Below are 230,686 nucleotides of genomic sequence, written 5' to 3'. Positions count from 1 at the left end.
GAACCCTTCTTCTCTTGATGATCTTACTTTGTCAGAAGGAGATGTGGCAAAGGTAAGAAGCTTTTTTGACAAAAACAGTAAGGAAAAAGAAAATTCTGAGAGCCAAGAGCTTTTGACAGTCAGGGATTTGTCTTTTACCTACGAAAAGACAAATAAAAAGACATTACATGATATCTCAGCCTCAATCAAAAAAGGCGAAATGCTGGCGATAGTTGGAACAAATGGCGCCGGTAAATCGACATTTTCCAAGGTTGTCTGCGGAATGGAAAAAGAGGACTCCGGAGAAATTGTTTTTGATGGCTTAGATTTTAGAACTCTTTCTATCAAGGAAAGGGCTGAACACGCGGGTTATGTGATGCAGAACCCTAATCAGATGATCTCTAAGGTTATGATCTTTGATGAGGTTGCAATGGGCCTTAGATTGCGAGGAGTTCCTGAGGATGAGGTCAGGAGTAGAGTTGAAAAGGCTCTTGAAATCTGTGGCCTTTACAAAATGCGTAACTGGCCGATATCTGCACTTAGTTATGGTCAGAAAAAGAGAGTAACAATATGTTCAATCCTGGTCCTTGAGCCGGAGCTTATGATACTTGATGAGCCGACAGCCGGGCAGGATTACAGGAATTATACAAGGATCATGGAGTTCTTGAAGAGCTTAAATGATCGCGGGATCACTATCGTGATGATCACTCACGACATGCATTTGATGCTGGAGTATGCAGACAGGAGCATAGTGTTTAACGATGGCAGGATTATCGCTGATAAGAGCTGCGCTGAGGTCCTGACAGACAGAAATATTGTAGACAAGGCCAGCCTTAAGGAAACAAGCTTGTACCACCTTGCCCAAATGTGTGATATAGAAGATGGTACAGGATTTGTCCAGAGTTTTATTGATTACGAGAGGGAACACGTCAGAAAATGAATAATCTCTTTAATTATATAGAAAAACAATCACCAATACATGGCCTTACAGGAGCTACCAAGCTTGTGTGCCTTCTTTTGTGGAGCCTTGCAGCCATGACAACCTATGACACAAGGCTTTTACTGGTTCTTGCAGTTTTGGGAATAGCTCTTTTCCCTATTGGCAAAATCGGAGTAAGGGATGTGTCATTTATGTTGTGGTTTACTCTGGTTTTCCTGGTTCTCAATACTGTGCTGGTGTATGCGTTCTCCCCTCAGCATGGAACAGAGGTCTATGGAACAACCACTTATCTGTTCGGGCTTTCAGGACACTTTGCGCCTACCGCAGAGCAGCTCTTTTTCCAGCTGAACTATATACTTAAATACTTTGCGACAATCCCATTTGTACTGCTCTTTGTATGTACTACCAATCCGAGCGAATTTGCCGCTTCACTTAATAAGATAGGAGTCAGCTATTCTGTATCTTACTCAGTAGCACTGGCTCTTAGATATATTCCTGATATTCAGAAGCAGTACCACGAGATCAGTCAGGCATCACAGGCCAGAGGAGTCGAACTTACTAAAAAAGCATCTCTTGTAAACAGACTTAAATCTGCATCTGCCATACTGGTACCGCTTATTCTCAGCAGTATGGACAGGATTGAGATAATATCTAATGCTATGGAGCTTAGATGCTTTGGCAAGAATAAAAAGAGAACCTGGTATATGGCGCAGAAGTTTAAAGCTTTGGACTATGTGAGTATGATCGTGTGTGCTCTTTTGTTTGTTGCTTCGTTAACACTTACTCATTTGAACGGAAGCAGGTTTTATAATCCCTTTAAATGATTGAAAAGGCTATGAATTACTGTCTGAAAAGCGAGAAACATATCTTGTAATGGTGTACAATAGATATGCTGACAGTGAAAATGTCAGACAACTATTAATTGCAGGGGTATGCAAAAAAGTTTACAGGAGGGTAATTCAAATGGCAGATCGTATCGTACTAAACACCGTGTCTTACCATGGATCCGGAGCAATCAAAGAAATCGTTGGTATTGCACAGAACAAGGGATTTAAGCATGTTTTCGTAGCTTCTGATCCTGACCTTATCAAGTTTGGGGTAACTGCTAAGGTTACAGATCTTTTGGATGAAGCGGGAATTCCTTACACAGTTTATTCTAACATCAAGCCAAATCCTACAATTGAGAATGTTCAGAGTGGTGTTAAGGCATTCAAGGAATGTGGCGCTGATTCTATCATTACAATCGGTGGCGGCTCATCAATGGACACAGCCAAGGCTATCGGTATTATCATCACAAACCCAGAGTTTGAGGATGTCAGATCTCTCGAAGGTGTTGCACCTACCAAGAATCATGCTGTTCCTACAATCGCAGTTCCTACAACTGCCGGTACAGCTGCTGAGGTTACGATCAACTACGTTATTACTGACGTTGAGAAAAAGCGTAAATTTGTTTGCGTAGATACTAATGATATTCCTGAAGTTGCTATCGTAGATCCTGATATGATGAGCTCAATGCCTAAGGGACTTACAGCTTCTACAGGTATGGACGCCCTTACACATGCTATCGAAGGATATACAACAAGAGGAGCATGGGAACTTACAGATATGTTCCACTTAGAGGCAATCAAGCTTATCGGAGCTAATCTCCGTGATGCTGTTGAGAACAAGCCTGAGGGCAGAAAAGGCATGGCTATGGCTCAGTACATTGCCGGCATGGGCTTCTCAAACGTAGGTCTTGGAATTGACCACGCTATGGCTCACACACTTTCTGCTTACTATGACACACCTCATGGCGTAGCATGTGCTATGTTCCTTCCAATCTCCATGGAATTCAATCGTGATTTTACAGGAGAGAAGTACAGAGAGATTGCAAGAGTTCTTGGAGTTAAGGGCGTTGATGAGATGTCTCAGGAAGAGTACCGCGATGCAGCAATAAATGCTGTTAAGCAGCTTTCCAAGGATGTAGGAATTCCTGAGAAGAACGAGAAGATCAAAGAGGAAGACCTTGATCAGCTTGCAACAGATGCTCTTGCAGATGCATGCTATCCCGGAAATCCAAGAGAAGCAACCAAAGAACAGGTTATCGAAATGTTCAGAATGCTTATGTGAAAGACATTTCCTTTATCATCAATAAAGACTACTAACACTACTATCCGCGGATAATCTCCGCGCCACGATCCGCCCGCAGGTTCTTTCGCTCACGCAAGAGGCATTTTTTTGCCACTCCTGCCGGGATTTCATGGCCTTAAAAATTCAGCCGTCTATTCTATGGCTCAAAGTACTCACATCCTCGGCCCGGTTTTAAGCAGATGTTGTTGCATGCGAGTCTGAGATGGCAAATGCGATTTTCTAATGTTTCCATAGCATTTTTTCACGATGCATGCGAAGCTCTGTTTGAAGCAGGACGGAAATTATGTTTATATTCTGAAAATGACATAGCTCGCTTTGCGAGCGTATTAAAAAGAGAAGAAATTGTTCTTCCAAGCTAGCTTGAAGAAGACAATTTCTTCTCTTTTTTAGATGCTACGCATCATATGTCATTTTCAATTAGCAGCTCTGTAGTCCGTCCTGCTAGTTTAGCTGAGCATGCATCAATAAAAGAAAAAATGCGGAAACATCTAAGAAAATCTGCATTTGTCAGTGACGAGCAGGCAATAACACTGCGCGGGTAAAAGGGCCGTCGGATGCTCAGACAGTTGAGCCATAGGCAAGAATATCCGGCTGAATTTGTGAGGCTCATGAAATAACCCGGCACTCACAAAGGCGCAAAAATGCCTCTTTGCGAATCGCTAACGTCCCTGCGGGCGGATTGCGGGGGGGTGACTGCGCTGTGAGTAGTAACCGTAATAGATATATTGACATATAATTGACGCATTGCTATATTTAGGGTGCACTGTATTCGAAATAGTTCGAAACGGTAGCTTTTTTATTCAAAAGGAGAATTGAATATGGACAACATGACAATGCTGGGCCGCAAGACTAAAGAGGAGTCAGCCGGACTTAGCAGCAAAACACGTTACATGGTGGAGACTGCCCTCATGATCGCAATCGTACTGATCATGGGCAATACAGTACTTGGTACTATCCCTACACCATTTCTTAAGGTTTCTATTGTAACCGTTCCGGTTGCTCTTGCAGCAATGCTGATCGGACCAACAGCCGGAGTTATCTGCGGCATCGTATTTGGCTTTAACAGCTTTGTAGGTGCACTTACCGGTGCAAGCGGAATGCTTTCAACACTTTTCACTATTAGTCCCACAGGAGTATTTTTTACAGCAGTAGTAGCAAGATTTCTTGATGCTGCTTTAGTTAGCTTTTTATTCAGAGTCCTTCACAGAGGTAAGCTCAAACAGGCTTCTTATTATATCTGCGGTGCTCTTATGCCACTTTTTAACACGGTATTTTTCATGAGCAGCCTTTGCCTGTTCTTCTATAACACTGACTATGTTCAGGGCCTTGTAAGTAAGTACAATGCAACAAATCCATTTGCATTTGTGATCGCAATGGTCGGCGTTCAGGCCACAGTCGAGGCTGTTATCGGATGCCTTCTTGCCGGAACACTTGGAGTAGTTCTTTCTAAAGTCCTTAAAAGAGGCTGATAAGTATAATTAAGATGGGTAAGATAATAGCAGTAGATATTGGAAATTCGAATATCGTTGTAGGCATTTGGAATGGTCCGTCACTTGAATTTACCGGAAGACTTCAGACCAGAAGAGATTATACAGAAAAAGAGCTAAGAGAAGACTTAGCTGAACTTATAAATGAAGATGTCTGTGATAAAGGAAAAGCTTACGAGGGGGCGATTCTATCTTCTGTAGTTCCCGAAATTACTGATGTGACCATGAATGTTCTTGAGAATATAATAGGAAAGAGGCCTCTTTTAATGGGGCCTTTTCTTTGTACCGGGATAGATCTGTCGGAATATGCAGAAGGCGCTATAGGAATGGACAGGATAGTAGATGTGTCCGCTGCTGTGGCTTTGTACGGCGCACCTGTTATGGTTTGTGACCTTGGAACCTGCACAACAATTACTGTCGCCGTGAAAAGTAGCAGTAATGATAAGCTAAAAGAAAACGGTAAGATCATAGGCGGTATGATATGTGCCGGAATACAGCTATCCCTTGATGCCCAGGCTGAGCGTGCATCCCAGCTTCCTGAGTTACAGGCAGGAGAAGCCATATCTCTTTTGGGAAAAGATACAGCTTCTAATATGATGTCAGGAGCGGTTGCCGGGAGCGGTCTCATGATATCAGAACTTGCAGACAGACTTATGGATGGATACCATGATTTTTCTATGGGAAAAGAACTATGCCAAAGCTGTCAGGCTTCCGGGCCATCAGAAGATATGTCCGAGCTCAAGGTTGTAATAACAGGTGGCAATGCCAGATTCGTGATTCCCTGGATCAAGTGTAAAGCAAACGCCTATTATGAACAGAACCTTCTATTAAGAGGACTCTGCGAGATATATAAGATGAATACTGATCGAAGTTAAGATAGAAATAGCTGGTGATAAATATCAGAGTAAAAGGAGTAACACAAAATGCTGGAAGGTAAGAATATATTACTTGGGGTAACAGGAGGAATTGCTGCTTATAAATCAGCAGACCTTGCATCCAAACTAATTAAGCAACATGCCAATGTGGATGTTATCATGACTGAGAATGCAACTAAGTTCATAACACCACTTACCTTTGAAGCCCTTACCCACAACAGGTGTGTCACAGATACTTTTGACAGAAACCACCCCTGGGAAGTGGAACATATAGCCCTTGCTGATAAGGCGGATGCTCTGGTGATAGCGCCTGCTACAGCTAACTGCATTGCCAAACTGGCCTTTGGAATCGCAGATGATATGCTGACAACTACAGCACTTGCCTGTACCTGCCCCAAGATCATAGCGCCTGCAATGAATACCAAGATGTATGAAAACCCTGTGACCCAGCGTAATCTGAATATGCTAAGGGAACTTGGTTATACTATTGTTACTCCGGGAGATGGCTATCTTGCCTGCGGAGCAGTAGGAAAGGGCAGAATGGAAGAGCCTGCAAATATAGTAGAAGCTATAATCCATGAAATTGCCTGTCCCAAAGATATGAAGGGGCTAAAAGTTATGGTAACTGCAGGTCCTACAAGAGAAGCAATTGACCCTGTCAGGTACATCACTAATCATTCGACCGGCAAGATGGGAGTAGCTCTGGCTCGTGCTGCAGCCCTAAGAGGAGCTATGGTTACGCTGGTAGCAGGCCCTATAGATATTGAGGTTCCACAGTATATTAATACAGTCAGGGTTAACTCAGCCAAGGAAATGTTTGAGGCTGTTAAAGACTCCTCTGATGAGCAGGACATTATCATCAAAGCTGCCGCAGTTGCTGACTACACACCTGAAACTGTTGCCGATGATAAGATCAAAAAATCAGATAATGACAGTGATTTGTCTATTAAACTTAAGAGAACTACGGATATCCTTGCTTTTCTGGGTGAGCATAAAAAAGATGGTCAGGTACTGTGTGGATTTTCTATGGAAACAAGAGATATGCTGGAAAACTCCAGAAAGAAGCTTTCTAAAAAGAACCTTGATATGGTCTGTGCAAACAATGTAAAAGTAGAAGGTGCGGGCTTTGGTGTAGACACAAATGTTATAACCCTTATTACCAAAGAGGGCGAGAGGCAGCTTGAACTTATGAGCAAATTCCAGGCAGCCCAGCAGATACTGACAGGTCTTCTTGATATTAAGAATAATAAGTAGGAGATAATACCGGTGTGAGCTTAAGACTATTTATATGAAGAGGAAATAATTCAAAATTTAAGAGAATGGATATAATTTTTTTAATCCTGACCTCCGATATAACAAATGGTTGAAAGAAAAAGTATTTTATCGGAGGATCTGTAAATGGATTTTGGATTCCTTGCATCGGCAAATAGTATCACAAATAAATATCTCAATCAGTTATCATCAGAAAAAGCTCTTTCTCAAGTCCAGTCACTTGATGATGAAACCAAAAAGAAATTCGGAAAAGAGTTTGAGGAAGCCTATGATTCCATGATGGCTACAAGAGCTCTCAATGAGAATATGCGCAGCAGTTATGAATTTACTCACCAGGATTCACTTAAGGATCATGCAACAAGGCTTGGCTATTCAATTGATAACCGCGTTATAGATATGCTCCACATTCAGCTGTCAGATGAAATGAATCAGAAAGTAAGTTCAGCAATGAACAGTGCTATTAATGAGATAGGAAGTTCTGTCTGAAATCCTTATATGAGACTACAGAAATAAATGAATGATCATAAATCCAAGAATGTCGCTCGCGACATTCTTTTTTTGTGAAATATCTAACTGACCATATAAAAGAATGTCGATTTGGTATTTTTGATATTATCAGTTTGGTGCTATATTATGCTAAGTTTATTAAATGAAATCTAAATCTATTATAGACAACAGGAGGAGATCATGAAAAACGACAGCATCAGAAAACTTACTTACGCAGGACTTATGGCAGCTCTTTGCTATGTTGGATATGCAGTTTTTCCGGCTATTAACGCATCAGGAACCAAAATTCATTTGGGAAATGCATTTGTAGTTCTTGCGGCACTTCTTTTAGGAGGTGGCTACGGCGGTCTTGCAGGCGCAATTGGACTTTCAATAGCTGATATAACCCTGGGCTATACAGCATCTGCACCCAGAACATTTATTACCAAGCTTGTGATTGGCCTTATAGTAGGACTTGTTGCTCATAAGGTTGCCAGAATCTCAGAAGATCACAAAAAGACATATATATTAAAGTGGTCTGCGATAGCAGCAGTAGCAGGACTTGCATTTAACTGTGTTTTTGAACCGGCCCTCAAATATTTCTGGTTTACAATCCTTACACCAAATGCAGAAAAGGCAGCTTCAGCTATAAGCGCACTTCTTGCAGTAACAACCTATACAACAGTTATTAACGCAGTTATAAACTCAGTCCTTGCAGTAGTAATCTACAATGCACTTCGTCCAGCCCTCAATAAGGCTAACCTCTTCCCAGAGCTTTCAAAGAAGAGTGCCTAACCTGTTACTATTCGCATAGCAGCCCGCCCCGAGCCGTACTCATGGACGCAAGCGATTCGCAAAGAGGTATTTCTGAGCCTTTGTGAGTGCCGGGGTATTTCATGAGCCTCACAAATTCAGCCGGATATTCTTGCTCATGGCTCAACATGTCTGAGCATCCGACGGCCCTTTATTCGCGCAGTGTTATTGCCTGCTCGTCACTGACAAATGCAGATTTTCTCAGATGTTTCCGCATTTTTTCTTTTATTGATGCATGCTCAGCTAAACTTGCAGGACGGAACATGAATTAACTTAATGAAAATGCCTTAGCTCGCAAAGCGAGCGTGATCAAAAAGAGAGAACTCAACTTCTTCAAGTTAACTTGAAAGATTGAGTTCTCTCTTTTTGTAAGCGCTACGCGCTATAAGGCATTTTCATCTTGAATACACATAACCGTCCTGCTTCAGACAGAGCTTCGCATGCATTGTGAAAAAATGCTATGGAAACATTAGAAAATCGCATTTGCCATCTCAGACTCGCATGCAACAACATCTGCTTGAAACCGGGCCGAGGATGTGAGTTTTGAGCCATAGAATAGGAGGCTGAATTTGTAAGGCCTTGAAATCCCGGCAGGAGTGGTGAAGAAATACCTCTTGCGTGAGCGGAAGAACATGAGGGCGGCTCGGGGCGGGGGTATGAGTGTGAAGAGAAACTATGATGAAGGGCAGAAAAAATGCGCAGCCTCAATAGAGTGCTGCGCATTTTATGTGTGCATCAGTAATAATTATCCAATGGCTTTTTTAACCGCTTCAAGAACACGATCTGCCTGGAATGGCTTAACGATAAAGTCTTTAGCTCCAGCCTGAATAGATTCAATTACCATTGCCTGCTGACCCATAGCAGAGCACATAATGCATACTGCATTAGGATCTGCAGCCTTGATTCCCTTCAAGGCTCCGATACCATCAAGTTCTGGCATTGTGATATCAAGAGTAACAAGGTCGGGCTTCAACTCATTATACTTCTCGATTGCGACTTTACCGTTCTCAGCTTCGCCAGCAATCTCATATCCATTCTTGGAGAGGATATCCTTAAGCATCATGCGCATGAAAGCGGCGTCATCAGTAATGAGTACTCTTTTTCCCATATTGAACCTCCAATAAGTAGTTTTAGTTGCTAAGAAAATAAATGCAATTTCCTTTTTCTTATTTTTAAATATTTGTTGTTCAGTACATAATCTATTGTAACACGGATATATTAAAATGAGCGTTAAATCGTTATGCTAAAAATTAAAATTTGATAAAGTCTTAGGGAAATTGTTTTAAAATTCCTTCTCAGTTACTTGAACACAGGAAGTGTGTAATCATAGTCACTATCGGCATGATTGACTATTTGCCACTGGGTAATTGTGTATTTATTTGTTGAATTGACTGAATTATTTTCAATATTTGACATTAACGCTATATCAAGAGATTGATTGTCGGTAATTGGTATACTTTTCTTTATTATACCATTCTCTGCAGAGTCTTCATAGCCGGAATTAATAGCGGCAATATAAGCATTTGCGCTGTGGCAGGCATTGTAATACGCGCTTTGCCTCTCTGCCAGATTCTGACTCAGGTTATAGTCAGCTTTGGAATTTACAAGCGTAAGTGTGGCAAAAGAGACAAGACTAAGAACAGTGAATATCAGTAGTATTGAGGCACTGCCAACATTTATTCCTCTTTGTCTTTTGATTTCCATATAGTTACCTTTCAATATTCAATAATTTATACTATAGTGCTTTAGTCTTAATTCCCAATATAGATATCAACTGTATTGCTGAAAATAATATCGTCCGCATTTTCGGGAATTGTAAGATATTCTTTACTTCGGCTTTGAATGTTTATAACTGCGATGTTTCCTACTATAGCCTCGCCTTCGTAAGCCACATCATATTCTTTTACATCTGAATACACAGCCTTGGCTGAATCCTTTTTTATGTTGATCATTGCCTCGTAGGAGGCATCTCCAAGAGAGTTGTCGACAACATTCCAGTCCTTATCAAAAAACACTATTATTGTTCCGTCACCCTCTTTTTCTCCATCTGATAAGAAGGAATCCGGGTACAGGTTCTTGATCATCAGGAGATTTCCGTTGCAGCCATAGAAACTCTCAGACAGACTCTGAGACCATAAGAGCGCATTATTCAGATCACTGTCATGTTGCGAAAGCGTATGGGCAGAAACAAATAATCTCAGACAGATAGCACTTGAGAGGGAAAAGAAAAAAATGGCTATGATTATTTCCATCAGAAATAAACTTGTTTTAGAGTGAGTGCCTGTGTTCATGTGATCATTCTTCCTTATTTACTGTGAACTGCGATAAAAACAGTTTCTTTTGAACCATCTTCTTCGGTTACGGTTGCTTTTAAGAGGTTATCATTTGTCTTTTCTATGTCAAAAGAATTGAGCTTTAATATTTTCTGGCCGGTCTGAGGGTAGAAGTTGTCTAAATCTGCCCTGGCAAAGAGTTCTCTCAGATATCCGTCGTAGCTGTAAATGTAGGTATTATATACATTGCCGTTTACAGTCTGCTCAAATACGAGAACATTCTGATCAAAAAGTCTTTGAACATAAACGTTCCCGTCAACATCGGACTGGCGTACTTTTTCAGTTATATATGCGATTGATACTCTCTGGGCATAGTTTTCGCTGGTCGTTGCCACATTCTTTTTATAAATATTTGCACCGATGGAAATTACTGTCAGCGCAGATATGAGGAATAGCAGCATCAGACATATTACAAAAACAGTATCGATCACATGTCGTTTGTTAGAAGAAGGATTCATACTAATTATTCCTTATCAGAATTACGGTCACGTCGGGGTATAGATTTGATGCTATTGGCATATAATCTACATAAAAAGTAGTCTTGTCATAAGTAAGACCATAGTGATCTTCAAGATACTCAAGGTTTGGAGGGTATCTTCCCTCTATTGCATAGCACTGGACTATGTCTCTTGAAAGCGCATTTTCCAAAGATTCCTGCTGCTTGCTGATGGAGTTCTTTCCTGTAGCATCAACAGCAAAGAAAAACAGCACAGCAATACTGACAAAGATAAGGATAGAAATAAGCCTGTATACTCTGTCTGGAATCTGCGGCATCTGATTGTCTTTTCGCTCAAATCTGTTACTCATTCCGGTTATCCTGTTCTGCTTAATTTAGCCGATAGTTGTCATTATTCCCATGAGAGGCAGGATTACTGACAACAGGATCATTCCTACTATGATGGATAGGATTATTACAAGTGTTGGTTCCAAAATTGCAATGAGAGAGTATATCTTACGCTCAGTTTCTTTTTCAAAACGATCAGCAATCTGCTGCATTGCACTGTCCATTGAGCCTGATTTAAAGCCTACTGAAACCATTTGAGAATAGAAGGATGAAAAGATGTTTGCCTTTTCAAGTGCTTCAGGAAAACTGTCACCTTCCATCAGCATGTCTCTGCAGCTTTCAACCTTGCTTTTCATTTCTGCACTCTCAACAAGCTTGTGAACAAGTGAAAGACCCTCGTAGGTGTCCATTCCACTTGATAAAGTCAGGACCATTCCGCTTGCGAAGCGGGCACTTTCAAGATCCTGCATGAGTTTTTTGGTGATATTTAATTTGCCAAGGCATGCCTTGAACAGGTCTTTTCCTTTTCTGGTGCTGGAGAAAAAGATAAATAGAAAGGCGATAATTACTAATAAAATCACCAGAATGATTGAATACCTGTTCAGAATATTACCAAGATTGAGAAGAGACTGGGAAAAACCACTCATATTTGTTCCAAGCTGGGCAAATACCTGCTCAAATATCGGAAGTACCTTGGTTATCAGAACTATTACAACTACGAGCATCATAAAGACCATGATGAGAGGGTAGCTGACTGCACTTTTAATGCTGGAGCTGATGTTTTCTTCGCGCTCATAGTATTCGGAAAGGGAATTCATTACGGTATCAAGGCTTCCAGATTCTTCACCGATAGTAACCATGTGTATCATGTATTCGGGAAAAGCACCACTCATTTCAAGTGCTATATGGAATTTTTCTCCGCTGTGCAGTACCTGACTGATGGAGGATAAGAGCTTTTGAGCAGAAGCATCATGAGTATCCTGCAACAGGATTTCTATTCCTTCTGCCGGAGAAATGCCTGCCTTTATGAGAAGTGCCATCTGTCTGCAAAAGCTTGATATTTCATAGTTTGATAGATTTATTGATGAGCTCTTTTTTGCCATAGTGTCCTGAAATCATCTGACATTTGACCATGTCAGATAGCTCCTTTCCATGTTTTTAATATATATACTTAACTGAATAGTTTTCACCGTCTCCGATAAAGTCTCGCAGGGATTTTTCTTCAGTGTTTGAAGCAAAAGTAGGATCCATTAAAGACCAGTCTTTTCCATCAAACTGAATCATGCCGTTGACCCATCCGATGTCTTTGATATAGGTACTGATCCATGCGTGATAAGCAGTTCCTGCGTAGCCTATTTCCATTCGGGTAGGAATTCGCTGGCTCCTTAGCATGCTGCACATAAGAGCTGAGTAGTCAAGGCATATTCCTGTCTTGGTTGTAAGGACCTCATCTACATTTGGCAAATACCCGCTTTGAACGGTTTCTGCTTCTTCATAGTCGTATTTGATATTCTCGATCATGTAGTTATAAACTTCGGACACAACGTCCAGATCATTGTCGCAAACATAGGCAAGATCAGTGGCTTTTTTAACTGCAAGCGAGTCGGCTGAGAATTGACAATACTGATTCGGATACAGAAAAGCGCCGAATTCGTTGGTTATAGTAACGTCGAGTAGCTGGGAAAAGACTGTGGTGTACTGGGTCCCTTCGAGCTGCTCAAAGACATTTACAAGATATTCGCCATCGCCCCATTGAAGAGGGAAAACTTCGTTTGTCGGAGTTCCAACAGTTAAGTTGTAAGTGTAGGTAATACTGTTGGGGCCTGTGATCTGAAGCTTTACCTTACCGGAAGAGCCGGTGTATTTAATGATCAGATAACCTTCGGAAGTGTTAGAGGCATCAAGACTTGCATATTCATTTTCGTATACGGTAACGCCTGAGGCTTCAGGCACAAGACAGACAGGTGTATTGTCGCGGCTTCCTTTTTCTCTTGGGGCTGCTTGGGCCACTTCTTCCACTTCCTGTTTCTGAGTGGGAGCAGAGGGCGTTTTTCCGGCAGCTGAAAAAGATTCAGCCTGACTTTTTGAACCACAGGAACTAATAGAAAGGACAGCTGTGGTAAGGGTAGCCAGAATAGATATTTTTTTGCCTATATTCATAAAACTGTATTTTTTAGACATGTGCATATCCTGTTTTCAAACACTAAATTGCGACTGTTACAAGTCATGACAGTATCTGAGGTATTTCGCGAAGTCTTTTGTAACCAAGGGAAATCATTTCGGATATTTTTTCTTTATGTTCGTCAAGGTTTAGAACTTTGGAGTAAGCTATTTCCAGCGGATCACCAACATTCATTTCGTTGTAGCCGCGAATTCTTTTTGTGAGATTCATGAGAAACATTTCCAGCTTGGTGCTGTCACATTTTTCCATAAGTACTATGAATTCGTTTCCGCCGTTTCGTCCAACATAGCCATATTCCTGACTTACATCCTCGAGTATTGAACTAAACTCAGAAATGAGGAAATTGCCATTGCTGTGGCTTTTATCTTTATTAATAGCTATAAGATTATTGATCTTGAGTAAAAGAAAGCCTGTTTCCGGAAGGAGCTCAGGGCTGTTGAAATTTTCAAACAGAAGGTCACAGCTGTATCTGTTGGGAATTCCAGTAAGCTTATCGATATAGGCAAGCTTGTTCAGGTGCCTTCCGATAGAAACAGTTCTTTTTATAATATAGAAATCAAGAATGATTGAGAGGGCAAAAAGAAAAATGCAAAAACCCATGATGTAGAAAATGACGGAAACAGGTCTGTTATTGGCATCTGTAACCTTATTTTTTTCTATAAAGAATGTAAATGTCATTATTATTGTCAGTGCGATAAGAATGACAAGACTGATTATTTTATATATGATAATAGACCCATATATTCTGGCCTTTTTGCTTCTATCATGGTAACCGGTATTCATTACGAAACCTCCGCGGTAGTGTTGGAATTAATGAATATATATATGACTATTATACTATATTTAGTTAATTAATGCCAAAATCCGAAGCGGGCATGAAAGCTCCACTCGGAATCAACATCTTTAGAATGGATGAGCAGTAGGAACTCTTTTATCAAAGGTATAGTAGGAGTCAAAACCACATGAAACCGCGATTTTTCTGGCTCTTTCAAAGCAGCCTGCGACTTCATCCGGAGTATGGGCATCTGATCCGAAAGTTATGATGCGTCCGCCAAGTTCACGGAACCTTGACAGGATATCGGCATTGGGATTAGGATCTGATCCACCTCTTGTCAGAGACTTGGTGTTTAGATCAAGTCCCTTATCATGCTCTGCCAGGTAGGAGAGAATAGCATCTATTTCCTCTTTATATTTACGGTATGAATATCCTGCACCATGAGTTGGCGTGTAGCGGACGATATAGTCAAGATGTCCCAGAACGTCAAAATCAGAGAAGGACTTTATGTTCTCAAGAGTTGAAACAAAATAGCGGCGGATAACAGATTCTTCATCTCTGCCTTCCCAAAACTCCGGATAATAAGGATCGGCATGATCAAGAAGGTGGATAGAACCTATAACAAAATCAAAATCATTATCGCTAATAACCCGGGAGTTCTGAGCGATGATCTGGCTCTGAAGGCCCAGCTCGATACCATATTTGATACTTATAGTATCCTGATATTTTTGCCTGTATGAAAAGAGCTCTTTCCTATAAGAAGGAATATCTAATGTGAAAGTCCCTTCAGGAACACTTTTTGTTATTGGAAAATCAAGATCCATATGTTCGGTAAAACATATTTCTGAAAGCCCGCATTTTATGGCACTTTCTATCATATCCTTCATGGGAGCGTCGGAATCACCTGAATTATGTGTATGCATATGATAATCTGATGGTAAGTTTTTGTTCATAAAATTCACCTCGCAAAATTAATAATATCATGTTTTTTATATATTCTTACTTGATTTATCAAGTAAAGTCTATTAGAATTAAAATTGCTGATAAAAAATTGTCAAATTAGATAATATGTAACAGCAAATCAATATAAATTCATTTTAGGAGGAACTTAAAATGGCAGTTAAAGTAGCAATCAATGGTTTTGGCCGTATCGGTCGTCTTGCATTCAGACAGATGTTCGAGCACGAGGGAACAGAGATCGTAGCAATCAACGATCTTACAGCTCCTAAGATGCTTGCTCACCTTCTTAAGTATGATTCATCACAGGGCAAGTACAAATACGCTGACAAGGTATCTTACGGCGAGGATTCCATTACAGTAAATGGTAAGGAGATCAAGATTTACAAGGAAGCTGATGCTAATAACCTTCCTTGGGGACAGCTTGGAGTAGACGTTGTTCTTGAGTGTACAGGTTTCTACACATCTAAGGACAAGGCTCAGGCTCATATCAATGCTGGTGCTAAGAAGGTTGTTATTTCTGCTCCTGCAGGAAATGATCTTCCTACAATCGTATATAACGTTAACCACGAGACACTTACAGCAGATGACAACATCATTTCAGCTGCATCTTGCACAACAAACTGTCTTGCACCTATGGCTAAGGCACTTAACGATTTCGCACCTATCCAGTCTGGTATCATGGCAACAATCCATGCTTACACAGGTGATCAGATGATCCTTGACGGACCTCAGAGAAAGGGTGACCTTAGAAGAGCACGTGCAGGCGCTGTAAACATCGTTCCTAACTCAACAGGTGCTGCAAAGGCTATCGGTCTTGTTATTCCTGAACTTAACGGCAAGCTCATCGGCGCTGCTCAGAGAGTACCTGTTCCAACAGGTTCAACAACTCTTCTTTTCGCAGTTGTTAAGTCTGACAAGGAACTTACAAAGGAAGCAATCAACGAGGCTATGAAGAAGGCTTCAGATCCTGAGACATTCGGTTACAACGAGGATGAGATCGTTTCATCTGATATCGTTGGAATGACATATGGTTCACTCTTTGATGCTACACAGACAATGGTAACAGCTATCGGTGATGGCCTCTATGAAGTTCAGGTTGTTTCATGGTATGACAACGAGAACTCATACACATCTCAGATGGTTAGAACTATCAAGTACTTCGAGAAGTTCGTTAAGTAATTAAAACTTAAAGAGATCTTTTGATGAGGTCCGGTCCATGTGGACCGGACCTCATTTTTATATCACAGTAAAAAATTCCAGGAGGAAAATAATATGGCACTTAATAAGAAGTCCGTAGATGACATCAATGTAAAGGGCAGACGCGTACTTGTTCGTTGCGATTTCAACGTACCTCTTAAGAACGGCGAGATCACTGACGAGACAAGAATCGTTGCAGCTCTTCCTACAATCAAGAAACTTGTTAAGGATGGCGGCAAGGTTATCCTTTGCTCACACCTTGGTAAGGTTAAGAATGGTCCTAACGAGGGAGAATCACTTGGCCCTGTTGCTAAGAGACTTTCTGAGAAGCTTGGCAAGGACGTTAAGTTCATCGATGATTACAATGTAACAGGCGCTGCTGCAACAGGTGCAGTAGAGGCTATGAAGGAAGGCGATGTAATCCTTCTTCAGAATACTCGTTTCAGAGGCAAAGAGGAGACTAAGCCTGAAGAGGCTGGTGAGGCTTTTGCAAAAGAGCTCGCTGATCTTGCTGATGATTATGTATGCGACGCTTTCGGTTCAGCTCACAGAGCACATGCTTCTGTAGCAGTTGTAACTAAGTACATCAAGGAAAAAGGCGGCAACAACGTAGTTGGATACCTTATGCAGAAGGAGATCGACTTCCTTGGAAATGCTGTTGAGAATCCTGTAAGACCTTTCGTAGCTATTCTTGGTGGCGCTAAGGTTGCTGATAAGCTCAACGTTATCAACTCACTTCTTGACAAGTGCGATACACTTATCATCGGTGGTGGTATGGCTTACACATTCCTTAAGGCTAAGGGATACGAAGTTGGTAAGTCACTTCTTGATGAGACTAAGATTGATTATTGTAAGGAAATGATGGAGAAGGCTGAGAAGGCTGGTAAGCAGCTTCTTCTTCCTATCGATACAGTTTGCATCGATTCTTTCCCAGATCCTATCGACAACCCTAACATCACAACAACTATCGTTGATGCTGATAAGCTTCCTGCTGATAAAGAGGGTGCAGATATCGGACCTAAGACAATCGCTCTTTATTCAGAGGCAGTTAAGTCTGCTAAGACAGTAGTTTGGAACGGACCTATGGGTGTATTCGAGAACCCTGTTCTTGCAAATGGTACTAAGGAAGTAGCTAAGGCTCTTTCTTTAACTGATGCTACAACAATCATCGGTGGTGGTGATAGTGCAGCAGCTGTTAACCAGCTCGGATATGCTGATAAGATGAGCCACATCTCAACAGGTGGTGGTGCTTCTCTTGAGTTCCTTGAGGGCAAGAAGCTTCCTGGTGTTTACGCAGCAGACGACAAATAAAGAACGAGACGGCGTAAAAGAATTCTTGCGTGATATGTGTGAGAATTGAATGCTTGTTGTATTAAATGAGTATCGAGGACAGGATATGGTCTTCTAGATGGCATTCTAAAACACGAGTACTTAGTCTGCGTATTGTGCAGACTTATGTACTCTTGTGTTTTTGACGGAGCGAAAGCGTCCATCGTAAAGACCATACCTGACGAGATGCGGATTATAAGGAGGCCAACAATGGCAAGAAGACGTATTATCGCCGGTAACTGGAAGATGAACAAGACTCCCAGCGAGGCTGTAGCTCTTTGCGCAGAGCTCAAAGATTTAGTTAAGAATGATGCTGTAGACGTAGTTTACTGCGTACCAGCAATTGATATTGTTCCTGTAGTAGAGGCTGTAAAGGGCACAAATGTACATGTAGGTGCTGAGAACTTCTACATTGAGGACAAGGGAGCATTCACAGGAGAAATTTCAGCTCCTATGCTCAAGGATGCTGGTGTTGAGTACATCATCATCGGACATTCCGAGAGAAGAGATATCTTCGGCGAGAACGATATTCTCATCAACCAGAAGGTTAAGAAGGCTTTTGCTTCAGGCCTTAAGCCAATCCTTTGCTGTGGCGAGTCACTTGCACTTCGTAAGGCCGGCACATACAAGGAGTGGATTGAGAGACAGATCACATGGGATCTCGATGGCGTAACAGCAGATCAGGTTAAGGAGCTTGTTATTGCTTACGAGCCTATCTGGGCTATCGGAACAGGTGAGACAGCTACAGCTGATCAGGCTGAGGAAGTATGCGCACTTATCCGTGAGCTTATCTGCAAGCTTTATGATCAGGCAACAGCTGAAGCAGTTCGTATTCAGTATGGCGGATCAATGAACGCAGGAAACGCAGCAGAGCTTCTTTCCAAGGCTAACATTGACGGTGGTCTTATCGGCGGCGCAAGCCTTAAGCCAGATTTCGGCCAGATCGTTAACGCGTAAGTATCGGCTTAGGCGAAATTGCGTGACAAAATGCTTGTTTTCGTCTGCGTCGTAATTTACTAAAAACTCAAAATCGAAGGCTAGCTTCCTTTAAGCGTTGTTCATAACAGTCAGCTAGTCTTCGATTTTTCATTTTGTAAATTATCTCCTCGTCCGTGGGATATACACTAAGCTCGAAAAAACCTCGCTAAGTGCATACCCGTGGCTCGTACTAGGCTCGATAATACCTCGCCAAGTACTCTGCTCAAGAACTGCACTACTATGAATGTAGTTTTGGGTTGATTGAAAAGATTGAAAGAGAGAAGTTATGAAAAAAAATAATATCATTTTGATTGGAATGCCTGCATCCGGAAAGAGTACTGTTGGCGTTATACTTGCCAAGATACTTGGATACAATTTTGTAGATGCGGATATTGTAATTCAGGAAAAAGAACATAGAAAATTATCTCGGATCATTGAAGAAGACGGTATAGACGGCTTCGTCGAGATTGAGAATAAGATAAATTCAGAAATTGAAGTAGAAAAAACAGTTATTTCCACCGGTGGAAGCGCAGTTTATGGCAAGGAAGCCATGGATCACTACAAGAATATAGGTAAAGTGGTATATCTCAAGGTCAGCATGGATGTCCTTACCAAGAGACTTAAAAATGCTAAGCAGAGAGGTGTCGTTATGAGGGAGGGACAGTCTCTTGTTTCTCTATATAACGAGAGGGTGCCTCTATATGAGAAGTATGCTGACATCGTGATTGATGAAGGCGATAAGACTATGGAAGAAGTTGTTGCAGATCTTTTGGCTGCACTGTCATGTTGATTGCTTGTTGTATATGAATGTTGTGCAACATTCTTGTGAAGGAACTATCTGTATAAAATTATGCACTATAATAAGATCATTAGGAGGTGCCTATGGGAACACAGACACTAATAGAATTTTTGGAAGGGCCTGCTGATTTAGCTGTTGCAATCAGACTTATCCTTGCCACACTGTTTGGCAGCCTTATCGGTTGGGAGAGAGTTGTCAAAAGACATAGCGCAGGAATCAAGACTTTTGCGCTGGTAAGTCTTGGCTCTGCAGTAGCTACTTCTCTGAATATATATCTTGCAAATCTGCCGGGGCTTAACGCGGATGTCAGCCGTATTCCTGCAGGTGTAGTTAGTGGTATAGGTTTCCTTGGCGCCGGTACTATCCTTGTAACAGGGCGCCAGCAGATCAAGGGACTTACAACGGCTGCGTCTCTTTGGGTAGCATCCTGCATGGGAATGGCCATAGGCGGAGGATACCTCGTTGTAGGTATTATCTGCTTTGTACTTGTTATGATTGCCAACGTAGTTCTTGTCAATCTCAGTAAAGTAGTAGAGGATTACAGCAAATACGTCAGCCTCTACGTAGAAGTCAACAAAGGTGGCGGAGTCAAGAAACTTACAAAGTGGATTGGTGACAAGGGCTACAAGGTCAGCAGCCTGACCAAGAGCAAGGAAAAGACAATCCAGTCCTCCGACACAGCCATCATAATCGACATAGACTTCGACAAAAAGCATTCCCACAGAATGCTCATCAACGAGCTCAATGAGCTCGACTTTATAAGCTACGTCGAGGAAATCTAAATATCCCTCGCCGCAAGGCGCACATGTCAGCTCGTTCAAAAAGGTTTTTTCGCCACTCAAATCCGGGATTTCAGGTATTCTTGAATCAGAAGATTCAAGAATGCTGTAAATAGGCCATTTAAAGTCGACTTCGTCGAAGGGCTTATTTGCAAATCGTATCATATTCTCACGAAATCCGCAGCTAGTGCGGATTTCTGACTATGGATTAGGATATCTTCCCAATATAAGCGGCATAAGAATTCTACGTTTCAAAACTCGCACCCGCAAAGCGCTTCCGATGCAGTAGCTTTCCCATGCGAGTCTGAGATGGCAAATGCGATTTTCTAATGTTTCCATAGCATTTTTCACGATGCATGCGAAGCTTTGTCTGAAGCAGGACGGTTAGATTATACTGACAAAAGAAAATGACATATGATGCGTAGCATCTATAAAAAGAGAAGGTATCAACTTCTTCAAGCTAGCTTGGAAGACAACGTAGGCCGTTTAGCAATATGCTAAACGGCATTTTCTATATAATTTGCATATATATACAAATTATAAAGCTACAAATAAACTATTTTGATACTTGTCAATTAAATCACGAATATGAAAAAGTGATAATATTGTGCTACACTAGGACTTGCAATTTATAAATTGTTTATAATATTTGTTGAAATTTTATAAAATGTATGTAATATTTTCCTTATAGGCTTTCAATAGTAGTTAATGTATTTATGCATAATTATGGGAGACGCAAATATGGGGAATGAAGTATTGTCAAAAAACGGACACAAGGAAAGCTCGGATTCAAATGTAAGGATAGATAGGCTACTAAATTGTTTCGATAGCGATACACAGACTGAGTTATTGGATTTTTGTAGAAAAATTTCAGAAACTCAGGCGGATGTCTATTTTTTGATGGCAAGAAAAGCATCATGTTTTTTTTACTGTTTGGAAGAATTAGGTCTTATTTCTTTTAATGGGTATGTTACTAGTGAGCGTATACTGGATATGGATACATCATGGTTATGTGATAAAGAAGTAATTATAATTGATGATGCCATCGTATCTGGGACATCAATCAATAGAACTATTAATAGATTGGTTGAAGCGAAAGTAAAATCTATTAATGTCTATGTCTTGTCAGTAAATAAAAAATGGTTTCAACCAGATATGCTTACTGATAACACAGGAAAAAGTTATTTGTATCCAAATTGTAATGTTGCTACTAATGAGGATTGTATTAGTTTGTGTTATAGAGTGGTAAAGTCAATACTGCTTCAACCTAGACCATATGATATTGACTTTCCGCTTTTTAATAGATTTGATGTAAAGAGTACTAACTTTTCAAGGTTTATAAATCTAGTTGGTTGGAACTCTTATGATGTTTCGACGCCTGAACAACGTAATAATGAGATTTATTCAGTTACATTTATCCCAACTAAAAATGCAATAAAAGAATTTGAATTAATAGAGAATTGTAGTATAAGTAACTGCGCACTTATTAAAATTAGAACATATATTACACATAAAGAAAAGAATAAAGATTTCTATTCAATAAGTGTATTACCTATGGTTGTTTTCGATAAAGTGAATATTGAAACAATCGAGGAAGTGTTTTCAAATATCACAAAGGATAATGAAATACATGCTGAAGATTTTTTTGATATTACATCTAAATTGCGCTTAGTTCAATACTATTATTCATATAAATTAGCACTATTTTGGAATACTTTTTTGCCAGAAGATATAGGAGTTGATTTAAGTGTAATACAAATAGAACAAAAGAATTTAAGATTTATATTTCCACCTGAAATAGATAGTGAGGTTAAAGATTTATGTAGGAATTCAATGAATAGAATACTTCCACAAATTCACTTTGGCAGATCAGAGTCTCTCTCAGGCGAGTATAAAAGCGTAATTGATGGAGTAGATTATATTTCTACAGAAGCTAGATTAATTGAGCCATTTTTGGATTTATACTATAACAAAGAAATACCATGTAGACAGTTAGTCTTAGATAAAGGAAAAGATGCTTTTAAAGATGAACGGTACCAGGAGATTTTGCAAAGGCTGAATAAGGGAATATCAGTTGGGGATCTTCTGTCAACAATATATTATGTTAGGGATTACTATGATTGTGTGACGAAGGTCTCATTATTTATTGATAGGTCTGTTGATATGGGGATAATTGTTCCTATAACGCAAACAAAGGATGGATTTGTATTTAGAGCCTTTCGACATGGTGAGGATGTGCTATTTGGTGAGAAAGAAGAGACTTTATACTCTTATTTCTTATATGAGTTTCAGGAAGAAAGTAACAAAGATAGTGAAAAACGAACTATTACGCATATTGCTGCGGAAAAGCTGATTGTATTATTTACTGAGCTTGGAATAAAGAAAGAAATACTTTCTACATATTTATCGAATTTTTCTATAAATCCAAATGATGATAATAGTAGAATTTTGAGAGTGAAAACATATTTAAAAGGACCTGTTGCTATAGTTGCAACTAAAGTGGAACATGCTCCAACAAAATATATTCCGTATATTACATCTGAGGATAAATCAACTTGGCTTACTCAAGTTTTTAGCAAAAAGGGACTTATTTCAGATGGTGATAGAAGTGGATACAGAGTAAACGAACCAGATACATCAGCAATAGGATTGAAAGAATTGACTGATGTACAGCTGCCAGCTATTTTGCTAGGTAGAGTTTGTAATAAAAATGAAGATACTGGTGTTGTATATGGGGATCAAGAGCTAACTAAGATAGCAACCTGTTTAACAAGAGAAAATTGTATTAAAGCTGTAGCGGCAGAATTGAATATTTGTAAACATAATTTTTCATTTACATCGGAACCGGGGAGTAAAAATGCCAATGAAAAAGCATATGAAGCATTAAATAGTGCTTTAATGAAGCTGAAGGCATTTGAAACAGGAGAGGCAGCAAAGCTTATAAAAGATGTAAATTTTGCATCAAAAAGTGATAACATCACCTGGAAGAATATGTTCAGTGAAGTGTTTGAAGAAAAAAACACTATAGCTGATGAAACATTAAAAGAAGATTTGTCCTCGCTTTATTATAGGTCTAAATATGTGGCCGTTTATTTGTTGTGCTTATTCGTTCTACGTAAAAAAGTACATTTTTTAAATCTAAAGAAAAAAACAAATAACAAAGCCTATGGAGAGTTTTTCAAGCTACAAAAAATAGAAGATGAATGTATAGAATTTTGTGATGACAAGAACAGGTATTTTGATGAATTTAGTGAAATCAAGAAGCTATATGAAAATACAAAAAAACAAATAGAAAAATGTTATTCAATTGAAGGAACGAAGGTTATTGTAGAAAATTATATTGGTTCTCATTTAATTGAAGAAATCTATAGTACAATAAGCTTTTTGTTAAGAATAACAAAAGATTTGCTAGATGATATATGCTGTGTTCTGGGGCAGAGTGGTAAAATACATAAATTAGTTAGATATAATCATGTATTATATTTGACATACAAGGTTTCCAATCTTCAACAAGAAAGAGCAGTATGGAATAATATAAATATATGCACGTCATATGCAAATGGTAAGCGTAATGATGCTCATTTAGTTGAATTGCCGGAAAAATATAACCCAGACATAATCCTTGATGAATCAGAGAGAGCTGTTTGGTTTATTGCGATAGGTAATGCTGGTGCTGAGGCGTTAGCAATACTTACATTGAATCTTTCTTTCTGCCTTAAAGATGTAGTGCCGTTGAAGTTTACATATCTAGGAGATATTGAGAATTCTTATGCAATAAAAGAAGGGAATAATTCAAACGGTGAGTTTATATGTAATTCATTTTATGATTATGCTATGACGTTGCCATCAGCAATCTTTTTTACAGATTGGAAGAAGAACCAAATCAGCATTGTATTAGAAAAATCTCTGGAAAAGAATAATAGATATATTCAATACTTGGAGGACCCTAGAACACAGAGAAAAGAACAATTTAAATACAAAAGGTGCGAAAGTACAGAGAAAATAATTGATGAGAAACCTACGCAAATTATTAACTATGAGTCTAGGTTCATGTATAGAAGGAACTTAGAAGCACCGCAACATTCGACAGAGCGGGAGAATAATGGTATGGAAGATAAGATTATTGGAATAATTACAATTATTGAAGAAGAAACACGGGCAGTAGAAAAAGTTCTTCAGCTTAGTGAAAAGCCATTTGTACAAGGAAAGAGACTTGAATTTGCTGGAAAAGTTGGAAATTATGATGTAATATTGACGCAATGTTTACAGCAGGGTGAACAGTCAATAATAAGTACATTTTCGTATCTTATGAAGCAATATAATCCGGATATGATATGTTTAGTGGGAATTGCAGGTGGAATAAACGATGACGTTAATTATACGTCTGTTGTTTTGGCAGAAGGCGTAGTGGGATATGATTTGAGCAAAGATACGGACGAAGGTATTGTTCGTAGAGGTAAGGAGTTTACTGTAAATGTTGAGACTAGTCCACTTTATCAGGCTGTTTCAAGGTCTATATCAAAGAAAGAGATTGAGCCAGCTGAAAATAGTATTGGAAAAACAATAAATGTTGTAATTGGTGACATAGCTAGTGGAAGTGCAGTGATAAAGTCAACAAAATCTAAGATCAGAAGTTGGATAAATAATTATAATGACAAGATTCTTGCTTGTGAAATGGAGGCTGGGGGATTTACATCTGCATTTTATGAAAGTAAATTAAATGATGAGCAGCCGAAAAAGGGAATTTGTATTATTAGAGGTATTTCAGATATGGCTGACGAAAATAAAAGTAAAGAAGAAGTAAAAAAGTATAGACAACCTGCGGCAGAAAATGCAGCTATTGTGTTACGCGAATTAATAAGTATCATAGGAAATGAATAACAAGCATTTATTTATTCAAAAGTGGTACCAGTTATAAGAATGATTCTGTGAACACGGAATCACGTATTGAAATGCCCTATATCCAAGGAATTGAGAAGATGAATGGAGAGGCAATCCGAAAGGGTTGCCTCTTTAGTATATGGCAAATAATGATAACTTCTCTTTTTACGCCCGACAAGCGGGCTATGTCATTTTCAATTATAAACTACAATCCTTCCTGCAAGTTTAGTTGAGCATGCATCAATAAAAGAAAAAATGCGGAAATATCTGGGAAAATCTGCATTTGTCAGTGACGAGCAGGGGGAAATGCTGTGAGGAAAAAGCTTTTCGGGTGCTCTAGCGGAGGAGTTCGAGGAGCTCCTCTTTGGAGAGAGTCGGGTTGCGGAGCGAGTCTGTATTTAGGAGCTGGTCAGCCAGCTCTTTCTTTTTGTTCTGGAGGAGGATGATGCGTTCCTCAATCGTGTTTTGCATTATCAGGCGGTAGACGGTTACGACGTTCTTTTGACCGATTCTGTGGGCTCTGTCTGTGGCCTGGTTTTCGACTGCAATGTTCCACCAGTGATCGTAGTGGATTACTATGTCTGCAGCGGTAAGGTTCAGACCTGTGCCACCGGCTTTTAAGGATATGCAGAATACAGGAGTGTCATCCTCCTGAAATGCATCAACCATGCGGATTCTATCTTCCTTTTGGGTGGATCCTGTAAGAAGGTAGTGCTTGATTCCTTCTTTTTTCAAAATTGCGGTTAGTCTCTCGAGCATTGAAGTAAACTGCGAGAAGAGCAGGACCTTGTGTCCACTTTCTGCGGCACTTCTGATCATTTCAAGGCACAGATCTGCCTTGGCACTTCCGCCGGTGTAATTATCATAAATAAGTCCCGGATCACAGCAGAGCTGGCGAAGCCTTGTGAGCTCTGACAGGATCATGATACGATCGCGTCTGAAGTCCTCTTCGTTCTTGGAATCTACCATGAGCTTGATGCGCTGCAAATGAGCCTTGTACAGTTCTTCCTGCTCCTTGGCCATTGGAGCATAAATGTTTTCTTCAAGCTTGTCCGGAAGATCCTTTAATACATCTTTTTTGAGCCTTCTTAATATGAAAGGTGAGATCATTCTCTTTAGGCGCCTCATGGCTTCTTCGTCACCATCGAGAATTGCCGGAGACTCAATTGCTTCCTTGAAGTGTCTGTAATTAAACAAATATCCGGGCATACAATAATCAAAGATACTCCAGAGCTCGCTTAATCTGTTCTCTATAGGAGTACCGGTAAGTGCTACCTTAAAGGAAGCATGAATGCTCTTAACAGCCTTGGCTACCTGAGTGGTAGGATTCTTGATAAACTGAGCCTCATCTATGATCTGGCAGTCAAATTCCAGATATTTGTACAGATCAATGTCACGTCTTAGAAGATCATAAGACGTGATTATGACATCAGTTTTTTCTTCTTCAATTTCAGAAGTAACTCTTACTCTGTCTGCTTTTATTCCTACGGCAAGTTCGCATTTAAGATGTGGTGTAAATCTCTTTATTTCATGCTGCCAGTTGTATACAAGTGATGCAGGGCAAACAACTAAACTACACCGGTTTGGCTTTTTGTTTCGGTCAGTCTCCTCTTTGATACTAAGAAGGAGAGAGAGTACCTGCAGAGTCTTGCCAAGACCCATATCATCAGCAAGTATTCCGCCAAAGCCATTGTGCCGTAGAGTTCTGAGCCATATAAAGCCATCCTTCTGATAATCGCGCATGACCTTGTCCAGAGACTTGGGAACAGTAAACAGCTTGTCACCGGTCGTAGCATAAGACTTGACAAGATCTTTAAAATCCTTGGATTTATCAATAGTTGTACCGCTTATAATGGCGTTGTCATCTGTAAGCTCGTTTAGGAAAAGAGCCCTGTACTTCGGAATAGAAATATGGCCTGCCAGAATATCCTTTGGACTAAGGCCCAGCCCTTCGTTAAGGCTGTATAACAGATCCATCTCCCTGGTCTGAAGGTCAATAATATCCCCGGATGAGAGTCTATAGTACTTTTTCTTTAGTCTGTATCTTCCAAGAATGTTATTTAGCTCTGCAGCAGTTATTTCCTGAGGAACTATTGATAATTCCAAAAGATCAGAGACAACAGAAATGCCCATGTTGACTGTCGGAGCAGAACTTATATTAACGGATTTGATCGCATCTGAGAGATAGACATCGCAAAGCCTTGCAAGCTTAGGAATATCATCTGCTATAAATGCAAACAGCTTATCTTCGTTGTCTGAAGAACCACTAAGGATCAGGAGCCCCTTCTTGTCATCGAGCTCATCGAAATGTTGACTTACAAGCTTTATAATGGAACTCTCCTGATAATAATTTCTTTTTATAATAACTTCTGATTCGTTTTCTTGGCCGTTATTACCTGACGAACCATCACTGTTTTCAAACAAACGCACGGTAGTTTCAGAGGGTTTGCCTTCATGGTAAATTGCCTGTATATCACAAGTTATTGTAACGAGATCAGGCATATCAATGTATATTTTAAACTTAGGAATGTCAGGTGAATACTTGGATGGATAAAATCCGTCGTTGCTGACATTGAAGTATTCTTCAAGGATTGGGTAAAGACCTGATGAGAAAAGAGGCAGATCTTTATTGGAAATAAACAGTTCGTTTTCTGTCCTTCGTGCAGACAGAAACTTGAGGAATGGGAAGATGTCTTCACATTCTTTTCTGGGAATAACATGAATTTTACGTCTGCGCTCAAAATAGATGTTTGAATAGCCTTCAAACATGGTAAAAGAGCTGGCCTCAAAATTTATGCCATTTGCTGTCTTTTCTATATGGAGATCTATTGGAGGAAAAGAATAGACGATATCTACAGGCCTTTCCTCAGTGTAGCGGGATCTGAAATCTGTATTTATAAAGTAAATTGAACTGACAGCCGAAAAGAACTCATCGATCTCGTGACCGGTAAGCTCAAGCTCTTTGTTATGGCCCTTGCCATATGAATATGCAGAAGATGAGTACGCAGAAAAGGCATCGCCAAGTTGCTTTCCTCTAAAGAAGTCTTTCAAAAAAGAAATGATTTTCTGTGATTCTTCTGAAAAAGCAGACAGATCATGGGTAAATTCAAGATGCTTACCGTAGCTTACAATCTCCCTTTCGTCTATGGCAGAAAGAAGAGCAGCCACGTCTTTGAGGACATAACTGTGTCCTGTGGTACCAGAGTATATGTTAAAATTTATAGATAATTTATCATGATTTAGAGTAACGTGCGGTTCGAGATTGACAACGGATGTCTTTTTGTATAGAGCAGGGCTGCTGCTTTCAGGAGAGTATTCTTTGAGAATCTTCTTGGTCTCAAAAGAAGTATAGTGAAAATCTTTTTGAACATCAGAAATGAACCGCCTACCGGAGGCGGTTACAAATTCTTTTCTGGAATTGTCCATGGAATTATTTGCCATTTAGAACCTCAAGAACTTCAGTGTAATAGCGTTTGCGAGTGGCTTCGTCCGCATTGAATATTTCATGCCTTGACTCATTATAGGCGTGAATTCTGGTTTGGGGAAGCATCTCTTTAAACATATCATAGCCTGCAGGGTTAATCAAATGATCCTGGCCTGCTGTAAAGATATCTATCGGTATTTTTATATTATTGATATGTTTGAAAATGTCCTTCGTGACTTTGACGCTTGCAAGTGCCCAGCCAAGAGTGGCTCCTGTGGTCTGATAATGTTCATCTTTCTTGCGAAGAGCGAGCTGATATTCAAAACGGGACCTTGATTTGGCACTGCTGTTTTCTAAAGTCGTGTTCTGGTCAAAACGCTTCTGGTTTGGAGCAATACTCTTTTCCTTCCTGAAGATCTTTCCATATAGTTTTAGAAAGAAAATGACAAATGGCGATAGATTTTTTTCTGCTTTCATCTTGAGCATCGGTGAATTCAGGATTGCTGATTTGAAGTATTGGGGATGCTTTTCCAAAAAGAGCACAGATATTGCGCCTCCCATTGAATGACATATCAGCTTCATATCAAGGCCGTCACTTTCAGGAACTACCACTGTTTCAACAAAACTAAGAAGATCCTCAGCGTAGGTATTGTAGTCATCGATATAGATGAGCTGCGGGTCTGAAACTTTACCCTCTGAGTATCCATGGCCTCTTAGTTCCATGAAAAATACCTTGTAGCCTGCCTGATATAAATACCAGGCATATTCGTGATATTTTCCCCAGAATTCGCCCATTCCGTGGACTATCGTAATACTTCCCCTGGGCTCTTTGGGAGTAGCAATGTAGTAGTTAAGTCTGGTTCCGTCAAAGCTTGTGAGCGTTCCTCTTGTGACGTGCTCTTTGCGCCATTTTTTGTTTTCGTTTTCCATTGCGGAGAGGAAATCATCTTCTCCGAGAAACTTGATTGAATTGTCCATGTTTTCTCCCTGTGTTAGTTGCGTGAATAGAGTTTGACAGCCTTTTCGGGGTAATTAGTGATAACAGCATTTACGCCGTAATCTCTGCACTTTATAAGATCTGCTTCGGAATTGACGGTCCATACGTTGACGTCTATGTCAAACATGTTGCAGTCGTCCATATAATCTGGATACTGAAGATTGTAGAGAGCAGGATGAAGGGCATTAACTTCATTTTCTGCAGCATATCCGGGCATACCCAGAGTTCCGTCAGCATATAAGAATCCCGTCAGCGCAGCAGGCTCAAGTTCTTTGATCTTCATGATGGAGTAGTGGTTAAAAGATGAAAAGATAACTCTGTCAAGCCATCCTTTGCGCTTTGTCAGTTCCAAGATTTGTTCTTCTATTCCGGGATAGAAATATACCCCTGTCTTAAGCTCTATATTGATCGTGAGACCGGTGGGCTCAAGAAGGTCGAATACTTCTTCCATTGTGGGAATCTTGGTTCCTTCGTAAGCAATATTTCCATTGCAGAAATCGAATTCTTTGAGTTCCTTGAGGGTATAATCCCTGATAAAACCTGCTCCGTTACTGGTTCTGTCAATTCTTTCGTCGTGACAGACAACAATTACTCCGTCTTTGGTCAGCTGAACATCAAGTTCTACTCCGTCAGCTCCCATTTCAGCTGCAAGCTTAAATGCAGGCAATGTGTTCTCCGGTGCGTATCCGCTGGCTCCTCTGTGAGCCCATACAAGTGGTGAATTCATCTCTATACCTCTTAAAAAATGATGTAGGTGTCAAAAGTAAATTTTGACACCATATGATAATCCAATATATTTCATTTTATCATTTTATTGTACTTAAATCTTTACGAAATAAAGTTATTTGTCAGACATTAACAAAAATTAACGTTGTTGCGCATGGTTGCGCATGCAAAATCGTGATTATTACATATAGTGTTGCGCATATTTGCGCAGTTATAATAAGCCTCGTAGTAATTGTATTTATGTATTGATGGAGGGCTATATGAACAAAAAAAGATGGGGGAAGGCTTTATCTGTGGCTTTGGCGGCTACTATGGCTTTTGGCCAGGGAATCGGTGTGGTGGCTAGTGCTGCCGAAAATACTGAAGAAGCCAAAGATGCAGTAATTGATATTGAGGATACTGCTAAAACCAAAGATGCAGTAATTGATACTGAGGATACTGCAGATGGCGAAGAAGTGACAATTGCAAATTACGACATGTCTGCAGATATATGGGGTGATGATGCGGGCTGGACTGTAACTGTTGATGACTGGGACAGCACCGGTGCCAGCATTTCAAGCTTTGTTTATTCATCTGACCAGTGGATGGATAAACCATCAGATGGTTCTGACAATGGCGTTAATTACTGGTTTGGAAACGGCGCCGGAGTTCTTACTTTTTCACAGGAAATAGATATACCTGCAGGAACTTATACTTTCTCTTCCGAAGCTATGGGAGAAAAAGGCTCTTTTTACATTGTTTTAGAAGATGAAAAGAGTGAAGCAGTTTCTCTATCAGGTTACAATAACTGGCTGACAGGAAGTCTTTCTTTCACCACAGAGGAAGACATTGATGATGCCAGGCTCAGCGTTGTATTTGATGTGGAAAAAGAGGGCTGGGGCTATCTTAACAATGTGAAAGTTGCAGTAAGTACTGATGACAATGGAGAGGGAAATACAGACACTCCGGAAAATCCTGACCCGGAAGAGCCATCAGGCGAAGAAACTCAGCCTGTTGATGCTGAAATTTATGTAGAAAAAGTTGCCGGAGCAAATGGCGATTTTATCACAGGCGTAGATGTCAGCTCCTATATTGCTGAGAAAAACAGCGGCGTTAAGTTCTATGACTATGATGGCAATGAACTTGATGACCAGGGATTTTTTAATTTCCTTGCTGAGGGCGGAGTTAACTATGTGAGAGTCCGCGTTTGGAATGATCCCAAGGATGAAAATGGTAACTGGTACGGCGGAGGAAATTGTGATATTGAGACTGCCAAGCAGATTGGTATCCTTGCAACCAATGCCGGAATGAAGGTCCTTGTTGATTTCCACTATTCAGATTTCTGGGCAGACCCGGGAAAACAGACTGCTCCTAAGGAATGGGCAGGTAAAGATGTTGATGACAAAATGCTTCATGTAAGTAAATGGACTGAGATTCAGCTTTCTAAGCTTCTTGATGCAGGCGTTAACGTAGGCATGGTCCAGATTGGCAACGAGACCAATAATGGTATAGCAGGAGAAAAGAGCTGGGATGGCATGGCAACTATATTCTCAGCAGGATGCAATGCTGTAAGGAGCGTGTCACAGAGGTATGAAAAAGATATTCTCATAGCAGTTCACTTTACTAATCCTGAGAAAAGCGGCAGATATGCGGATTATGCAAGTAAGTTAGATGCTTACGGCGTTGACTATGACGTATTTGCTTCTTCCTACTACCCATACTGGCATGGAACACTTGATAATCTCAAATCAGTTCTTTCCAATATTGCAGAGACCTATGGTAAAAAAGTCATGGTTGCCGAGACTTCATACCTTACAACCTTTAAAGATGGCGATGGCCACGGCAACACAGAGTATGAAGGCAAGGCAGGAGATGCCCTTAATTATGAGGTTTCTGTTCAGGGACAGGCCAATGCTGTTCGTGATGTTGTAAACACTGTTGCAGGAATTGATGGCGGTATCGGAGTTTTCTATTGGGAACCTGCCTGGATTCCAGTTCAGGTCTATAATGCTGAAGATGAGAACGCAGCAGAAATACTTGCCCAGAATAAGCAAATTTGGGATGAGTATGGCAGTGGCTGGGCCAGCTCTTTTGCCGGAAATTATGACAAGGATGCAAAAGACTGGTATGGCGGCTCTGCTGTTGACAATGAAGCATGGTTTGACTTTACGGGACATCCGCTTGCAACAGCAAAAATCTATAGCTACATCAGAACAGGCACTACAGCTCCTGTAACTGTAACAAGTGTTACAGTACCTGATACGATCATTGAGGTTGATGATGCATCAAACGTTCCAATGGTGGCAACTGTTACCTATTCGGATGGTCATACAATTGAAGTTCCTGTTACCTGGAATGTGGAAGATGAGCTAAAGATTAAAGGACCTGGAACTTACGAGATAAGGGGAACAGTTGTTGTAGACGGTGAAGAAATGGAAGTAGTTCTAAAACTCACTGTTAACCCTCACAATTATGTTAATAACCCGGGCTTTGAAAATGAGCTTACCACTTATGACTGGATTGTGAGAAGCGCTAATCCCTGCGTATCACGAAAGAATGATCTGAGTAATGTTCATTCTGGTGATTATTGTCTTCATTTCTGGGATAATAAGGAAATTGAATTTGATGTAACACAGACGGTTGTACTGAATAAGGGAACCTACACGTTTGGTACTTTTCTTCAGGGAGGAGATGCCGGAACTACATCAAAGTTTCAGCTTTACTTCTTTAATAGCGGAGAAGCACTTTATGCCGACACAGGAGTAACTTCCTGGCAGAACTGGGATAATCCGGAAATTAAAAATATTGTAGTTAAGGCTGATAATATGAAAGTAACATTCGGCGCAATAGTTAAGGCACCTGCAGGAGCATGGGGATCCTTTGATGATTTCTATCTGTACAGACAGGAAGATTATGCAGGAGGCGGAGAAACTCCTGAAGATCCGGATGAACCTGAACAGCCAGAGGAACCCGTGGAGCCCAAGAAAGGCGAATGGAAGACCAAGTACGGTTCCAAGTACTATTACTATGAAGACGGTACTATGGCTACAGGCCTTACAGAAATCGAAGGCAAGCTGTATTACTTCAAGGATAATGGCCACATGCTGTATCAGAACAAGGTAACTGTTGACGGAAAAACATATTACTTTGGAAAAGATGGAGCAAGTGTATCAAATGTTCTTGTAACCCAGTATCATAAAACCTATCATTTCGGTGATGATGGCCTTATGAACACAGGCTTTGTTAATCTGGACGGAGATACTTATTTCTTTAATGAGACAACAGGCGTTATGGCGGTTGATAAGTATGTCGAAAGAGATGGCAACAAGTACTATTTTGACAAGGAAGGCAAGATGTATAAGGGATTCCTTGATAAATGGAAACATACCGAGTACTATGACCAGGAGGGACATGCTAGCCGGGGATTTGTCATGATCGATGGAGATGGCTATTTCTTTGGAACAAATGACAATATGTACCGCAATAAGTGGTTTACTGTAGATGGCCAAAAACACTATGCAAAGAGTGATGGTAAAATGGCTGTCTCAGAAACACTTACTATTTATTTCCATAAATACACCTTTGATGAAAACGGAATATTGATAAATTAATTTTTCTACAAAAGATAAGGCTCTGGACTGGAATTTGACTGGTTCAGAGCCTTTTTGTCGTGTTGACATCAGAGTTCTTCTTTTGTAAAATAATAACGCATGCTTTTTAAATATCTGTATATCTATCAACTTCGGGGAGGAAATATGTCTAGAAAAGCTACCATTACTCAAAAAGAAATTGTTAATGCGGCGTTTAAGATAACCAAGAAAGAGGGCTTCGAGCAGATCACATCCAGAAAACTTGCAGCTGCAGCAGGATGTTCAACACAGCCTATTTTCCGTATTTATGAGAATATGGACGGTCTCAAGAAGGATGTTTACGACAAGGCAGCAGCTTATTATGAGGATTATTACAATGATTTTAATAAGACTCACGAGGTACCTTTTGTAGATCTGGGACTTGCCTATATAGGTTTTGCTCAGAAATACCCGCATCTTTTCAGACTTCTTTTTATCTCCGGTCAGGGAACAGGAGGCCGTAGCATGTATGATCTTGTTAACGGTTCTACAGAGAACGTTGTTAAAGAGATCAATAAGGCCACAGCAAGCGGAGCGGGAAATGCTCAGCAGCTCTTTATGCAGATGTGGATATTTATTCATGGTGCCGGATGCATGGCAGTCACAGGAGATTATGATCTTGATGAAGCTTCATCTGTCGCAATGCTTGAATCTGCCTATAAGGCTTTTTGCCTTGGCTGATGAGGGAGTAATATGCGGTTTGAAGAAGGTGTAGATGTAATCACCAGAATTAACGAATGCTACTCCAAGATGAGTAAGGGCAAGAAATCAATTGCCACATATATTTGTGATCATTATGAACAGGCAGTTTTTATGACTGCTGCAGAACTTGGTAAAATAGTTGGGATGAGCGAATCCACTGTGGTTCGCTTTGCCATGAGTCTTGGCTATGATGGCTATCCCGCTTTTCAGAAAGCACTCGCTGCCTGGGTCAGCGATAAATTTGGATCTGTAGAGAAGGTCGGACGACGATTTGGTAAGAGCAGTGAAGGAGAGATATTATCGGCAATCCTTCATTCAGATATTTCCAATATCGAGCATACTATCAATAATATTGATGTTGCTGCCTTTAGGACAGCTGTTGATATTATTCTCAAAGCCAGAACGGTGTATATTGTAGGCCTTAGGTCCTGTGAGCCTTTAGCAGATTTTTTACATTTTTATCTGAATATTATCAGAGGCAATAATGTTTTGATCAAGACTACCAGCATCAGTGAGATGTTTGAGCAGATGATCAGGATTGGGGACAGGGACTGTATCATAGGTATCAGTTTCCCTAGATATTCCATGCGTACACTCAAATGTATGGAGTTTGCCAACGACAGGAATGCCAAGGTTATAACGATAACTGATTCGGTACATTCTCCAATGAATCTTTATTCCTCGTGTAATCTTCTTGCCAAAAGCGAGATGGCATCTATAGTTGATTCGCTTACAGCACCGCTTAGTGTGATAAATGCTTTGGTTGTGGCACTTTGCATGAGAAAGCCTCAGGAAGTTCAGGCAGATCTCAAAATGCTGGAAGAAACCTGGAATAACTATCAGGTGTATATGAATGACGAGATTGATTTTGCGTCAGATGCGCCGATGATCGGTTATCCGCTTACCAGAAATAAGGAAAATTATAAATGAAGAAAATTTGCAGTTATCGGCTGCGGAGCGGCCGGAATGATGGCGGCGCTTGCTGCTGCGCAGAGCAGCGGGAGCGTCACTATTTTTGAAAAGAATGAAAAGCCCGGTAAAAAGATTTACATAACCGGAAAGGGCAGATGTAATGTGACAAATGCCTGCGCAGTGGAGGATTATTTCGGATTTGTCAAAAGAAACCCGAGATTTTTGTACAGTGCGATTTATGATTATGATAACAGGGCAGTCATGGACTTTTTTGAAAGTAATGGCTGTAAACTTAAGGTTGAGCGTGGAGACAGAGTTTTTCCTGTTTCTGATCACTCATCAGATATAATAAATACTTTGTACAAAGCAGTAGTCAGGGCAGGAGTAAATGTCCAGTTTGGGACTACGGTTCTGTCAGTTGAGGCCATGAATGGAGCAGTAAGTGCTGTTACTTATTGTAGTGGTGATGACCCAATAACAAGAGAAGAGTTTGACAGTGTGATCATCTGCACGGGAGGAGTCTCATATCCCTCCACAGGCTCGACAGGAGATGGCTATAAATTTGCAGAGGAACTTGGACATTCTGTAGTTACTCCGCTTCCTTCACTTGTTCCCTTTGAAATCGCAGAGGACTGGTGCAGGGATCTGCAGGGACTCTCACTTAGAAATGTCGGACTCAAGATGTTCCTGAAACCAAAGGGAAAGTCATCTGCAGCAGCGGATGGAACTAAGGGCGGCAAAAAGAAAGAAAAGCCTGTATATGACGGCTTTGGCGAGATGCTTTTTACCCACTTTGGTGTGAGCGGTCCACTGGTTCTCACAGCCAGTTGTCACTATGATCCTTCCAGGGAAGCAAGACTTCTACTTGATCTTAAGCCGGCACTTACAGAGGAACAGCTTGACAAGAGGGTTTTAAGGGACTTTGAGGAAGGGCTCAATAAAGCTTTTAAGAATATTTTGGGCGGACTATTCCCAAGTAAACTGATTCCTGTTATGATCAGACTTTCCGGAATCGACCCTGATAAAAAAGTTAATGAGATCACCAAAGAAGAGAGAAGCGCTTTTGTTACTCTGATCAAGAATCTGCCTATGACTGTAACTGGAACCAGAAGCTTTAATGAAGCGATCATTACAAGGGGCGGAGTAAATGTTAAAGAGATCAATCCCTCAACGATGGAATCCAAACTGGTCAAGGGACTGTATTTTGCCGGAGAAGTTATAGATGTAGATACAGAGACAGGAGGCTTTAACCTTCAGGTTGCCTGGTCTACAGGACATTTGGCAGGGCTTAGTGCTGCTGAGTAAAAAGAAAAAGATATTCAAGGAGTAAATATAATGGGTAATATTGCAATAGACGGACCTGCCGGAGCAGGAAAGAGTACAATTGCCAAGCTTGTGGCTAAGGAACTTGGTTTTGTATATGTTGATACAGGAGCAATGTACAGAGCGATGGCTCTTTTCATGATAAATAACAATGTGGCTCCTGATGATTCAGACAAGATCAGCGCAACATGTCAGGATGCTGATATCACTATCAAATATGAGAATGGTGAGCAGGTAGTTTTTCTTAATGATGAAAACGTCAACGGCAAGATCAGAAATGAGGAAGTTGGCAAGATGGCTTCTTCCAGCAGTGCAAACGGAGATGTCAGGAAAAAACTTGTTGAGCTGCAGCAGAAGCTTGCTAAATCAACTGATGTAGTAATGGATGGAAGAGATATAGGTACTGTAGTTCTTCCGGATGCCACATTAAAGGTTTATCTAACAGCAAGTTCAAGAGTAAGAGCAGAGCGCAGATTCAAGGAACTTACAGCTAAGGGCGTTGAGTGTAATATAGACGTCATCGAGAAGGATATTATCGATAGAGATTACAGGGACATGCACAGAGAGAATTCACCTCTTATGCAGGCAGAGGACGCAGTACTTGTAGACTCTTCAGATATGACTATTGATGAAGTTGCCCGCAGGATTGTAGATCTTTATAAAGAAAAAATTTGATAAATAAAATCAATTTGTTACAGTTTAATTTGGTATAATAATTATGATGTAGAATTGCGAGAGCTTATAAGGAGCGCAGTAATTCGTATATCATAATGTTGGAGCAAACACAGAAATGGAAGTTATAGTAGCACAGCACGCAGGCTTTTGCTTTGGCGTGACCAAGGCGGTTGATACTGTTTATGAGCAGATTGACAGAACTGACGCAGGCAACATCTATACCTACGGGCCTATTATCCACAATGAAACAGTAGTTTCAGATCTGGAGAAAAAAGGTGTCAGAGTGATCGAAAGTGAAGCTGATATCGAAGGCCTCAAGGGTCAAAAGGGAACAATTGTTATCAGATCTCATGGTGTTACCAGAAAAGCTCAGGCTGCTCTTGAAGAGACCGGACTTAATATAGTTGATGCAACCTGTCCTTTTGTTAAGAGAATCCACAAGGTAGTCGCAGAGGAGAGTCAGAAGGGCAAGAGCATAATAGTTGTAGGCAGCGCCAATCATCCCGAGGTCGAAGGTATCGTAAGCTATGTTCAGGGAAAGGTTTACGTGATCGACGGCCCTGAAAGCGCTGAGAAATTCGACGAAAACAGGGAACTGGATTACACACTTGTGGCCCAGACTACATTCAACAAGAAGAAATTTCAAGAAACCGTTGAAATCTTCAAAAATAACGGTTACAATATTAATATTGTGAATACTATATGCAATGCAACTGATGAACGTCAGACAGAAGCTGAAGAGATAGCCTCTAAAGCTGATGCCATGATAGTAATTGGTGGTGCGCACAGTTCTAATTCCAGAAAACTATATGAAATCTGCAAGGAGAAGTGTGCTGACACATATTTTATTCAAACCCTAGAGGACTTGCATTTAAATTTGACAGAAAATGTTAAGCTCGTAGGGATTACTGCCGGGGCATCGACCCCTAAGAACATTATCGAGGAGGTTCAGAATTATGTCAGAACAAACTTTTGAACAGATGCTTAACGAATCGTTCAAAACAATTCACACAGGGGAGGTTGTTGAGGGAACTGTTATTGACGTTAAGCCTGATGAGATAATCCTCAACATCGGATACAAGTCCGATGGTGTTCTTACCAAGAACGAATACAGCAACGACAACAGTATTGATCTTACAACCGCCGTTAAAGTTGGCGATACAATGGATGTTAAGGTTCTTAAGACCAACGACGCTGACGGACAGGTTATTCTTTCATACAAGAGACTTGCCATTGACAGAGGCAACAAGAGAATTGAAGAGGCCTTCAACAACAAGGAAGTACTTACAGCTAAGGTTGTACAGGTACTTGAGGGTGGCCTTACAGTTGTAGTTGATGAAGTTAGGATCTTCATCCCTGCAAGCCTTGTTTCTGATAGCTATGAGAAGGATCTTTCCAAGTATCAGGATCAGGAGATTCAGTTCGTTGTAACTGAGTACAATCCTAAGAGACGCAGATATATCGGTAACCGCAAGATGCTTGTTTCAGCTGAGAAGGCTGAAGCTGCCAAGAAGCTCTTTGATACGATCAAGGCTGGCGACGTAGTAGACGGCGTAGTTAAGAATGTTACAGATTTCGGTGCATTCATTGATCTTGGTGGTGCTGACGGACTCCTTCACATCTCAGAGATGAGCTGGGGAAGAGTTGAGAGCCCTAAGAAGGTCTTCAAGATTGGAGATACAGTTAAGGTTCTTGTTAAGTCAATTGATGGCAGCAAGATTGCTCTTTCCAGAAAGTTCGATGATGAGAACCCTTGGAAGGATGCTACAGAGAAGTATGCTGTAGGCAACGTTGTTAAGGGTAAGGTTGCCAGAATGACAGACTTCGGTGCTTTCGTAGAGCTTGAGCCTGGTATTGATGCACTTCTTCATGTTTCACAGATTGCCAAGGAGCATGTTGAGAAGCCTGCTGATGTACTCAAGGTTGGTCAGGAAGTAGAAGCTAAGATCGTTGATTTCAACGAGGATGAGAAGAAGATTTCTCTTTCAATCAAGGCTATGTTTGCTCCTGAGAAGGAAGAAGCTCCTGCAGAGGACGGCGATGTAGTATCTGTTGATATCGACAAGGTTATCGCTGAGCAGAACGAAGAGAACTAATTAAAGTATTATTAAGATTTATTGAGCTGATGACGCAAGTCATCAGCTCTTTTCTGTTCCCTTAAATTAGTATTAAATAACAAGCATATTGAAAATTCTTTTTTTTCAGTATTTTAATTATGGCTTAATTGAACCCTGATACCTATTTTTATACAATCACAATGAAGTTATGCGGATTTATCTTGAACAGGGTGGTAAGCGAATATATGTCAGTTAAGAATAGTAAAAAGAAAGAATTCAGCATTTATTCAGGCATAAATTCTTTTGATAAGGGTTCCTATGAACGTGAGGCCCAGCTCCTCTTGGAATTGGGAGTTGATGTTCGTAAATTCAAAAATGAATACAATCCTCTGCAACTTGCTGAAATACGTAAAGGAATAGCGGATAAGGTTGATGTCAACAAATATCTTAATCCTAAATTATCCTGGCTTGAAATGGAAGAGATGCGCCTTGAAATGCGTCAGGGATTTGACATGTCTTCATATAGGGAACAGGGTTTTGATACACAACAGGTATTTCAGATCAGAAAGGGATTAGTTAACAAAATTGATGTATCTGTTTACGCACGCAAAGACTATCTGGCAGAGCAAATGCGAGAAATCAGAAAGGGCCTTGCGATATCACCCGATTTTCCTATTATTTTCTACATGGATCCAGCATTTGACTATATGCAGATGCGAGAGATCAGAAAAGGTCTTGAAGCCCAGCTTGATGTATCTGATTATGCATACGTAGATGTGCCTTACATGAAAATGAGGGTCATCAGAGAAAGCGCTGAGGATGGGCTTTTCTTTGATAAGGAAAAAATACATAAATACCATTATGGAATTCTGGATCAGCTCCACAAAGCTTTTAAAGATAACATAAACATAAATAAATATATACAAAGCGGTTATGATGCGGAACAACTTGAAGAAATCTGCATTGGAATCAAGGAAGTACTCGATCTTGATAAATATATATCTCCTGATATGCGCTCAGATGCAATTAAGGAAGTTCGCCTTGGGCTGGAAAAGGGACTTCCGGTAGAGGAATATGCTGATTCCTGTTTTAACTGGCAACAGATGCATGAAATGCGTCTTGGGCTTGAAAATCAGATAAATATATCTCTGTATAGCAATCCTTTGTACTGGGCAGATCAGATGAGGGAAATACGTCTTGGTCTTGAGGATGGTCTGGATGTAAGCCAGTACTCATCATTTATGTATACTGCCAAAGATATGAGACGAATCAGAGGGCAGATGCTTTCCGGTGAGTTCTATGAAAAGAGCCTTGTTAATGAATTTACGGAAAACGCAGAGGATGATGGTAGTAAGAAAGCTAATCTTCTTGGACAGATGCTGGCTAACAAGAAATCTTTTTTGTCTGTAGAATGTGGCCAGATGCTCGGTTACATGACACTTCCGCCAAAAGCCAGGAAAAGTGTGTATACACCTGAGATAATCATGAAATTCCTTGAAAAGTGCAATATTAAGAGCACTATTGATCAGAAAACAATCGAGAATCTGTTAAGTCATCCTGGTGAGAAAGTCCTTATTGCTACAGGAATTGATGCTGTGGATGGAACTAATGGATATTATGAATACTGTTTTGACAGAGATAATTCTTTTGGCTTTATAGAAAACGAAGATGGCAGTATAGACTGTTCGAGACTTGATGCAGTCAACAGAGTAAACGTCGGAAGCGTAGTTGCCGTGTATCACAAGGCAACCGCAGGATCTGATGGAAGTGATATTTTTGGAAATGTTATTCCTGCTAAAAGAGGTCACGAGATCCCAGTCCTAAGAGGAGAGGGATTTATGGTGATGAACGACAGAGTGACCTATGTTGCCAAGTACAAGGGGATATTGTCATATTCTGAAAGTGAGATCAACATAACAAAGCTTACAGTTATGTCTGAAGTTAAACTTACAGACAAGATTGTCAGAGTGGACGGAAGCCTTCTTGTTACTGGTGATGTGGATTCCGGCTCAGAGATTCATGCAACCGGAGATGTCATAATCAGTGGCCATGTAACCAGCTCTTTTATCACAAGCGGAGGAAATGTGGTCATTAAGGGCGGGGCAACGTGCCCTGTCAGAGGCGGAATAGAGGCAGCTGGCAATGTTTCTGCCAAATATCTGGAAAGAGTATCAGTCAAGGCACAGAATGTCTATGCCAATGCAATTGTCAATTGTGATATTGCAGCCAAGGAAAAGGTTAAGATCGTCGGGAAAGACGGCGTTTTATATGGCGGTACACTGCAGACCAGCTTTGGACTTGAGGCTGCTAACGTCGGAAGCAAAGGTGGGGTCAAGACAACTATAAATCTTGGGCTGTCTACAGAATTTCAGGTTGATTACAGAAACCTGCAAAAAGAGCTTCTTCGTAAGGAAGAGGAACTTAATACCCTCAGGGCAGAAAAAGAAAGACTTCAGGAAATTGGCGCTGTCAGCAGCAGAGAACAGATGCAGTGGAAAATAAAGATAAGTGCTGCTACAAGTGTCAAAGAGCACCAGATTGAAGATATAAAGAAAAAACTAAGGCTAATGGATGTTACCATAGAAAACAGTAATAATGCTACAGCAGTCATAACCGAGCAGCTGTTTAACGGAGTAACTTTCATTATGTCTGGGGTTGCACACAAGATCGAAAACTATATTAAGCTTGAAGAACCTTTCACGATAAGTGTTGACACAATGGAAGAAATGATTGTGTGATAATTAAGACTAAACGAAATATTATTTATAATTATTTAATTTTACATATAATTTCCTCTCAATTACAATAGAAGTGTGGTATATGCGCCGTTTTTTAGGCGTTATTCACAGCTCATTACATGATAGGAGGGAAGAACTTACATGGAATATGATTACGAGTGGTTTAAAAAAGGTGTCTATGATCTGACCAAGATAGACCTGAATGCATACAAAGAGAAACAGATGAAGAGAAGAATTGATACCCTTATCGGAAAATATGAGGTTAAGGGTTATGACGGATTCCTTGCTCTTATAAAAAAGGACAGAGAGGCTCTGGACTCTTTTGTAACATATCTGACTATCAATGTATCTGAGTTTTTCAGAAATATGGATCAGTGGAATCTTATGGATAAAGAGATGGTTCCTGAGCTGATGGGTAAATTCGGCAAGAACCTCAAAATCTGGAGTGCAGCCTGCTCTACCGGTGATGAGCCTTATACCATTGTAATGATGCTCAGTAAGCATATGCCTCTTAATCAGATCAATGTATACGCTACAGACCTTGATGCAGTAGTTCTTGCCAAGGCTAAGGCGGCTATTTACGATAAAAAAGAGATAGCAAATACTCCTGATGAGTTTAAAAAGAAATACTTCACAGAGACAGAAGATGGCAGAATGAAGGTTTCAAGCGAGATTACATCCCGTGTAACCTTCAAACAGGCAGATCTTTTGAGAGATCCATATCCCAAGGATTGCCACCTTATCGTATGCAGAAACGTTCTGATCTACTTTACAGAGGAAGCCAAGGACGAGATCTTCAGAAAGTATTATGCAAACCTTGTTCCGGGAGGAATCCTTTTTATCGGAAGTACAGAGCAGATTGTAAACTACAAGGATATCGGCTTTGTCCGCAAGAACTCCTTCTACTACGAAAAACCAAAGGGCTAAACGTTAATCATTTCTTCCCGTTTCCTCCGGCCAAGGAGGAAACGGGAATTTTTTTGTCGCCTCCTGGATGGAACTTAAGAATTCTACGGCTCAAAGCTGCCGGTTATCCTTCGAGGATGTGTGCGATCACGTGGGATGCGTAGAGGCTCATGGCGAAGCGACTCTTTTTCATGTTGTCGTTCAGGTCAAAGAAGAAGCGTTTGTCCTTGTAGTCCTCTTTGAAGAAGGGGGCAAAGACAAGATCCCATTCAAGGAGATACTGACCTGACTTTTTTGTGTAGCAGTTTTCCGGAGTTGCTTTTTCTCTGAAAGCCTTGTCGACAAATTCTGCGATTGACTTGTGGATAGCCATATCTTCTTTTGGAAGATAATAATAATCTTTGTAGTTTGAGTAGTAGTATTTTAATTCGGTATCATAGAGCGGAACTCTGAGAGTTGCCTCTTTTCCGATGATCTTAAAATAGCAGTTATCGAGATTTCCACTAAGAGAAGATGGAAGCTCAAAAGGAAGCGAAAGCTTCATGAACACTTCCTGCTTCTGAGTCCCGTCAATATCCTTGTAGTAGTTTGCCTGAACCTTCCTGGCTCTGACCGGGAGTTCATAGTCGTAGGCGTTGTCGTCTATGGGCTCATCTGTTCTGATGGATACCTTGGGCATATTCTGAAACAGGTTAAAGAATTCGAGGTATCTCATCATGGGGAGAAGCCCGAACATCCCCTTAACATCTTCAAAATTATGTAAAAGAAGGAGCTTTAGAGCTTCGGGAGACTTGCTTTCAACAAATTCCCTGTATACGGGAATAAGCTTGCCGCCATCGTATTTATCTTCCCTGTCAATTCCAAGGTACAGCTCGATTGTTTTTTGCTTACAATCAGGAAGTCCCAGGATGAGTTTGTAAGGAGATATTTTTTTATACAGGTCAAAAGAGTCTATTCCTTCAAAAGGATCGCCCAGTTCGTAGTGAGCAAACCTACCCTGAAGATATGGGATATCGAAACGATTTCCGTTAAAATGAACCAGTAATTTAAAGTCCCTTAGCAAGGTCTTAAAGTTTGTCAGCATCTCTTTTTCATGCTCGGGAGTTTCAGCCATCAGCTGAACAATATGCCAGGTATGTCCCTGATAATAGGAGACACCTATAAGATATGCTTCGGAAGTTTTAGGAGATAATCCTGTTGTTTCTATGTCGATAAAAAGAATCTTATCAAGAGCGTGGCCAAGCAGCCGGTCCAAAGAATTTGCTATATCATTTTCTGGCAGAGAGAATTCTTCGCTTGTTCTTATCATGTTCGTGTCCACCTTCGGAAAAATAATAACAAATCCATTATATCATTGACGATAAAAATAATCTTTATAAATAAACTGATAATTGTTATCTTTTTTATGGATATTAATATACAAATATATGATAGATATATGGCATTTTCTGACAAAAATAGATATACTTATTATGTTGGGGAAAATCTTTCCGAGAATTCTTTTTCGGGATTTCTCAAAAAAAATCGAAAGAAGGGTAGGAAATGGCTAGAGGTACGTTTACGGGCGGAATCCATCCATATGAAGGCAAGGAATTGTCTAAGGACAAGCCCATCAAATCTGTGCTGCCTAAAGGGGACCTTGTGTATCCTCTGTCTCAGCACATCGGAGCGCCAGCCAAGCCAATAGTGGCAGTTGGTGATCACGTTCTTACCGGTCAAAAGATCGCGGAAGCAGGTGGATTTGTTTCTGCAAATATCTTTGCTACAGTATCCGGAACAGTTAAAGCAATTGAAAAACGTCGTCTTACTACAGGAGCAATGTGTGACAGCATCATTGTTGAAAATGATGGTCAATATGAAGAGGTTGAGTTTAAACCTGCCAAGCCTTACGAAGAAATGACTCCGGAAGACAAGATCGCTGCTGTGCGAGAGGCTGGAGTAGTAGGTATGGGTGGTGCCGGATTCCCAACCGCTGTTAAGTTTGCGCCTAAAGAGCCTGACAAGATTGATTATGTCATCGCCAACTGTTCAGAATGTGAGCCCTATCTTACTTCTGACTATAGACGAATGATTGAAGAACCTGAGCTTTTGCTTGAGGGTCTTAAAATTGCTGTGAGCATTTTCCCAAATGCGCGCGGAATTCTTGCAATCGAGGACAATAAGCCTGATTGCATTGCCAAGTTCAGAGAGCTTACACGTAACGAGGATAAGATTAGTGTCAAGGCTGTCAAGACCAAGTATCCTGAGGGGGCTGAGAGAATGCTGATCTATGCCTGCACAGGCAGAGAAATTAATTCATCAATGCTTCCTGCTGATGCCGGATGTATCGTTGACAACGTTGATACTCTTTGCGCTGTTTGCAGAGCTGTTAAAGAAGGCCGTCCTCTCATGGAGAGAATTGTCACTATTACCGGTGATTGCATAGCTGATCCGAGAAACTACAAGGTAAGGATCGGTACTAACTATAAAGAACTCATAGAGGAAGCAGGGGGCTTTGTTACTGAGCCTGCCAAGGTCATTTCCGGCGGTCCTATGATGGGCTTTGCCATCTTTGATCTTGATGTTCCTACTACAAAGACTGCTTCTGCTATTACAGCATTTTCCAAGGACGCTGTTTCCGAGATGGAGCCTAGCGCCTGCATTAACTGCGCAAGATGTATAGAGGTTTGCCCTGAACGTCTTGTGCCCAAGAATCTTGCAGATGCTGTAGAACACAATGATGAGAAGACTTTCCTTGATATGTATGGAATGGAATGTTGTGAGTGCGGATGCTGTAGCTATATCTGTCCTGCCAGACGTCAGCTGACTCAGTTGATCAAGGGCATGAGAAAGATTCAGCTCGGCAAGCGGAAAAAGTGAGGGGAGGATTAAGATAAGATGAGCGATCTTAGAAGAGTGTCATCCAATCCACATGTCAGATCCAGGACCACAACATCTAATATCATGATGTGGGTAGTAATCGCTTTACTTCCTGCTGCTGGTTTTGGTATCTACAACTTTGGATTAGATGCACTGATTATTCTTTTATTATCAGTGGCTTCCTGCGTGCTTTCTGAATTTATTTATGAGAAAGCGCTTGGTAAGCCTGTAACTGTCGGAGATTTCTCCGCAGTTGTGACAGGTCTTTTACTGGGAATGAACCTGCCATCCACAGTGCCGTGGTGGATTCCTGTACTAGGCGGCATCTTTGCAATCATAATGGTTAAGCAGCTCTTTGGCGGACTGGGACAGAACTTTATGAACCCTGCCCTTGGCGGAAGATGCTTCCTTATGATCTCGTTTCCGGCTATTATGACAAACTTTGTGACAGATACTTATACAGGAGCAACACCTCTTGCCAATCTCAAAAATGGTGTTGAGGTCAATGTCATGGATATGCTCATTGGTAGAACAGCTGGTACTATCGGTGAGACATCAATGCTCTGTATTGCAATAGGAGCGATCATTCTGTTCGCACTTGGAATTATTGATTATGTGATACCGTTCACATACATTATTTCTTTTGCATTATTCGTAGCTTTCTTTGGCGGATACGGATTTAACTGGTCATATATTTCAGCTCAGCTTGCAGGCGGCGGACTTATGCTTGGTGCTTTCTTTATGGCAACAGACTACGTTACATGTCCTATCACTCCTAAAGGAAGAGTAATTTACGGCCTGTTTCTTGGTATCCTGACAGGAATTTTCAGAATCTTCGGAGCAAATGCAGAGGGAGTTTCATATGCAATTGTGATCACGAACCTTCTGGTTCCTCTTATCGAGAAGTTTACTATTCCAAGAGCCTTTGGAATTAAGAAATCTGCTAAGAAGGAGGCGAAAAAAGCATGAACGATACAAAGAGCATGATTAAAAACGCCCTAATTCTTTTTGCAATAACGCTTGTGGCAGGTGTTCTTCTGGGCCTGGTTTATCAGGTTACCAAGGATCCAATAGCTTATCAGGACAAGCTTGCGCAGGACAAGGCTAACCAGTCTGTATTTGCAACCGCTAAGACCTTCGAGGACGTAGAGCTTGATGCGTCAGCCGCTGAGATGGTTAGTTCTGAGCGAGGTGGAGTAACAATTGAGAGTGTAAAAAAAGCTGTTGATGAAAGCGGAGCTGCAGCTGGCTACGTTATTCAGGTGAAGTCCAAGGGATATGGTGATTTCATTGAATATACTGTTGGTATTACTAATGAAGGTAATATAAATGGTATTTCAATTATTTCAATTGCTGAGACTCCGGGACTTGGAATGAATGCTGACAAGGTAATCACTCCGCAGTTTGCTGACAAGGCAGCGACAACCTTTGCAGTTGTAAAAAACGGACAGCTATCTGATGAGGCTACTCAGATTGAAGCTATTTCCGGCGCGACCATTACCTCCAGAGCAGTTACAGAAGGCGTTAATGGCGCAGTTTCATATTTTGAAAAAGCATTGAAAGGAGGAAACTGATATGAGCACACAGGCAAAAAAAGGCGCTTTGGGCTTCAAACAGGATACTCCTGCAGAACGTTTTTTTAACGGACTTGTTGTAGAAAACCCAACCCTTGTACTTATGATCGGTATGTGCCCGACTCTTGCGGTTACATCATCTGCCATAAACGGACTTGGAATGGGACTTGCAACCACATTTGTTCTGGCACTCAGTAATGCGGTTATTTCAGCTCTTCGTAAGACGATTCCTTCGACTGTCAGAATTCCGTCATTCATCGTTGTAATCGCATCTTTCGTTACACTCGTTGAACTTCTTATGAAGGCGTATGTGCCAACACTTAATAAAGCGCTTGGCGTTTACATTCCTCTTATTGTTGTTAACTGTATCATCTTTGGAAGAGCTGAAGCCTATGCAAGTAAGCACGGCATTATCCCTTCATTCTTTGACGGAATAGGAATGGGAATTGGTTTTACCTGCGCTATTACAGTTATCGGTCTTATCCGTGAATTTATAGGTGCAGGAACAGCATTTGATGTGCAGATCCTTGGTGAAGGAACTGTTGTACCCGGACCTGTAGGTGACTTCCTTTCAGGGTATCAGCCAATCAGCATATTTATTCAGCAGGCCGGTGCGTTCTTTGTTCTTGCTTTTCTTATTGCAATCATGAACAAGATTAAGTCCAATATGGAAAAGAAAGGTAAAGATACTTCCAAGTTTGGAGAAGGATGCTGTTCATCTGCAGAAGAAGCTGCAGCAGATAAAATAATGGCAGAAAAAGCGGGAAAGGAGGCTGAATGATCATGGAAACAATTTTAAGTTTAGTAGGGCTTATGATATCAGCTTCACTTGTTAACAACGTTGTACTGAGCCAGTTCCTGGGCTTATGTCCTTTCCTTGGTGTTTCCAAGAAGACTGATACAGCCCTTGGTATGGGCGGCGCCTGTATATTTGTTATTACGCTGGCTTCACTTGTATGTAGCATAATTTATAAGTTTATTTTAAACCCACTGGATCTTTCATATCTTAAGACTATTGTTTTCATCCTTGTAATAGCTATGCTGGTTCAGTTTGTTGAGATGATCCTCAAGAAATACATCGTATCCCTTTATCAGGCGCTTGGTGTATATCTTCCTCTTATCACAACAAACTGCGCAGTTCTTGGTGTTGCGCTCAACAACGTTACAGATGGATATACTATTCTTCAGAGCGTGGTTTGCGGCTTCGCTACAGCTGTTGGATTTACAATTGCTATAGTTATTCTGGCAGGACTCAGAGAGAAGATGCAGTATAACGATATCCCTGCTCCATTTAAGGGAATGCCGCTCGTACTTCTTACCTCAGGGCTCATGGCTATAGCATTTACAGGATTTTCGGCACTCAAATAAGTTATAGGTATAGGGATAAAAAGTGTTATCCATATATCGTGTAACAAATTACAAGGAGATAGGATAATGATTAGTGGAATACTTATAGCAACCTGTGTCGTTGCTGGTGTCGGAATTGTAATTGTAATTGGAATAATCCTTGGCATAGCAGACATGAAGTTGCATGTTGATGTAGATGAAAAAGAAGCAGCGATCCTGGAAGCTCTTCCCGGAAATAACTGCGGTGGCTGCGGATATCCCGGATGTTCAGGTTGTGCAGCGGCAATAGCAAAGGGTGAAGCGGCAGTTAACCAGTGCCCTGTAGGTGGAGCTCCTGTTGCTGCAACTATTTCAGAAATAATGGGCGTAGAAGCCTCTGATTCCAAGAGAATGGTTGCCTTTGTTCACTGTGGCGGCGACTGTGAAAATGCGCAGCAGCAATACGAGTACAATGGTGTAGCTGACTGTAGACTTCAGATGCAGGCTCCCGGAGCCGGTTCTAAGACCTGTTCATATGGATGCCTTGGCGGCGGAAGCTGCGTTTCTGTTTGTCAGTTTGATGCAATACATGTGGTTAATGGAATTGCTGTTGTTGATAAGGATGAGTGTAAGGCATGCGGAAAGTGTATAGACATCTGTCCTCGTCACCTTATAGACCTTATTCCTTACGACGCACAGGAGTCAGTTGCCTGTAAATCTCAGGATATGGGTAAACTTGTTAACGGATATTGTAAGGTTGGCTGCATTGCCTGCCATATCTGTGAAAAGAATTGCCCTGCCGGTGCGATAACAGTTGAGAATAATGTGGCATCAATAGATCAGGAAAAGTGCACACATTGTGGAACCTGCGTATCAAAGTGTCCTAAGAAAGCAATACAGGCAGTATGACAATGAACTCATGTGGTTAATGGAATTGCTGTTGTTGATAAGGATGAATAGTAACGTTCATTACAGTTTTTTACTGGATGATACAATTATAGGATGCTAGTTTACTGGCTTTTGTGGTATTATGAGAGATAGCGTATGCTAACTGGCACGCGCTATCTCTTTTTTCATTACTTGCTCGCAGACGAGGAAAAATTGTTGAATAAAAAAATATTTGGAAAAAATGATCTTATACTTATAATATTCTTGCTGATAATGACCTCTGTTGTGGGAGTGATCATTTTTTTTACCAAGCATGAAGGTAAACAGGTGGTTGTAAGCGTTGACGGAGTTGTGACTGACATCTATTCAATTGAGGATGATGGAACGTATGAAATCCAAGGATACGATGGTGGCCGCAACATTTTGGTGATAGCGGATGGTGTAGCCTACATGTCAGAGGCTTCGTGTCCCGACCATCTTTGCATGGGAATGGGGCGGATCAGCAATGTTGGTCAGTCGATAATATGTCTTCCCAACAGAGTCATAATAGAGATAAGGGATGAGAAAACCATAGAGCCTGAGTATGACACAGTATCATGACAAGCTTATAAATGCAGGAGGAGAGAGAGTTGAGCACTAAGAAAGTATCGATATATGGAGTTTTGATAGCCCTTGCACTTATCTTAAGCTATGTAGAATCTCAGATACCTGCATTTGTTGCAGTTCCCGGTATGAAGCTTGGACTTACGAATATTGTAGTCCTTGTGACCCTTTACATTTTGGATGACAAGAGTGCTATGGCAATCAATATTCTCAGGATAGTTGTAGTATCAATCCTTTTTGGAACAGCAATGAGCTTTGCATTTTCCATTACCGGAGGAATGCTTAGTACTATCGTGATGATACTCCTCAAAAGGACAAAAAGATTTAAGATTATTGGAATTAGTGCTGCCGGAGGAATAACTCACAATATTGGCCAGATTCTGGCTGCGATGGTACTGATGAATACAAAGGCAATTGCCTGGTATCTTCCGGTACTGTGGATTTCCGGTATTTTTAGCGGTGTAGTGATTGGCATTATAGGTGGACTGGTTTGTTCACGGCTTGATAAGATTAAATAATGCGTTCACAAACAATTCACAATTAATAGTATTGAAAACGATATTTTTTTCTGTATAATTTATTTTCGCTGACATTCAGTCGGCAATGATCACGAGGTTCACTCGATGATTTTTTCCACCAATATTTTAGAATATGCGCTGCAAAGGCTACTTTTAAGATTCTTTGACGTTTCTTTTTGGTGCCTTTTTTGTGCGCCAAAAGAGAAAGGAAGAGGAAATGAAATTATTCAGGAAAAAGGAAAATGGAACTAATTCCGTGAAGGAATTACTAAAAAAGCTCAAGAGGCATGATACTAAAGTAGTGGCAATTGCTGTTATTATTGCACTTGTTTTAAGTGGAGGGCTGATCTATATCAGTACGCCAATAGTTGCAACAAAAACATCTGAGGAGTTTGTTGAAAGTGAGAGGCAGGCCAATCAGGATACAGTGGATAAGCTTGGTGAAATCGGGAATTATCTAAATGAACTTGATAAGGTAGTTACAAGTAATCAGGAGAGCCTTAACTCTATTAGTGAGAAGACAGATACAAGTGAGGGCAAGACGGAAATCACAGAGAAAGTGACAAACCTTGATAATAAGCTCAAGGAAGTTCATACAAGCATTTCGGGGACTTCCAGCAGAATAGAAAATCTGAAAACAATAATTGAGAAGGGTGATGAAGACAATAAGGAGCAGATAAATAAGGAGTTTAAAGAAATAACTTCTGAAATCACACTCGTTAAAGAACAGTATGATAGTGCAAATCAGCAGATTAAAGAAATAATGGACAAGCTGAAAAAAGAGATTGATTCAGGAAATAAAGAACTTGGAGAAAAGGTTGCCCAGAATCAAAAAGATCTTTTGAATGAACTGACATCCATGGATAAAAATATGGAAAGTAAAAGTTCACAGTCACTTACTCAGTTCCAAAAGGATATTGAGACACTAAGTGAGAGTGTTGACAAAAAGTTTGAAGCTTATCAGAAAGCCATGGATACAAATATCGAAGAGGTGAATAACAAAATTCAAAGAAACAGAAACGATGTGAGTTGCGAGATACAGAAAAACAAGGAAGATATTAACAATGAGCTTCAGAGAAACAGAGAAGATGTGAGAGGTGAGCTACAAAAAAACAAGGACGATATAAACAGTGAACTTCAAAGAAACAGAGATGACATTAACAATGGAATTCAAGGTGTGAATAAGGACATAGAAGAAGTAAATAATAATGTCTCAAATAATTTCAACATTATGAATAAGTCTGTTGGAAATGGATTTGGCGATTTGAAGACCTGCATTGAAAATTCCAAAACAGAGCTTAATAATAAACTTGATTCGGTTTTTCAGCGTGTGAGTGATGGCAAAAAGCAGTTGGCATCCACATTGCTCACATTTGGGATTTCCGTAAAAAAGGATGCCAAATTTAATGATATTGATGAAGGTATTAGAGCTCTTGGAAATATGAAACTGGATGCAGAAAGAAAAATTGAAGATTCTGAGCATTCTGTATCTCCATCCAAGATAATGGCGGGACAGTCAGTTGTCATAAATGATAATGAAATAATTGGAACTGCAACCAGCGATGCTACTGCGGGTGCTGAACATATTTTATCAGGAAAAACTGCTTATGTGAATGGTGCTATAGTGGTTGGATCGATGCCTGATCATGGAGCAGTGCAGGTTACTCTGGCTGACAGCAACAAGAGTCAGACTCTGGCGGCTGGTTATTATGACAGTATTACAATATCTTCTGAACTTACCGGTATGTATAAATCAATCAGATATACACATCATGTCCATAGTAGTGAAACAACTGATATGACTGTGGTAGATGAGTCTTTTTCATCAGGTGAAGCTTATGGCGTGGAGACCAGTCCAACTGCCGGAGGATGTTATCAGACTCCGATTTATGGTCTGTGTGGCGGAAGCGGAGTAGCCACAGATGTTGATTATGGTGGTTATTATTTTGACGTGGATGGTGATGGTAAGCTGGATTAGAACATTTTTTATGTTGGCTCCTGTACTTCTTGTGGAGGCCGTATTTTTGCAAACGGAATTGGTCAGACAGGAAGATGTGACAACCAAAGACTGCTTGGATACAGTGCATCTTGCGGACATGTGTCGGGGCAGATCGTAGCGGCTGAAGTTACATATTAATCGTATAATTTGACATTCTGTTTGTCTGTGCTTACAATGATGTTTGTTGTAGTGTATATAGCACAGATTTGTGCAGATTGGAGTATATATGACCAAGATAGATATTATTTCTGGCTTTTTGGGAGCTGGTAAGACAACTCTTATCAAGAAGCTTTTAAAAGAAGCATTAAATGGAACCAAGGTAGTTCTTATTGAGAATGAATTTGGTGAGATTGGTATTGACGGAGGATTCCTTAAGGAAGCCGGTATCGAGATTACAGAGATGAATTCAGGATGTATCTGCTGTTCACTTGTAGGTGATTTTGAAACATCACTTAAGCAGGTTATGGAACAGTATGCACCGGAGCGTATTCTTATTGAGCCATCAGGTGTAGGTAAGCTTTCAGACGTTATGAGAGCAATTCAGAACATTGCAGAAGGCTCATCAGAAATGGAACTTAACAGCGCTGTTACAGTAGTTGATGTTTCCAAGGCTAAGGTTTATATCAAGAACTTTGGTGAGTTCTTTATTAATCAGATTGAGAATGCAGGTACTGTTATCCTTACCAGAACAGACAAGGCTGATCAGAAGAAGATAGAGGAAGCTGTAGAGCTTATCCGTCAGCATAATGACAAGGCTACTATTATCACAACTCCTCTTGATCAGATCACAGGAAAAGAAATCCTTGATACTTTTGAAGGTAATAATGACCTTGAGGCTGAGCTTCTTAAGCAGGTAATGGAAGAGGAAGAGCATCACCATCATCACCATCATCATGGAAGCCACAAGACTGTTGCAGAGGATGGATCTGTTGTTTACAGTGCTCACCATGACGATGACGACGATGATGACGAATGTTGCTGTCACCATCACCATGACGATGATGAAGATGAGCATGAGTGCTGCCACCACCATCATCACGATGATGAAGATGAGGATGAGCATGAGCATCATCACCACCATCATCACGACGATGAAGATGAGGATGAGCACGAGCATCATCACCACCATCATCACGACGATGAAGATGAGGATGAGCATGAACATCATCACCACCATCATCACGACGATGAAGATGAAGACGAGCATGAGCATCATCACCATCATGACCATGATCATGCAGCTCATGATGTATTCACCAGTTGGGGCATGGAAACACCACTTAAGTATTCCAAGGATGAGATTGAGAAGATGCTTGGACAGCTTGAGGATGAAGAGAAATACGGAATTGTCCTTCGTACAAAGGGTGTCGTTCCTACAGCAGATGGCAAGTGGATTGAGTTTGATTACGTTCCTGGAGAGGCTGATGTCAGAGATGGCGCTGCTGATGTAACAGGTAAGTTCTGTGTCATCGGTTCTCAGCTCAAGGAAGAGAATCTTGAGAAACTGTTCCGCAGACTGTAATTGTTTATGAATACCGGTGCGCCTGTTGGCGCAGCGGTATTTGGTGTTATATATGATTAGGAGAGCTAAATTGAAACCGGTATATATTATTAATGGATTTTTGGACAGCGGTAAGACAGACTTTTTCCGCTATACAATTGCACAGCCTTACTTCAGGACAAAAGGAAAGACCCTTTTGATCGTTTGCGAAGATGGCGAGAATGATTATGAGGAAAAACTCCTCAAGTCTACTAACACAGTTGTAGAGAGAATAGAAGAAGAGGAAGATTTTAACCCTGATGCACTTGTAGCACTTGATGCCAAGCATAATCCGGAGCGTATTCTTGTTGAGTACAATGGTATGTGGAACTTCAAGAATATGAGACTTCCTGTAATGTGGAATCTTGAACAGCAGATTACCGTTATTGATGCTTCAAGTTTTGAACTTTATTTCAACAATATGAAGTCTCTTCTTGCTGAGCAGATTCGCAATTCAGATCTTATTCTTTTCAACAGATGTGATGGAATAGAAGATCTTGCATCTTATAAGAGAAATGTCAAGGCAATCAACCAGAAGGCAGATATTATTTTTGAGGACAAGAATGGCGAGGTTGACGTTACTCTTGATGAAGATCTCCCATTTGATCTAAATGCAAATCCTATAGATCTCAACAACTATGGCTATGGAATGTTTTATCTTGATGCTCTTGATCATGTTGAGAGATATGAGGGCAAAACTGTTAGATTTAAAGGTATGGTACTTAAGCCTGAGGAGTTCCCTGATAACAGATTTGTTCCGGGTAGAATGGCTATGACATGCTGCGCACAGGATATGCAGTTCCTTGGCTTTGCTTGTGAATATGACGATGTTAAATCACTCGAAGAGAAAGATTGGGTACTTGTTACAGCCAAGGTTGTTAAGGAATATGTACCTGAGTATCAGGGTGAGGGCCCTGTACTCAAGGCTATTTCTGTTGAGAAGACAAGCGCACCTGATAATCAGGTAATAGATTTCTCTAATCCGGAGCAGTAAACAATTAACAGGGGGGACTAATGTTTAACTATAATCCACCACAGTGGCTTTTTCTTTTTTACTTCTACAGTTTTTGTGGATGGTGTTGGGAATCAGTTTACGTATCAGTATTAGAAAAAAGAGTAGTTAATAGGGGCTTTATGAGAGGCCCCTTTTTGCCTTTGTATGGATGCGGCGGGATCATGATGCTTGTTGTATCCAAGCCTTTTTATGACAACTTTCTGCTTGTTTACATAGCCGGATGCATAGGTGCTACCGTGCTTGAATATCTTACCGGAGTCATCATGGAAACTCTTTTTAAGGTGAGATATTGGACTTACGATCACAAGAAGTTTAACTACAAAGGATACATATGCCTTGAGTCTTCGCTGTTTTGGGGCGTCTGTACAGTAGTTTTTTCTCATTTCTTACAGCTTCCAATTGAGAAAGTTCTATTGATGCTCCCAATGGGATTTGTATCAGTGACCACAACAGTACTTACAATGCTAGTCAGCTGCGATTTTATGATCGCTTTTAAGACAGCCCTTGAACTTAGGGATTTTCTTATGTATATGGACAAGGCCAAGGAAGAACTTCGCAGAATGCAAAAGCGTCTTGATGTACTTATTGCTTTTAAAGGAGAGGATGTCAAGGAAGGCATTGGCAGTAAGATCGGCGGCATAGGAAACAGTATCAGCAGCAGAGTGGAAGGATTAAGCGCAGGAATCAGCAGTGGAATTGATGTACTTGGAGCATCTCTTGAGAAATCTTTTGCTGCGTTAAGAGAAAAAATAATGCTCAACCCTGCGGATTATGTTATTTCTGCCCGTGAAGAGGCTGCTGAACTATATGCTAAATACAGGATCATAATGGATAGATTGACGCCTAGCCCTGTCAGGAACTTCTTTGAGTGGTACAAAGAGAGGACTATTATGGGTAATCCAACGATGTCCTCAGCTAAGTTTAGCTTTAGCATGGAGGAGATCAAAAACAAAGTTTGCGAGAGATACAAACGGACTGGTGATTTAGAAGCCAAAGATAATGATGTAGAAAATGCAGGTTGATAGTAAGAAAAAGGCAATAAAAAACTCGTGTCGGTGAGAAGACACGAGTTTTATTTTTGTACTTATAAGTATTTATTATGTAAAAGTTAAGCCATCTTGTTAACAGCCTGAGCAAGACGAGAAACTTTTCTAGAAGCTGTGTTCTTCTTGAAAACGCCCTTTGACTCAGCCTTATCAATAGCTGAAGTAGCAGCAAGGAGTGCCTTAGCAGCCTCTTCCTTATTACCTGCTTCGATAGCAGTACGAACCTTCTTGATCTCTGTCTTAACAGCAGACTTGATCATCTGGTTTCTAGCAGCCTTCTTCTCGTTAACTAAAATTCTCTTCTTGGCGGATTTAATATTAGCCATAATTACCTCCGATTATAATTACAAATTGTTTATTATCATGTTCGTGTGCGCATTAAGCCGGACACGGACAGTTAATGCCACATACGGATTATATATTAGTCTAATTTCAAGTGTATGTCAAGGGATTAATGTTTATGGAAAACATATTCAAATTTAATATTCTTTAATTGGCATTTAATTGGATTACGCACAAAAAATTATTACAATTATGCAAATAACTGTTGACAAGCAACAAGGAGATGGGATATGCTTTCACATCACATCACATCACATCACATCACATCACATCACATCACATCAGTACCTGTTTAAGCTTTTTTGCTGTGCAGTTTTATATGAACCCTAAAAATGCGCCTAATTGGCTTGGAGTGTCTTCCTTGCCTGATTGGGCGTTTTTTGTTGCTAAAAGCTGTAGTGAAAGGAGAGAAATATGAATAGAAAGACAAGAAAAGCGCTGGGAACGCTTGTGCTTGCCTCAGTATTTGTTGTTCAGATGGTTGGATTTAAGGTTACAGCATTTGCTGACGAAGCAACTGAATATTCTCAAACTGGTAATTTATACAGGCTTGATACTACTGATGATGGTAAAGAAGATTATCTTTTTACCGGAAGAAATGGATTCTTTTTGTCAGAAGATGAGCATCATAATGACGATGATCCTTATCCAGCAGGCGCTGGCGCAGGAACACAGGTGACTGATAACAGCGCTGACGGGAATACTTACGAAGCAGGACATGCCTTTGACTGCCAATGGGGTGCAAGCTCTTCGCAGGCACATACTAGAGCTGAAAATCTAATTGATCCTTATATCACAGGAAGAAGTACACCTCTTGCTTCAGATGAATATATTAAGCTTGAATACTTTGAAAGTGGCAGTACTAATTATAAAGTTACTTTGTATAAGAAGACTGGTGAATCAGGCTCCGGTGAATCAGGCTCCGGTGAATCAGGCTCCGGTGAATCAGGTGCCGGTGAATCTGGTTCTGGCGAATCAGGTTCAGAGCAAACCCCTGCACCAGCACCAGCTCCTACACCTGAACCAGAACCTACACCATCCCCAGCGCCATCTCCTGCACCAGCGCCTGAGCAGCAGACAGTTGTAGAGGAGCCAGTTGCCCCTGCAAATATTACACTTATAAATACTAGTGCTGGGAATATTCTTCCTACACAGGAGCTTGGAAACGCAGAAGCCCCAACAGTGACAGTAGTTCTTGATATGCACCAAATGACACCTATTCAGTATACTACTGCTGTTGTTAATGCTATTACATCTGCTCAGCTGGGTGGCGCAGTAGTAATTGAGGCTAATGATGAAGTTTGCTTTACAAGAAGTATGATGGAGGCATTGACTCAAAGATCTGATGTAAGCGTAAATGTTATATATGTTAGCAAGGGCGTGAAGTATCGCGTTATCATTCCGGCAGGAACCGATGTAATGCTGCTATTAGATTCAAATGGATTCTGCGGATATGAATATCTTGCTTACATGTTTGGAGCAACACCAATAGGTTAATTATCACGTCGCAATAATTGAATAGAGACTAGCAAAAGAAGGGGCGTTCTATGTGAAAATGTCACGGATTCCATTAGAATGAGCGCCCTTTCTTTTGGTGGATTTTTAGGTGCTTACATGGTATGATGTTGTGGGCAATTTTCATTTTTGCATGAATAAATTATAGGAATTGAGGAATATAAATTTGGCAGATCAGAATAAAATCAGAAATTTTTGTATCGTTGCACATATAGATCATGGTAAGTCCACACTGGCAGACAGAATGATAGAGAAAACAGGTGTGCTTACTCTTAGAGAGATGCAGAACCAGGTTCTTGATAATATGGATATAGAGCGTGAGAGAGGGATCACAATCAAGTCACAGGCTGTCAGAATGATCTACAAGGCCAGGGACGGACAGGAATATACCTTTAACATGATCGATACACCAGGTCATGTTGACTTTGGATATGAGGTTTCAAGATCTCTTGCAGCCTGTGACGGAGCTATCCTCGTAGTAGATGCTACTCAGGGTGTTGAGGCGCAGACTCTTGCCAACGTATATATGGCTCTTGACCACGACCTTGATGTATTTCCTGTTATCAACAAGATTGACCTTCCAAGTGCTCAGCCACAGGAGGTTAAGGATGAAATCGAGGATGTTATCGGAATCGAAGCTCAGGATGCACCTCTTATTTCTGCCAAAAATGGCATCGGTATCGAGGACGTACTTGAGGCTGTTGTTCACAAGATTCCAGCTCCTGTAGGAGATCCAAATGGCACTCTTAAGGCGCTTATTTTCGATAGTATTTACGATTCCTACAGAGGAGTTATTGTATTTGTTCGTGTAAGAGACGGTGTTATCAGAAAGGGCATGAAGGTTAAATTCATGGCAACTGATGCTGAGGCTGATGTTGTAGAGGTTGGATACTTTGGCCCTGGAAGATTTATTGCAAGTGATGAGCTTTCTGCAGGTGATGTAGGATATTTCACCGCTTCCATCAAGAATATTCAGGATACACGAGTTGGTGATACTGTAACAGACCTTGCTAACCCATGCTTAGAGGCACTTCCTGGTTACAAGAAGGTAATGCCTATGGTTTACTGCGGCCTTTACCCAGCAGATTCTGCTCACTATTCAGACCTTCGTGATGCCCTTGAGAAGCTCCAGCTCAACGATGCATCTTTATTCTATGAGCCAGAGACTTCACAGGCTCTTGGCTTTGGATTTAGAGCTGGTTTCCTTGGACTTCTTCACCTTGAAGTTATCCAGGAGAGACTTGAAAGAGAATACGACCTTAACCTTGTTACTACAGCACCTTCCGTTGTTTACAAGGTTCACAAGACAGATGGAACATGCTTTGACCTTACTAACCCAACTAACCTTCCTGATCCATCTGAGATTGAATATATGGAAGAGCCTATTGTTAACGGCGAGATTATGGTTACAACTGACTATGTTGGTGCAATCATGCAGCTGTGCCAGGAGAGAAGAGGCAAATACCTTAGTACTGACTACATCGAGCAGTCCAGAGCTATTCTCAAGTATGAGCTTCCACTTAATGAGATCATTTATGATTTCTTTGACGCTCTCAAATCAAGATCAAGAGGCTATGCTTCATTTGATTACGAACTCAAGGGATATGAGAAATCTGACCTTGTTAAGCTTGATATCCTGATCAACAGGGAAGAGGTTGATGCCCTTTCATTCATAGTTCACAAGGATGGTGCTTACGAGAGAGGACGTAAGATGTGTGAGAAGCTCAAGGATGAGATTCCAAGGCATATGTTCGAGATCCCTATTCAGGCAGCTGTCGGAGGCAAGGTAATCGCCAGAGAAACAGTCAAGGCTTATAGAAAAGACGTGCTTGCCAAGTGCTATGGCGGTGACATCTCCCGTAAGAAGAAGCTTCTTGAGAAACAGAAAGAGGGTAAAAAGAAGATGCGCCAGATCGGTAATGTTGAAGTTCCACAGTCAGCATTCCTTAGCGTACTCAAGCTTGATAATACAGATTGATCTTTAGTATTTATGATTATGGGAAAAGAATTATCATTATATATCCATGTTCCTTTTTGCGTCAGGAAATGTCTTTACTGCGACTTTTTGTCATTTAATTGTAAGGCCGGAGAAATAAAAAGCTATTTCAATGCACTTGATGCCGAGATAGCTATGGCTTGCAATAGTTACAGAGATTTCACGATAAAGAGTATTTTCTTTGGAGGAGGAACTCCAAGCTTTGTGGATTCGGCGCATATATGTAATACACTTGAGCACATCAGAGAGAACTTTCAAGTAGATGTTAATGCCGAGATCAGTATTGAAGTTAATCCGGCATCAGCTATTTTGGATAAGCTTACGGATTACAGAAGAGCCGGGATAAACAGGATCAGTATTGGAGCACAGTCTTTAAATGACGGAGAGCTTAAGAAAATTGGAAGAGCTCACAATTCCGCTATGTTCTATGAAACTTTTGCAAATGCCAGAAAGGCTGGATTTGACAATATCAATATTGATATTATGAGTGCGCTTCCTGACCAAACTATGGATTCGTATATGGAAACACTTGAGAAGGTGGTCAGTCTGGGACCTGAGCATATTTCGGCTTATAGCCTGATAGTCGAGGAGGGAACTCCTTTTTATGATATGGATCTGAACCTGCCTGATGAAGATACTGACAGGCAGATGTATCATGAGACCAGGAGATTTCTTGCTCAGAACGGATACCACAGATATGAGATCTCCAATTATGCTAAGGGCAGTGATGGCGACAAAACATGCGAATGCTACCACAATAAAGTCTACTGGAGACGAGGAAATTATCTGGGACTTGGACTGGGGGCATCCAGTATGACAGATGATTCCAGATGGAAGAATATTTCGGATTTTAACTTGTATCAGAGTATTCTTCTTGATAATACTTCCTTCTTGGATAAATTTCATCAGCTCAGAACAGAATTTGAGAAATTATCTCGTTCTGATTGTATGGAAGAGTTTATGTTTCTGGGGCTTCGCCTCGTTGAAGGGGTTAGTATTTCTGAATTTAAAAGTCTGTTTGGAAGAGACATTTACGATGTTTATGGTAAAATAATTGAGAAGTACATTTCAGAAGAATTATTGGAACAAAACGGTGATCATATCCGTCTGACAGAAACGGGTATGGATGTCAGTAACACAGTAATGGCTGATTTTTTATTCTAATAAATACCAGGCGCAAACCGGGACTTAGGCTTGCGCCTTATTTAAACTAATTTTATATCGGAGGGATTATATGGCAGAGACACTCAAGAAGAGAAGTGAAGTTGAAGAAAAGCTTAAATGGGACACTTCTCTTATTTTCAAGACCAAGGAAGACATGCTGGCAGAGCTTGACAGAATGAAAAGGTTAAGTGCTGATATAGAAAAAGAGTACAAGGGACAGCTATCAGACAAAGATAAGATAAATGCCTGCCTCGATAAGTACAACGAGTTTTTGATCGGAGTAGACAGGGTTTCCAATTATACAAGTCTTAATCTTTCTGTGGATTATACTGATGCAGAGATGAATAAGCTGGACGGATTTGTTACCGGCGAGTATATGAAGGAGCTTGCAAGGCTTTCTTTTATCGACAGTGAACTTGCAGAGCTTCCTGAGAACGTGCTCAAAGAGGCAATCGAGAGCGCTACTATAGGCAAGAATTACCTCAAGGATGTGCTGAGATTTAAGCCACACATGTTAAATGCAGAATCTGAAAAAGTGATGGCATCACTTGGGGAGGTGTTTAGCGCTCCATATCAGATGTATGAGCAGACCAAACTTGCAGATATTAAATTCCCTGACTTTGAGGTTAATGGCAGGAAATATCCGCTTGGTTATTCTCTTTTTGAGGATGATTATGAGTACGAAGAGGATACAGAGGTCAGAAGAGCGGCATTTAAAGCCTTTTCAGATAAGCTTGGTGAATATAAGTATACTACAGCAGGCCAGTATGGGGCTAAGGTTCGCTCTGAGAAGCTTGTATCTGAGCTTCGGCACTTTGACAGTGTATTTGATCATCTTCTGTTTAATCAGAAGGTCACAAGAGAAATGTATGACCGCCAGATTGATCTTATAATGGACAAGTTGGCGCCACATATGCGCAAGTTTGCAAGACTTATAAAGAAGGCTCATAACCTTGATAAAATGACCTATGCAGATCTTAAGCTCCCGCTTGATCCTGAGTATAACCCTAAGGTAACTATAGAAAAGTCCAAAGAATACATTTTGGATGGTCTTTCCATCATGGGACCTGAATATCAGGAAATGCTGAAAAGAGCGTATGATGAGAGATGGATTGATTTTGCCCAGAATATAGGAAAGTCTACAGGCGGATTCTGCGCTAGTCCCTACAGGAGAGGGTCATTTATTCTTTTATCCTGGAATGAGCGTATGAGTGACGTGTTTACTCTTGCCCATGAACTTGGACATGCAGGCCATTTCTATTCCTGTCAGCAGAATCAGAGTTATTTTGACAATGAGTGCTCTCAGTATGTTGTAGAGGCTCCTTCTACTATCAACGAGCTTATTATGGCAGAGTATCTCAAGGAACAGAATAAAGATGATAAGCGTTTCCGCAGATGGGTACTTGCTTCACAGATTTCAAATACATACTATCACAATTTTGTTACTCACCTTTTAGAGGCGGCTTACCAGAGAGAGGTTTATAAGCGTGTTGACAAGGGAGAGGCAGTTCCATGCGAGACACTTTGTGAAATATTCAGAGGCGTTTTGGAGAAATTCTGGGGCGATGAAGTGGAGCTTACTGATGGCTGCGAGCTTACATGGATGCGTCAGCCTCATTACTATATGGGACTTTATTCCTATAGCTACAGTGCAAGCCTTACAGTTGCAACTCAGGTGATGAAGAGAATCCGTAGGGAAGGTGCTCCTGCAGTAGAAGATTGGAAAAAGACTCTTGCGGCAGGCGGAAGTGTGGATCCTGTAGAATTTGCCAAAATGGCAGGTGTTGACGTGACAACTGACGCAGCTCTTCTCGATACGATTGACTACATTGGAAGTATAATTGACGAAATTGAAACTCTGATGTGAAAAGAGGAATATATATGAACTACAACTTTTTTGCCCTTATATCCAGAATGAAATATATCGATAGATGGGCACTTATGAGAAATACAAGGCAGGAGAATCTGTGCGAGCATTCAATGGAGGTTGCTATGATCGCGCATGCTCTTTGCACAATAGGTAATTTGAGATATGGCAAGCATCTTGATGCCAACAAGGCAGCACTTATAGGCTTATATCATGATGCTTCTGAGATAATCACAGGAGATATGCCTACACCGGTCAAGTACTTTAACTCTGACCTCAAGCATGCCTACAAAGAGGTTGAGGCTCTTGCTGACAGTAAGCTTTTAGATAAACTACCTGATGATATGAGACCTACCTATGAGGAAATTTTTGTTCCTTCAGATACAGAGGAGGATAAATATATCAGAAAGCTTGTCAAGGCAGCAGATAAGCTTTCTGCGCTTATTAAGTGTATCAGCGAAGTGAATGTAGGAAATGCAGAGTTTAGAACTGCCAAGGAGAGCACCGGTAAGTCCATCAGAAGCCTTTATCAGGAGCTTCCTGAGGTGTTGGACTTTGTTAATGAATTTCTTTCATCTTATGGAAATACTTTAGATGAACTTACATGATAGGATTTGATTTTTTTCTCTTTTGACGTCATAATTAATTCTATATATTGATAATCACTTTTCATGAGGGGAAGCTAGTATGTCAATTATTGAAGATATCTTAAGAGAAGCAAAAGAAAATGGAGCATCTGATGTACATGTAACTGTTGGTCTTCCGCCGAAGATGAGATTAAATGGCAAGCTTATTGCTATGGAGAACTTTGGCAAGATGCTTCCTCCTGATACCCTGGCAATTGCGCAGGAAATCATGTCTGAGAAGCAGCTTGAAAAGCTTGAAGAAATCGGCCAGCACGATATGTCTTTTTCTATCCGCGGAGTCGGCAGATACAGACTTAATGTGTTCAAGCAAAGAGGCTCTATAGCTATGGCCTTCAGAGTTGTTGCATCTGAAATTCCTTCTGCTGACAGCCTTGGGATTCCTGAAGGTGTTAGTGAACTTTACAAAAAGAAAAGAGGACTGGTTCTTGTAACCGGTCCTACCGGAAGCGGTAAGTCTACTACGCTTGCTTCGATCATTGATCTTATCAATAATAACAGAGAAGCGCATGTTATTACCCTTGAGGATCCTATTGAGTTTACTTATCAGCATAGGATGTCAATTGTAAACCAAAGAGAAATCGGCACTGACTCAAATACCTATGCCAATGCGCTAAGGGCCGCTCTTAGAGAAGATCCTGATGTTATCCTTGTGGGAGAGATGAGAGACCTTGAAACTATCAGTACTGCCATAACTGCGGCAGAAACAGGTCACCTTGTTTTATCAACAGTACATACAATAGGTGCCAGCAACACAGTAGACAGACTTATAGATGTATTTCCATCTCACCAGCAGCAACAGATCAGAATCCAGCTTGCAAGTGTTTTGGAAGCTATTATTTCACAACAGCTGATCCCTACAAATGATGGAGTCTCCAGAATTGCAGCCTTTGAAGTACTTCATGTTAACAGCGCTGTTCGTAACCTTATTAGAGAAGGTAAGTCACATCAGCTCATAACTGTAATGCAGACTAACCGTAAACTGGGAATGATATCTATGGATGATGCTATCCTGGAATTATACAGGGCTCAGAAGATATCAAGAGAAATGGCTATTCAGTTTGCTCAGGATCCTGATACAATGCAAATGAAGATGCTGAGATGACCATCTTAAGAAAATCTTAAAGAAATCTTAAGAAAATCGCAAAGATTTTTTGAAACGACCTGCTATATAATTGGCAGGTCGATTTTTTTGTCTATGCGCGATTTTTCCGGCGATTACCTGTTTTACCGGAAAAAGAGAAAAATATGCAAGAGAGGATTTAGATGTTTAGTTCGGTGGTTTCAGGGGCAGTACATGGGATATCATCCTACCTGATGCAGGTGGAAGTTGATGTTTCCAGCGGACTGCCGGGATTTAATATGGTTGGCTTTATGAGTGGTGAAGTCAGAGAAGCCGGAGAAAGAGTCAGGGTGGCACTTAAAAATATGGGGTATGTTATCCCAGCTTCCAAGATCACAATCAATCTTTCCCCGGCGGATATCAAAAAGGAAAATGTCATCGTAGACCTGCCTGTAGCAATCGGAATTTTAACGGCTATGGGAGAGATCAGGGAAGAGAGCTTAACAGGCGTGATGATTCTTGGAGAACTGGGACTTGACGGCGAAGTTAAGAGGATAAACGGCACGCTCCCTATAGTGATCAAGGCCAGAGAAGCAGGCTTTTCTACAGTTATCCTGCCAAAGGAGAATGCAAGAGAAGGCGCAGTTATTGATGGGATCAGGATTATTGGGGTGGAGTCACTTCAGGAGGCTGTTGCATATCTTGATGCACCGCCTGATCAAAGAGATGACCTTATAAGTCCTACCAGGGTTGACATTGAAGAGCTTTTTAGAAAGAGTGAGTATGAAGAAACAAGCCTTGATTTTGCAGATATAAATGGTCAGGCAGCAGTCAAAAGAGCTGTAGAAATAGCGGCAGCAGGCTTTCATCACATTTTGATCGTCGGGCCGCCGGGTGCAGGGAAAAGCATGGTGGCAAAGAGAATGCCAACGATTCTTCCTCCTTTGTCTCTAAAGGAGAGTCTTGAAGTTTCTACGATATATTCAGTAGCGGGAATGATGGGAGAAAATGATGCTCTTATCACAAAACGTCCGTTTATGAGTCCACATCACTTAATTACAGAAAATGCGCTGGTTGGAGGAGGCAGTATTCCGAGACCTGGCGTGATATCTCTTTCTCACAGAGGAGTTCTGTTTCTTGATGAGATGCCTGAGTTTCCAAGATCCAAGCTTGATCTCTTAAGACAACCGATTGAGGACAGAAAAGTAAATATTGTCCGCAGCAGGGGAAAATTCACTTATCCTGCGGATTTCCAATTAGTAGGCGCTCTTAACCCTTGTCCTTGCGGCTATTACCCTGACAGAAACAGATGTAAGTGCACGCCCAATGATATAAGGCGATATCTTGGACATATTTCAGGCCCTATCCTTGACAGGACTGATATTTGTGTGGAGGCGCCAAGAGTCGATATTTCTGATCTTACCGAGAAAACAAAAAGAGTAAATGAGTCTAGTGCAAGCATCAGAAAAAGAGTACTTGCCGCAAGAAAACTTCAGGAAGAAAGATTTAAAGGAACGGAAATACGCTTTAATTCTGAGATGACTCCCACTGATATTAAAAAGTTTTGCAGACTTGGATTACAGGAGGAAAGCTTTCTTGAAAATGCTTTTTGCTCAATGGAGCTAAGTGCGAGGGCTTACCACAAGATACTGCGAGTGGCGAGGACTATTGCCGATATTGACCAGTCGCGGGATATTAAGAAAATACACCTGATGGAGGCTGTCGGATATAGGATGACTGACGGCAAGTACTGGCATCAGAATGAGGAATGATCATCAATACGAAGACTAGAAAGGATAGATGAGCACGTATAGTAGTGAAAAACATGACTGATAATAATAAAAACAAAGAAAATGAATATGCCCATTGGCTCTTTAATGTGCAGGGGCTTGGAAATAAGAGTATAGATAAGCTCTTGTGCAATGGAATGAGCTGCAGTGATATATACAAGGCTGATGTCAAAGAGTTCAAGGGGCTTCTGACAGATAAGCAGATTAAAAATCTTGAGCAGTCTAAAAGAATATGGGACTTTGATAAAGAGGCAGCAAAGCTTGCCAAAAAGGATATCTCTTTTATATCAAGAATAGACTCTAGATTCCCGGATAAGCTTAAGAATATTCCGGATCCGCCTTTTGCATTATATGTAAAAGGGGAACTTCCTGACCCGGCTAAGCCCAGTGTGGCTATAATCGGAGCGCGAATGTGTTCGGAATACGGCAGATACATGGCGAGAGTATTTGGGCGAGGGCTGGCTCTTGCGGGCGTGCAGGTGATAAGTGGTATGGCAAGGGGCGTTGATGGCATCAGCCAGAAAGCAGCTCTTGCTGCCGGAGGAAAATCCTACGGGATTGTAGGAAGCGGCGTTGATATCTGCTATCCGGAGGATAACCTGGAAATTTATAACAATCTATGTGAAATGGGAGGCGTAATTTCCGAGTTTCCGCCCGGAACTTATCCCAAAGCAAATTTCTTTCCTATGAGGAACAGAATTATAAGCGGTCTTGCGGATGTCGTTCTGGTCATTGAGGCAAGAGAAAAGTCAGGCACGCAGATTACGGTGGATACAGCACTTGAGCAGGGCAGAGAAGTACTTGCTGTTCCGGGAAGAGTCACAGACAGGCTAAGCGATGGTTGCAATCTGCTCATAAGTCAGGGAGCAGGCGTGGCTATTGGAGTAGATGATGTGCTGGAAAGGCTCTGGGAGGGCGCAAGAAGTAGCAGGTGTCGTGAAAAAACAGATGACATAAGACGAAATCATAACGAAGACCAATATAACCTCGGATCCAGGGAGGAGAGTGAAGGCCCTGAAACTATAGAAGATGAGATATTGGAACTAGTAGATATCATTCCGGTTTCGTCTTCTCAGATCCTGGAGGGCTTGAATCTAAGAGGAATAGACATTTCCGTGCCTCAGTTAATGGGTTACCTGATGGAACTAAATTATAAGGGGGCACTGATACAGGATGGAGCATATTACCGCAAAAGGCAGTAAACACGGGGTTATTAACAATGTATAGTGCCTTGAGCTACCGCTTGCGCAAAACGTTACCGGAAACGTAACCGAAAACGTTACCGCTCAAAAAGTCAATGTGCACATTGTACAAAATCGTATACGGTTTATCATATAAAGTGCTTTATTGACAAAAAAATGCACAAAGCATAAACTTTTTAATAGAGCAACCGATTGCGCTCTGCGCAACGGAAAAAAGGCCATTAAAATCGGTTTATGGCCAGTGTAAACATTTTACTAATTGGAGGAAACAAAATGAAAAAGAAATTGGTATCTGTTTTATTAACAGCTGCTATGGGTGCATCCCTTCTTGTTGGATGTGGTTCTGATGCAGCACAGACTGCTACTGATACAGCAGAAGCTGTTCAGGAGACAACAACAGAGACAGCTGAGGCTGTACAGGAAACTACAGAGGCAGTTCAGGAAGCTGCAGCTGACGTTGATCCAGCAGCTTACGATGGCAAGGAAGTTAAGGTTTGGGTTGCTGAGAACGTTGTAGATTTCACTAATGAGCAGATCGAGAACTTCAAGACAGCATATCCTCAGTATGCAGGTGTTAACTTCACAGTTGAGCCTGTAGGAGAAGGCGATGCAGCCGGCAACATCATCACAGATGTAACAGCTGGCGCTGATGTATACGGATTTGCACAGGATCAGCTTACAAGACTTGTTACAGCAGGAGCTCTTGAGGAAGTTAATCCTGATTACCTTTCAGCAGTTGAGTCTGCAAACTCAGCAGGTGTTGTAGAAGCTGGTAAGGTTGGCGGAACTCTTTACGCTTATCCTATGACAGCTGATAACGGATATTTCCTTTACTATGATAAGAGCGTTGTAACAGATCCTTCTACACTTGAAGGCATTCTTGAGCAGTGCGAAGCAGCTGGTAAGAACTTCTACATGGATATGACAGGTTGGTATCAGGTAGCATTCTTCTTCGGAACAGGCTGCCAGCTCACATACGATACAGATGCAGATGGTAACTTTACAGCATGCAATGTTGACTATGCATCAGATAAGGGCCTTGTAGCTCTTAAGGAGATGATCGAGGTTGCTTCTTCATCTGCTTACCAGGCTGGTTCTTCAGCTGGTGATGCTGTTAACTACGCAGCAATCATTGATGGAACATGGGATGCAGGTACAGTTAAAGAAGTTCTTGGTGACAACTACGCATGCGCTAAGCTTCCTACATTCACAGGTTCAGACGGCAAGACATATCAGCTCAGCGGATTCAACGGATGCAAACTCCTTGGTGTTAAGCCTCAGGAAGATGAAGACAAGCTTCAGATCTGTGATGACCTTGCATACTACCTTACAAGCGAGGAAGTTCAGCTTGCAAGATTTGAAGCAGTTCAGTGGGGCCCATCTAACTTAAATGCACAGGCATCAAGCGAGGTTAAGGCTAACGAAGCTCTTTCAGCTCTTGCAGAGCAGTTCGCATATACAATTCCACAGGGCAACTACCCTGGAGACTACTGGTCACGTGCTGAGTCACTTGCAGGCGATGTTAAGGATGCCTTCCAGAAAGCTTCTGATGAGGACCTTACAGCTGCACTTGAAGCATACCAGGCTGACCTTGAGTCATATGCTAAATAATTGATAATCACAGGCAATTCTGCCGATTATTACGAAACTTTTGCTTAATGTTCTTCCGGTGGAAAGACTCTTTCTGCCGGAAGAATTATTGTTAGGAGAACTTGGAGGAAGCAGGTATGGCTAATACAAAAGGTGGCCAAAAAAAGAAAAATGCAATTGCTGATTTCTTTAGTATGTTGGGAAAAGACCTAAAGGAAATCGGTATTACTTTTAAAGAGGGAGATTTTAAGACAAAGATTTCATTTCTGATCTTTGGCTTTGGGTCTTTGCTTCGCGGCTTATGGCTGAGGGGACTGACTCTTTTAGCTGCTGAGTGTGGACTTTTATATTTTATATTCTCATTTGGATGGTCATATTTTTCCAAGATAGGAAGTCTTGGAACTATTGCTACTACCAAGCAGGGAAGAAAAACAGTATACGGAGATAACAGCTTTTTGATACTGTTGTTTGGTCTTCTTACTTTGTTTGCGGTTGTTGCATTTATAGCTATTTGGAGAATAAATGTCAGAGTTAATCGCAACGAAGAACTTATTATCAAAAGTGGCAGAAAGCTTCCGTCAAACACAGATGACTTCAAGTCACTCTTTGATTCCAATTTTGACAAGACACTTCTTGCACTTCCTGTTACGGGAGTCTTTGTATTTACAGTGTTGCCTATCGTGTTCATGATATGTGTTGCGTTCACCAATTACGACGCTAACCATCAGCCACCTTCAAATCTTTTTACATGGGTTGGCCTTGAGAACTTTAAAAATCTGTTCTCATTTGGTACAGCAGGCTTTGGTGGAACATTTGTGACAGTTCTTGTATGGACACTTGTATGGGCCTTTTTTGCTACATTTATCGATTACTTCCTTGGTATTGCAGTTGCTATGCTGATCAATAAAAAGGGAATCAAATTTAAGAAATTGTGGAGAACAATCCTTGTAATGACTATTGCTGTTCCACAGTTTGTATCACTTTTGTATGTTTCCAAGCTGTTTGCTAATGATGGACTTATTAACGGATATCTTCTTAAGTGGGGAATTATCGATCAGGCGATTCAGTTCTGGGTTAATCCAACACTTGCCAAGATCACGATCATTGTTGTTAATATCTGGATCGGTATTCCATACATGATGCTGATAGCAACCGGACTTCTTATGAATATTCCTGAAGATCTCTATGAGAGTGCACGTATTGACGGTGCAACTCCATGGCAGATGTTCGTTAACATTACAATGCCTTATATGCTGTTTGTAACAGGACCATTCCTGCTTACTCAGTATACTGGTAACCTGAATAACTTTAACGTTATTTTCCTTTTGACACAGGGACAGCCCAAGACAGGAAACCTTGTTGGAGGAGCCGGACGTACGGATCTTCTTATAACATGGCTTTATAAGATGACTATTAACGATACCAATTACCGTATGGCTGCCGTAATAGGTATCATGGTATTCGTTGTAACTGCTGGAATCAGCCTTGTTGTTTATAACTTATTACCATCTGTCAAGGACGAGGAGGGCTTCCAATAATGGCTAATACTAATATGAGTTCTATGAAAAGAAAAAGAGCTGTAGGCAATTTCTTCGGCTATGTTTTACTTATTGTCATAAGCCTTATATGGCTGTTCCCATATTTTGGACTTCTTATGGCAAGCTTTAGATCTTTTGATGCTTCTATAGAGTATGGCGGAGTTGTAGACTACATAATTCCTCACACATTTTCGCTTGATAACTACAGGTTTTTGTTTAATGGCCAGACCAATTATGTTAGATGGTATGCCAATACACTTGTTATCTCTATATTTGTATCACTGTTTAACACATGTATTGTTCTTTGCGTAAGTTATGCACTTTCACGAATGAGATTTGCCGGAAGAACATTCCTTATGAGATTCTGGCTGGTTCTGGGAATGTTCCCTGGATTCCTTACAATGATCTGTCTGTATTTCCTTCTCAAACAGATGGGACTTACTCAGGCAGGCGCTATTCCGGGACTCATTCTTGTATCTGTAGCAAGCTCAGGTATGGGCTACTACGTATGTAAGGGTTACTTTGACACGATTCCCAAGGCACTTGATGAGGCAGCCAGAATTGACGGTGCTTCCCGCGCAAGAGTCTTTTTCCAGATGATAATCCCTATGGCTAAGCCAATTATCATTTACACAGCTCTTGTAGCATTTATGGGACCATGGTGTGATTACGTTTTTGCTTCATATATTGCTTTTGGACATGATGCAAGTTACAATGTAGCAGTTGCCATGCAGAGATGGATGGTTGTAGGGGACTATCAGGGTTACTTCACAAGATTCTGCGCAGGTGGAATTGTTGTTGCGGTTCCTGTTACAATTTTGTTCATGTTCCTTCAGAAATACTACGTAGAGGGTGTTACTGGTGGAGCGGTAAAGGGCTGAGCAGAGCACTTGCTGAGGTACTGTCGAAGCTAGTGCGAGCCATGGGTGAACACTTACCGAGGTACTTTCGAGGTTAGTGTGAATCCCAGAGAATCCCAGAGAAGAGTATGTTCCTTGTGAATTATGGTGAGAATATATGACTGACGATAAAATTACAATTGATGACGTGGCCAAGGCTCTTGGTATTTCCAAGACTACTGTTTCCAGGGCTATTTCCGGAAAGGGAAGAGTCGGCAACAGTACCAGAGCCAAGGTTATGGAATTTATTGAAAAGCACAATTACAGGCCTAATGTCATGGCCAGGGCGCTTGCTCAGCAGAGGACTTTTAATATCGGCGTCGTCTGGCCCTGTGATTATAACGCTGTAGATCTTCCTTTTTTCCAGAGATGTATGATAGGAATGAGTGAGATCACATCGAGTTTTGGTTATGATATAGTGGTGTCGCTTATTGCAGGTGATGATCTGTCCAGTTTGAAGAGAATAATTGAGAATCATAAGGTTGATGGCGTTGTGCTGACCAGAACAATGGTCAATGATACACCGGCAATGTATCTCAAAGAGTCGGGGGTTCCCTTTGTTGCCATCGGTAAGACTGATGATCCTGATATTATTACTGTGGACAATGACAATCTTGGAGCGTGCAAGGAACTTACATCTATACTGCTTGCAAAAGGACTCAGGAAGCTTGCACTGATAGGTGGTTCTACCAACCATATTATTACCAGGACCAGATACGAGGGTTTTGTTGATGCTTTTGAGAGTATGGGACTTGAAGTTGATCAGAATCTTGTCTATCTGGATATTGAGAATAATATCAAAATAGGCGGTATTATCAAAACGCTTCTTAAGAAAAATATAGACGGTGTTATCTGTATGGATGACAGTATCGCAGGAGAGGTTATTTCAAGATGCCGTGATGAACATATAAGAATTCCCGATGATCTGCGGGTTGCGTCTTTTTATAATAGCTCGCTTCTTGAGAGTACTGTTCCTTCAGTTACATCCCTTAATTTTAACGACAGAAATCTTGGAGCTGAGGCGGCCAGAACTCTGCTGGCGATAATAGCAGGAGAGAATGCTCAGAGCAAGATGCTCAAGAATTACGAAGTAATTTTAAAAGAAAGTACTAAGTGATAAGCCATGGGCGATGATTTTACTGATCACCGCCCATGTATTGTATAGGAGAGAATGAGGAGAAAAGTTATGAAGATAACTTCTGAGTCGAAGGTTGGTTTTGACAATGTAAGCCTTCTTGTTGATGGGAAAAGATGGTTCCCTATGATGGGAGAGATGCATTTTAGCAGATACCCCAAGAAAAACTGGGAGCAGGAGCTTTGTAAAATGAAGGCTGGTGGCATAGATATAGTTTCTCTTTATGTTATCTGGATACATCATGAAGAGATACAGGGTGAATTCGATTTTACAGGCGACAGATGTCTTAGGGATTTCCTTGAGACTGTCAAAAAAGTTGGAATGTACAGCATTTTAAGGATTGGCCCATGGGCACACGGAGAGGCCAGAAATGGCGGCTTCCCTGACTGGCTTTTGGAGGATGCAAGGGAAAAAGGCTATGAAGTCAGAAGCAATGCTCCGCAGTACCTTGAGCATGTGAGAAACTTTTATTCCAAAACCTATGAGCAGGCTAAGGGATATTTTATCAAAGATGATGGTCCTGTTATAGGAATACAGATAGAAAATGAGTTTGGACACTGTGGAGGTCTCACCGGCGATGAAGGTGAGAAACATATGCAGATTCTTAAGAAAATGGCGCAGGAGATTGGCTTTATTACTCCTATATACACAGCTACAGGCTGGGGAGGCGCTGTTACAGGAGGAATGCTCCCGGTCATGGGCGGCTACTGCGAGGCTCCGTGGGATCAGAGACTTACAGAGATAGAACCAAGCGGAAACTATATTTTTACAAGAGAGAGAAATGACCATAACATCGGATCAGATCACGGACTTGGCGCTGGAATTACTTTTGATATGGATAAGTTTCCTTTCCTTACAGCTGAGCTTGGTGGTGGCGTTCAGGTTACCCATCACAGAAGACCTATAGCTACAGGGCTTGATACAGCTGCGATGACCATGACCAAGATTGGATGCGGTGCTAATCTTTTGGGATATTATATGTATCACGGAGGAACAAATCCTAAGGGGAAACTCACAACTCTTCAGGAGAGCAGAGCTACAGGCTATCCTAATGACCTTCCTGAGTATTCATATGATTTTAATGCTCCTCTTCGTGAATTTGGCCAGATGGAAGGTACTTATAGAGAGGTAAGGCTTATAGCGAGCTTTATTCATGACTTTGGAAATGATCTGTGTGATATGGGCTATGTCGCACAGCCTGGAAATCCTCTTAAGCCTGATAATTTAACTGATCTTCGAAGCTCAGTCAGATATAAGAAAAAAACTGATGTAAATGGCAGAGAGTATAACACAGGATATCTCTTTGTAAACAATTATCAGAGAAGATATGAGATGGCTCTTCACAAAGACGTAGAGCTTACAGCTTATGCTGAAGATGGCACTACTAAGCTTGCAACCTTTGCAAAGCGTGATGTGGCAGATGGAGACTTTTTCTTTTACCCATTCAACATGGAAATAGGAGCCAATGCTCTTGTGACTATTGATGCTACTCCTATGTGCATTATCCACGATGCCTGTGGCAAGGGACGCGATGCGTACGTTTTCTACACTGATACTGAAAGGGAAGTATCCATGGATGTGCAGGGCGACCTTGATGGCAACAGGATCATTGTTTTGAGCAGAGAAGAAGCTGTACATGCGTCTAAAGTTGTAATAGATGGAAGAGAACATCTGATCATTTCTGCAGCAGAGGCTGTGACTGATGCCTGTGGTGATGTGAATCTGTTCTTTGAAACTGAGCAGGATTCCGGGCTCGTGTTCAGGGTATATCCTGAGATTGCCGGAGAACTCAATAAATTTGCCTGCAGGAAAGGTGCTTGCGATGAAGGCGAATATACAACTTCAGATGCTTTTGCAATGTATGAGAGCAATGAAGTATATAAAAATACTGCAAAAGTCTCATTTGAATTAACCGGAAACGAAAACGATGTGCTTCGTTATAAGTTTTCTGTTACAAATATGTCACCTGATGCAAATGAAGTTTATGCACATCTTGATTTTACCGGTGATATAGGCAAGCTCATTATAGACGGCGAAATTGCTACAGATACCTTCTACACAGGACAGCTGTGGGAGATTGGCCTAAAGAGATACGCAGATAGCGCTTTGGATGCGGAAATACTGATAACTCCTTTAACAGAAAAAGATAAGGAGCGCATGTATTTACAGGAGTGGCCAAAGATGATAGACGGAAAAGCCTGCATATTAAAAGAAATACGATTAAGCACACAATATAGTATCAAAATTGCATAAATTTATGTATAATAGTGTTATCGGAAGTTCGCGCTTTCGATAACACTTTTTTCAATTAACTAGCAGTGCATGATAAGTGAGGGCAGAACATGGCTGACGGTGATATGACAATGACATATTCTGCTATAGTCAGAGATAAAGACAATCGAAAAATAGTCCGTGTGAAGTTTGAAAGGAATGGAGACAGCGGCCCTGAAGTTGCCGAGGGACTTCTTCCTGATTGTAGGATTGTCAGTCAGAACGGCTTTTCAACTGAGGAGATAAAGGGATTGGAGGAGTATTTAAGGGGGAATCTTGATGACTTTATGAGCAAAGCCAAGGTGATCAGTAATCCGCTTAAATGGCTTTGATTTTCTCTTTGGAGGCTGGCGCATGCAGTATAATTACTACTTTGATATCTGCGCTATATGTATAATTGCGACTATTGCTATAACTACTATGTCTAGAAAGGCTGTGCCTGCTTATAGACAGAAAGCTTATGGCCTTCTTGTATTTGCGATTTTTACCGCAACTGCGGCAGAGAGAATAGAAACTTATCTTCAGATGAATCCCATGGATACATCCTGGTATTTGTTTGCGGAAAAGAGCTTTGGATCAATTTATTATCTTGCGCACCTTTTTTCTGCGACATCTTATATGCTCTATGTAATGTCTGTTCTGGACATCTATGTGAATTTCAGGGAACTTAAAAATTTCATGTTTGTTGCTTTTGGGTATTTGGTCGGAGTGACAGCAGTAGTTATAAACTGGTTTGTTCCGATACTGTTTTATTACAGTAGTGACGGATTGTACCATAGGGCTCCGGGAATATGGCTATACTATGCTCTTGCGATGTATTATCTGGCAGCTGGAGTGAGCCTTATGCTCAGATACAATAGTCTTATGAGACTTAAGACAAGGATGTTTATTGCATCCTATGTTGTCTTTATTATCATTGGTATCGTTCTACAGTTCTTTTATCCGACACTTCTCATAGAAAACTTCTGCAATACTGTAAGCGTAACGCTTGTGTTTATCACACTTCAGAACCCGAGCGAGATGGTGGATGAAAGCCTTAATATGCTCAACAGAAAGGCTTTTTTGGAAGGTCTGGATCTTAAAGTTAAGAGAAAAGAGCCCCATAGTACTATTTTTGTAACTATAGATAATATCGGTGAACTGGGCGCGGAAATTGGTTATAAACAGGCTCAGAATGTGATCAAGCTTATTGCTCAATATCTCAGGAATGCCGGGCGCAAGGAATATGGACTTCAAAGCTATGCGTACAGATATGCAGAGTATATGTTTGCCGTTTCAATCCATAGCAAAAACGATGAGCTGATAAAAGAGTTCCTTGAAGGAATAGCCAAGAGGTTGAATGATCCCTGGAATAGTGCAGGAATGGCGATCAGGATTGAGGGACACTGCTTTCTTATTAAGTATCCTGACAACTATGAAACTACAGCCGGACTTATTAGCAGGATTGATGTAGTTACTGAGGATATTGCAAATAGCAAGGATACGATAGTAGTTCTGGATGATGCAGAGTTTTGGAAGGCCAAAAAGGCAAGAGATTTTGATGCAATGGCAAGAGCCAGCCTTGATAAGAAAAATGCTACTATTAAGTATCAGCCTGTCTTGTCCAAAATTTACAGGATCAATTACAGCGCAGATGTGTTATTTTTCCCAAAGGATGATAATGGAAATGAAATTGATCTAAGATATTCTATCCCTGATGCCAAGAGTAGTCAGGCTCTTATAGATGTGGATGAGTATGTGTACAGAAGTGCGTGCCGTGCTCTGTCATTTTGGAATGGTGGAGATAAAAAAGGCAAATATAGAGCAATTGTAGGCATGTCTCAGGGAGAAATATCCAAAAATGATTTCATCAGAAAGATAAAGAAAATTCTGAGGGAAGAGCAGGCAGAGGCATCCTGGATAAGTCTTAAGCTTACGGAGACGACGCTTACGACCATGAATAAAGTAGCGGAACATAACCTGCGGCTCATGGGTGAGATGAATAGCTACATAATTGTTGATAAATTTGGAAGCGGTTATGGAGATCTTGACAGAATACTGTCACTTCCTGTTTTTCAGGTAAACTTTGATATATCAGTTCTGCGAATGGCCAGATTTTCTGACAAGATGAAACTTGTGGCAGAGGGAATGATAAATCTTTTCCATGATGTAAGTATCATGGTGGGCGCTGCGGATATAGAGAATGAAGATGATAAGCAGATAGCTGAAGAAATCGGCTGCGATTTCCTTATGGGCGATTATATGGGACAGCCAATGCAGGACAGCTCTTATGTTAAATTTATTGATGCTTATTTTGAGGAAGGTTGATTTTTGAATGGAACTTATTACTAACCCTCAATCCTATAATATATGCTTTTCGATTGCATCTCTTTTGCTTATTATGGTGACTTATCTGATACATGCTTCTGAGGATAAGGTCTACAATAAGCAGGGGCATATTTTTGGTGCACTTATTCTTGATGCATTTATGCTAAATCTTATGGGATTTGTCCATAATATTTATCTGTATAGCGATGTTGCCAAAACTATTATTGGATATGAGGGAAACACATATGTTGTCATAGCTGAAAAGATGTTTGCGCACCTTCTTCCTTATTTGTCTATTACTTATGTAATGAGCCTTTTCCAGCTTAATCTTGACAGGCTTTGGAAAAAAGCGGTTATGATCTTCCCGGTGTTCTATGCTATAGCAGTGTTTGTCATAGGCTTTTTTACAAACTTCTATTTCTATTTCACAGAGGAAGGAAATCTGAAATACATATACCCTCAGGGGGCGACTGTGTACCTGGGTGCGGATCTGTATTTTGCCTTTGCAACTTATCTTCTCATCAAATATTCCAGGTCGCTTAGTACAGAAAAAGCCTATGCGCTGTGGGTTTATTATTTTCTGATGATGCTTGCTGTTCCGGTCAGGATCTTTACTAAATCAAGCTCTATCTTTGAATTTAGTGTTTCACTGGCGCTTCTTTTGTGTGTATATACTTTCCAAAACCCAAGTGAGTTTGTAGACAGATTCTCGGGAGCTGCCACCCGGAATGCGCTACATTTTTCTATTTTGACAAATCTTTTGCAGAAAAAAGAATTCACTCTTTATGGAATACATATCGACAGGCTTTCGGCAGCAGTTGGAGAAAAATCTCCGGAGCTGTCTGCTGAGCTGCTCTCACAGATGACAGATTATTTGAAGGGCTTAAGCCCTGATGGAATAGTATATTATCCTTATATGGATGACTTTATTATCCTGTTTCCGGGAGTGACTGCTGATGAGAGCATCATAGAGAAGACCTCCGATCAGGTCAGAAGGCGCTTTAAGGATATCTGGAAAGTGGGAGATGAGGAGCTTAAGTTTTTTGAAACGCCTTATGTTCTCTCTTTCCCTGAAGAAATAGACTCTCTGGAGAGATATCAGGAAGTAAAGGTGGTTCTGGATAAGGTACTGGTTAAGCAGGCAAGAGACATTGTGCATTTCTCTGACATTAATCTTAAAGTCATTGAACATGATAAAAAAGTCGACAGCATAGTCAAGCATGCTCTTGAAGACGGACTTTTGGAAGTATATTATCAACCGATATATTCTCCGGTAACAGGCAAGTTTTCATCCTGTGAAGCACTTTTGAGGCTCAAGGATCCGCAGCTTGGATTTATCTCTCCTGCAATCTTTATGCCTATAGCAGAGAGAAACGGTACAATTCTTGAAATAGACAGATTTGTTCTGAATAATGTGTGTGATATGATCGCAAATGCAGATGTCAGAAAATACGGCCTTGAATATACAGAAGTAAACTTATCCGTAGTTGACTGTATTCAGACTAATCTTGCGGATAACGTAATGGGAACACTTGATAAATATGGAGTGGATACCAGCGAGATCAATTTTGAAATCACAGAGACTTATGAACAGGGTATTACTGCTGTAATGGATGAGAATATCACAGGACTCAGGGATAAAGGTATTACTTTTTCCATGGACGATTTTGGAACGGGTTATTCCAACATAGTAAGAATTGCGACTATGCCTGTAGAGATCTTTAAACTTGATAAGAGCATCATTCAGTCTGCTTTTGACTCTGAGAAATCTTATATGGTCATGTTAAATCTTATCAGGATCATCAAATCTCTTGGAAAAGAGATTGTGGCAGAGGGCGTTGAAACAGGTGAGCAGGCGCGTCAGCTTATTAAGCTTGGGTGCGATCATATTCAAGGATTCTTCTATGCCCGCCCTATGCCCAAAGATCAGTTTGTGCAGTTCCTCAAAGAGCATAACGGATAGTGCATTGTGCATATGCTTTGAACACTCTAGTGGGGCATTGCAATAAAGTGAGCTTAAGTGTATGATTAGATTTGAATTTTTATATGGTAAGGATGGTAATTTATGGCATTAATTAAGAAACCTGTTACAGGAATGAGAGATATTCTTCCCTCAGAAATGCAGCTGAGGGATTATTGCATTGGTGTTATCAAGAAGACCTATGCAGAATTTGGATTTACTTCAATAGAGACACCAGTTGTTGAGTCTTTGGCCAATCTCAACAGCAAACAGGGTGGTGAGAATGAGAAGCTTATCTTTAAGGTAATGAAGAGAGGAGAGAAACTCAATCTTGAGACTGCCAAAGAGGAAAATGATCTCACAGATTCAGGTCTTCGTTATGATCTGACAGTGCCTCTTGTTCGTTTCTATGCTAATCACGCTAACGAGCTCCCATCACCTTTTAAGGCTCTTCAGATGGGCAATGTTTTCAGAGCTGACAGACCTCAGAAGGGCAGATACCGTCAGTTCATGCAGTGCGATATCGATATTCTTGGCGAGCCTTCCAATCTTGCGGAAATAGAGCTTATCCTTGCTACAACTACCACACTTGGAAGACTTGGATTTAAGGATTTCAAAATCAGGATCAATGATAGAAGAATGCTCAAGGCTATGGCTGCTTACAGCGGATTTGCCGAGGAAGAGTATGACAATGTATTCATCACTCTTGATAAGATGGACAAGATAGGTATAGACGGAGTGGCAGAGGAACTTGTTAAGCAGGGCTATCCTCAGGAGAACGTTGATAAATATCTTGAACTTTTCAGAGAGGCTGAAGGCAAGAAGAACCTTGAAGCTATCAAGGTTATCGCTGATAAAATTGGTGATTTCCTTGATGAAGACACCAAGAATAACCTTAACGAGATCATCAGCAGTGTAGACGCTTCCAAGACAGCTCAGTTCGAGATGGAGTTTGATCCTACACTTGTTAGAGGAATGAGCTATTACACAGGAACTATTTTTGAGATTGCAATGACACAGTATGGCGGAAGCTGCGGTGGTGGCGGACGTTACGACAAGATGGTTGGCAAATTCCTTGGCCAGGATACACCTGCATGTGGATTTTCTATTGGCTTTGAGCGTATTATCATGATCATGATGGATGAAGGCTTCAAGATTCCTGGCGAGAATGATAAGGTGGCTTTCCTTATAGAAAAAGGCATCAAGGGAGAGAGACTTACAGAGATCATCGCTGAAGCTCAGAAAGAACGAGCTGCAGGCAAGAAGGTTCTCACTGTTCGTATGGCCAAGAACAAGAAATTCCAGAAACAGCAGCTAAGTGAAGAGGGTTATGAAGATATCAGGGATTTCTATGAAAAACCTCTAAATTGATAAGCAATTGAGAATAATTGCGTAGATGGGGAAGTCTGGTTGTGACACAATAAGAGAAAAACCAGATTGGGGGATTACAAAGATGATCAGAAAAGGCTTTAAAATGAAGCTGTATCCGGGAATGGAAAAAGAGTACGAGAAGAGACACAATGAGCTGTGGCCTGAAATGCAGCAGATGATCCATGAGCATGGAGGACACAACTATAGTATTTATCTTGACCCAGAGACTCTTGTTCTCTATGGATACATAGAAATAGAAGATGAGGAGTTGTGGGCAAAGAGTGCAGATACCGAGATCAACCGCAAATGGTGGGATTTCATGGCTGATATCATGGAAACCAATCCTGACAACAGCCCTGTTGCAGTCGATTTGCACCCTGTGTTCCATTTAGACTGATTTACAATGAAATGTAATACTATTATTTTTGACCTTGACGGAACACTTCTGAATACACTTGAGGATTTGATGGACAGCGTTAATTATGCGCTTTCACAGTATGGAATGCCGAAGAGGGAACTAGAAGAGATCAGACACTTTGTAGGAAATGGTGTTGAGAGACTAATGGAGCTTTCAGTACCTGATGGCAAGAATAACCCTGTTTTTCAGGAAGCCTTTGCCTGTTTCAAGGAACACTATCTGATCCACTGTAACGACAAGACGGGGCCATATCCTCATATTATGGAGCTTTTGGAAGCTCTTCATGATAAAGGGTATAACATGGCAATTGTATCCAATAAATACATGAACGCTGTTAAAGAGCTCAATGAGCTGTATTTTAGCAGGTTCATCAAGGTTGCTATCGGCGAATCTGCCGGTATTCGCAAAAAGCCTGCTCCGGACACAGTGGAAGAGGCAATCAGACAACTTGGCGTCAGCAAGGACAGCTGTGTATACGTAGGTGATTCTGAAGTTGATCATATGACAGCTGTTAACAGTGGCCTTAGATGTATATCATGTCTGTGGGGCTTTAGAACGAAGGAAGAGCTTATTAAGGCAGGAGCCGGAAACAATATTTTTGTGACGGATCCAATGCAAATACTTGAGGTTATACAGGAGGAAGAACTTTGAACGTTCACTTGGTCAGGCTGATAGTGCTAATTGTGTTAGTGCTTCTTTCAGCTTTTTTCTCTTCTGCAGAGACAGCTTTTATGACTGTAAACAGAGTCAAGATCAAGGCACTTGCAGATGAAGGAAATAAAAGAGCTGCATCTGTTATCAGAATTTGTGAAGACACACAGAAGATGCTATCAGCGATCCTGATTGGTAATAATATAGTTAATCTGAGCGCATCGGCACTTATGACAATCTTTGTTACAGACCTCTGGGGAAGTCTGGCGGTAGGAATTGGTACCGGTGTTCTCACACTTGTTGTACTGGTATTTGGAGAGATCCTTCCTAAGACCATAGCAACAGCATATTCGGAGAATATATCTCTTTGGTATGCGGGGGTTATTCTTTTTATCATGGCTATTACCAAGCCGCTTAGCTTTATCATCAACGGAGTAGCATCTGCAATCTTAAAGCTTTTAAGAGTTGATGTGCAGAACAGGGTGGCTATGACAGAGAATGAGCTTAAGACCTACGTTGATGTAAGCCATGAGGACGGCGTAATTGAGACCGGAGAAAAAGAGATCATTTACAATGTATTTGATTTCAGTGATGCGGTTGCCAAGGACATCATGATACCAAGGATCGATATGTCATGTGTCAGCTCAGATGACGACTATAACGAAGTCATGAGGGTGTTCAAGGACGAAATGTACACCAGAATACCTGTTTATGAAGGGAATGAACAGGATAATATCATTGGTCTTATAAATATCAAGGACCTTATTCTCGTTCAGGATAAAGATAATTTCAAGATTAAGGACTACATCAGAAAAGCTTATTATACCTATGAATTCAAGAAGACGGCAGATCTTTTGGTTGAGATGAGAGAAAGGTCTCAGAATGTGGCCTTTGTCCTGTCTGAATACGGCACAACAGTTGGCATGATCACTTTGGAAGATCTTCTGGAAGAAATTGTTGGTGAGATCAGAGATGAATATGACTCTGATGAAGCTCAGTTTATCAAGGATCTTGGAGACAACAAGTATCTGGTGGAAGGTAACATGAAGCTTGATGATATCAATGATGCGCTTGGAACCAACCTTGATTCCGAGGACTATGATTCTATCGGCGGACTTATGATAGAAAACCTCGACAGACTTCCGGGATATGGAGAAACTGTCAACCTTGATAATGGAATAACTCTTACTGCAAGGGCTATCAAGCGCAATAGGATTACCAAGGTTTTGATGCATGTTGAGCCTGTTCATGAGCAGGAAACAGAGGAAGATAATAAAGAATAAAAGCTCTTTATAAATTTATGAAAATATGTTATACTGAATCGATGTAAAAACTCGAAAGATGGTATGTACCAGATTTTCAAGTAGGAGGCAATTATGAAACACGTTAAATCATTAGTTACAAGAAATCTTAAGGAATCAATGAAGAAGGGCGGATGCGGCGAGTGCCAGACATCTTGCCAGTCTGCTTGCAAGACTTCCTGCACAGTAGGAAATCAGAGCTGCGAACAGCTTAGCAAGTAATTACCGGTTACAGATATTCCGGGAAGTATATATTTTATCCCGGAAACATGATTTAGTCATGTCGGGCAGCGACTTTGTCGCTGCCTCACTTTTTGTGATTATACAAGTCAGATGCCTGTATTTTTGAATCTGACTTTATATTAGTTAGGAGTTTATATGATTCACGCTTACAAGAACAACGGTTATAATATTGTTCTGGACGTTAATAGCGGATCAGTACATGTTGTTGATGATGTTGTTTTTGACCTTGTAGAGGTCATAGAACAAAGACTGCAGGACAAATATGGCACTGCAGCAGCTGCTGAGGACAATAACGGCGTAGATGAAGCCGATGTTAAGTGGCTTTTAGAGGATGTTCTCGCAACTACAGATGTGAGAGACAGATACTCAGAGGATGAGATCAGGGAAGCTATCGAGGAGCTTCTTGAACTCAGAGCTTCAGAAGTTCTCTATGTTGATGATGTTTATGAGAATTATGTAGAGGATTTCCAGAACAGAGATACAGTTATCAAGGCACTTTGCCTTAATATAGCTCATGATTGTAATCTCAGATGCAAATATTGTTTTGCTGATGAGGGTGAATATCATGGCAGAAGAGCTCTTATGACTGAGGAAGTTGGTAAGGCTGCACTTGATTTCCTTATCAAGAATTCCGGTAACAGACGTAATCTTGAGGTTGACTTCTTTGGCGGTGAACCACTTATGAACTGGGAAGTTGTCAAGAAAATCGTTGAGTACGGCAGATCAATAGAAAAAGAGCACAACAAGAATTTCAGATTTACAATTACTACAAACGGAACTCTCCTTAATGACGAGATACTTGAGTATGTTAACAAGGAGATGGGAAATATAGTTCTTTCTATCGACGGACGTAAGGAAGTTAATGATTTCATGCGTCCCAGAAAGGGCGGCCAGGGATGCTATGATGACATAGTTCCCAAATTCCAGAAGGTTGCTGAGAGCCGTCACCAGCTCAGATATTTTGTAAGAGGAACATTTACACATAACAACCTCGACTTCTCAGAAGATGTCAAGCATCTTGCGGACCTCGGATTTAAACAGATTTCAGTAGAACCTGTTGTAGCCAAGCCTGAAGACTGGTATGCTCTTAAGGACGAGGATATTCCTAAGCTCTGTGAGGAATATGACAAGCTTGCCAAATTCTATATTGAGAGACATAATGAGGGAAGAGGCTTTAATTTCTTCCACTTCAACATTGATCTTGAGGGAGGCCCTTGCGTAGCCAAGAGACTTTCAGGATGTGGTTCAGGATGTGAGTATCTGGGTGTTACACCTTGGGGTGATCTCTATCCTTGCCACCAGTTTGTGGGTAATGAAGACTTCATTATGGGGAACGTCTTCGATGGAATAACCAGAAATGACATTCGTGAAATGTTCAAGAAGAGCAATGTTTATTCCAGACCTGAATGTGAGAAGTGTTTTGCCAGATATTATTGTAGCGGCGGATGTGCTGCCAACGCTTATAATTTCAATGGCGACATCAATACGACATATAAGCACGGATGTGAGCTTCAGAGGAAGCGCATAGAATGTGCCATTATGATAAAAGCGGCTTTAGCCGAAGAAGAAGGTTAACGGGAGGATTTTTAGTATGAAACGCTTAAAATCAGTCATCGGACTAATCCTTATGCTGGCTCTCCTTGGGGGACTTGGATATTCAGCAGTTGTAGGACTTGGTTCGGACAAGTCAGGATCTCTGTCCAGTATTCCTTTAGGACTTGATCTTGCAGGTGGTGTCAGCATCACTTATGAAGTAGTTGGGGATGAGAATCCTGACAAAGAGGACATGTCTGATACAATTTACAAGCTCCAGCAGCGTGTAGATCAGTACAGCACAGAGTCACTTGTTTATCAGGAAGGTTCTAACAGAATTAACATTGAGATTCCTGGTGTATCAGATGCCAATGCTATTTTGGAAGAGCTTGGCCAGCCAGGTAACTTGTACTTTATTGCTCAGACAGATTCAGAGGGCAATCCAAACTATGAGTACAAGCTTGATTCAACATATGGCCTTTTCTACACTTATGAACTCAGTAAGACTATAGAGGAACTTGAGGCAGATGGTTCAATTGTTTTGTCAGGTTCAGATGTAGAGACAGCACAGGCTGTATACCAGCAGGATTCATACGGCGGAAATGAGCCTGTAGTATCTCTTGACTTTACAGATGCCGGAGCAGCTGCGTTTGCAGAGGCTACAACCAAGGCTTATGCTAATGGTGAGAGCATCGGTATCTACTATGATGGTCAGTTCATTAGCGTTCCTAAGGTTCAGGCTGCTATTACAGATGGTAAGGCTGTTATCACAGGAATGACAGATTACGAGAATGCTGCAAATCTTGCATCAATGATCAGAATCGGTGGACTTAAGCTTCAGCTTAACGAACTTCGTTCTAACGTAGTAGGTGCTCAGCTTGGTTCAGATGCTATCAGAACTTCACTTTATGCAGCAGCTGTTGGTTTTGCACTTATTGCAGTATTTATGATCGTATTCTTCAGAGTACTTGGTCTTTCTGCAACACTTGCACTTGCATTCTATTCATCACTTATGGTGTTCATGCTCTCAGCATTTGAGCAGACACTTACACTGCCTGGTATTGCAGGTATTATTCTTTCAATCGGTATGGCGGTTGACGCTAACGTTCTTGTATTCTCCAGGATCAAGGAAGAAATTGCCGGTGGTAAGGATGTTAATGAAGCCAGAAAGGCCGGATATAACAAGGCTCTTTCATCTATCATCGATGGTAACGTTACAACATTTATCGTTGCTTTCTGGCTCTTCATTTTGGGAACAGGTTCAATTAAGGGATTTGCTATAACTCTTATGTTTGGTATTGTCCTTTCAATGTTCACTGCTCTTGTTATTACCAGAACAATCACTTCACTCTTATATGGAATCGGCCTCCAGAACCCTGTTCTCTATGGTAAGGCTAAGGCTCCTGTTAAGTTTGATTTCGTTGGCAAGAGAAAGGTATTCTACGGAGTATCATGTGCAATTGTTATTGCAGGCTTCATCGCAATGGGTGTTAACGCAGGTCAGGGCAAGGGAGCATTCAATTACAGCCTTGATTTCGTAGGTGGTACATCTACAACAGTTACTTTCTCAGAAGCCAAGGAACTTGCTGATCTTGAGAAGACAGTAGCTGAGGATATCAAGAAGGCTGCTGGAATCAATCAGATCCAGATTCAGACAGTTACAGGCACAAATCAGGTTATCTTCAAGACATCAACTCTTGATGTTAAGCAGAGAGAGGCAGTAGAAGATGTACTTGTTAATAACTACGAAGTATCAGCTGACAACATTGCAGCAGAGACAATCAGTTCAGTTATCAGTAGCGAGATGAGAGTTGATGCTATTATTGCTCTTTTAGTATCACTTGTATGTATGCTCATTTATATCTGGATCAGATTCAAGGATATCAAGTTCGGTGCTGCTGCTATTATCGCACTTGCTCATGATGCACTTATCGTAATTGTATCTTATGCATTTACAAGATATGCAGTAGGTAACACATTCATAGCTGTTGTACTTACAATCATCGGTTACTCTATCAACGATACAATCGTTACCTTCGACCGTATCAGAGAGAACCTTGCTAATGCAACTAGCAAGAAGGAATACGCAGATCTTGTTAACGGAAGTGTAGCTCAGACAGTTACACGAAGCTTGTTCACATCAGCTACAACATTCTTCACAGTATGTGCTCTTTATGCATTTGGTGTTGCTGATATAAAGGCTTTCGCACTTCCTCTTATGGTTGGTGTAATCTGTGGTACTTATTCTTCAATCTTTATTGCGTCACCTATGTGGTATGACCTTAAGACTAAGTTCAAGACACTGTTTACAAAGCAGGCAGCATAACATAGAATATTTACAGAGCCGACTTCCACTCGGGAGTCGGCTCGTTTTGTTTAATACTAAATGAATTACATTTAGTATTAAACAAAGCTGTTAAGTATGTTTGAAATACATATTTTTCATAGTACTACGCATTTTTTAATATATTAAGTTGAGGTAATTTATGGCAAAATGGATGGTGGCTAATAAGAAAGCCGATTTTGACAGACTCGCCGGTAAGTTTGGCATTAGGAATATTACTGCAAGGCTCATAGCTAACAGACTGATAAATAGCAGAGAAACAGAAGCAGAAGACTGCTCAGACGAGGCAGTTAGCAGATACCTTGATGGAGATTTATCACTTCTTCATGATCCTAGACTTATGGCTGACATGGATCTTGGTGCTCGTATAATGTATGAGAGGATTCAGGCAGGAGACAAGATCAGGGTAATTGGAGACTATGATGTTGATGGTATCTGTTCAACATATATTCTTGCCAGAGGCCTCGAACTTTTAGGAGCTCAGGTAGACTATGTCCTTCCTGACAGAGTCAAGGATGGATATGGCCTTAGTATCAAGCTTGTTGACGAGGCTTTACAAGCAGGAATAGACACCATTATTACTTGTGATAATGGTATAGCAGCAAGTGAGCAGATTGCACATGCCAAGGATAAGGGCATGACAGTTATTGTTACTGATCATCATGAAGTACCATTTGAGATAAGCGAGCCTAATTCTGATATTACAGGCGATCAGGAAGACTCAAGAGTGGAGATTCTTCCTCCAGCTGATGCAGTAATTGATCCAAAGAGAGCTGATGGAGATTATCCATTCAAGGAAATCTGCGGAGCAGTTGTAGCGTACAAATTTATGCAGGTTTTATCTGAATTTTTCGAGGACAGCAGTGACAAACTTGGTAATTATTTTACCGAGATGCTTATTTATGCAGGTCTAGCTACTGTTTGCGATGTAATGGAACTTAAGGACGAGAACAGAGTGATCGTCAAGGAATCACTTAGGCTTATAGGTCATACAGAAAATGTCGGACTTAGAGCTCTCATTCATCAGAATAGCTTAGATGAAGGGAAAATTTTATGCTATCACTATGGCTTTGTTCTTGGGCCATGCCTTAATGCTACCGGAAGACTAGATCTTGCAGAGCGTGCACTTAAACTCTTTTTTGAAGAGGATGAGAATGAGGCAGCCATGATGGCAGCAAACCTCAAGCAGCTCAATGATAGCCGCAAGGATATGACCAAACTGGGCGTTGACAGGGCGATAGAAATAGTGGAAGAGCAGAAGGCTGATTATGCTGGAGAACTTCCCAAGGTTCTTGTTATCTATCTTCCCGATGTACATGAATCAATTGCCGGTATAATTGCCGGTAAGGTCAAAGAGAAATACTACAGACCTACAATAGTACTGACCAAGGCTGCCGATGGAGGAGCAAAGGGCTCAGGAAGATCAATAGATAAGTACGATATGTATGAGAATCTCTCAGCCTGCAAGGAGCTGTTTACTAAATTTGGCGGACATAAGATGGCTGCCGGTTTATCCCTGCCTGAAGAGAATATAGATATTCTAAAGGATAGGTTAAATCAGAACTGTGACCTTGCTGCCGGAGATTTTGAGCCAACTCTTCATATTGATATGGTAATGCCGCTTAAATATGCAGATATTGACCTTGTCCGCGAATTTGAGCGCCTTGAACCTTTTGGAAATGGTAATACCAAACCGATTTTTGCGCAGAGAGACGTAGTATTTTTATCCGGACGCATTCTTGGTAAGAACAGGAACTGCGGTAAATACCGTGTTACAGATGAAAGCGGCAGAATTTATGAAATGATGTATTTTGGAGATATGGATAAATGGCACGATTATCTGTCTGAGAAATTTGGACATGACGCAGTCGATGATCTGTATAGCGGAAATACTGATGGTTCAATGAAAGTAAATGTAGCCTATTATCCCGATATTAACAGCTATCAGGGAAGAGAAAGCCTTCAATTTGTTATGAATGACTTTTTATAAAAAAAGAACCCCATAAACCACAAAAACACACGCGTCAGCGTGTGTCTGCGGTTTCTTATGAGGGGGAGATAGTGAGTAGGTTGTACTCACTTCTTGAATATTATATTATCAAAAAAATGTGAATAAAATGTGAAAAAATTATAAAAATTAGAATTAATCTAAATTAGTTAATTATTAACTTAAATTAATCATAAATTAAGTTTAAAAAGTGCTTAAACGGAGGTGGAAAAATGATTCTATCTAAATTATTAGAGGAGTTAAAATGCACAGTTACAGCTGGAAATTCCGCAGAAATACTGGATGCGGACAAGGTTGAAATCAAGGATGTTGTCAACGATAACAGAAAAATATCCGAGGGATCTCTTTTTATATGTATTAAAGGCGCAAACTTTGATGGTCATTCATGTGCTATGGAAGCTGCCAATAAGAAAGCTGCTGCAATCGTAGTAGAGCATGATGTTGAACTTCCTGGTGATTGCAAAATTGCAGTTATCAGAGTGGAAAATACAAGGTATGCGATGGCGTTCATATCCGCTGCCTATTTTGATCATCCGGCCAGAAAACTCAAGACTATCGGTATCACAGGGACAAAGGGCAAGACTACAACAACATACCTTATCAGAAATATGCTGGAGAATGCCGGCCATAAGGTTGGACTTATTGGAACTATCGAGGTTATTATCGGTGAAGAGCACATTCATGCTGAGAATACCACACCTGAGTCTTTTGCCCTCCAGGAGTACATGGCCAGAATGGTAGAAGCAGGTTGTGACAGCGTAGTTATGGAGGTTTCATCTCAGGGACTGATGCTTCATAGAACTCAGGGATTTATCTTTGATATTGGAATATTTACTAATATCGAGCCTGATCATATCGGCCCTAACGAACACAAGGATTTCGAAGATTATATGCACTGCAAGGGACTTTTGTTCAAACAGTGCAGAATTGGAATCTGCAATGGCGATGACATTCACACTGATGATATTCTTGAGGGACATACATGTAAGGCATATACCTATGGCTTTGGCGAAGGACTTGATCTTAGAGCAATCAACCTTGCTTATATTCGCAAACCGGGTGAGCTTGGCGTATTCTTTGATACAGAAGGACTTATCAATATGCATGCAGAGATCAGAACACCAGGTAAGTTCAGTGTTTACAATGCTCTCTGCGCTATAGCTGTTGCTCAGGAACTTGGATGTACACCTGAGGAGATAGCTCCTGCACTTAAGGATGCCAAGGTTAAGGGCAGAATCGAGATGGTCAAGGTTTCTGATGAGTTTACTCTGATGATAGACTATGCTCATAATGCAATGGCACTTAAGAGCCTTCTTACTACTCTCCGCGATTATCATCCTAACAGACTTATCAGTGTCTTTGGATGCGGCGGTAACAGGAGTAAGCTCAGACGTTTTGAGATGGGTGAAGTCAGCGGTAAGTATTCTGATTTCACGATCATAACATCTGATAACCCAAGATATGAAGAGCCTGAAGATATCATGAATGATATTGAGACAGGCATGAAGAAGACTGATGGCAAATATATCAAGATTACAGATAGAAAAGAAGCCATCAGATATGCGATAGACCATGGCGAGCAGGGTGATATAATTGTTCTTGCAGGTAAAGGTCATGAAGACTATCAGGAAATCAAGGGTGTTAAATACCCTATGGACGAGAGAGTGATCATTCAGGAGATTTTACAGGAGCGCAAGTAATAATCTATGACTGCCCTTGAATACGCAAACATAATAATAGATATATCTCATGAGAAGGTTGATCGGTTATTTCAGTATCGTATCCCGGACAGATTAAAAGACAAAGTGGAAGTCGGTTGTCCGGTTGAAGTACCTTTTGGTAAGGGCAATACCATGAGAAAAGGGTATGTACTTGAACTGACCGATGAACCCAATTGGGATCCTGACAAGATTAAAGAGATAGCTGCGGTTCCGGAAGACAAGCTTGGAGCCGAAGATATCTCTATTAGGCTTGCAGCCTGGATGAAAAGATATTATGGCTCAACCATGATAGCTGCTCTTAAGACAGTCCTTCCTGCGACCAAAAAACAGAATATACAGAAGCATAAATTTGTATCTCTTCGCATGGATCTGAGGCAGGCAAGGGAGTACTACTACGAATGTGCATCCAAAAAGAATCAGAAGGCAAGAGAGAGGATACTTGCTGAGCTACTTTTAGCCCCGGATGACAGGATACCATATGAGCTGATAACTCAAAAACTCCATGTCACGGCTGCAACTCTTAAGAGCCTTGCTGAAAAGGGCGTTATCAGGATTGATGAGGAAGAATACTATAGAAAGCCGATTGCCGGTGATTCAGACAGATATGGAGCCAAAGAACTGAGCCCTGAACAGCAGGGGATAGTAGATAGCTTTATTTCTGACTATGATGCGGGCAAAAGAGATACATATCTTATACACGGTATTACCGGAAGCGGCAAGACCGAAGTTTATATAGCGCTTATTGATGAAATCATAAAAAGAGGTAAGCAGGCAATAGTGCTTATTCCGGAAATTGCTCTTACCTATCAGACTCTGATGCGATTCTACAGACATTTCGGAGACAGAGTTTCAGTAATGAATTCTTCTCTTTCACCAGGAGAGAAGTATGATCAGATGGAGAGAGCAAGAACCGGGGATATAGATATAATCATCGGACCAAGGTCAGCTCTTTTTACACCTTTTCCAAACACAGGAATCATTATAATTGATGAAGAGCATGAATCTTCTTATAAGAGTGAGTCCATGCCCAAATACCATGCTCGTGAAACTGCCATTGAGCTTGCTAAGTTAGTTCCGGGTGGAGCAAGTGTTGTTCTGGGATCTGCCACACCTTCACTTGAATCCTACTATAGAGCAACTACAGGGCAGTATCATTTATTTGAATTAAAGAGAAGACTGACAGGAGGAACGTTACCTCAGGTTGAAATAGCAGATCTTAGAGAGGAACTCAGAACAGGCAACAGATCGATCTTTTCAAGACGCCTTCAGGAACTTATGGAAGACAGGCTTAATAAGGGTGAGCAGGCTATGCTGTTCATTAACAGAAGAGGCCTTGCAGGCTTTGTGTCCTGCAGATCCTGTGGCTATGTCTTTAAATGTCCACACTGTGATGTGTCTCTTTCAGAGCACAGGGGAGGAAGGCTTGTATGCCATTACTGTGGCTATGAGCAGCCTCTTACTAAAATATGTCCTAAGTGCTCTTCCAAGTATGTTTCATCCTTCAGGGCAGGAACTCAGCAGATAGAGGATGAAGTTAAGAAGATGTGGCCCAATGCCAGAACGCTTCGAATGGACGCTGATACAACGAGGACTAAAGGAAGCTATGACAGGATTCTTTCAGCCTTTGCATCCAAAGAAGCAGATGTCCTTGTAGGAACACAGATGATAGTAAAAGGACATGATTTCCCTGATGTCACACTGGTAGGAATACTGGCGGCGGATATGTCACTTCATGCAAGTGATTACAGGGCAAGTGAGAGAACTTTCCAGCTCCTGACACAGGCTGCAGGTAGAGCCGGAAGAGGAGAGAAGCCGGGAAATGTTGTCATTCAGACCTATGAGCCTGAGCATTATAGTGTTCAGACAGCGTCCAGACAGGACTATGAGGCTTTTTATGAAGAAGAGATAGCCTACAGGGATCTTCTGCGTTATCCGCCTATATCACATATGATGTCGGTGCAGATACTTAGCTATGATGAAGATCTGGGAATGCAGTTTGCTACAAGGCTCCGTGCAATAATGGAGCAAAACAAAAGAGATGGTGCTATCTTTATTGGACCTGCATCAGCTGCCATAGGCAAGATAAACGATGTCTACAGAATGGCAGTCTACGTTAAAATGGATGACTACGATGGGCTTATCGCCTACAAAGACATGCTGGAAAAATACATCCACCAGTTAGAAGACATGGGAAAACTCAAAAAGATCTCAGTCCAGTTTGATTTCGACCCTGTAAACGGCTTCTGATATTCATGGCTCTTTTACCCAATCTTTATCCTGTGGTATACTTTATATTGATGTGATAGGATTGTGGGAAGCAAGTAATATTTTGAACAATCCCGTTATCATAAGGTTTGCATTCTAGTAAGGAGAAAAAGATGGCACTTAGAACTATCAGAGAAATCGGTGATGATGTTCTTGTCAAGAACTGTAAGGAAGTCAAGGAAATCACACCTAGAATAAAAGAGCTTGTGGAAGATATGCTTGAGACTATGTATGAAGCTAATGGCGTTGGACTTGCTGCTCCACAGGTAGGTATTTTGAAGAGAATTTTCGTAATTGATGTTACAGGAGAAGATCCTATGGTATTCATCAATCCGGAGATCCTTGAGACAAGCGGTGAGCAGACAGGATATGAAGGATGTCTTTCTGTTCCGGGTAAGTCGGGTATTGTTACGAGAGCTAACTATGTTAAGGCAAAGGCTACTGATCTTGATGGAAATGAATTTATCATCGAGGGAGAAGAGCTTCTTGCAAGAGCTATTCAGCATGAAAATGATCACCTCAATGGAAAAATGTATGTCGATAAGGTTGAGGGCGAACTTGTTGATAATGAAGAGCTGATAGCACAGCAGGAAGAGGAAGAATAATATATGAAGATAGTCTTTATGGGAACTCCCGATTTTGCAAGGGCTGCTCTGGAGAAGATAATCGAGGCAGGCCATGAGGTTGTACTTGTTGTAACACAGCCGGATAAACCCAAGGGCAGAAGCGGAGAGCTTCAGGTATCAGATGTCAAAGAGTGTGCGCTTTTGCATGGACTTCCTGTATTTCAGCCGGTCAGGATCAAGCTACCTGAAAATGTAGCTGAGCTCCGTAAATATGATGCTGATATCTATGTTGTCGCAGCCTTTGGCCAGATTCTTTCACAGGAGATTCTGGATATTCCAAGGCTTGGATGCGTTAATATTCATGCATCACTTCTTCCAGAGTACAGAGGAGCAGCACCTATTCAGCAGGCTATTCTAGATGGCCGCAAAGAGACAGGTGTTACGATCATGCAGATGGCAGCCGGAATGGATACAGGCGATATTCTTACACAGAGAACTATTCCTATTGCGGAGGATGAGACCGGGGGAGGTCTTTTTGATAAACTCTCTGCACTTGGAGCAGAGCTTATAGTTGAGACATTGCCCAAGCTTGAAAGAGGCGAGATAACACCAGTTCCTCAGGATGAGGATAGGGCTACCAAGTGCGGTAAGCTCAGCAAGGATATGGGCAGGATCCAATGGAGCGATGATGCAGATAAGCTCAGAAACCTTGTCAGAGGCCTTAATCCATGGCCAAGTGCTTATACTTCTCTTAACAAAAAGAGCTTCAAGATTTGGAGAGCCAAGGCGCTTATGGAGCTTGAATTCAGGCAGATGGCCAAGGAACTTGGTGATGACAAGGATGGCGTTAGAGCTAAGGCGCTGGATGATAAAGCTTATGGTACTGTTATGGCAGTACTCAGGGATTCTTTTGTTGTACTTACAGGAGATGGATACCTTCAGATATTTGAAGTCCAGCTTGAAGGCAAGAAGAGAATGCCGGTTAAAGATTTTCTTATGGGATACAAGCTCGAGGTTGGGGCTAAATTAGGGGACTAAACAATAACATTATGATAAATATAAGAGAAATAATTTTAAATATACTTATAGAATATGACAGGGATGGCAATAGAAAGCCATCCCTTTTAAAGGACACTCTGGAAAAATACGACTATCTTGATACAAGAGATAAATCTTTTATCAAAAGAGTTACAGAAGGATGCCTTGAGAGAAATATCCAGATAGATTACATTATTGATTCATATGCCAAAACGCCTGTCAGACAGATGCAGCCATTTATAAGAGCTCTGATGAGAATGAGCACCTATCAGATAATGTTCATGGACTCAGTACCTGATAGCGCTGCATGTAATGAGGCTGTTAAACTTGCTGCCAAGCATAAGTTTGCCGGCCTTAAGGGATTTGTGAATGGCGTTCTGCGCAATGTTTCACGCGGCAAGGACCAGATCAAATATCCGGATAAAAAAGAAAACGGTGGAACAGACTATTTATCTGTGATGTATTCGATGCCTGAGTGGCTGTGCGAAATGTGGATAGGCGAATATGGTTTTGATAAGACTGAAAAGATGCTTGAATTCTTTTTATCACCAAGGCCTACTACTATCAGAGTGACCAGAAATCTGCCACAGAGCATATCAGTGCAGGAACTTGAACAGAACCTGGGGGAAGCGGGAGCAACCGTCAGAGCAAATTCTCTTTTACCTTATGCCCTTGAACTTGAGAAGACTGATAATATCAAGTATCTTCCGGGATTTAAGGAAGGTCAGTTTGCAGTTCAGGATGTGAGCTCTATGCTCGTAGTAGAAGTGGCTGATCCTCAGAACAAGCAGGTTGTCATTGATGTATGCGCTGCTCCCGGAGGCAAGAGCATGCATGCTGCTGAGAGGGTTTATCCGGATGGAACAGTTTACTCAAGAGACCTTTCAGATAAAAAGATTCAGCTTATTGAGGACAATGCACTAAGGCTTGGACTTAATAATGTTAATATCAAGGTTAATGATGCCAAGATACATGACGAGGAACTTAAGAGCCAGGCGGATATTCTTTTACTGGATGTTCCATGCTCGGGACTTGGCATACTAGGGCGCAAGAACGATATCAAGCACAACATTAAGCCCAAGGGACTTGAAGAGCTGACGAAACTTCAGTGGGAGATTGTTAAGTCCTGCTGGGATTATGTCAAGATTGGCGGAACACTTATATACTCAACATGTACTGTCAACAAGGCAGAGAATGAGGAAATGGTCAGGAAGATATGCAATGAACTTCCTTTTAAACTGGAAGATTTTACAGACAAGCTTCCTGAGCCTCTTAGGGAAAGCGCTTCAAAAGGATATATACAGCTGATTCCCGGAGAATATGGAACAGATGGCTTCTTCATAGCCAAGCTCAAGAGGATTTGATTATTTATGAGTTATATACAAGGAATAAATGGGAAAATTGATATCAAGTCACTTACACTTGATGAACTCACCATTTTGATCAAGGAGGCAGGCGAGCCCGCGTTCAGAGCCAAACAGCTCTATGAGTGGATGCACGTCAAGCTTGCAAGAGATTATGATGAGATGACCAATATTCCCAAATCATTAAAAGAAAAATGCAGGGAAATGTTCGATTTCGTTTCACTTAAAAGCGAACTGGTACAGGAGTCCAAACTGGATGATACCAAGAAATTCCTGTTTGCCCTCTCGGATGGAAATATGATCGAGAGTGTGTTTATGAAATACAAGTTTGGTGTCAGCGTCTGTATCTCGTCTCAGGTTGGATGCCGCATGGGATGTAAGTTCTGCGCATCAACGATTGATGGCGTTGTTAGAAATCTTCTGCCTTCTGAGATGCTCGATCAGATATATGCTATCTCCAGAATTACAGGCGAGAAGGTTGGAAGAGTTGTAGTAATGGGAAGTGGTGAGCCGCTGGATAACTATGACAACCTTCTGAGATTCATAGATCTTTTGACCAATGAAGACGGCCTTAACATGAGCCAGAGAAATCTTACGGTTTCAACCTGTGGAATAGTGCCTAATATATTGAGACTTGCAGATAAGAACCTGGCTATCAATCTCGCACTTTCACTTCATGCGTCCAACAATGATAAGCGTAAAGAACTCATGCCTATTGCCAACAAGTATGAGATCCATGAGGTTCTTGATGCCTGCAGGACATATTTTGACAAGACAGGAAGGCAGCTTACTTTTGAGTATTCACTTGTTGCCGGTGTCAATGATACTGACGAGGATGCAAGAGAATTAACGGACTTATTATCAGGATTTAATTGTGTAGTTAACCTTATTCCGGTCAATCCTATTAAGGAGAGAGACTTTAAGCCTACAGACCGCGCTGGAGCTCTAGGCTTCAAAAATAAACTTGAAAAAAGCCGAATAAATGTTACTATTAGAAGAGAAATGGGCAGAGATATTGATGGAGCCTGTGGACAGCTTCGCAGGCGACATTTGGAGGAGAATTAGTATTTCTGCTTATTTGTGTTGATTGAAAAAAGACAGGGTTGGAGGGAGCTTTTTTGTTAAAGACTTTTTCCGTTACGGACATTGGAAAAAAGAGAAAACTGAATCAGGATTATGTGTTTTCTTCAGACAGGAAGATTGGTAATCTATCCAATGTGTTTATTGTAGCTGATGGCATGGGCGGTCATAACGCAGGGGACTATGCTTCCAGATTTACGGTAGACACTATGGTTGAAGAGATAGAGAAGTCTTTTGAGCAGAGCCCGATCAAGATTTTGGAGAAGGCTATCAAGACAGCCAATACCAAACTCAGGATCAAGGCTTCTGAAGATCCCAAGCTTTTTGGTATGGGTACAACTGTTGTTGCATGTACTGTTCTAGGAAGATATTTACAGGTCGCTAATGTTGGGGATTCAAGACTTTATGTCATTGGTGGCGACAAGATTACCCAGATTACAAGAGATCATTCTCTTGTTGAGGAAATGGTCAGAATGGGCGGTATCGACAGAGAGACAGCCAGACATTCCCTTGACAAGAATATTATTACAAGGGCCATCGGTGCGGATGAAACCGTGGACGTTGACTTTTTTAATGTGGAATTGAACAGAGGGGATATAGTTCTCATGTGCTCTGACGGACTTACAAATATGTTAGAGGACGAAGAAATTCGCATGATAGTAAGTGGGCAAAGAGATATTATCGAGAAAGCCCAGAAGCTTGTAGTTGCGGCTAATAACAATGGGGGTAAGGATAATATAGCTGTTATCCTTATAGAGCCGTTTGCTGATGAAGCGGCACATGACGGAGGACTAAATGATTAAGTTAGGAATGGTGATCGGAGACCGCTATGAAGTGCTTGAGAAGATTGGCACCGGCGGCATGTCCGATGTTTATAAAGCAAAAGATCATAAGCTTAACCGCCTTGTAGCTGTTAAGGTACTCAAACAGGAATTCTCCGAAAATGAGAATTTTGTTTCCAAGTTCCGTGTAGAGGCACAGTCTACAGCAGGGCTTATGCATCCAAATATCGTTAATGTTTATGATGTAGGTGACGAAGATGGTGTCAATTACATTGTAATGGAGCTTGTTGACGGTATTACTCTTAAAAAGTACATTGAAAAGAAATCAAGGCTATCAGTCAAAGAGGCTGTAAGTATCGCTATTCAGGTAGCTATGGGTCTTGAGGCTGCACATAACAACAACATTATCCACAGAGATATCAAGCCTCAGAACATAATGATTTCCAAGGAAGGTAAGGTTAAGGTTACTGATTTTGGTATAGCCAAGGCAGCGACCAGTAATACTATCACTTCCAATGTTATGGGATCAGTTCATTACACATCACCTGAGCAGGCGAGAGGCGGCTATAGTGATGCCAAGAGTGATATTTATTCACTGGGTATTACTCTCTTTGAGATGTTGACAGGTCGTGTTCCTTTTAACGGTGACACAACTGTGGCTATAGCTATCAAGCATATTCAGGAGGAATTACCTACTCCTGCAGATTATAATGATGAGATTCCAATCAGTGTAGAGAAAATTGTTCTCAAGTGCTGCCAGAAGAGTCCTGACAGAAGATATCAGAACGCAGCAGAGCTTATTGCAGACCTTAAGCGTTCACTTATAACACCTGACAAGGATTTTGTATCTCTTTCAAATCCTGATGAGGAGGGTGCCACAAGAGTTGCTTCTGAAGAGGAGGTTTCTTCTGTTAAAAATGGTACAGGCAGATTCTCAGACACTGAGAAGATGAGACTTAAGGATGAAGAACTTCGCGATTATGAGGAAGATGACAGTCATTACAATGATCGCGACAGAGATAGAGACAGAGACCGCGACAGAGACAGGGATCGCAGAAGAACTAGACGAGACTACGACGAAGATGACGATTTCTATGGATATGACAGGGATCGCGACAGATATCGTAAGCAGAATCCACAGGGAGCAGGCAGAATAGAGAAGCTTACTATCGCTATGGCTATAGTGCTTGCAGTTCTCATTGGATTTATGGGGCTGTTGCTCGTCGGAAGAAAGCTCGGTCTTGTAGGCAATTCTGAGGCCGGAGCAGAAGGATCAAGTGTTGCAGCAAGTTCTGAGGCAAGCTCAGGAGCAGCCCAGGAGGAAACAGCTGATGGAATCATAATTCCTGATGTTTCCGGCAAATCATATGCTGAGGCTGTAGCAACCCTCAATGAAAAAGGTTTTAAGGTTGAAAAAGGTGAGGATGCAGGCAGCAGCCTTGCCAAGGACCTTGTATCATATACTAATCCGGCAGCAGGTAACAGAGCAAAGAGCGGAGCAACGATAAGTGTATTTGTCAGCACAGGAGCTAATGCTTCTGCAGGAAATGCTACCGCAGCTGTTTCTACAGCCAAGGCAGATGGACAGGTTACAGTTCCTAATGTTATCGGCAAGACTTCTGAAGAGGCTGTTATCATGCTGGTAGAAGCCGGACTTACAGCAGGTTCTGTTGTTGAGACCAGCAATGAAGACCCTAATCTTACAGGTCTTATCTGCGCACAGAGTATTGCTTATGGAACATCAGTATCTGAGGGCACAGTGATCAACATGGAGCTTTCTACAGGCCCTGCAACTGTTACATACAGCTATGTTTCAGATATTTCCGCACCTACTGAGGGCGAGAACTATCAGGCTGGAATTTCAGTTCATGTGACACTTGTTACTTCAGATGGAACAACACTTCTTAATACAACTACTTCAGATTTTCCTATTCAGATGAATTCCAAGGGAATTACATCTCCTACAGGAACTCTGACATTTGTTTATACAGCAACATCACCTACAACTACCAATGAAGCAGGAGAGACTGTTGGTGGAGAGACCAAAGAGATAACAGTAACAAGAGCAGTTACTTTTACACAGGAGAATTAAGCCTTTGAAGGGACGAATTCTTAAGGGAATTGCCGGGTTTTACTACGTAGAGACTTATGAAGAAAAGGTATACGAATGTAAGGCAAAGGGCATATTCCGCAAAACCAATTTGAAACCGCTGGTGGGCGATGATGTGGAAATTGATATCATCGACGAGGAAAAGAAACTGGGAAACATTACAGAAATCTTTCCCAGAAAAAATCAGCTACTTAGACCGCCTGTTGCCAATGTGGATCAGGCGGTTATTTTGTTTGCGATAGTTAAGCCTAATCCAAGTTATAACCTCTTGGACAGATTCCTTATTATGATGCGTCAGCAAAATCTTCCTGTTATCATCTGCTTTAACAAACAGGATATTGCTACAGCCAGTGAGCAGCAGGAACTGCACGATGCCTACGAGAAGTGTGGCTACAAGGTTCTCTTTATAAGCGTAATAGAAGAAAAGGGACTGGATGAGCTCAAGGAACTGCTTAAGGGCAAGACTACTACTCTGGCAGGACCAAGTGGAGTGGGTAAGTCATCTCTTTTAAACAAGCTTGTTCCTAATGCACAGATGCAGACAGGAGATCTCAGCCGCAAAATAGAAAGAGGCAAGAATACCACAAGGCATTCAGAACTATTCTTTGTTGAGGAATTGTCTGATAATGTTGATAGAAATGTAGATATCAATGTAGATGGAAGTGCAGATGGAGAGGGAACTACATGTGATACATATGTGATCGACACTCCGGGATTTACATCTCTTGAGATGAGGGATGTCACTCCGGATAACCTTATGCAGTTCTATCCTGAATTTGCTGAATATGAGCCAGAATGCAGGTTCGGCGGATGCTCTCATATTGCTGAACCAGATTGCGGAGTAAAAAGAGCTATAGCAGAAGGCAAGATAGCAAAAGTCAGATATGACAACTATAAGGTTCTCTATGAAGAACTCAAGAATATGCGACCTGATTACAGCAAAAAGGCGCGACGCTGAGAGGGAAAAGATAACTATTTATGAAGATATGGGTTACCAGACATGGACAGACTGATCTTAATGCCCAGAAGCTCATGCAGGGAAGATCAGACGTTCCGCTTAATGAAACAGGAAGAGCACAGGCCAAGGCGGCAAGAGAGCTAATAGGAGACGTTAAATTTGATGCTGTCTATGCCAGTCCTCTTGACAGGGCAATTGAAACTGCTTCTATAATAGGCGGCGTTGATCGCTCCAAGATAATCATAGATGAGAGGATCATAGAGACGGATTTTGGTAAGTATGAGCAGAAGCCATACGCTACAATGGGGCTTCCCATGAACCTCTACTGGATGCTCCCTGAAGTGTTTCCGGCACCGCCTACAGTAGAGACTACTGATCAGATGATTGAGAGGGTTCGCAGCTTTTTTACGGAACTTGAAGCGCAGGATCATGAGAACGTGCTTGTAGCCTGCCACGGCGGGATCATAAGAGTTATAAGGGGCTACCTTGAAGATGTAAGGAGAGGCTATGTATGGCGTCCACGCCCCAAGAACTGCGAGATAAGAGTATATGAATCAGTAAATGGTAAGCACACTTTTCTTGACCAAAAAGTGATATAATTATATACGAAATCATTTTCGCACAGCCTATTTTGGGAGGTTTGCTTATGAAGAGCGTGCTGATAGTAGATGATTCCAGAGTTTCACGCAAGATGATCAGAAATCTTATATCTCATTCTGGATTTGAGGTTGTAGGTGAAGCCATAGATGGAAGAGAAGGACTGGAATTATATGTTAAGCTTAGTCCTGATGTAGTAGTTATGGATATTACTATCCCGGAGATGAACGGGCTTGATTCTCTTATGAAAATTAAAGAGCATGATCCGGATGCAAGAGTTATTCTTATTGCAGAGGAAGGGCAGGATCAGGAAAAGGAAGAAGCCAGGAAGGCTGGTGCAGTAGCTTTAGTTACCAAGCCCTATACGGATGAAGATATTTTATATGCAATCAGAATGTGTTGATCAGAGCTGATCGGATGGTATCCGGTCAGCTTTAAAAATATATACGACTACAAAGAACTGATCATAACCGAAAGGAAAACAATATGTCGATTAATGATAAGTTATCTGGAGATGTTCAGGCTAAGCTGGATAAACTCAGAGCATATATTAAAAGTCTGGGATCACTTGCAGTAGGGTTTTCCGGAGGTGTGGACTCATCTCTATTAATGGTGGTAGCGCACGATGTACTTGGAGATAAGGCTATTGCTGTGACATGCACTGCTGTTTTTGTTCCGGACAGGGAACTTAGAGAAGCCCATGATTTCTGCGCCGAGCGCGGTATCAGGCAGCTTACCTGTAAAGTGGATCCTCTCAGTAAGGAAAATGTAAGGCATAATCCCCCGGATAGGTGTTATCACTGTAAGAATATGATTTTCTCTGAGATTAAGAGAATAGCTGCAGAAAATGGAATAGAGTACGTTGCAGAAGGTTCCAATATGGATGATCTTGGAGACTATCGCCCGGGACTAAGGGCTGTGGAGGAGCTTGAGATTACAAGCCCTTTAAGGCAAGCTGAGCTTACTAAGGATGATATTAGACAAATATCAAGAGCTCTTGGTCTTCCTACCTGGAGTAAGCCCTCCTATGCTTGTCTTGCCTCCAGATTTGTCTATGGAGAAGACATTACTGTTGAGAAATTGCAGATGGTTGATAAGGCCGAGGAGTTTCTGATTGAGAGAGGTTTTGTCAATGAAAGGGTGCGCATTCATGGTAATCTTGCAAGGATTGAAGTTCCTGCGGAAGAAATAGACAAGCTTGCGGCTACTGATATGAGAAAAGAGCTTACATCCAGATTTAAGGAAATTGGCTTTACTTATGTGACACTTGACCTTCAGGGATACCAGATGGGCAGCATGAACGCTGTGCTTGATAAGTCTATTACAGGATCAGGAAAGGAAAAATAAGATGAAGATATCAGCTAAGACTCAGAATATCATTTATGGCGTGATAATTGGTATTTCTGTCCTTGCAATGATCATTTTGTGCGCCGGTTATTTCAAGGATAAAAAGACAGATGATACTGTAAAGGAAATACCTCAGACAGCGGTTCTTAAGCCTAAGGAGGACAAGGTAAAAGTAACCATAGATACCAAGATCATTGAGGAAGGCCTTGATGATATGGGCTTTTTGGTCACTCAGGAATATTATTTTACCCAGGTTGAGACCTATACCAAGGAAAAGAAGGTACTGAAATTCTTTGATGCTACATCAGAACTTGCATATAGCTATGAAGGCTCAGTAACTGCAGGAGTTGACTTTGAGAGGATCAAGATCCGCAAGGATGATGAAAATAAAGTGATAAGGGTAGAGGTTCCCAAGGCAGAAATACAGACAGTTATCATCGACAAAGATTCTTTTAAGACATATTCAGAAAAAGAGTCAATGTGGAACAAGCTTGATATGAGTGACTTTAATTCCTCCTTATCTGAATTTGAGAAGGCTGCCAAAGATAAAGCTCTGGAAAATGGTATTCTTGACAGGGCTCAGGAAAGGGCAGAGGAACTGGTATATAACTTTGTCAGTAAATATCAGGGAGTTTCGCAGTACAAGGTTATTTGCGAATAAGGAGGATGAAAATGAATCTTAAGAAAATAACGCTGGCTGTACTTCTTATTCTGCTGGCTGTAATATCTTTTACAAGACTTGCACCATGGGCCGGAAATCCGGATAATCACACTCATTCAATTGAGCAGACTGAGGACAAAATATCTACTGTAATGACTCTTTCGGGAGGAGCGGCTGCAACTTCGGCTACACTTTCTCTTTTGCCCGGAGATATGTGTACACCACTTGCTGAACAGCTGGCAGAGCTTGCTAAGTACTTTCTGGTAGTACTAAGCTCTTTGTACCTTGAGAAATTTATGATATGCATAACGGGGTATGTGGCTTTTTCGTTCCTGATCCCACTTGCATGTATCATTTTGGCAGCATCAATATTGTTTGGCAAAGACAGCTGGATGAGAACATCCGGAAAGATTGCAATATTTGCCATTATCATATTTCTGATAGTTCCGGCGAGTGTAATGTTATCTGATATGGTGTATCAGACTCAGGCAGAGAGAGTTAATAATGCTGTTGAGGAATATAATGATCTTGAGATAGAGGATGAGACAGAGGGTGGTTTTATCGGAGAACTTACAACACTCACCAATACTACTATCGAGAAGATCACCAAATTTATCGGAGATCTTATGGAAGCACTTGCAGTAATGCTCGTTACAGCCTGCATAATTCCGGTACTGGTATTTGTATTTCTCATCTGGCTTGGAAAGACAATCTTTAACTCAAATGTGACCATACTTGATACCGGCTCGGTAGATAAGCTCATTGATAAACTAAGAAAATAAAATGATATCCTAAATAAATTAAGCATCAAATGCCGATTTCTCCAAGTAGCGTAGAAACAAGGCATTTGATGCTTATTGATTTTTAGAAAAATAATGATGGCTTATTTTACTCTGCGATTTCTGCAAGCATTTTAGTAGCAGCAGTAAGTCTTACGCATACTGTGAAGATATCCATGGCAGTTCTGAGATCAGGAAGTGAAGGATATGTAGGAGCAATACGGATATTGCTGTCATGAGGATCCTTCTTGTATGGATATGTAGCTCCGGCGTTAGTCATTGTAACGCCTGCCTTCTTGGCTCTGTCTACGATTGCCTTGGCACAACCTTCAGGAGCGTCAAAGCTGATGAAGTAGCCGCCGTTTGGCTTGGTCCAGTCGCCGATTCCGCAAGGAGTAAGGTCTCTGTCGAGGATTTCAAGAACGGCTTCAAACTTGGGTCTTATTATTTCTGCATGCTTTCTCATGTGAGCTTTCATGCCATTTATATCACCAAAGAATCTTACGTGACGAAGCTGGTTAACCTTGTCATGACCTATGGTCTGGTTGGTGAGCTGAGCCTTTATGTCATCGAGGTTATTAAGAGATGTAGCAAGAGCTGCGATACCACTTCCCGGGAAGGTGATCTTGGAAGTAGAAGCAAATTTGTATACAAGATCCGGGTTGCCGGCTTTCTTACACTCTTCAAGGATTTCAATAAGATAATCCTGATTGTTGTCATAGAGATGGTGAATACCGTAAGCGTTGTCCCAGAAAATACGGAAATCCTTGGCTGCGGGCTTTAGTCTTGCAAAACGTCTTACTGTATCATCGGAGTAGGAGTATCCCTGAGGATTGGAGTATTTGGGAACACACCAGATACCCTTTATAGATTCATCAGAAGATACCAGTTCTTCAACCTTGTCCATATCAGGGCCTTCAGGAGTCATATCAACATTGATCATCTCAATGCCAAAGTACTCAGTAATGGCAAAGTGTCTGTCATATCCTGGAACAGGGCAGAGGAATTTAACCTTATCGAGCTTGCACCATGGAGTGTTACCCATGATACCGTGAGTATAAGCTCTTGAAACTGTATCGTACATTACGTTGAGCGAGGAGTTTCCATAGATGATAATATTCTCAGGCTTGTTCTCCATCATAGCACCAATTAAAACCTTGGCTTCATCAATACCTGTAAGAACCCCATAGTTACGACAGTCTGTTCCGTCTTCACAGGATAAATCTGCTTCTGAATTGAGGGCGTCCATAAGCCCCATTGACAGATCAAGCTGTTCTCTGCATGGCTTACCTCTTGCCATGTTGAGGTTCAAATCCATCTCCTGAAATTTCTTGTACTGAGCCTTGAGCTGAACAATCTCATCCTCAAGTTCCTGCTTGCTCATTTCTGCATATTTCTTCATAGTCCGTCTCCTCGTAAAACTAATTATTTTATGATTTCTAGCCTATAAAAATTTTGTCCCAAAAACACTATGACAATATTACAACGTAGCCCCCGGAAAATGCAACATAATTTATTACGTTAAAGGAGTGAAATTACAATTATAAGATTTCTATTAAATCTGAAAAACAAATAGTGCTTATCAACTAAAGTATAGTAAGATATAATTGTGTGAAATAAAAATCGAAATAGCGAATACAATAAAAGATATATACGAAAAAACTGACAATCATCTATATAATAGAGGTGCCAAAAATGTGGGATTTCACTTATGTTTTCCCGAGTTTGCTGATCCTTAGCGTAATAATGGGTTACTATTTTGTTCTACCTCGTATATCTATCAGAATGAATCACACTTTTATTCATCTGATCGGAGTTGAATGCGTAGTAATGGTTTTTGATATAGTATCATCCTGGGCAGATATGAACTACCAGGATTTTTCTGCGTGGACTTTGTATGTTGTAAATGATATATATTTCATCGGCTTTTTTGCCAGAGCCTTTTTCTTTTTTGCATTTACGGTTTCTGTTCTGCATATTCCCTATCTCAATGACAGAAGAATATATTTTGTCTCAATGCTTCCATTTTTTGTAGTGACAATACTAGTGCTTACAACGCCAATTACAAAGCTATTCTACTATATAGATGAGACCGGATATCACAGCGCACCTTTATACTTTGGATTATATGTGGAATTCTGGATATATCTGGGCCTTAGCCTTTTGGCGGTTTTGGCAAACATAGATAAGCTAAAGGGTAAAAAGGAAGTTTGGTCGGTTCTATGGATCAATTCGATACTTCTGATAGGGACTATTTTCAGGCTCTTATTCCCAAAGTACCTTCTCATGGATACCTTCTGCCTGCTTAGTTTACTTATCGCTTATCTGTCCTTTATGAATCCGGAATTTTATCTTGAAGGAAAAACCTGGATATTTAATTCCAAAGCTCTCAGGGAATATCTGGAGGAAATAAACGGTTATAAGAAATATAAGATATTTGTTTTTGTCATTCACCATTACAAGGATGTGAGAGAACTATACGGAATGCGTCAGATGGACCAGGGCATATGCCTGATCGGTGACTACATTAAAAAGACATTTACCAATTATAAGCCTTTCTATACCAGAAATGGAAGATTCTGTTTGATAACCGATTATCTTGCTGATACGGGGCGTATACGGGATATATTACAGGAAAGATTTAGCTCTCCGTGGATTGCTGATAATACTGAACTCTATCTTGATATTGGCTGTGCGATATTAAATACGCATAATAAGAAAATTGAATATGATACCATGACTAGCCTTCTTCAGAATACCTTTAACGAAGCAGAGAAGGTTAACAAAGAAGGACTAATTGTTATTGACGATACCTTTGCAGAAAAAGCAAAGAGAGACATGGATATTAAAAAGTCCATAGAGTATGCTATAGACCACGATGCCTGCGAAGTATTTCTTCAACCGATCATTGATTCTTCTACCGGAAAACTTTGTGGAGCAGAGACCCTTGCCAGAATAAAGGATTCTGAAGGAAACTACATTTCACCTGGTCTTTTTATTCCTGTAGCAGAGCATAATGGCCGAATTAATGAAATTGGCGAGCAGATGTTCATTAAATTATGCAGGTTCATTAGAGATAATAAGGTAAAAGAGCTTGGACTTAAATGGATCAATTTCAATCTGTCCCCGGTTCAGTTTATGAAGGCAGATCTTGCCCAAAGTCTTATGAAATATGTAAGAGAGTATAATATTGAACCTAAGTTTATACATCTGGAGATAACTGAGGAAGCTATGGTTGATGACCAGCTTTTAGTCAATCAGACTAATCAGCTCAAAGACCTGGGTTTTCACTTTGTACTTGATGATTATGGGAAAGGCTATTCTAACCTCACAAGACTTAAGAGGTGCCCGTTTATCAATATCAAGCTCGATGTGAGTATCGTTTGGGACTATTGCAGTAAACCTGATGTTTTGCTTCCGAATATGGTTAAAACATTTGCAAACATGGGCTTTGGAATAACGGCAGAGGGAATAGAAACCGAGGAAATGGCTCAGAGCATGACAGACATTGGATGTAAATATCTTCAGGGGTATTATTATTCCAAGCCTCTTCCTTTGGATGAATTTGTCAAAAAATATTCACAAGCCTGAGTCTTTGTATTAACATTATAAGAGGGATTAAAAGAGTAGTGGAGACGCTACTCTTTTTGTTGCACAAGACCGGCAAGTGAATGGATGCTTGCATACAAATTATTAGGAGCAGTAGTATGAAAAAAGGGCTGGTTCTTGAGGGCGGCGCTATGCGGGGAATGTTCACCTGCGGCGTTTTGGATGTTCTCATGGAAAAAAATATCTCTTTTGACGGGGCAGTCGGAGTATCGGCCGGAGCTACCTTTGGCTGTAATATTAAGTCGAGGCAGATTGGAAGAGCCTACAGATATAACAAAAAGTATTGCAGTGATCCGCGTTATCACAGTATCAGATCGCTGATCGCAACGGGAGATATCTACAATGTTCCCTTTTGCTATGACGAGCTGCCATTTAAGCTTGATAAGTGGGATGTGGAGACTTTCTACGAAAATCCGATGGAGTTTTACTGTGTGGCGACGGATATTCGCACAGGTAAACCTGTTTATCACAAATGTACTGAGAATGAGAACGAAGACCTAAAATGGATTCAGGCATCTGCGTCAATGCCAATAGTATCAAGGCCTGTAGAGATAGATGGCGGCATTTATCTGGACGGCGGAATATCTGATTCAATTCCTCTTAAGTTCATGCAGGATCAGGGCTATGATGACATTCTTGTGGTTGAGACGCAGCCTATAGACTATGTCAAGGGCAAACAGAAATACATGCCTCTTGTAAGATGGTCGCTCAGGAAATATCCCAATATGATAAAGTGCATGGAAGAACGCTATATCATGTACAATGAGGAAAAGAAATACATAAGGCAGCAGGAACTAGAAGGTAAGATCAGGGTAATAAGACCTGAAGAGCCTCTAAATATCAGCGCAGTAGAAAAAGATCCTGCGCAGATAGAGAGAGTCTATAAACTTGGAAGAGAAGCGGGAGAAAAATATTGTTATGAACAAAGAATATGAGCCACTTTTTACTCCGTGGAAAATAGGTAATTGTCAGATCAAGAACAGAATCGTTCTTACTTCTATGGGAGGAACCAATCTTCTTGGATGGATGGAAAAGAACCATTTTGATAAGGCCGGGGCTGATTTCATTCTTGAAGTAGCCAGAAATAACGCAGGTCTTGTTCTCCCTGGATGCCAGCCGGTTTATAATCCAATGTTTGGACAGTGGCTGTATACAAATAAGAAAATGTATCAGGATCTTGCAGTTTGGATGAAAGAGTTCCACAAGACAGGAGCTAAGCTCTTTGTGCAGCTGACTGCCGGTTTTGGACGCTCTTTTACCATAAGTCCCATGATGGAAAAACTATATACCAATAAACTGCTAAGAGTCCTGAGTAAGCCTGTAATGGACCTTGATAAGATCACAGCTTCAGCCAGCGAGTCACCAAACCGCTGGTCAGATGTAGTGCCTTCAAGAGCTCTTACAGTTGAAGAGATTCACGAATATGTAACGGCTTTTGGCAAAACTGCCAAGCTTCTCAAGGAAGCAGGAGTTGACGGAGTAGAGGTTCACGCTGTTCATGAAGGGTATCTCCTCGATCAGTTCACACTTGATTATGTCAATAAGAGGACTGATGAGTACGGCGGAAGCTTTGAGAACAAGTACCGCTTTGCCTGCGAGATCGTGCAGGAGATCAAGAAAAACTGCGGCAAGGATTTTCCTGTATCTCTTCGCTACAGCGTTATTTCCAAGACCAGAGGCTTCAGACAGGGAGCCCTTCCCGGGGAAGACTACGACGAGGTAGGACGTGACTTTGAAGAGAGCAAAAGAGCTGCCAAATACCTGCAGGATGCAGGCTATGACATGCTCAACTGCGATAACGGAACCTATGATGCCTGGTATTGGGCACATCCTCCAATTTACATGCCTGAGAACTGCAATCTTGAGGATGTTGCGGCCCTCAGGAAATATGTTGATATTCCTGTAGTATGTGCCGGAAGAATGGATCCTAAAGTGGCAGCAGAGGCTGTGGCTGATGGAAGAATAGACGGAGCCGGCTTTGCAAGACAGTTCCTTGCTGATACTGAGTGGCTCACCAAGCTCATGGAAGATAGGCAAGAGGACATTAGACCTTGTATCCTGTGCCATAATGGTTGCTTTAACATGTGCCATTACAAAGGAGTTCCTAATGATCAGGACCTGTCTGACAGTCTTCACCTGGCCAGATGTGCAGTTAACGCCGAAACGATGCAGAAGGACAAACATCATATCAAAAAGACAGGGCACCCCAAGAAGGTCATCATTATAGGCGGCGGTATCGGTGGTATGGAGGCTGCCAGAGTACTAAAGCTGCGTGGACATGAACCTGTTATCTATGAAAAAACTGATGAACTTGGCGGAACCTTTATTGCTGCAAGCGCTGAATCCTATAAGGGAAAGCTCAGGGACCTTCTCAAATGGTACATCAGACAGATGGATGTCCTGGGAATAGAAATTCACTTTAATACAGAGATAACAAGCGTCAAAGAGTTTGGCAAGCATGACATAATAATCGCGACAGGTGCAGTTCCAAGGATATTAAAGTCTGTACCCGGACATGAGCTTATGATAGAAGCCTGCGAATACCTGCGCGGCAGGGAAGTTGGCGATAAGGTTGCGGTTATTGGCGGCGGCCTTACAGGGTGCGAAATAGCTTATGAGCTTGCACTTCAGGGCAAGTCACCTGTGATAGTTGAAATGAAGGATGACATCATCTCTCAGAAGGGTGTATGTCTTGCAAACAGCTCATACCTTAGGGAATGGTTTGATCTGTACAGAGTTCCTGTATATCTTGAAACTACTCTCAAGGAGGTTTGGGAAGACTGCATAGTATGTGCAGACAAAAACGGCAAGGAATTTACAATAGACTGTGACAGTGTCATTTCCAGTGCCGGATATATTCCCAATCCTGTTGTTAAGGAAAATGAGAGAGAAAGTAACATGGATTACATTGGGGACTGCAAGCAGGTTGGAAATCTTCGAAGTGTAATATGGCGGGCCTATGAAGTTGCTATGCGTATTTAACCGTCAAAAGTTTTATCTAAATTTAATAATTATTAATACTTAATATAGAGAATTTCTTATCGATAGAGTGTTACAATTTATTGTGTGGCACTCTATTATTTTTTTTAATAAACAGGAGAACAGAAAACTATGAATATCTTTTATGGTAAAAGCGCTTCAGGAAAGGTAGCAGATGCTGTTAAGGGTCTTGGAACAGCTAAGCTTATTATTATGACCAGTTCTGCAGACAGATTTGAGGAAAATGTTAAGGAACTTGAAAAGTTATATCCCGGCGTACCTAGTATCAGCTGCATTGCCATGGGTTATGACACAGCCATCCTTGAAAATGGTGTTTCTGTTATGGCCTTTAAGGATGGAGCACACGTTGCCACAGGAGTATTGGAGAAGGTTTCTGTATCTCCGGCCAGGTACATTACGAGAATAGAAAAAGCAATAGAGTCCGTTAAACCGGGCAAAGAGAATACAGCTATCATCGACTTCTGTACAGGTAACGACGCTGCAGTTCTCACAACCTTAAGCGGCCTTGTTAAAAAGTACAACCTTCAGGTTATGGGCGCAACCGGTGATGCTGGTAAGGTTGCAGTAAATGGAACAGTTTACGAAGATGCCATGGTATTTGCCATCATCAAAAATGAGGGTGGCAGAGTTAAAACTTACAAAGAGAATATCTATGTTCCTAAGGACAATAAACAGCTTATTGCCTCCAAGACAGATAAGTCCAAATATTATCTGGGAGAGCTTAACGGACGCCCTGCCAAGCAGGTTTATATGGAACTTACAGGGGCTTCAGAGAGTAAGATCGTAGATCAGACTTTCCAGAATCCGTTTGGCAAGATGATGGGTGATGATGTCTGTATTGTTTCACTTAAGGACGTTTCAGGAAATGGTCTTATCCTGTATAGACAGATCAACGACTCGGATATCCTGACACTTCTTGAAATGAGAGATCCTATGGAAATAGCCCAGTCTACAGTAAACAAGATTAAAAATGATTTTTCACATATTTCAGCTATTTACTCAGTTAACTGCATATTCAGATATTTGGTATTAAAAGAAAGAAGTGAGCTTGGCTCATATCTTAGTAAGATAGGAACCCTTGGAACCAGCTGCGGACTTGTTGGTTTTGGAGAACATTTCAATACGCAGTTTGTTAACCAGACAATGACATGTGTAGTATTTGAATGATGAGGAGATAGAAATGTTTGAGAATATGTTTGGTAAAAAGAATACGGACGAGCCTGTAGTAGTTCAGAAGAATCCCATAAACGACTTCGAGGAGCGTTCCAGATCACTTGTTTACATCGCAGACTCTATCAAGGACTGCCAGAAAAAACTGGTAAACAATGAGGTTGCATCCCTCACTGAAATCCATGACATGGGCGAAGCTGTAAATGATGTTATTGATAGCAATACACAGCTTAGAAATGACATGGAAAACTTCAATGAGATGTTTGATGCAGTTAATCAGAGCGCATCCAAGTTTGAGGATGTTAAGCTCAATATCCTTAACAGTGTTCATAACGCTCAGGATAAGGTAGATGAACTTAAGAACAGCTCAAATGAAGTAAGAGCAAGCTTTGATGAGATGGCTCAGGGCTTTGAAACCTTCAAGGAATCTGTTGATCAGATTTCTGATTACATGAAAAAGATCATCAGCATTGCATCACAGACAAACCTTCTTGCTCTCAATGCTTCCATTGAGGCAGCAAGAGCAGGAGCAGCAGGAAAGGGCTTTGCCGTAGTTGCTACTGAGGTAAGAGAGCTTGCTGATGAGATCAAGACTATGATAGACCAGGTTAATGCCTCAATTGCAAATGCCGGTGCAGAAAGCGAGAAACTCTCAGCCAGCATGGAAAACTCAATAGCAGCAATGGACAAGAGTCTTCAGGAAGTTGAAGAGACGCATGCAACCTTTGATGAGATCATCGAGAGCACAAACGGTGCCAATGCAGTTCAGCAGGAAATTGCAGACACTGCAGATGTAGCATCAGATGAGCTTAAGAAAATCGGCGGCAGATTTGATGACATCAACAGAAAGTTCGATGATCTGGTTGTTCAGCTCGACAAAGTCAATGCCATGGGCACAACCAAGAGTAGTGTCTTCGAGAGCATAGACAATCTTGTCTCCCAGATTGAGCCTATCGTAAAAGAAAAATAAAGATATTTTTGTACTAACATTGAGGAACTATCAGTGGTAAAATACTGATAGTTTCTTTTATTTTGGGAAAAATGTGAGGAGAAAACATATGGTATTTGAATGCAGAGAAAATGCACTTTGCTTTAAGAGACAGGGCGAGACAGTTCTTATTGAGTCCTGGGGGAAGGATTCACTTAGGATCCGTGCGACAATGAACAGAAACTTCACAGGCAGAAACTGGGCTCTTACTGAGACTCCGGCTGCTACAAGTGCGGAAGTTAAGACATATATAGTTCCTGAGAAGACCGGCGAAGGAACTATCGCAGAAAATGAATGGGCCAGCATTACTAACGGGCGTATCAGAGCAGAAGTTAACTATGCGGGAGTTATATCTCTTTTCCGTGATGACAAGCTCTTTTTACGTGAATATTACAGAGCCTATGGCGGCACTATCTCACAGGAGAGCAGATGTCTTAAGGTAGTTAACAGAGAGTGGAAGGGCCTCTACGGCGGCGACAACTACACACTCAAGGTTAGATTTGAAGGCAACGATGGCGAGAAGATCTTTGGTATGGGTCAGTATCAGCAGCAGCAGATGGACCTCAAGGGCTGTACCCTTGAACTTGCACAGAGAAATTCTCAGGCATCAGTACCATTTGCAGTATCTAATCTTGGCTATGGCCTTCTGTGGAATAACCCGGGTGTAGGTCAGGTTACCTTTGGCAGCAACATGACTCTCTGGGATATGAGATCAACCAAGGAAATGGACTACTATGTAACAGTTGCCGACACTCCTAAGGAGATCGTGGCTAATTATACTAGTGCAACAGGACACGCTGGTGAGTTCCCTGAAGAACTCATGGGTCTGTGGCAGTGCAAGCTCAGATATCGTACTCAGGAAGAGGTTCTTTCAATTGCAAGAAAGTACAAGGAACTCGGCATTCATATCGACCAGATAATCATAGATTTCTTCCACTGGACATATCAGGGCGATTGGAAATTCGATAAAAAGTACTGGCCTGATCCTAAGGCTATGGTTGATGAGCTTCACAGCATGGGCATCAGAGTAATCGTATCTGTATGGCCATCTGTAGACAGAAAGAGCGAAAATTTCTATCCAATGCTTGAGAAGGGACTTCTCATCAGAACAGAGCGCGGTGCCCTTCAGACCTATGACTATCAGGGCGATTGCGTGGAAATAGATGCCTTTAATCCTGAGACAAGAGATTATGTCTGGGAGATTTGTAAAAAGAACTACTATGACTTTGGAATTGATGGCTTCTGGCTTGATAATTCAGAGCCTGACTATGGTGTATATGATTTTGAGAACTTCCGTTACAGCGAAGGAACAGCTCTTGAAGTATCCAACATGTACCCACAGATGTATTCAAGGGCTTATTATGACAAGATGAAGGACCTTCGCGATGGCAAGGTTGTAAACCTTCTTCGCTGTGCATGGGCAGGCAGCCAGAAATATGGAAATGTTGTATGGTCAGGTGATATCCCAAGTACCTTTGAATCACTCCAGGATCAGATCCAGTGTGGTATCAACATGGGACTTGCAGGTATTCCATGGTGGAATACAGATATCGGCGGATTCATGACAGATGATGTTAATGACCCTGATTTCAGACAGCTCCTTATCAGATGGTACCAGTTTGCTGTGTTTACAGCAGTTATGAGACTTCACGGAGACCGTGGCCCTTACAATATTCCGGCTCTTGATGACAGAGACTGGGGTGGCGGATACCTTCATACAGGGCAGGATAACGAGATGTGGAGCTATGGCGAAGAGAACTTTGAGATCATGAAGAAGTATTATGATCTCAGACAGGAGCTCAGACCATATATCAAGAAGCTCTTTGACGAGGCTTCTCAGAATGGATCACCACTTATGAGAGCTATGTTCTATGAGTTCCCTGAGGATGAGAAGTGCTGGACAATCAAGGATCAGTACATGTTTGGCGACAAGTATCTTGTTGCTCCTATTCTCCATCTCAATGAGTTTGAGAGAGAAGTATACCTTCCAAATGGAGAGTGGAAGCTTACAAGTGATGGAACTGTCTTTGCAGGCGGCCAGAGCGTAACTGTCAAGGCTCCTATTGATTACATGCCTGTATTTGAGCGTATATAAGAATCCAAGTATGAGTGATAAAAATGCTCGCATTTTTTATCACTCATATTTGGAGACTGAACGGACTATAAAGGAGACAACATCATGCCCAAGGGTGCAGGACAGAAACTTAAGCTCTACTATCTTAGTCAGATAATGATCAGGAAAACTGATGATGATCATGCTCTTACTATGCCACAGATCATAGATCTTCTATCGGAACAGGGCATAAGTGCTGACAGGAAGAGTATCTACGATGATTTTGATGCCCTTAGAGAGATAGGTCTTGATATTATTGGAGAAAAAGAGGGGAAAGGCTACTACTACCGTGTGGGCGGCAAGAGATTTGAACTTGCTGAGCTCATGCTCCTGGTAGATGCTATTCAGTCATCTAAGTTTATTACTGCCAAAAAATCCAGCGACCTGATAAAAAAAGTGACAGACCTTGCAAGTGAATATGAGGCCAAACAGCTTAAGCGTCAGGTTGTGGTTCAGGGCAGGATCAAGACCATGAATGAGAGTATCTATTATCTGGTTGATGATATTCACAGAGCCATGGTTGAGAATAAGAGTATTACCTTTCAGTATCTGCAGTGGAATCTTGATAAGGTAATGGTTCCCAGAAAGGATCATCTCTATGAGACGAGCCCCTGGGCCCTTACCTGGGATGATGAGAACTATTACCTTATTGGATATGACCGGGAGGCCGGCAAGATCAAGCACTACCGCGTGGACAAGATGAAGGACATCACGCTGACTGAGGATAAGCGCGTTGGCAAGGAAGAATTTGAATCCTATGACATGGGATCATATTCCAAGCAGAACTTTGGAATGTTTGGCAAAAAAGTTTCCACGACTGTTGATCTTGAATTTGACAATGGATTTGTTGGGATCATGATAGATCGTTTTGGCAAAGAAATGCCAATAAGACCGGCCAAAAAAGAAGGCTGGTCAAGAACGCATGTTGATGTATTTATCAGTGATCAGTTCTATGGTTGGATTTTTGCCATGGGGGGCAAGGTCAGGATCACAGGACCTGAGAACATAGTGTCAGATTTCAAGGATAAGTTGAGACAGCAATTGGAAGAGTAAACATGCATTGGGGGTAATAGCATGGCAATTGTAGGTGCATTTATGGTTCCACATCCGCCGCTGATAATTCCTGATATAGGAAGAGGCGGTGAGATGGAGATAGAAGAGACGACAAGGGCTTATAATAAGGTCGCAGACATGGTGGCGGAGCTTGAACCTGAAACAATCATAATCACAAGCCCGCATGCCACTATGTATGCTGACTATTTTCATGTTTCTCCGGGAAATGCTGCTACAGGCTCCTTTGACAGATTTGGTGCCGGGAACGTCAAATTTCTGGAAGCCTATGATATGGAACTTGTCAGCCAGATTGAGAGTATAGCAAGAAAGCAGGATTTTCCTGCAGGAACTCTTGGAGAAGTGGACAGAGAGCTGGACCATGGGACAATGGTCCCTCTTTGGTTTATCAGACGAAAATATAAGGGCGGAAATATAGTCAGAATAGGACTTTCAGCCCTTCCTCTTACTGAGCATTACAGGTTTGGACAGATCATCCAGAAGGCTGTTGATAAGCTTGGCCGCAGAGCTGTAGTGATCGCAAGCGGAGATCTGTCACACAAGCTTCAGGAATATGGACCTTACGGATATGCACCTGAGGGACCTGTATATGATCAGAAGATAATGGATGTGTGTTCAAGGGCAGCATTTAAAGAACTTTTCGATTTTGAAGAGGGCTTCTGTGAGCGTGCAGCTGAATGTGGACACAGATCTTTTGTTATAATGGCTGGATGTCTGGACGGAGTAAGAGTTTCTGCTACTAAACTTTCTCACCAGGATGTGACCGGAGTCGGCTACGGAATCTGCACCTTTATTACCGGAGAGAAGGATTCTAAGAGATGCTTTTTGAAGGCATATTATAAGGATCTTGAGAAAAAGCTTGAAAGAGAGCTGGAAGCTATTTGCAACAAACCGGACCCATACGTAAGACTTGCATACCAGACAGTTGTCAGTTATATTCTTAAAGGTCAAAAAATAGCTGTTCCTGATTATGTGACAACAGAAATGCTCAATATCAGAGCAGGAGCCTTTGTTTCTATCCACAAAAACGGAAGGCTTCGTGGCTGCATAGGGACTATTATGCCCACAACGGACAATGTGGCACGTGAGATCATAGAAAATGGTATCAGCGCAGCTACGAGGGATCCCAGATTTGCGCCCATAGGACCTGAGGAGTTGAAAGAACTTGAGATAAATGTTGATGTTCTTGGAAGACCTCAGGACATCTCTTCAATAGATGAACTTAATGTGAAGAGATATGGAGTTATTGTATCAAGTGGAATGAAGAGAGGACTTCTTTTACCTGACCTTGAAGGTGTTGATACTGTAGAGGAGCAGGTTGCTATCGCCATGCAAAAAGGCGGTATAACTGAAGATGAAGATATCAGACTTCAGAGATTTGAAGTAATTAGACATACGTAGTTTTTGAGGTATTTATGAAAGAAAGAGAAACACTTGGCAGCAGATTGGGATTTATTTTGCTGTCAGCCGGATGTGCCATAGGAATAGGTAATGTGTGGCGCTTCCCATATATGGTAGGAGAAAATGGAGGAGGTTTATTTGTTCTAGTCTATATTCTGTTTTTGCTAATCCTTGGTGTACCCATAATGACAATGGAATATGCAATAGGCAGATCCTCGAGAAAGAGTATTCTTTTAGCCTACAAAGAGCTTGAACCTATAGGCTCGAAATGGCATGTGTTTGGATACTTTGCCATAGCAGGTAATTATCTTTTGCTGATGTTTTATTCAGTAGTTTCAGGCTGGATCCTGAGATATTTTATTCTGACGGTATTTGGTGCTTTCGAAGGCAAAAGCCCTGATCAGATTACCGGTATTTATCAGGAAATGATGAAAAGCCCGGTATCTTTAATTGGATTTATGGCTATTACCATGGTGATCACTGTATTTATTACTTCACTTGGTCTTGAAGCAGGTGTTGAGAGAGTCACCAAGATCATGATGGTTGCACTTATTATCATTATGGTGGGACTTGGGATCAGATCCGTTACACTTCCCGGTGCGGGAGAGGGTGTTAAGTTTTATCTCATGCCAAGCGCTGAGAATGTCAGGAAGGTTGGACTTGGCAATGTGCTGTACGGAGCGCTTAATCAGAGCTTTTTTACTCTGAGTCTTGGTATTGGCGGCATGGAGATATTTGGAAGTTATATCAAAAAGGACAGAAGCCTTGTGGGCGAGGCCATTATTGTTGCAGGGCTTGATACCTTTGTTGCTATAGTCGCCGGACTTATAACTATTCCTGCATGTTTTGCCTACGGCGTTGCCCCTGATAAAGGCCCAAGCCTTATATTCCTGACTCTTCCAAACGTATTTACATCTATGAAGGGCGGAAGAGTACTTGGAAGCTTTTTCTTTTTGTTTATGTACTTTGCAGCTCTTTCTACGATGATTGGTGTATTTGAAAATGATGTCAGCTTTTCGATAGATCTTTTTGGAATTAATAGGAAAAAAGCTGCTCTGATAGCGGGGCTTGTGATCACTATAGGATCAATTCCCTGTGCTCTTGGCTTTAATGTACTTAGCTTTTTCCAGCCTCTCAAGGCAGGAAATACTGTGATGGATTTAGAGGATTTTATAGTCAGCAATCTGCTGCTTCCAATTGGAGCTCTTGTCAGTTGTCTGTTCTGCACTTGCCGATACGGCTGGGGATTTGATAAGTATCTGGAGGAAGTTAATGCCGGTGAAGGAATCAAGGTTAGTTCCGGGCTTGGATGGTATCTTAAGATAGTTCTGCCGATGATACTGGTATTTCTAGCAGTCTATGGACTTTGGAGTTATTTTACATAATGCCAAAAAAAAGAATGTCGCAAGCGGCATTCTTTTTTTATTCTGAAATGGCTGATATTATTAAGCACTTACTTCTTCAAGTGAGAAGAATTCCATCTTTTCGCTGAGAGTCTCTGCCATGTTGCGGAGATCTGCAGCAGCGTCACTGATAAGAGCAAATGTTGCATTGAGCTCTTCCATAGAAGCGTTTGTCTCTTCTGTAGAAGCTGCGTTCTGCTGTGAAATAGCAGAGAGCTCTGAAATAATATCTGAGAACTTATTCTTGAGCTGGTTAAGTGTATGTACCTTATCTGCGATCATCTTGGTAGAATTGTCAACGTTGTTAACGTTTACTACAACCTGATCCATATCTTCCTTGGTATTAGTAAGCTGATCGTTCTGCTCCTTCATGCTGACGCTGAGATGTTCGATAGTCTCAACACTCTTTTCTGATTCTTTTACAAGAGCTTCAACAATCTTCTTGATAGATACAGCAGCCTCTTTGGACTGTGATGAAAGGTTACCAATCTCAGAAGCTACTACTGAGAAGCCCTTACCGTATTCGCCTGCTCTTGCAGCCTCGATAGAAGCATTAAGTGAGAGAAGGTGTGTCTGTTCAGCAATAGCTGTGATCATGTTGGAAGCCTCAGCTATATCTTTGACTGAATCATTTGTAAGACGGATCTGCTCATTGATGCCCTGCATAGATGTCATTACGCCTTCGTTGGTGTTCATAAGGTTGCTAAGAGTATCAACAGTGCGGTTTGCACCTGACATCATCTCGTTGGCAGCAGCTGAAAGTTCCTCAACTCTTGCTGTGATATCGTCGATGCTATCACCCATTTCATTAGTGTTATTAACTGAATTCTCAACGCTTTCAGCCTGAGAAGCTGCGCCGCGGCTGATATCCTCAACAGCGCATGTAACCTGCTCTGCAACGTGTGAAGCTGCCTCAGCAGAAGAAGCAAGGCTCTCACCTGACTTGGTAACATCTCCTGAAAGCTCTTTGGTAGTCTTGATAACGTCCTGAAGCTTATCACGAACTGAAGCTGCGCTTCCTGCGATTGTTCCAAGCTCATCTCTACGGTTAAATGTACGATCATCTACATAGAAGAAAAGCTCACCATCTTCAAGCTGCTTGAGACCGTTTACGATATCACGGATAGATCTTGTAGATCTTGAGATGATAATACGAGCTACGCCCCAGTTGAACAGGAAGAAGATAACAAATGTAGCAATAATAGCTTTTGCTGCAGCAGACATGTTTGCTTCTACTAATGTTGTATCACGGCCTGCGAAGATCATTCCTACTACAGAGCCATCTGAATTTTTAAGTGGAAGGTAGTACGCATACCAGTCCTGGCCTGCAATCTCGAAGTTGGCAGCAAGATATTCGTTACCCTGATTGAGAACTTCGTTTACAACTACATCACTAGCCTTTGTTCCTTCCATACGCTTTCCTGTCTCAGTGTCTGTAAGTGATGTTATGTAGCGTGTATCACCAAAAAATACTGTGAAGTGCATTCCTGTTTTCTGATTGAGTGCATCGAGCTGAGCCTGGTATATGTCATGAACTGCTGTTTCGCCCTTCATGAGCTGACCGTCTTCTGATAAGTACCAGTCACCAGTAAACTCGTTTGACAATTCATCCTCTAAGAGGATGGCTGCTGCGTGTAATCCCTCTGAGAAGGATGTGTAGTAAGCTTTCTTGATGTGATTGTGACCTATTATTCCGATAACCGCTGACATAAGCAGTGCAAGAAATGATGCTACTAAGATAATAGATCTGACCATGTTTCTTTTTCTTTTTTTCATTTTTTACTCTTTTAACTCTCTTTCCTTTTTTGCGACCTCCAATGGCGAAATAATCATTATTAAAAATAAAAAGGCATAGACGTAACTGTCTATGCTTCGGATAATCTTAATAAAGATTAAGATGCAACTGGCTGACATGTTAAAGTCCCTATAGCTTTGCGCCACAAGCTTTCGCTTGCTTTGCCCGATATCAAACTGTCGACGATTATAACGAAAAAAAGAATGGAATGCAATAATGAAATGTACACAATTAAAAATTTATTAAATTTTTATTAAGCAATTTGAATCAGCATGATAAGTGCTTGGATAATATGCACAAAAAAGATATAAAAACATGTAAACGCTTTCCTTGTGGGAAGGTAGCGGGTTTTTGTGTATAATGAGTGTATGAATACCAGTAAAAAAGCGTACTATCACTTACCGGGACTATTTGAGTTCTATGAATTTTATAAAGTTTTTTTGCCTCTTTTCCGTGAGCATAGGGAGTACTTCTATGACTGGTGCGAGATAGGATCAATATACGGAGCACCGGCGGATTGTATCTGGGGAGGAGGAAGAGTAGGCTTTGGAGAAGCTGATCCTGTTAGTGTTGCAGAGCTTATGAGAGAGTATGATATTTCTGCAAGACTTACCTTTAGTAATTCTCTTATTCAGGATGAGCACCTTGATGATAAGAGGTGCAATGCCTTATGCTCATTGTTTGAAAAAAATGGCAGTGCTCAAAACGGAGTAATCATTCACTCTGACCTGCTACTTGATCATATCAGGAGAAACTATCCGGACTTTTACTTTGTATCCTCAACAACCAAGGTGCTTACTGACTTTGATGATCTGGAAAAAGAGTTAAAAAGGCCGGAATTTAAGTACGTTGTTCCGGATTTTAGACTCAACAAATCTATGGACAGACTTGATCTGCTGAGTGATAAATATAAAGAAAAGATAGAGTTTCTGTGTAATGAATGCTGCTTTTATGGCTGCTACGACAGGAAAAACTGCTATGAGAATGTGAGCAGAAAGAGCCTTGGAATAGACTGCGAGGATCATATTTGCGTATCTCCCGATGCTGATAAGGGATATAAGTTTTCACTTGCCATGGAAAATCCCGGATTTATAGGTATCACGGACATTCGGGACATCTATATGCCCGCGGGCTTTTCTAACTATAAGATAGAGGGAAGAAGCCTTGGAAGTGCAATTGTTTTAGAATTTTTACTTTATTATATGACTAAACCCGAGTACCAACTCAAGGTAAGGGAAGACATATACTTAGACAGCAGTCTTGATCTTTTTTGAATGAAAATCGTTTCTATGGATATGTAAGTAGTAATTAAGTATTTTTGGGTGATAATACTATTGCAATCAGAAAATGAGCATGTGCATTTTGCATATGCTTATTTTTTATTTAGGAACATTTTTGGATGAGTTTGGGAATGGAATAAAGGCTGTAAAAGTGTATAATTGGACTTCGGTGTCTTTTTATAAATAATAAAGTGAGGAATGGAAATGAATAACCTGTTGTACATCTATGAAGAAGTATGTGATCTGATCAAGGAAAAAGAGATTGATCTATATGAGAGGGAGGATGCACAGGATAAATTTATCTGCCAGTTTGCCAAAGGGGGATCATCTCTGCATGTTAAGACTGTAATGCAGAGTCGTTATGTTCTTTATGCTACAGAAAAGGATTTTAACCTTATAAAAAGAAAGTCTGATGCCGCTAATACAGGTATCGTATTAAAGGAAAGCAAAAAAGAGGAAATAGAGCTTATTGTTTCACAGTATGAGGAAGTTGCAAGTAAGGCAATCCTGTTTATCAGAAACGGTAACAAGGGACTTTTACAGAATCCTGATGAAAAAAAGCTGCCTCATGTAATATACTTTTTTACCAATGAAAATCTGGATTTCGTTTTGGACTGCATCAAGGAAAACCTTGAGGCCGGAGCCAAGACAACCAAGACCAAGGTTAGCAGAGGAACAGCCACAATGGTGAGAAGAACAGTAGTTGTTCCCAAGCCTAAAATGCCTGAATTATCTGATGAAGAGATCATGGAGACTATTCCTGAAGGCAGTGAAGTATCACATGCTAAATATGGAATCGGAACTGTTGAGTCTGTATTTGATGGCAAGATAACAGTACTGTTTGATGGGGCTGTAGAGAAGATATTTGCAGGAACCTTGTGTGTTAACAAAAAAATATTAACAGTTTTAAACGTTTAAGTTATAATATGGTAAATTAAAACTATAGTTAAAAAAGAATAGCTGCAAGGGGGAACAGGTATGACAAACAAGGCACTCGGGGATTATACCGTTGAGGACATGCTGGTTCTTTTGAATGAGAACGTAGACGCTATAGTTATGGTTGATACTACCATTAAAAAGTATAGGGCCATTACACGCAAGAGCATTTTTAAGGATATTATCGATGAGACCGGGGGTTATGATGATTTCATTCAGAAATTGTGGTTTCATCTGAGTAATTCTCAGGAAGAGATTACTGAGGATTATAAGGCTTTTGCTTCTTATTATGGACAGTTTAACGGCAAATACAGCCGCAGGTTTAAGGTCTTTTTGGAGGGGAGCACTGCCCCATATGTAATTCAGATGAATGTCTATCCTATGGAGGGAACAGACAAGTATCTGTTTGCTATGGATGTTCTTGATGATGAGGAAGTTGTCGAGGAATACACTACCACCAGAAAGGTCAATACGATACAGAATACATATCTCTTTTCCATGTTCGTGGATCTTGTAAGAGATTCAACCAGTAGCATAAGCGTAACTGAGATATCAGAGGACACTGTTAAGGCCAGCATCAAGTATTCCCAGTGGAGACTTATGACAGTCAATATGATATGGCCGGAGGATCAGAGGCAGTTTCTGATGCTCACAGATCCGGATTATCTTAGAGATCATCTGGAAGTTGGCCGCACCAATACTTATGACTGTAAGATGAAGAATCTTGAGGGAGAATATATCTGGGTCAAGCTGATCTTTAGCAGAGCTCAGACTATCAGCAGCAAGGACTTCAAATTTGTATTCATGGTTCAGAATATTGACGAAGATGTCAAGGAACGTATGGAAACTCTCAAGAAGTATGAGGAGCTCGTTATGGTGGATCCTCTTACAGGTCTTATTAACCATGGAGGTATCAAGACTGAAATTGAGAATGCTATTGATATATATCAAAATGGTGGAGAATCCATATCTCTTATGATGATCGATCTTGATAATTTCAAGAAGATCAATGATAACTATGGTCATTCAGTAGGAGATGCAACTCTCAGAACTCTTGCAGATGTTCTAAAGGGCTTTGCCAAGGACAAAAATGCCTCTGTAGGACGCTGGGGCGGAGAGGAATTTGTAACAATCCTCAGCGGCGTCTCTCATGACGAGGCGGTAGAATATGCAGAAGATCTCAGAAGATCTGTTGCGGAAGCTGATTTTGGCAAGGCTGGTCATATAACCTGTTCAGTCGGCATCAGTCAGCTTGGAGACGATGATTCTTTTGATGACATATTTGATCGTATGGACAAGGCTATGTACTCATCCAAGATAGCCGGCAGGAACCGTGTAACGGTGCTGTGATACCTTCTTGGCACCCAGCCCCTCAGGCATCTGCACAGAAATGTTTGTGTTCGTCTGCGGTGTGATTTTCTAAAACTCATTAAGCATCAAATGCCTCATTTCGACGTTGCTCAGAGAAATCGGCATTTGATGCTTTCTTCGTTTTGAAAATCATCATCCTCGTCCGAGAACTGCACATTTCTGTACAGACGTCTGAGGGGCTGTGATGTCAATTCATCTCTCGCAATGCGCTAAGCAGATCATGGCGCAGGTCGGAACCATACTGCTCGAACTTGGTGAGATTTCAGGTGAGAATATCTTTATTGACGGAACCAGAAACAGTTATTCAAAGACTGATGGCTTTTTATCTTATTCCTATATTTTTAATAAAAAGATAAATTATAGAATATAGACTTATGTAAATGAATGCGATAATTTAACTGTATAGCATGAAAAAAATAACAAAAAAATATAACAAAAAATGAAGATTTATAGAAATAATAGCTGCAAATAAGCATATATGGAAAGGGTGGGTAATTCAGAACATGAGATACAGATCATTATCTATATTATTGCTTGTAATGATCATTGCTGCCGGGTGTGGCAACAGTGAAGACACCAGTGCTCCGGCTGAAAGCTCAGTAGCCTTGACTTCTGATACTGTGGAGCAAAAAGATGAAACGACTGATGAAACCCAGGAAACACTGGCCCTTAATGATGACGGAAGTTATACTTACTCCTTTGAGTTCAAGGATGAGTATATTTCTACAGATTTTGCAGGTATCGATGTACTGGATTCAACTGAGGACTACCCAAGAGAGCGGTTTGAGGATGTGTTCATGTACTCTAAGGGAGCATATTTAGATAAGCCTGATGTTCCTGCAGACTTTTTTGATGAATGGGGATATACCTGTCCTGAGGACTGTGATCCATCAGAAGATCCAGGTTTTGGCTTTAGCATATCTTATATTAAGAATATTGATGGTAAAGTTTCTTGCATTTTGAGTGATATAAATTATTGCATTGCCGTTAGATGGGAAAAAGGTCAGATTCTTTATAATTTGTGGGATAAGGAGTTGTCCAGAATCAAAAGTGAACGAAAGAATATAATAATTCAGAATACGGACACCAAAGAAATATTGGCTCATAATGACTTGATGGGGGCAGACGCCAGAGAACTTATGGATGATTTTCACGAGGGGCTGTATGATTTCGTGCTGTCAAAGCTTCCTGAAGGAAAGAATTCCTATTCTCCGCTTTTTCGTTTTGATAATGGTGTTTTTAGAGCATTAAATGTAGATGATGATGGATATGGTTTTGAATTTATGTTACCGGATAAAGGAAGACGTGTTTATGCCATATATGTAGACAAGCCTACAGGAAGAATAAGCGGAACACTTTACAGAACGCCTTATCCTGGCGAGGACTTTTATGCTTATCCTGCCGGAAGAACAATTGAGGACATTGATTCTGATATGAATAATGATCCATTTGCGGAATACCCTGTATTTGAGCCTAATGAAGAGATAAATCCTGAAAAAGAAGATACAGAAGAAGCAGAAGCTGCTAAATCAAGTGAAGAGAGCACTGAGGAAACAAGTAGTGTAGCTCCAGCTGAGGAAAAGAAGGAAGAGCCCGCCAAAGAGGCGCCTGCAGCAACCGGAGCTGTTATAGATGAAGAAGAATTCAGGCGCGGAGTCATGATGGGGCCCAAAAAAGGAACTATCGTAAATGACGATTTTGCAACCGGAGTAACAAATTCGCTTATATCGCAGCTTAATGGTATGGGAGCCGTTCAAACATCTGATCCGGCGCCGCTGATCTTTAGAAGTAAACCCTTTAGATTTGAGACTACCCCTGAGGATGCGGCTAATGCAATGATCAATGATGTTATGCCTAATTTTGGCTTTGATATGGCTGGCAAGAACTATTTTATTAGTGCGGTACAGAAATTTGACAACGGATATGTAGTTACTGTCGGATGGACCAGGTGGAACTAGGATAGTTAAAATGCACTTTTGATAGATTTATGGATATAGAAGAAAAATGGATGATTAATTATCTATATAACGATAGTTTATAATCTGTAAATTAGACCAAAAATAATACCTTTGATATAATAGAATTGGAAATATTATGAGAAGCTCCTTGTTAATCTGTGCAATAAAACTGATTCATTGGAGGTAAAAGCGTGAAGAAAACGCTGATAATTGTTATCGACCTGTTAATAATGGTGTCGATACTCTTCTTCATAATTCAATATGCCAATGCCAAGATGCAGGAAAACAACGAGAGTGTTATTGAGGCCTTTGAGAAGATGACAGTTACTGCAGAGCAGATCATCACAAATTACCTTGAGGATGAGCAGCATCTGTGTGACATTTGGGCAAATTATATTAATCGCTCTGCTGAGGCCGGAGAGCCCATGACTGCGGAGGGAGCAATTTCTTTTATCAGAAAGGCCAAAATATCTCCGAGCATTTATGGACATTTGTTATTTCTTGATAATCCATCAAAAAGTGGCATTTCTACAACTGGTAGCTCCAAAGATCCAAATGACTATTCTGTTTCGTATAAAAACATAAACATATTTGACGATATTGATGAAACAAGTAGCGCAGATGCAAAAGTCAGACTGACAAGGGCATACACAAATCCACAGAATGGCATACAGTCTATAGCTTTTTTCAACAGTGTGACTGTTCTGGATGAGACCTCAGGCGAGCTAAAAGAGGCTCTTCTCATGCGCGTAGAGCCGGTAAGCGTTATTGAGGATAAGCTCATTTTTTTAAATGGCGAATACGAGAAGATGGAGATTTCCCTGATAAACAAGGATGGAGAATATCTTGTTCACGGTAAATCTCTCAAGAACTCTAACTTTTTTGAGTATTATAAATCCTATAATGATGTGGATATAGCTGTTTACAAGAAAATTATAGAGATAATCACTACTAAAGCAGGAACCATGAGGATGTATAACTCCAAAAAAGAGGAGTGTGTAATATCATATACACCCTTACAGTCGATGAATACCCTTTTCCTATTGGCGTATATACCGGCAAGAGAATTGGAGGCGAAGAATACAGTCGTCGACTGGCTGCTTCTGGGAATGGTTACTTTGGGACTATTGTTGCTCCTGGGATTTAACTACCTGATACTAAGATTCTACAACATAAAGCTTGCAGAAGCTGCGGAAGCGGCAAATCAGGCAAATGAGGCTAAATCTCACTTCCTGTCGACAATGTCCCATGATATTCGTACTCCTATGAATGCGATTCTGGGCCTTAATGAGATGGTACTGCGCGATAGCCATGAGGAAGAGATCGTGGCATATTCAGAGAGCATCCGAACAGCCGGAAGAACACTTCTTGGACTTATTAATGACATCCTTGATTTTTCCAAGATAGAAGCCGGCAAAATGGATATTATAAACGTCGACTACAGCTTTGCGTCCCTTCTTAACGATCTGGTGAATATGGTTCAGGTCAAGGCAGAGGATAAGGGACTTGCATTCAATCTTGATGTGGACAGGAATATTCCCGTTATATTAAACGGCGATGAGATCCGTATTAAACAGGTTATAACAAATATTCTTTCCAATGCGGTCAAATACACCAAAGAAGGGTCAATCAACTTCAAGGCAACCTTTGAGAAAGTGAAAGATTCGCCTGACCAAATATACCTAAACGTAAGTGTCAGCGATACCGGTGTCGGTATCAAGCCTGAAGATATGAAACGCCTCTTTAAAGCCTTTGAACGTATCGAAGAGAGCAAGAACAGAAATGTAGAAGGAACCGGCCTTGGAATGAGTATAGCCCAGAGTTTCCTCAATATGATGGGAAGCCATATAGAAGTTGAGAGTGAGTATGGTAAGGGTTCGACCTTTTCTTTTAAGCTGGTTCAGGGAGTTAAGGACTGGAATCCTATAGGTGATTACGAGGAAACCTTCAGAAGAGCTGTTTCAGAGCGAAAGAAATACCGCGAGAGATTTACAGCACCTGATGCCAGACTTCTTGTGGTAGATGATACACCGGTCAATCTGTCTGTTTTTGAAAATCTGCTAAAGCGGACCAAGGTTCAGATTGATACGGCAACAAGCGGAGATGAAGGTATTTCACTATATAGACACAGGCAGTACGATGTTGTTTTTCTGGATCATATGATGCCGGACAAGGATGGTATTGAGACTTTGCAGGAAATGAGGAAGATCCCCGGTTCTGTAAACGTCAAGACTCCTATAGTGTGCCTTACAGCCAATGCTATTTCCGGCGTGCGTGAAACCTACATAAAAGCGGGATTTAACGATTATATAACCAAGCCTATCGATCCGGACAGGCTTGAAGCACTGCTGCTTCAGTATATTCCTGAGGATAAGATTGCTCCTGCATCTGAAGATGAAGAGGAGGAAGATTGCCTTATTCCGGACTTCATAATGAATCTTGAGGAACTTGATGTTAAAACAGGTATAACCCACTGTGGAAGCCAGGATTCCTACATCGCCACACTTGAGATGTATCTGGAAGCTGCAGAAAGAAATGCTCAGGAGATAGAAAAGTACTGGAAAGAAAAAGATATCAAGAATACAACTGTTAAGATCCATGCGCTTAAGAGCACTTCTCGTATTATCGGAGCCGTCAATCTTGGCGATTTTGCTGCGAGACTTGAAAAGGCTGGAGAAACAGGTGATATAGAGACGCTTGAAAGGGAGATAGGAGCTCTTTTGACCCAGTACAGGAATCTGGTAAAAGAGCTTGAGCCCCTTGAAGATGCCAAGAATGACGCGGAGGATGAGAGGCCCCCTATTTCTGATAAGGATATTAAAAAAGCTTATGAAGACCTTGCTGGTTTGTGTAACGCCTTTGACTACGATGGCGTGATAGGAATTATGAAATCTCTGGAAGAATACAGATTTCCGGAGAATGAGGCGGATAAATTTGAGTCCCTTAAAAGAGCAGTCGATAATTTTGACTACGATCTGATACCTGAAATTCTGTCAGGAAAAGAAAAGGAGGCAACATGATGACAAGAAAAGTACTTGTATTTGTATCTGTCATTTCATTGGTGTTTGGTCTTATGGCGTGCGGACAAAAGTCAGCTGAAAGTGCAGAATTTAAGCCCAAATTGTCTACAGAAACGTCGTGCCAGCTCACAGTTGCAGGTAACTACTCTAATTTTGAGTCACTAGAGAGCGAATTTGAGCGCTTCTATGAGTATTATCCAAATGTGAGCCTTAATTATGTCAATCTTGATGATTACAATAATACGATCACAAGTGCACTGGTGAGTGATGAAGCTCCGGATATTTATGTTACGGCAACATGGATGCTTGATGATGATAAAATGGATGCTGTTTTTGAAAATGCAGAAGTTTTATCAGATCCGGCCCTGGGCATCGATCTTGACTGCATCCGCAAAGGTGCGATGTGGACAATGGAAAACGGTGATGTTGTCATGCTTCCTATTTTTACCAGGTCATACGGAATGCTTGTTAATATGGATATTTTTGAAAAGAACGGGCTTAAGGTTCCGGAGAATTACAAGCAACTGGTAGAGACTTGCGATAAGCTCAAGGCAGCAGGATACGAGACACCTATCATGGGAGCTAACGGGCTTACTGTAGCCGGAATATATTATCCTTTCTCGTTTCCTCTTTTCTGCGCCGATGTAATTAAGAATCCTGATTCTATAGAGCCGCTCAATTCAATGGATCCGTCTGCCGGAGAAATGATGCGTCCCGCACTTGAGAAGATCAAGTCTTTTGTAGATTCAGGGTATTTGAATCCGGAGTTATGCAGTGAGCAGATTGAAGATGACTACAATGCTGTGATCATGCGCTTTTTCGAAGGAGATGTCCCAATGATGCTTGGAAGCGGCGACATGGTTTCTGGTACACAGAAACGTGAGAGTAAGTCAGAAGCATTTTTGGCTGAGCCTTTTAAATACAAATTCTACGTGGTTCCGATTGATGATGATGGTGGATATTTCCTGGATTCAGTCAATCTGTTCTTTAGTGTAAACAAGAACAGCGCAAATCTTGATATGACCAATGAATTCATAAGATTTCTTATGAGAGAAAAAGAACTAGGTAATATGGCTGCTATTAAGCGTCTTATCACACCGACCAACGATTTTTCTTTGGACGAAGTTTATTCATCTCTCGATGGTTTCCCGGAGGATAGATATTTCAGCTACCAGGATACGGGTCTGAATGATGCTGTTAATAAAGAGTTCCGCGCAGCCGCATATAAGGTTGCAAATGGTACTATGACAGTAGATGAAGCTATAAGTTCATATGGAAGCTTGTGGGATGAGTAGACTATAGCAGAGCGTAGCAAAAAGTAAGCGGGATGAGATAGCTTAGCTGAGAGGTTGAAAAATGGAAGAGCGCGTAGTTGTTGTAGATGATGATGCGATCATATTGAGAAGTGCAAGCACGGTTCTTGCTGACGCAGGTTTCAAGGTCACCTGCCTTAAAAGCGGCAGGCTTTTGCTGGATTATGTCACAAAAAACTCGATAGATATGTTACTTCTTGATATCAAGATGCCTGACCTGGACGGTTTTGAAACCTTGCAGCTTTTAAGAAAATGGGAAAATGAAAACGACAGGAAAGAAATACCTGTTATTTTCTTTACAGCCAATGATGACTGCGCCTCGGAGACGAAAGGACTGTCCCTTGGAGCCATGGACTTTATCAGAAAGCCCTTTGCCGCTGAGGTTCTGATACTTCGAGTAAGACACCTGCTTGATCTTATCAGACTACAGCGCGATCTGCATGCGGAAGTAGAGCGCAAGACCAAAGAGATAGAGGGCTTATCACTTCATGTTGTGCATACTCTTGCAGATGCTATAGATGCCAAAGATGCTTATACCAAGGGCCATTCGGGACGAGTTGCCGAGTATGCAAGAGAAATTGCCAAAAGAGCAGGCTATTCTTATGACAGACAGGAAGAAATATACATGATGGGACTTCTGCATGATGTAGGTAAAATAGGAGTTCCGGATGCTGTAATAAATAAACCGGGCAAGCTCACAGATGAGGAGTTTGAAAAGATTAAAACTCATCCGGGAAGAGGGGCACAGATACTTCAGAATATTGAGGAAATGCCTAAGCTTGCAATCGGTGCAAGATGGCATCATGAGCGCTTTGATGGGCGTGGCTATCCTGATGGGCTCTCAGGCTATGATATACCGGAGGAAGCCAGGATAATTGCTGTTGCTGACGCCTACGATGCCATGACTAGTAACAGAAGCTACAGGGGCCTTATCCCTCAGGATGTGGTCAAAGGAGAGTTTGAGAAAGGCTCAGGAACGCAGTTCGATCCTCAGTTTGCGGCTATAATGCTTGAAATAATCAAGGAAGATGTAGACTACAAGCTGCATGAGCAATAATATGATTTACCAAAGGCGGAGCTGATCACTAATTGGCACCGCCTTTTTTTCGCTCCCGCTTATTTTCGTACATCAGCATATCCGCACGCTGCATTATTTTCTGGACGATATTGTCTTTAGACGGATCATAGATAGCAAATCCCTTTGACACATATACCTTATCCCAGGGAGCCTCAGCTGAGGCATTTATTTCTTCTACAACTTTGTCAAAACGTTCCAGTAAGAAGTCGAGGTTATGGAAATCCTCATGCCCCAGAATGATAGAGAATTCATCTCCGCCAACCCTGTATACGGCACTTCGCTTGAATACATCACTGATTGTATTGCAGGCTTTTTGTATATAGAGATCACCTTTATCGTGACCGTATTGATCATTGATATGTTTCAGGTTGTCACAGTCAAAGGCACCAATGGCAAAATTAGGATCTATCGACCCGTTATTGATCTGTTCCTGCAGCTCCTCAACTGCAAGAGAAAAAGCACCCTTATTTCTAACGTGAGTAAGAGAGTCAATAAATACCTGCTCATTCAGAGCGTTTATATGGGCTTTCATATTTCCTGACAATTTCTTGAAGGACTTGGTAAGTCTTCCAATTTCATCATCTTTATCATAATTTAAGTAGACCTCGAAGTTTCCTTTATCTATCTGGTCTGCGGCCTCGGTAAGCTGTTCAAGCGGCTTGGTTATATAGCCAAGGAAAGTAATCAGCAGTATACCTGCAATTATCAGCACTATTATGGCGCATATCGTGATCCTCAAAATAAGCTCGCGCCATTCACCCTGGGTTTCATCAATAGGGACCGTGATGTTCAGATACATGCCGTTGCTAAGAGGAAGCCATACAGCTTCCTTGAGCACTCCGTCATAGACATATTGCGCAGATCTAGTCTCAGCTTTATTGCTGTAGGGCATTTGCCTGGTCATCCCCGGAGGCATATTTGCTACATCAATATATGGATGGTAAAAGAGTGTTCCGTAGGCATCACTTAAGAAAGCATATCCATTATCATAGAATTTAATACTGTCAATTTCTTTAGCCATAGCCGAATAGTCAATTTCAATTCCGACAACTCCGATAAACTGTCCCTTGTAATAAATAGGTGCATCATAAGAAATTACCGTAACATCCAGGTTATCTGTTACGTAGGGCGGAAGCCAGATAGACTTTCCTTCATATTTGGGAACAGTGAACCATACCAGGTTTGATGTGTCATTTACATCATAAAGTGTGATATCTGTTACTTCATGCTCAACAAATCCCTTGCCATCAATGTTGGTGTACCAGAAACCCCTTACTGTAGAAGAGATAGAAGGGTCTATACGATAGTAATATGTCAAAACGCCATCGGTTTTAGGAATAATAAAATCGAAATATTCACGGGCATTTTCCATATGTTTATTGAGATGCACATCATCAAGCCCTTGTAAGTCGTCTTCCACAAAAGAAGTAATATTATTTACCGAATACTGAACATTGTCAAAATAGTAATTTAAGCTATATTGACCATTTTCGCACAGCATCAGCAGTAGCTGGTCTGCCTTACGGCTGGCAGTTTTACGTATGAAGATCACGCTGAGCAATGTGATAGCCAGAATAACTGTAAATATCACAAGCAGCATAGAAATAGCTAATTTGGTTTTTAGAGAGCGCATCTTTTATCCTTATTCCATTGAGATTAATATGGTAACTATATTAGGCAAAAAACATATGTCGATATATCTTGTATATCGGATAAAAACAGGCATTATTTAAGTGTTACAATATACGCTGTCAGCCTATACTAATATGTGCTATAATCAATATATCGACAATACTGTGTGGAGATATCGTGCATGGGAAAAGCGGATAATAATGCCGTAAATGATAGAAATATAGCCGATTATGTGGTAAAAAATATAGATGTTGCCATTGAGAAGGGCTGGGTTAAGGTCTTTTACCAGCCTGTTATTCGTACGCTCACAGGACAGTTATGTGGAGCTGAGTCTCTGGCCAGGTGGGTAGATCCTGTTCTTGGATTTCTTTCACCAGACAAATTCATAGGGCCTTTGGAAGATAGCGGACAGATTCACAAGCTCGATAGCTTTATTGTAGAAAAAGTCTGTTCAGATATCTCTGAGAGATTAGAAAAAAATCTCGATACAGTTTCTGCATCTGTGAATTTTTCTAAACTAGATTTTGAAAATGCTGACATGCTAAGGGTTGTAGAGAATGCAGTAGCCAAATACAACATTCCCAGGGACTATATCCATGTGGAGATAACGGAGAGCATGATCGTATCTGATGCCATCCTGATGAAAAAGGTTATAGATGGCTTTAGGAATGCCGGTTTTGAAGTTTGGATGGATGATTTTGGCAGCGGATATTCTTCCCTGAATCATCTCAAGGATTATGAATTTGACACCATTAAGATGGATATGGAGTTTTTGGCCTCCTTTACAGACAAATCCAAGGCAATCATGACATCTGCCATAACTATGGCCAAAGACATAGGAATCTTGACACTTGCGGAAGGCGTTGAAAATGAAGAACAGGTAGAATTTCTGAATTCAATAGGATGTGGCAAGCTTCAGGGATATTATTATGGCAAGCCCCAGCCTATTGAAGATTTTTTTGATCATATAGCTGAAAAAGGAATTACAATAGAACCTAGAAAGTGGCGTCAATACTACCAGGCGGCAAGCTTTTATGCCAAATATACAGAGGAACCCCTGGAGATCATAGAAGATGATGGCAAGGATTTCAGGACTCTTTTCATGAATGATGCGTACAAGAGGCAGATAGTTACAAGGAATTATTCGTTAAAAGAGATGGATCAGCTGATTTATAAAACAAAATCTCCACTTCTCAAAAAATATCGTGAGTACGCAAACATTATCGAAAAAACCAAAAACAATGAATCCTTTTATTATACTTACGATGGGAATATCATTTGTTTTCAGGGAAAAGAAATAGCTGAACTTGACGGAAAACATCTGATCAAAGGCTCTATCAGGAATATCTCTATTGATAATGACTTTAAGAAACAGACAAATGTTGTAAATAAACTCAGAGAATTAAACCACCTTTTTGAGTCTGTTATGATAATCAATATAGAAAACGATACTATTTTTCCTTTGATTGGCAGAAGCAAATATGATGCACCTGCGGGTACTGAAAAAGTGCTTCAGGAACATCTGAATAAGCTTGTGGAAAGCTTTATTGCTGATGTTGACAGAGACAAATTCTATAAGTTCACCGAAATGACGACTTTGAAGAGCAGGATAGAAGCTTCAGACAAGGGATATATTGAGAATCTCTTCAGGTTCAAGGGCCCGGGCGATACCTACATATGGAAAGAAATGAGCATCATGATGGTTCCCGGTTCTGGCGGAAAAGAGTTCCTTGTATGTGGCAAGGCAACAGCCGACGATGTTGAGAGTTTGTTTTCAGATAATACATGACTTTACAGCGCATTAATCACTCTTAAGTCTCCGGGCGCAAAGGGCATATTTTAGCATTTCTTTTTTATCTTAAAGAAAAGAATAAAAAAAGCTTGTAATCTTGATGTTTCTTTGCTAATATAAGCGGGTATTTTATCGATATAGGTCAAATAATATGGATTTGATGTTTCTACCCGGTTACCGTAAATTACCGGACTATCGAGTGTTTGATGCATATACAATAGTTTTTTATATAATAATTGTTGAAGATATCAAAACAGATAGGCGTAGAAACCAGGATTCTATGTCTATCTTTTTTTGCATAAAAAATAGCATAGAAATCCATCCTTGATAATGACCAGTGTTCGGTATCAAAAAGGGAGGATGAAATGAGAAAATTAAAAAAAGTAGTGTCAGCAGTTCTTGCTGCAACAATGGTAATGGCATTATCTGCCTGCGGAAGCACAGCTGAAACAGAGAAAGTATCTGAGACTACAGGCACAGAGGCTGCACAGACAGCTGCATCAGATGTTAAGGTTGGTTTCATATTCTTACACGATGAGAATTCAACTTACGATCTGAACTTTATCAACGGTGCTACACAGGCATGCGATGCAGCAGGTGTTGAGTACATGCTCAAGACAAATATTCCTGAGGGACAGGAGTGCTATGAGGCTGCATGTGAACTTGCAGATGCAGGCTGCGATATCGTATTTGCAGATTCATTTGGTCATGAAGATTACATGATCGAGGCTGCAAAGGAATATCCTGAAGTACAGTTCTGCCATGCTACAGGTACAAAGGCTCATACAGAGGGTCTTTCAAATTACCATAACGCTTTTGCTGATATTTTTGAGGGACGTTACCTTGCAGGTATTGCTGCAGGAATGAAGCTCAATGAGATGATTGCAAATGGAGAGATCACAGAAGACCAGACTAAGATTGGTTATGTTGGTGCTTACACATATGCAGAAGTTATTTCCGGTTATACATCATTCTTCCTTGGCGCACGCTCTGTTTGCCCATCAGCTACTATGGAAGTAACTTTTACAGGTTCATGGTATGATGAGACAGCCGAGAAGGAAGGCGCTAATAAGCTTATCGAAGACGGTTGTGTTCTCCTTTCTCAGCATGCTGACTCAATGGGAGCTCCTACAGCATGTGAAAAGGCAGGTGTACCTGACATTTCTTACAACGGAAGCACAGCATCAGCTTGCCCTAACACATTTATCGTTTCATCAAGAATTGATTGGACACCATATTTTGCATATATCATCGACGCTGTAGCAAACGGCAAAGAGATTTCAACTGACTGGGTTGGAACAGTAGATACAGGTTCTGTTGTTCTTACAGATCTTGGAGATGCAGCAGCAGAGGGAACAGCTGAAGCTATAGCAGAGGCTGAAAAAGCTATGAATGCAGGAACACTGCATGTATTTGATACAACTACATTTACTGTAAACGGTGAGACTCTTACATCTTACATGGCTGATGTTGATACAGATGCTGAGTATACTGCTGATACAGAAGTTATCACAGATGGTTATTTTGCAGAGTCTAACCCTGAATTCAGATCAGCTCCTTACTTTGATTTACAGATCGACGGAATTTCACTTCTTGATACAGCATACTGATCTTTATAATATGTGACATGAGGAAATCTTTGTGAGCACAGATCTTTTCTGCTGCAGCAAAGATTTCCTATTTTTAGTCTTATGGAAATTATGAAAGGTGATAATTGTGGAAAATAAAGAAGTAGCCATATCTCTTCGTGGTATTACAAAGTCTTTTGGTAATGTAACTGCAAATAGCAATGTCAATTTAGATATTTATAAGGGTGAGATATTATCTCTTCTTGGTGAAAATGGAAGTGGAAAAACAACTCTTATGAACATGCTTGCGGGAATCTATTATCCTGATGCCGGCCAGATAATCATAGACGGCAAAGAGGCTGTTATCCGCTCGCCCAGAGATGCCTTTGATCTTGGAATAGGCATGGTTCATCAGCATTTTAAGCTTATTGATGTATTCAATGTAACTGAGAACATAATTCTTGGTCTTGAAGGTAAGCTTAATATTAAAGAGGCTGAAAAAAGGATCATGGAAATCTGTGACAAATACGGATTCGAGATCAACCCCAAAAAGAAGATATATGATATGTCAGTCTCTGAGAAGCAGACAGTTGAGATTGTTAAGGTTCTTTACAGGGGAGCAGATATTTTAATATTGGATGAACCAACTGCCGTATTGACTCCTCAGGAAACCGAGAAACTTTTTAATGTCATGCGTAATATGAAAAAAGATGGAAAATCCATAGTTATTATTACTCATAAGCTAAACGAGGTTCAGAGTATATCCGATCGAGTTGCAGTATTGCGTCAGGGAGAATTCATCAATGACATGAAGACCAGCAAAACCAATGCTCAGGAAATGACGGATATGATGGTGGGTCATTCTGTTTCTCTTAATATTGACAGACCTGATCCTGTGGATCCCAAGCCTCGTATCGTAGTTGAAAACCTCACTGTTGTTGATAATGAGGGATTAGTTAAGCTTGACGATGTATCTTTTACTGCAAATTCCGGAGAAATACTGGGAATTGCGGGAATATCCGGCTGCGGACAGAAGGAACTTCTCAGGGCAATTGCCGGTCTCGAGATCATTAAAGATGGAAGAGTCACATATATCCACCAGGATGGAAGAACTGAGGAGCTTATCGGTAAATCTCCCAGGGAAATCTCCGACCTTGGTGTAAAGCTGTCTTTTGTTCCTGAAGACAGACTTGGAATGGGACTTGTTGGAAATATGAATCTTGCTGATAATATGATGCTCAGATCCTATAGAAGCGGTAAGTCAAGATTCTTTACAGAGAAAAAAGAGCCTAGAAAACTTGCAGAAAGGGTTGTTTCCAAGCTTCAGGTGGCAACTCCAAGTATTGATACGCCTGTGCGTATGCTTTCCGGCGGAAATGTCCAAAAGGTTCTTGTTGGAAGAGAAATATCTTCAAGACCTAAGGTGCTTCTGACTGCATATGCTGTAAGAGGCCTTGATATCAGGTCTTCCTACCAGATATATGATCTTATCAACCAGCAAAAGAAACGCGGAGCAGCTGTGCTCTTTGTTGGTGAAGATCTGGATGTTCTTGTTGAGCTCTGCGACAGGATACTTGTCCTCTGCGATGGTAAGGTCAGCGGAATTGTAGATGGCAGAAATACCAATAAATACACCTTGGGATCAATGATGACACAGAAAGGAGAGGCTTCATAATGAAACAGATAGTAAAAGAGCCTCGTTTTCATATTGTAAAAAGAGCAGATATCAGTAGCGCTAAAGCGTGGACTATCAGAATAATCGCAATTCTGGCAGCTTTGGCTTTATGCTCGATAATTACTATGGTCTGCACAGGTGACAATCCTATATCAATATTCACAACTATTTTCAAAGGGGCCTTTGGCACCCAGAGAAAAACCTGGATAACACTGCAGTATGTTGCTATTCTTCTCATCATTTCTTTGGCACTGACACCTGCATTTAAAATGCAGTTTTGGAATGTAGGCGGTGAAGGACAGGTCCTGATGGGAGGCCTTGCAGCGGCAGCGTGTATGATCACTCTTTCAGACAAGCTTCCTAATGCCGTTGTGATCATTCTTATGATAGTTACTTCAATCCTGGCAGGTGCCATTTGGGGAGTAATCCCGGCGCTTTTTAAAGCCATGTGGAACACCAATGAAACACTTTCAACACTTATGATGAACTACATTGCAACCCAGCTTGTAGCATTTTTTACCATAGTTTGGGAGGTTCCTAAGGGATCAGGCAAGATTGGTATTATCAACCAGAATTCAAACATAGGCTGGCTTCCAAATGTTGGCAATAAATATCTACTTAGTATTATTGCAGCTGCTTTAGTCACTTTTGGAATGTATATTTATCTTAAACGAACCAAGCACGGATATGAGATAGAAGTAGTTGGCGAAAGCCAGAACACTGCCAGATACGTAGGAATCAGTGTTGAGAAGGTTATAATCAGAACCATGTTATTGTCTGGCGCAATTTGTGGTTTGGCAGGTCTTCTTTTAGTGGGAGGTATTAACCATACAATAACCACAACTATTTCTGATGGACAGGGCTTTACAGGTGTTATGGTTTCATGGCTGGCCAAGTTTAATCCGATAGCTATGATCTTCACCAGCCTTCTGATCATCTTCATGGACAGAGGCGCCAGCGAAATATCTACTGTGTTTGAGCTCAACCAGAGCTTTGCAGATATTCTGACCGGAATAATCCTGTTCTTTATAATCGGATGTGACTTTTTTATCAGATATAAAATTGTTGTAAATAAAGATTCAGGAAAGGAGGGCGCATAATGTTTAGTCTTGTTGCATTTATACCAAGAGCTGTTCAGCAAGGCGTTCCTCTGCTCTTTGGATGTACAGGTGAGACGATCACAGAAAAATCAGGAAATTTGAATCTGGGAATCCCAGGTGTCATGTATGTAGGCGCTATAAGCGGTGTTATTGGATCTTTTTTCTATGAACAGTCAGCTGCGTCAGGTGGGCTTAATGGTTTTCTGGCTATTTTAATACCTCTTATCTGCTCACTTATAGGCTCTTTTTTAATGGGGCTGTTATACTGCTTTCTGACGGTAAGCTTAAGAGCAAATCAGAATGTTACAGGTCTTGCCATGACTACCTTTGGTATAGGCTTTGGTAATTTCTTTGGAGGTTCTCTGATAAAGCTTGCAGGTGCGGATGTTCCTTCAATTTCACTCTCTGCAACCTCTGCTTATTTTAGCAGCACTCTGCCTTTTGCATCGAAGATGGGATGGGTTGGCAAAGTATTCTTTTCATACGGATTTCTGGCCTATGTTGCGATCATTATTGCCTTCGTTTGTGCCTATGTTCTCAGGAAGACAAGAGTAGGACTGCACCTTCGCGCTGTTGGCGAAGATCCTGCAGCAGCGGATGCAGATGGAATTGACGTAAAGAAATATAAATATGTTTCAACATGCCTTGGATGTATGATAGCAGGACTTGGCGGATTATACTATGTAATGGATTATGCATGTGGTGTATGGTCAAATGATGCTTTCGGCGACAGAGGCTGGCTTGCTATTGCACTCGTTATCTTTACAATTTGGAAGCCTGATGTTAGTGTTATATCTTCAATACTTTTTGGAGGACTGTATATTTTATACTTGTATCTTCCATCCGGAACACACACTGAATACAAAGAGCTTTATAAGATGATCCCTTATATTGTAACCCTTGTGGTTCTTGTTTTTACCAGCATGAGGAACAAAAGGGAAGATCAGCCGCCAAAGAGTCTTGGAACCAATTATTTCCGTGAAGAAAGATAAAGTCAGCAAAGAAGGTGCAAAAATGAATTTTCTTGAAGAGAGAATTATTAAAGACGGTGTTGTAAAAGAAGGCAACATATTAAAGGTGGACAGCTTTTTAAATCATCAATTGGATGTTGAACTTTTTGATGAGATGGGCGCAGAATGGGCAAAGAGATTTGAAGGCGTTGAAATAAATAAGATTCTGACTATCGAAGCATCAGGCATAGGTATTGCCTGCGTGGCAGCAAGACATTTTAATGTTCCTGTGGTATTTGCCAAGAAAACCCAGAGTGTCAATCTTGATGGCGAAATGTATACAGCAGAAGTAGAGTCTTTTACCCACAAAAATAAGAACCATGTTATCGTATCCAAAAAGTACCTTAATGAGAATGATAAGGTTCTTATTATTGATGATTTCCTGGCAAACGGATGTGCATTGCAGGGACTCATATCAATAATAAACAGTGCAAATGCCACTGTGGCGGGCATTGGTATAGCAATAGAAAAGGGCTTCCAGCCGGGCGGGCAGATAATCAGAAACTTAGGTTACAGACTTGAGTCTCTTGCAATAGTTGATGGTATGGATCCTGCAACAGGTAAGATCACTTTCAGAAATTGATCATTTACTGGCTTAACTAAATAGAGTCAATACAAGTAATCAGCTCAAATCAGCTAATCATGCGGAATTGAGCTGATTTTTGTCATGTGAATGGTCTGTCAATGATATTTTAAAAAGTGTAGTTTATTTAATCGTATTTCCGGTTGATTCTCTTATTATGATATCTGTTTCTACATATGTTTTTTTGTAAGGAGTATTTGGATTTGCGATCCTGGAAAGCAGAATATCCGCAGCAATAAAGCCCATGGAGCTTGAATGTATCTTCACCGTGGTAAGACTTGGCTCGATGATGGTGGCTTCGGGCGCATTATCAAATCCGCAGACCGCAACGTCCTTCGGAACTTTTTTACCAAGCTGCCTAAGGGCCTTTATGGTGCAGATTGCAATGTAATCGTTGGCACAAAAGAAAACTTCAGGCATTTTCCCAAGCTCGCTGATCCTTGCTGCGAGATAATCTGTATCTTTGTACGGAATCGAGTCGTCATCAAGAATACAGGATCCGGTGTCGATGCCAATCCCGCTATCTGTCATGGCTGAAACGTAGGCCTGCCACCTCTCATTGAAGGACTGGCAATGGAATCTGTCACCAACAAATGAGATGTTTCTCTTTCCGCTTTGGATAAATGAACTGATCAGGCGGTAGACGCTTGTAACATTCTCCATGTAGAGAGTATCAGCTGCCAATCCGAATTTATGAAGAACAGGGGTATCTACAAAGAGAATGGGAATATTCAGGCTGCAGAGGAATTTGCTGTATTTTTCGGAAAAGAGCTCTATACAGAGAATTCCTGCTATATTGTCCATGGAAAAATTAGTTGGGAGGCTTAAGGATTCAATATCATTATCTTTAATAATGTTGATTGAAAGCTTGTAGCCTAGTGAATCTATTCTGTTCTGAAATGCCTCAAGAAGCTTGTTTCCTGAATGGGATGCACCAGGAAAAGAATGAGTGAACAGGGCTATTTCTGTCTTGCCGTCCTTTAATGCTAAGAGCGTACTTGTTGCTGTATCAGCGGTATCAACTAAACTAAACTGCTTGTAGCCCATGGCTGTAGCCATCTGACAGATCTTACTCCTGGTTTCCGAAGATACGCTTCCTGAGTTGTTAAGTGCTCTGGAAACGGTATTTCTTGACATTCCAAGTGCGTCTGCAATTTCCTGTAATGTTACTCTTTTTCCCATAATGGATGTCTCCTCAATACTTTCTGAGTCTTTTTATATTCGGTAAATATCATAACGCTGCAATAACAATGTGTCAAATGCACCAATTTCTGTATGACAAGTGTGCATAATTCACAAAAAATAAACCCATAAAACACTGAATTTCACGAAAAATTGTGTCATATGCACTTTTAGATTGATACAAATGACACATAATGCTATATTGTTTCTGTCAAGTGATAGTGCAAAAGCACTAAGGGAGGAATTATGCATAGAATAAAAACATTGCTTTTGATTGGCATTATGACCATCTCCAGTGTTGGATGCTCATCCAAAGCCGCAGAACCGGATACTACTTTAGATGAAACAACAGAGGAAACCGTGCAGTCAGCGGATGAAAAGTATCTGGGAGAGAACATTGAAGATCATATCGTTTTTCCGGCATCAGTGGAGGGACTTGTGGGCGATACAATGCCGTTTTACGACGAGGGAAAGTACAATGTCTTTTACCTGGCAGACCTAAGAGACGGTAAGCAGGGATATCACCCTTGGGGGCTGATGCAGACTACAGACTTTGCCTCATATGATGACAAGGGAGTTGTTTTGAATTATGGAGACGCTGTAGAAGACCAGGACATAGCTCTTGGAACCGGAAGTGTAATAAAGGGAAATGACGGTAAGTACCATGCTTTTTATACAGGACATAACGATATGTTTGAGCCAAAAGAAGCAGTGATGCATGCTGTCAGCAGCGATCTTATAAATTGGGAAAAGATTCCCGAAGACACACTTTATGCAAACGAGAATTATGCACAGAACGACTTCAGGGATCCGTTTGTTTTCTATGTTGAATCAGAAAAGTGCTATTCAATGCTTGTTGCAACAAGACAGAACAACATCGGAGTCATTGCAAGATACACTTCAGAGGACTTAAAGAGCTGGGAAGATGCCGGTGTTTTCTTTGAAAATGATATGGGAACCGATTCAAATCTGGAATGCCCGACACTCCTTTCTTATAAAGGAAAGTGGTACTTGTCATTCTCTGATCAGTGGCCTCACAGGCTTGTTCATTACAGGATAGCAGACAATTTTGAGGGCCCGTTTGAGATCCCTTCACAGGACATCTTTGACTGCAACGGCTTCTATGCAGGAAGAATGGAGACAGACGGAGAGAACTTATATGTTGTCGGATGGAACGGAACGAAGAAAAATCATACAGACAGTGAGGACTACGACTGGGGCGGAAATATGGTCACTCATAAGCTTGTGCAGCATGAAGATGGAAGCCTCACACCTGTTTTAAACCCTGAGCTTGAAAAGCTTTTATCTAATGAGCTTTCGCTTACACCGGTCAAGATGACTGATTCAGCTTCTCTTTCGGAGGGCGTTATATCTTTTGCCGGTGAAAAATATGAGATGGCGGGATTTAAGGAACTTCTTGGCAGTTACCTTATTAAGACCACAATCAGGGGTTTTGATAAAGACGGTATGTTTGGGTTCTGCTTTGATACAAACGAAGAAAGTGTCGGAAACCTGAACATTGTGTTTAACGGCGCCAACAACAGGATTGAGTTCTACAACGGCAGCAATATTATGGAAAGAACTGCTCAGTCATATGTTGATTTCAATTTAGCAGATAAAAATGAGCTGAATGTTTCACTGCTTGTTGCAGACGGCGTTGTGTGCATGTATGTCAACGATGAGATTGCTTTCACAACAAGAATGTACATGTCACAGGGCTCTGATTTTGGGGTGTTTAGTGTTGAATCAAAGGTAAGTTTTGAAGATTTGAAGGCATTTAAGTAAGGAAAGAGTGGAATGTTATGGGGTTAGATTTAAAAAAAGTAGTGGCAGTTGCATCAAAATATAAAGTTGCACTCGGGGGAATGCTCGCGATCGTTGCAACCTGCACAGGAATTGCGGCATGCGGAACTAGGGAAGAAGCACTTCAGCAGTCAGCTATAGTAACAATCGAGGATGAGATTGTTGCGCTTGCGAATTCATGGCCTTCATCTTTTATTTCGCATGACTATATCGAACCGGAATTTGTTGATGATGAAAACCGCACCAATAATGCTTTTAACGTTGCAGATTTTGGAGAGCAGGGAAATAACGGATGGTTTTACAGATATGGATCATCACAGGACCCGGCAAGGTCTAAGAGACTTGAATCCTATGATGGAGAGAGATACTTTCAGCCCGGACAAAAGGGATTAGAGATAAAGTCCAATTTTATTCATACTGCGGAGGAAGTCGCATCAATACTGGAGTGGCGAGCTGCAAAGGGCGGAGATATAAATATTGACCTTGCATATGTCAAAAACGTAAATAATGATAAAAATCCCATGTATCCTGATGGCGTAACACTGTATGTTTACAAGGGGGATGAACCTATTGGAAGATACAAGGTCGATGCAAAGACAGACAAGGAAGAAGTTGTAGAAGAGTCCTTAAAAGATATACATGTCGATGAGCTGGAAAGTCTGTACTTTGTTGTGGATCCGAACATGAACAACGCTTACGACGGTGGTTCATTATATGTTGCCATTTCCGATGTAAATGCCGGCGGTCCTACAGCGAAAAAGGATACAGACAGAATTGATAATAATGCTTATTCCATTGATGATTTCGGCCATCAGGGGAATAACGGCTGGACTTATATGTGCGGAAAAAGCGTTTCACAGGCGAGACTTGTATCAACAGAAAAGAACGGAGAGTACATGAATTCTACATCTCCAAATCTTTCAATCAGCCAGTTCTTTATTCATCCATCAATAAATGATGAGGCAATGCTATGCTGGCAGCCTGCAGTCGATGGTGCCGTTGAAATAAGAGGAACTTACACTAAGTTTGAGCAAAACGACGGAAATCCTGACTGGCCGGATGGTGTAACTGTCTCTGTCTACAGGAACAGAGAAAAGCTTTTTTCCCAAAAAGTTGCAGCACCAAAGAAGGGCAAGAATGAGATTTCTTTCAGGGAAAAGAATGTAAGCGTAAGCACGTCAGACAGATTATACTTTGTGGTTGATGCAGGAGGAAATGCGTCTTACGATGGCGGCGCATTCGATATTGCAATCCTTGACAGGACCGGTGCAACAACCGAAAAAGACGTTGTTATTGCCGGAGATGATACAAGAGAAAACTACGCAGACGTTAAATATGACTTTGGCAAACAGGGAGAAAACGGCTGGTTCTACCAGGAAGGTTATGGAGATGACCCAAATGATGTATGCAATATGCGCATCTTTGACGAAAAGGAGTACAGATATTTTGACAGCAGCTACCTGGAGATAAAGAGCGATTTTGTAAGTCCCGGAAAAGGAAAATCTGCTGTGATCAAATGGAAGGTCGCAAAAACAGGAACAATCAGGCTTAATACTTCCTATACCAAGTTTAAGAACGAGGATAAGAATCCAAGCTGGCCGGACGGAACCAGGGTTACTCTTTATCATAATAATACGGTTCTTGCACAGGAGGAATTTGCGCCAGACACCAAGCAGGAAATATCTAAGCGCATGGATGTTGAGTCTTTAAAAGTAAAGAAGGACGACTATATTTCCATGGTCATCAATTGTAAGGAAAACAACGCCTATGACGCGGGAAAATACGAGTTTTCCGTTTTTGATCTCACCGATGTTACCACAGAAAATGATATATCGATCAACGAATGCGAGACAAGGCAGAACTTTGCTGATGTTAAATATGATTTTGGTGAGCAGGGGAAAAATGGTTGGTTCTACCAGGAAAGCATAGGAGATGCTCCGTTCGTCGCCTACAATATGCGAAAATACAGCCCTGATGAAGAGCGATACATTGATTCACGCGATCTGGAGATAAAGAGAGATTTTGTGAATCCCGGAAAGGGCAAGTCCGCAGTTATCAAGTGGAAAGTGGCCCAGAATGGAACGATCAGGATTGATGCTTCATATACAAAGCTTAAGAACGAGGATAAAAATCCGGATTGGCCGGATGGAACAAGGGTGACACTGTATCATAACGGCACAGTTTTAGTTCAGCAGGATTTTGATGCTGAACTCAATGAAATTACCAAAAGACTTGATGTTGCAGAACTTGATGTTGCCAAGGATGACTATATATCAATGGTCATCAATTGTAAGGAAAACAATGCCTATGATGCAGGTCTTTATGAGTTTTCCATAAAGGGATTGTCTGCGCTTACGGGACAGACAGAGAGAGACGTTATAAATTGGGATAAAGGCCGTTCAAACAACGCATCACTCCAGGATGATTTTGGAAAGCAGGGAGAAAACGGCTGGTGCTTCCAGTCAGGATACTATCAGGATCCATACTTTGCTGTGAACGTTGAGCGACTTGAAGAAAATGGCGAGAAATACACGACTCTTGACGGAATAGAGATAAAACGTGATTTCATCATGCCTGCTAACAAGGGAAGATCTGCAAATGTGAAGTGGGTTGCAGCTAAAAACGGCAAGATCGACATAATGGCATCCTATACAAAACTTCTTAATGAAGATAAAAATCCGGATTGGCCGGACGGCGTGACAGTGTATCTTTTCAAGAACAGAGAAGTCCTGAAAAAAGAGGATTTCGCGCCACTTACCGATGAGAAGATCACGAAGGATCTGTCAGTAGAGGATGTTGAGGTACGTGCCGGAGATTGCATTACTCTTTTGGTAGATGGAAAGGCAAATACCGCTTATGACGGCGGAAACTTCACTTTTGTGATCGAAGATGCAGAGCTTAGGACCATGAAGATGGTCAATAACAGCGGGAGGAACTATGCAAATCTTTCTTATGATTTTGGGGAGCAGGGCAGTAACGGTTGGTACTATCTTGAAGGCAGAAGAATAGACAAAGCAGAGGTTTTGTCAAAGAAGACTGCTGATGGAACAGGGTTTATTTCAAGAAAATTAAGCGGCCTCGAAGTGAAGAAGGACTTTGTGCAGCCAAGGCTCAATGCCGATGCAATGTACAAATGGGTTGTGGCAGTTGACGGAGAAATAGATATAACCGGTCAGTATGTGAAGTTTGGCCATGAAGATTCCAATGCAGACTGGCCTGACGGCGTAACTATCGATATCTTCAAGAATAACTCCAGACTGTATAACACTGTTTGCAACTGCTCGAAAGGTGAAGGAAACGATAATGCAAGAGCTGTAAACATCGAAAAACTGCAGGTTAAGAAGGGAGACATCCTTACTTTTGACATAGGCTGCAACAGGAATAATGCCTGGGACGGAGGAAGGCTTGAAATTGATATTGCTGATTCTGAAGGAATCAAGGTTTCAGTAGGCGATGAAGTCAGGACCAACAACACTGTACTCGGTAATCTTGAATCATTCGAGCAGGGTAAGGACGGATGGTGGTTCCTTGAAGGAAAAGACTTAAACAGTGCAAAAGTCCTTGTATATACTAATGAGGATAAGACTGCTTTTATTTCTCCTTCCAATAAGAATCTCGAAATGAAGAAAGACTTTGTTCATCCCGGAGAGAAGAAGGCAGCAATATATCAATGGGTAGTGTACGAAGATGGAAAAATCGATGTGCTTGGCGACTATACCAAATTCGGGCAGACTGACGCGAATCCTGATTATCCGGATGGTGTGGGACTTAAGGTGTTCTTAAATGAAGAGCTTCTTGAGGAAAAAGATATAGCGGTTTTGCAGGGAGATGGTAATGATAACAAGGCAGACTTCATGTTTACTCAGCTTGACGTCAGGAGAGGTGATAAGCTTTCATTTGTTATTGACGGAAAGAATAATATAGCCTATGACGCAGGTAGATTGTCTGTGAGTGTTTATGCGGCAAAAGAGAAGGCTGAAGGTGAAAAGCTGCGGACTAACAACACTAATCTCTTTGAATCATTTGGTGAGCAGGGCACAGATGGCTGGACCTATGGAATGTGCGACTGGGATGGAAAGAACTTTGAAGAGCTTTCCTATGATCCTGATAATGAAAGATACTATAATAACGGAAAACCTGAGCTGAAAAGGGATTTTGTAGAGCCCGGAAATGGCAGAAACGCTGCATACAGATGGGAAGCAGCTAATACAGGTAAAATAAAGGTTTGCGGAAGCTACACCAAGTTTGCCAATAATGAAGACCCTGATGCCAACGGCATTTGCATGAGAATTTTCGTAAACGGCGAAGAAAAGAAGTGGTTTGGTGGAATTACCCAGGGCAACTTTGATTCTGAAAAAGAGATAACATTCGATGAAGAGTATATCGTTCACGAAGGTGACATCGTGATGTTTGCCGTAGATCCTGACGGAAACGACAGCTACGATGGCGGAAGACTTTCTGTAGTTATCAAAGATGCTGACAAGGGTTCTGATGAAAATGAAAATGGAGATAAGCCCGAACCCGGTGAAGACCCTTTGAATCCCGGAGAAGATGACTCTGATAGCGAAGGCAGGAGCAATAGCACAAGTATTGCTGGCGCTTTCGGCGAACAGGGCTCAGATGGCTGGCACTACGGAATGTGCGACTGGAACGGCAAGAATTTTACAGAGCTTTCCTATGATTCTGATAATGAAAGATACTATAATAGCGGAAAACCTGAGCTTAAAAGGGACTTTGTAGAGCCGGGAAATGGCAGAAATGCAGCTTATCTCTGGATCGCAGCAAACGATGGAAGTATCAGGATCAGCGGAGAATATGTGAAGTTTCCTAACAGCGAAGATCCTGATGCCAACGGAACCTGTATGAGAATATTCCTTAACGGGGATGAGAAGCTTTGGATTGGCGGAGATACGCAGGGCAATTTCAGCACAGAGATCAAAAAAGATTTTTATCAGGAATATGAAGTGAAAAAGGGTGACGAGATCATATTTGCTGTGGATCCTGACGGAAACGACAGCTACGATGGCGGAAGACTTTCTGTGAGTATCGAGCCTGTGGAGTAAGGAATAAATAAAACAATTAGACTGGCTTCGGCTGGTCTTTTTGTGTTATGAAAAAGTTTTACTGACATTTAAAAAAATTAGCCCGTATAATGAATTATGATTCAAATGAAGGAGGAAACCATTTATGAAATTTGCTATGTTATGTTGGACCTTTGGGTTCTTTGGGGAATTTCTATATCTTTTATAGGAGTTGTATTAACAAAGCAAAAAAGGAGATTTATAGATGGAATTTAAGACAGTTATAGAATCAAGAGAGTCTGTTCGTAAGTACAGTAATCAGAAACCAAATGAAGAACAGGTTAAATATATTTTAGAAGCGGGACGTATGGCGCCAACTGCTTTCAATAAACAGCCACAACGCATATATATATTAAAAAGTGAAGAAGCACTTCAAAAAATGGATAGTGTTCATCCTTGCCGTTATGGAGCACCTATGGTTATATTGGTATGTGCTGACAAGGATGCTGCTAGTAATTTTCAGGGTGGAAACAGTTATTTAATGGATGGAACAATTGTTGCAACACATATGATGCTTGCTGCTACTGATATTGGATTAGATACTTGTTGGGCTGGAGTCAATGATGTTAAGCAAACACAAAAAGTCTTTAATTTGCAGGAAAATATCTATCCTATCTGTTTTTTGGATTTAGGATATCGCTCTGATGATTTTAAAAGTCTTTTAGGCAATAAGAAAAGAAATTCCTTAGATTCAATGATTAATATTTTATAGGCACGGAATAATACGTAATCAATTCAATCAATCATATAACTTAATAATATAACTTTGTCCAATAACTTACCTTTCTGTGATATACTATGCGGACATGATTTATATCTATTGTAGTTGTGAACCAAAGATGAATAGAATTAATTATTTGGAAGAAGAATCTATAGCTGCAATTGAACATTAGGGAGTATTTATGAATATACAGATTTTTGGCACCAAAAAGTGCAATGATACCAAGAAGGCAGAACGCTTTTTTAAAGAGCGTGGCATTAAGTATCAGTTTATTGATATGAAGGAAAAAGGCATGAGTAAGGGTGAACTTACATCAGTTGCTTCAGCAAATGGTGGAATCGCCAATCTGGTGAATCCAGATGCAAAGGACAAGGATGCAGTAGCTCTTTTCCAATATATTGCTGACGAGGATAAGCTTGAGAAGCTGCTTGAGTCTCAGCAGATCATCAAGACTCCGGTGGTTAGAAACGGGAAGCAGTCTACCCTTGGCTATCAGCCGGATGTGTGGAAAAAGTGGGAATAAGGTATAAGGTATAAGGTATAAGGTATCATGTGCTTACTGCATAATATATGTATTTTGAAAATATGCAGTAGACATTTTTTAGAAATACTGTATCTTGTAAAAAAACTATATTTATGCAGTAATGTGCTTACTGTATAAATATAGTTTTCAAATTTCTACAGTAAATGTCAAAATTCTTTACTGTAGATATCTACAATATCTTATTCCTGCAGTAATAAATCTGGCAGAACAAATCAATAATTGAAAAATGATACTGTACCAATACTAGTATTTGTTATGATGCAGTAATAAGATTTTTCTTTTACTGTACAAGGCGAAAAATATGACACTTTGCAGTAAGCTAATACCAAAAGAAAACAATATAATGAGGATTGATCATCAAAAGGAACCTGAAAAGAGCAGACTTGATAATATATACTATTTTCTGAACAATAAAGTGTTTGGAAACATGATATAAAAAGAAATAAGGCATTGTTCTGTTACTTGTTTGGGGCGATAACACAGAAAATGGCCCTATAAATGACCAGACCAAATTCGAAAAAAGGAAGCAGATTATGAAGACAGTCAATGTTGTTGCAGCAATTATCTGTGACGATTACAAAAAGAAAACGAAAATTTTTGCCACGCAGCGTGGCTACGGCGAATATAAAGACGGCTGGGAGTTTCCCGGAGGAAAGATAGAGGAAGGGGAAACACCTGAGCAAGCCCTGGTTCGGGAAATACGAGAGGAACTTGGCGCTGAGATAGCAGTACATGAACTGATTGATGTAATTGATTACGACTATGAAAAGTTCCACCTGCATATGAATTGCTATTGGGCAACAGTAGTGGAAGGAGAACTTCAACTCCTAGAACATGAAGCAGCAAAATGGCTTGAGTATAGTGAGCTGAATAGCGTTGATTGGCTTCCTGCTGATCTCGCAATCATTCCCAAGCTTGCCGCTGAGATGGAACAGGCATTGGATATTATCATGAAGAGACCAAGCGTATAGTTCAGTTTGTTGCCAATAAATAAAAAACAGCATCCTCAGGCTCTGGTGAAACGTCGTCACCTTTGCCGGGGATGCTGTTTTGAGCTTTGATGAAGCTTAAGCTACATCGTTATTGAAGCTTACGCCTCTATTGATATCACCCTTGTGATTAACGCCAAAGTCATAATCATTACCGGGAAGAATTGCATTCAAAACAATTCCAAGTAATGCTGCGATTGCGAGTGAAGTCAATGTTACAGATGTTGAACCAATTGTAAATGTGATACCATCTGAAAAACCAAGTCCTGATACAAGTATTACTGCTGCTACGATCAGATTTCTTGACTTTGTAAAGTCAACCTTGTTTTCTACTACATTACGAACACCTATAGCGGAAATCATTCCGTACAAAATAAAGCTGATACCACCAATAATTGCTGTTGGCATTGTACCAATGACGTCAGATATTTTTGGAATGAAGCTTACTACTATAGCATATACTGCTGCAAGCTCAACAACCTTGGGATCATATACTTTGGAAAGTTCAAGAACACCTGTATTTTCACCGTATGTTGTATTAGCTGGTCCACCAAAGAGTCCTGCAACAGCTGTTGCAAGTCCATCGCCAAGTAATGTCCTGTGAAGTCCAGGATCTTCAATGAAATTCTTACTTGTTGTTGCTGATATAGCAGATATATCTCCAACATGCTCCATCATTGTAGCGATCGCGATAGGGGCCATAACCAAAACTGCTGAAAGATCAAACTTTGCAATTTGGAATGGAGGAAGTCCTACCCAACTTGCCTGTGCGACAGGAGCAAAATTGATGATCGCACTTCCATCTGCGTTAGTAAAGCCAAAGCCGTACATTACAAGTGCAACAACATATGAAATCACAACTCCCATGAGGATTGGGATAATCTTGAACATCCCTTTTCCCCATATATTAAAGATGACTACTACTGAAAGAGCAACCAGTGCTAAAAACCAGTTTGCAGAAGCATTGGTTACTGCTGATGGCGCAAGTGAAAGGCCTATGCAAATGATAATAGGGCCGGTAACTACAGGTGGAAGGAAATGCATTACCTTCTTTACTCCTACTAACTTAATAATAAGAGCGAGTACCAGATAAAGAAGTCCTGCAACTACAATTCCGCCACAAGCGTATGGAAGCTTTTCTCCATAAGTCATATTGGCATATTTACCTGTATTCAAATTAGCTACTGTAGCAAAACCACCAAGGAAAGCAAATGATGAACCTAAAAATGCGGGAACTTTAAACTTAGATAAAAGATGAAATAAAAGAGTGCCAATACCGGCAAAGAAAAGAGTAACCTGGACTGAAAGTCCTTCACCATTGAAATAACCATTAACTAAAATCGGAACCAAAATAGTCGCTCCAAACATCGCAAACATGTGTTGCAATCCTAATAGCGCCATTTTAGGTTTCCCCAACGTCGTGGCATCATAAATAGCCTGTCTTTTTTCTCCCATTTTTTCCTCCTCCAGGAAATATTTTATTTTTTTCATCGATAGTATATCATATACAACGCAAAAATGTAGGACTTCTTGAAGGAAATTACAGCTTTTCAATGTTATAGAGTATGATTTGCAGATGCTCATATATCTATTATCAGGGGAAAATGGGGAAATTGGGAAAAAGGATTAGTGTGTATACTGCATAATATAAGAATTTTGAAGCTGTGCAGTAGATGTTTTCTTTAAATACTGTATCTGGTAAAAAAACTATGTTTGTGCAGTAATGTGCTTACTGTATAAGACACAGTTTTCAAATCTCTACAGGATATGTCTATTATTTTTACTGCATATATCTGAATATCTTATTCTTGCAGTAATAAATCTGGCAGGAAAAGTAAATTATAGAAAAATATTACTGTACCAATACTAGTAATTGTTGTGGTGCAGTAATAAGAATTTTTATTTACTGCACAGGGTGAAAAATGAGACATCTTGCAGTATATTAATACCAAAAAGAATCCGTAAAGAATCCCTCTATTACCTCAATTATAGAAGCTATTATAGATTCTAATATTGCAGAAGCTAATATTACAGAAGCTATATTGAATAAAGAGATATGATAATTATATAATTCATTTCCCTGGATGGCGAATAGATTGTCAGAATTACAAAAAGAGATTTGGAAGAAAAGAAAATAGCATCCCTAGGCTCTGGTGAAACGTCGTCACCTTTGCTGTGGATGCTTTTTTTACAACTTAGCAACTATTTCTGCCGCTCGTGAAGCATATGCCACGTAAAGTGAAATGGTTGTTTTTTCTTATCTGCTTATATATACGAATGAAGATGATGTTGTGGCAAAAAAATTTTTTTTGCTTGCTAAAATAATTAAGTGGTAGTTATGCTTGCGCTTTTTGTTGGATCTACGATAATGTAATCCGTCTTGTGCTTCTCAAGTTGGATAAGATTTCCTTTGGATCTGTACAGGCCGCAGCTACTCATGATTCCATCTGTATTATTTTTTTACGCATGATTTTAGCAATACTGTATAATTAAATTGCTTGATAGAAATATTTGATACTATTCCTGAGCAGTTTGACAAAGTTCGCCCGAGGTGTGACTAGTGGACGGAGTTAACGGCCCATTTTTTAGGAGGATTTACCATGTTAGAAGTTGGAACAAAGGCACCAGATTTTGAACTTCCTGATCAGAATGGGGAAATGCATTCCCTCAAGGACTACAGAGGCAGGAAGGTTATTCTGTATTTTTATCCCAAGGATAATACTTCCGGATGTACCAAGCAGGCATGCGGCTTTTCAGAGAGATATCCTCAATTTACTGAAAAAGGTGCAGTTGTTCTTGGAGTAAGCAAAGACACAGTTGCATCACACAAGAAGTTTGAAAAAAACTACGGACTTGCGTTCACCCTGCTTGCTGATCCTGAGCGCAAGGTGATAGAAGCCTACGATGTTTGGAAAGAGAAGAAAAACTATGGAAAAACATCCATGGGCGTAGTCAGAACGACATACTTGATTGATGAAGAGGGCATGATCATCAGAGCAAATGATAAGGTCAAAGCCGCAGATGATGCCGAGAAGATGCTGGGTGAATTGTCATGAGAATCATTTTGTCTCCTGCAAAGAAAATGAACATCGATACTGATACTCTTGAGCACCAAGGATTACCGGTCTTTTTGGATCAAACCAAAAAAATCCTTGATTGGCTTAGAATGCAGTCATATGCAGATTTGCAGAGGCTATGGAATTGTAATGACAAGATTGCGGAACAGAATTTTATTAATTGGATTTCTGGCACTTTTTTAGAAAAAGAAATGAAAGATCAAAAAATAGAAGATGCATGCGAATAGTAAAAGATCATTAGTGAGAACCAGCATAATTATAATATTTATAGCAGTCTTCCTGCTTGGCATATATTATTTCATCGGAAGACCCATGATCGCTTTTGTGGGAGATGTGGATGCCTTCAGGGCTTACGTGGAAGAAAAGGGAATTCTTGCCTATCTGGTGTTTGGATTATTCGTATTCTTCCAGACACTCTCAAATTGCATACCCGGCCTTCCCTTTTACCTCACAGCCGGATTCATATTGGGAGGCGTTAAAGGAGCTATCTTGTGCGATTTTTTTGCCACCCTTGGCAATACAGCAGCTTTTCTCATTGGGAAAAAATTTGGTAGAAGTTTTCTTCTTTATCTTTTCCCGGAGGACAAGCTCACCCGCGTTGAGGAACTTATCTTTAACAAAAATCCGATATTGGTGCATATCATGTTCATGTTCCTGCCACTTCCCAAGGATACCTACGCGTGGCTTGGCTTTTACTCAGGGGAAAATGTGATCATGTGGCTTTTAATAACCTTCGTTGCAAGATTTCCTCACATTTTCCTATACACATTCAGTGCAGAAAAAATGATAGATAATCAGTATGGCTTTTTTATCCTGGGAGCAGTGATAGCTGTTCTAGTTTATTTGGTTGTGGTTGTTTACTTGAAAAAGAATAAAAAGCAAAGTAAGAAAAACAAATAAAGGCGGGAAGCTTCTTGAGTTAATGCTTACTGTTGCAACCGATCAAGGACCATTGGGTACATATTTTCATCGGTGGCGCTCTCATCAGATCTGAACATATAGGAAGTACTAACCTTTAATGTCATTTTGTTACCATCAAGTTCTCTGATGGATTCAATAGCTTCTTTTAACTGAAGGCATAACTCATCCACTTCAGATTGGTTATCCGTATATAAAAGAAGCGCAAATTCTGACTGTATCATTCGGGCTACAGCGCATTTGTCCTTTGTGACATTCAGTATTTCCTGCCCCATTCGATGCAAGAGCTTTTTGATAAAGTCTTCTCCATAGTCAGCAACAACTCTGGCATGCTTTGTGTCTCTAAGTATAATAAGCGCAAAATCACGCCCCAGATTATGGTAGTTCTGGGAATAATCTATCAGGGCATCAAGGAAACCTTTTTTATTCATACAACCGGTAACGGTGTCTGTTCTTTTTACGTTATAAAGCTTGTTTATTCGGGCCATTTCCTCATCAACATCAAAGAAATACCCCATTAGACCGGTGATCTTATTGCCATCATATATAGGGGTCTTGAAACAAATGATGTTGTGGACAACACCTTTGACGATGCAGTATCCCGGAACGCCGGAAACTACGGTTCCCTTAGAAAGAACGTCGAGTTCGTCATCTCTGTACGTTTTGCCGTCGGTATGCCAGCCCATGTCCTCATCGTCTTTACCGAGGATATCGTCGATGGTAAAACCGTAGAAGTCAAGAAAAGCTTTGCTGGCGCCCAAAAACCTCCTGTTTTTATCCTTCCAAAAGAACTTTAGATGTGAGGAGGCTACAGTTCTTTCCCACATGCTTGCATACATCTGTGAGTCACTGGCTTCAAGCCCGTAATCCTCGGGGTTGTAAAGCTGCTGGATTTTTTGAAGGATTATGCCTGTATCGTCAGGAGTCGGTTTTGTACACATGAGGAATTCTTTTCCTTCTGTACCTGGGATCTGCATGAGCGATAAGCCTTTCCACTCATAATTGCCATCACTTTGTTTGATCCTGAACATACACTCAACATAGCCTTTTGAGTTATTTTCTATGCGGCTGTTAAGCGTAGACCAGTCGCAGAAAACGTCAAATTTCTTCGCGTCAGCCAGAGCAATATATTCCTCTTTGAACTTTTGGGTATAGGTATTAAGATCCATGCCATCGCTGGAGACGTCCCTCATATAACGGAATTTTCCAACCAGTGGAATGATTGTGTTATTGGAAGGATTGATCTGTGCCACTGTGTCAAACATGTGATTTATTTCTTTTAACCTGAAGTCAAGACTGTTTCTCTTTTCAATATTGGCATCAGAAGAAATATTGCGGATGGAGCTTATGTATATATGGCTTCCTGCGTTTTCAGCTATTTCTTTTCCTTTTAGACAAAGAATATTTCCGTCAACAGTGAAGTAGAAGGTTTCAAGATTCCTGCTATGCTCAATGGTATCAGCAAATTTCTTGAGTTGAGTATTCAGAGGAGAGTTGGAATTGAGCACTTTCTGATCAATCATTTCCTGATCATAAGATCTGCCAAAAGCCTGTGTCTTATAAATTTCATTCATGAAAAGAGTTCTGAAAACTCCGTTGTTATTTTCAATAATGGCCAAAGGTTCATCCGTACGTCTTGCGGAGAAACTTGCTACGTCATAGAAATGGCGCCATTGCCTCTTTTCAATGTCTATGCCGCAATTTTTGATATGGTCAAAAAAATCATCTATTGGCATAGGTTTGCCATAGTAGTAGCCTTGGAGCCGGCCACAGCCGATATTCTTGAGAAACTCCACCTGTTCCTTGGTTTCCACGCCTTCTGCCAGTGTCATGACATCAATTTCTTTTGCCATGATAACTGTTGAAGTGATTATGGCCTTGGATTTATCGTCAAAGGAGCGAAGGAATGACATATCCAGCTTCAGGGTGTCAAAATGGTAGTCCTTAAGGACGGTAAGAGAGGAATAACCGCTACCAAAGTCGTCCATCCACACCTCATAGCCGGTGCTCCTGAAGCGCTCTATCATGCCGGACATCATCTCGGCGTCAGATACGATCATGCTCTCGGTTATCTCAACATGAATGTAGTCCCTTGGAATATCGTACTCGTCCACGGCATCTTCCAAAACCTTGAGCATGTCAGTGGCTTCAAGGTCAAGGCGCGAAAAGTTGATGGACACAGGAATTGCGTCGAGGCCATTATGAATACGCTCTGAAATGTCGGAGCAGACTTTTTTAACGATCCAGCAGTCAAGCTTGTGGATTTGCCTGCTCTCTTCGAGAGCGCCTATGAATTTATCAGGTGAAAGAAATCCCATTTCAGGGTCGATCCATCTTGCCAGAGATTCAGCGCCGCAAAGCTGCCCTGTGAGCGCGCGAACAACAGGCTGGTAATATACTTTAACCCAGTCATTTTCCAATGCTTTCTCGATATTGGCAACCACGTATTTCGCGATTTTTTTGCGTTCCTGACTATTGTCTGAGGCAAGTGGCATGAACGTAATCTCCGTGAAAATTTATTGCTATATTGAGCATAACATATGTTGTGTACCAATAGTAAATAATATTGATAAAATGATCATAAATATGACAAATTTAATTATTGTTTCCAAATAAGCTGTTTTGCATTAATCATTGCGAAACAACGTGATATTAGTCTAAAATAAAAGCGGTGTCACGTAGATGTCCACGCTACTGTATAATCTGCAGAACGTAGCGTGCCTATTTCGCATTTACTGCATTTCCTTATCTATATGACATTGGGACGGAGTTAACGGTCCATTTTTTAGGAGGATTTACCATGTTAGAAGTAGGAACAAAGGCACCAGATTTTGAACTTCCTGATCAGAATGGGGAAATGCATTCCCTCAAGGACTACAGAGGCAGGAAGGTTATTCTGTATTTTTATCCCAAGGATAATACTTCCGGCTGTACCAAGCAGGCATGCGGCTTTTCAGAGAGATATCCTCAATTTACTGAAAAAGGTGCAGTTGTTCTTGGAGTAAGCAAAGACACAGTTGCATCACACAAGAAGTTTGAAAAAAACTACGGACTTGCGTTCACCCTGCTTGCTGATCCTGAGCGCAAGGTGATAGAAGCCTACGATGTTTGGAAAGAGAAGAAAAACTATGGAAAAACATCCATGGGCGTAGTCAGAACGACATACTTGATTGATGAAGAGGGCGTGATCATCAGAGCAAATGATAAGGTCAAAGCCGCAGATGATGCCGAGAAGATGCTGGGTGAATTGTCATGAGGATCATTTTGTCTCCTGCAAAGAAAATGAACATCGATACTGATACTCTTGAGCACCAAGGATTACCGGTCTTTTTGAATCAAACCAAAGAAATCCTTGATTGGCTTAGAATACAGTCATATGCAGATTTGCAGAGGCTATGGAATTGTAATGACAAGATTGCGGAGCAGAATTTTATGCGTGTTAAAGAAATGGACATTTATAAAAGGCTGACTCCGGCAATCATTTCCTACGAGGGAATTGCATTTCAGTATATGGCCCCGTCTGTTTTTGAGAACAGTTCTTTTGACTATGTTCAGGAACATCTGAGAATTCTGTCGGGGTTTTACGGAGTATTAAAACCTATGGACGGGGTTACGCCCTATAGGCTTGAAATGCAGGCAAAAGCAGCAATAAATGGGGCCAAGGACTTATATGAATTTTGGGGCTCTTCACTGTACAAAGAGGTAAGGGACGACTCTGGAGTAATAGTAAATCTTGCTTCCAAGGAATACTCTAAATGCATAGAGAAGTATCTAACACCCGAAGACCACTATGTAACAGTTGTTTTTGGTGAGATGGAAAAGGGGAAATTTGTTACCAAAGGAACGTATGCAAAAATGGCTAGAGGTGAAATGGTCAGGTATATGGCAGAGCATCAGATAGAGGACCCGGACGACATCAGGTCTTTTGACAGGCTAGGCTATGTTTACAGAGAAGATCTTTCCAATGCCACGCAGATAGTGTTTGAACGGGGACGGAGTTGAAATGCAATTCTCCAGAGTCTACCTTCACGCTTAAAAAATGCGTCATCGTAGTATCTAGAGTTAGGATCGCTATTTGCAAATTCTCTACAGCATGCAAGACTGCTTGATACCAACGGTTCTTTCAATCAACAAGTATAAGGAAGTTGTATATGAGAAGGTTGAATATGAACCAACAGATGTGATTATGGGCAAGATTGAAGCAATCGAGGCTGAGATTCAGACTGAGTTTGCTGAGCTTAAGGAACTGTTGAATATAAAATAAATTGAGATTTGTCGAGATGACGAGTCATATCAAAATTGAATATATGTTTGACGGTAAAGAGCGGTAATGGTAGTATTATATTAATTAAAGGTGCTACCGGTAGACGGTTAGCCCTGTTTCAAATTAGCAATTATTAAAAATAACCGCTCAGTCTGGCAGGACAATGGGCGGTTATTTTTGTGTCTTGGAATCATGCTTGCCAAACATGTAACCAAGACTAAAGAAAGTCGCACACAGTGCAAGCACTGCGATAAGGTCACTGATGGTGAGCATAAGCAAGTACCTCCAACAAAGATTTCTCAAAGAGATTTCTATGATAAACAGAGGTCACAGTCCTCCGCTTGAAGGACTAACCGCCTACCGTGATTACTGGTAGCACCAAAGATGATTATATCGAACATATATTCGCAAGCCAATGACAAATGGAAAGATTTGTAGGGATGATAGATGGAAGAGATGAAGCAAATAATAGATGGGGTGCTGATCTAATGAGACTTTTTATAGCAATCTGTTTTGATGACAATATGTTGGACAGCCTTGCGGAGATTCAGGATGACTTGCGGCGCTGCGGAGTAAAAGGAAGCTACACGCCCCGTGAGAACCTGCACATGACGCTGGCCTTTATTGGGGAGTATGACGATCCTGAGCAGGTGGTGGAAGTTATGCAAAAGGTGCCGCTCCGGTCTTTTTCTGTAAAGCTGAGTGGGTACAGGCCTTTCAGAGATATGTTTTTTGCTGAGTTTGAAGAAAACGAGAGCTTGAAAGAGTATGTGAAAAGGCTTAGGAAAGCTCTTTTGGACGAAGAGATTTCTTTTGACAGAAAGAAGTTCATGCCGCATGTGACGCTGATCCGGAGAGCAGACTGCACTAAGGGCAAAGCTTTTTTGCCAGAGTTTCAGGAAAGCGACGCTATGAGAGTTAATGGCATTTCTCTCATGAAGTCTGAGCAGGGGAGACATGGAATGGTATATACGGAAATTGGGTATGTCAGGGCATTGTGACGAGGGGAGAATTGTAATGTACTTTTTTCTGCCCGGAGGAAATTGAAGATAGAAGTATATGCATTGATGGTGATATAACCCAAGGCTATCATCAGCTATAGGTAAATACATACGCAGAGTAAGTACCATTGTGTCTATAATGGTAGCATAGAAAATATTGTTTCCGTGGAGGGCAAAAATGGTCAATGAAAAGGTAAAAGAGTTTCTTGCCTCCAATAATCTTGGTGACAGGCTTACAGAGCATGCTGAAACGATTGATACAGTTGAACATGCAGCACAGCAGATAGGCTGTACCGAACCGGAGATTGCAAAGACATTGTCTTTTGTTGTAGATGAAAAGCCTGTAATTGTGGTAATGGCAGGCGATGGTAAGGTTAATAGTTCTAAGTTCAAATCACTATTTCACACCAAGCCACACATGATTCCCAGAGATCAGGTAGAGAGTATCACGGGATTCCAGCCAGGCGGAGTATGTCCTTTTGCTGTGGCTGATGACATCCCTATCTGGCTTGATGTATCCATGAAGAGATTTGAATATGTCCATCCTGCAGGAGGGAATGAGTTTACTTCTGTTAAAGTTACACCTTCAGAGCTTGAAGCTATTACCGGAGCCGAGGGCTGGTGCGATGTATGCAAGGGATGGGAAGAAGACGAGTAAAGAAAGGGGAGTTACCATGGAATTCAAAGAAGTAGTAAAGAACCGTTACTCATGTAAGAAATACAGTGAAAGAAAAGTAGACAGGGCAAGGCTTAATGACATCCTTGAGGCCGGAAGGCTTGCACCTACGGCAAAGAATCTTCAGGAACAGTAAGTTATATTTAAGAAAATCAGAAAATCAAAAAGTGCCAGTCACTGCGAACTTAGTGTAGAGGATCTTAGGATCCTCTATTTTGGGGAAGCGGAGATTCGTCCACAGACTGTTGTATCGAACAATATGGAATTTACTGCTCGGTTTGAATGCCGGGCGGTAATTTTTATTTGCTTTTCGGCATTTGTGGGAGCAATGGCTTACATGCTAAAAATATAATTGCTTAAGAAAGGGCGTTGTTTGGCAGTAATAATTCTGTTAAACAGCGCTTTTTTTTGATATAGTTGAAATATGTTTGTTGGAGGGAGTGTTTGAATATGAGTATGGACATGACAGTGCCATGTGACAATGGACTTATAAACATCAGAGTAGGAGCAATCATTCTTAAGGATGGAAAATTCCTAATGGTCGGGAATAATATCAGACCGGAGTATTTGTATTCTGTAGGCGGCAGAATTAAGTTCGGAGAAACTGCTGAGGAAGCGGTAATCAGAGAAGTATATGAAGAGACCGGTGTCCGCATGGAAGTGGACAGGCTTGGATTCATAAATGAAAACTATTTTTATGGGGACGCAGAGTATAATCTCGGAAAGCTGATATATGAGATATCTTTCTTCTTTTACATGAAAGTACCTGAGGACTTTGAGCCGGAGTGTAACAGTTTTACCGAGGATGAGCATGAAGAGTTTCTTAAGTGGATTGCACCTGATGATCCGGTTAAGTTTTATCCGGAGTTTTTCAGAACAGAATTGCTGCATCCTGTAAATGTGGTTAAGCATTTTTTGACGGATGAGCGTTGAAATCAGAGAAATTGTAAGGCATAGATAGTGCTTTATAACTGATATAGTATTTAAGGCCTCATCAAGCGAGAGTTTGATGGGGCTTATTTTTTCGGAGGTGGATGAGTGATGAGGCGGCCTAAGTGACAAGGGCGTGTGGAGAAGGGAGGAAGCAGTATATGATAATAGATTCATTTGATAATAAATCTCCGGCAATCATCAATCCTGTGAAAAAGGAGAATAGAATTAAAGTAGATGCATGCATAATTACTTTTTCTCATCAGATCGAAAAGGCTGTAGTGGAAAAATATAAAGCAACTGAGATAGCAGCTTTGTGGTGTGCAACCGGAAAAACTCCAGTATATTTAATAGAAAGAAATGGTCATAGATTTGCTTTTTACAAGACATATGTCGGGGCTCCTATTACAGTAGGTCTTCTGGAGGATGCAACAATAGAACTTGACTGCGAGAAGTTCATCTTGTTCGGAGGAGCAGGATGCCTGGATAAAGAGATTGCTCATGGCAAGGTAATGATTCCGACAGCTGCCTACAGAGACGAAGGAACTTCATATCATTACGCCCCGGCAGCGGATTATATAACCATAATAAATTCGGATATTGTTGCTGAGTGCATGAAAGCAAATGGCATTCCATTTGTCCAAGGCAAGACCTGGACTACGGATTCATTCTATCGCGAGACAAGAAATATTTTTGAAAAGCACAAAGCAGATGGCTGTATTTCTGTAGAAATGGAATGTGCTGCGGTGCAGGCAGTTTGCGATTTCCGGGGACTGGAGCTGTATCCGTTCTTTACAAGCGGAGATCTGCTTGATGCTCCTGAGTGGGATGAGCGAAACAAAGATAATGATGATGGTGGACAGCATGATGCAGGGCATTTCAATATAGCCTTGGCGCTTGCGGAGTACATCGCATAAAATGGGGATTGGATATAAAGTCGATGGACTGAATGGACAATATGAGTGGCTGGCAGATTTATATTCCAGGAATATGAACAACTGGAGCTGGTGCAAAACTGCCTATATATAGAATGTTGCGAACAGTGGCAGTTTAATTTGTGGCCGAAGTTCTGCCTATATTTTGGGTATTACCAATAGAGGCAGTTGATTTTACGTAGGGCAAACTGCCTTTATGCCGGGAGTGGCATTTTGTAGCAGTAAATTGCTGCCCCAAAATAATGCCTATATTGTGCGTGGGCTGGATATGGGCAGAACCGCTATTGATAATTGCAATGCCTATATTAGCTGAGAGCTGAATAGTGGCAGAATGACTAGTAATAAAAACACTGCTTTTGGTCTATTATTATCCATGAAAAAAAATTGTGGATATCCGCAAAAATTTCATGTAAACGGGTAGTCAAATTTTGGGACTGCGTCTAGAATAATGCTGCTAAAAGGGGATTTCAGTAATAATGGGCATAGTATGAATGGGGATTTGCGCTGGTTTCCTATTTACTTGAATGGGGATTTGAGATAAAAGATAAATATGTAGTTCATACAAAAGACTATAAGTGGGAGAATGGAATAAACTATATTCCTGTGTATATGGTGCCGTTTATATAGGAGGGGTAAACCATGTTAGAAATATTAAAAGCGAGATTTCAGGAAAATAAGAATCTTCATATGGAACTGAGTTGGCTTGACGTGGAGAAACGTTTGCTTGAGCATCCGGACTCCATGGATGTTTTGAGAAGGATGGAGGAGAGCGGAGGAGAACCAGATACCATCGGCTATGACGAAAAGACGGGAAAGCTAATTTTCTGCGACTGCGCAAAGGAGTCCCCTTCTGGGCGCAGAAGCCTGTGCTATGACGAAAAGGCATTACAGGGGCGTGCTAAAAACCCGCCGTCAGGCAGCGCCGAATGGAAAGCAAAAGAAATCGGCGTTTTGATCATGACGGAGGAACTCTATCGCCGACTGCAAAGTCTCGGGGAATTTGATTTGAAAACGTCAAGTTGGATCACTACGCCGGATGATATTCGCGACAAGGGCGGTGCATTGTTCTGCGAACGACGTTACGGAACGGTTTTCACATTCCATAACGGGGCGGATTCGTACTATTCCGTGCGCGGGTTCAGAGGCTATACTCTTATATAAATTCTGATTGTAGAGCGATTAATTCCAGTAAAACAGACGATGAAAGAAAAATTGGGGAATTCAAAATGACAAAAATATATAAGAAAAGTGAGATCACTTTTGCAATCCTGTGGATTGTTGCTTATGTTGTTCTGAGCAGTTTGGCAGATCAGTTTTCAGAGAACATTGGCATTACAAAATCTATAACAGCTGTGCTTCACATAGCAATGTCTTTGATTTTGTTTTTCTGGATTCAAAAAAATAAACTTGGCGAAAAATACGGGTTTTGCAGATCATCTATTCCTGCAAAGCGTTTTCTTTATTATCTGCCTCTTATTATTGTTGCATCAACGGCTTTTTGGGGCGGAATAAAATTGCAATACGACATATTGGAATCTCTGTTTTATTTCATCAGCATGCTCTGCGTAGGGTTTCTTGAAGAAGTTATTTTCCGTGGACTATTATTCAGGGCAATGGAGAAGGACAATCTTAAGAGTGCAATTATTGTTTCTGCGCTGACATTTGGATTGGGACATATTGTGAATCTTTTCAACGGAAGTGGAAAAGATTTGATTTCGTCCATGATTCAAATTGTGTTTGCTGTCATGGTCGGATTTGTGCTGGTAATAATCTTTTATCATGGGAAGTCTCTTGTGCCATGTATTTTATTCCACTCTGCTAATAATGCACTCAAAGTTTTTTCTGCAAATGGGATGAGTAATCCTCTGACAGAAAGGGTAATCAACTTAGTGTTGATTATTGTTGTTTTGGGAGGGTATCTATTCTATCTGGTTAAAAAATTTGGAAATGGAAATAGCTTGGATCTATGCTAGATAAGGTAAAGAAAAAGCGGGATGAAATAATATCAGGTACAACAAGAAGGTCAAATCAGTATGAATGATAAGAAGATTATTAGATAGTCGAGAATCGGGATTAGTAGACGGAGGAGACTATGTTAAATGATTATGCAATAGACAAGCCAATTCTTGAAACAGACAGACTGATTATCCGTGTGCTTAACGAAAAGGATGTGGATGATTTAAAAGAGTGGTTGGGAAGAGATGAAATTTATACATATTGGGGAAGAAAAACAAGCAAGGGCGAGAAAAATCCTGAACTCATGTTTATTGATCCACGTCCTTGGGTAAAAAGAAAACCTTCTCTTGATCTTGATTGGGGAATTGTATGGAAAGAAACAAATAAAGTGGTAGGTATGATCGCAGTATTTGATATTCAAAATGCCAGAATGGGCGATATAGCATACAGGATTAATCCTGAGTACTGGAGAATGGGAATTACTACAGAAGCTTTGAAGGAAGTGTTGCGATTTGTTTTTAAGAACACAGAAATAGACCGATTGAATGGACGTGTGGATGTAAGAAATATTGCTTCAAACAGAGTTATGGAAAAATGTGGTTTTGTTAAAGAAGGAACAATTCGTCAAGGAAAAATGGTTTCGGTTTACTGTGACTATAATATCTACGGTTTGCTTAGAGAAGATTATATGAAGCAGCAAGGTAAAGGGGAAACAAAATGTCTTTATCAGAAAGAGCACTAGAGATACTTGATCGATACAATAAAACAGAAGATGTGATAGAAACCACCAAGAAATTTGTTCATGAGATGCTTGGACCAACGCCTGATAGAGGCGACATGCTCTATCGCTACGAACATTCAATACGAGTTGCAGAAAACGGCAGGATGATCGCGATTGCTGAGAACCTCCCTGTCACCGATACTGTTGTTGCCTGCCTTCTTCATGACGTTGGCTACAGAGAATGTGGTGACGACTGGCGCATACATCCACAGGTAAGCGCCGATATTGCCGCAGAGTATCTTGCCAGAATAGGCTATGATCCTGATATGGCAAAAGAAATAGTGCAGGGAATCGGAAGGCATAATCTGACTGACACGTTACCTGAGGATATGAGCGTATTCCAGACCACCATCAGAGACAGCGATGATATCGACAGATTCGATATTATCAGGATTGCAATGGCTATGGGCAGCTCTGTTCACGAAAAGACAAATGTCGAGATCATCGAATCCTGTCAAAAGCAGATTGATATAGCTAGATGGTACATGACACTTCCAAGGGGAACTAAGACCGCCAAGGATATGATGGATAAAGAACTAACTCAGAGAATTGAACTTCTTGAACAGATCATAGCGCAGGCTAAGAAAGGCTTTGAATGAACTAATTTCAGTAGGATATATTATTACATAAAGAGCGGTTGTTCTTAACAGAATGACGGCTCTTTTCTTAGGCCCAAAATTGGGCGGAGATTCATTAACATTTTACATGTAAAAATATTGCATAAAAAATATTATGCGTTATAATCAAAGTAACTAATGACTATTTGGGTTGTATGGAGGTTTGCAATGATCATAGAAGTAAGAGCGAAGAATTGTTTTGCATTTGATGATCAAGTCGCTTTTTCGATGAAAGCTGATATGCGTAACAAAAAATTTGCTTCAAATGTACATAGAGAGAACAATTTTAATGTTCTTAAGACTGCAGGAATATATGGACCAAATAATGCAGGAAAGACATGTCTTATTAGATGCATTAAAGCCATAAAAAGTGTTCTTCTTAATAAGGAGAATGGCCTTATGTCAAATATTTTCACAAATAATGATATTTGTGAACTTGGAATCACCTTCTTATCAAATGGTAGGGAGTTCGCTTATGATTTCAAGTATGATGTGAAGGAAGAGGCTTATGTATTTGAATCATTTGTAGAAATTATGAAGGATCAATACAATAACGAAAAAGATGTGTGTTGGTTTAAACGTGACACGCTTAATGATGAGTTTGAGTGTATTGATGCTGATCTTATGACCATGATGCCAGTTTTGGCCAAGAGCAACGTTATTTTTCATTTGATTGATTCTAGTAAGTTTAAGGCGCTCAATGAGATGAAGGGAATTTTGGTTGGATTTGCCGAGAAAATAGATGTTATCAATATGAATAATATTCCTATGGAACATACTATAGAACTCATGAAAAATAAGAATCAGCTTCAGCAGAAAGTTGTAGGTTTTATAAAAAACGCGGACCTTTACATGGATAATTTTGAATATGTAGAAATGGGAAATATTAAGATTGCATCAGGTGATGCGGTCGGCAAGCCTGAGGAAAAGGTACTTGATATTCCAGATAGTGTTATGGATCAGATTAGGTTAGTTTCTACATATAAGGGCGTTCAGGTACCAAGTATGCTCTTTGATTCTACTGGGACAAAGAAGATAGCTGCCATAGCAAGCTATGTTATAGAGGCTCTTGAGCAGGGAAGAATTCTAGTGGTGGATGAGCTTGATAGCAGTATACATTTTAAGCTTACAAGAGCTACTGTAGCAATGTTTAATAATGAATTAAACACAGATGCTCAGATGATCTTCACAGTACATGATATTAACCTTATGGATTGCAAGCGCTTGTTCAGAAAAGAACAAATTTGGTTTGTTGATAAGGATGAGAATGGTGTTTATGTATATTCTCTGTCAGATTTTACTGCTGAAAACGGTGTCAGAGACACTTCTGACATTATAGAAAAGTATCGTAAGGGCGCATTTGCAGCTTTGCCAGATCCTGAGCTTATCAATTCTCTTCTTAGCATTAAGGGGAACGCGAAGGAGGAAACTGTAGATGGCGAATAGACTTCCTGACATTTCTGACAAGCATAAAGTCTGTATTATCTGCGAAGGGAATGAGGAGTACAAGTACCTTGAGAGGCTGAATTGTCTTCATGTATGGAACGATATCTATGATATTTCTCTTGTTAATGCGGAAGGAAATGGCAACATTCCTGCTCGATATCAGGATAGATACCAGAATGGGGCATATGAAGTTGTTCTTGTATTCTGTGATACTGAGAAGAAGCCTTATGAGCAGTATGAAGATATCAAGCGCAAGATAAATGAATTCCATGGTGTAGATAACGCAGCTGATGAAGTGGTTATCTTCGGCAATCCATGTACCATGCAGATTGTTTCCAAGCATTGGACTGACGAAATTATCAAAAGACCTGCCAAAGCTACAAATGCACCTCTTATTGAAAAATATACTGGTGTTAAGGGGTATAAAGGCAGAGCAGATCAGATTGATAAGGTAATGGAAAGTATTGGTGTTGATAATTACAATGACATGAAAGAAAGAATTGTTAAAATGCCTCAGGATGATCACGTGGATGGTTCGAGTAATTTCAGTAAGTTATTTGGAAAATTGGAAACATCGGATGTTCAGTGGATGAATAGGATAAATGATAACATAGAAGGACTTGAAGATAAGAAAGAATAAATATTGAAAATAGATAATGGAATAAAGCGGATTACAGAATGTGTTCAGGCTTTTTGCTTGAACGTGTTCTTTTAAGGTGCACATAGTGGTGTGAAAAATGCTGATGAAATTAGTAAGCCCGTACATACGGCGGAATGGAGAAATGATATGAAACTAGATATCATAGGATCTGTTGCTAGTGGGAAGACTACACTTGCAAGAGAATTATCAGAAATATATAACATTCCGTTTTATCAGAAAGACAATATTGTTTGGGAGCGCACTCCAGAAGGAGATAAAAAGCGCAGTGACAAAGATCGCGACGAACTATTCCAAGAAATAATAAATGGTGATAACTGGATTGTAGAAGGATCACCAAGAAAGCTGTTGCGTGAGAGCTTTGGAAAATGTGATTACATCATACTGTTAGATGTACCACTCTGTAAAAGATTGGTAAGAATAATAAAGCGTTGGTTAATGCAGAGAGCAGGAAAAGAAGAATACAATTCAAAACCTACGTTCAAGTTCCTTTGGTACAACATAAAGTGGGTGTTTGAATATGATAGAGACAGGAAAGAAATCATTGGGTATCTGTCTGAACATGGTTCGAAGTATAAAAGATTTACAACTTCTGGGGATGCCAAAGATTTTATTCGCATGGAGTATGAAAAGAGGGAATTGTGAAGATATATTTTGCGAGACATGGACAAACAGATTGGAATATAATAGGAAAAGTTCAAGGTACGACTGATATTCCTTTGAATGAGAATGGAATAGCGCAGGCGCAACTTCTTTGCAAGAATCTTGAAGATAGAGATATTTCTTTTGAAAAGATATACACCAGCTATCAGGCTAGAGCTGTAAAAACTGCGCAGATAGTAGATGAGCATTTCCATACAGGATATGAAATAGTTAGAGGCCTGGAAGAAATGAATCTGGGATTGTTTGAAGGGCATACCTGGGATGAGATTCTTTCTTTATATGATGAAGAGCATAAGCTGTGGCTTTCAAATAAGAGATATAATTGCACCCCTGGCGGCGAATCATATCAAATGGTTATGGAAAGACTGTTTAAAGCACTTGATTATATTCTTGGTCAGCACGACAGTTCTTCAGATAAGAACCTCCTGATAATATCCCACGGAGCTGTTATCATGACGCTTCTTGCTATGAAAAGAAATATACCTTTTGAGCAGTCGCATACAATTGAGGTTGACAATGCGTCACCTATTGAATTCAGTATAGAGGAATTAGAGTGGATAAGAGAAAGGCTATGAATAAAATAGAAATAGTAGCTTTACCTAAAGAACAATGGAAGGGTGCTGTGGTTCCATTAGTTACAAGGAGTGACAGCTATTATGATTTTGAAATAAAGCAGCTTGATAACGATGGATGTAAGATTGAGCTTGTCAAAAGGAAGGCTGAGAGCGAAATTGTTCATACTCCTGAAGAATATGACTTCCCGGATTCTTTGTATCAGGATCATTGGGAGAAGGCAGAAGCCTTCGGAGTCGTAGGTGATAACAATGAACTTTTGGCATGCATTGAAGTTTGTCCCGAAGAATGGTCAAACAGATTGATGGTTACAGAACTTTGGGTGTCAGATAATCTCAGAGGCAAAGGGCTTGGTAAACAACTGATGGATAAGGCAAAAGAGGTTGCACAGAAGCAGAAAAGAAGAGCACTCATGCTTGAGACACAGTCATGCAATACCAGCGCGATAGGTTTCTACCTCCATGAAGGATTTGAACTTATAGGATTTGATACTTGTTGTTATACAAATAATGATATAGGCAGGCGCGAAGTTAGGATCAACTTGGGATATTTTTTTAATAGAGATGGGAAAAGATGGTGAGTGAAACGCTATCTTCCAGAAAAAATATAGGGGCGGAACAAAGTGATAAGTATTAAAGAATCAACATATGATGATATCAAGGATATACAAAGCTTGTGGGCTGATGAAGACGTCATGAGATATATCTGGCCAGGAGGATTGCATGAGACAGAAGAAGCAGTAAAGGAATGGTTAGATAGATTCATATCGGCAAGGCCAAAGCAAAATCACTATTCAATCTTTGAGGATGGTAAGTACTGCGGTGAGACTCAATATCGTATTGATTCGGAAACTAAAAATGCTTCTTTGGATATTAAGTTATTTGAATTTGCCAGGGGCCGAGGGATTGCAACGCAGGCGCTACTATACTCTATTCAAGAAGCTTTTAAACAAGGAGCTGAAAATCTGTGGGTTGATCCCCATCCAGCTAATGCCAAGGCAATAAACTTGTACCGTAAGTTGGGATTTATTCAGAAAGAAATGCCTGAGTATGTTATTGCTTTAGGAGAAGATCCTTCTCTTTATATTTACATGGAACTGGGTAAAAAAGAATTCAATGATAAGTTTGAAAAATCTTGCGGGGCAATAGTATACACTATAGACGGTGGAGTAATAAAATATCTTTTAGTTGAGGAAATGAGCGGATTTCACAGCTTTCCAAAAGGACATATGGAAGAAGGCGAGACTGAAATAGAAACCGCGCTTCGTGAAATAAAGGAAGAAACAAATCTGGAAGTCGAGTTATGCACTGATTTTAGGATAAGCGAACAATACCAGCTATCGGAAAAACCAGGCGTAACCAAGCAAGTGGTGTATTTCTTGGCAGAGTATAAAGACTCATGTCCGTGCATAGTAAGACCAAACGAGGTTAAATCTCTGAAGAGTCTCAAACTTGAAGATGCTATCAATACTATTGAGTATGACAATAAAAAAGAGATGCTAAAAAAGGCGGATAGCTACCTTAAAAGGAGAAGCAGCAACTAATATTTTATTCCAGTAAAACCTACTATCTAAGGAGAAAAAATGGCAAAAAGACAATCTGTTGATTCAAAATATTCTATGTGTGTTCAGCCTTCTTTTATTATAGGCACCAATAATGAGGATGGGACTGCTAACTTTGCGCCCATCACCTGGGCAAGTGCAACCCATGAGGAAGGTGACCAGTATTTATTTGTTATTAGCATGGCTGGGACTAAGATGACCAAGAAAAACGTGCTAAGAACGGGAATATTTAGCGCCAATCTCGTTAGCACAGATATGCTTCCTCTTATGGATTACTTTGGCTCTAAACATGCTAAAGATGGCGCTAAGGATGATGTCTCCTACGAGGTTGTGAGAGGAGATGTATTGGATGTTCCTGTATTGAATGAAAGCCGATGGGTGTATGAATGCGAGGTTGCAAGAATGGTTGAGACTGGGGACTCAACTACCTTTTTCTGTTATATCCGCAATATACAGATGGATAAAAATCTTGTATGTGAAGATATATTTGATATTGATCTTACAGTGCTGGATCCGGTTGTCTATTCAGGCAGGTATCATAGCATTGGCAAGATGCTAGGTAAGATTGGCGATTTTGTTTGATTTTTATATTCCAGTTTTATTGACCATGACAAATGATGTATATAGAGGTATTGATATGGGCGAAATTGATGAGAATTATATGAAAAGGTGCTATGAATTAGCGATAAGCGCGGGTAAAAAAGGGTTTGACACTTTTGGCGCGGTATTGGTTTGTGACGGTAAAATTCTGGAAGAAGCTGAGAATACTGCTGATTTTGAAAAAAAGATTTTTGGTCATGCAGAATTTAATCTTGTTCATAAATGTGCAAATAAATATACAGACGACATTTTAGAAAAGTCTGTAGTCTACACAAGCTGTGCCCCATGTGAGAGGTGCCTTGCAGCAATAGCTTCACTGGGAGTTCATAAGGTTGTATGTGGAGTTTCATACAAAGAATTCTGCAAATTACTTCCGTTTGATTATCAGGCAGTAGACAGAGAGGGTTTGCTTAAGCAACTTGGAATAAATATGACACTTAAGGAATCAGTGCTTGAAGATGAAGGCATGCACGTCTTTGAATGGTGGGGCGGAGAATATCGTCCGTTAGACGAGCTTATTGCAGAAATGGATGAGGTAAAACAGAAAAGCAAATAGAAGTTTGTCGGCCTGCTATGATAGTACGTTTTATTCGAATATTACTGATAGTGAAAAAAAGGAAAGAATAATGATCAGACTACAAATATGTTGGAGCATATCCGGTAAAGGATGGAGAGAACATAGAAATGGCTTTTACCGGACCGTTAATGAAAAGGCCGGCTTTGAAATTTTTGAACTGTTTGGTAATACATATACGGTGAGAAAAAACTGATTCTATAAATGGGAATATATTGTAGCATAACTTACTAACGGAGGAGACCATGGAGTTTCGCATTACTAATGATGGCAATGAGGCGGATATAGCAGAAATCTATAAAATGCTCAAAGATTACAATCTTAGCAATCGAGAGAAGTCAGAGAATGTTCCTTTAGGTATTTTTCTTGAGAATGAAAATGGAAATAAACAAGCCGGACTTACAGCTGATACTTTTGGTAAGTGGCTTTGTGTCCATTATCTCTTTGTTTCAGAAGAACTTCGAGGACATGGCGTCGGAAAAGAACTCATCGAAGCAGCTGAAAAAGAGGCAATCAAGCGAGGCTGTAAATATGTCTTTGTTGATACATTTTCTTTCCAAGCACCTGGTTTTTACACAAAGCTGGGCTATAAAGAAGTATTCTCGTTACAAGAATATCCTTACACCGGAGCCAGATATTACTACACGAAAGAACTATAAATTCAGGATAACTTATAAAGGTAACTATCCGATTTCTTAGTGCAATAATGGGATAAATATGATAAGATTAAAGCGAACATTAGTTCTAGAAAGGGCACAAAAATGACTTCGCTTAAGGGAAAAGAATATAGAAGATTTGAAGATATCAAACACGTTCGTGAGGATGGTTCAGAGTTTTGGAGTGCAAGGGAACTTGCTCCTGTGTTGGAATATAATCAGTGGAGAAATTTCAATAACGTCATCAATCGAGCTATGATTGCCTGTGAGAATAGTGGACACACTGTTTCTGACGATTTTGCTGAGGTCAGCAAAATCGTAGAAGCCGGTGCAACAACTAAGCCTACAAAAGATTATGAGCTTTCCAGATATGCTTGTTATCTTATTGTCCAAAACGGTGATCCTCGCAAGGAAGTTATCGCATTAGGGCAGACGTATTTTGCAATTCAGACTTATAGGCAGGAGTTGGCTGATCATTACAATCAGCTTGATGAAGACAGAAGAAGACTTGTGGTTCGTGGAGATATAAAGCAGTGGAATCAGCTTCTAGCAGAAACCGCTCACGATGCTGGAGTTATCACTAATGAGGAATTTTCTATATTCCAAAATGCTGGATATATGGGCTTATATGGCGGACTTGATGTTGATGATATCCACAAGAGAAAAGGGCTTACCATAAGTCAGAAGATATTAGACTATATGGGAAGTACAGAGCTGATTGCTAATCTTTTCCGTATCTCTCAAACAGAAGAAAAACTTCGTAAAGACAATATTCAAGGGGCAGATAAAGCAACACAAACTCATTATGCTGTCGGTCGCGAAGTAAGAAAAGCTATAGAAAAGATTGGCGGAACCATGCCAGAAGATTTGCCTACTCCGGAAAAAAGCATTCAACAGATTGAGAAAGAGCAGATGGAACGTCTGAAAAAGAAGGCAAAAGCAGGAAAACTAATGCTCGATGAGTAAAAAAATGACAGCATAATGGGGAAATGCAATATGAAAGTTGGATTATCAGCTTGTTCAGATGGACATGTAAAAGAGTGGGTATATCAGATAGATGAACTAGTGCAGGTTATGAAGAATCTTGGCATAGAGCCGGTTCTTGCTCTTCACATTAGTGCTAAAGTGGATGCTTTTAGTGGAACAGATGAGGAAAGAGCTGCCGATCTTATGCGTCTTTATGCAGATGAATCTATTGAGGCAATATATGATATTTCTGGTGGCGATTTGGCAAATGGTGTCCTGAAATATCTTGATTTTGACGTAATAGCTGGTTCAAATAAAGTATTTTGGGGATATAGTGACCTGACCACAGTAATAAACGCAATTTACGCCATCACAGGTAAATCCTCCGTTTTATATCAGGTCAAGAATATGGTATATTCCCAGGCTGATCTACAGAAAAAGAGATTTGCCGATTATCTGGAGGGAAATACAGCGTCACTGTTTGACTTTAAGTATGAATTCCTTCAGGGAAGCCACATGGAGGGAATAGTTGTTGGAGGCAATATCAGATGCCTTACAAAGCTTGCTGGTACCAAATACTGGCCTGATATGTCCGGAAAAATACTTCTTTTGGAATCCTTTGGTGGAGGTTCAGGACAGATTGCAACACTGTTAACACAGCTTGAGCAGATTGGAGTTTTTGATAAGGTGACCGGTGTGCTGCTTGGCACATTTACCAATTATGAAAAAGAAGATTATGAGCTAAGTGTCTATGATTTGCTTAAAATGCATATTTCAGATACATTACCAGTTGCTTGCACAGAAGAAATCGGCCATGGTCATGACTCAAAAGCTATTGTGATTGGTGAGAAATTAATACTGTGAAAGAACGTTATAGCAGAAGTTAATCGCACAACTTCCTGTTTATCCATTTAGTTTTGCTGAATATTGTGAGTACTATGGATATGATTCTAATACAGCAAATGTATTGGATTCATATGTTATGAGTGGTGGTTTATCTGGGGCATACGTATACAGCGAAAAAGAGGATCAGGCATCATATATAAAGGATGTTTACACTACAATTATAAAACGTGATCTTGTAGACAAGTATGGTATTAAGGAAGAGGCACTTTTGGATTCTTTAACAGATTATATGATGGATAATATTTCCAATCTGACATCTGCTAGTAAGATTAGTACTGTTTTTAAGCAAAATAAGGTTGAGACGAATCATATAACAATAGGAAATTATATGAAGTATCTCTGCAGTGCATTTATGTTCTATAAAGTAAAACGATACGACATTCGTGGAAAAAAGTATTTAGAAACATCAGATAAATACTATCTTAGCGATTTAGGATTTAGATATGCAATGCTTGGAACAAGAAATATGGATTATGGACGAGCATATGAAAATATAGTTGCCTTAGAATTACTCAGGAGGGGCTACGAGATTTATGTTGGCAAGTTGTATCAGAAGGAGATAGATTTTGTAGCTATGAAACAAAATGAGAAGCTGTATATCCAAGTATCAGATAATATTTCTGATTCAGATACATTGGAAAGAGAGCTGTCTCCACTAAGAGCGATAAAAGATGCATATCCTAAGATTTTGATAGCGAATACAAAGCATGATGACTATGACATAGAAGGAATAAAAGTACTAGATTTAACTAATTGGTTAATGAGAATCGGAGTTTGTGGATGAGTGGGATGAAAAAAATAATATACTATTATAGCGGAACAGGAAATAGTTTAAGGGCAGCCATCACGATTGCAGAGTCACTTGATGGTGCTGTTTTATACAGCGTAAGAAATGATTCACAAAAGGTCTCCGCCAAAGACGCTGACGTTATAGGATTTGTGTGCCCTGTATATGAATGGGATGTTCCTGGTGTCTTTAAATCTTTTATCGAAAATCTTGATATAAATCCAAACGCATATATATTTATGGTTGCAACTTATATTGCTGTTCATGGTCGTTGTTTCGAAACAGTCGAAGATATTCTTTCAAAGAAGAATGCGCATTTTTCCTACGGGCGCGCTTTACGCTGTGTGGCAAGCCAGTGTACTGCCTATCCTCCATTCCCACCGGAAAAAATCATGCTACCATATATGGAACGACAAACAAAAAAGATTAGTAGTGAAATTGTCGCAAGAAAGAACATTCCATATCCGCATATGTCGTCACTAACAAGAAGACGTTATCAAAATACTATGGGACCATATATTGCAATAGAACATGAGTATGATAAAGGGTTTTATACAGATGATAGGTGCATAGGATGCAGCACTTGTGAAAAGGTTTGTCCAAATCAAAACATAACAATGTCAGAAAAACGCCCGGTATGGAATCATCATTGTCATGGATGTAATGCTTGCGTTGTATATTGCCCGACTAAAGCTATTCAGTTCAAGACACCAAAGGCTTATCAGGAGCTTGGTACTTTCATATCCAAGATCTTAAGGTTGCCAGAAAAGCGCAAACGCTATCATCATCCACTTATTAAAGCCTGCGATTTAATGAAAGACATAATACACATTGAATAATGGTTGTATCAGTTAATCTATATGTGTAAATTCAGGTTTCGTCGGGATGAACGTTGGAACATAAAATCCGAATCTAAAACACTAAAATCAAATACATATATTTACATAGACCAATACCTGGGGACGCCCAGTCACTATTGGTCTATTACTTTGCCCAAAATCAGGTGCGCAGGACAGGAAAAAAAGACCACAAACCCCGTCCCAATGTCATTTAGATAAGAAAATGCAGTAAATGCGAAATAGGCACGCTACGTTCTTCAGATTATATAGTAGCGTGGACATCTACGTGACACCGCTTTATTTTTAGACTGTTATCACGTAGTTTCGCAATGATTTTAGCAGCATCTCACGTAGACGCAAGGCAAATGCTTATGGAGAAATATATGCCGATGATATCAAGGATTTGCAAAAACGACTTGATGAGATTTGGGGACATACTAAGGGTATGATGCTGGCACTTTCAAAGATAAGCTAGACAGAAATTTGACATGGGCTGCTTTTGTTTTGCCAGGAAGGAGAAATGAATGGCAGCGACCAGACTTATAGCTTTGCATCACGTTCATTCTAAAAGTGTTGCGAAGTGTCTCGATAGAAGTTTTGACTATGTCAGGGACCGCAAAAAGACGGAAGAAGAAAAGTAGGTCAGCACCTATGGCTGTGATCCAAATACCATAACAGAACAGTTTCTTCTTTCACGAAAAATCTATGAGGACAATGTCCGTAATCCTCACAAGAAAGATGTGATTGCTTATCAAATCAGGCAGTCATTTAAGCCGGGAGAGATAAGTCCGGAAAAGGCAAAGGCTACGAAAACTGGGCAAGAAAATTCAACCTCAAGCAGCGAGCCAAGGTTCTGTTGTTTTTGGAAGAACATGGCATTTCATCTTATGAGGAACTGGTGAAAAAGACAGACTCCATGGATGAAGAAATCGAAGAACTCAATAACCGAATTAAGGCTAGAAATCAGAAAATGGCCGATAACAAAGAGCTGCAAAACGCAATCATAGCTTATTCAAAAAATGGCGATGATCCGGAAATCAGAAAGAAGGCAAAGGAAGTTTTCAATAAAGTTCCTGGAGGAAAACTGCCGAAAATGGCAGATCTACGTAGAGAGTATGGTGAACTTATCGAGACTAACAGGCCTGATTTCCAGCAGTATGTGCAGCTAAGAAAAGAGCGAAAAAACTACCTTATCGCAAGAAAGAATCTTGAACTTCTGCTCTTAAGAGAAGAGGCAGAAAAAGAAGAAAATGCGAAGGTGCAGCCGAGCAAAAGCTCGAGGTCGGAGACCTCGTTGTAAAAGCGAAAATCGCAAATGTATTACATTTGCACTGCTTGCATGCGACCTTGCCGAAGGCAATGGTCGTCCCGAGGCAGCAGCCCAAAGCAAAAGTATCTTGAGCATTTAAAGAAAACTACAAAACACAATTTTTTATTTTAGAGGGGAAACAACATTATGAGAATTGATATTAGAACAAAAGCGCTTGAAGACACAAACAACGGAGTTAAGGGAGTGGCAACTGTTACCTTCGGTAACAGCTTTGCAGTCAGAAATATCTCTATCGTGGAGAGCAAGGCAGGTAACCTTTTCATCTCCATGCCAAGCTTCAAACTTAAGACAACTGACGAGAACGGCAAAGCTCAGTTCAAGGATATTGCCTATCCTGTGACTAAGGACTTCAGGGAGATCCTTCAGGAGAATGTCCTTCACAGTTATGAGATCGGGGAAGATGTGACGTTTGAGGTTTGAGAAAAGTGGTGCCAACTTGAAAGGGTGGTTGGCATCCGTTACATATAGTTTTGGAAGAATCAAAATGGGAACGGTTATGTTGGTAGAACTGGAGAAAAATATATCTTTAGAAAAATGGATATATTGCATTTCCCAATCTATGAAAAATAGCATTAAGGGATATAATTATATTTAGCTTTTTATAAAGCTGAAGAAAATGAATGTTGGAGAGAAAATGTATGAAGAAAGTTGTAGAGGATTTTGACGAAAAAACTCCGTCAAAGGCTGATCATTGGGTACAGAATTTGAAATGTGGCGATTCTGTTAATGTTTATCACATAGAAACTGTAAATGATTTGAACCAATTTATTGGTTATGCAAAACGAATAAATAACAAATATGGAGATGTATACTTCAGGGGCCAGACGTCACTATATAATGGAAAAATGATTCCATCACTTTATAGAGGACAAGAACGGTTAGATAGTATAACAGAAAAATACAATAGACGTATTAATAAAGTCGTGAAAAGCAAGGGCTTTAAGGGTTATGATAGAGCAATTTTTGAACCATTGATCCAACATTATGGGATAAAAACCCCATACATAGATTTAGTTGATAATGTTTGGGTAGCCTTATGGTTTGCTCTGCATGAGGCACAAACTAAGATTATTAATTCACACGAATATGTGTATTATTATGATTCAAAGGCTAAATTTTCATATATTGTATTGATGTTGTCTGATGCTACAAAAGGGAAAGAGGAAAAACCTGGAGTATATGTTGGTGAGAAAACTACTTTGATTGATTTAAGAAAGAGTACTTCTTCTGTTTTTTTAAGACCACATGCCCAGCATGCTTATATGATTAAGAAAAATGAAGAATGCCCTGGCGATTATAGTGATCTAATTGTTGGAATTGCGCAAATACCTACAAGTAAAGGATTGAGTTGGCTAGGATGTAATGAGTTTTTGTCTTTGAAAAGCCTATTTCCAGCATGTCATTTTGATTCTGGATATGAACATTTTTTGCGTTATTATCCTGAAGAAAATCGAGGAACTGTAAAAGCGTATGGTTCTATTCAGATTTTAACCGATTAATGGTAAGAGAATAAAAACTATCAAATGCAAAAAATAGGTGTAGTACCATTGGCGTCTGTTACAGGGGAAGCGAAATCTTGCCCCTGTTTTTTATTTTCAAAAAGCTCTAGAAAATGCTGCGAAATGCTAGAAATGTTGGGAAATGTTGGGAAATTTAGATGTCCTTTTTATAGACCATATAGTGTGAGAAAATTCTATCATCAGATACATAAATGAAAAAGTAAATGTCACCTAAGAGCATAGTTTTAGATTAATAGTGCTAACACTGAGTTTTGCAATAAGGTATATTGAAAAGGTCGATTACTATCTGCAGGATAGGAGCAGATATGAAAGAACTTGAATATATACCAGACAACAACCATTTAGATCTTACTGATAGGGTGGCGATTGAGATTGGATTAGCCAGGAAGGAATCATTTGCCAAGATTGCAGAAAAGTTAAAGAAGCATCCGCGTACTATTGCTAGGGAGGTTAAGTACAATAGGACTCATTTACCTGCAGGATATCCATTTGGTAATGACTGTAAACACTTTAACGCCTGTCATTGGAAACAGATGTGTGGAGCAAGCGGAAAGCGCGTGTGACTATGAGTGTAAGAGATGCAAAGGATTTAATTGCCATTTAGCGTGTAAAAGGTATGAATCTCAGGAATGTCACCTTCCCGACAGACCACCATATGTATGTAACACTTGTAGATATAAGAAACAATGTAATAAGAACCGTTTCTACTACAATGCTAAGTATGCTGATGCTGCTGTCAAGAGAAGGCGTTCTGAGAGTAGACAGGGGGGTAAAGCTTTCACAGGAAGAACTCAAAGAACTGGGAAAACTTATCAGGCCGTTGATAAAGAAGGGGCAACCTCTTACTCACATCTATGCAGAACATGAGAAAGAATTACCTGTTGGACTCAGAACTTTGTATAACTACATTGATTCAGGTAGAATCCGTGGAGTTGCAAATATTGATCTAAGGAGAAAGGTCGCGTATAAAGCGCGAAGGAAACAGAAAGGAAGTATAGTACAAACTAATTCTTATTACCGGGAAGGTAGAACATATGCGGATTTTGAGGAAGAATTGAAGATTAAGTGGAGTGAGCTTCAAGTAGTCGAAATGGATACGGTAATAGGAACTAAACGAAAAGGGAAGGTTCTTCTTACTATGATCTTTGTACTAAACTCAGTAATGTTACTATTTCTTCTTCCAGATCATACAGCAGACTCAGTAATCAGAGTTTTTGACTACTTGGAAAGTGGTCTTGGAACTGAAAGGTTTAATAGACTGTTCCCTGTATTCCTTACTGACAACGGATCGGAATTCAAGAATGTAGACCGGTTGGAACTCAATTCTGAAAATATCTACAGAACAAATGTGTTTTACTGCGATCCTATGTCCTCATGGCAAAAACCTCATATAGAAAAGAACCATGAATATATTAGGTATGTTCTGCCAAAAGGGAAGTCATTTGATGGCTATAATCAGGAAGATATGACGCTCCTGATGAATCATATCAATAGCACTAAGAGAAGAGGCCTGGGGTGGAAATCACCTTATGATCTTGTAGAAGATGACAACGAAGATATGCAGGCATTATTTAAGCTATTAAAAATGCACCCCATCCCGGCAGATGAAGTGCATTTGACTCCAGAGTTGTTTAACAAGTAACTAATAATAATTTCAAGAGCTGCAGAAGTAATCGACACGTCAAAAAATGTATGAAAGACAGGTCACATTTACTTTTGCAACGAAAAATGTGAGTTGTCTGTTTGTCGTGTTGACTTTTTCGTTAGCATTGTCTGGAATGGCTTAATTATAACATTTTTCATTTAGAACACTAGCCTGAAATGGCAAAATTTAGGGCAATTTTAGAAAGTTGAGTATGTTATGAGAATTTGGTTAACAACCAGTCTTTCACTCAACGCTATCATCAGATACATCAGATATTGATTCATGGATGATTCATGGATGATTCATGGATGATTGGTTTCGTAAATATCAATAAATATAAGATAATACATTGATTTAGATATAAAAGGCTAGTAAAATATAACTAAATATCATTAAAGTGATATATAAGATAACTATACAATGTAATCTAGAACCGGAGGAAACATATGGATCAATTACAGGATAAGTGGATAGGGCTCGATGAAGCCGCAGAGTATTTGGGGATTAAGCCAGTAACTTTACGAAAGTGGATTAAAGAAGGCAAGGATGTTCCAGCACATAAGATAGGACGTCTTTGGAAATTTAAATGCTCCGAACTAGACGAATGGGTAAAGAGCGGAAAAAGTATAATAGAGTGAGGTAATTATGATTAGACTTGCAACAGCATTTAGTGGAATCGGAGCAATTGAGCATGCATTAAATCGAATGGGACTCGAAAATGAAATTGTATTTGCATGTGACAATGGTGATGTAAACATTCTTACGAAGGATGTTGATACAGATATTGATGAAATAGAAACAGAATTAGAATCGCTTTCTGAACTGATTGAGGAAATAAGCATTAATGATAATGTGGAAGATCTTTATAAAAATCAGTTGGAAGGTATGCTTAGAGCATCAATGACTGAATTTCATGAAGTGGATGAACAGTTAAATAATGTCGAAGAAAAAGACAATGAATTGCTTAAATATACTACGACCGAATTATTAGATTCTAATGTATTAAAGGCCAACAGAAAGAAAGAATATAGTAAGAGACTGGCGGAACTAGGAAAGGGCTCTTTCGCAAATAAGAGACTTGAAGAGTTTCTGCTTTTATTAGCATTTTCAAATGATTTTAGAGACAACAATGACTTACTTGAAAAAGCGGGACTTACGCAGAGTGTTACAGAGTTGCTCGAAAGATTTGAAAATGATAACGGAAGAAAACTGATTCGAAGAGTTATAGATTTGGCTCAAAGAACCAGTATGCTTCACGAAAAAATTAATTATCTTCGTGTGCAAAGGAAATTAGATTCATTTGGAGAAGATTGGAAGGCTCGCAAGAAGTATGTTGATTCATTGTACGAGGGCCTTGAAAAGAGAAACAAAGTTAAAGCAAGTTACACAGCTAACTACGACATCAAAGAAGATGATTTCCATTGGAATATAGCATTCCTTGATGGAAAACAATACGCAGGAAAAGTTGATCTATTTGTTGGTGGTAGTCCATGTCAGTCATTTAGCTTTGTTGGAAAACAGAGAGGATTGGATGATACTCGAGGAACGTTGTTTTATGAATATGCACGTTTAATTGATGAAATAAGACCAAAAGTGTTCATATATGAAAATGTGCGAGCTGTTACTTCTCATGATGGAGGAAAAACTTGGAAGAAGATGCAGCAGGTTTTTAGTGAGTTGGATTATAGCTTTAGTTGGAAGGTCCTCAATGCTAGAGATTATGGTGTTCCTCAAAATAGAGAAAGATTATTTGTTGTAGGTTTTAGAAATGATCTTGATCTTGATGTTGAGTTTAGCTTTCCACAAGCAATTGAGCTTGAAAAGAAAATGCAAGATTTCTTGTTAGACAATGCACCAGGTGGTTATTTCTTGCCAGAAAAGGGTGTGGACTTTGTGACCAGTGAGAAAAATCTTTCAAAGAGATTTACACAGATAGATGGAGAGGTTCAGCTTTGTCAAAAGAAAAATCAGCAATTTAATTGGCATGGAGATTTTGTATTCCAAAGTGAAGAGGATGCAGAAAAGAACCATATTCCGGATTTAGAAAAGTACTATCTGTCTGAAAAAGTGAGAAAGTATGTATTGTCTACTGGAACAAAGAATTTTTACAGCAAGCCGGAAACTGATCTTGAGGTTGCGCGACCATTACTAACTACTATGCATAAGATGCATAGAGCAGGAGTTGACAACTATGTGACGACTGATGGCAGATTGAGAAAACTCACACCAAGAGAATGTCTACGATTAATGGGATTTTCTGACAGTTTTAAAATTGTTGTTTCAGATACCTCAATGTATCAACAGGCAGGAAACAGTATTGTTGTTGATGTCTTGATTCATATTATGGAGCAAATATTGTCAAGCTATCCTGAGCTTAATGATTAAATAGAAGGAATGGGAGGTTGTATAATATGTCATTTACACCATTTGCAAGATATAGAAACTTTACATTAGCTAATCTCAAATCATTACTTGAAGTTTATCCTGATATGGCAGGTTCTATTTCATGGGATTTTGCTAAGGACCTAGCTGAGGAGCGATTGAAAGGATATAAAAGAACCGCTTATCAGCAAGCATGCCAACTTGGTTTAGAAGATAGATCAACAAATAGCTTCAAGGTACATAATTATTTATATACTTTTGATGACAATAATCTGACACGATATCTTGTTTTTTGGTTTAAGACGTATTATGCACCGAACCCTTATGTAAAATCAGATGATGAGGCGTTTCTTTTATATTGCCGATTATGCGAGGATATTCTACAGTCAGAGAATCATTCCGTAAGCTTTGAGGAATTTGTTGAAAAGAATATCGGTGGAAAAAGTGATGATATTTTACTTAACGCCATAAAGGCATTTGCTGCACCAGTTAAATATAAAAAAGTTGGAAATGATGATTTTTTGTATGTTTCTGATGAGGACGTTACTGCGGTTGAGAGCGAAATAGCGTTTATCAAAACAAACTTTCCGATAGGAGAATCAAAATCTGAACGAGACTTCTTTGAAAGATTTTCATATCAGAACTTTTGTAAGTTTTATGATGAACCAGAAGATCCTTTAGTTAAGGATGGAGAGGAACTGGAAAATGTTTATGACACAAGAATTGAGTTGCCTTTCAAGCAAAGCAAAAAATGCGCACAGCAGTTAGTTGATTGTATCTATGGCATAGATAAGTTTAAAAGAATATCATCACTTTTGAAAATAAACGATAAGAATATCAAAATAGTCACTGATGATTTGGGAGGCAATTACCTTAGATATATTTTTCCGAGAACTTCATCTGATTCATATAATGATGAGTCTAGAGTGTTTTTGGAAAAAGAATACGAGATACCAGTTGATGATAGTTTAGAAATCTGTAGATTATCCAATCAATGGGTTAGTACGGAATTGAATGAAGCAACATCAAGCGGTCTTTCGCTTATAGCTTTAATTAGTATTATTAATGCCAATTACTCAGACGTTATAAAGATTTATGAAGAAGACGGTAAGTGGTATTTAGACATACTAATGAGGGAATTTAAGCTAGAGGAGCTGCCAAATTGTTTTGATAGTGATTTCGCACAGCGTTATATCAGTTCTTTGATTGCAAAACCATTTGTAATTCTTACTGGTAATAGCGGTACGGGCAAAACGAGAATTGCAAAGCAAATATCGCAGTATCTTGAGAAAGATGTTGATGGAAAAAGAAATTGGTTAATCGTTCCAGTTGGGGCGGATTGGACGGATAATACCAAAATGCTTGGTTTCTATAACCCATTGGAAGAGAGATATGTTTCTACACCGACACTGGATTTTATACTCCAGGCAAGTGAGAATGTGAGCATTCCACATTTCCTGATTCTTGATGAAATGAATCTGTCTCATGTAGAAAGATATTTTTCTGATTTCTTAAGCGCGATGGAATCAGATGAAGAAATACCTCTTTATAAGAAGCCGGTTCAAAAGGGGAATACAGAAGATTCCGAAGATGTGATTCCTGAAAAGATACGTCTTCCTAAGAACTTATTTGTAACAGGAACAGTGAATATAGATGAGACAACATATATGTTTAGTCCTAAAGTATTGGACCGTTCGAATGTTGTTGAATTTAAGCCGGAAGAGGCTGATGTTCTTAAGTTAATGACAGGAGCAACTGATGTCAACAAAGTTGAAGCGGCTGATTTTGGAGTAGCTGAAGGATTTACGGTTCTTGCATCGGAAATCAGAAATGGCGTTTGCAATGTTGAACAGGCAAAACTTGAACAGGTTCGAACATTTCTTGGTAGCATTTACGAGGATCTTCAAGAAAGTGGTTTTGAATTTGCTTATCGTACAGTTAAAGAAATTCGCCAGTATTTTGCAGCAGCATATGAGTTACATAAAGATGAATTTAATCTCACAAGAACAATGGACGAACAGATTGTTCAGAAGATTCTTCCAAAGATTTATGGTGATAGAAAGCAGATAGGAAAGTTGTTGGATACTCTCGAAGAAAAGTGCAAAAAAGGAATTGAGGATCCATCAAAAGAGATGACTTTATCAGTGAAGAAGATAAAGCAGATGAAGAAAAGGCTTGATAAGTACCAGTATGCAAGCTTTATGTAAGAAGGTGTTTTAATGGGCATAGCAGCGGTTTCATTAAAAGCTAAAAATGGAATAGAGATAGTGATTTATCCACAGGGTGAGTGGGACAATATAGATTTTAACGTAGCTACTGAAGAAGAAGGCACAGATATAATTGTCTATGAAGAAAAAGAAGCTGCGTCTAAAGCTGCGCTCTCAAAGCTTGATATTGCAACTTCAGTGGATGGACAGAAAATATTAAGGCTTCGCGAAACAGCTACTTATACATGCAGATTAAAGGATGACATTCAAGCTGGTTCAGATCAGATTTGTGAGAATCTCGGTTTCCCAAATGAGAAGAATAATAAGTTCCTCAAAGTAACCAGAGATAGAGATGCATTATCCTTTAGATTTATTAACTACCTGGGAAGAACACATTTAAAAAATTCTTCAGATGAAACTGTAGTCGATTTTGAAATAGTACCTCAGAAGATGAATTATGAAGAGGACTATATTGAGTTGACTAAAAAGCTGGCTGAAGAGTGCGCAGAAATCTTGTTGGAGTATTCAGGTGTTACATCGAACAGATTTGATACATCTGATACCAATAGTGCCAAGACGCTTTTGGAGCAGTTTATTTTCTTGAGGGAATTCTGTTACTCACATAACTTACAGGCTCTTTTCGGACATATAAAGCGTAATCCGGATAGAATGCTTATGAAGGATGAAGTCCTTAAGCCAATTGAACAGGGCTCTCCAAGTGCAAGCTTTTATTCCAGCCCTTTTTCCCATAGTAGAGGGTGGCAGATGGTAAATGGAAAGCCTATGCCTCAGGAAGTTGCTGTAACAAGAAAATATGACAGTCTTGATACAGTTGCAAACCGTTTTGTGATGTTTGCTTTGAAAAAATTTAACCTGATATGTAGAGAACTCTGTTCAAGTCTTGATACTGCAAAAGGGAAAAACGCAGGACAGAATATGTATACGGAGTGCTATCGGGAGGCTTTAGAGATTCAAAGAATTACTGATGACATTTTGAGAGATCATTTCTTTGATGATGTAAGAGAACTTACGATTATGCCGCAGAATAATCAGGTACTTGAAAAGAGAGAAGGATATAGACAAGTCTTTTACGCGGCAGCTATGGTTGATCTTGCTCTTCAGTTGAATTGGGAGGGTGAGCAGGAGGCCTATAGCGGTGAATCTAAAAATACGGCATTACTGTATGAGTACTGGCTGTTTTTTGAACTTAGAAAAATTATCAGTTCAATCGAAAATTGCCAATGTGTACAGGCTTCTGAAAAGCCGTTCATCAATACTGACAATGGTCTAACTATTTCATTAAGCGAAGGTCAGACTTCTTGTCAGGCATTTCTTCTTCCTGATTTGGGTACAAGGGTGAATCTGTATTATAACAGGACCTTTTCAAGGGAAGAGTTTTCCAATACAAAGTATGCAGGATCATATTCAAGGCCGTTTAGACCGGATTACACGCTGGAAGTGTATCCTTCGGATTATCTTAAACCTGAAGATGCCATCAGAGAAGGCGCGGTAAGCTATATTCATTTTGATGCGAAGTACAGGATAACGGATTTAAGATCTTTTATCGGACCTGATGAAAATGAAATGACAGAGGAGCAGATAAAGGAAGAAGTTGAAAATGATAAACAGGATAGCGTAACGAATACATACAAGCGAGGAGATCTTCTGAAAATGCATACATACAATGATGCAATTAGAAGAACTGTAGGAAGTTACGTCCTGTATCCTGGAGATTTTGATTCAAAGACAAAGAATTACAGACTCTTTGAGGAGATTCTTCCAGGAGTAGGTGCTTTTGCAATCAAACCAAGTATTCAGACGGACAGTGAAAATGCATTGAAGGATTTTATATATGAAATCATTGAAGCACGTAGCAGAAAATACAGCAGACTTAACCGTATGTTGTCTTATAGCAACCTTGTACTTGGAGAACCTGCGATTAGTACGTTAGATAAAAGAACAACAGGTAAGGAAAGGGACAATAAGAATATCCATAATGATTTGTGTGTTATTGGTTATTTGAGACCTGATTATTATGAGTTATTGAGCAGAGAAGGGCTTTTATCTGAAGGCAGGACTTTTGTTTTTTATTACTATGCAATTAAGGGCGAATCAGTGTATTCACATCATGAAGATATAGGAAAAGCAAAGTATATTCGCTTTTATCAGAATGATATAAATGCTACGGGTAGATATGAAATAGAGCCGTTTAAAGGAATCATAAAATCAAGAGAATTGGTTTCAAAAAAGCAGCTTGATGATTTACTGACAGAGAGTGGTTCTAACGATGGTAAAGAAAGATCCGCAGATTTTTATTATGTTCTTAAGGTGGAGATAGTAAGCTGTACTGAACCAAAGATTAGCTGTAATAATAGTGATTTGAATGGCGTGAATGAAAATGATACATTCAGTCCGCATTCACCAAAGGTTGTAACAGAAGATTGGTTATTAGTGAAATCTTGAAAGCTGGTGAAGTAATATGAGCGATAAGCTTACACCTGAAAAAAGAAGCTGGAATATGAGCCGGATTAAAGGCATGGATACAAAGATTGAGGTGGAAGTAAGAAAATATCTGTTTTCAAAAGGATATCGCTTCAGAAAGAATGATAAAAGATATCCCGGTAAGCCGGATATTGTCCTACCAAAGTATCATGTGGCTATATTTGTTCATGGCTGCTTTTGGCATCGGCATGAAGGATGTAAAGATGCGACAACACCAAAAACGAGAACGGAATTTTGGCTTGAGAAGTTTGATAAAAATGTTAAAAACGACCAGATAAAACAGGAAAAGCTGAAAGAAATGGGCTGGAAAGTTATTGTAATTTGGGAGTGTGAGCTGAAAAAGGATTTTCAGAGGATTATGGATAGGCTGGAACAAGAATTTAAAAAGTGAAACATAAAAAATGCGACGGAGTATATGGCATAGAGCTTAAATTAATAATGACAACCTGGAGGTATATATTCAAACTATGCAACTGACATATGTAGAAATTCAAAACTATAGAAATTTAGGGAATCTTGAACTATCGATTAATAGGGACATTAGTTTTATTGTTGGAGAAAACAATATTGGAAAATCTAATTTTCAGAAATGCTTGTCAAATATTTTCCTTTGTAAGCAGTTCTCTAAGGATGATTTTTTTGATGAGACATTGCCAATCAAGGTGAAGTTTCGCTTATTTTTAAATTATGAGGAAATTGGATTATTTGATGATTTAACTGATCCAGATGATGAATCAAGTATAGAAATTATTGCAGAGCAATCAACTCCGGATGACTACATTCAGTATGTTCATTCTCAAACGGGAGAGGCAGTAAAAAATTCTTTGATTAAACGAATGAATGTTATTACATATGATTCTTTGCGTAATCCTAAAAATGAGATAGATTTCTCGAAGACAAAGGGAGCAGGTGCATTTTTAAACTATTTGGTTTCAAACTATGTTTGCAAGAATCCGGAGGTTGGTTTTTATAAAAAAAATGAATTAAAAAAGGTTCAGAAAAGTGTTTCGGATGCACTTAGTGGAATCAGCGCATTTGATAGATTTAATATTCAGCCTAGTGTTGAGGAGAATAATGTGGAACTGCTATCCAAGATTGTCTCTTTGAAAGATGGTAATGGTGTAAATGTACAATCTGATGGATATGGCGTGCAATATAACTTGCTTATAATATTAGCGTTGCTTGAAAAGATAATGGATTTTTGCAAATCGAAAAGTGATGATGAAACATCGTTTTCTTCGCTCATAATCCTCGATGAACCAGAAATTCATTTGCATCCCTATTTACAGAGAACATTGATTGCAGATATTCAACGCCTTTCTAAAGGGCAGGATGAAAAATTTAATGCATTGTTGAGAAAACAATTTGGCATAACGGAGATAAAGGCACAGATTATAATAACGACGCATTCGCCTAATATTTTGTTTGATGACTACCATAAGATTATACGTATGTATAAACATGATGGAAAGACAACGGCGGTTTCGTGCTCTAATCTGACGCTTTCAGAAAGTGAAGAAAAGCAGCTGTATGCACAGTTCATGTATATAAAAGAGGCTGTTTTTTCAAAGGCAGCGATAATTGTTGAAGGAGAATCTGAGTATTCCTCTTTTGGATTATTTGCCAAAAAAATGGGAGTCGATTTTGACAGAGAGGGAATAGCTTTAATAAAAGCGGGCGGAGCAGAATCAATTAAACCGATAATGGCAATGCTTGATAAGCTAGGAATCTCTTCTGTAGGGGTCATTGATAAAGATAAAAAAATTGAAAAGAATCTTCCGACTCAGGAAAATCTGTTTTATACAACAACCATGTGTTTTGACAGTGAAATCGTAAAATATTTGATTAAAAGCAGGAAAAGGACTGCTCTAGAAAAAATAATAACGGATACAAATCTAAATGGATTAACTAAGAAGTTTCAGAAGAAAAATCTTCAGAAAAAGGCAGATAAATTTAAATTCAAAGGACTTGTTATTGATAGAGATATTGCGATAAATGAGTGTACGGAATACACAAAAATGTATGAATTGTTATGTGTGACATTCTTTGCGAATGAGAAGGGAATATTGTTTGGCAGAACAATAGCTGAGAATATTGATAAGGCTGATATTCCACCATGCTATAAAAGAGCAGTTAAGAAGGTGAGCGAGTATGCTAGAGCTAATTAAAAAAAAGATTTCTGAGACACATGGAAGTGATGAAAAGCAGCTTGATATTATTTTTTCTGATGCGGACAGAATAATTGTTGAGGCTCCTGCGGGATGTGGAAAAACTACAACACTTGTCAGCAAAATAGCATATATGATTGCTACTAAATCATTTCCTCAAAACAAAAAGGTTTTGGCGCTTACATTCAGCGTAAATGCAGCTTATAAAATGAAAAAAGATCTGGCTGATAAACTTCCGGAGATGGGATTATTAGATATTCGCGAACCGGCAGATTTAAACCGAAGAATGTTTATTTCGAATTATCATGGTTTGTGTAGACGAATTTTATCGTTATACGGTTATCTAATAAATCCTGCTTTAAAGGAAATAAATATGTTTAAGGCAATTGGAGAATCGGATGCTAAATTTGATGAATTTTTATCCGGAGAAGAGATTGATTTATCTGAAGCTCAATTGGAAATCGTAAAAAAATTTGGACAGGCTGTTTCTGAATGTGATGAAGAAACGTTAAAAAACAGTTTAAATCAGTATAATGAAATATTGATTTTGAAGTTTATTGAGAAAAAAGTCATAACATATAATGGTTATATTTCATTGACAATGTATTTACTTGAAAAGAACAAAGAATTACTGAATTTTTATCAAAAACTCTTTCCCGTTGTTGTCATAGATGAGTTTCAGGATACCAATTATTTAAGCTGGTGTTTTGTTAAAAATCTTATAAACGATAAAACAAAATTATTTTTCGTGGGCGATCCGCTTCAAAGAATATATGGCTTTATTGGGGCCGTTCCTAAGTTGATGGATATGGCGGCTTATGAGTTGAATATGGTGCAGATGAAGTTGGAGAAGAATTATAGGTTTAAAGATAATTTGAGCATGTTGAGTTTAGACAAAAATATTAGATCTAATGCTTTGAATTGTAAGGCTCCAATAATTTATAATGATTCAATTGTAAATCTTCATATATCAGATTCGCACGAAAAAGAATGTGAATGGATAGCAGATAATGTAGCAAGTTTATTAAAAAATGACAGTGATCAGAAAACGTCTATATTAGTTCAACAACGCGGAGCAGGTATAGACATGATAATGGAGGAATTTGATCAACGCAATATATCGTATTTCTATGCACTTTTTACAGATGACGATGAAACTTATGTGTCGTATCATTTTGATGCACTTGAAGTTTTTCGAAAACAAATTGATAGAAGTCGTTACCATAGGGTGTCAAAGAGTGTATTAGATAGAACTTTATCAGAGATAGGTTCCTACTATATTGGTAGTTCATCTAAAGTGATTGCATCATTGATAGATCTGACACAGGCTTTTTTTGAAAAAATCATAGGAGAGTATGCGTTTTTAAGCGATGATGAAAAATATACATTTATTTGTGATACTTTTGAAAACCGCGCATTAAAACAGAACATGGATGCAATTGACGCTAGAGTATTTGTGTCTACTGTTCATGGAGCTAAGGGGCTTGAATGGGAAAATGTAATTATTCCAGATATGGAACCTTATTGCTTTCCAAACTATTATTCGCTGTGCGGAAATTGTGATTTTAATACTGGAAGGTTTTCTTCGGGAAATTATTGCAAAATCAATATAAACAATCATGATATAGATGAGTTCCTAGAGGAGCTAAGCGTTTTTTATGTTGCGGTTACTAGAGCTCGAAAGAATCTACTCTTTTCTGCTTCAAAGAGTAGATATAATAATGATGGTGCAAGAAAAAGCTCAAAAGTCAGTTGCTTATTGACACTTCCTGGGATAAAACCGCAATTGGTTTGAATCAGAAACGGCTAAAATAGTATAGAAGGAAAAAGAAAAACAGTTTCACATATTGCAAACATTATGCAATATAAATATAAGCATGACAAGATAAAGTGCCTGTCATATGAAGTTTAAAATTGGCAGGCACTTTTTCTCAGAAAACTAATCTTTACAGTGCGCAATCTTACCTTCTCTGAATTTGTCTCTTCTTTTATGCTTTCTTATAAGACCGTCTTCAAACTGGATAGTTATGTCATTGCAGCCAAAATCCTCAATTACAGTGGCTTTCATTCCGCAATTCATCATTTGTGTTTTTCCTAAATAGGATGATTTGTGGTATTGCTTGTGATCATGGCTTTTTTTGTCTTTTGGAGGCTTTTCAATATTTGGATTCCATATTGAGCTAGTTGAAAAGGCGTATTTGCTTACATGTTCAACAATGGTGCCATCATCAAACTTAACGGAAATGTCATTATAATTCTTATATTCAATTATTGTAGCGTTCATGCCGCAGGTCATCATTTTTACGGTACCGATTGCAGCAGATCTGTATTCGTTAGACTTTGGCTTTTCTGGAATGGCAACCAAATTTGGAGAGTTATCATACCATGTACTTAATATATTGGAGTTAAGCTTTTGCATTTTTCGCAGTTCACGTGAGGCTTTGTAGATATCTGTACTTGTGTATAATTTGGGCTTAACCATAAGTTCTGCATTGTTAACGGGCTTAAGTATGATTGAGGTTATATTTTTATCAGTTATAAGCTCATTATACTTTGAATAAAGATCTGGACATTTATCGCAGAGTAGTGAAGGAAAATTAGGATAAACATATTTCAAAACCATATCAATGGCATAATATGGAGTTATTGATAAATCGATTGGGTTTATGTATAGATGGTTATAAGCAATTGTTCTCCATCCATCTTCATCAATGGTTCCATCTATATCTATTATTGCTCCATGAATGCGTCCATTTCCGCCGAGCTTTCGAATTTCTTCAGAAATTTGCTTTTGAAGCTGTTGAAATTTCATTAACGGGGTTTTAATATAATCTATCTCGGCAGCCATATTTTGATAGTAATACTCAATATTTTTGTGAGACAAAGAGCATAATGCTCCGCCATTAAGCATTGTTAGCTTGCCATTCTTATTCTCGTGTATAAAGCAATAGTATCCATTTTTTTTGAGCATATAGAGCTTATTGATTTCTCTGTTATATGTAATGGCTATATTTTTCCCCCGGTAGAACTCGATATACTCATTTCTTGTTATCTCGTATATACCGTCATCATAATCCACAAACCAATCATAGGTGTCATCTACAAGGAAATACTTTAGCCGTGGTCGATCGTTATAATACCCAACCTGATTGTCTGCGTAGAGACGCCTAGAGCCATCGTCATAAAATGCGTTTTTATGACTATGACCACAGACATAAACGTAATTATCATGTAGCTCATAATTATTGGCCCATTCTGATATTCCCATGTGAGTAAAAACTATAACTTTTCTGTCACCCAAGGCTTCGATAACATGGTCATATAGATTTCGGAAATTTGATGATAATTCTATTTCCTGAGCTCTTGTCACAGTGTTTCTGTAAATGCCGTAATTGGCATTAAATTCTTCATTACATCCGGCAAATCCTATGCCTCCAAACAGTACAAGACGGGCCTTTCTTACTTTTTGTCTAATGTTATCATTACCGGATTTAAGAATCTCATCTTTGCTTATATATGAAATATTGTCGTGGTTTTCTATGTAGAGTATTTCATCGTGTAATAGGAACATCTTTTGCTTCGATAGAACATCTCGGTATTGCTGAATAATATCTGTTAGTTTCGTTCCAAAATAGTTCCAGAGCTCATGATTTCCGAGAATAAATATAACGTTAACATCATATGAGTTTTCATCTAAAGTACGTCTAAGTAATTGAACAAAAAGTTCAAAAACAGCGAACTCAGAGGAAATATCACCGCCAATAAGGATTGTGCTACACCCAGACCAGAAGACAGGCACAAAAGTTTCTAACATATTATCAATAAATCTTTGGATGATACAGATAGCATCAGCAGAAGACTTTGCTTTTTTACGAATCAAAGTATGAACAATATGTAAATCAGAGATATAGTAAACCTTGTTGTCAGAAATTTCGTTATCACCTACAGGGATAGCAGCTTCTGGATGGTCATCGTTGAGAATAAGAGCTGTGGATTTTTCGTTATCAATTACGTAAGGAAAATCATGAGGAACAACCTTAATTATATCTTGGGCTTTATAAGAAATACCTAGCGATTCAGAAACTTCGCTGGTTAATAATGCTTCGCTAAAGTTTATTGTATTTGTGGACGGTAAGTTTTTTAATCCATCGCAGTATATTAGATCAGCAAAAGAAAGGTCACTCTTGACAAAGAAAAGAAAATCAAAGAAATATCTGAATGTCTTCTTTCCATGGAAGAGAGTGGCATTGTTTTCGTTTTTCCAGTAAACATTTATAGTGAAACAATCTCTGATACGGTCATATTTTTTTGTGACGATTTTCTTTAGGAAATTAATATCTTCCACGGGCATTATTGTGTTTTCATTTGTTTTAAAAGAACTATCAATGCAGATGCCACGAGCATTTAAAAGATTGCAATCCGAAAGGTCGTTATTAAGATGCATAGTGAATGATTGAAAATCCTCAAAATATCTGTATAAAGAAGCACATGGATAGGAGGATTTACTATTGTTAATATGATAGTCAGTTCTTATGCAAAAATAATGAGTGTTTTTATCAAAGTATTTTGATTCGGAAGTATAATAACCATTTTCTTCCAATATCTTTATGTAAGTTTTAAATTGGGATTTATGTCTTTTACAGGTGGATTTTGCACCGAGTGTATATGCGTAAGACGCTAATAGTCTATCGTGAGGAAACAGAAACGGAAGGGCATCTTCAATTGTACCGGCAGGATAATACCCGGAATTAACAAAATCCATAATGACATCAAAGGGAATGTTATCAACATCTCCTTTTGAAAAAATATAATTCCACAAATAGAAAGACTCATCAGTCTTGTCAGTAGACTTTTTGTGTCTCTCATTTATTTGAAATAATTGCTCGCTGGTATTGCAAGCATTATATTTTTTAATCCATCTACGTATGTTAGTTTTATTTTTGTCTATTTGTTCATAGTTATCATTATTAGACCGAATGGCCTCAGGAATACTGTTATCAAGGTTTTCATCAGTTAATGCGATAAAATTCATTTTGGCTATATCAAGTTTGTATTTTTTTATGTCTTTAACTGAAAATGTGTAGCCATAATAGCATGCTTGATCATATACTTTGCCATCTATAAAGAGATAGTATTCATCAAAGCAGGCAAACGTAGTTGTTAATATTTTCTGGATAATTTCATCATCAAAAGGGTCTCTTTTATTTACGAGTTCATTTACGAAGAAGTTTTGCCTAATAACATCAAAGCCTCTGGTACTGATTACTCTCATTTTTGCTTTGCGCTCAGCTATTATAACAGCAGCATTATTACGAAATTCTTCAGGAATATCGAAGTGATCAACGATTTCTCTTTTTCTGATTTCTTTAACTATTTTTTTGATTTCAGCTTTAACGGGGGTGTTTTCCATATGAGACCTCATTCAAGGATTAAACATAACTGGCTTATGATATTGCTTCACTGTATATTTTACCGCTAAAGAATAGATGAACAGATAGGTTATAAGATTTTTTATTGATATTTAATATGTTCTTAATGCATATACGTATTGGAGATATAATTAATCTGTTAGGGGATTCAGAGGAGGTAACAGATTTGGATGTTGAAAAAATAGCAGTATCAGTAGTAATGAACAGCATAGCTATGACTGATATACTATCGCCGTTCATAAATAGCGGGGATAAGGAACCATCGTGGGATGGAAATATTTATATTCATTCAGATCATAATAAGACAAAAAAAGACATAAAAAAGATCCCGGTTCAAGTAAAAGGAGAAATAAGAAAAAGTGTTCCTCCAAAGAAGAAGCCAAAGTTCTCAGTGTCTGTTGTTGACCTGAATAATTGGTTAAACCATGGTGGGATAGTTCTGTTTGTTGTATTGACCGATGAAACAGGAAGCAACAATGCTATATATTATGATTCACTGTTGCCAGTAAAAATTCGAGCTTTAGAAAAAATTTCCCAGGGGAAGAAGAACATTAGTATTCCGCTAAAGGAATTTTCTACTGATAGTAACAAAAAGGTTGAGGTAATGCTTAACTTTCATGAGAATATGCTTAAACAGTCCAGTTTTACTAAGGCGAATTTACAGACGATGGATGAGTGGGTCCAAAAAGGAGGCCTGGAAAACATTACGTTTACTGTTGCCGCTTACGGCAAACAAAATGAAATAAAAGATTTTGACGCAGTGCTATTACGAAACGATTTGTATATGTATGCAAATGTCAAAGACATGCCTATTCCAATACCGTTGCCAGAGATACCAATGGATATACATATTGCCAGAGATTATTTCTATAATGTACAGGTAAAGGGCCATATATTCTATAAATCATATAGTATTGTAAAACATAAAAATGGGATGGATGTCCATATTGGGAAAGGTACTGTTCTTAGGATAACAGAAAATGCCAAGAAGGCGGAACTCTCATTCAGAGCGCGTGGAACATTGTCTGAATGTATTCATGATACAGAATTTATTATTAGTGTCATGGAAAATCTTGAACTGACGGTAAATGGAGCAACTATTAGGTTTGCAAATAGTGGAAGAAATGATGCAGAGCAATATAGGAATAATCTTGAGTACTATAAAGATGTACAGGCTATGCTGAATAAGTTTGGTGTCAATAAAGAACTTCTATGCGATAACTTGTCTGATCGTGATCAAAACAATCTTCATAATTTTACATTGGCAATGGTTAAAGAAACTAATATCGTATTTCCTGGTGCAACAAATGGCATTATATATGGTCGTTTTGTTATTGCTAACCTAGTGCTACTAATATGGGCGACGAAAATAAATGAAAAAGAGTACAAGCTTGATAGTTTTTTTGGTGACCACAAATTGGCTGTATTTGAAGATGAAAATCATTCTGGTGGTCCACATGCTATAACTCATTACGCTATGCTCAGAAAGCAAGATTTTATTGAAGCCAGCAATATTGATTATGAGAAAATTGCTGAAGATTTGAATCAAAATGAAGTGTGTCCGGTAGTTGTTGAGCAGCTAACATTCTTTATGTTGGAAATGCTTAAAGCATATGATGAGCAGGAGGAAAAGAAGCAAGAGCTTCTTCATGCAGCGGAGAAATACTGTGATTGGCTCATAGACAATGAGGAAGGTACAAATGATAATATGATTCTGAATAAACTTCAGATAGTAAGGCGTAGTAGAGAATTGAGCGATAGTGAAATGGGCATATTATCTGAATTGAGCAATTCTAATAAAGAACTTGCTGTAAAATGTGGAGCGAACCTTTTGCTTGGGAAAAATGAGGAGGCTCAAAGGTGTTTCGATAAAATGGATCAACAGGATCAAGATGCCTTTATTCAATACCCAATATGTAATTTGGGGCATTTGAGCTATGAAGAATAGGAGGTATAAGATTATTTGATGCTTATACCAGGCTTGATCATGCGCCGAAAAATTTGAGAATTCAAAGAATTAGAGGGGACTATTGGTGGACAATCATAATGCGATAATAAATGATAAGTCTAGTGCAAGAAGATATATGCTAGACACAAATGTTTTTAGCCATATGACGGAGGAAAATATAGGGTTCTTAGAAGATTCCATATTAAAAGGATTTACATATTATTCTAGTAGTATTCAAGAAATGGAGGCTGCAGGGTTTGGGGCGAAAAATAGAGGAGAAGATTCGAAGTTTAATACTAGTGAAATATCCAATTCAGAAGAGAGCATGAATCGCCTGATAGCTGTCTATAAGAGGTTAAACATAGAATCTGTCTCAACCATTGCCACTCTTTTAGATAGACAAACAAAAGTAGATGGAACTCAACGGTTTGCTTCAAGAGATAAAAATGAAGGGATAGAATTACTTGAAGAGATTCAAGGGAAAAAGAAGAATACATCGAAATATCCTTACTTTCATTATCATGACGCAATATTGGCAGAGGCTACAGTTCATCATAACTGCTATTTGGTGACTGATGATAAAAGCTTTATGAAGTCGTTTAATGATAAGTTTCCAGGAAAAGCAATGGATTTAAATGGATTGCTGAATGCTGTGAAAAATGCTGTTTGAAGTTATATGCGAAGGAGAAGTGGTAAAATGAGCAAGGATTTTAAGCATATTTCTGATATGGAGAAGATCTTTGACGAGGTTCTGGATGCTCAAGATTATTTGGATAAGGCTATTGAGAAGTATAAGAAGCTGCAGCCAAAGGTCCAGAAGCTTGATAAGTACTATTCCAGCAAACAATGGAAAGATGATTTTGCCGCTGACGAGAGAGGCGAGATTCCTGTAAGCATGAAGCGGGGAGTTCTTTCTGAGGACGGCATCTATAACATGCTTGAGCGGGACAAGGAAATTTTGGAGATGTTGGGCGAATCGGTAGAAGAATCTCCGGAATCAAAGAAGAAGCTAACTTATCATGAGGTTGTTAAGAAAGCCCAGGCGGCAGCAAAGTTACGTGGCGAGTATGGCAATAAGAACGTCAGGCTTTACCCGTGCAAAACTTGGCTTAATGGCGATCAGATCAATCTTTGGACTTATTGGCAGGGGCATCAATACAAGGATATTGATGAAAAGGGCGTAGATATCCTGCTTGTTGGTCAGGACTGGGGGAATCCCGAAAAGGACGATAAGACAATTGCTAGGATAGAGGCTATTCAGACCGGCAAGAGTGATTCTTTTTACAATGATCATGCAAGTATTACTGATAAGAATCTAAAAGTGCTGTTTAAATGCCTTGGTTGCGATATTGAGAAAGCTGATCCAGGACAGCGATTGTTTTTTACTAATTATTCGTTGGGATACAGAAAAGGCAGTGAGCAGGGCGGAATGACTAGGACTTTGCTTCGGGAGGACGAAAGATTTTTTGATGATCTTGTTTTATCATTAAATCCAAAGATTATTATTTGCCTGGGAAAGATTACTTATGAAGCTGTTACCAGAGAAAAGGCATCGGGATTTGTTGAGCAGTTGAGAACAGGAAAGCCATTGGTCGCACCTTCTCCCGTTTGTAAGAAAATTAAGGTATACGGTGTTGCACATTGTGGTGCTCTAGGAGCAAATAATGTTGGCGGAATGCCTATTATGATTAAGACGTGGAAAGCTATTGCGAAGGATTATCATAAGATATGTGGAAAATGAACTGATTATATTAATACGATTTATTAGAGAAGATAGGAAACATTGGTATCAGGTACTTTTATATTGACGAGTTTGTAAGCAATTAGAAGAAATAATACGCTATGATATTGACCACATGAAACGAGGCCAAATGAGGACAGAGGGAAAAAGTAAGGTTAATGACATGCGCAAAATAATGCCAATTAATATAATGATAAATGGTATAATCAAAAGAGGGGACATAGTCCCCTCTTTTGATTTTATTTTGGAGTTGTAAATAAAGTGAGTAAGTATCTAGATTGCTTAAGAGTGGCTATAGATGATAAAGGAAAACTTATAACTTGGATATTGTCATCAATCTTTATTGGGATAACCTTATCCTTTAATTTGGTACCCAATTATACGTATATCTGGGTATTTCCTTTGATGGTAATAATTGTATTCCTTTTCTTGACTTATCTTTGCTCTGCATTTAATGATTCGGGAAGTATTTCTGTTAATCGGAATAATACCGGGGATATCATAACTGGAATAGTAACTACGGTTATGGTTTTGCTCGGGAATATAGCATATTGGCTAGCGTATTATCCCGGGGGATTCAACCTTGATGCACTTGGGCAATGGGATCAAGCACATGGATATTGGGAATTGGATAATTGGCATCCGATAATTACCACAATTATATATTGGGGCCTTACAAGGATTTCTGATACTTTAGCTTTCTGTATTTTTTCACAGATACTTCTATTTTCGCTTGTGTTTGGAGTCTTTATGTATAACCTCACTAAGCTGGGAATTAGCAGAGGGCTATTGATTGTTATTTCCGCTTGCGTAGCAATAAATCCAGCAGTTTGCATGAACAATGTATGTCTGATAAAAGATGTTTATTTTACGATTGGAGTAATGTGGCTTAGTGTTTTGCTGGCTAAGATTTATGCATCGGACGGATACTGGATAGATAAGTGGCGGAATATTGCGCATATTGTTATTGCATCTGTATTTGTAATGTTGACCCGACATAATGGTTTTTTGTTCGTCTTTCCGATGTTTGTGATGCTTCTCGTTAACTATAGGGAAAAGTTTAAGAGACTTCTTTTTTCACTGATATTCACAGTAGTTGGTCTGGCTTTGATAGTTGGGCCGGTATTTGAGATTGCACATGTTAGAAGACACGAAAATGTTCTGGGGGAAATTATTGGCATTCCAATGGGGGCAATGGTTAATGCTTATGTAAATGATTATGATAATACCCCTGAAGAAGTTAAAAATCTTCTTGAAACAATTGCAGAAAGAGAAATATGGAATAAGTCTTATAGAACAGGAGAATGGGATTCATGTAAATGGGACATGGATACAGACATTATTTTGCAAGAAACCGGATTGAAAAATATTTTAAGAATGTTTTTTGATACGGCTAAAGCATATCCGGAGGCAGTATTTCAATCTGTCAGAGAAAATACTCGTATTGTATGGCAGCTTGTAGGAAGAATAAAGTGGGCACCCTGGGTATATATTGAATCGCCTAATGAGTACGAAATAAAAGAAAACCATGTGCCAGTTGCTGAGAGTATTGTTGGTAAGATTATAAAAAAGAGTTATAGTATTGAACTTGCGCCATTTATATGGGAGATAGGCATACAACTTACACTATTGTCTATATGTGGAGCACTGATTTCAGCTGCGGGATCCAGTAAGGGACATGTTTTCTTGGTGCCGGTTTTCACCTATGCAATAGGTACTATGTTGTTATTAAGTGGTCCTAATTATAGATACTTTTATTATATTTCAGTTATTGAATTACCTTTTTTGGCGATTCTATTAACAGATCTATTTAAGAAAAGGGAAACTAATGGAAAAAATGAGATTTAATAAGGAATTGTATTCTCATGTTGCGCTAATAAAGGCTGCGTACAATTACACTGACAGGGCTTATGTACATCTTGATTCTGATAACAACTACTATTATGTAGAAATAGAAGCTAAGCGAGAAGGGCAAAATGTTAGTGAAAAAGAATTTATGAACGAACTTTTGGCTCAAAGTGCCAGACACGAAGTATACAAGCAAACAAAAGAAATTCGTGAGCTGTTATTGGCGAGAGCAATGGCAACGAGCGTGATAACAGACGAGGCTTTTATCGTTGGAGATATAGAGGAAAACTATTCAGAAGATGAAATTCTAAAGGATTGGTTTGCAGATAATGAGTGAACATGTTTTCAAACTAGACATTTATTCAAGAGAGAATATTGAAAAAACAATAAGCGTATATAAGCCATTTACCCAAGTCGAGAAGACAGAACAAGATGATTCGGTCATCCTTAGGTTTGAAAAGTGTAAGTATTCTGAGGAGCAGACTGTAAAGGAATTCGAAAACTATTTAATAGGTTTAGAGAGCACAAAATGATCGTAGTCGAAATAATTATGATAATTACAATGCTGCTGCTAGGGATAAGTGCAGCTGCGACTGATATAAGGGATGGTCTTGTTTATAACAGAAGTTTGGCCATATTTGGAGCATGCGGAATTGTTGAAAATGCTATTTATTATATTCTGTTTGTTAATGACTTGTTTTGGGTATACATAGTAAATTTTTCGTTGGTAGCAGTTATTAGTTTACTTTTGTTCTATACCCATTCATTTGCCGGAGGGGATTGCAAGCTGGTTATAGTGATGGCAATGCTGTATCCTTCAAGATTGTACTTGGAATATGGCAGATTTAATATTTCCCTATTTATTGCAGTGGGACTAGCGATTTTTTTTGGATACATCTATTTGGTTATTACTTCATTTATCGCAGTTATAGATGGGAAAAACAAGGTTACAAAAGGATATTTTATCAGCAGCATTATTGGCTTTGTCAAAAACTTTGCAGTGGCAACTACATATATAGTATTCATTGGAATGTTATCATCTATCTTTAACACGCATTCATTGATTCAAGAATGGATTGTAAGGATAATGTGTATCGCTGTTGCTTGGTATAGCAGCCGATTGAAGCTATTTAAAAAATGGTACGTATTAGGCCCAGTACTTGTTGTCGATATCTTAATGTGCTTTTATTTCAGAGTGTTTCCGCTGGGTAAAAGTATGGATACATACTTGATGATTATTATCCTTCTTGTGTGTCAGATAACAGTTAGAACAAACTTCTATGATGAAATTAGTCTTGAGAAATTAAAAAAAGGAATGATTCTATCCATGGGCTGTTCGGTATTAATGCAGAATTCTAGAGTCAGGGGATTGCCGGGGATTTCTACTGAGGATTTAAAAAGCCGATTAACCCAAGAGCAAGTGGAAAGTATAAAGCGTTGGGCTGAAGGAAAAAAAATCAATGAGTTAACCATAGTGAAAAAAATTCCATTTGCGGTTTTTATTCTATTGGGATTTTCATTTTATCTAATGATGTGGGGATTTGCTAATTATGCGATTTAAAGGGTATTCGCTGAATTTTAGAATAGTTTCATTGGCTTTGGATGATATTACTAAAGATGATCTTACGAGAGAAGAAGTAACCCTTATTTATCTTTGTGAAGATAAGGTGTTTTTGCTTCCTGACAATATAGAGCTTTTTCCTGATGAGGACGTCTTGAATAGATTGAGAGACTGTAGTAATTACGATGTATTTGAGATATGGCCAAATGGGACAGTGCATCAAAGGTATAGCGAGAATTCAACAGACAATTTTTTGTTTATAACTGGGAGATGCAATTCCAACTGTATAATGTGCCCTTCTCCTGAAGTTACAAGAAAAAATGTTAATGATTCACCTATAGATGACTTGATCGAATTAGTTAATCATATTCCGAGTAATACTCCGCATTTAACCATAACTGGAGGAGAACCATTTATGGCAGGAGAGAAGATATTTGATTTGTTGGATGTCTGTAGAAACAAGTTTAAAAGGACGCAGTTTCTTGTTTTGAGCAACGGACGTATTTTTTCAAGTAATAATTATTTAGAACGATTTCTTGAAACGGCTCCGGACAACATTATTGTAGCAATACCAATTCATGCTTCTTATAAGGAATTACATGATGAGATTACAAGGGTAGAAGGGAGTTTTAATCAAACAATTACAGGAATAAAAAAATTACTGGCAAATGGGATCGGCGTTGAAGTTAGAGTGGTCTTAAGTAGGTTGAATATCGCGGATTTTGACAACATAGCAGAGCTCATTATTTCAGAGATTCCTGGAATAGAATATGTGAGCATAATTGCAATGGAGATGACAGGTAATGCATACAAGAACCGGGATTATGTATGGATTTCATATAAAGAATCTATTATGAAAGCCACTTCGGGAATACTTAAGATGATAAGAGAAGGTGTTAGTGTCAGATTATATAATTTTCCGCTGTGCACAGTTGATAAGAAACTATGGAACTTATGTGAAAAGAGTATTTCACCTGGAAAAATTCGCTATGATGTCAAATGCGATAATTGCTCTTACAAGAGCGCATGTGGAGGCGTGTTTGCAGGAACTATTGGAATTGTAAAGGATGAGCTGGAACCGATAATATGAGATTGAACTATTTCAACTTTAAAGAATATGACGGGAAATACCTTATAACGAATGATTTCGGTAACTATGCATTTCTGGATACACAAGAGTTTAAAAGGCTTTTGAAAGATAAGGCTGTATCCAATCCGGTTCTTAGTGCCGAGTTGCTGGATAAGAAGTTTATTTATGAGGAATCTGATCTCCTGTTTTTGCAAAAGAACAGGATGGCAATAAGAGAAACCAGAGGTTATGTTGCACTGGCAACGTCTTTGCATATTTTTGTAGTTACAACAGCATGCAATATGAGTTGTGTATATTGCCAGGCAAATAATGGGAAAAACTGCTCAAATCTTTTTATGACTAGGGATATAGCAGAAAGAGCAGTAGAAATAGCTTTGGAGTCTCCTACAAGATGCTTGAGTTTTGAATTTCAAGGTGGAGAACCGTTGCTGAATTTTGATGTAATAAAGTATATAGTTGAAATTGCCGAAAAAGATAAGGGAGACCATGAGATTAATTATAATGTGGTGTCAAATCTTACCCTATTGACTGATGAGATGGTTGATTTTTTCAAGGAGCATGACTTTGGCGTCTCAACATCGCTAGATGGATCTGAAGAAGTCCATAATAACAATAGGCGGTTGTCAGATGGATCGGGTACTTATGGCAAGGTCGTGGAATCGTTGGGAAAACTTAGAAGTGCAGGACTTCATGTTGGTGCTATAGAAACGACAACACGAAAGGCCCTTACCCATGCAAAAGAAGTAGTTGAGGGATATCTGAATCTAGGGTTTGACAGTATTTTTATCAGACCACTAACTCCGCTTGGAAGAGCGGCCATTAAGTGGGATGAAATTGGCTATACGCCAGAAGAGTTTCTGGAATTTTATGCTAATGTCATGGACGAATTGATAGAGATTAACAAAAATGGCAGATATATGCGAGAAGATCACAGCTCAATATTTCTAGAAAAGATGCATGGATATATGGTTAATTACATGGAACTTAGATCTCCATGCGGGGCTGGAATTGGGCAACTGGCCTATTATGCAGATGGCAATATATATACATGTGATGAAGCGAGAATGGTCTCTGAAATGGGAGATAAGTCGTTTCTTCTTGGGAGTGTTTTTGAAAACTCATATTCAGAAGTGATTAAGAATGGTACATGTAAAGCAGTATGCGCTGCTAGCATTTTGGAGACAATACCATCTTGCTGTGACTGCGCATATCAGCCATATTGTGGCGTTTGTCCAGTGGTTAACTATGCATTACAAGGAGACGTTATTGAAAAATATCCTAGAGGATATAGATGTAAGATTAATTCAGGAATATTGGATTATTTATTTGGAATTATCAAATCTGATAATAAGGACTCGATAGAAGTCCTTGAATCATGGAGTAATTTAGATGGCTGATCTAAGTAAGAAAAAGGCTGAGAGAGTATTTGTGGATCGACTGGAAGATGGAAGCATTGTTAAGTCAGAAATAAGACCTGCGATTGCCTATCAGTTAGCTATGCAGAAGAGTAGGAAAGGCACTATACGAAATATGGTGGCGATATTGATTGCAGAAGCAATTATCGCTGCTGTTTTGGTGGCCACAATTAGTGATAACGCGTTCAACACAAGGTTTTTTCGCGAAATTGAAATAAGAAGAACTGGAGAGATTGGATTATCTACAGGCAAATATACCGGAGAAACTGATTTTGGATATTTCTTTGGAAAGGGACATTTTTCTTTTAATACCGGAGCCTCATACGAGGGCAACTGGAGCAATAACCAGCTTAGTGGTATAGGAGAACTCAAAGTGCCTTCGGAAGGTACTTATAATGGTGAGTTTTCTGGATCAATGAAATCTGGCAGCGGTACATTCACTTGGGATGATGGCGATATCTACGATGGAGAGTGGAAAGACGACCAGATGAATGGTCAAGGAAAGTATACTTCCTCAGAAGCCGTAGTATATGAAGGTACCTTTAAAGAAAATCAGTTTTTTGAAGGGAAATGTTCATTTTCTAATTCGACAGGAAAGTATAACGTTAGTTTTAAAAATGGAAGTCCTAATAGTGCTAAGATTCAATTCTCTGATGGCTCTTCATATGATGGGGGAGTGAGTACTGATTCAATAACTGGATCGGGGAAAATGACTCTTGCTAATGGTGAGGAGTATTCTGGCGACTTTACTTCAGGTAAAAGAGGCGGCAAGGGAAAATATAGCTGGTCTTCCGGAGCGCTTTATGATGGAGAGTGGAAGGATGACCAGATGTCTGGCACAGGAGTTTATACATACGCTGATGGCAGTAAAGCTAATGGTACATTTGAAAAAAATGAATTTGTGAATGGCTCATATTATACGAAGAACGATTTTGGAGAATATACATTCACCATTACTGATAAAGTACCTACGGCGGTGAATATGACGTTGGAGGGTGGAACCACATATATTGGAGATATATCTGATGGGAAACTCACCGGCCAAGCTGACATAGGTTACTCAAATGGAGATAAGTATAGCGGAAAAGTTTCAGAGGGACAGAAAGATGGTACAGGCACCTATAAATGGGCAAGCGGCTCATCATATGATGGCGCATGGAGTGAAGATCAGATGAATGGCAATGGAACATATATGTATTCAAAATCAGAGGATGGCTACAAGCTTATTGGTAAATTTGAGAATGGAAAGCCAACTGGTCAGTGTGAGTACTACACTGATGCGTCAACCCACTATAAAACGGATTGGTCAAATGGAAAGTGTGTAAAAATATATGAATGATATGGACGAGCTGTTTCCACAGTTTCAAAGAAGCATAGAAAATTTGATAGAAGATGAGGAAGGCAATATTCCTGGAAAAAAGCTTTTAATGCTTGGAACCATGGTCGTGATACTTGGAAGTATTATGTCTATGGATGTTTTTGCTGGACATAGATCCCATAGATCTCACAGTTCGCACAGATCCAGTAGAGGTCACAGCTCTCACGGCTCTCATTCTAATCATGGGTCGAGTACACATGGTAGTAGTCATGAAAGCCATCAGAGTCATCAAAGTCACCAGAGCAGAACAAACCACTCTTCTGGTTCAAAACATAAGTCACATATTTCTCACGTATCACATTCAAACACAACAACTCGGAGCATGCCTACTCATTCAAGCCATACTTCACATTCAAACACAACAGCACATTCAAACTCCAAGTATAGTGCGGAAGGAGATGTAAAGTATACTGCACCAGCAGCTTCAAAAGTTCCAACAATAACAACGCCAGTTGTAAAGACAACTGAAGACATGTTTAAGCTACCAGATGTAAATGAAAATATTGAAATGCCCAATGGAACACCAACTTCTGGAATAATGGCTTCCATGGAGATGCCGTCATCAAGTACGGGTTCAGATATGGATTTGGGAGATGTAAATACACCATCAAGTACTGATAAGGTTCAGTAGGATAGATTAAAATGGGAAAATTAGACTTTTTGTTTTCTAAGTTTAAAAAAGAAAAAAATGTAGTAGATTCGCAGTTTGTTTCGGAAACTAGTCTGGATATTCTGGAACAGGCTGAGCGTGCGGCCAATATAGTGAATGAAGGAATAAAGAGTGGAGACTTATCGGGCGTTTGCGAGAAACTAGAGGAATTGCCAAGTGCTAATAATCAAAGAGAGCAGTTTGTTTTTGATGCGCCTCCTGTGGATATATATTATTGGATAATTGCTTTATTTGGTGTTACAGCTGCGGCGTTTTTCTATTTTGTTTTTATTGGAGCAGGAACAATGGCTTTATCTTCACAATTTAGGGCCATTGGAAGTGGAATACTTGTGGGCGCACTTTTAGTAATAGCATTCAATATCTTGGTCTCATATCGTGCATTCCTTAGGATAAAGTTTTTTAAAAGATACAGTCAATATCTGGGTATTCTTAAGCATAAAAATGTTGGGCTGGTAGACGATTTAGCTGCGTATGTTGGAGGAGATGCAGAATGCGTTATTAAAGATTTGAAATTATCTGTTAAGAAGGGAATGATTCCGCAAGGTCATTTTGGCAAGGATGACATCTTCTTCATGGTTTCTGACGAAGTTTATGATAAGTATTTGGAAAAGAAAGCGGTATATGATAGATATTATAAAAAGCTTTCTGAAGAGAGAATGAGGATGAAAGAACGACCGGAGGAAATAGCAAAAATCTTAAATGCCGGTCAAAGTTATGTTGAAAAAATAAAGGAATATAATGATATCATCAAGGATAATTCCATATCTGAGAAACTATATCGTATGGAAGACATCGTCAAAATGATATTTCATGAGGTGGATATTAATCCAGCTAATGCTGACAAGCTCGGAATGTTCATGAACTATTATTTGCCTACTACGGAAAAACTGTTGGAGGCATATATTGATCTGAACGAGAAAACAGATAAGGGCCTCAGCGCATATAAAATGAAAAAGGATATAGATTCGACTTTGGATACTATAAACAAATCCTTTGAAGGAATTCTAGATCAGTTTTATCAAGAACAAGAAATGGATATTATTAGTGATATTTCTGCAATGGAAGTGATGATGGCTCAGGAAGGGTTACAAGATGAAGATTGATTGAGGGAGAGCTAGGTGTGAGTAATAGTTTGACGGAAAGCATTGCTCAAATGAAAGGGCAATTAATTGTGGGCAATCATGATTCGATAACGCTGTATGGAGCAAGCATACAGACCAAGGTAGCAGATACTTCCAAAAGTATTTCGGAATTAATCATACACAGCAACGATGAGCTGGAAGACTTGCTTCATGAGATAACGGAAGAACTGAACGATTTTCAACTAAACAAGGAACCGTCTGGTATTGCTAAGCTTTTTGTTGGTCGAAAGAAAAGAAATATCAGGAAACAATATTTTGATATCTTGGCGTTTTTGGATAAAGCCACATTGGCTATGAAGTTGCAAGAAGCTCAACTTATCAAGGACTGTAAGTTGATAGAAATGATAATTGCAAATTTAAATAGTTATTCAGATAATCTGGGAAGCCTTATTTCTGACGCTGAGATTGTTTTACATAATAAGAATGCTCCAGATGCGAATATAGAGAATGAAGCAGATATAGAAAAATGGTTTAACAGATTGTCAGGAAGAATTGAGGATCTCAAAATTACGGATACTATTTCGAAACAGAACATTGTTCAGATGGAGATGATGCTAGACAATAACAGGATGATCATTGACAAGATACTATTTGCTATAACGGGAACCATCCCAACGTGGAGAAATCAAATTACGATTCTTCTTGGTATGGATAAGATAAATGAAAATATGGCTGCTCAGCAGAGTGTGATGAATACCACTGCGGATTATCTTACGGAGAAACAAAAAGAAATAAGGAAAGACATTCGGAAATTGAAGGATGCGAAAGATATTGATTATGAAAAGCTTAAAAATGTTAATATGAAATTGGAAGAAGCAATCAGTGCTTTGGTAAAGTTAGAGGAAAAGGACAAAGAAATAAAAAACGAATTGAGAATTGAAGGTCTTTAAAGGAGGGCTTTATCAATGAGTGAACAGGAAAACAGAAAAATCACACTAACACTTGATCCTGATAATGCTACGGATACCATACTTGCAGAAGCGCCTACAATGAAAAGTGTTGCTGCGAATATCGATACAGATTCATCTACAGAGTTCAGTGCCGGAACTGTAGATGAAAGTATGTTGTCAGAAGAAGAACGGGAACAGGTTGAGACATTTGCAAGGGAGATTGATATTGCAAACGTTGATCAGGTGGTAAGGTATGGTGAAGCTGCTCAAAAGAATATTTCTGATTTTTCTGTTTCTATATTGAAGAAGGTTAAAACCCAGGACCTTGGAGAAATAGGAGATTCTTTAAAAGAGCTTACTGTGGCCATAGATGCAACTACAGAGCCTGAGAAAAAGGGATTATTAGGTGTTTTCCAAAAAGCGAAGCGTGGAATTGGCTCAATTCAGGCTAATTATGCAAAGGCTGAGAGCAATGTAGATAAAATTGAAAAAGATCTGATTAAGCATAAGGAAGTATTGATTCAGGATATATCTATGTATCAGCAGATGTATGAGCTTAATACTGAGTACTATAAGCAACTGACAATGTATATTATTGCCGGGAAAAAGGCGTTGGATGCAGCTGAAAAGGGGAAGCTTTTAGAACTTAAGGAAAAGGCTGAGACATCTGGAAAACAAGAAGATACCCAGGCATACAATGATTTTAAGGAATTATGCCATAGGTTTTCCAAGAAGATTTCAGATCTTGAGACAACTAGAATGATTTCTATTCAGGCAGCACCTCAAGTAAGGATGATTCAAAACAATGACCGAATGCTTATGGATGAATTGCAGGCATCACTGTCAAATACTATTCCTACATGGAGGAATCAGCTTGTAATATCTCTAGGGCTTGAGCATTCCAAGAGAGCTTTAGAGGCTCAGTCGACACTTAGAGAAAAGACAAATGAATTGTTGGCGAAGAATTCAGAAACGCTGAAGATGGCTACGATAGAATCAGCTAAGGAAGCGGAGAGGCCTATTGTTGATGTTGAGACATTACAAAAGTGCAATAGGGATCTTATCACTTCTATTAACGAAGTGGTCAAAATTCATGAGCAAGGAACAATGAAGAGAGAACAGGCTCGTGAACAGCTGGTAAAGATGGAAGAGGATTTGAAACAGGCCATGCTTGAAGCGCGAAGGTAAACAATATGCTGGAGATGTCAGATTGTCACATCTCCAGTATTTATTTGAGGAAGAATATGAAGCTTAAGATAACATTTAATGCCCCTGTAGTGTTAGGATTTATTATCATTTGTTTTTTGGCTACGATACTAAATTACATTACAGCCGGAACCAGTAATAAAGTGGTTTTCATGACATATCATTCATCATTGGCAAGCCCCATGACGTATATAAGGTTCTTTACTCATGTTGTGGGACATGATGGATGGAGCCATTTTATCGGAAATGCAGCTTATATTTTGCTTTTGGGGCCTATGCTTGAAGAAAAATATGGATCTGGAATGATGGTAAAAATCATAATAATTACTGCACTGATTACCGGGATAGTCAATTATTTGTTCTTTTGGAATTCTGCTTTATGCGGAGCCAGTGGAGTGGTTTTTGCTTTTATAGTACTAACGTCCTTTACTGGATTTAAACAGGGAGAAATCCCGCTGACGTTTATTTTGGTTGCCATGATATTTATTGGGCAACAGATTTTTGAGGGAATAACAGTCAGAGATAACATTTCAAACATGGCACATATCGTAGGTGGTATAGTTGGAGCGGTTACTGGCTACAACCTAAACAAAAGGCCTCGGAGATGAGCGCAAACAAAAGAATCAGTCATTGCTTGTGATTATGAAATATAGTTTCTGAAATAGGCATCTTTAATATTGTTTTAATAGTAGCCAATAATATATGAGCATATAATAAGGTCGAAGTAGGATGTAATTTATTGGCTTTTGGTATCGATTCTATGAACAAGAAAACTAATTTGAAAAATAGAATAGTGGTGTTTTCTTGCATTATCGTTTTGGGACTATTCCTAGGGCTTTCTTTTCGTATCAGTACTTGTGCGCAGGATGCAATTCCTCAATACAGTGGGAAAGCTTCAGTGACTGTTAATAAGAATAAACCTCAGTTTAGTAAGAAAGAGATTACAAGTAGTTCTTATGAAAAATATGGAGATTTAGACAAGCTGGGAAGATGTACGCCAGCAATTGCATGTATTGGACAGGACTTAATGCCTACAGAGGATAGAGAGTCTATAGGAATGATTAAACCAACGGGGTGGAATCAAAATAAGTATCCAGGACTGGTTGATTCCGAACCACCGTACTTGTTCAATAGATGTCACATGATAGGATTCCAGTTAACTGGTGAGAACGCAAACGAGAAAAACCTTATCACAGGAACTCGGTATATGAATGTAGAGGGAATGCTCCCTTATGAAAATGAGGTCGCAGATTATATTCATAGTACCGGTAATCATGTAATGTACAGAGTTAGCCCGATGTTTGAGGGCAGTAATCTTCTATGTAGTGGCGTTCAAATCGAAGCGTTATCAGTGGAAGACAATGGCAAGGGTATTAGCTTTAATGTTTACTGTTATAATGTGCAGCCCGGAGTGGTTATAGATTATGCTACAGGTGATAATGAAATAGACAAAAGCTATAATACTGGAGATTTTGCTATAACTGGTGGTAATAATGGCAATACGATGGATAGATCAATGCCAGGAGCCAATAATACTGGAGTGATTCCTGCTGGTACAACTTATGTGGTAAATAAGAACACAAAGAAATTTCATCTGCCTTCATGTGGCAGTGTTACAGATATGAAAGAAAAGAATAAGCTCTATTATGAAGGGCCACGAGAAGAACTTATTGATCAGGGATATGATCCATGTAAGAGATGTAATCCATAAATTGGCATTAATGATGGCTTTAATGTATGGGATTTACGAGGATTATGTAAAAACTTTACGCAGATTATACAAGGGAAAAACGAAGGGAAAATCGAGGGAAAATCGATTATTATGTTATAATTGGTTACGAAACGAAACTAAAAAGTTACGATTCGTAACCTTTTCTATTGCGTAAATTTTTGTGTCTGAATATAATCAGCGTAATCAGAGTCGACTACTGATAAGGAGCAAAAAAACATGGATGAAAAAGATAAGCAGATTTTGAATTTGATCAAAGGCAATGCTCGTATGAGCTATCAGGAAATTGGAGATAAGCTTGAGATATCAAGAGTGGCAGCCAAGAAGAGGGTGAAAAAGCTAGAGGAAGAGGGAATCATCCGTCAGTACAACACCTACATTAAGCGCGATGATGAGATCACTATGCTGATTGATATTATCACCACACCTGATGGCTTTGACAGAGTACTGGATTATGTGGCTACCAGAACTGAGGACGTGAGACAGATCTTTACCACTATGAAAGAGCATCATATTCACATTGTCGCTGTATCTACTTCATCCCAGAAAATCAATTACATGGCCAAGATAATCAAGAAGGCTTGCATAAATGATATTGAAGAATATCATGCTCGCACTGTCCGAGAGATTATCAAGGATGTTTATGGAGGAATTGAATATGAGCGAAAATCAGAGTCAGGCACTGTCACAGATAATTGAGCAGATAACCGGGGATCACGTATATGAGAAGAAAGGCAGCAGGTTCTTTTTCAAGATATATCTTAATTCTCAGATGAGTGAGACACCGATTGAATCTTTAGAGCTGGGGGTGAGAGCCTATAACAGTTTGAAAAGAGCTGGTTACAGCACTATTGGAGAACTGGCAGAGTCAATCGCTTCCGGAACGGAAATCAGCAAGATTAGAAACTGCGGCACCAAGAGCTGCAGAGAAATAATGGAGAAGCTCTTTTTATACCAGTACAGCGCACTTCCCAAGGAAAAGAGAGCAAAGTACATCCTGGAAGTAGTGCAGATGAATGCAGAGAGAAAGAACTAAGGGAGGGCTTAACTATGGCAATTAAAGGAGCAGTTCTTGGAGATATATTGGGAGCGCAGTACGAGTTTGACAGGCCCAAGGATCTGGACTGGGAGCATGTAGCTCTTTTGTCTGATCAGGGCGTTGGTTTTACTGATGATTCCGTAATGAGCCTTGCTATTAAGAAGGCCCTTGTAGAGGGTAAAGATCTTGTTGAGACCATGGTGAGTGTTGGACGAGAGTATCCTTTCTGTGGCTATGGCGGACGGTTTTATAACTGGATCAATGGTGAGAGCCACGAGTCCTATAATAGCTGGGGAAATGGTTCTGCCATGAGGGTGTCTTTTGTTGGAGAGTATTACGAAGACTATGCAGAGATGCAGAAAATGGCTGAGGCTACAGCAGTGGTTTCCCATAATCACCCTGAAGGAGTCAAGGGAGCTGTTGTAACTGCAACCTGTGTCTGGATGGCTCGACACGGTAAGAGCAAGCAGGAGATTTATGACTATGTGCTGACCCAGTATCCAAAGGAGAGTTACGAGTCCAGCATTGGCTATAGTCTTGATGAAATCAGACCTCGCTATGTGTGGACTGAGAGCTGCCAGGGCTCAGTCCCTGCGGCTATGAGATGCTTTTACGAGAGTAGAGACTACGAGTCATTCCTTCGAAATGTCTTTTCCCTGGAATGTGATTCAGACACCTTCGGAGCAATTGCTGGAGGTGTGGCTGAAGAGTTCTATAAGGGCTTTGGCGATATCGATGCCGAAGGGCTTTTGAAGACATATTTGACACCGGAGCTGTATGAGATTCTAGTAATGTAATTGGAGATATATCTTTTGATCTTAAAAGAGATAGAAAGATTGATGAATGTGATTTTTGATTATGGTTTTGATTTAAACGTAGTACGGAGAGCTAACCAAGAATATGGCCGCTCTCCGTTTTCTTATGAATGTAGGATACACTCCTACATGAAGGTGAGTAAATCATAACATTGTTTCATTGAAAAAAATATGTATATAAAATTAAATTTGCTGATTCGCATAGTTGGTGAATTAGAGACTATGTCATTGCCTAGGTGGCTGTATATAAGCGCTCTGGCTTTAGATATAATGATTTCAACATCAAAATTGTTGGAGGGCTTATAATAATGACAGCACAGATTTTATTGATTCTTGTTTTGGTTGCTACGATAATGCCGGTATGTTTTCTATTCGGTATTCCTGCATCAAAATATAACAAAGAGGCTGCGAAGGAAGAAATGGAGGAAAGAAAATGAGCAAATATGTTTCGCTGGACAAACGAAGTAAGAAACAGCAAAAAGAGTATTATTCCAAACAGAGACGCACCTGGGGAGATATTAATCCAGTAACAAGGAGCGTTCCGAACGGAAAGGCCTACAACCGCAAGAAAGAAAAAGAAAGAGTCAGCAAAGAATTCAGAGATGGATTTGGAGCTGACTCTTTTTTTACAAAGCTATGGGTTTATAATGGATGTATCGGTTTCGAAGGAGTTTTGTTTATGTGGAAGATAAAGCAGATTTTTGATGGGGACTATGGCTGTGAAGAATTGCAGCAGGGCCAGAAGCCAAAGATATCAGTTACACTTGTTGATGATGACGGCAATGAGAAATATGTATCAGTGGAAGATGACTGGCTTACAGAGAATGGATTAGATGTTGGCTCGGAGTGGCCAAAGGATATATGAATGCGTTAAGCGTTGGAGGAGCAGTATGAAAAGATTTTGTGTTGTTATGGTAATGCTTATGACGATTGCTGCTGTAGGATGTGGAAACAATAAAGTGGCAGATAGCGGAGCTGCTTCCAGCACATTGAGTGAACCGGAAGCGGTTGAAGCCAGCACTCTTGGTGTGCCTGCGGTGAAAGACGGTATTTTGAGACCAGGAGAAGACTGTGCAGAGGTTGTTTTCGATTGGGATCCGGTTGAGGGCGCTGATGGATATGAAGTCTCTGAGGAGAATAAGTACTATTCAGAAAAGGAATACAGAGAACCTGAAACTGTAGAGATTTCAGATAATTCTTATGTTACCGGTGCCCAGGATTATTTCGATTTCAGAATAAGAGTAAGGGCATTTAAAGGCAACGGAGCCGAGAGAGTTTATGGCGAATGGAGCTCTTTTGCTACAGGAAGTGCTTATGAAAAGCAGATAGTTTCAGTGGGCGGACCCTATGGAGAGATGTCTGTAGTTGTTCCGGAAGGATGGACAGCGGAGATTTCTGCAGTGGACGATGGAAAGCTCACTTATGGTTTATACGGATTGATACTAAAACCAAAATCTGCAGATGCAGGGCAGATAGAGCTCTTTTGCTCAGACAGTTTTGGCGTTTGCGGAACAGGACTTTCCCAGGAAGAGATTACATTAGCGGGATATACTGCGCATGCTGGCACATATGATGATCATGAGCATTGGGATTTCATTACTTTTGGAGATGAGCGTCCGCAGATAGTTGCCCAGAGCATAGACTGCGATTCCTGGATAAGCCATATGTGGGAAGAAGCAGATACCATTTTAGATACACTTAAGTTTGATACCAGCAAGACTGAAGGCGGAATAGGACAGTACATTTCAGATTCTGAAGTTGAGGCTATTGGGCTCATGATGAGTGTGAGTAATGTGACGACCTCAGGACTGACTGTTCATTTCAGGCAATACGAAGATAAGAATACCGGCGAGCTGATATATGGAGAAGACTACACACTTGAGAAACTTGAAGGTGAGAAGTGGGAAGCTGTTCCGATGATAATTGATAACGGAGTTTTTACTGATATCGGCTACAATATTCCAAAGAATGGGGAAGCTGAGATTGAAACTAACTGGGAATGGCTTTACGGAAATCTTGAACCTGGGACATATAAGATAACCAAGACAGTTTTGGATTCAGGAGCGAGCAGCGAAGGGGATAACTTAAACCGGTATACTATGAGCGCACAGTTTTTAATTGCCGGATGAGGGAGAATGAGAGATGTTGAAATTCACTTGGACCAGAGAACCGAAGAGTTACAGCGTGACAGAGGATAAGATTACTGTGATGACATTGCCACATACAGATCTGTGGCAGAGGACGTACTATCATTTCAGGAATGATAATGCTCCTGTGTTTCAAATGGAGACAGAGGAGAAGTTCTTTTCCTTTGTGGTGAAAACAGATTTTGCTGACAGCCATCACCGCTTTGATCAGTGCGGAGTTGTGATGTATCTGGATAGTGAGAACTGGCTTAAGGGCTCAATTGAGTATGAGAACGAGGAGTTCCAGCACCTTGGATCAGTTGTTACCAACCACGGTTATTCTGACTGGGCAACTACTGAGATTCCTGCGTCAGTGAAGTCTATGTGGTATAGGCTGAGCCGCAGGGAAGATGATTACTGTATCGAGTGCTCAGATGATGGAAATAAGTGGAAACAGATGAGAGTTTGCCATATGCATGAGGGTGCTGGCAAGGTGAGATTTGGAATATATGCATGTTCGCCGGAAGACAGCTCTTTTACCGCAGAGTTTACAAACATAGCCCTGACAGAGTGTGCGTGGAAGGCACATGATGGACAGAAGCCGGATGAGGGATGAAATGAATAATTACGGTACGAAAAAAGGCTGATGCGAGGGTACCTGAAACGGTCAGCATCAGCCTATTCTTATGATATGTAAGGACATCCCAAAATCCTTACAAGAGGTGTTTCTATCATACTATAATTACATTGAAATTAATATTAAATACCGATTAAATTTGAACGGGGAGAGATTATGCAGGGGAAGTATCCAGTAATTACATTGTGCGGAAGCACCAGGTTTAAAGACCAGTTCATGGAGGAACGAAAATGGACGAGAGACTAAAGAAACAGCTTGATTTTGCATTAGAAGTCGATAAGGAAAAGAATATTTTCAGACAGACACATCTTTCCGGTCATGGCAGAAATGAGAATGACGCAGAGCATGCCTGGCACATGGCTCTTATGGCTTATCTTTTAAAAGAGTATTCTAATGAACCCGTGGACATTGCAAAAGTCATGCTTATGTGCATGATCCATGATGTGGTGGAAATCGATGCCGGAGATACTTATGCCTATGATGCGGAAGGTCTCAAGACTCAGAAAGAGCGTGAAGATAAGGCAAAAGAAAGAATCTTTTCTCTTTTACCTGATGACCAGAAGGCGGAGCTGATAGCTCTTTTTGATGAGTTTGAAACATATGAAACACCTGAGTCAAAATATGCTCATGCCATGGATAATCTTCAGCCACTGCTTCTCAACAACAGCAATGGAGGCTCGGATTGGAAGGAGCATGGCGTTACTATTGATCAGGTCTATGGTAGGCAGAGCAAGACAAGACTTGGTTCTGAGAAGCTGTACCAGGAAGTTACTGATAAGCTGATTCAGGAGCATATCAGAAAGGGCAACATCAAGTGACAATGAAGACTATAGAGACTGATGGAATTACATATATTGAGCCTGTTCATGGAGCCACCAATGAATGGTATTTTGGACTGGATTATGAACATGGAGATCTTTATGAGGCAGAAGAAATATTTCGAGAAGGCCATGTGGTAAAAGGAAGAAAGCTTTGCCTGGTTCACTATCCGGACGGTCAAATCTTCTTTCCTGTACCGAAGATGGAAGGGCATTACAGTGAAACACCCGTATTCTTCAAGGGTGGAATTTTTATTATCGACGTGGACTTTCCGAATGGATTGATCAGAATAATAAGGTTTGATTGCAATGATTATCAGGTGAGTACGCATGCTGAGCTTCCACTCTCTTCCGTGAAAGATTGTTATAACCTGCAGCTACGTATTGCACCACTTACGCTTTCAAGGCAGTGCGGCAATGAAGTAGAAATCGTATGGCCAGAAAAGCTAAGCCTATCAATGGGCGATCACGATTCTTTTTTCATGAGAGATGGAGAAAAACTGTTCTTTTCAAGGTGGCATGAAGAGGGAGAAGGAGTGAATTATAAGTACTGGGAGGAGACTATTGTCAGGAATCTTGCTGGAGACGTTATAGAGACTCTTCCTGGTGATGTAATGCAGATGCCCAACGGAGAGATATGGCATTTAAAATAGCGATACTGTGGGAAGTAAACAATTAGTATAATTGTATTTATAAAAATGCTATAAACCGCATTTTTTGCACCATAATAATGATATAATGTACGTGCATGGGGATAAATTCTGTCTCCATGCATTTTTGTTTCTGAAATCATTGAGGGATGGTGCGCTGCATGAAAATAATGCAGAATATAAAACGCTATTCAATCTTTTTAATATGCTTATTCACTCTGGCCTTTTTGGAAATTACAGTTTCAGTTAATGCGGGAAATAATGATGCAGACAGTATTGTCATAGGAGTTCCTGCTGACAGATGCCCTGTATTTTATTTGGATCCTGAGACAAAAGAGACCGTGGGGATAGGCATTGATCTCATGCGCGCTGCTGCAGAAGAAGCAGGGTATAGTGCGTCTTTTAAGGTTATCACAGAAAAAACAAATAAAGATGCGTTGGATAATCCTGAGTACGATATGATTATGCCCTTTGGCAGTGCAATAAAGAGTTCGTCCGGCAAAGAGTCTGTTGTAACGGACAATCTTATTCAGACGCCATTTACTATGGTTACAAAGGGAGATAAAAAACTCCCTGTATTACATGAAAGCCATATTGGAATGCTCAGTTCCCTTGCTGGAGGAGCAGAAACAGTTAAGCAGCTTTATCCGGGAATAGAGATTACACTTTATGATACGATGCCTGAGTGTGTCAAGGCACTTAGATCAGGCGAAGTAGATGCATTGATGCATAATTCCTATGTGTGGAGCTATGTTTTACAGAAGCCTTCATATTCGGATCTGAAAGTTCAGCCTGCCACCATGTTTTCCATGGACTTTCGTGCAGGGACACTCGATACACCTGAAGGAAGAGTGGTAGTTGACAGGCTTAATGAAGGTATTGACAAGCTTACTGATACACGTAAGCAGGCAATTGTTCTGGATTATACTTCAAGACGCCTGTATCAAAATGACTTTTGGGACTATCTCTTTGAATACAGATATCTTTTGATACTGGGAACGATATTTTTCATCTTATTTATTATAGCTATTGTTCACAAGCAGAAGGCTATATATAGACAACATGAAGAAAAGATACGTGAACTGACTGAAAAAGATCCACTTACAGGGGTGTTGAATCTGGAGGGCTTTAAGAAGCGTGTCGAGGAACTGCTTGTTACACATCCGGAGAACCAGTATCTTCTTTCCTTTAGCAATATTAAGAACTTCAAATTCATAAATGAAAGTATGGGAAGGAAGACTGGAGATGACCTTTTGCGCTTCTGGGCTGAAAGGGCAACTGCGACTTTCTCGGATGAGGAAGCAATGGGAAGAATTAACGGAGACAGATTTGCAGTGCTTCGGAAATTTACTGATGCGGAGCAGATGGGCCGCGATGAAAAAGAAGTTTTTGAGCCTCTCAGAAATTACTTTATAGATAGAGGAAAAGAGATCCAGCTTCAGATATGTACCGGTGTTTTTGCGATTACTCCGGAAGACCACAAAAACATTGATGTGGATCGAATGCTTGATTATGCCAGAATGGCTGAGAAGAAAGTAAGGGAAACATTAAAGACAGGATATGAATTCTACAACCCTGAGCAGTGGGAAAAGGGTAAGCAGATAGTTGACATAAGTGGACATCTACCAGCGGCTCTCCAAGAAGGTGAAATACAGGTATGGTATCAGCCACAGGTGGATTATACTTCTGGCACGATAAGTGGTGCGGAAGCTCTCTGCCGTTGGAAACATGCAAAACGTGGCTGGATTTCTCCGGGAGTGTTTATTCCCGTATTAGAAGAAACAGGAATGATTTTTGATCTGGACAGCTATGTATGGGATAAAGTATGTCAGGATCTTCACCGTTGGAATCAGGAAGGCAAGCGTCGATCTGTTTCAATAAACCTTTCCCGCTCAGACATAAGAGAAGACAGGAATATTCCGGGAATTTTCTATGAACTTACCAAGAAATATGATCTTGATCCGGAACAGCTAAGGATTGAGATAACAGAAACGGCATATGTTGAAAGCCCAGCTTTCCTGATTAAAACAACTTCTGAACTTCGTGAATATGGCTTTCAGGTAGAAATGGATGATTTTGGAAGCGGATACTCATCACTGCATATGCTCAAAGAAGTTCCTGTTGATCGTATTAAAATGGATCTCCATTTTCTTACTGGAGCTGGAGATATGGAAAAGAGCCGTATCATAATCACGCAGGTGATCAAATTGGTAGAGCTACTAGGAATGAAGCTGATTGCAGAAGGAGTAGAGACCAAAGCTCAGGCTGATTTCTTAAAAGAAAGAGGCTGCCAGGAAATGCAGGGGTATTATTTCTTCAAGCCAATGCCAGTAGAGGATTTTGAAAAGGCATTTGATAAAGAGCTTGATTACGATAAACGAGCATAAGTAATGGAAAGCAGATGATAGATGGAGCGATGGCTTCTTATGTGGGGAGGTATTTCTAATGGAAAAGTACAGATATAGTGATGAGGAATTAAAACTTTTAGAAAACAGTCCCATACCCTTTGCAATTTACCAGTCTGTAGATAAGAGAGTGGTTACGATAGTTCTGTCTGAGGGCTTTTTTGAACTGTCCGGATACAAAGGCATGGATAAAAAAGAAATCTATGATCTGATGGATAACGATATGTATCATGATGCACACCCGGATGACATATCTTCTATAAATAATGCAGTTTACCGATTTGTAACTGAGGGTGGGGTCTATGATGTAATCTATAGAATAAAAAGGGATGGTGAGTATAGAATAATCCATTCCTACGGCAAACATATCTATAAGGAAGATGGAACAAGACTTGCATTCATCTGGTACACAGATCAAGGAGCTTTTGTTGGTGACGAATTAAATGAGAATGAGGAGATATCTGGAGAATACGCAAGGCTGCAACAGGAGAATGAGCGTCTTAGAAAAGAGGCTGATGCAAGCAGAAAGATATTGAGCCTGAAGAAATCCGTTTCAGATCTTTTAACCAATATGCCTGCCATGACATTTTCAAAAGATGTGGATACCGGGAAATATCTTGCATGTAATCAGTCATTTGCTAATTATGCTCATAAAGATACTCCAGAGGGAGTTGTGGGCCTGACTGATTTAGAAATCTTTGACGAAGACACCGCGCTTCATTTTATTGAGGATGATAAAAAAGCCCTTGCGATGGACAAGCCATATATCTTCTACGAAGATGTTCTTGATGCTGCAGGTAATCCTAGGCAGTTCCAGACTACAAAGCTTAAATTTACTGATGATACAGGCAGGGAGTGCCTATTAGGACTGTGTCAGGATGTTACAGATGCAATGCGTATTAAGCGAGAATATACTGAAAAGCTTGCGCTTGTACAAAATATGGCTGAAGTAGATGCTCTTACCGGCATAAAAAATAAAAATGCTTATAAGGAAAGAGAGAATCTGATGAATGGGAGAATTCAGGAACATCGTCAGCCTGAGTTCGCCATTGTGGTATTGGATGTAAATGATCTGAAGAGGATTAATGATACAGAAGGACATGAAGCGGGGGATAAATGTATTTGTGACGCCTGCGAGATAATCTGTCGAACATTTAAACGTAGCCCTGTCTACAGAGTTGGTGGAGATGAATTTGTGGTTATTTCCCAGGATGAGGATTATGCTCGAAGCGAGGAGCTGGTTGGTTTGATTACACAGCATAATGAAGAAGCGCTTTCAAACGGCGGGCTTATCATTGCCTGTGGTATGGCCAAATATGATAAAGAGACCAGTGTGGCTGAAGTATTTGAAGCTGCAGACAGAAGGATGTATGAAAACAAAAAATATTTAAAAACACGGAAAGATAATGGATAGAAGATAATCATAAGTTAGAGACATGACAAGAGCTCGGTTCGTGATGAATCGGGCTCTTTAAGTGGCTATTATAAATCTACGAATCCTTCGAATTCGCCATTGCCAACATAGTAAACCTTTCTCTCTTCAGGCTTGATATAGATGTCGAGAGTCTTCAGTTCAACATCTTTAAATGCTTTTTTGAATCCAGCCTGAGCTTTCTTTACGCAGGAAGCTTCAGTGAATTCAACGTCCTGATACTGGAAAACGACTTTTACAGTTGGATCCTTAATGGATTTTTTAGTAGAAGCCTTAGGAGCTGTGGCCTTTTTGGTTGCAGTTGTCTTTGGTGCTGCAGTTTTCTTAGCTGCCATTTCTTAGTAAACCTCCGCATAAAAAAGTGTACGAATATCTTTGAGTTTAATTATAGTCGTTATTTTGGATGAATGAAAGAGCTACAATTAAAGGATTATCTTTTCAAAATAGCAAAATAATGTGTTTCTTTTTGCTGAAATGAATATGTAATCACTGAGGTGAGAGCCATATAATGAATTTATCAACAAGCAACAGATGACAATGGTTTTTATTTTGGAAAGGACGGTGAGGATCATGTTGTCGCTGCTTTTTATTATATTTTTCTTTTGGATTTTTGGAAAAATGATTGGCTTTGCATTCAGAGCAAGCTGGAGCTTCATCAAAGTTATGTTTACACTGGTGTTCCTTCCACTTATTCTTGTGGGGCTGGTATTTAAAGGCCTTGTTGCTATTGCATTGCCTGTATTGTTGGTAGTTGGGCTCTTTAGCCTTTTGGATAGAGCCTAAATATGAAAGAGGACAAAGACATGACAAGGGACAAAAGATTTAAAAAAGTGTATTCGCAAGGAACAGTTAATGTTACAGAGATCTGGGTAGACCTAGACACAGGCGTTAACTACATATTCCATGCAAGTGGATATGCTGGAGGACTTACACCCATGCTGGACAGGGATGGTAAGCCGGTAATCAGTCCAGTTGAGAATAGATAAATACTAATCTTTCTAAAGAGTATTTGAGAGAGGTGCTGCAAACGCGGTGAAAACGCATTTGCGGCACTTTTTTTAAATTCGCGAAAAAATCATGGCCTGTAATGAAAGGAGGATTGCACTGCAAAAGATGTGGAAAAACGGCAGTGTAAATTTCATATGAAAATTACAGGACAAACGGCAAGTGATATTTTCAAAAAGGACTCAGTACAATTAAATATAGTTGTTTCTGAGGAGGAAAAGGAAGTGAAGAGCAATCCGGAAAAGTATAGTGGAGTCTATAAAGAATTAGCGGAAATACTTGGCGATGCTGCAACAATGAAAGTATGGAAGCGTTTTGCGGGATTGAATATTACATTTCCTCAGAAACTGTATTCTGCGGATTATAGAAAAGACTTCATCAAAGAAAATATGGATGAAATGAGGCCTGCTGAACTGGCAAGGACCTTGGGACTTACAGAACGTAGAATAAGGCAAATTATTATAGAAATAAAGAATGAAAGGTAATATTATAGAAAAGCGTAATATGCAATTGCTTAGTAAGTATTCGTAGAGCAGATAGTTTCAACTGATTTAGTTAGAATTAGTTATTATTTTGAACCAGTATGCGAGTGTCATGATAAAATTAAATTGATGTTTAAGAACTGACACATCTCATGACGCGTGACAAATACATTTATGGAGGTCGATATGGCAGATATTAAGCCTATTAGTGATAATGAGATTATAGAGAATAAAAATGAGATAGTAAAAACTTCTGAAGATCTGCTTTTAGAAGTAAGAAATGAAAGCATACCAAAAGATAAGGCAATAACTATGCCAATTGCAGAACTATCAACTCTGGGTGCAGGAGTCTCTTCATTGATTCCTGCATTTAATACTGTAACTCAGACAACAACAATGAATGTTGCAGGCTTATATAAGTTAGCTAATGCAAGTGTGGGAGATACTTTAAAGATTGCAAAGAATGGGAATTTCTGGGGAGCATTTAAGACTGCTGAAGGGGGATCAAAATTTGCTCAACTTGCAGCTGCAGATCCAATTTCTGCAACTAGTAGTATGGCGATGAAGGCTAATCCAGCTATGCTCATGATGTCAGTGGCATTATTCTCTATCGAGAAGGAACTTGGCACTATATCAGAAACAACCAAGAAGATTCTTTCATATATGGAGATTGAAAAAGAATCTAAAATAGAAGGCGATTTAGAAACTCTAAATGGGATTATTTCCAAATACAAGCACAACTGGGATAATGATCTTTTTATAGCCAGTAACCATAAGATGGTTTGCGATATACAGAGAACTGCCAGAGAAAATATGATTTCTTTTCAGAAGAGTGTTGATGAGGTATTGAACACTAAAAAGCTTGTGGTTGCAAAGGGACAGGTTAATGATGCACTTAATAATCTTCAGAAGAAGTTCCAGTATTATAGGCTTTCATTGTATACGTTTGGGTTAGCTTCTATGACAGAGATTATGCTGAGCGGTAACTTTAAAGAAGAGAATATTTCTGCATCTGTTACAGAAATTAGAAAAAATTCGGATCAGTATCGTGAGCTGTTTAGTAAGTGCTCAGTATTTTTGGAAAAGCTATCTAATGGTTCTATAGAAGTCAATTTACTTAAGGGTATTGGCACAGCAGGTAATGCTGTTGGAAAGTTTATCGGAAGCATTCCAAAGATTAAAGATGGACAAGTTGATGAGTTCTTACAGGAAAAAGGCGGAAAACTTCGTAATACGGCCACTGACATAAGTAAAGAAACTATAGAATCATTTTCGAAAGTAAGTGATCCTAACACAGGAATCTTTATGCGAAAGATGGCTGAAATGATTCAAATATATGATAAAACCACAGAAATATGTTTTGATAAAGACAACATCTATTTGATAGCTGGCTGAGGAGTGGTATATGAATCTAGAAACAGAAAGACTTAATAATGGAATGCGCTTACAATAGTGTATTGCTGAAAGATTTGATAGAGAGAGGGTTTGATTGTGAAAAAGAAGATATTTAGAACGTTTACTGCAGTTCTTGCCAGTGCAATTATTTTATCTGGTGAAGTAGTAAATGTATGTGCAACAAATACTAGTACAAAAAGTGGAACAGTATCTAGCTCAATGACAGATAAGCAGTTGAGTTCACTATCTATGTTGAATTACATAACTGTTCTTTCGCAGGAGATTAATGCTTCATCAAATAGCAAGATTTATTTGGATAATGCATATTCGGATATCGTCAATAATATAAATCCTAATGCAGTAGATGAAGATACTATGGCGGAGATTAAACAATTACTTAATACGATTTATGCATATCAAAGTATTGAGACAAAAAGAGAGCGCCTTGAATATATGTATGAGCAAAATCAGGCGAATGCCATACAGAAGGCGATACCAAATCCTCTGAGTATTTTAAATGTGGTGCAGTCAGGAGATCCAGTAAAAGCTGTTGTTTCTGTGGTATATATGGCTGTAGATGCAAAAACTAGTTATACATCATACTTAAGTGAAGTTGATAATAAATACCTTGAAGATGGATGGGCTTTGGATGATGAAGCTGCAGGCAATATCCATGAGAGCCGAAAAGACGCTTTTTCTTACATGGTAGAAATGTGCCAAAAAAACGGGTTGAATGGAAATCTTGCACTTAATGAGAAGTCAGTCAAAGACTTTGTTTCATGGGAGAACAATCCTAATACCACTAGAAGAATAGAATATTTTGAACAGTATCAGAAAACATATCAGGGATATGGTAAATATTGGCTTGTTCTTGCTGAAAGTTACTATGAATTAGGGGATTATGAAAAGTGTATTGATGCTATAGATAAATATGAATCTATGCATATAGACATTTTTAGAAAAGATCACGATTATGCTAAGGCATTGGCCATAGCATTAGATGCTGCAGATGAGGTGTATTCTAGTTCGGAATATGTTATTCATGCTAACCATTATTTGACAGAAATGTTGAATAACTCTGAAATGGAAGATTGGGATATAAAATATTTGGCGGCCCAAGCTTACATGGATCTATATACGAAAACCTCAGATGAAGATTATTTGAAAAAAGCATATGATTTAGCAAAGCAGAATGTAAATTACTTGATTGATGAACAGCAAAAGAAGAATAAAGAATATTTGGCTGATGTTAAGAAAATAGAAGAAAAGAAAACAGATTCTAAGGCTAGAAAAAAAGAAATAAAAAGTTATAACAACTGGCTTGAAGAAGAGAGAAAAGTAGAGCTTCCGCCGATTTATCAGCCACTTGTTGTCAACTGCGAATTGCTTTTTGGTTTAGCAGGAAAGATTGAATTGCCAGAAACAGAAAAGAAAAAAATAGATAAGATGCTTCACTCAGGTGATGAGCCTTTGTTCTTAGTTTCTCCGCTAGAAAATCTGTATTGGTTCAACAATACTTCAGAACAAAAAGAAGTCGATGTTAGTTTCGATGGAAAAGCTATTGAAATACCAGCTGAATATTTGAGCTTAGGAACAACTATACAGGTGTCTGTTTCTGATAACGGTTCGGAAACAATTTATGATGACTGGAAATTGAGCAAGGTTGAGCGTGAAACTAAAGGAGACATAAGTTCATTTGTGGCATCATATTCAAGCAAGGATATTAAGAAGCAGAAGTATACAGATGGGATGATAGTTAAAATTACCGTGACTCCTTCTGCAGAAAGTACATATTCTGTTTCGGAATACAAATTTGAAGCTCACGTAAACAAGAAACTTAAGGTAATAGACGATGTGACTTTTACTATGGTGAAGTAAATAGAAATGAGAAAGAGATTATTAGCGTTAATACTCATAATTTGTTTATGTTCTATTGTAGCCTCAAATATTTGCTATGCTCATGATAGTGCTGAAGAGCATAACAAAGAGCTAGAAAAGGTTTTGTTTGAAGAAGGATTCTCAAAATATAAATCTGATGAAGTGAAAAGAGCAGTTAGGGCTTTGGAACTTGCATCGTATTTATCAATTGATCAGTTTCATGGCAATGGAGAATCTCAATTTGATGAACTGAAAAGGCTTGGATATGGAGGGTTTTTATCGTTTTCTTCGATTGATTATTATGAGGATTTGACCGGAACTACAAAAAATGATGGAACAGCTGTCCAGATATCAGCTCAAAATCATAGAAAGTATACTCATCAAGGCTGGGAAATGAATTTTCAAAACGATAACGTGAATAAGTTTATGGAGAAAAGAAGATCCATATTGTTAGGGACGGTTAATTCTGTTTTTGGATTCAGGAAAGTTACATTTCTTATCGGCTATGATGAACGATGTAAAAGTTTGTCCGGTATAATCTATTATGTTCATATCTTGGGGGATTATGCAGAAGCAGATAAATATACAAAAATATCTCTTCTTCCTCCATTGGCTGGCAATATGAGCAAGGATCCTACAAAGGAGGCCTTGATTCCTAGCTTGAAGAAGTATATTGAAACTCTTTTTGCAGACCAACAATCCGATGATGACTATAAAGATTTACTTAAAGGATTAGAAAAGATAGAGAAAGAAGCATTCAAAATAGAAGATACTATAGGTGGAGTTAATACAGATGAGGAATTTGAAAAATACCATAATTATTCCACACAAGTATTAGAATTGTTAATGAAACATATCCCTAACCTTTTGAAAGAAGAACAGTTTTTTAGTGATGTGTTTTATTCAGAAAAAGCAGCATAAGTATTGAAGAAAAAAAGACAAGGCGCCAGGAAGAACTCTCCTGGCGCTTTATTACGTTCACTATCAGTGAAGGAAGTTTAAGAAATAGTATTGCCAACAATCTAATTGCAATAAATTCATAAACGTGATATATTATCTAAAACATAATTGACTCGGGAGGTAAATCATGGCAACGCTAGTAACTTATTTCAGTGCTGAAGGCACGACAGCAGCGGTAGCAAAGGAATTCGCAGCTAAGATTGGTGCTGATCTTTTTGAGATAGTTCCAGAGCAGCCTTATACAGCTGCAGATATAAAGTGGACCAATCCACTTGCTAGATGTAATAAAGAGCAGATTGGCAAAAAGGACGTTCCTGTAAGCGGAACAATTGAGAACTTTGACAATTACGATACTGTTTATATTGGCTTTCCTATCTGGTACGGACAGGCTCCAAGAGTAGTATATACATTCTGTAAAGGCTATGATTGGACCGGCAAGACTATACACGCATTTGCCACATCTGGTGGAAGCGGAATAGGTAAGACAGCTGATAAACTTGGAGAATATGTTCCTGGGGCAGCATCAGTAGATGCTAAGCTCGTACATTCAGCTTCAGAGATCTGATAATAATAAGACTTGCTATTTTGACATTATATAAGGGTAGCCCTGCAGGCAATGTGACTGATATCAGTGCACTTGCTTCTGCAGAGATACTCTTATTTTTATACTTAGGAATCAGTATATGGAAGCAGGAGTTTGGTGAAATATATGAAAAAACTAGATTGGATTTTATGACTACCTATAACACTATTATAGGTATTGCCTGAATACCTAAAATGGTGCTTTATGGTTAATGAGCAGAGCGTGGCTTATCATTTTTTTATAGGGATAACAGGAGAAAAAATGGCTAAACACACACCGCTCATGACCTATGAAAGTAGGGCTCATATATCCATTATCAGGGGAAGTGTGCTTGAGCCTCATGTTTCAGCTATAGTAAATGCGGCCAATAATAGTTTACTTGGTGGAGGCGGTGTTGATGGTGCTATTCATAGAGCTGCTGGCCCAGAGCTACTCGCTGAGTGCAGAAAGCTTAATGGCTGTGCGACTGGTGGTGCTAAGTCTACCAGGGCATATAATATAAAAACTGCAGATGATATTATTCATACAGTTGGTCCGGTGTATAGTGGGACGGAAACAGACAGATTACTACTTGCTTCGTGTTATTCAAGGTCTTTGGATGAGTCGTTATGATAAAAATGAGGGCTTGTGGAAATTATGATAGTGAGTCTCATCGGAGTCTCATACCAGTCTCATCTGTATGAGACTATGAAAGTGATGAAAAAGCGCATAAATTGGGCTTTTTATGAAATAATCTCATTTTGGTCTCATGCAAGTCTCATTCTAGTCTCACGTTTAAATGAGACTAGTTTGTGAAATATATGCATATATTATAGTCTATGTGAGAAAATGAATGCATTGTGTTAAGGGAGTGAGTCCGGTAGCCCAAAGAGATTTTATTTGGATACTTGGTTCTTTGCAGTAATTCTAATATGCTAATATCATCAATCTAATGGTAAACGTTATATTGAGCAGATATGGAATATACTATAATTCAAATTGCAATGCGGATTGGAAAGATGAAAAAGGGGTAAAATTTCAGGATATGTAGGAGAAAAGTTCAGTGGGTGAGTATGTAAGTATAACAATAGGTAACTATGACTTTTTGCAAAGGAAAAATACATTTGGAGATTTATTATCAATATTTGATAAAAAAGAACTGATTATCAAAGAAACTCAGGACGAAGAAGGTAAGAAATACATTCAGAGATATTTTTGTACTTCGATAAAAAATGCCAAGATGTGTTTGGATGTCATGGGACATACAATATCACAG

At 39.9% G+C, this 230,686-nt stretch carries 198 protein-coding genes, 2 pseudogenes and 2 riboswitches (2 of these 202 cut by a window edge); of the genes and pseudogenes, 178 read left to right on the top strand and 22 right to left on the bottom strand.

What is annotated here, in order from left to right; all coding sequences use genetic code 11:
• The 8 genes from BPR_RS10475 to BPR_RS10440 form a co-directional block, all read left to right on the top strand.
• A protein-coding gene (locus BPR_RS10475) for an ABC transporter ATP-binding protein (protein WP_013281455.1) crosses the window boundary here: on the top strand, positions 1-919 show its 3' portion. It extends 794 nt beyond the left edge of the window; only the last 919 of its 1,713 coding nucleotides appear in the window; its start codon lies off the left edge, out of view; the stop codon is at positions 917-919.
• Positions 916-1,743: an energy-coupling factor transporter transmembrane component T family protein gene (locus tag BPR_RS10470; protein WP_013281454.1), complete on the top strand. Its 828-nt coding sequence runs from the start codon at positions 916-918 to the stop codon at positions 1,741-1,743. The genes BPR_RS10475 and BPR_RS10470 overlap by 4 nt, the downstream gene beginning before the upstream one ends.
• A gap of 139 nt (positions 1,744-1,882) precedes the next feature.
• Complete coding sequence (fucO, locus tag BPR_RS10465) at positions 1,883-3,028, top strand: lactaldehyde reductase (protein WP_013281453.1); 1,146 nt, start codon at positions 1,883-1,885, stop codon at positions 3,026-3,028.
• Between the two features lie 839 nt (positions 3,029-3,867).
• Positions 3,868-4,518, top strand: a complete 651-nt coding sequence (locus BPR_RS10460; protein WP_013281452.1) for an ECF transporter S component — start codon at positions 3,868-3,870, stop codon at positions 4,516-4,518.
• Between the two features lie 14 nt (positions 4,519-4,532).
• On the top strand, positions 4,533-5,411 hold the full coding sequence (locus tag BPR_RS10455; RefSeq protein ID WP_013281451.1) for a type III pantothenate kinase: 879 nt from the start codon (positions 4,533-4,535) through the stop codon (positions 5,409-5,411).
• 48 nt (positions 5,412-5,459) lie between these two features.
• Positions 5,460-6,665: a bifunctional phosphopantothenoylcysteine decarboxylase/phosphopantothenate--cysteine ligase CoaBC gene (gene coaBC / locus BPR_RS10450; protein ID WP_013281450.1), complete on the top strand. Its 1,206-nt coding sequence runs from the start codon at positions 5,460-5,462 to the stop codon at positions 6,663-6,665.
• Between the two features lie 144 nt (positions 6,666-6,809).
• Positions 6,810-7,169 (top strand): hypothetical protein, encoded by a 360-nt coding sequence (locus tag BPR_RS10445; RefSeq protein ID WP_013281449.1) that lies wholly within the window; start codon positions 6,810-6,812, stop codon positions 7,167-7,169.
• Between the two features lie 201 nt (positions 7,170-7,370).
• Positions 7,371-7,964 (top strand): ECF transporter S component, encoded by a 594-nt coding sequence (locus tag BPR_RS10440; protein ID WP_013281448.1) that lies wholly within the window; start codon positions 7,371-7,373, stop codon positions 7,962-7,964.
• Positions 7,965-8,727: 763 nt separating this feature from the next.
• Here BPR_RS10440 and BPR_RS10435 read toward each other — a convergent pair.
• The 9 genes from BPR_RS10435 to BPR_RS10395 form a co-directional block, all read right to left on the bottom strand.
• The gene (locus BPR_RS10435) at positions 8,728-9,090 is read right to left on the bottom strand and encodes a response regulator (protein ID WP_013281447.1); all 363 of its coding nucleotides are present in this window, start codon (positions 9,088-9,090) and stop codon (positions 8,728-8,730) included.
• A 191-nt stretch (positions 9,091-9,281) separates the two neighbouring features.
• Positions 9,282-9,686: a hypothetical protein gene (locus BPR_RS10430; RefSeq protein WP_013281446.1), complete on the bottom strand. Its 405-nt coding sequence runs from the start codon at positions 9,684-9,686 to the stop codon at positions 9,282-9,284.
• Positions 9,687-9,733: 47 nt separating this feature from the next.
• A complete protein-coding gene (locus tag BPR_RS10425; protein WP_013281445.1) occupies positions 9,734-10,273 on the bottom strand; it encodes a hypothetical protein in 540 nt (179 codons plus the stop codon).
• A gap of 14 nt (positions 10,274-10,287) precedes the next feature.
• Complete coding sequence (locus tag BPR_RS10420) at positions 10,288-10,773, bottom strand: DUF4860 domain-containing protein (RefSeq protein WP_013281444.1); 486 nt, start codon at positions 10,771-10,773, stop codon at positions 10,288-10,290.
• A gap of 1 nt (position 10,774) precedes the next feature.
• The gene (locus BPR_RS10415; protein ID WP_013281443.1) at positions 10,775-11,122 is read right to left on the bottom strand and encodes a hypothetical protein; all 348 of its coding nucleotides are present in this window, start codon (positions 11,120-11,122) and stop codon (positions 10,775-10,777) included.
• A gap of 24 nt (positions 11,123-11,146) precedes the next feature.
• Positions 11,147-12,202, bottom strand: a complete 1,056-nt coding sequence (locus BPR_RS10410; RefSeq protein ID WP_013281442.1) for a type II secretion system F family protein — start codon at positions 12,200-12,202, stop codon at positions 11,147-11,149.
• A 55-nt stretch (positions 12,203-12,257) separates the two neighbouring features.
• Positions 12,258-13,280 (bottom strand): transglutaminase-like domain-containing protein, encoded by a 1,023-nt coding sequence (locus BPR_RS10405; RefSeq protein WP_167531162.1) that lies wholly within the window; start codon positions 13,278-13,280, stop codon positions 12,258-12,260.
• 43 nt (positions 13,281-13,323) lie between these two features.
• Positions 13,324-14,064, bottom strand: a complete 741-nt coding sequence (locus BPR_RS10400) for a GGDEF domain-containing protein (protein WP_013281440.1) — start codon at positions 14,062-14,064, stop codon at positions 13,324-13,326.
• 120 nt (positions 14,065-14,184) lie between these two features.
• The gene (locus BPR_RS10395) at positions 14,185-15,009 is read right to left on the bottom strand and encodes a histidinol-phosphatase HisJ family protein (protein WP_013281439.1); all 825 of its coding nucleotides are present in this window, start codon (positions 15,007-15,009) and stop codon (positions 14,185-14,187) included.
• 160 nt (positions 15,010-15,169) lie between these two features.
• Here BPR_RS10395 and gap point away from each other — a divergent pair, with 160 nt between their 5' ends.
• The 6 genes from gap to BPR_RS10365 all read left to right on the top strand — a co-directional run bounded on the left by gap (position 15,170) and on the right by BPR_RS10365 (position 24,979).
• Positions 15,170-16,195 (top strand): type I glyceraldehyde-3-phosphate dehydrogenase, encoded by a 1,026-nt coding sequence (gene gap / locus BPR_RS10390; RefSeq protein ID WP_013281438.1) that lies wholly within the window; start codon positions 15,170-15,172, stop codon positions 16,193-16,195.
• Between the two features lie 93 nt (positions 16,196-16,288).
• Positions 16,289-17,524 carry a phosphoglycerate kinase gene (locus tag BPR_RS10385; RefSeq protein ID WP_013281437.1) on the top strand — a complete coding sequence of 412 codons (1,236 nt, stop codon included), beginning with the start codon at positions 16,289-16,291 and terminating at the stop codon, positions 17,522-17,524.
• 228 nt (positions 17,525-17,752) lie between these two features.
• Positions 17,753-18,499, top strand: coding sequence for a triose-phosphate isomerase (gene tpiA, locus BPR_RS10380; RefSeq protein WP_013281436.1), 747 nt, complete (start codon positions 17,753-17,755; stop codon positions 18,497-18,499).
• Positions 18,500-18,806: 307 nt separating this feature from the next.
• Entirely contained in the window at positions 18,807-19,310 is a 504-nt protein-coding gene (locus BPR_RS10375; RefSeq protein ID WP_013281435.1) for a shikimate kinase, read from the top strand.
• A 92-nt stretch (positions 19,311-19,402) separates the two neighbouring features.
• Positions 19,403-20,101, top strand: a complete 699-nt coding sequence (locus BPR_RS10370; RefSeq protein ID WP_013281434.1) for an MgtC/SapB family protein — start codon at positions 19,403-19,405, stop codon at positions 20,099-20,101.
• Between the two features lie 738 nt (positions 20,102-20,839).
• Complete coding sequence (locus BPR_RS10365; RefSeq protein ID WP_042256925.1) at positions 20,840-24,979, top strand: phosphorylase family protein; 4,140 nt, start codon at positions 20,840-20,842, stop codon at positions 24,977-24,979.
• Between the two features lie 336 nt (positions 24,980-25,315).
• Here BPR_RS10365 and BPR_RS10360 read toward each other — a convergent pair whose 3' ends face one another.
• From BPR_RS10360 to BPR_RS10350, 3 genes are read right to left on the bottom strand one after another with little or no spacing between them, the layout of a single operon-like run.
• A complete protein-coding gene (locus BPR_RS10360) occupies positions 25,316-28,420 on the bottom strand; it encodes a DEAD/DEAH box helicase (RefSeq protein ID WP_013281432.1) in 3,105 nt (1,034 codons plus the stop codon).
• Positions 28,410-29,381: an alpha/beta fold hydrolase gene (locus tag BPR_RS10355; protein ID WP_013281431.1), complete on the bottom strand. Its 972-nt coding sequence runs from the start codon at positions 29,379-29,381 to the stop codon at positions 28,410-28,412. The genes BPR_RS10360 and BPR_RS10355 overlap by 11 nt, the downstream gene beginning before the upstream one ends.
• Before the next feature lie 14 nt (positions 29,382-29,395).
• A complete protein-coding gene (locus BPR_RS10350) occupies positions 29,396-30,127 on the bottom strand; it encodes a glycerophosphodiester phosphodiesterase (RefSeq protein ID WP_013281430.1) in 732 nt (243 codons plus the stop codon).
• A gap of 259 nt (positions 30,128-30,386) precedes the next feature.
• On the opposite strand from BPR_RS10350, the gene BPR_RS10345 reads away from it, so the two are divergent.
• From BPR_RS10345 to BPR_RS10305, 9 genes are all read left to right on the top strand, one after another.
• On the top strand, positions 30,387-33,716 hold the full coding sequence (locus BPR_RS10345) for a glycosyl hydrolase 53 family protein (protein ID WP_013281429.1): 3,330 nt from the start codon (positions 30,387-30,389) through the stop codon (positions 33,714-33,716).
• Positions 33,717-33,860: 144 nt separating this feature from the next.
• Positions 33,861-34,415 (top strand): TetR/AcrR family transcriptional regulator, encoded by a 555-nt coding sequence (locus BPR_RS10340; RefSeq protein WP_013281428.1) that lies wholly within the window; start codon positions 33,861-33,863, stop codon positions 34,413-34,415.
• A 12-nt stretch (positions 34,416-34,427) separates the two neighbouring features.
• Positions 34,428-35,366: a MurR/RpiR family transcriptional regulator gene (locus BPR_RS10335; protein WP_013281427.1), complete on the top strand. Its 939-nt coding sequence runs from the start codon at positions 34,428-34,430 to the stop codon at positions 35,364-35,366.
• 36 nt (positions 35,367-35,402) lie between these two features.
• Positions 35,403-36,653 carry a BaiN/RdsA family NAD(P)/FAD-dependent oxidoreductase gene (locus BPR_RS10330; RefSeq protein WP_013281426.1) on the top strand — a complete coding sequence of 417 codons (1,251 nt, stop codon included), beginning with the start codon at positions 35,403-35,405 and terminating at the stop codon, positions 36,651-36,653.
• 30 nt (positions 36,654-36,683) lie between these two features.
• Entirely contained in the window at positions 36,684-37,346 is a 663-nt protein-coding gene (gene cmk, locus BPR_RS10325) for a (d)CMP kinase (RefSeq protein WP_013281425.1), read from the top strand.
• A 115-nt stretch (positions 37,347-37,461) separates the two neighbouring features.
• The gene (ispH, locus tag BPR_RS10320) at positions 37,462-38,322 is read left to right on the top strand and encodes a 4-hydroxy-3-methylbut-2-enyl diphosphate reductase (protein WP_013281424.1); all 861 of its coding nucleotides are present in this window, start codon (positions 37,462-37,464) and stop codon (positions 38,320-38,322) included.
• The gene (gene rpsA / locus BPR_RS10315) at positions 38,303-39,442 is read left to right on the top strand and encodes a 30S ribosomal protein S1 (RefSeq protein WP_013281423.1); all 1,140 of its coding nucleotides are present in this window, start codon (positions 38,303-38,305) and stop codon (positions 39,440-39,442) included. Before ispH ends, rpsA begins: the two co-directional genes overlap by 20 nt.
• 206 nt (positions 39,443-39,648) lie before the next feature.
• Positions 39,649-42,141: a DUF342 domain-containing protein gene (locus BPR_RS10310; protein ID WP_013281422.1), complete on the top strand. Its 2,493-nt coding sequence runs from the start codon at positions 39,649-39,651 to the stop codon at positions 42,139-42,141.
• A gap of 141 nt (positions 42,142-42,282) precedes the next feature.
• A complete protein-coding gene (locus tag BPR_RS10305) occupies positions 42,283-43,068 on the top strand; it encodes a CheR family methyltransferase (RefSeq protein ID WP_013281421.1) in 786 nt (261 codons plus the stop codon).
• 103 nt (positions 43,069-43,171) lie between these two features.
• Here BPR_RS10305 and BPR_RS10300 read toward each other — a convergent pair whose 3' ends face one another.
• Positions 43,172-44,356, bottom strand: coding sequence for a ribonuclease H-like domain-containing protein (locus tag BPR_RS10300; RefSeq protein ID WP_013281420.1), 1,185 nt, complete (start codon positions 44,354-44,356; stop codon positions 43,172-43,174).
• A 233-nt stretch (positions 44,357-44,589) separates the two neighbouring features.
• Here BPR_RS10300 and rsxC point away from each other — a divergent pair, with 233 nt between their 5' ends.
• From rsxC to BPR_RS10240, 12 genes are all read left to right on the top strand, one after another.
• Positions 44,590-45,906 (top strand): electron transport complex subunit RsxC, encoded by a 1,317-nt coding sequence (rsxC, locus tag BPR_RS10295; protein WP_013281419.1) that lies wholly within the window; start codon positions 44,590-44,592, stop codon positions 45,904-45,906.
• A gap of 18 nt (positions 45,907-45,924) precedes the next feature.
• Positions 45,925-46,875: an RnfABCDGE type electron transport complex subunit D gene (locus tag BPR_RS10290; RefSeq protein WP_013281418.1), complete on the top strand. Its 951-nt coding sequence runs from the start codon at positions 45,925-45,927 to the stop codon at positions 46,873-46,875.
• Complete coding sequence (locus BPR_RS10285; protein ID WP_013281417.1) at positions 46,872-47,480, top strand: RnfABCDGE type electron transport complex subunit G; 609 nt, start codon at positions 46,872-46,874, stop codon at positions 47,478-47,480. The genes BPR_RS10290 and BPR_RS10285 overlap by 4 nt, the downstream gene beginning before the upstream one ends.
• A gap of 1 nt (position 47,481) precedes the next feature.
• Positions 47,482-48,261: an electron transport complex subunit RsxE gene (gene rsxE, locus BPR_RS10280; protein WP_013281416.1), complete on the top strand. Its 780-nt coding sequence runs from the start codon at positions 47,482-47,484 to the stop codon at positions 48,259-48,261.
• A gap of 2 nt (positions 48,262-48,263) precedes the next feature.
• On the top strand, positions 48,264-48,848 hold the full coding sequence (gene rsxA / locus BPR_RS10275) for an electron transport complex subunit RsxA (protein ID WP_013281415.1): 585 nt from the start codon (positions 48,264-48,266) through the stop codon (positions 48,846-48,848).
• A 66-nt stretch (positions 48,849-48,914) separates the two neighbouring features.
• Entirely contained in the window at positions 48,915-49,715 is an 801-nt protein-coding gene (locus BPR_RS10270) for an RnfABCDGE type electron transport complex subunit B (protein ID WP_013281414.1), read from the top strand.
• Positions 49,716-49,910: 195 nt separating this feature from the next.
• Positions 49,911-50,294 (top strand): NusG domain II-containing protein, encoded by a 384-nt coding sequence (locus tag BPR_RS10265; protein ID WP_167531161.1) that lies wholly within the window; start codon positions 49,911-49,913, stop codon positions 50,292-50,294.
• 29 nt (positions 50,295-50,323) lie between these two features.
• Positions 50,324-50,815, top strand: coding sequence for a Gx transporter family protein (locus BPR_RS10260; RefSeq protein WP_013281412.1), 492 nt, complete (start codon positions 50,324-50,326; stop codon positions 50,813-50,815).
• Between the two features lie 217 nt (positions 50,816-51,032).
• Positions 51,033-52,793, top strand: coding sequence for a coiled-coil domain-containing protein (locus BPR_RS10255; RefSeq protein WP_042256917.1), 1,761 nt, complete (start codon positions 51,033-51,035; stop codon positions 52,791-52,793).
• A 247-nt stretch (positions 52,794-53,040) separates the two neighbouring features.
• Positions 53,041-54,336: a CobW family GTP-binding protein gene (locus tag BPR_RS10250; RefSeq protein ID WP_013281410.1), complete on the top strand. Its 1,296-nt coding sequence runs from the start codon at positions 53,041-53,043 to the stop codon at positions 54,334-54,336.
• A gap of 52 nt (positions 54,337-54,388) precedes the next feature.
• A complete protein-coding gene (locus BPR_RS10245; protein WP_013281409.1) occupies positions 54,389-55,348 on the top strand; it encodes a TIGR03943 family putative permease subunit in 960 nt (319 codons plus the stop codon).
• Between the two features lie 20 nt (positions 55,349-55,368).
• Positions 55,369-56,391, top strand: a complete 1,023-nt coding sequence (locus BPR_RS10240) for a putative ABC transporter permease (RefSeq protein WP_013281408.1) — start codon at positions 55,369-55,371, stop codon at positions 56,389-56,391.
• 86 nt (positions 56,392-56,477) lie between these two features.
• Here the strand turns inward: BPR_RS10240 and rpsT are convergent, their stop codons facing one another.
• A complete protein-coding gene (rpsT, locus tag BPR_RS10235; RefSeq protein WP_013281407.1) occupies positions 56,478-56,741 on the bottom strand; it encodes a 30S ribosomal protein S20 in 264 nt (87 codons plus the stop codon).
• Between the two features lie 430 nt (positions 56,742-57,171).
• Between rpsT and BPR_RS10230 the strand changes: the two genes are divergently transcribed.
• From BPR_RS10230 to BPR_RS10045, 38 genes are all read left to right on the top strand, one after another.
• Positions 57,172-58,254, top strand: coding sequence for a hypothetical protein (locus tag BPR_RS10230; RefSeq protein ID WP_013281406.1), 1,083 nt, complete (start codon positions 57,172-57,174; stop codon positions 58,252-58,254).
• Positions 58,255-58,438: 184 nt separating this feature from the next.
• Positions 58,439-60,250, top strand: coding sequence for a translation elongation factor 4 (gene lepA / locus BPR_RS10225; protein ID WP_013281405.1), 1,812 nt, complete (start codon positions 58,439-58,441; stop codon positions 60,248-60,250).
• Between the two features lie 18 nt (positions 60,251-60,268).
• Positions 60,269-61,432: a radical SAM family heme chaperone HemW gene (hemW, locus tag BPR_RS10220; protein WP_081441810.1), complete on the top strand. Its 1,164-nt coding sequence runs from the start codon at positions 60,269-60,271 to the stop codon at positions 61,430-61,432.
• Positions 61,433-61,502: 70 nt separating this feature from the next.
• A complete protein-coding gene (gene pepF, locus BPR_RS10215) occupies positions 61,503-63,299 on the top strand; it encodes an oligoendopeptidase F (RefSeq protein ID WP_013281403.1) in 1,797 nt (598 codons plus the stop codon).
• A gap of 14 nt (positions 63,300-63,313) precedes the next feature.
• Entirely contained in the window at positions 63,314-63,907 is a 594-nt protein-coding gene (yfbR, locus tag BPR_RS10210) for a 5'-deoxynucleotidase (RefSeq protein ID WP_013281402.1), read from the top strand.
• Between the two features lie 79 nt (positions 63,908-63,986).
• A complete protein-coding gene (locus BPR_RS10205) occupies positions 63,987-65,048 on the top strand; it encodes a type IV pilus twitching motility protein PilT (protein ID WP_013281401.1) in 1,062 nt (353 codons plus the stop codon).
• A gap of 161 nt (positions 65,049-65,209) precedes the next feature.
• On the top strand, positions 65,210-66,778 hold the full coding sequence (locus tag BPR_RS10200) for a YifB family Mg chelatase-like AAA ATPase (RefSeq protein WP_013281400.1): 1,569 nt from the start codon (positions 65,210-65,212) through the stop codon (positions 66,776-66,778).
• Positions 66,779-66,831: 53 nt separating this feature from the next.
• Positions 66,832-67,998 carry a DNA-processing protein DprA gene (gene dprA, locus BPR_RS10195; protein ID WP_042256913.1) on the top strand — a complete coding sequence of 389 codons (1,167 nt, stop codon included), beginning with the start codon at positions 66,832-66,834 and terminating at the stop codon, positions 67,996-67,998.
• 273 nt (positions 67,999-68,271) lie between these two features.
• Positions 68,272-69,609, top strand: a complete 1,338-nt coding sequence (locus BPR_RS10190) for an extracellular solute-binding protein (protein WP_013281398.1) — start codon at positions 68,272-68,274, stop codon at positions 69,607-69,609.
• Between the two features lie 116 nt (positions 69,610-69,725).
• A complete protein-coding gene (locus BPR_RS10185; protein WP_013281397.1) occupies positions 69,726-71,126 on the top strand; it encodes a carbohydrate ABC transporter permease in 1,401 nt (466 codons plus the stop codon).
• Entirely contained in the window at positions 71,126-72,007 is an 882-nt protein-coding gene (locus BPR_RS10180) for a sugar ABC transporter permease (RefSeq protein ID WP_013281396.1), read from the top strand. The genes BPR_RS10185 and BPR_RS10180 overlap by 1 nt, the downstream gene beginning before the upstream one ends.
• A 136-nt stretch (positions 72,008-72,143) precedes the next feature.
• On the top strand, positions 72,144-73,142 hold the full coding sequence (locus BPR_RS10175) for a LacI family DNA-binding transcriptional regulator (RefSeq protein ID WP_013281395.1): 999 nt from the start codon (positions 72,144-72,146) through the stop codon (positions 73,140-73,142).
• Positions 73,143-73,211: 69 nt separating this feature from the next.
• Positions 73,212-75,413 (top strand): beta-galactosidase, encoded by a 2,202-nt coding sequence (locus BPR_RS10170; RefSeq protein ID WP_143754287.1) that lies wholly within the window; start codon positions 73,212-73,214, stop codon positions 75,411-75,413.
• Between the two features lie 89 nt (positions 75,414-75,502).
• The gene (locus tag BPR_RS10165) at positions 75,503-75,763 is read left to right on the top strand and encodes a hypothetical protein (RefSeq protein WP_013281393.1); all 261 of its coding nucleotides are present in this window, start codon (positions 75,503-75,505) and stop codon (positions 75,761-75,763) included.
• Positions 75,764-75,785: 22 nt separating this feature from the next.
• The gene (locus BPR_RS10160) at positions 75,786-77,738 is read left to right on the top strand and encodes an EAL domain-containing protein (RefSeq protein ID WP_013281392.1); all 1,953 of its coding nucleotides are present in this window, start codon (positions 75,786-75,788) and stop codon (positions 77,736-77,738) included.
• 7 nt (positions 77,739-77,745) lie between these two features.
• The gene (locus tag BPR_RS19840) at positions 77,746-79,701 is read left to right on the top strand and encodes an EAL domain-containing protein (protein WP_013281391.1); all 1,956 of its coding nucleotides are present in this window, start codon (positions 77,746-77,748) and stop codon (positions 79,699-79,701) included.
• Between the two features lie 102 nt (positions 79,702-79,803).
• Positions 79,804-81,069 carry a histidine--tRNA ligase gene (gene hisS, locus BPR_RS10150; protein WP_013281390.1) on the top strand — a complete coding sequence of 422 codons (1,266 nt, stop codon included), beginning with the start codon at positions 79,804-79,806 and terminating at the stop codon, positions 81,067-81,069.
• Positions 81,070-81,151: 82 nt separating this feature from the next.
• On the top strand, positions 81,152-81,466 hold the full coding sequence (gene rhaM / locus BPR_RS10145) for an L-rhamnose mutarotase (protein WP_013281389.1): 315 nt from the start codon (positions 81,152-81,154) through the stop codon (positions 81,464-81,466).
• A 6-nt stretch (positions 81,467-81,472) separates the two neighbouring features.
• A complete protein-coding gene (locus BPR_RS10140; protein ID WP_013281388.1) occupies positions 81,473-82,138 on the top strand; it encodes an HAD family hydrolase in 666 nt (221 codons plus the stop codon).
• Complete coding sequence (locus BPR_RS10135; protein ID WP_013281387.1) at positions 82,135-83,421, top strand: HlyC/CorC family transporter; 1,287 nt, start codon at positions 82,135-82,137, stop codon at positions 83,419-83,421. Before BPR_RS10140 ends, BPR_RS10135 begins: the two co-directional genes overlap by 4 nt.
• A gap of 93 nt (positions 83,422-83,514) precedes the next feature.
• Positions 83,515-83,661: a six-cysteine ranthipeptide SCIFF gene (scfA, locus tag BPR_RS10130; protein WP_013281386.1), complete on the top strand. Its 147-nt coding sequence runs from the start codon at positions 83,515-83,517 to the stop codon at positions 83,659-83,661.
• A gap of 156 nt (positions 83,662-83,817) precedes the next feature.
• On the top strand, positions 83,818-85,257 hold the full coding sequence (gene scfB, locus BPR_RS10125) for a thioether cross-link-forming SCIFF peptide maturase (RefSeq protein WP_013281385.1): 1,440 nt from the start codon (positions 83,818-83,820) through the stop codon (positions 85,255-85,257).
• Positions 85,258-85,273: 16 nt separating this feature from the next.
• Positions 85,274-87,541: a protein translocase subunit SecDF gene (locus BPR_RS10120; RefSeq protein WP_013281384.1), complete on the top strand. Its 2,268-nt coding sequence runs from the start codon at positions 85,274-85,276 to the stop codon at positions 87,539-87,541.
• Positions 87,542-87,701: 160 nt separating this feature from the next.
• Positions 87,702-89,549, top strand: a complete 1,848-nt coding sequence (recJ, locus tag BPR_RS10115) for a single-stranded-DNA-specific exonuclease RecJ (RefSeq protein WP_013281383.1) — start codon at positions 87,702-87,704, stop codon at positions 89,547-89,549.
• Between the two features lie 230 nt (positions 89,550-89,779).
• Complete coding sequence (locus BPR_RS10110) at positions 89,780-91,267, top strand: UDP-N-acetylmuramoyl-L-alanyl-D-glutamate--2,6-diaminopimelate ligase (RefSeq protein WP_013281382.1); 1,488 nt, start codon at positions 89,780-89,782, stop codon at positions 91,265-91,267.
• A 6-nt stretch (positions 91,268-91,273) separates the two neighbouring features.
• Positions 91,274-93,535: a replication restart helicase PriA gene (priA, locus tag BPR_RS10105; protein WP_013281381.1), complete on the top strand. Its 2,262-nt coding sequence runs from the start codon at positions 91,274-91,276 to the stop codon at positions 93,533-93,535.
• Positions 93,536-93,666: 131 nt separating this feature from the next.
• Positions 93,667-94,158 (top strand): peptide deformylase, encoded by a 492-nt coding sequence (gene def, locus BPR_RS10100; RefSeq protein WP_013281380.1) that lies wholly within the window; start codon positions 93,667-93,669, stop codon positions 94,156-94,158.
• 3 nt (positions 94,159-94,161) lie between these two features.
• Complete coding sequence (gene fmt, locus BPR_RS10095) at positions 94,162-95,157, top strand: methionyl-tRNA formyltransferase (protein ID WP_013281379.1); 996 nt, start codon at positions 94,162-94,164, stop codon at positions 95,155-95,157.
• 11 nt (positions 95,158-95,168) lie between these two features.
• Positions 95,169-96,521 (top strand): 16S rRNA (cytosine(967)-C(5))-methyltransferase RsmB, encoded by a 1,353-nt coding sequence (gene rsmB, locus BPR_RS10090; RefSeq protein WP_013281378.1) that lies wholly within the window; start codon positions 95,169-95,171, stop codon positions 96,519-96,521.
• 6 nt (positions 96,522-96,527) lie between these two features.
• Entirely contained in the window at positions 96,528-97,586 is a 1,059-nt protein-coding gene (gene rlmN, locus BPR_RS10085) for a 23S rRNA (adenine(2503)-C(2))-methyltransferase RlmN (protein WP_013281377.1), read from the top strand.
• A gap of 53 nt (positions 97,587-97,639) precedes the next feature.
• The gene (locus BPR_RS10080) at positions 97,640-98,404 is read left to right on the top strand and encodes a Stp1/IreP family PP2C-type Ser/Thr phosphatase (protein WP_013281376.1); all 765 of its coding nucleotides are present in this window, start codon (positions 97,640-97,642) and stop codon (positions 98,402-98,404) included.
• Entirely contained in the window at positions 98,397-100,475 is a 2,079-nt protein-coding gene (gene pknB / locus BPR_RS10075) for a Stk1 family PASTA domain-containing Ser/Thr kinase (RefSeq protein ID WP_013281375.1), read from the top strand. Before BPR_RS10080 ends, pknB begins: the two co-directional genes overlap by 8 nt.
• Positions 100,476-100,479: 4 nt before the next feature.
• Positions 100,480-101,451, top strand: a complete 972-nt coding sequence (gene rsgA, locus BPR_RS10070) for a ribosome small subunit-dependent GTPase A (RefSeq protein WP_013281374.1) — start codon at positions 100,480-100,482, stop codon at positions 101,449-101,451.
• A 20-nt stretch (positions 101,452-101,471) separates the two neighbouring features.
• Positions 101,472-102,050, top strand: a complete 579-nt coding sequence (locus BPR_RS10065) for a histidine phosphatase family protein (RefSeq protein WP_013281373.1) — start codon at positions 101,472-101,474, stop codon at positions 102,048-102,050.
• A gap of 47 nt (positions 102,051-102,097) precedes the next feature.
• Positions 102,098-102,451 carry a response regulator gene (locus BPR_RS10060; protein WP_013281372.1) on the top strand — a complete coding sequence of 118 codons (354 nt, stop codon included), beginning with the start codon at positions 102,098-102,100 and terminating at the stop codon, positions 102,449-102,451.
• An 83-nt stretch (positions 102,452-102,534) separates the two neighbouring features.
• Positions 102,535-103,395 carry an ATP-dependent sacrificial sulfur transferase LarE gene (larE, locus tag BPR_RS10055; protein ID WP_013281371.1) on the top strand — a complete coding sequence of 287 codons (861 nt, stop codon included), beginning with the start codon at positions 102,535-102,537 and terminating at the stop codon, positions 103,393-103,395.
• Between the two features lies 1 nt (position 103,396).
• A complete protein-coding gene (locus tag BPR_RS10050; protein WP_013281370.1) occupies positions 103,397-104,056 on the top strand; it encodes a DUF4230 domain-containing protein in 660 nt (219 codons plus the stop codon).
• 11 nt (positions 104,057-104,067) lie between these two features.
• On the top strand, positions 104,068-104,838 hold the full coding sequence (locus BPR_RS10045) for a hypothetical protein (protein ID WP_013281369.1): 771 nt from the start codon (positions 104,068-104,070) through the stop codon (positions 104,836-104,838).
• Positions 104,839-104,944: 106 nt separating this feature from the next.
• Here BPR_RS10045 and BPR_RS10040 read toward each other — a convergent pair whose 3' ends face one another.
• A complete protein-coding gene (locus BPR_RS10040; RefSeq protein WP_013281368.1) occupies positions 104,945-106,237 on the bottom strand; it encodes a PLP-dependent aminotransferase family protein in 1,293 nt (430 codons plus the stop codon).
• Positions 106,238-106,530: 293 nt separating this feature from the next.
• On the opposite strand from BPR_RS10040, the gene BPR_RS10035 reads away from it, so the two are divergent.
• The 9 genes from BPR_RS10035 to BPR_RS09995 all read left to right on the top strand — a co-directional run bounded on the left by BPR_RS10035 (position 106,531) and on the right by BPR_RS09995 (position 119,572).
• On the top strand, positions 106,531-108,426 hold the full coding sequence (locus BPR_RS10035) for an EAL domain-containing protein (RefSeq protein WP_013281367.1): 1,896 nt from the start codon (positions 106,531-106,533) through the stop codon (positions 108,424-108,426).
• A 116-nt stretch (positions 108,427-108,542) separates the two neighbouring features.
• Positions 108,543-109,379 carry a patatin-like phospholipase family protein gene (locus tag BPR_RS21465; RefSeq protein WP_013281366.1) on the top strand — a complete coding sequence of 279 codons (837 nt, stop codon included), beginning with the start codon at positions 108,543-108,545 and terminating at the stop codon, positions 109,377-109,379.
• Positions 109,363-111,426 (top strand): oxidoreductase, encoded by a 2,064-nt coding sequence (locus tag BPR_RS10025; RefSeq protein WP_013281365.1) that lies wholly within the window; start codon positions 109,363-109,365, stop codon positions 111,424-111,426. Before BPR_RS21465 ends, BPR_RS10025 begins: the two co-directional genes overlap by 17 nt.
• A 129-nt stretch (positions 111,427-111,555) precedes the next feature.
• Positions 111,556-112,611 carry an FIST signal transduction protein gene (locus BPR_RS10020; RefSeq protein WP_013281364.1) on the top strand — a complete coding sequence of 352 codons (1,056 nt, stop codon included), beginning with the start codon at positions 111,556-111,558 and terminating at the stop codon, positions 112,609-112,611.
• A 13-nt stretch (positions 112,612-112,624) separates the two neighbouring features.
• Positions 112,625-113,584, top strand: coding sequence for a methyl-accepting chemotaxis protein (locus BPR_RS10015; RefSeq protein ID WP_013281363.1), 960 nt, complete (start codon positions 112,625-112,627; stop codon positions 113,582-113,584).
• A gap of 88 nt (positions 113,585-113,672) precedes the next feature.
• A complete protein-coding gene (locus BPR_RS10010; RefSeq protein WP_013281362.1) occupies positions 113,673-115,697 on the top strand; it encodes a glycoside hydrolase family 31 protein in 2,025 nt (674 codons plus the stop codon).
• Between the two features lie 84 nt (positions 115,698-115,781).
• A complete protein-coding gene (locus tag BPR_RS10005) occupies positions 115,782-116,768 on the top strand; it encodes a helix-turn-helix transcriptional regulator (protein WP_013281361.1) in 987 nt (328 codons plus the stop codon).
• A 21-nt stretch (positions 116,769-116,789) separates the two neighbouring features.
• Positions 116,790-118,187, top strand: coding sequence for an AmmeMemoRadiSam system protein A (gene amrA / locus BPR_RS10000; protein WP_013281360.1), 1,398 nt, complete (start codon positions 116,790-116,792; stop codon positions 118,185-118,187).
• Positions 118,188-118,201: 14 nt separating this feature from the next.
• The gene (locus BPR_RS09995) at positions 118,202-119,572 is read left to right on the top strand and encodes a sodium-dependent transporter (RefSeq protein WP_013281359.1); all 1,371 of its coding nucleotides are present in this window, start codon (positions 118,202-118,204) and stop codon (positions 119,570-119,572) included.
• 60 nt (positions 119,573-119,632) lie between these two features.
• Here BPR_RS09995 and BPR_RS09990 read toward each other — a convergent pair whose 3' ends face one another.
• Complete coding sequence (locus BPR_RS09990; RefSeq protein WP_013281358.1) at positions 119,633-121,366, bottom strand: methyl-accepting chemotaxis protein; 1,734 nt, start codon at positions 121,364-121,366, stop codon at positions 119,633-119,635.
• 119 nt (positions 121,367-121,485) lie between these two features.
• Positions 121,486-121,561, bottom strand: a riboswitch (cyclic di-GMP riboswitch).
• A gap of 192 nt (positions 121,562-121,753) precedes the next feature.
• On the opposite strand from BPR_RS09990, the gene BPR_RS09985 reads away from it, so the two are divergent.
• The 8 genes from BPR_RS09985 to BPR_RS09950 all read left to right on the top strand — a co-directional run bounded on the left by BPR_RS09985 (position 121,754) and on the right by BPR_RS09950 (position 132,320).
• Entirely contained in the window at positions 121,754-122,659 is a 906-nt protein-coding gene (locus BPR_RS09985) for a hypothetical protein (protein ID WP_042256907.1), read from the top strand.
• Between the two features lie 210 nt (positions 122,660-122,869).
• Positions 122,870-123,583, top strand: coding sequence for a hypothetical protein (locus BPR_RS09980; protein WP_042256905.1), 714 nt, complete (start codon positions 122,870-122,872; stop codon positions 123,581-123,583).
• Positions 123,584-123,643: 60 nt separating this feature from the next.
• Positions 123,644-124,951 carry a GGDEF domain-containing protein gene (locus BPR_RS09975; protein WP_013281355.1) on the top strand — a complete coding sequence of 436 codons (1,308 nt, stop codon included), beginning with the start codon at positions 123,644-123,646 and terminating at the stop codon, positions 124,949-124,951.
• Positions 124,952-125,156: 205 nt separating this feature from the next.
• Positions 125,157-125,342 carry a hypothetical protein gene (locus BPR_RS09970; RefSeq protein ID WP_042256903.1) on the top strand — a complete coding sequence of 62 codons (186 nt, stop codon included), beginning with the start codon at positions 125,157-125,159 and terminating at the stop codon, positions 125,340-125,342.
• A gap of 133 nt (positions 125,343-125,475) precedes the next feature.
• Positions 125,476-126,930: a hypothetical protein gene (locus tag BPR_RS09965; RefSeq protein WP_013281353.1), complete on the top strand. Its 1,455-nt coding sequence runs from the start codon at positions 125,476-125,478 to the stop codon at positions 126,928-126,930.
• Between the two features lie 191 nt (positions 126,931-127,121).
• Positions 127,122-129,950, top strand: coding sequence for a hybrid sensor histidine kinase/response regulator (locus BPR_RS09960; protein WP_013281352.1), 2,829 nt, complete (start codon positions 127,122-127,124; stop codon positions 129,948-129,950).
• Complete coding sequence (locus BPR_RS09955; protein ID WP_013281351.1) at positions 129,947-131,245, top strand: ABC transporter substrate-binding protein; 1,299 nt, start codon at positions 129,947-129,949, stop codon at positions 131,243-131,245. The genes BPR_RS09960 and BPR_RS09955 overlap by 4 nt, the downstream gene beginning before the upstream one ends.
• A 61-nt stretch (positions 131,246-131,306) precedes the next feature.
• Positions 131,307-132,320: an HD domain-containing phosphohydrolase gene (locus BPR_RS09950; protein ID WP_013281350.1), complete on the top strand. Its 1,014-nt coding sequence runs from the start codon at positions 131,307-131,309 to the stop codon at positions 132,318-132,320.
• A gap of 28 nt (positions 132,321-132,348) precedes the next feature.
• On the opposite strand, the gene BPR_RS09945 is transcribed toward BPR_RS09950, so the two are convergent.
• Positions 132,349-133,941, bottom strand: a complete 1,593-nt coding sequence (locus tag BPR_RS09945) for a sensor domain-containing diguanylate cyclase (RefSeq protein ID WP_242662152.1) — start codon at positions 133,939-133,941, stop codon at positions 132,349-132,351.
• Positions 133,942-134,154: 213 nt separating this feature from the next.
• On the opposite strand from BPR_RS09945, the gene BPR_RS19835 reads away from it, so the two are divergent.
• The 6 genes from BPR_RS19835 to BPR_RS09915 all read left to right on the top strand — a co-directional run bounded on the left by BPR_RS19835 (position 134,155) and on the right by BPR_RS09915 (position 141,701).
• On the top strand, positions 134,155-135,762 hold the full coding sequence (locus BPR_RS19835; RefSeq protein WP_052301818.1) for an EAL domain-containing protein: 1,608 nt from the start codon (positions 134,155-134,157) through the stop codon (positions 135,760-135,762).
• Between the two features lie 116 nt (positions 135,763-135,878).
• A riboswitch (purine riboswitch) is annotated at positions 135,879-135,980 on the top strand.
• A gap of 150 nt (positions 135,981-136,130) precedes the next feature.
• Positions 136,131-137,375, top strand: a complete 1,245-nt coding sequence (locus tag BPR_RS09935) for a BMP family ABC transporter substrate-binding protein (protein ID WP_013281347.1) — start codon at positions 136,131-136,133, stop codon at positions 137,373-137,375.
• A gap of 97 nt (positions 137,376-137,472) precedes the next feature.
• Positions 137,473-139,008 (top strand): ABC transporter ATP-binding protein, encoded by a 1,536-nt coding sequence (locus BPR_RS09930; protein WP_013281346.1) that lies wholly within the window; start codon positions 137,473-137,475, stop codon positions 139,006-139,008.
• Positions 139,008-140,108: an ABC transporter permease gene (locus BPR_RS09925; RefSeq protein ID WP_013281345.1), complete on the top strand. Its 1,101-nt coding sequence runs from the start codon at positions 139,008-139,010 to the stop codon at positions 140,106-140,108. Before BPR_RS09930 ends, BPR_RS09925 begins: the two co-directional genes overlap by 1 nt.
• Positions 140,108-141,100, top strand: coding sequence for an ABC transporter permease (locus BPR_RS09920; RefSeq protein WP_013281344.1), 993 nt, complete (start codon positions 140,108-140,110; stop codon positions 141,098-141,100). Before BPR_RS09925 ends, BPR_RS09920 begins: the two co-directional genes overlap by 1 nt.
• A 22-nt stretch (positions 141,101-141,122) precedes the next feature.
• Entirely contained in the window at positions 141,123-141,701 is a 579-nt protein-coding gene (locus tag BPR_RS09915) for a xanthine phosphoribosyltransferase (protein ID WP_013281343.1), read from the top strand.
• A gap of 123 nt (positions 141,702-141,824) precedes the next feature.
• Here the strand turns inward: BPR_RS09915 and BPR_RS09910 are convergent, their stop codons facing one another.
• Positions 141,825-142,883, bottom strand: a complete 1,059-nt coding sequence (locus BPR_RS09910) for a LacI family DNA-binding transcriptional regulator (protein ID WP_013281342.1) — start codon at positions 142,881-142,883, stop codon at positions 141,825-141,827.
• Positions 142,884-143,129: 246 nt separating this feature from the next.
• Here BPR_RS09910 and BPR_RS09905 point away from each other — a divergent pair, with 246 nt between their 5' ends.
• The 5 genes from BPR_RS09905 (at position 143,130) to BPR_RS09885 (ending at position 152,003) form a co-directional block, all read left to right on the top strand.
• Entirely contained in the window at positions 143,130-144,668 is a 1,539-nt protein-coding gene (locus BPR_RS09905; protein WP_013281341.1) for a glycoside hydrolase family 32 protein, read from the top strand.
• 17 nt (positions 144,669-144,685) lie between these two features.
• Positions 144,686-149,749, top strand: coding sequence for a hypothetical protein (locus tag BPR_RS09900; RefSeq protein WP_013281340.1), 5,064 nt, complete (start codon positions 144,686-144,688; stop codon positions 149,747-149,749).
• A gap of 223 nt (positions 149,750-149,972) precedes the next feature.
• Entirely contained in the window at positions 149,973-150,479 is a 507-nt protein-coding gene (locus BPR_RS09895) for a nitroreductase family protein (protein WP_013281339.1), read from the top strand.
• A gap of 190 nt (positions 150,480-150,669) precedes the next feature.
• Positions 150,670-151,011 (top strand): arsenate reductase family protein, encoded by a 342-nt coding sequence (locus tag BPR_RS09890; protein ID WP_013281338.1) that lies wholly within the window; start codon positions 150,670-150,672, stop codon positions 151,009-151,011.
• A 554-nt stretch (positions 151,012-151,565) separates the two neighbouring features.
• The gene (locus tag BPR_RS09885; protein ID WP_013281337.1) at positions 151,566-152,003 is read left to right on the top strand and encodes a (deoxy)nucleoside triphosphate pyrophosphohydrolase; all 438 of its coding nucleotides are present in this window, start codon (positions 151,566-151,568) and stop codon (positions 152,001-152,003) included.
• Positions 152,004-152,099: 96 nt separating this feature from the next.
• Here BPR_RS09885 and BPR_RS09880 read toward each other — a convergent pair whose 3' ends face one another.
• Positions 152,100-153,476: a uracil-xanthine permease family protein gene (locus tag BPR_RS09880; RefSeq protein ID WP_013281336.1), complete on the bottom strand. Its 1,377-nt coding sequence runs from the start codon at positions 153,474-153,476 to the stop codon at positions 152,100-152,102.
• A gap of 1,145 nt (positions 153,477-154,621) precedes the next feature.
• On the opposite strand from BPR_RS09880, the gene bcp (BPR_RS09875) reads away from it, so the two are divergent.
• From bcp (BPR_RS09875) to BPR_RS09865, 3 genes are all read left to right on the top strand, one after another.
• Entirely contained in the window at positions 154,622-155,077 is a 456-nt protein-coding gene (bcp, locus tag BPR_RS09875) for a thioredoxin-dependent thiol peroxidase (RefSeq protein WP_013281335.1), read from the top strand.
• Entirely contained in the window at positions 155,074-155,325 is a 252-nt protein-coding gene (gene yaaA, locus BPR_RS09870) for a peroxide stress protein YaaA (protein ID WP_013281334.1), read from the top strand. The genes bcp (BPR_RS09875) and yaaA (BPR_RS09870) overlap by 4 nt, the downstream gene beginning before the upstream one ends.
• A gap of 85 nt (positions 155,326-155,410) precedes the next feature.
• Entirely contained in the window at positions 155,411-155,998 is a 588-nt protein-coding gene (locus BPR_RS09865) for a TVP38/TMEM64 family protein (protein WP_042256895.1), read from the top strand.
• 26 nt (positions 155,999-156,024) lie between these two features.
• Here the strand turns inward: BPR_RS09865 and BPR_RS19830 are convergent, their stop codons facing one another.
• Entirely contained in the window at positions 156,025-158,511 is a 2,487-nt protein-coding gene (locus BPR_RS19830; protein WP_013281332.1) for an EAL domain-containing protein, read from the bottom strand.
• A 305-nt stretch (positions 158,512-158,816) separates the two neighbouring features.
• Between BPR_RS19830 and bcp (BPR_RS09855) the strand changes: the two genes are divergently transcribed.
• The 38 genes and pseudogenes from bcp (BPR_RS09855) (at position 158,817) to BPR_RS09675 (ending at position 192,954) form a co-directional block, all read left to right on the top strand.
• Positions 158,817-159,272 (top strand): thioredoxin-dependent thiol peroxidase, encoded by a 456-nt coding sequence (gene bcp, locus BPR_RS09855; RefSeq protein WP_013281331.1) that lies wholly within the window; start codon positions 158,817-158,819, stop codon positions 159,270-159,272.
• Complete coding sequence (gene yaaA, locus BPR_RS09850; RefSeq protein WP_013281330.1) at positions 159,269-160,018, top strand: peroxide stress protein YaaA; 750 nt, start codon at positions 159,269-159,271, stop codon at positions 160,016-160,018. Before bcp (BPR_RS09855) ends, yaaA (BPR_RS09850) begins: the two co-directional genes overlap by 4 nt.
• 91 nt (positions 160,019-160,109) lie before the next feature.
• Complete coding sequence (locus tag BPR_RS20740; protein WP_207636499.1) at positions 160,110-160,280, top strand: hypothetical protein; 171 nt, start codon at positions 160,110-160,112, stop codon at positions 160,278-160,280.
• Positions 160,281-160,702: 422 nt separating this feature from the next.
• Positions 160,703-161,281, top strand: a complete 579-nt coding sequence (gene thpR, locus BPR_RS09845) for an RNA 2',3'-cyclic phosphodiesterase (protein WP_081441768.1) — start codon at positions 160,703-160,705, stop codon at positions 161,279-161,281.
• A 178-nt stretch (positions 161,282-161,459) separates the two neighbouring features.
• Positions 161,460-161,939, top strand: a complete 480-nt coding sequence (locus BPR_RS09840) for a YbaK/EbsC family protein (RefSeq protein WP_013281327.1) — start codon at positions 161,460-161,462, stop codon at positions 161,937-161,939.
• 16 nt (positions 161,940-161,955) lie between these two features.
• Positions 161,956-162,093, top strand: a complete 138-nt coding sequence (locus BPR_RS20395) for a nitroreductase family protein (protein ID WP_081441767.1) — start codon at positions 161,956-161,958, stop codon at positions 162,091-162,093.
• Between the two features lie 314 nt (positions 162,094-162,407).
• Positions 162,408-162,890 carry an NUDIX hydrolase gene (locus BPR_RS09835; RefSeq protein ID WP_013281326.1) on the top strand — a complete coding sequence of 161 codons (483 nt, stop codon included), beginning with the start codon at positions 162,408-162,410 and terminating at the stop codon, positions 162,888-162,890.
• Between the two features lie 158 nt (positions 162,891-163,048).
• The gene (locus tag BPR_RS09830; protein ID WP_013281325.1) at positions 163,049-163,804 is read left to right on the top strand and encodes a nucleoside phosphorylase; all 756 of its coding nucleotides are present in this window, start codon (positions 163,049-163,051) and stop codon (positions 163,802-163,804) included.
• A gap of 657 nt (positions 163,805-164,461) precedes the next feature.
• A complete protein-coding gene (locus BPR_RS09825) occupies positions 164,462-164,983 on the top strand; it encodes a DUF4256 domain-containing protein (protein ID WP_013281324.1) in 522 nt (173 codons plus the stop codon).
• 65 nt (positions 164,984-165,048) lie between these two features.
• The gene (locus BPR_RS09820; RefSeq protein WP_013281323.1) at positions 165,049-165,795 is read left to right on the top strand and encodes a CPBP family intramembrane glutamic endopeptidase; all 747 of its coding nucleotides are present in this window, start codon (positions 165,049-165,051) and stop codon (positions 165,793-165,795) included.
• A gap of 119 nt (positions 165,796-165,914) precedes the next feature.
• Positions 165,915-166,520, top strand: a complete 606-nt coding sequence (locus BPR_RS09815; RefSeq protein WP_013281322.1) for a GNAT family N-acetyltransferase — start codon at positions 165,915-165,917, stop codon at positions 166,518-166,520.
• Entirely contained in the window at positions 166,496-167,158 is a 663-nt protein-coding gene (locus BPR_RS19825; protein ID WP_013281321.1) for an HD domain-containing protein, read from the top strand. The genes BPR_RS09815 and BPR_RS19825 overlap by 25 nt, the downstream gene beginning before the upstream one ends.
• A 186-nt stretch (positions 167,159-167,344) precedes the next feature.
• On the top strand, positions 167,345-168,622 hold the full coding sequence (locus BPR_RS09805) for an AAA family ATPase (protein ID WP_013281320.1): 1,278 nt from the start codon (positions 167,345-167,347) through the stop codon (positions 168,620-168,622).
• Positions 168,612-169,262, top strand: a complete 651-nt coding sequence (locus BPR_RS09800; protein ID WP_013281319.1) for a hypothetical protein — start codon at positions 168,612-168,614, stop codon at positions 169,260-169,262. Before BPR_RS09805 ends, BPR_RS09800 begins: the two co-directional genes overlap by 11 nt.
• Positions 169,263-169,409: 147 nt before the next feature.
• A complete protein-coding gene (locus BPR_RS09795; protein WP_013281318.1) occupies positions 169,410-169,925 on the top strand; it encodes an AAA family ATPase in 516 nt (171 codons plus the stop codon).
• Positions 169,922-170,518, top strand: a complete 597-nt coding sequence (locus BPR_RS09790; protein WP_013281317.1) for a histidine phosphatase family protein — start codon at positions 169,922-169,924, stop codon at positions 170,516-170,518. Before BPR_RS09795 ends, BPR_RS09790 begins: the two co-directional genes overlap by 4 nt.
• Positions 170,515-171,096: a GNAT family N-acetyltransferase gene (locus BPR_RS09785; protein ID WP_013281316.1), complete on the top strand. Its 582-nt coding sequence runs from the start codon at positions 170,515-170,517 to the stop codon at positions 171,094-171,096. Before BPR_RS09790 ends, BPR_RS09785 begins: the two co-directional genes overlap by 4 nt.
• A 42-nt stretch (positions 171,097-171,138) precedes the next feature.
• The gene (locus BPR_RS19820; RefSeq protein ID WP_013281315.1) at positions 171,139-172,059 is read left to right on the top strand and encodes a GNAT family N-acetyltransferase; all 921 of its coding nucleotides are present in this window, start codon (positions 171,139-171,141) and stop codon (positions 172,057-172,059) included.
• A 39-nt stretch (positions 172,060-172,098) separates the two neighbouring features.
• Complete coding sequence (locus BPR_RS09770; protein WP_013281314.1) at positions 172,099-172,659, top strand: flavin reductase family protein; 561 nt, start codon at positions 172,099-172,101, stop codon at positions 172,657-172,659.
• The gene (locus BPR_RS09765) at positions 172,652-173,233 is read left to right on the top strand and encodes a nucleoside deaminase (protein WP_081441766.1); all 582 of its coding nucleotides are present in this window, start codon (positions 172,652-172,654) and stop codon (positions 173,231-173,233) included. The genes BPR_RS09770 and BPR_RS09765 overlap by 8 nt, the downstream gene beginning before the upstream one ends.
• A gap of 263 nt (positions 173,234-173,496) precedes the next feature.
• Positions 173,497-173,910 carry a GNAT family N-acetyltransferase gene (locus BPR_RS09760; protein WP_013281312.1) on the top strand — a complete coding sequence of 138 codons (414 nt, stop codon included), beginning with the start codon at positions 173,497-173,499 and terminating at the stop codon, positions 173,908-173,910.
• Between the two features lie 102 nt (positions 173,911-174,012).
• The gene (gene dinD, locus BPR_RS09755; RefSeq protein ID WP_013281311.1) at positions 174,013-174,873 is read left to right on the top strand and encodes a DNA damage-inducible protein D; all 861 of its coding nucleotides are present in this window, start codon (positions 174,013-174,015) and stop codon (positions 174,871-174,873) included.
• Between the two features lie 30 nt (positions 174,874-174,903).
• On the top strand, positions 174,904-175,737 hold the full coding sequence (locus BPR_RS09750) for an LD-carboxypeptidase (RefSeq protein ID WP_013281310.1): 834 nt from the start codon (positions 174,904-174,906) through the stop codon (positions 175,735-175,737).
• 118 nt (positions 175,738-175,855) lie between these two features.
• Positions 175,856-176,563, top strand: coding sequence for an ATP-binding protein (locus tag BPR_RS09745; protein WP_013281309.1), 708 nt, complete (start codon positions 175,856-175,858; stop codon positions 176,561-176,563).
• On the top strand, positions 176,560-177,405 hold the full coding sequence (locus BPR_RS09740; RefSeq protein WP_042256890.1) for an EFR1 family ferrodoxin: 846 nt from the start codon (positions 176,560-176,562) through the stop codon (positions 177,403-177,405). The genes BPR_RS09745 and BPR_RS09740 overlap by 4 nt, the downstream gene beginning before the upstream one ends.
• A 662-nt stretch (positions 177,406-178,067) precedes the next feature.
• Positions 178,068-178,307 (top strand): annotated as a pseudogene (locus BPR_RS21625) (hypothetical protein); the annotation flags it as partial.
• On the top strand, positions 178,304-178,705 hold the full coding sequence (locus BPR_RS09735) for a hypothetical protein (protein ID WP_042256887.1): 402 nt from the start codon (positions 178,304-178,306) through the stop codon (positions 178,703-178,705). The pseudogene BPR_RS21625 and the gene BPR_RS09735, both read left to right, overlap by 4 nt.
• 156 nt (positions 178,706-178,861) lie before the next feature.
• Positions 178,862-179,155 carry a SpoVG family protein gene (locus tag BPR_RS09730; protein WP_013281306.1) on the top strand — a complete coding sequence of 98 codons (294 nt, stop codon included), beginning with the start codon at positions 178,862-178,864 and terminating at the stop codon, positions 179,153-179,155.
• Between the two features lie 218 nt (positions 179,156-179,373).
• On the top strand, positions 179,374-180,234 hold the full coding sequence (locus tag BPR_RS09720) for an FRG domain-containing protein (protein ID WP_143754285.1): 861 nt from the start codon (positions 179,374-179,376) through the stop codon (positions 180,232-180,234).
• Between the two features lie 326 nt (positions 180,235-180,560).
• Entirely contained in the window at positions 180,561-180,818 is a 258-nt protein-coding gene (locus BPR_RS21085) for a helix-turn-helix domain-containing protein (RefSeq protein ID WP_042256883.1), read from the top strand.
• A 53-nt stretch (positions 180,819-180,871) separates the two neighbouring features.
• Positions 180,872-181,897, top strand: a complete 1,026-nt coding sequence (locus BPR_RS09710) for an IS30 family transposase (protein WP_013281304.1) — start codon at positions 180,872-180,874, stop codon at positions 181,895-181,897.
• Positions 181,898-182,346: 449 nt separating this feature from the next.
• Complete coding sequence (locus BPR_RS09705) at positions 182,347-182,538, top strand: helix-turn-helix domain-containing protein (RefSeq protein WP_013281303.1); 192 nt, start codon at positions 182,347-182,349, stop codon at positions 182,536-182,538.
• Positions 182,539-182,545: 7 nt separating this feature from the next.
• Positions 182,546-184,285 (top strand): DNA cytosine methyltransferase, encoded by a 1,740-nt coding sequence (locus BPR_RS09700; protein ID WP_013281302.1) that lies wholly within the window; start codon positions 182,546-182,548, stop codon positions 184,283-184,285.
• A 26-nt stretch (positions 184,286-184,311) separates the two neighbouring features.
• A complete protein-coding gene (locus BPR_RS09695) occupies positions 184,312-186,489 on the top strand; it encodes an McrB family protein (RefSeq protein WP_042256881.1) in 2,178 nt (725 codons plus the stop codon).
• Positions 186,490-186,501: 12 nt separating this feature from the next.
• Complete coding sequence (locus tag BPR_RS09690; protein ID WP_013281300.1) at positions 186,502-188,952, top strand: DUF2357 domain-containing protein; 2,451 nt, start codon at positions 186,502-186,504, stop codon at positions 188,950-188,952.
• A 16-nt stretch (positions 188,953-188,968) separates the two neighbouring features.
• Complete coding sequence (locus tag BPR_RS09685; RefSeq protein WP_013281299.1) at positions 188,969-189,382, top strand: very short patch repair endonuclease; 414 nt, start codon at positions 188,969-188,971, stop codon at positions 189,380-189,382.
• A 76-nt stretch (positions 189,383-189,458) separates the two neighbouring features.
• Positions 189,459-191,159 carry an ATP-dependent nuclease gene (locus tag BPR_RS09680; RefSeq protein ID WP_013281298.1) on the top strand — a complete coding sequence of 567 codons (1,701 nt, stop codon included), beginning with the start codon at positions 189,459-189,461 and terminating at the stop codon, positions 191,157-191,159.
• Complete coding sequence (locus BPR_RS09675; RefSeq protein ID WP_013281297.1) at positions 191,143-192,954, top strand: UvrD-helicase domain-containing protein; 1,812 nt, start codon at positions 191,143-191,145, stop codon at positions 192,952-192,954. The genes BPR_RS09680 and BPR_RS09675 overlap by 17 nt, the downstream gene beginning before the upstream one ends.
• Positions 192,955-193,098: 144 nt before the next feature.
• Here the strand turns inward: BPR_RS09675 and BPR_RS09670 are convergent, their stop codons facing one another.
• Positions 193,099-196,569, bottom strand: a complete 3,471-nt coding sequence (locus tag BPR_RS09670) for a metallophosphoesterase (protein WP_013281296.1) — start codon at positions 196,567-196,569, stop codon at positions 193,099-193,101.
• A gap of 185 nt (positions 196,570-196,754) precedes the next feature.
• Between BPR_RS09670 and BPR_RS09665 the strand changes: the two genes are divergently transcribed.
• The 27 genes from BPR_RS09665 to BPR_RS19810 all read left to right on the top strand — a co-directional run bounded on the left by BPR_RS09665 (position 196,755) and on the right by BPR_RS19810 (position 223,110).
• Positions 196,755-198,536: a DUF4365 domain-containing protein gene (locus tag BPR_RS09665; RefSeq protein ID WP_042256879.1), complete on the top strand. Its 1,782-nt coding sequence runs from the start codon at positions 196,755-196,757 to the stop codon at positions 198,534-198,536.
• An 85-nt stretch (positions 198,537-198,621) separates the two neighbouring features.
• Positions 198,622-199,206 (top strand): hypothetical protein, encoded by a 585-nt coding sequence (locus BPR_RS09660; RefSeq protein ID WP_042256878.1) that lies wholly within the window; start codon positions 198,622-198,624, stop codon positions 199,204-199,206.
• 27 nt (positions 199,207-199,233) lie between these two features.
• Positions 199,234-200,277, top strand: a complete 1,044-nt coding sequence (locus BPR_RS20390; protein ID WP_013281293.1) for a DUF4298 domain-containing protein — start codon at positions 199,234-199,236, stop codon at positions 200,275-200,277.
• A 405-nt stretch (positions 200,278-200,682) separates the two neighbouring features.
• Positions 200,683-202,125 (top strand): DUF6020 family protein, encoded by a 1,443-nt coding sequence (locus BPR_RS09650; RefSeq protein WP_207636471.1) that lies wholly within the window; start codon positions 200,683-200,685, stop codon positions 202,123-202,125.
• Positions 202,115-202,462: a His-Xaa-Ser system protein HxsD gene (hxsD, locus tag BPR_RS09645; protein WP_242662151.1), complete on the top strand. Its 348-nt coding sequence runs from the start codon at positions 202,115-202,117 to the stop codon at positions 202,460-202,462. Before BPR_RS09650 ends, hxsD begins: the two co-directional genes overlap by 11 nt.
• Positions 202,455-202,658, top strand: a complete 204-nt coding sequence (locus tag BPR_RS21105) for an HxsD-like protein (RefSeq protein ID WP_042256876.1) — start codon at positions 202,455-202,457, stop codon at positions 202,656-202,658. The genes hxsD and BPR_RS21105 overlap by 8 nt, the downstream gene beginning before the upstream one ends.
• Positions 202,655-203,686, top strand: a complete 1,032-nt coding sequence (locus BPR_RS09635; RefSeq protein WP_013281290.1) for a hypothetical protein — start codon at positions 202,655-202,657, stop codon at positions 203,684-203,686. The genes BPR_RS21105 and BPR_RS09635 overlap by 4 nt, the downstream gene beginning before the upstream one ends.
• The gene (gene hxsC / locus BPR_RS09630) at positions 203,676-204,776 is read left to right on the top strand and encodes a His-Xaa-Ser system radical SAM maturase HxsC (protein WP_013281289.1); all 1,101 of its coding nucleotides are present in this window, start codon (positions 203,676-203,678) and stop codon (positions 204,774-204,776) included. Before BPR_RS09635 ends, hxsC begins: the two co-directional genes overlap by 11 nt.
• Complete coding sequence (hxsB, locus tag BPR_RS09625) at positions 204,773-206,173, top strand: His-Xaa-Ser system radical SAM maturase HxsB (RefSeq protein ID WP_013281288.1); 1,401 nt, start codon at positions 204,773-204,775, stop codon at positions 206,171-206,173. The genes hxsC and hxsB overlap by 4 nt, the downstream gene beginning before the upstream one ends.
• Positions 206,166-207,530, top strand: coding sequence for a hypothetical protein (locus tag BPR_RS09620; protein ID WP_013281287.1), 1,365 nt, complete (start codon positions 206,166-206,168; stop codon positions 207,528-207,530). The genes hxsB and BPR_RS09620 overlap by 8 nt, the downstream gene beginning before the upstream one ends.
• Positions 207,523-208,200 carry a His-Xaa-Ser repeat protein HxsA3 gene (gene hxsA3, locus BPR_RS09615; RefSeq protein ID WP_013281286.1) on the top strand — a complete coding sequence of 226 codons (678 nt, stop codon included), beginning with the start codon at positions 207,523-207,525 and terminating at the stop codon, positions 208,198-208,200. Before BPR_RS09620 ends, hxsA3 begins: the two co-directional genes overlap by 8 nt.
• A gap of 11 nt (positions 208,201-208,211) precedes the next feature.
• Positions 208,212-209,342, top strand: coding sequence for a 5-bromo-4-chloroindolyl phosphate hydrolysis family protein (locus tag BPR_RS19815; protein ID WP_013281285.1), 1,131 nt, complete (start codon positions 208,212-208,214; stop codon positions 209,340-209,342).
• 17 nt (positions 209,343-209,359) lie between these two features.
• On the top strand, positions 209,360-210,271 hold the full coding sequence (locus BPR_RS09605; protein ID WP_143754284.1) for a toxic anion resistance protein: 912 nt from the start codon (positions 209,360-209,362) through the stop codon (positions 210,269-210,271).
• 15 nt (positions 210,272-210,286) lie between these two features.
• Positions 210,287-211,459 carry a toxic anion resistance protein gene (locus BPR_RS09600; protein WP_013281283.1) on the top strand — a complete coding sequence of 391 codons (1,173 nt, stop codon included), beginning with the start codon at positions 210,287-210,289 and terminating at the stop codon, positions 211,457-211,459.
• Between the two features lie 56 nt (positions 211,460-211,515).
• On the top strand, positions 211,516-212,085 hold the full coding sequence (locus BPR_RS09595; protein ID WP_013281282.1) for a rhomboid family intramembrane serine protease: 570 nt from the start codon (positions 211,516-211,518) through the stop codon (positions 212,083-212,085).
• Between the two features lie 152 nt (positions 212,086-212,237).
• A complete protein-coding gene (locus BPR_RS09590; protein WP_042257848.1) occupies positions 212,238-213,188 on the top strand; it encodes a DNA/RNA non-specific endonuclease in 951 nt (316 codons plus the stop codon).
• 237 nt (positions 213,189-213,425) lie between these two features.
• Entirely contained in the window at positions 213,426-213,905 is a 480-nt protein-coding gene (locus BPR_RS09585) for an Lrp/AsnC family transcriptional regulator (RefSeq protein ID WP_013281280.1), read from the top strand.
• A complete protein-coding gene (locus BPR_RS09580; RefSeq protein WP_013281279.1) occupies positions 213,865-214,242 on the top strand; it encodes a DNA-directed RNA polymerase subunit alpha C-terminal domain-containing protein in 378 nt (125 codons plus the stop codon). The genes BPR_RS09585 and BPR_RS09580 overlap by 41 nt, the downstream gene beginning before the upstream one ends.
• Before the next feature lie 14 nt (positions 214,243-214,256).
• Positions 214,257-215,042: an ADP-ribosylglycohydrolase family protein gene (locus BPR_RS09575; protein ID WP_013281278.1), complete on the top strand. Its 786-nt coding sequence runs from the start codon at positions 214,257-214,259 to the stop codon at positions 215,040-215,042.
• A gap of 326 nt (positions 215,043-215,368) precedes the next feature.
• On the top strand, positions 215,369-215,497 hold the full coding sequence (locus BPR_RS21460) for a hypothetical protein (protein WP_275450166.1): 129 nt from the start codon (positions 215,369-215,371) through the stop codon (positions 215,495-215,497).
• Positions 215,494-215,925 carry a hypothetical protein gene (locus tag BPR_RS21300; RefSeq protein WP_013281277.1) on the top strand — a complete coding sequence of 144 codons (432 nt, stop codon included), beginning with the start codon at positions 215,494-215,496 and terminating at the stop codon, positions 215,923-215,925. The genes BPR_RS21460 and BPR_RS21300 overlap by 4 nt, the downstream gene beginning before the upstream one ends.
• 25 nt (positions 215,926-215,950) lie before the next feature.
• Positions 215,951-217,189, top strand: a complete 1,239-nt coding sequence (locus BPR_RS09565) for an immunoglobulin-like domain-containing protein (RefSeq protein WP_013281276.1) — start codon at positions 215,951-215,953, stop codon at positions 217,187-217,189.
• A gap of 13 nt (positions 217,190-217,202) precedes the next feature.
• Positions 217,203-217,802 (top strand): DUF1349 domain-containing protein, encoded by a 600-nt coding sequence (locus BPR_RS09560; RefSeq protein ID WP_013281275.1) that lies wholly within the window; start codon positions 217,203-217,205, stop codon positions 217,800-217,802.
• Between the two features lie 251 nt (positions 217,803-218,053).
• A complete protein-coding gene (locus tag BPR_RS09555; RefSeq protein ID WP_013281274.1) occupies positions 218,054-218,641 on the top strand; it encodes an HD domain-containing protein in 588 nt (195 codons plus the stop codon).
• A gap of 2 nt (positions 218,642-218,643) precedes the next feature.
• Positions 218,644-219,294, top strand: coding sequence for a hypothetical protein (locus BPR_RS09550; RefSeq protein ID WP_013281273.1), 651 nt, complete (start codon positions 218,644-218,646; stop codon positions 219,292-219,294).
• A 167-nt stretch (positions 219,295-219,461) separates the two neighbouring features.
• Positions 219,462-221,678 carry an EAL domain-containing protein gene (locus BPR_RS09545; protein ID WP_207636470.1) on the top strand — a complete coding sequence of 739 codons (2,217 nt, stop codon included), beginning with the start codon at positions 219,462-219,464 and terminating at the stop codon, positions 221,676-221,678.
• 58 nt (positions 221,679-221,736) lie between these two features.
• A complete protein-coding gene (locus BPR_RS19810) occupies positions 221,737-223,110 on the top strand; it encodes a sensor domain-containing diguanylate cyclase (RefSeq protein ID WP_013281271.1) in 1,374 nt (457 codons plus the stop codon).
• 68 nt (positions 223,111-223,178) lie between these two features.
• Here BPR_RS19810 and BPR_RS09535 read toward each other — a convergent pair whose 3' ends face one another.
• Positions 223,179-223,463, bottom strand: coding sequence for a DUF6465 family protein (locus tag BPR_RS09535; RefSeq protein WP_013281270.1), 285 nt, complete (start codon positions 223,461-223,463; stop codon positions 223,179-223,181).
• 283 nt (positions 223,464-223,746) lie between these two features.
• Here BPR_RS09535 and BPR_RS09530 point away from each other — a divergent pair, with 283 nt between their 5' ends.
• The 9 genes and pseudogenes from BPR_RS09530 to BPR_RS09485 form a co-directional block, all read left to right on the top strand.
• Positions 223,747-223,911, top strand: coding sequence for a hypothetical protein (locus BPR_RS09530; protein WP_242662150.1), 165 nt, complete (start codon positions 223,747-223,749; stop codon positions 223,909-223,911).
• Positions 223,912-223,931: 20 nt separating this feature from the next.
• Entirely contained in the window at positions 223,932-224,114 is a 183-nt protein-coding gene (locus tag BPR_RS09525) for a DUF6440 family protein (RefSeq protein ID WP_013281268.1), read from the top strand.
• A gap of 156 nt (positions 224,115-224,270) precedes the next feature.
• Positions 224,271-224,618 (top strand): Mor transcription activator family protein, encoded by a 348-nt coding sequence (locus tag BPR_RS09520; protein WP_143754282.1) that lies wholly within the window; start codon positions 224,271-224,273, stop codon positions 224,616-224,618.
• 183 nt (positions 224,619-224,801) lie between these two features.
• Positions 224,802-226,010: a hypothetical protein gene (locus BPR_RS09515; RefSeq protein ID WP_042256873.1), complete on the top strand. Its 1,209-nt coding sequence runs from the start codon at positions 224,802-224,804 to the stop codon at positions 226,008-226,010.
• Between the two features lie 96 nt (positions 226,011-226,106).
• Positions 226,107-227,888, top strand: coding sequence for a hypothetical protein (locus BPR_RS09510; protein WP_042256871.1), 1,782 nt, complete (start codon positions 226,107-226,109; stop codon positions 227,886-227,888).
• A gap of 6 nt (positions 227,889-227,894) precedes the next feature.
• Positions 227,895-228,809, top strand: coding sequence for a hypothetical protein (locus BPR_RS09505; RefSeq protein WP_013281264.1), 915 nt, complete (start codon positions 227,895-227,897; stop codon positions 228,807-228,809).
• Between the two features lie 166 nt (positions 228,810-228,975).
• Positions 228,976-229,413 carry a flavodoxin gene (locus BPR_RS09500; RefSeq protein ID WP_013281263.1) on the top strand — a complete coding sequence of 146 codons (438 nt, stop codon included), beginning with the start codon at positions 228,976-228,978 and terminating at the stop codon, positions 229,411-229,413.
• Between the two features lie 300 nt (positions 229,414-229,713).
• Positions 229,714-230,028 (top strand): annotated as a pseudogene (locus tag BPR_RS09490) (macro domain-containing protein); the annotation flags it as partial.
• 445 nt (positions 230,029-230,473) lie between these two features.
• Positions 230,474-230,686 carry the start of a HEPN/Toprim-associated domain-containing protein gene (locus BPR_RS09485; protein ID WP_013281261.1) on the top strand. The gene runs 267 nt beyond the window's last position, so only the first 213 of its 480 coding nucleotides appear in the window; the start codon lies at positions 230,474-230,476; the stop codon falls past the right edge of the window.

This window comes from Butyrivibrio proteoclasticus B316 (assembly GCF_000145035.1).
Classification (GTDB): Bacteria; Bacillota; Clostridia; order Lachnospirales; family Lachnospiraceae; genus Butyrivibrio; species Butyrivibrio proteoclasticus.
The sequence above is the reverse complement of the archived record's forward strand: the minus strand, read 5'-3'. Positions and strand labels throughout refer to the sequence as shown.

What these genes read in the sequence shown, in the direction of transcription:
- BPR_RS09880 (WP_013281336.1), bottom strand. Translation starts at nt 153,476, where the DNA reads ATGGGAGAAAAAAGACAGGCTATTTATGATGCCACGACGTTGGGGAAA.
- BPR_RS10285 (WP_013281417.1), top strand. Translation starts at nt 46,872, where the DNA reads ATGAACGATACAAAGAGCATGATTAAAAACGCCCTAATTCTTTTTGCA.
- BPR_RS21085 (WP_042256883.1), top strand. Translation starts at nt 180,561, where the DNA reads ATGAAAGAACTTGAATATATACCAGACAACAACCATTTAGATCTTACT.
- BPR_RS21465 (WP_013281366.1), top strand. Translation starts at nt 108,543, where the DNA reads ATGAAAAAAGGGCTGGTTCTTGAGGGCGGCGCTATGCGGGGAATGTTC.
- BPR_RS09700 (WP_013281302.1), top strand. Translation starts at nt 182,546, where the DNA reads ATGATTAGACTTGCAACAGCATTTAGTGGAATCGGAGCAATTGAGCAT.
- dprA (WP_042256913.1), top strand. Translation starts at nt 66,832, where the DNA reads ATGACTGATAATAATAAAAACAAAGAAAATGAATATGCCCATTGGCTC.
- BPR_RS21460 (WP_275450166.1), top strand. Translation starts at nt 215,369, where the DNA reads ATGACAGCACAGATTTTATTGATTCTTGTTTTGGTTGCTACGATAATG.
- pknB (WP_013281375.1), top strand. Translation starts at nt 98,397, where the DNA reads ATGATTAAGTTAGGAATGGTGATCGGAGACCGCTATGAAGTGCTTGAG.
- BPR_RS09835 (WP_013281326.1), top strand. Translation starts at nt 162,408, where the DNA reads ATGAGTATGGACATGACAGTGCCATGTGACAATGGACTTATAAACATC.
- BPR_RS10040 (WP_013281368.1), bottom strand. Translation starts at nt 106,237, where the DNA reads ATGAAGAAATATGCAGAAATGAGCAAGCAGGAACTTGAGGATGAGATT.
- hxsD (WP_242662151.1), top strand. Translation starts at nt 202,115, where the DNA reads ATGAGATTTAATAAGGAATTGTATTCTCATGTTGCGCTAATAAAGGCT.
- yaaA (WP_013281334.1), top strand. Translation starts at nt 155,074, where the DNA reads ATGAGAATCATTTTGTCTCCTGCAAAGAAAATGAACATCGATACTGAT.
- BPR_RS20740 (WP_207636499.1), top strand. Translation starts at nt 160,110, where the DNA reads ATGCAAGACTGCTTGATACCAACGGTTCTTTCAATCAACAAGTATAAG.
- hemW (WP_081441810.1), top strand. Translation starts at nt 60,269, where the DNA reads ATGGGAAAAGAATTATCATTATATATCCATGTTCCTTTTTGCGTCAGG.
- BPR_RS10470 (WP_013281454.1), top strand. Translation starts at nt 916, where the DNA reads ATGAATAATCTCTTTAATTATATAGAAAAACAATCACCAATACATGGC.
- BPR_RS09955 (WP_013281351.1), top strand. Translation starts at nt 129,947, where the DNA reads ATGATGACAAGAAAAGTACTTGTATTTGTATCTGTCATTTCATTGGTG.
- BPR_RS10270 (WP_013281414.1), top strand. Translation starts at nt 48,915, where the DNA reads ATGATTAGTGGAATACTTATAGCAACCTGTGTCGTTGCTGGTGTCGGA.
- dinD (WP_013281311.1), top strand. Translation starts at nt 174,013, where the DNA reads ATGACTTCGCTTAAGGGAAAAGAATATAGAAGATTTGAAGATATCAAA.
- BPR_RS10440 (WP_013281448.1), top strand. Translation starts at nt 7,371, where the DNA reads ATGAAAAACGACAGCATCAGAAAACTTACTTACGCAGGACTTATGGCA.
- BPR_RS09890 (WP_013281338.1), top strand. Translation starts at nt 150,670, where the DNA reads ATGAATATACAGATTTTTGGCACCAAAAAGTGCAATGATACCAAGAAG.
- BPR_RS10025 (WP_013281365.1), top strand. Translation starts at nt 109,363, where the DNA reads ATGAACAAAGAATATGAGCCACTTTTTACTCCGTGGAAAATAGGTAAT.
- amrA (WP_013281360.1), top strand. Translation starts at nt 116,790, where the DNA reads ATGGCAATTGTAGGTGCATTTATGGTTCCACATCCGCCGCTGATAATT.
- BPR_RS10160 (WP_013281392.1), top strand. Translation starts at nt 75,786, where the DNA reads ATGCAGTATAATTACTACTTTGATATCTGCGCTATATGTATAATTGCG.
- BPR_RS10310 (WP_013281422.1), top strand. Translation starts at nt 39,649, where the DNA reads ATGTCAGTTAAGAATAGTAAAAAGAAAGAATTCAGCATTTATTCAGGC.
- thpR (WP_081441768.1), top strand. Translation starts at nt 160,703, where the DNA reads ATGGAAAGATTTGTAGGGATGATAGATGGAAGAGATGAAGCAAATAAT.
- BPR_RS20390 (WP_013281293.1), top strand. Translation starts at nt 199,234, where the DNA reads ATGAGCAAGGATTTTAAGCATATTTCTGATATGGAGAAGATCTTTGAC.
- BPR_RS10230 (WP_013281406.1), top strand. Translation starts at nt 57,172, where the DNA reads ATGAATAGAAAGACAAGAAAAGCGCTGGGAACGCTTGTGCTTGCCTCA.
- BPR_RS09900 (WP_013281340.1), top strand. Translation starts at nt 144,686, where the DNA reads ATGGGGTTAGATTTAAAAAAAGTAGTGGCAGTTGCATCAAAATATAAA.
- BPR_RS10370 (WP_013281434.1), top strand. Translation starts at nt 19,403, where the DNA reads ATGGGAACACAGACACTAATAGAATTTTTGGAAGGGCCTGCTGATTTA.
- priA (WP_013281381.1), top strand. Translation starts at nt 91,274, where the DNA reads ATGACTGCCCTTGAATACGCAAACATAATAATAGATATATCTCATGAG.
- BPR_RS09635 (WP_013281290.1), top strand. Translation starts at nt 202,655, where the DNA reads ATGATCGTAGTCGAAATAATTATGATAATTACAATGCTGCTGCTAGGG.
- ispH (WP_013281424.1), top strand. Translation starts at nt 37,462, where the DNA reads ATGGAAGTTATAGTAGCACAGCACGCAGGCTTTTGCTTTGGCGTGACC.
- BPR_RS10385 (WP_013281437.1), top strand. Translation starts at nt 16,289, where the DNA reads ATGGCACTTAATAAGAAGTCCGTAGATGACATCAATGTAAAGGGCAGA.
- BPR_RS09760 (WP_013281312.1), top strand. Translation starts at nt 173,497, where the DNA reads ATGGAGTTTCGCATTACTAATGATGGCAATGAGGCGGATATAGCAGAA.
- BPR_RS10355 (WP_013281431.1), bottom strand. Translation starts at nt 29,381, where the DNA reads ATGGACAATTCAATCAAGTTTCTCGGAGAAGATGATTTCCTCTCCGCA.
- BPR_RS10395 (WP_013281439.1), bottom strand. Translation starts at nt 15,009, where the DNA reads ATGAACAAAAACTTACCATCAGATTATCATATGCATACACATAATTCA.
- BPR_RS09565 (WP_013281276.1), top strand. Translation starts at nt 215,951, where the DNA reads ATGAAAAGATTTTGTGTTGTTATGGTAATGCTTATGACGATTGCTGCT.
- rpsA (WP_013281423.1), top strand. Translation starts at nt 38,303, where the DNA reads ATGTCAGAACAAACTTTTGAACAGATGCTTAACGAATCGTTCAAAACA.
- BPR_RS10300 (WP_013281420.1), bottom strand. Translation starts at nt 44,356, where the DNA reads ATGATAAGAACAAGCGAAGAATTCTCTCTGCCAGAAAATGATATAGCA.
- BPR_RS10460 (WP_013281452.1), top strand. Translation starts at nt 3,868, where the DNA reads ATGGACAACATGACAATGCTGGGCCGCAAGACTAAAGAGGAGTCAGCC.
- BPR_RS10110 (WP_013281382.1), top strand. Translation starts at nt 89,780, where the DNA reads ATGATTCTATCTAAATTATTAGAGGAGTTAAAATGCACAGTTACAGCT.
- BPR_RS19835 (WP_052301818.1), top strand. Translation starts at nt 134,155, where the DNA reads ATGGGAAAAGCGGATAATAATGCCGTAAATGATAGAAATATAGCCGAT.
- BPR_RS09885 (WP_013281337.1), top strand. Translation starts at nt 151,566, where the DNA reads ATGAAGACAGTCAATGTTGTTGCAGCAATTATCTGTGACGATTACAAA.
- BPR_RS10050 (WP_013281370.1), top strand. Translation starts at nt 103,397, where the DNA reads ATGAAGATATCAGCTAAGACTCAGAATATCATTTATGGCGTGATAATT.
- BPR_RS09945 (WP_242662152.1), bottom strand. Translation starts at nt 133,941, where the DNA reads ATGCTGCTTGTGATATTTACAGTTATTCTGGCTATCACATTGCTCAGC.
- BPR_RS09505 (WP_013281264.1), top strand. Translation starts at nt 227,895, where the DNA reads ATGAGAAAGAGATTATTAGCGTTAATACTCATAATTTGTTTATGTTCT.
- BPR_RS09980 (WP_042256905.1), top strand. Translation starts at nt 122,870, where the DNA reads ATGAATAACCTGTTGTACATCTATGAAGAAGTATGTGATCTGATCAAG.
- BPR_RS10010 (WP_013281362.1), top strand. Translation starts at nt 113,673, where the DNA reads ATGGTATTTGAATGCAGAGAAAATGCACTTTGCTTTAAGAGACAGGGC.
- BPR_RS10410 (WP_013281442.1), bottom strand. Translation starts at nt 12,202, where the DNA reads ATGGCAAAAAAGAGCTCATCAATAAATCTATCAAACTATGAAATATCA.
- BPR_RS10170 (WP_143754287.1), top strand. Translation starts at nt 73,212, where the DNA reads ATGAAGATAACTTCTGAGTCGAAGGTTGGTTTTGACAATGTAAGCCTT.
- BPR_RS10180 (WP_013281396.1), top strand. Translation starts at nt 71,126, where the DNA reads ATGGCTAATACTAATATGAGTTCTATGAAAAGAAAAAGAGCTGTAGGC.
- rsxA (WP_013281415.1), top strand. Translation starts at nt 48,264, where the DNA reads ATGGAAACAATTTTAAGTTTAGTAGGGCTTATGATATCAGCTTCACTT.
- BPR_RS19815 (WP_013281285.1), top strand. Translation starts at nt 208,212, where the DNA reads ATGGGAAAATTAGACTTTTTGTTTTCTAAGTTTAAAAAAGAAAAAAAT.
- BPR_RS09710 (WP_013281304.1), top strand. Translation starts at nt 180,872, where the DNA reads ATGAATCTCAGGAATGTCACCTTCCCGACAGACCACCATATGTATGTA.
- BPR_RS09650 (WP_207636471.1), top strand. Translation starts at nt 200,683, where the DNA reads ATGGTAATAATTGTATTCCTTTTCTTGACTTATCTTTGCTCTGCATTT.
- BPR_RS10020 (WP_013281364.1), top strand. Translation starts at nt 111,556, where the DNA reads ATGAATATCTTTTATGGTAAAAGCGCTTCAGGAAAGGTAGCAGATGCT.
- BPR_RS10425 (WP_013281445.1), bottom strand. Translation starts at nt 10,273, where the DNA reads ATGAACACAGGCACTCACTCTAAAACAAGTTTATTTCTGATGGAAATA.
- recJ (WP_013281383.1), top strand. Translation starts at nt 87,702, where the DNA reads ATGGCAAAATGGATGGTGGCTAATAAGAAAGCCGATTTTGACAGACTC.
- BPR_RS10190 (WP_013281398.1), top strand. Translation starts at nt 68,272, where the DNA reads ATGAAAAAGAAATTGGTATCTGTTTTATTAACAGCTGCTATGGGTGCA.
- BPR_RS09805 (WP_013281320.1), top strand. Translation starts at nt 167,345, where the DNA reads ATGATCATAGAAGTAAGAGCGAAGAATTGTTTTGCATTTGATGATCAA.
- BPR_RS10350 (WP_013281430.1), bottom strand. Translation starts at nt 30,127, where the DNA reads ATGAATTCACCACTTGTATGGGCTCACAGAGGAGCCAGCGGATACGCA.
- BPR_RS09550 (WP_013281273.1), top strand. Translation starts at nt 218,644, where the DNA reads ATGAAGACTATAGAGACTGATGGAATTACATATATTGAGCCTGTTCAT.
- BPR_RS09905 (WP_013281341.1), top strand. Translation starts at nt 143,130, where the DNA reads ATGCATAGAATAAAAACATTGCTTTTGATTGGCATTATGACCATCTCC.
- BPR_RS10435 (WP_013281447.1), bottom strand. Translation starts at nt 9,090, where the DNA reads ATGGGAAAAAGAGTACTCATTACTGATGACGCCGCTTTCATGCGCATG.
- BPR_RS10405 (WP_167531162.1), bottom strand. Translation starts at nt 13,280, where the DNA reads ATGTCTAAAAAATACAGTTTTATGAATATAGGCAAAAAAATATCTATT.
- BPR_RS09595 (WP_013281282.1), top strand. Translation starts at nt 211,516, where the DNA reads ATGAAGCTTAAGATAACATTTAATGCCCCTGTAGTGTTAGGATTTATT.
- rhaM (WP_013281389.1), top strand. Translation starts at nt 81,152, where the DNA reads ATGATCAGAAAAGGCTTTAAAATGAAGCTGTATCCGGGAATGGAAAAA.
- BPR_RS10140 (WP_013281388.1), top strand. Translation starts at nt 81,473, where the DNA reads ATGAAATGTAATACTATTATTTTTGACCTTGACGGAACACTTCTGAAT.
- BPR_RS09750 (WP_013281310.1), top strand. Translation starts at nt 174,904, where the DNA reads ATGAAAGTTGGATTATCAGCTTGTTCAGATGGACATGTAAAAGAGTGG.
- BPR_RS09820 (WP_013281323.1), top strand. Translation starts at nt 165,049, where the DNA reads ATGACAAAAATATATAAGAAAAGTGAGATCACTTTTGCAATCCTGTGG.
- BPR_RS09935 (WP_013281347.1), top strand. Translation starts at nt 136,131, where the DNA reads ATGAGAAAATTAAAAAAAGTAGTGTCAGCAGTTCTTGCTGCAACAATG.
- BPR_RS09585 (WP_013281280.1), top strand. Translation starts at nt 213,426, where the DNA reads ATGGATGAAAAAGATAAGCAGATTTTGAATTTGATCAAAGGCAATGCT.
- BPR_RS10365 (WP_042256925.1), top strand. Translation starts at nt 20,840, where the DNA reads ATGGGGAATGAAGTATTGTCAAAAAACGGACACAAGGAAAGCTCGGAT.
- BPR_RS09985 (WP_042256907.1), top strand. Translation starts at nt 121,754, where the DNA reads ATGAATACCAGTAAAAAAGCGTACTATCACTTACCGGGACTATTTGAG.
- BPR_RS21300 (WP_013281277.1), top strand. Translation starts at nt 215,494, where the DNA reads ATGAGCAAATATGTTTCGCTGGACAAACGAAGTAAGAAACAGCAAAAA.
- BPR_RS09815 (WP_013281322.1), top strand. Translation starts at nt 165,915, where the DNA reads ATGTTAAATGATTATGCAATAGACAAGCCAATTCTTGAAACAGACAGA.
- BPR_RS10330 (WP_013281426.1), top strand. Translation starts at nt 35,403, where the DNA reads ATGATGGCGGCGCTTGCTGCTGCGCAGAGCAGCGGGAGCGTCACTATT.
- BPR_RS09830 (WP_013281325.1), top strand. Translation starts at nt 163,049, where the DNA reads ATGATAATAGATTCATTTGATAATAAATCTCCGGCAATCATCAATCCT.
- BPR_RS09920 (WP_013281344.1), top strand. Translation starts at nt 140,108, where the DNA reads ATGTTTAGTCTTGTTGCATTTATACCAAGAGCTGTTCAGCAAGGCGTT.
- BPR_RS10200 (WP_013281400.1), top strand. Translation starts at nt 65,210, where the DNA reads ATGTTTAGTTCGGTGGTTTCAGGGGCAGTACATGGGATATCATCCTAC.
- BPR_RS09590 (WP_042257848.1), top strand. Translation starts at nt 212,238, where the DNA reads ATGAACAAGAAAACTAATTTGAAAAATAGAATAGTGGTGTTTTCTTGC.
- BPR_RS09990 (WP_013281358.1), bottom strand. Translation starts at nt 121,366, where the DNA reads ATGAAAAAAAGAAAAAGAAACATGGTCAGATCTATTATCTTAGTAGCA.
- BPR_RS10415 (WP_013281443.1), bottom strand. Translation starts at nt 11,122, where the DNA reads ATGAGTAACAGATTTGAGCGAAAAGACAATCAGATGCCGCAGATTCCA.
- BPR_RS09560 (WP_013281275.1), top strand. Translation starts at nt 217,203, where the DNA reads ATGTTGAAATTCACTTGGACCAGAGAACCGAAGAGTTACAGCGTGACA.
- BPR_RS09670 (WP_013281296.1), bottom strand. Translation starts at nt 196,569, where the DNA reads ATGGAAAACACCCCCGTTAAAGCTGAAATCAAAAAAATAGTTAAAGAA.
- BPR_RS10035 (WP_013281367.1), top strand. Translation starts at nt 106,531, where the DNA reads ATGTGGGATTTCACTTATGTTTTCCCGAGTTTGCTGATCCTTAGCGTA.
- BPR_RS10430 (WP_013281446.1), bottom strand. Translation starts at nt 9,686, where the DNA reads ATGGAAATCAAAAGACAAAGAGGAATAAATGTTGGCAGTGCCTCAATA.
- BPR_RS09950 (WP_013281350.1), top strand. Translation starts at nt 131,307, where the DNA reads ATGGAAGAGCGCGTAGTTGTTGTAGATGATGATGCGATCATATTGAGA.
- BPR_RS10005 (WP_013281361.1), top strand. Translation starts at nt 115,782, where the DNA reads ATGCCCAAGGGTGCAGGACAGAAACTTAAGCTCTACTATCTTAGTCAG.
- BPR_RS09555 (WP_013281274.1), top strand. Translation starts at nt 218,054, where the DNA reads ATGGACGAGAGACTAAAGAAACAGCTTGATTTTGCATTAGAAGTCGAT.
- hxsA3 (WP_013281286.1), top strand. Translation starts at nt 207,523, where the DNA reads ATGAATGATATGGACGAGCTGTTTCCACAGTTTCAAAGAAGCATAGAA.
- BPR_RS10420 (WP_013281444.1), bottom strand. Translation starts at nt 10,773, where the DNA reads ATGAATCCTTCTTCTAACAAACGACATGTGATCGATACTGTTTTTGTA.
- hxsC (WP_013281289.1), top strand. Translation starts at nt 203,676, where the DNA reads ATGCGATTTAAAGGGTATTCGCTGAATTTTAGAATAGTTTCATTGGCT.
- BPR_RS09730 (WP_013281306.1), top strand. Translation starts at nt 178,862, where the DNA reads ATGAGAATTGATATTAGAACAAAAGCGCTTGAAGACACAAACAACGGA.
- rsxE (WP_013281416.1), top strand. Translation starts at nt 47,482, where the DNA reads ATGAGCACACAGGCAAAAAAAGGCGCTTTGGGCTTCAAACAGGATACT.
- BPR_RS10205 (WP_013281401.1), top strand. Translation starts at nt 63,987, where the DNA reads ATGTCAATTATTGAAGATATCTTAAGAGAAGCAAAAGAAAATGGAGCA.
- BPR_RS09685 (WP_013281299.1), top strand. Translation starts at nt 188,969, where the DNA reads ATGAGCGATAAGCTTACACCTGAAAAAAGAAGCTGGAATATGAGCCGG.
- scfA (WP_013281386.1), top strand. Translation starts at nt 83,515, where the DNA reads ATGAAACACGTTAAATCATTAGTTACAAGAAATCTTAAGGAATCAATG.
- BPR_RS10345 (WP_013281429.1), top strand. Translation starts at nt 30,387, where the DNA reads ATGAACAAAAAAAGATGGGGGAAGGCTTTATCTGTGGCTTTGGCGGCT.
- BPR_RS21105 (WP_042256876.1), top strand. Translation starts at nt 202,455, where the DNA reads ATGAGTGAACATGTTTTCAAACTAGACATTTATTCAAGAGAGAATATT.
- BPR_RS09525 (WP_013281268.1), top strand. Translation starts at nt 223,932, where the DNA reads ATGACAAGGGACAAAAGATTTAAAAAAGTGTATTCGCAAGGAACAGTT.
- BPR_RS09580 (WP_013281279.1), top strand. Translation starts at nt 213,865, where the DNA reads ATGAGCGAAAATCAGAGTCAGGCACTGTCACAGATAATTGAGCAGATA.
- BPR_RS09770 (WP_013281314.1), top strand. Translation starts at nt 172,099, where the DNA reads ATGGCAAAAAGACAATCTGTTGATTCAAAATATTCTATGTGTGTTCAG.
- BPR_RS09620 (WP_013281287.1), top strand. Translation starts at nt 206,166, where the DNA reads ATGGCTGATCTAAGTAAGAAAAAGGCTGAGAGAGTATTTGTGGATCGA.
- rsxC (WP_013281419.1), top strand. Translation starts at nt 44,590, where the DNA reads ATGGCTAGAGGTACGTTTACGGGCGGAATCCATCCATATGAAGGCAAG.
- BPR_RS10255 (WP_042256917.1), top strand. Translation starts at nt 51,033, where the DNA reads ATGAAATTATTCAGGAAAAAGGAAAATGGAACTAATTCCGTGAAGGAA.
- bcp (WP_013281335.1), top strand. Translation starts at nt 154,622, where the DNA reads ATGTTAGAAGTTGGAACAAAGGCACCAGATTTTGAACTTCCTGATCAG.
- BPR_RS09800 (WP_013281319.1), top strand. Translation starts at nt 168,612, where the DNA reads ATGGCGAATAGACTTCCTGACATTTCTGACAAGCATAAAGTCTGTATT.
- BPR_RS10045 (WP_013281369.1), top strand. Translation starts at nt 104,068, where the DNA reads ATGAATCTTAAGAAAATAACGCTGGCTGTACTTCTTATTCTGCTGGCT.
- BPR_RS09825 (WP_013281324.1), top strand. Translation starts at nt 164,462, where the DNA reads ATGTTAGAAATATTAAAAGCGAGATTTCAGGAAAATAAGAATCTTCAT.
- BPR_RS09840 (WP_013281327.1), top strand. Translation starts at nt 161,460, where the DNA reads ATGGTCAATGAAAAGGTAAAAGAGTTTCTTGCCTCCAATAATCTTGGT.
- fmt (WP_013281379.1), top strand. Translation starts at nt 94,162, where the DNA reads ATGAAGATAGTCTTTATGGGAACTCCCGATTTTGCAAGGGCTGCTCTG.
- BPR_RS09995 (WP_013281359.1), top strand. Translation starts at nt 118,202, where the DNA reads ATGAAAGAAAGAGAAACACTTGGCAGCAGATTGGGATTTATTTTGCTG.
- BPR_RS10400 (WP_013281440.1), bottom strand. Translation starts at nt 14,064, where the DNA reads ATGAATACCGGTTACCATGATAGAAGCAAAAAGGCCAGAATATATGGG.
- larE (WP_013281371.1), top strand. Translation starts at nt 102,535, where the DNA reads ATGTCGATTAATGATAAGTTATCTGGAGATGTTCAGGCTAAGCTGGAT.
- BPR_RS09795 (WP_013281318.1), top strand. Translation starts at nt 169,410, where the DNA reads ATGAAACTAGATATCATAGGATCTGTTGCTAGTGGGAAGACTACACTT.
- BPR_RS19810 (WP_013281271.1), top strand. Translation starts at nt 221,737, where the DNA reads ATGGAAAAGTACAGATATAGTGATGAGGAATTAAAACTTTTAGAAAAC.
- bcp (WP_013281331.1), top strand. Translation starts at nt 158,817, where the DNA reads ATGTTAGAAGTAGGAACAAAGGCACCAGATTTTGAACTTCCTGATCAG.
- BPR_RS09970 (WP_042256903.1), top strand. Translation starts at nt 125,157, where the DNA reads ATGTCAATTCATCTCTCGCAATGCGCTAAGCAGATCATGGCGCAGGTC.
- BPR_RS09915 (WP_013281343.1), top strand. Translation starts at nt 141,123, where the DNA reads ATGAATTTTCTTGAAGAGAGAATTATTAAAGACGGTGTTGTAAAAGAA.
- BPR_RS09675 (WP_013281297.1), top strand. Translation starts at nt 191,143, where the DNA reads ATGCTAGAGCTAATTAAAAAAAAGATTTCTGAGACACATGGAAGTGAT.
- pepF (WP_013281403.1), top strand. Translation starts at nt 61,503, where the DNA reads ATGGCAGAGACACTCAAGAAGAGAAGTGAAGTTGAAGAAAAGCTTAAA.
- cmk (WP_013281425.1), top strand. Translation starts at nt 36,684, where the DNA reads ATGGGTAATATTGCAATAGACGGACCTGCCGGAGCAGGAAAGAGTACA.
- BPR_RS10360 (WP_013281432.1), bottom strand. Translation starts at nt 28,420, where the DNA reads ATGGCAAATAATTCCATGGACAATTCCAGAAAAGAATTTGTAACCGCC.
- BPR_RS09545 (WP_207636470.1), top strand. Translation starts at nt 219,462, where the DNA reads ATGCAGAATATAAAACGCTATTCAATCTTTTTAATATGCTTATTCACT.
- BPR_RS09705 (WP_013281303.1), top strand. Translation starts at nt 182,347, where the DNA reads ATGGATCAATTACAGGATAAGTGGATAGGGCTCGATGAAGCCGCAGAG.
- BPR_RS10015 (WP_013281363.1), top strand. Translation starts at nt 112,625, where the DNA reads ATGTTTGAGAATATGTTTGGTAAAAAGAATACGGACGAGCCTGTAGTA.
- tpiA (WP_013281436.1), top strand. Translation starts at nt 17,753, where the DNA reads ATGGCAAGAAGACGTATTATCGCCGGTAACTGGAAGATGAACAAGACT.
- BPR_RS09720 (WP_143754285.1), top strand. Translation starts at nt 179,374, where the DNA reads ATGAAGAAAGTTGTAGAGGATTTTGACGAAAAAACTCCGTCAAAGGCT.
- BPR_RS09740 (WP_042256890.1), top strand. Translation starts at nt 176,560, where the DNA reads ATGAGTGGGATGAAAAAAATAATATACTATTATAGCGGAACAGGAAAT.
- BPR_RS19840 (WP_013281391.1), top strand. Translation starts at nt 77,746, where the DNA reads ATGGAACTTATTACTAACCCTCAATCCTATAATATATGCTTTTCGATT.
- BPR_RS10065 (WP_013281373.1), top strand. Translation starts at nt 101,472, where the DNA reads ATGAAGATATGGGTTACCAGACATGGACAGACTGATCTTAATGCCCAG.
- gap (WP_013281438.1), top strand. Translation starts at nt 15,170, where the DNA reads ATGGCAGTTAAAGTAGCAATCAATGGTTTTGGCCGTATCGGTCGTCTT.
- BPR_RS10165 (WP_013281393.1), top strand. Translation starts at nt 75,503, where the DNA reads ATGGCTGACGGTGATATGACAATGACATATTCTGCTATAGTCAGAGAT.
- BPR_RS10120 (WP_013281384.1), top strand. Translation starts at nt 85,274, where the DNA reads ATGAAACGCTTAAAATCAGTCATCGGACTAATCCTTATGCTGGCTCTC.
- yfbR (WP_013281402.1), top strand. Translation starts at nt 63,314, where the DNA reads ATGAACTACAACTTTTTTGCCCTTATATCCAGAATGAAATATATCGAT.
- BPR_RS10290 (WP_013281418.1), top strand. Translation starts at nt 45,925, where the DNA reads ATGAGCGATCTTAGAAGAGTGTCATCCAATCCACATGTCAGATCCAGG.
- rsmB (WP_013281378.1), top strand. Translation starts at nt 95,169, where the DNA reads ATGATAAATATAAGAGAAATAATTTTAAATATACTTATAGAATATGAC.
- BPR_RS09535 (WP_013281270.1), bottom strand. Translation starts at nt 223,463, where the DNA reads ATGGCAGCTAAGAAAACTGCAGCACCAAAGACAACTGCAACCAAAAAG.
- BPR_RS19825 (WP_013281321.1), top strand. Translation starts at nt 166,496, where the DNA reads ATGTCTTTATCAGAAAGAGCACTAGAGATACTTGATCGATACAATAAA.
- BPR_RS09680 (WP_013281298.1), top strand. Translation starts at nt 189,459, where the DNA reads ATGCAACTGACATATGTAGAAATTCAAAACTATAGAAATTTAGGGAAT.
- BPR_RS09695 (WP_042256881.1), top strand. Translation starts at nt 184,312, where the DNA reads ATGTCATTTACACCATTTGCAAGATATAGAAACTTTACATTAGCTAAT.
- BPR_RS09925 (WP_013281345.1), top strand. Translation starts at nt 139,008, where the DNA reads ATGAAACAGATAGTAAAAGAGCCTCGTTTTCATATTGTAAAAAGAGCA.
- BPR_RS09895 (WP_013281339.1), top strand. Translation starts at nt 149,973, where the DNA reads ATGGAATTTAAGACAGTTATAGAATCAAGAGAGTCTGTTCGTAAGTAC.
- BPR_RS10245 (WP_013281409.1), top strand. Translation starts at nt 54,389, where the DNA reads ATGATTAGGAGAGCTAAATTGAAACCGGTATATATTATTAATGGATTT.
- yaaA (WP_013281330.1), top strand. Translation starts at nt 159,269, where the DNA reads ATGAGGATCATTTTGTCTCCTGCAAAGAAAATGAACATCGATACTGAT.
- BPR_RS10060 (WP_013281372.1), top strand. Translation starts at nt 102,098, where the DNA reads ATGAAGAGCGTGCTGATAGTAGATGATTCCAGAGTTTCACGCAAGATG.
- BPR_RS10240 (WP_013281408.1), top strand. Translation starts at nt 55,369, where the DNA reads ATGTTTAACTATAATCCACCACAGTGGCTTTTTCTTTTTTACTTCTAC.
- BPR_RS09975 (WP_013281355.1), top strand. Translation starts at nt 123,644, where the DNA reads ATGACAAACAAGGCACTCGGGGATTATACCGTTGAGGACATGCTGGTT.
- BPR_RS09515 (WP_042256873.1), top strand. Translation starts at nt 224,802, where the DNA reads ATGGCAGATATTAAGCCTATTAGTGATAATGAGATTATAGAGAATAAA.
- BPR_RS10175 (WP_013281395.1), top strand. Translation starts at nt 72,144, where the DNA reads ATGACTGACGATAAAATTACAATTGATGACGTGGCCAAGGCTCTTGGT.
- BPR_RS09530 (WP_242662150.1), top strand. Translation starts at nt 223,747, where the DNA reads ATGATTGGCTTTGCATTCAGAGCAAGCTGGAGCTTCATCAAAGTTATG.
- rpsT (WP_013281407.1), bottom strand. Translation starts at nt 56,741, where the DNA reads ATGGCTAATATTAAATCCGCCAAGAAGAGAATTTTAGTTAACGAGAAG.
- BPR_RS09785 (WP_013281316.1), top strand. Translation starts at nt 170,515, where the DNA reads ATGAATAAAATAGAAATAGTAGCTTTACCTAAAGAACAATGGAAGGGT.
- def (WP_013281380.1), top strand. Translation starts at nt 93,667, where the DNA reads ATGGCACTTAGAACTATCAGAGAAATCGGTGATGATGTTCTTGTCAAG.
- coaBC (WP_013281450.1), top strand. Translation starts at nt 5,460, where the DNA reads ATGCTGGAAGGTAAGAATATATTACTTGGGGTAACAGGAGGAATTGCT.
- BPR_RS10445 (WP_013281449.1), top strand. Translation starts at nt 6,810, where the DNA reads ATGGATTTTGGATTCCTTGCATCGGCAAATAGTATCACAAATAAATAT.
- hxsB (WP_013281288.1), top strand. Translation starts at nt 204,773, where the DNA reads ATGAGATTGAACTATTTCAACTTTAAAGAATATGACGGGAAATACCTT.
- BPR_RS10185 (WP_013281397.1), top strand. Translation starts at nt 69,726, where the DNA reads ATGGCTAATACAAAAGGTGGCCAAAAAAAGAAAAATGCAATTGCTGAT.
- hisS (WP_013281390.1), top strand. Translation starts at nt 79,804, where the DNA reads ATGGCATTAATTAAGAAACCTGTTACAGGAATGAGAGATATTCTTCCC.
- BPR_RS09520 (WP_143754282.1), top strand. Translation starts at nt 224,271, where the DNA reads ATGAAAATTACAGGACAAACGGCAAGTGATATTTTCAAAAAGGACTCA.
- BPR_RS19830 (WP_013281332.1), bottom strand. Translation starts at nt 158,511, where the DNA reads ATGCCACTTGCCTCAGACAATAGTCAGGAACGCAAAAAAATCGCGAAA.
- fucO (WP_013281453.1), top strand. Translation starts at nt 1,883, where the DNA reads ATGGCAGATCGTATCGTACTAAACACCGTGTCTTACCATGGATCCGGA.
- scfB (WP_013281385.1), top strand. Translation starts at nt 83,818, where the DNA reads ATGATTCACGCTTACAAGAACAACGGTTATAATATTGTTCTGGACGTT.
- BPR_RS10250 (WP_013281410.1), top strand. Translation starts at nt 53,041, where the DNA reads ATGACCAAGATAGATATTATTTCTGGCTTTTTGGGAGCTGGTAAGACA.
- BPR_RS09500 (WP_013281263.1), top strand. Translation starts at nt 228,976, where the DNA reads ATGGCAACGCTAGTAACTTATTTCAGTGCTGAAGGCACGACAGCAGCG.
- BPR_RS09910 (WP_013281342.1), bottom strand. Translation starts at nt 142,883, where the DNA reads ATGGGAAAAAGAGTAACATTACAGGAAATTGCAGACGCACTTGGAATG.
- BPR_RS09745 (WP_013281309.1), top strand. Translation starts at nt 175,856, where the DNA reads ATGAGTGGTGGTTTATCTGGGGCATACGTATACAGCGAAAAAGAGGAT.
- BPR_RS10455 (WP_013281451.1), top strand. Translation starts at nt 4,533, where the DNA reads ATGGGTAAGATAATAGCAGTAGATATTGGAAATTCGAATATCGTTGTA.
- BPR_RS09690 (WP_013281300.1), top strand. Translation starts at nt 186,502, where the DNA reads ATGGGCATAGCAGCGGTTTCATTAAAAGCTAAAAATGGAATAGAGATA.
- BPR_RS10340 (WP_013281428.1), top strand. Translation starts at nt 33,861, where the DNA reads ATGTCTAGAAAAGCTACCATTACTCAAAAAGAAATTGTTAATGCGGCG.
- BPR_RS10335 (WP_013281427.1), top strand. Translation starts at nt 34,428, where the DNA reads ATGCGGTTTGAAGAAGGTGTAGATGTAATCACCAGAATTAACGAATGC.
- BPR_RS10375 (WP_013281435.1), top strand. Translation starts at nt 18,807, where the DNA reads ATGAAAAAAAATAATATCATTTTGATTGGAATGCCTGCATCCGGAAAG.
- BPR_RS09575 (WP_013281278.1), top strand. Translation starts at nt 214,257, where the DNA reads ATGGCAATTAAAGGAGCAGTTCTTGGAGATATATTGGGAGCGCAGTAC.
- rlmN (WP_013281377.1), top strand. Translation starts at nt 96,528, where the DNA reads ATGAGTTATATACAAGGAATAAATGGGAAAATTGATATCAAGTCACTT.
- BPR_RS20395 (WP_081441767.1), top strand. Translation starts at nt 161,956, where the DNA reads ATGGAATTCAAAGAAGTAGTAAAGAACCGTTACTCATGTAAGAAATAC.
- BPR_RS09965 (WP_013281353.1), top strand. Translation starts at nt 125,476, where the DNA reads ATGAGATACAGATCATTATCTATATTATTGCTTGTAATGATCATTGCT.
- BPR_RS09600 (WP_013281283.1), top strand. Translation starts at nt 210,287, where the DNA reads ATGAGTGAACAGGAAAACAGAAAAATCACACTAACACTTGATCCTGAT.
- BPR_RS10305 (WP_013281421.1), top strand. Translation starts at nt 42,283, where the DNA reads ATGGAATATGATTACGAGTGGTTTAAAAAAGGTGTCTATGATCTGACC.
- BPR_RS09865 (WP_042256895.1), top strand. Translation starts at nt 155,411, where the DNA reads ATGATCGCTTTTGTGGGAGATGTGGATGCCTTCAGGGCTTACGTGGAA.